The 230,686-nt window shown below is 57.3% G+C and carries 184 protein-coding genes, 5 tRNA genes and 3 rRNA genes (2 of these 192 running past the window's edge); 141 read left to right on the top strand and 51 right to left on the bottom strand.

What is annotated here, in order from left to right; genetic code table 11:
* Positions 1–582, bottom strand: the 5' portion of a protein-coding gene (locus tag U6G28_01635; protein WRS30419.1) for an acyl-CoA dehydrogenase family protein. The gene continues 567 nt to the left of window position 1, outside the view; 582 of the gene's 1,149 nt are visible here — the first part of the coding sequence; its start codon is at positions 580–582; the stop codon falls past the left edge of the window.
* 63 nt (positions 583–645) lie between these two features.
* Here U6G28_01635 and U6G28_01630 point away from each other — a divergent pair, with 63 nt between their 5' ends.
* From U6G28_01630 to U6G28_01610, 5 genes are all read left to right on the top strand, one after another.
* Positions 646–1,293 carry a heme-binding beta-barrel domain-containing protein gene (locus U6G28_01630; GenBank protein ID WRS30418.1) on the top strand — a complete coding sequence of 216 codons (648 nt, stop codon included), beginning with the start codon at positions 646–648 and terminating at the stop codon, positions 1,291–1,293.
* 186 nt (positions 1,294–1,479) lie between these two features.
* Positions 1,480–2,643 (top strand): folate-binding protein, encoded by a 1,164-nt coding sequence (locus U6G28_01625; protein WRS30417.1) that lies wholly within the window; start codon positions 1,480–1,482, stop codon positions 2,641–2,643.
* 10 nt (positions 2,644–2,653) lie between these two features.
* Complete coding sequence (dtd, locus tag U6G28_01620) at positions 2,654–3,085, top strand: D-aminoacyl-tRNA deacylase (GenBank protein ID WRS31174.1); 432 nt, start codon at positions 2,654–2,656, stop codon at positions 3,083–3,085.
* Positions 3,086–3,242: 157 nt separating this feature from the next.
* Entirely contained in the window at positions 3,243–4,325 is a 1,083-nt protein-coding gene (locus U6G28_01615; protein ID WRS30416.1) for a hypothetical protein, read from the top strand.
* A 378-nt stretch (positions 4,326–4,703) separates the two neighbouring features.
* A complete protein-coding gene (locus U6G28_01610; GenBank protein WRS30415.1) occupies positions 4,704–7,244 on the top strand; it encodes an ATP-dependent Clp protease ATP-binding subunit in 2,541 nt (846 codons plus the stop codon).
* A 267-nt stretch (positions 7,245–7,511) separates the two neighbouring features.
* On the opposite strand, the gene U6G28_01605 is transcribed toward U6G28_01610, so the two are convergent.
* Entirely contained in the window at positions 7,512–7,898 is a 387-nt protein-coding gene (locus U6G28_01605) for a PspC domain-containing protein (GenBank protein WRS30414.1), read from the bottom strand.
* Positions 7,899–8,120: 222 nt separating this feature from the next.
* Between U6G28_01605 and U6G28_01600 the strand changes: the two genes are divergently transcribed.
* On the top strand, positions 8,121–9,614 hold the full coding sequence (locus U6G28_01600; GenBank protein WRS30413.1) for a DUF4127 family protein: 1,494 nt from the start codon (positions 8,121–8,123) through the stop codon (positions 9,612–9,614).
* 108 nt (positions 9,615–9,722) lie between these two features.
* The gene (gene ppdK / locus U6G28_01595) at positions 9,723–12,428 is read left to right on the top strand and encodes a pyruvate, phosphate dikinase (GenBank protein ID WRS30412.1); all 2,706 of its coding nucleotides are present in this window, start codon (positions 9,723–9,725) and stop codon (positions 12,426–12,428) included.
* Between the two features lie 215 nt (positions 12,429–12,643).
* On the opposite strand, the gene U6G28_01590 is transcribed toward ppdK, so the two are convergent.
* On the bottom strand, positions 12,644–12,970 hold the full coding sequence (locus U6G28_01590; GenBank protein ID WRS30411.1) for a DUF2218 domain-containing protein: 327 nt from the start codon (positions 12,968–12,970) through the stop codon (positions 12,644–12,646).
* 127 nt (positions 12,971–13,097) lie between these two features.
* Here U6G28_01590 and U6G28_01585 point away from each other — a divergent pair, with 127 nt between their 5' ends.
* From U6G28_01585 to U6G28_01570, 4 genes are all read left to right on the top strand, one after another.
* Complete coding sequence (locus tag U6G28_01585; protein ID WRS30410.1) at positions 13,098–13,334, top strand: FeoA family protein; 237 nt, start codon at positions 13,098–13,100, stop codon at positions 13,332–13,334.
* Positions 13,331–15,457, top strand: a complete 2,127-nt coding sequence (gene feoB, locus U6G28_01580) for a ferrous iron transport protein B (GenBank protein ID WRS30409.1) — start codon at positions 13,331–13,333, stop codon at positions 15,455–15,457. Before U6G28_01585 ends, feoB begins: the two co-directional genes overlap by 4 nt.
* Positions 15,454–15,726 (top strand): hypothetical protein, encoded by a 273-nt coding sequence (locus U6G28_01575; GenBank protein ID WRS30408.1) that lies wholly within the window; start codon positions 15,454–15,456, stop codon positions 15,724–15,726. The genes feoB and U6G28_01575 overlap by 4 nt, the downstream gene beginning before the upstream one ends.
* Before the next feature lie 90 nt (positions 15,727–15,816).
* The gene (locus U6G28_01570; GenBank protein WRS30407.1) at positions 15,817–16,989 is read left to right on the top strand and encodes a hypothetical protein; all 1,173 of its coding nucleotides are present in this window, start codon (positions 15,817–15,819) and stop codon (positions 16,987–16,989) included.
* A 4-nt stretch (positions 16,990–16,993) separates the two neighbouring features.
* Here the strand turns inward: U6G28_01570 and U6G28_01565 are convergent, their stop codons facing one another.
* Together U6G28_01565 and U6G28_01560 are read right to left on the bottom strand one after the other, a co-directional pair.
* Positions 16,994–18,295, bottom strand: coding sequence for an alpha/beta hydrolase (locus U6G28_01565; GenBank protein WRS30406.1), 1,302 nt, complete (start codon positions 18,293–18,295; stop codon positions 16,994–16,996).
* 149 nt (positions 18,296–18,444) lie between these two features.
* A complete protein-coding gene (locus U6G28_01560; GenBank protein ID WRS31173.1) occupies positions 18,445–18,945 on the bottom strand; it encodes an inorganic diphosphatase in 501 nt (166 codons plus the stop codon).
* Positions 18,946–19,034: 89 nt separating this feature from the next.
* Between U6G28_01560 and U6G28_01555 the strand changes: the two genes are divergently transcribed.
* The 9 genes from U6G28_01555 (at position 19,035) to U6G28_01515 (ending at position 28,637) form a co-directional block, all read left to right on the top strand.
* A complete protein-coding gene (locus U6G28_01555; protein WRS30405.1) occupies positions 19,035–20,408 on the top strand; it encodes a D-alanyl-D-alanine carboxypeptidase in 1,374 nt (457 codons plus the stop codon).
* Positions 20,408–21,517, top strand: a complete 1,110-nt coding sequence (gene tilS, locus U6G28_01550; protein ID WRS30404.1) for a tRNA lysidine(34) synthetase TilS — start codon at positions 20,408–20,410, stop codon at positions 21,515–21,517. Before U6G28_01555 ends, tilS begins: the two co-directional genes overlap by 1 nt.
* Before the next feature lie 312 nt (positions 21,518–21,829).
* Positions 21,830–22,396: a hypoxanthine phosphoribosyltransferase gene (hpt, locus tag U6G28_01545; protein ID WRS31172.1), complete on the top strand. Its 567-nt coding sequence runs from the start codon at positions 21,830–21,832 to the stop codon at positions 22,394–22,396.
* Positions 22,397–24,421, top strand: a complete 2,025-nt coding sequence (gene ftsH, locus U6G28_01540; GenBank protein WRS30403.1) for an ATP-dependent zinc metalloprotease FtsH — start codon at positions 22,397–22,399, stop codon at positions 24,419–24,421.
* Positions 24,418–24,978 carry a GTP cyclohydrolase I FolE gene (gene folE / locus U6G28_01535; GenBank protein ID WRS30402.1) on the top strand — a complete coding sequence of 187 codons (561 nt, stop codon included), beginning with the start codon at positions 24,418–24,420 and terminating at the stop codon, positions 24,976–24,978. Before ftsH ends, folE begins: the two co-directional genes overlap by 4 nt.
* Before the next feature lie 14 nt (positions 24,979–24,992).
* Positions 24,993–25,814, top strand: a complete 822-nt coding sequence (gene folP, locus U6G28_01530; protein ID WRS30401.1) for a dihydropteroate synthase — start codon at positions 24,993–24,995, stop codon at positions 25,812–25,814.
* A gap of 28 nt (positions 25,815–25,842) precedes the next feature.
* Entirely contained in the window at positions 25,843–27,492 is a 1,650-nt protein-coding gene (gene folK / locus U6G28_01525; protein ID WRS30400.1) for a 2-amino-4-hydroxy-6-hydroxymethyldihydropteridine diphosphokinase, read from the top strand.
* Positions 27,489–28,028, top strand: coding sequence for a DUF3180 family protein (locus U6G28_01520; GenBank protein WRS30399.1), 540 nt, complete (start codon positions 27,489–27,491; stop codon positions 28,026–28,028). The genes folK and U6G28_01520 overlap by 4 nt, the downstream gene beginning before the upstream one ends.
* Before the next feature lie 9 nt (positions 28,029–28,037).
* Entirely contained in the window at positions 28,038–28,637 is a 600-nt protein-coding gene (locus U6G28_01515; protein ID WRS30398.1) for a hypothetical protein, read from the top strand.
* 95 nt (positions 28,638–28,732) lie between these two features.
* On the opposite strand, the gene disA is transcribed toward U6G28_01515, so the two are convergent.
* The 4 genes from disA to U6G28_01495 form a co-directional block, all read right to left on the bottom strand.
* A complete protein-coding gene (disA, locus tag U6G28_01510) occupies positions 28,733–29,797 on the bottom strand; it encodes a DNA integrity scanning diadenylate cyclase DisA (GenBank protein ID WRS30397.1) in 1,065 nt (354 codons plus the stop codon).
* A gap of 147 nt (positions 29,798–29,944) precedes the next feature.
* Positions 29,945–31,336, bottom strand: a complete 1,392-nt coding sequence (radA, locus tag U6G28_01505; GenBank protein ID WRS30396.1) for a DNA repair protein RadA — start codon at positions 31,334–31,336, stop codon at positions 29,945–29,947.
* A 34-nt stretch (positions 31,337–31,370) separates the two neighbouring features.
* On the bottom strand, positions 31,371–32,039 hold the full coding sequence (locus U6G28_01500; GenBank protein ID WRS30395.1) for a TrkA family potassium uptake protein: 669 nt from the start codon (positions 32,037–32,039) through the stop codon (positions 31,371–31,373).
* Between the two features lie 19 nt (positions 32,040–32,058).
* A complete protein-coding gene (locus tag U6G28_01495; protein WRS30394.1) occupies positions 32,059–33,456 on the bottom strand; it encodes a potassium transporter TrkG in 1,398 nt (465 codons plus the stop codon).
* A gap of 335 nt (positions 33,457–33,791) precedes the next feature.
* On the opposite strand from U6G28_01495, the gene U6G28_01490 reads away from it, so the two are divergent.
* Both U6G28_01490 and U6G28_01485 read left to right on the top strand, forming a co-directional pair.
* Positions 33,792–34,001, top strand: a complete 210-nt coding sequence (locus tag U6G28_01490) for a helix-turn-helix domain-containing protein (GenBank protein WRS30393.1) — start codon at positions 33,792–33,794, stop codon at positions 33,999–34,001.
* Between the two features lie 123 nt (positions 34,002–34,124).
* A complete protein-coding gene (locus tag U6G28_01485) occupies positions 34,125–34,223 on the top strand; it encodes an AURKAIP1/COX24 domain-containing protein (protein ID WRS30392.1) in 99 nt (32 codons plus the stop codon).
* Between the two features lie 92 nt (positions 34,224–34,315).
* On the opposite strand, the gene U6G28_01480 is transcribed toward U6G28_01485, so the two are convergent.
* Together U6G28_01480 and U6G28_01475 are read right to left on the bottom strand one after the other, a co-directional pair.
* The gene (locus U6G28_01480; GenBank protein ID WRS30391.1) at positions 34,316–36,934 is read right to left on the bottom strand and encodes a hypothetical protein; all 2,619 of its coding nucleotides are present in this window, start codon (positions 36,932–36,934) and stop codon (positions 34,316–34,318) included.
* A gap of 85 nt (positions 36,935–37,019) precedes the next feature.
* Positions 37,020–37,868 (bottom strand): hypothetical protein, encoded by an 849-nt coding sequence (locus U6G28_01475; protein WRS30390.1) that lies wholly within the window; start codon positions 37,866–37,868, stop codon positions 37,020–37,022.
* Between the two features lie 62 nt (positions 37,869–37,930).
* Here U6G28_01475 and U6G28_01470 point away from each other — a divergent pair, with 62 nt between their 5' ends.
* From U6G28_01470 to U6G28_01460, 3 genes are all read left to right on the top strand, one after another.
* Entirely contained in the window at positions 37,931–38,650 is a 720-nt protein-coding gene (locus tag U6G28_01470) for a copper homeostasis protein CutC (protein ID WRS30389.1), read from the top strand.
* Positions 38,651–38,727: 77 nt separating this feature from the next.
* Positions 38,728–40,053 (top strand): aspartate kinase, encoded by a 1,326-nt coding sequence (locus U6G28_01465; protein ID WRS30388.1) that lies wholly within the window; start codon positions 38,728–38,730, stop codon positions 40,051–40,053.
* Between the two features lie 4 nt (positions 40,054–40,057).
* Positions 40,058–40,726 carry a histidine phosphatase family protein gene (locus U6G28_01460; protein ID WRS30387.1) on the top strand — a complete coding sequence of 223 codons (669 nt, stop codon included), beginning with the start codon at positions 40,058–40,060 and terminating at the stop codon, positions 40,724–40,726.
* A gap of 219 nt (positions 40,727–40,945) precedes the next feature.
* Here the strand turns inward: U6G28_01460 and U6G28_01455 are convergent, their stop codons facing one another.
* Genes U6G28_01455 through U6G28_01445 form a run of 3 tightly spaced genes read right to left on the bottom strand, consistent with a single transcriptional unit; the run spans position 40,946 to position 43,501 of the window.
* Positions 40,946–41,329, bottom strand: coding sequence for a PLD nuclease N-terminal domain-containing protein (locus tag U6G28_01455; protein ID WRS30386.1), 384 nt, complete (start codon positions 41,327–41,329; stop codon positions 40,946–40,948).
* 25 nt (positions 41,330–41,354) lie between these two features.
* A complete protein-coding gene (locus tag U6G28_01450) occupies positions 41,355–42,263 on the bottom strand; it encodes a 1,4-dihydroxy-2-naphthoate polyprenyltransferase (protein ID WRS30385.1) in 909 nt (302 codons plus the stop codon).
* Positions 42,264–42,271: 8 nt separating this feature from the next.
* On the bottom strand, positions 42,272–43,501 hold the full coding sequence (locus U6G28_01445) for an AMP-binding protein (protein ID WRS30384.1): 1,230 nt from the start codon (positions 43,499–43,501) through the stop codon (positions 42,272–42,274).
* A 131-nt stretch (positions 43,502–43,632) separates the two neighbouring features.
* Between U6G28_01445 and U6G28_01440 the strand changes: the two genes are divergently transcribed.
* Positions 43,633–45,075 (top strand): L,D-transpeptidase family protein, encoded by a 1,443-nt coding sequence (locus tag U6G28_01440; protein WRS30383.1) that lies wholly within the window; start codon positions 43,633–43,635, stop codon positions 45,073–45,075.
* A gap of 8 nt (positions 45,076–45,083) precedes the next feature.
* Here the strand turns inward: U6G28_01440 and U6G28_01435 are convergent, their stop codons facing one another.
* Complete coding sequence (locus U6G28_01435) at positions 45,084–46,031, bottom strand: 1,4-dihydroxy-2-naphthoyl-CoA synthase (protein WRS30382.1); 948 nt, start codon at positions 46,029–46,031, stop codon at positions 45,084–45,086.
* Between the two features lie 30 nt (positions 46,032–46,061).
* Here U6G28_01435 and argF point away from each other — a divergent pair, with 30 nt between their 5' ends.
* The 5 genes from argF (at position 46,062) to U6G28_01410 (ending at position 52,705) form a co-directional block, all read left to right on the top strand.
* Positions 46,062–47,075: an ornithine carbamoyltransferase gene (argF, locus tag U6G28_01430; GenBank protein WRS30381.1), complete on the top strand. Its 1,014-nt coding sequence runs from the start codon at positions 46,062–46,064 to the stop codon at positions 47,073–47,075.
* 26 nt (positions 47,076–47,101) lie between these two features.
* Positions 47,102–48,157 (top strand): o-succinylbenzoate synthase, encoded by a 1,056-nt coding sequence (locus U6G28_01425; protein WRS30380.1) that lies wholly within the window; start codon positions 47,102–47,104, stop codon positions 48,155–48,157.
* A gap of 111 nt (positions 48,158–48,268) precedes the next feature.
* Positions 48,269–50,014, top strand: coding sequence for a 2-succinyl-5-enolpyruvyl-6-hydroxy-3-cyclohexene-1-carboxylic-acid synthase (gene menD / locus U6G28_01420; protein WRS30379.1), 1,746 nt, complete (start codon positions 48,269–48,271; stop codon positions 50,012–50,014).
* Positions 50,015–50,237: 223 nt separating this feature from the next.
* A complete protein-coding gene (locus U6G28_01415; GenBank protein ID WRS30378.1) occupies positions 50,238–50,918 on the top strand; it encodes a metal-dependent transcriptional regulator in 681 nt (226 codons plus the stop codon).
* Positions 50,919–51,172: 254 nt separating this feature from the next.
* Positions 51,173–52,705, top strand: coding sequence for a trypsin-like peptidase domain-containing protein (locus U6G28_01410; protein ID WRS30377.1), 1,533 nt, complete (start codon positions 51,173–51,175; stop codon positions 52,703–52,705).
* Here the strand turns inward: U6G28_01410 and U6G28_01405 are convergent, their stop codons facing one another.
* Positions 52,706–54,007: a chorismate-binding protein gene (locus tag U6G28_01405; GenBank protein WRS30376.1), complete on the bottom strand. Its 1,302-nt coding sequence runs from the start codon at positions 54,005–54,007 to the stop codon at positions 52,706–52,708.
* A 120-nt stretch (positions 54,008–54,127) separates the two neighbouring features.
* On the opposite strand from U6G28_01405, the gene U6G28_01400 reads away from it, so the two are divergent.
* The 18 genes from U6G28_01400 (at position 54,128) to U6G28_01315 (ending at position 75,184) form a co-directional block, all read left to right on the top strand.
* Positions 54,128–54,886 carry a class I SAM-dependent methyltransferase gene (locus tag U6G28_01400; GenBank protein ID WRS30375.1) on the top strand — a complete coding sequence of 253 codons (759 nt, stop codon included), beginning with the start codon at positions 54,128–54,130 and terminating at the stop codon, positions 54,884–54,886.
* Positions 54,887–55,054: 168 nt separating this feature from the next.
* The gene (locus U6G28_01395) at positions 55,055–56,335 is read left to right on the top strand and encodes a geranylgeranyl reductase family protein (GenBank protein WRS30374.1); all 1,281 of its coding nucleotides are present in this window, start codon (positions 55,055–55,057) and stop codon (positions 56,333–56,335) included.
* Positions 56,336–56,362: 27 nt separating this feature from the next.
* Positions 56,363–56,725 carry an NADH-quinone oxidoreductase subunit A gene (ndhC, locus tag U6G28_01390; GenBank protein WRS30373.1) on the top strand — a complete coding sequence of 121 codons (363 nt, stop codon included), beginning with the start codon at positions 56,363–56,365 and terminating at the stop codon, positions 56,723–56,725.
* A 12-nt stretch (positions 56,726–56,737) separates the two neighbouring features.
* Positions 56,738–57,292, top strand: coding sequence for an NADH-quinone oxidoreductase subunit B family protein (locus tag U6G28_01385; protein ID WRS30372.1), 555 nt, complete (start codon positions 56,738–56,740; stop codon positions 57,290–57,292).
* Positions 57,289–58,023, top strand: coding sequence for an NADH-quinone oxidoreductase subunit C (locus tag U6G28_01380; GenBank protein WRS30371.1), 735 nt, complete (start codon positions 57,289–57,291; stop codon positions 58,021–58,023). The genes U6G28_01385 and U6G28_01380 overlap by 4 nt, the downstream gene beginning before the upstream one ends.
* Entirely contained in the window at positions 58,023–59,378 is a 1,356-nt protein-coding gene (locus tag U6G28_01375) for an NADH-quinone oxidoreductase subunit D (protein ID WRS30370.1), read from the top strand. The genes U6G28_01380 and U6G28_01375 overlap by 1 nt, the downstream gene beginning before the upstream one ends.
* Positions 59,375–60,073 (top strand): NADH-quinone oxidoreductase subunit NuoE, encoded by a 699-nt coding sequence (gene nuoE, locus U6G28_01370; protein WRS30369.1) that lies wholly within the window; start codon positions 59,375–59,377, stop codon positions 60,071–60,073. The genes U6G28_01375 and nuoE overlap by 4 nt, the downstream gene beginning before the upstream one ends.
* Complete coding sequence (gene nuoF, locus U6G28_01365; GenBank protein WRS30368.1) at positions 60,073–61,374, top strand: NADH-quinone oxidoreductase subunit NuoF; 1,302 nt, start codon at positions 60,073–60,075, stop codon at positions 61,372–61,374. The genes nuoE and nuoF overlap by 1 nt, the downstream gene beginning before the upstream one ends.
* Positions 61,371–63,968, top strand: a complete 2,598-nt coding sequence (locus U6G28_01360; protein WRS30367.1) for an NADH-quinone oxidoreductase subunit G — start codon at positions 61,371–61,373, stop codon at positions 63,966–63,968. The genes nuoF and U6G28_01360 overlap by 4 nt, the downstream gene beginning before the upstream one ends.
* Positions 63,965–65,329 (top strand): NADH-quinone oxidoreductase subunit NuoH, encoded by a 1,365-nt coding sequence (gene nuoH / locus U6G28_01355; protein ID WRS30366.1) that lies wholly within the window; start codon positions 63,965–63,967, stop codon positions 65,327–65,329. The genes U6G28_01360 and nuoH overlap by 4 nt, the downstream gene beginning before the upstream one ends.
* Positions 65,322–66,095 (top strand): NADH-quinone oxidoreductase subunit NuoI, encoded by a 774-nt coding sequence (gene nuoI / locus U6G28_01350; GenBank protein WRS30365.1) that lies wholly within the window; start codon positions 65,322–65,324, stop codon positions 66,093–66,095. The genes nuoH and nuoI overlap by 8 nt, the downstream gene beginning before the upstream one ends.
* A complete protein-coding gene (locus U6G28_01345) occupies positions 66,088–67,023 on the top strand; it encodes an NADH-quinone oxidoreductase subunit J (GenBank protein WRS30364.1) in 936 nt (311 codons plus the stop codon). The genes nuoI and U6G28_01345 overlap by 8 nt, the downstream gene beginning before the upstream one ends.
* The gene (nuoK, locus tag U6G28_01340; protein WRS30363.1) at positions 67,020–67,319 is read left to right on the top strand and encodes an NADH-quinone oxidoreductase subunit NuoK; all 300 of its coding nucleotides are present in this window, start codon (positions 67,020–67,022) and stop codon (positions 67,317–67,319) included. Before U6G28_01345 ends, nuoK begins: the two co-directional genes overlap by 4 nt.
* A gap of 95 nt (positions 67,320–67,414) precedes the next feature.
* Positions 67,415–69,310, top strand: a complete 1,896-nt coding sequence (gene nuoL, locus U6G28_01335; protein ID WRS31171.1) for an NADH-quinone oxidoreductase subunit L — start codon at positions 67,415–67,417, stop codon at positions 69,308–69,310.
* Between the two features lie 24 nt (positions 69,311–69,334).
* Positions 69,335–70,906, top strand: a complete 1,572-nt coding sequence (locus U6G28_01330; protein WRS31170.1) for an NADH-quinone oxidoreductase subunit M — start codon at positions 69,335–69,337, stop codon at positions 70,904–70,906.
* Complete coding sequence (gene nuoN / locus U6G28_01325; protein ID WRS30362.1) at positions 70,906–72,483, top strand: NADH-quinone oxidoreductase subunit NuoN; 1,578 nt, start codon at positions 70,906–70,908, stop codon at positions 72,481–72,483. The genes U6G28_01330 and nuoN overlap by 1 nt, the downstream gene beginning before the upstream one ends.
* Complete coding sequence (locus U6G28_01320) at positions 72,480–73,493, top strand: polyprenyl synthetase family protein (protein ID WRS30361.1); 1,014 nt, start codon at positions 72,480–72,482, stop codon at positions 73,491–73,493. The genes nuoN and U6G28_01320 overlap by 4 nt, the downstream gene beginning before the upstream one ends.
* 197 nt (positions 73,494–73,690) lie before the next feature.
* Complete coding sequence (locus U6G28_01315; protein WRS30360.1) at positions 73,691–75,184, top strand: FAD-dependent oxidoreductase; 1,494 nt, start codon at positions 73,691–73,693, stop codon at positions 75,182–75,184.
* 8 nt (positions 75,185–75,192) lie between these two features.
* Here the strand turns inward: U6G28_01315 and U6G28_01310 are convergent, their stop codons facing one another.
* A complete protein-coding gene (locus tag U6G28_01310; protein ID WRS30359.1) occupies positions 75,193–75,687 on the bottom strand; it encodes a YajQ family cyclic di-GMP-binding protein in 495 nt (164 codons plus the stop codon).
* Between the two features lie 137 nt (positions 75,688–75,824).
* Between U6G28_01310 and U6G28_01305 the strand changes: the two genes are divergently transcribed.
* The 21 genes from U6G28_01305 (at position 75,825) to U6G28_01205 (ending at position 98,156) form a co-directional block, all read left to right on the top strand.
* Positions 75,825–75,906, top strand: a tRNA-Tyr gene (locus tag U6G28_01305).
* Positions 75,907–76,247: 341 nt separating this feature from the next.
* On the top strand, positions 76,248–76,919 hold the full coding sequence (locus tag U6G28_01300; protein WRS30358.1) for a Crp/Fnr family transcriptional regulator: 672 nt from the start codon (positions 76,248–76,250) through the stop codon (positions 76,917–76,919).
* An 85-nt stretch (positions 76,920–77,004) separates the two neighbouring features.
* Positions 77,005–77,077 (top strand) — tRNA-Thr (locus tag U6G28_01295).
* A gap of 30 nt (positions 77,078–77,107) precedes the next feature.
* Positions 77,108–77,181, top strand: a tRNA-Met gene (locus U6G28_01290).
* Between the two features lie 112 nt (positions 77,182–77,293).
* Positions 77,294–77,464 carry a 50S ribosomal protein L33 gene (rpmG, locus tag U6G28_01285; GenBank protein WRS30357.1) on the top strand — a complete coding sequence of 57 codons (171 nt, stop codon included), beginning with the start codon at positions 77,294–77,296 and terminating at the stop codon, positions 77,462–77,464.
* Between the two features lie 106 nt (positions 77,465–77,570).
* A complete protein-coding gene (locus U6G28_01280; protein WRS30356.1) occupies positions 77,571–78,833 on the top strand; it encodes an ROK family transcriptional regulator in 1,263 nt (420 codons plus the stop codon).
* Between the two features lie 396 nt (positions 78,834–79,229).
* Complete coding sequence (gene chvE / locus U6G28_01275) at positions 79,230–80,393, top strand: multiple monosaccharide ABC transporter substrate-binding protein (protein WRS30355.1); 1,164 nt, start codon at positions 79,230–79,232, stop codon at positions 80,391–80,393.
* 32 nt (positions 80,394–80,425) lie between these two features.
* The gene (locus U6G28_01270) at positions 80,426–81,976 is read left to right on the top strand and encodes a sugar ABC transporter ATP-binding protein (protein ID WRS30354.1); all 1,551 of its coding nucleotides are present in this window, start codon (positions 80,426–80,428) and stop codon (positions 81,974–81,976) included.
* Positions 81,973–83,175 carry a multiple monosaccharide ABC transporter permease gene (gene mmsB / locus U6G28_01265; protein ID WRS30353.1) on the top strand — a complete coding sequence of 401 codons (1,203 nt, stop codon included), beginning with the start codon at positions 81,973–81,975 and terminating at the stop codon, positions 83,173–83,175. Before U6G28_01270 ends, mmsB (U6G28_01265) begins: the two co-directional genes overlap by 4 nt.
* A 50-nt stretch (positions 83,176–83,225) precedes the next feature.
* Positions 83,226–84,413, top strand: a complete 1,188-nt coding sequence (gene xylA / locus U6G28_01260) for a xylose isomerase (GenBank protein ID WRS30352.1) — start codon at positions 83,226–83,228, stop codon at positions 84,411–84,413.
* Positions 84,414–84,568: 155 nt separating this feature from the next.
* Positions 84,569–85,909, top strand: coding sequence for an FGGY family carbohydrate kinase (locus U6G28_01255; protein ID WRS30351.1), 1,341 nt, complete (start codon positions 84,569–84,571; stop codon positions 85,907–85,909).
* 373 nt (positions 85,910–86,282) lie between these two features.
* Positions 86,283–87,500, top strand: a complete 1,218-nt coding sequence (chvE, locus tag U6G28_01250) for a multiple monosaccharide ABC transporter substrate-binding protein (GenBank protein ID WRS30350.1) — start codon at positions 86,283–86,285, stop codon at positions 87,498–87,500.
* Between the two features lie 90 nt (positions 87,501–87,590).
* Positions 87,591–89,141 (top strand): sugar ABC transporter ATP-binding protein, encoded by a 1,551-nt coding sequence (locus tag U6G28_01245; protein ID WRS30349.1) that lies wholly within the window; start codon positions 87,591–87,593, stop codon positions 89,139–89,141.
* A complete protein-coding gene (gene mmsB / locus U6G28_01240; protein WRS30348.1) occupies positions 89,138–90,319 on the top strand; it encodes a multiple monosaccharide ABC transporter permease in 1,182 nt (393 codons plus the stop codon). The genes U6G28_01245 and mmsB (U6G28_01240) overlap by 4 nt, the downstream gene beginning before the upstream one ends.
* A 279-nt stretch (positions 90,320–90,598) precedes the next feature.
* Positions 90,599–92,443, top strand: coding sequence for a molecular chaperone DnaK (dnaK, locus tag U6G28_01235; GenBank protein ID WRS30347.1), 1,845 nt, complete (start codon positions 90,599–90,601; stop codon positions 92,441–92,443).
* Entirely contained in the window at positions 92,440–93,096 is a 657-nt protein-coding gene (grpE, locus tag U6G28_01230; protein WRS30346.1) for a nucleotide exchange factor GrpE, read from the top strand. Before dnaK ends, grpE begins: the two co-directional genes overlap by 4 nt.
* A gap of 43 nt (positions 93,097–93,139) precedes the next feature.
* On the top strand, positions 93,140–94,138 hold the full coding sequence (locus U6G28_01225; protein WRS30345.1) for a DnaJ C-terminal domain-containing protein: 999 nt from the start codon (positions 93,140–93,142) through the stop codon (positions 94,136–94,138).
* A 176-nt stretch (positions 94,139–94,314) separates the two neighbouring features.
* The gene (locus tag U6G28_01220) at positions 94,315–94,884 is read left to right on the top strand and encodes a helix-turn-helix transcriptional regulator (protein ID WRS30344.1); all 570 of its coding nucleotides are present in this window, start codon (positions 94,315–94,317) and stop codon (positions 94,882–94,884) included.
* 60 nt (positions 94,885–94,944) lie between these two features.
* Complete coding sequence (locus U6G28_01215) at positions 94,945–96,231, top strand: MurT ligase domain-containing protein (GenBank protein ID WRS30343.1); 1,287 nt, start codon at positions 94,945–94,947, stop codon at positions 96,229–96,231.
* Positions 96,228–96,959, top strand: coding sequence for a glutamine amidotransferase (locus U6G28_01210; GenBank protein ID WRS30342.1), 732 nt, complete (start codon positions 96,228–96,230; stop codon positions 96,957–96,959). The genes U6G28_01215 and U6G28_01210 overlap by 4 nt, the downstream gene beginning before the upstream one ends.
* A 189-nt stretch (positions 96,960–97,148) precedes the next feature.
* Positions 97,149–98,156: a hypothetical protein gene (locus U6G28_01205; protein ID WRS30341.1), complete on the top strand. Its 1,008-nt coding sequence runs from the start codon at positions 97,149–97,151 to the stop codon at positions 98,154–98,156.
* 179 nt (positions 98,157–98,335) lie between these two features.
* On the opposite strand, the gene U6G28_01200 is transcribed toward U6G28_01205, so the two are convergent.
* On the bottom strand, positions 98,336–100,462 hold the full coding sequence (locus U6G28_01200; protein WRS30340.1) for a prolyl oligopeptidase family serine peptidase: 2,127 nt from the start codon (positions 100,460–100,462) through the stop codon (positions 98,336–98,338).
* 257 nt (positions 100,463–100,719) lie between these two features.
* On the opposite strand from U6G28_01200, the gene clpB reads away from it, so the two are divergent.
* Entirely contained in the window at positions 100,720–103,320 is a 2,601-nt protein-coding gene (gene clpB / locus U6G28_01195; protein WRS30339.1) for an ATP-dependent chaperone ClpB, read from the top strand.
* Between the two features lie 9 nt (positions 103,321–103,329).
* On the top strand, positions 103,330–104,160 hold the full coding sequence (locus U6G28_01190) for a serine hydrolase domain-containing protein (GenBank protein ID WRS30338.1): 831 nt from the start codon (positions 103,330–103,332) through the stop codon (positions 104,158–104,160).
* Positions 104,161–104,222: 62 nt separating this feature from the next.
* Here U6G28_01190 and U6G28_01185 read toward each other — a convergent pair whose 3' ends face one another.
* Positions 104,223–105,017, bottom strand: coding sequence for an exodeoxyribonuclease III (locus U6G28_01185; protein ID WRS30337.1), 795 nt, complete (start codon positions 105,015–105,017; stop codon positions 104,223–104,225).
* Positions 105,018–105,238: 221 nt separating this feature from the next.
* Between U6G28_01185 and U6G28_01180 the strand changes: the two genes are divergently transcribed.
* Positions 105,239–106,093, top strand: a complete 855-nt coding sequence (locus U6G28_01180) for an SDR family oxidoreductase (protein WRS30336.1) — start codon at positions 105,239–105,241, stop codon at positions 106,091–106,093.
* Between the two features lie 264 nt (positions 106,094–106,357).
* Here U6G28_01180 and U6G28_01175 read toward each other — a convergent pair whose 3' ends face one another.
* Positions 106,358–107,173, bottom strand: a complete 816-nt coding sequence (locus U6G28_01175) for an HAD-IIA family hydrolase (protein ID WRS30335.1) — start codon at positions 107,171–107,173, stop codon at positions 106,358–106,360.
* 133 nt (positions 107,174–107,306) lie between these two features.
* Between U6G28_01175 and U6G28_01170 the strand changes: the two genes are divergently transcribed.
* The 11 genes from U6G28_01170 (at position 107,307) to U6G28_01120 (ending at position 116,405) form a co-directional block, all read left to right on the top strand.
* Positions 107,307–107,975: an RNA methyltransferase gene (locus U6G28_01170; protein WRS30334.1), complete on the top strand. Its 669-nt coding sequence runs from the start codon at positions 107,307–107,309 to the stop codon at positions 107,973–107,975.
* Positions 107,976–108,056: 81 nt separating this feature from the next.
* Positions 108,057–109,079 (top strand): class II fructose-bisphosphate aldolase, encoded by a 1,023-nt coding sequence (fbaA, locus tag U6G28_01165; GenBank protein ID WRS30333.1) that lies wholly within the window; start codon positions 108,057–108,059, stop codon positions 109,077–109,079.
* 226 nt (positions 109,080–109,305) lie between these two features.
* A complete protein-coding gene (locus U6G28_01160) occupies positions 109,306–110,505 on the top strand; it encodes a hypothetical protein (protein ID WRS30332.1) in 1,200 nt (399 codons plus the stop codon).
* 86 nt (positions 110,506–110,591) lie between these two features.
* Positions 110,592–111,521: a universal stress protein gene (locus U6G28_01155; GenBank protein ID WRS30331.1), complete on the top strand. Its 930-nt coding sequence runs from the start codon at positions 110,592–110,594 to the stop codon at positions 111,519–111,521.
* A gap of 276 nt (positions 111,522–111,797) precedes the next feature.
* Positions 111,798–111,873, top strand: a tRNA-Arg gene (locus tag U6G28_01150).
* A 300-nt stretch (positions 111,874–112,173) separates the two neighbouring features.
* A complete protein-coding gene (locus tag U6G28_01145; protein WRS30330.1) occupies positions 112,174–113,004 on the top strand; it encodes an RIO1 family regulatory kinase/ATPase in 831 nt (276 codons plus the stop codon).
* A gap of 370 nt (positions 113,005–113,374) precedes the next feature.
* Positions 113,375–113,872: a GNAT family N-acetyltransferase gene (locus U6G28_01140; protein WRS30329.1), complete on the top strand. Its 498-nt coding sequence runs from the start codon at positions 113,375–113,377 to the stop codon at positions 113,870–113,872.
* A 754-nt stretch (positions 113,873–114,626) separates the two neighbouring features.
* A complete protein-coding gene (locus tag U6G28_01135) occupies positions 114,627–114,821 on the top strand; it encodes a hypothetical protein (protein WRS30328.1) in 195 nt (64 codons plus the stop codon).
* Positions 114,787–115,143 carry a type II toxin-antitoxin system PemK/MazF family toxin gene (locus U6G28_01130; GenBank protein WRS30327.1) on the top strand — a complete coding sequence of 119 codons (357 nt, stop codon included), beginning with the start codon at positions 114,787–114,789 and terminating at the stop codon, positions 115,141–115,143. Before U6G28_01135 ends, U6G28_01130 begins: the two co-directional genes overlap by 35 nt.
* A gap of 80 nt (positions 115,144–115,223) precedes the next feature.
* Positions 115,224–115,388: a hypothetical protein gene (locus U6G28_01125; GenBank protein WRS30326.1), complete on the top strand. Its 165-nt coding sequence runs from the start codon at positions 115,224–115,226 to the stop codon at positions 115,386–115,388.
* A gap of 18 nt (positions 115,389–115,406) precedes the next feature.
* Entirely contained in the window at positions 115,407–116,405 is a 999-nt protein-coding gene (locus tag U6G28_01120) for an NAD-dependent epimerase/dehydratase family protein (protein WRS30325.1), read from the top strand.
* A gap of 108 nt (positions 116,406–116,513) precedes the next feature.
* On the opposite strand, the gene U6G28_01115 is transcribed toward U6G28_01120, so the two are convergent.
* Positions 116,514–117,737, bottom strand: coding sequence for an MFS transporter (locus U6G28_01115; GenBank protein WRS30324.1), 1,224 nt, complete (start codon positions 117,735–117,737; stop codon positions 116,514–116,516).
* A gap of 2 nt (positions 117,738–117,739) precedes the next feature.
* On the bottom strand, positions 117,740–118,315 hold the full coding sequence (locus U6G28_01110; protein WRS30323.1) for a helix-turn-helix domain-containing protein: 576 nt from the start codon (positions 118,313–118,315) through the stop codon (positions 117,740–117,742).
* 788 nt (positions 118,316–119,103) lie between these two features.
* On the opposite strand from U6G28_01110, the gene U6G28_01105 reads away from it, so the two are divergent.
* Together U6G28_01105 and U6G28_01100 are read left to right on the top strand one after the other, a co-directional pair.
* On the top strand, positions 119,104–119,958 hold the full coding sequence (locus U6G28_01105) for a MerR family transcriptional regulator (protein ID WRS30322.1): 855 nt from the start codon (positions 119,104–119,106) through the stop codon (positions 119,956–119,958).
* Positions 119,959–120,200: 242 nt separating this feature from the next.
* On the top strand, positions 120,201–120,809 hold the full coding sequence (locus tag U6G28_01100) for a hypothetical protein (protein ID WRS30321.1): 609 nt from the start codon (positions 120,201–120,203) through the stop codon (positions 120,807–120,809).
* 201 nt (positions 120,810–121,010) lie between these two features.
* On the opposite strand, the gene U6G28_01095 is transcribed toward U6G28_01100, so the two are convergent.
* Entirely contained in the window at positions 121,011–121,955 is a 945-nt protein-coding gene (locus U6G28_01095; GenBank protein ID WRS31169.1) for a pseudouridine synthase, read from the bottom strand.
* A 298-nt stretch (positions 121,956–122,253) separates the two neighbouring features.
* Between U6G28_01095 and mscL the strand changes: the two genes are divergently transcribed.
* Positions 122,254–122,670 carry a large conductance mechanosensitive channel protein MscL gene (gene mscL, locus U6G28_01090; protein ID WRS30320.1) on the top strand — a complete coding sequence of 139 codons (417 nt, stop codon included), beginning with the start codon at positions 122,254–122,256 and terminating at the stop codon, positions 122,668–122,670.
* A 22-nt stretch (positions 122,671–122,692) separates the two neighbouring features.
* On the opposite strand, the gene U6G28_01085 is transcribed toward mscL, so the two are convergent.
* Positions 122,693–123,964, bottom strand: a complete 1,272-nt coding sequence (locus U6G28_01085) for a DUF2252 domain-containing protein (GenBank protein ID WRS30319.1) — start codon at positions 123,962–123,964, stop codon at positions 122,693–122,695.
* Positions 123,965–124,708: 744 nt separating this feature from the next.
* Between U6G28_01085 and U6G28_01080 the strand changes: the two genes are divergently transcribed.
* From U6G28_01080 to U6G28_01040, 9 genes are all read left to right on the top strand, one after another.
* Positions 124,709–127,774 carry an LPXTG cell wall anchor domain-containing protein gene (locus tag U6G28_01080; GenBank protein ID WRS30318.1) on the top strand — a complete coding sequence of 1,022 codons (3,066 nt, stop codon included), beginning with the start codon at positions 124,709–124,711 and terminating at the stop codon, positions 127,772–127,774.
* A 111-nt stretch (positions 127,775–127,885) separates the two neighbouring features.
* On the top strand, positions 127,886–129,352 hold the full coding sequence (locus U6G28_01075) for a SpaH/EbpB family LPXTG-anchored major pilin (GenBank protein WRS30317.1): 1,467 nt from the start codon (positions 127,886–127,888) through the stop codon (positions 129,350–129,352).
* A 237-nt stretch (positions 129,353–129,589) separates the two neighbouring features.
* Positions 129,590–131,125 carry a SpaH/EbpB family LPXTG-anchored major pilin gene (locus U6G28_01070; GenBank protein ID WRS30316.1) on the top strand — a complete coding sequence of 512 codons (1,536 nt, stop codon included), beginning with the start codon at positions 129,590–129,592 and terminating at the stop codon, positions 131,123–131,125.
* The gene (locus U6G28_01065; GenBank protein ID WRS30315.1) at positions 131,122–131,994 is read left to right on the top strand and encodes a class C sortase; all 873 of its coding nucleotides are present in this window, start codon (positions 131,122–131,124) and stop codon (positions 131,992–131,994) included. Before U6G28_01070 ends, U6G28_01065 begins: the two co-directional genes overlap by 4 nt.
* Positions 131,994–132,932 (top strand): class C sortase, encoded by a 939-nt coding sequence (locus U6G28_01060; GenBank protein WRS31168.1) that lies wholly within the window; start codon positions 131,994–131,996, stop codon positions 132,930–132,932. The genes U6G28_01065 and U6G28_01060 overlap by 1 nt, the downstream gene beginning before the upstream one ends.
* A gap of 30 nt (positions 132,933–132,962) precedes the next feature.
* Entirely contained in the window at positions 132,963–133,946 is a 984-nt protein-coding gene (locus U6G28_01055) for a hypothetical protein (GenBank protein ID WRS30314.1), read from the top strand.
* Entirely contained in the window at positions 133,943–134,362 is a 420-nt protein-coding gene (locus tag U6G28_01050) for a GntR family transcriptional regulator (GenBank protein WRS30313.1), read from the top strand. The genes U6G28_01055 and U6G28_01050 overlap by 4 nt, the downstream gene beginning before the upstream one ends.
* A complete protein-coding gene (locus U6G28_01045) occupies positions 134,362–134,847 on the top strand; it encodes a hypothetical protein (GenBank protein ID WRS30312.1) in 486 nt (161 codons plus the stop codon). The genes U6G28_01050 and U6G28_01045 overlap by 1 nt, the downstream gene beginning before the upstream one ends.
* Before the next feature lie 287 nt (positions 134,848–135,134).
* On the top strand, positions 135,135–136,193 hold the full coding sequence (locus tag U6G28_01040; protein ID WRS30311.1) for an LLM class flavin-dependent oxidoreductase: 1,059 nt from the start codon (positions 135,135–135,137) through the stop codon (positions 136,191–136,193).
* A gap of 144 nt (positions 136,194–136,337) precedes the next feature.
* Here U6G28_01040 and U6G28_01035 read toward each other — a convergent pair whose 3' ends face one another.
* Entirely contained in the window at positions 136,338–141,110 is a 4,773-nt protein-coding gene (locus U6G28_01035; protein WRS30310.1) for a crosslink repair DNA glycosylase YcaQ family protein, read from the bottom strand.
* 128 nt (positions 141,111–141,238) lie between these two features.
* Here U6G28_01035 and U6G28_01030 point away from each other — a divergent pair, with 128 nt between their 5' ends.
* From U6G28_01030 to U6G28_01020, 3 genes are read left to right on the top strand one after another with little or no spacing between them, the layout of a single operon-like run.
* Positions 141,239–142,045 carry a DNA-formamidopyrimidine glycosylase family protein gene (locus U6G28_01030; protein ID WRS30309.1) on the top strand — a complete coding sequence of 269 codons (807 nt, stop codon included), beginning with the start codon at positions 141,239–141,241 and terminating at the stop codon, positions 142,043–142,045.
* Positions 142,046–142,095: 50 nt separating this feature from the next.
* Positions 142,096–146,340: a prevent-host-death family protein gene (locus U6G28_01025; GenBank protein WRS30308.1), complete on the top strand. Its 4,245-nt coding sequence runs from the start codon at positions 142,096–142,098 to the stop codon at positions 146,338–146,340.
* Complete coding sequence (locus U6G28_01020) at positions 146,337–146,696, top strand: hypothetical protein (GenBank protein WRS30307.1); 360 nt, start codon at positions 146,337–146,339, stop codon at positions 146,694–146,696. The genes U6G28_01025 and U6G28_01020 overlap by 4 nt, the downstream gene beginning before the upstream one ends.
* 113 nt (positions 146,697–146,809) lie before the next feature.
* On the opposite strand, the gene U6G28_01015 is transcribed toward U6G28_01020, so the two are convergent.
* Positions 146,810–147,439 (bottom strand): hypothetical protein, encoded by a 630-nt coding sequence (locus U6G28_01015; protein WRS30306.1) that lies wholly within the window; start codon positions 147,437–147,439, stop codon positions 146,810–146,812.
* 239 nt (positions 147,440–147,678) lie between these two features.
* Entirely contained in the window at positions 147,679–148,251 is a 573-nt protein-coding gene (locus U6G28_01010; GenBank protein ID WRS30305.1) for a 5-formyltetrahydrofolate cyclo-ligase, read from the bottom strand.
* Between the two features lie 66 nt (positions 148,252–148,317).
* Between U6G28_01010 and glp the strand changes: the two genes are divergently transcribed.
* The 6 genes from glp to U6G28_00980 all read left to right on the top strand — a co-directional run bounded on the left by glp (position 148,318) and on the right by U6G28_00980 (position 154,011).
* The gene (gene glp / locus U6G28_01005) at positions 148,318–149,541 is read left to right on the top strand and encodes a gephyrin-like molybdotransferase Glp (GenBank protein WRS30304.1); all 1,224 of its coding nucleotides are present in this window, start codon (positions 148,318–148,320) and stop codon (positions 149,539–149,541) included.
* 2 nt (positions 149,542–149,543) lie between these two features.
* A complete protein-coding gene (locus tag U6G28_01000) occupies positions 149,544–150,248 on the top strand; it encodes a GNAT family N-acetyltransferase (protein ID WRS30303.1) in 705 nt (234 codons plus the stop codon).
* A 54-nt stretch (positions 150,249–150,302) separates the two neighbouring features.
* The gene (locus U6G28_00995) at positions 150,303–151,358 is read left to right on the top strand and encodes a hypothetical protein (GenBank protein ID WRS30302.1); all 1,056 of its coding nucleotides are present in this window, start codon (positions 150,303–150,305) and stop codon (positions 151,356–151,358) included.
* A gap of 234 nt (positions 151,359–151,592) precedes the next feature.
* A tRNA-Ala gene (locus U6G28_00990) sits at positions 151,593–151,668 on the top strand.
* Positions 151,669–152,102: 434 nt separating this feature from the next.
* On the top strand, positions 152,103–153,374 hold the full coding sequence (locus U6G28_00985) for a CoA transferase (GenBank protein ID WRS30301.1): 1,272 nt from the start codon (positions 152,103–152,105) through the stop codon (positions 153,372–153,374).
* Between the two features lie 208 nt (positions 153,375–153,582).
* On the top strand, positions 153,583–154,011 hold the full coding sequence (locus U6G28_00980; protein ID WRS30300.1) for a VOC family protein: 429 nt from the start codon (positions 153,583–153,585) through the stop codon (positions 154,009–154,011).
* A gap of 217 nt (positions 154,012–154,228) precedes the next feature.
* On the opposite strand, the gene U6G28_00975 is transcribed toward U6G28_00980, so the two are convergent.
* Positions 154,229–156,274, bottom strand: a complete 2,046-nt coding sequence (locus U6G28_00975) for a heavy metal translocating P-type ATPase (protein ID WRS30299.1) — start codon at positions 156,272–156,274, stop codon at positions 154,229–154,231.
* A 73-nt stretch (positions 156,275–156,347) separates the two neighbouring features.
* Here U6G28_00975 and U6G28_00970 point away from each other — a divergent pair, with 73 nt between their 5' ends.
* The 4 genes from U6G28_00970 to U6G28_00955 all read left to right on the top strand — a co-directional run bounded on the left by U6G28_00970 (position 156,348) and on the right by U6G28_00955 (position 161,010).
* Entirely contained in the window at positions 156,348–156,710 is a 363-nt protein-coding gene (locus tag U6G28_00970) for a metalloregulator ArsR/SmtB family transcription factor (GenBank protein WRS30298.1), read from the top strand.
* A gap of 312 nt (positions 156,711–157,022) precedes the next feature.
* The gene (locus U6G28_00965) at positions 157,023–157,904 is read left to right on the top strand and encodes an aminoglycoside phosphotransferase family protein (protein ID WRS30297.1); all 882 of its coding nucleotides are present in this window, start codon (positions 157,023–157,025) and stop codon (positions 157,902–157,904) included.
* A gap of 368 nt (positions 157,905–158,272) precedes the next feature.
* Entirely contained in the window at positions 158,273–159,634 is a 1,362-nt protein-coding gene (locus U6G28_00960; protein ID WRS30296.1) for a hypothetical protein, read from the top strand.
* Positions 159,631–161,010, top strand: coding sequence for a PAS domain-containing protein (locus tag U6G28_00955; protein ID WRS30295.1), 1,380 nt, complete (start codon positions 159,631–159,633; stop codon positions 161,008–161,010). The genes U6G28_00960 and U6G28_00955 overlap by 4 nt, the downstream gene beginning before the upstream one ends.
* A 129-nt stretch (positions 161,011–161,139) precedes the next feature.
* Here U6G28_00955 and U6G28_00950 read toward each other — a convergent pair whose 3' ends face one another.
* Positions 161,140–161,835: a TetR/AcrR family transcriptional regulator gene (locus U6G28_00950; GenBank protein WRS30294.1), complete on the bottom strand. Its 696-nt coding sequence runs from the start codon at positions 161,833–161,835 to the stop codon at positions 161,140–161,142.
* 97 nt (positions 161,836–161,932) lie between these two features.
* Between U6G28_00950 and U6G28_00945 the strand changes: the two genes are divergently transcribed.
* Complete coding sequence (locus U6G28_00945; GenBank protein ID WRS30293.1) at positions 161,933–163,483, top strand: MFS transporter; 1,551 nt, start codon at positions 161,933–161,935, stop codon at positions 163,481–163,483.
* Between the two features lie 52 nt (positions 163,484–163,535).
* Here the strand turns inward: U6G28_00945 and U6G28_00940 are convergent, their stop codons facing one another.
* Genes U6G28_00940 through U6G28_00925 form a run of 4 tightly spaced genes read right to left on the bottom strand, consistent with a single transcriptional unit; the run spans position 163,536 to position 166,894 of the window.
* Positions 163,536–164,156 carry a response regulator transcription factor gene (locus U6G28_00940; protein ID WRS30292.1) on the bottom strand — a complete coding sequence of 207 codons (621 nt, stop codon included), beginning with the start codon at positions 164,154–164,156 and terminating at the stop codon, positions 163,536–163,538.
* On the bottom strand, positions 164,153–165,250 hold the full coding sequence (locus tag U6G28_00935; GenBank protein WRS30291.1) for a sensor histidine kinase: 1,098 nt from the start codon (positions 165,248–165,250) through the stop codon (positions 164,153–164,155). The genes U6G28_00940 and U6G28_00935 overlap by 4 nt, the downstream gene beginning before the upstream one ends.
* A complete protein-coding gene (locus tag U6G28_00930) occupies positions 165,237–166,049 on the bottom strand; it encodes an ABC transporter permease (protein WRS30290.1) in 813 nt (270 codons plus the stop codon). The genes U6G28_00935 and U6G28_00930 overlap by 14 nt, the downstream gene beginning before the upstream one ends.
* Positions 166,046–166,894: an ABC transporter ATP-binding protein gene (locus tag U6G28_00925; GenBank protein WRS30289.1), complete on the bottom strand. Its 849-nt coding sequence runs from the start codon at positions 166,892–166,894 to the stop codon at positions 166,046–166,048. The genes U6G28_00930 and U6G28_00925 overlap by 4 nt, the downstream gene beginning before the upstream one ends.
* A 372-nt stretch (positions 166,895–167,266) precedes the next feature.
* On the opposite strand from U6G28_00925, the gene U6G28_00920 reads away from it, so the two are divergent.
* The 5 genes from U6G28_00920 (at position 167,267) to U6G28_00900 (ending at position 177,684) form a co-directional block, all read left to right on the top strand.
* A complete protein-coding gene (locus U6G28_00920; GenBank protein WRS30288.1) occupies positions 167,267–169,039 on the top strand; it encodes a hypothetical protein in 1,773 nt (590 codons plus the stop codon).
* Positions 168,996–169,652, top strand: a complete 657-nt coding sequence (locus U6G28_00915; GenBank protein WRS30287.1) for a LuxR C-terminal-related transcriptional regulator — start codon at positions 168,996–168,998, stop codon at positions 169,650–169,652. The genes U6G28_00920 and U6G28_00915 overlap by 44 nt, the downstream gene beginning before the upstream one ends.
* A 322-nt stretch (positions 169,653–169,974) precedes the next feature.
* Positions 169,975–174,864, top strand: coding sequence for a SpaA isopeptide-forming pilin-related protein (locus tag U6G28_00910; protein WRS30286.1), 4,890 nt, complete (start codon positions 169,975–169,977; stop codon positions 174,862–174,864).
* 84 nt (positions 174,865–174,948) lie between these two features.
* Entirely contained in the window at positions 174,949–176,532 is a 1,584-nt protein-coding gene (locus U6G28_00905) for a SpaH/EbpB family LPXTG-anchored major pilin (GenBank protein ID WRS30285.1), read from the top strand.
* Positions 176,533–176,841: 309 nt separating this feature from the next.
* Positions 176,842–177,684 carry a class C sortase gene (locus U6G28_00900; GenBank protein WRS30284.1) on the top strand — a complete coding sequence of 281 codons (843 nt, stop codon included), beginning with the start codon at positions 176,842–176,844 and terminating at the stop codon, positions 177,682–177,684.
* 199 nt (positions 177,685–177,883) lie between these two features.
* On the opposite strand, the gene U6G28_00895 is transcribed toward U6G28_00900, so the two are convergent.
* The 8 genes from U6G28_00895 to U6G28_00860 form a co-directional block, all read right to left on the bottom strand.
* A complete protein-coding gene (locus tag U6G28_00895; protein WRS30283.1) occupies positions 177,884–178,516 on the bottom strand; it encodes a TetR/AcrR family transcriptional regulator in 633 nt (210 codons plus the stop codon).
* 73 nt (positions 178,517–178,589) lie between these two features.
* Complete coding sequence (locus tag U6G28_00890) at positions 178,590–180,827, bottom strand: glycoside hydrolase family 3 N-terminal domain-containing protein (protein WRS30282.1); 2,238 nt, start codon at positions 180,825–180,827, stop codon at positions 178,590–178,592.
* Between the two features lie 44 nt (positions 180,828–180,871).
* On the bottom strand, positions 180,872–181,894 hold the full coding sequence (locus U6G28_00885; GenBank protein WRS30281.1) for an ABC transporter permease: 1,023 nt from the start codon (positions 181,892–181,894) through the stop codon (positions 180,872–180,874).
* Positions 181,895–181,897: 3 nt separating this feature from the next.
* Positions 181,898–182,995: an ABC transporter permease gene (locus U6G28_00880; protein WRS30280.1), complete on the bottom strand. Its 1,098-nt coding sequence runs from the start codon at positions 182,993–182,995 to the stop codon at positions 181,898–181,900.
* Positions 182,992–183,801 (bottom strand): ATP-binding cassette domain-containing protein, encoded by an 810-nt coding sequence (locus tag U6G28_00875; protein ID WRS30279.1) that lies wholly within the window; start codon positions 183,799–183,801, stop codon positions 182,992–182,994. The genes U6G28_00880 and U6G28_00875 overlap by 4 nt, the downstream gene beginning before the upstream one ends.
* A complete protein-coding gene (locus U6G28_00870; GenBank protein WRS30278.1) occupies positions 183,798–184,622 on the bottom strand; it encodes an ABC transporter ATP-binding protein in 825 nt (274 codons plus the stop codon). Before U6G28_00870 ends, U6G28_00875 begins: the two co-directional genes overlap by 4 nt.
* 73 nt (positions 184,623–184,695) lie before the next feature.
* On the bottom strand, positions 184,696–186,426 hold the full coding sequence (locus U6G28_00865) for an ABC transporter substrate-binding protein (protein WRS30277.1): 1,731 nt from the start codon (positions 186,424–186,426) through the stop codon (positions 184,696–184,698).
* A 125-nt stretch (positions 186,427–186,551) separates the two neighbouring features.
* Positions 186,552–187,148, bottom strand: a complete 597-nt coding sequence (locus U6G28_00860; GenBank protein ID WRS30276.1) for a methylated-DNA--[protein]-cysteine S-methyltransferase — start codon at positions 187,146–187,148, stop codon at positions 186,552–186,554.
* A gap of 183 nt (positions 187,149–187,331) precedes the next feature.
* Here U6G28_00860 and U6G28_00855 point away from each other — a divergent pair, with 183 nt between their 5' ends.
* The 6 genes from U6G28_00855 to U6G28_00830 all read left to right on the top strand — a co-directional run bounded on the left by U6G28_00855 (position 187,332) and on the right by U6G28_00830 (position 196,455).
* Entirely contained in the window at positions 187,332–187,763 is a 432-nt protein-coding gene (locus U6G28_00855; GenBank protein WRS30275.1) for an META domain-containing protein, read from the top strand.
* 697 nt (positions 187,764–188,460) lie between these two features.
* Positions 188,461–190,000, top strand: a 16S ribosomal RNA gene (locus U6G28_00850).
* A 458-nt stretch (positions 190,001–190,458) separates the two neighbouring features.
* Positions 190,459–193,603, top strand: a 23S ribosomal RNA gene (locus U6G28_00845).
* 136 nt (positions 193,604–193,739) lie between these two features.
* Positions 193,740–193,856: ribosomal RNA gene (gene rrf / locus U6G28_00840) — 5S ribosomal RNA — on the top strand.
* The 16S, 23S and 5S rRNA genes sit together here, the layout of an rRNA operon.
* Positions 193,857–194,104: 248 nt before the next feature.
* Complete coding sequence (locus U6G28_00835) at positions 194,105–195,610, top strand: amino acid permease (protein ID WRS30274.1); 1,506 nt, start codon at positions 194,105–194,107, stop codon at positions 195,608–195,610.
* 74 nt (positions 195,611–195,684) lie between these two features.
* Positions 195,685–196,455 carry an arginine deiminase family protein gene (locus tag U6G28_00830; GenBank protein WRS30273.1) on the top strand — a complete coding sequence of 257 codons (771 nt, stop codon included), beginning with the start codon at positions 195,685–195,687 and terminating at the stop codon, positions 196,453–196,455.
* 97 nt (positions 196,456–196,552) lie between these two features.
* On the opposite strand, the gene U6G28_00825 is transcribed toward U6G28_00830, so the two are convergent.
* Together U6G28_00825 and U6G28_00820 are read right to left on the bottom strand one after the other, a co-directional pair.
* Entirely contained in the window at positions 196,553–198,019 is a 1,467-nt protein-coding gene (locus U6G28_00825) for a family 20 glycosylhydrolase (GenBank protein ID WRS30272.1), read from the bottom strand.
* A 166-nt stretch (positions 198,020–198,185) separates the two neighbouring features.
* Positions 198,186–199,472 carry an MFS transporter gene (locus U6G28_00820; GenBank protein WRS30271.1) on the bottom strand — a complete coding sequence of 429 codons (1,287 nt, stop codon included), beginning with the start codon at positions 199,470–199,472 and terminating at the stop codon, positions 198,186–198,188.
* A gap of 361 nt (positions 199,473–199,833) precedes the next feature.
* Between U6G28_00820 and U6G28_00815 the strand changes: the two genes are divergently transcribed.
* The 6 genes from U6G28_00815 to typA all read left to right on the top strand — a co-directional run bounded on the left by U6G28_00815 (position 199,834) and on the right by typA (position 209,763).
* Positions 199,834–200,817, top strand: coding sequence for an ABC transporter permease (locus tag U6G28_00815; protein ID WRS30270.1), 984 nt, complete (start codon positions 199,834–199,836; stop codon positions 200,815–200,817).
* Between the two features lie 9 nt (positions 200,818–200,826).
* Positions 200,827–201,981, top strand: coding sequence for an ABC transporter permease (locus tag U6G28_00810; protein WRS30269.1), 1,155 nt, complete (start codon positions 200,827–200,829; stop codon positions 201,979–201,981).
* The gene (locus U6G28_00805; GenBank protein WRS30268.1) at positions 201,978–204,242 is read left to right on the top strand and encodes an ABC transporter ATP-binding protein; all 2,265 of its coding nucleotides are present in this window, start codon (positions 201,978–201,980) and stop codon (positions 204,240–204,242) included. The genes U6G28_00810 and U6G28_00805 overlap by 4 nt, the downstream gene beginning before the upstream one ends.
* Positions 204,243–204,691: 449 nt before the next feature.
* Positions 204,692–206,527 carry an ABC transporter family substrate-binding protein gene (locus tag U6G28_00800; protein WRS30267.1) on the top strand — a complete coding sequence of 612 codons (1,836 nt, stop codon included), beginning with the start codon at positions 204,692–204,694 and terminating at the stop codon, positions 206,525–206,527.
* Positions 206,528–206,785: 258 nt separating this feature from the next.
* A complete protein-coding gene (locus U6G28_00795; GenBank protein ID WRS30266.1) occupies positions 206,786–207,604 on the top strand; it encodes a PH domain-containing protein in 819 nt (272 codons plus the stop codon).
* 239 nt (positions 207,605–207,843) lie between these two features.
* Positions 207,844–209,763 (top strand): translational GTPase TypA, encoded by a 1,920-nt coding sequence (typA, locus tag U6G28_00790; GenBank protein ID WRS31254.1) that lies wholly within the window; start codon positions 207,844–207,846, stop codon positions 209,761–209,763.
* Positions 209,764–209,794: 31 nt separating this feature from the next.
* On the opposite strand, the gene U6G28_00785 is transcribed toward typA, so the two are convergent.
* Together U6G28_00785 and U6G28_00780 are read right to left on the bottom strand one after the other, a co-directional pair.
* Entirely contained in the window at positions 209,795–210,031 is a 237-nt protein-coding gene (locus tag U6G28_00785) for a hypothetical protein (GenBank protein ID WRS30265.1), read from the bottom strand.
* Positions 210,024–210,596, bottom strand: coding sequence for a TetR family transcriptional regulator (locus U6G28_00780; protein ID WRS30264.1), 573 nt, complete (start codon positions 210,594–210,596; stop codon positions 210,024–210,026). The genes U6G28_00785 and U6G28_00780 overlap by 8 nt, the downstream gene beginning before the upstream one ends.
* Positions 210,597–210,724: 128 nt before the next feature.
* Here U6G28_00780 and U6G28_00775 point away from each other — a divergent pair, with 128 nt between their 5' ends.
* The 3 genes from U6G28_00775 (at position 210,725) to U6G28_00765 (ending at position 213,442) form a co-directional block, all read left to right on the top strand.
* The gene (locus tag U6G28_00775; GenBank protein ID WRS30263.1) at positions 210,725–211,495 is read left to right on the top strand and encodes an SDR family NAD(P)-dependent oxidoreductase; all 771 of its coding nucleotides are present in this window, start codon (positions 210,725–210,727) and stop codon (positions 211,493–211,495) included.
* Positions 211,496–211,565: 70 nt separating this feature from the next.
* The gene (locus U6G28_00770) at positions 211,566–211,928 is read left to right on the top strand and encodes a DoxX family protein (protein ID WRS30262.1); all 363 of its coding nucleotides are present in this window, start codon (positions 211,566–211,568) and stop codon (positions 211,926–211,928) included.
* A gap of 263 nt (positions 211,929–212,191) precedes the next feature.
* On the top strand, positions 212,192–213,442 hold the full coding sequence (locus U6G28_00765) for an AI-2E family transporter (protein WRS30261.1): 1,251 nt from the start codon (positions 212,192–212,194) through the stop codon (positions 213,440–213,442).
* Positions 213,443–213,566: 124 nt separating this feature from the next.
* On the opposite strand, the gene U6G28_00760 is transcribed toward U6G28_00765, so the two are convergent.
* Positions 213,567–214,532 (bottom strand): linear amide C-N hydrolase, encoded by a 966-nt coding sequence (locus tag U6G28_00760; protein ID WRS30260.1) that lies wholly within the window; start codon positions 214,530–214,532, stop codon positions 213,567–213,569.
* 393 nt (positions 214,533–214,925) lie between these two features.
* Here U6G28_00760 and fdxA point away from each other — a divergent pair, with 393 nt between their 5' ends.
* The 3 genes from fdxA (at position 214,926) to U6G28_00745 (ending at position 218,177) form a co-directional block, all read left to right on the top strand.
* Complete coding sequence (gene fdxA, locus U6G28_00755) at positions 214,926–215,252, top strand: ferredoxin (protein ID WRS30259.1); 327 nt, start codon at positions 214,926–214,928, stop codon at positions 215,250–215,252.
* Between the two features lie 357 nt (positions 215,253–215,609).
* On the top strand, positions 215,610–216,965 hold the full coding sequence (locus U6G28_00750; protein WRS30258.1) for a citrate synthase: 1,356 nt from the start codon (positions 215,610–215,612) through the stop codon (positions 216,963–216,965).
* A 234-nt stretch (positions 216,966–217,199) separates the two neighbouring features.
* Positions 217,200–218,177, top strand: coding sequence for a DapH/DapD/GlmU-related protein (locus tag U6G28_00745; protein ID WRS30257.1), 978 nt, complete (start codon positions 217,200–217,202; stop codon positions 218,175–218,177).
* 133 nt (positions 218,178–218,310) lie between these two features.
* Here the strand turns inward: U6G28_00745 and U6G28_00740 are convergent, their stop codons facing one another.
* Positions 218,311–219,138 (bottom strand): nucleoside triphosphate pyrophosphatase, encoded by an 828-nt coding sequence (locus tag U6G28_00740; protein ID WRS30256.1) that lies wholly within the window; start codon positions 219,136–219,138, stop codon positions 218,311–218,313.
* A gap of 365 nt (positions 219,139–219,503) precedes the next feature.
* Between U6G28_00740 and U6G28_00735 the strand changes: the two genes are divergently transcribed.
* The 4 genes from U6G28_00735 to galE all read left to right on the top strand — a co-directional run bounded on the left by U6G28_00735 (position 219,504) and on the right by galE (position 223,596).
* A complete protein-coding gene (locus U6G28_00735) occupies positions 219,504–220,457 on the top strand; it encodes an adenylate/guanylate cyclase domain-containing protein (GenBank protein ID WRS30255.1) in 954 nt (317 codons plus the stop codon).
* 100 nt (positions 220,458–220,557) lie between these two features.
* Positions 220,558–221,229 (top strand): response regulator transcription factor, encoded by a 672-nt coding sequence (locus U6G28_00730; protein ID WRS30254.1) that lies wholly within the window; start codon positions 220,558–220,560, stop codon positions 221,227–221,229.
* A 31-nt stretch (positions 221,230–221,260) separates the two neighbouring features.
* Positions 221,261–222,583, top strand: coding sequence for an ATP-binding protein (locus U6G28_00725; GenBank protein ID WRS30253.1), 1,323 nt, complete (start codon positions 221,261–221,263; stop codon positions 222,581–222,583).
* A gap of 17 nt (positions 222,584–222,600) precedes the next feature.
* Positions 222,601–223,596, top strand: coding sequence for a UDP-glucose 4-epimerase GalE (gene galE, locus U6G28_00720; GenBank protein ID WRS30252.1), 996 nt, complete (start codon positions 222,601–222,603; stop codon positions 223,594–223,596).
* An 83-nt stretch (positions 223,597–223,679) separates the two neighbouring features.
* On the opposite strand, the gene U6G28_00715 is transcribed toward galE, so the two are convergent.
* The 4 genes from U6G28_00715 to U6G28_00700 form a co-directional block, all read right to left on the bottom strand.
* Positions 223,680–224,588 carry an LCP family protein gene (locus U6G28_00715; protein WRS30251.1) on the bottom strand — a complete coding sequence of 303 codons (909 nt, stop codon included), beginning with the start codon at positions 224,586–224,588 and terminating at the stop codon, positions 223,680–223,682.
* 452 nt (positions 224,589–225,040) lie between these two features.
* Positions 225,041–226,354 carry an LCP family protein gene (locus U6G28_00710; GenBank protein ID WRS30250.1) on the bottom strand — a complete coding sequence of 438 codons (1,314 nt, stop codon included), beginning with the start codon at positions 226,352–226,354 and terminating at the stop codon, positions 225,041–225,043.
* Between the two features lie 112 nt (positions 226,355–226,466).
* Positions 226,467–226,892: a DUF2304 domain-containing protein gene (locus U6G28_00705; protein ID WRS30249.1), complete on the bottom strand. Its 426-nt coding sequence runs from the start codon at positions 226,890–226,892 to the stop codon at positions 226,467–226,469.
* A gap of 7 nt (positions 226,893–226,899) precedes the next feature.
* Positions 226,900–227,586, bottom strand: coding sequence for a glycosyltransferase family 2 protein (locus U6G28_00700; GenBank protein WRS30248.1), 687 nt, complete (start codon positions 227,584–227,586; stop codon positions 226,900–226,902).
* A gap of 185 nt (positions 227,587–227,771) precedes the next feature.
* On the opposite strand from U6G28_00700, the gene U6G28_00695 reads away from it, so the two are divergent.
* The 4 genes in view from U6G28_00695 to U6G28_00680 are tightly spaced (at most 6 nt apart) and all read left to right on the top strand, a layout consistent with a single transcriptional unit that may run on beyond the window.
* A complete protein-coding gene (locus U6G28_00695; GenBank protein ID WRS30247.1) occupies positions 227,772–228,368 on the top strand; it encodes an acyltransferase in 597 nt (198 codons plus the stop codon).
* The gene (locus U6G28_00690) at positions 228,368–229,486 is read left to right on the top strand and encodes a DegT/DnrJ/EryC1/StrS family aminotransferase (protein ID WRS30246.1); all 1,119 of its coding nucleotides are present in this window, start codon (positions 228,368–228,370) and stop codon (positions 229,484–229,486) included. The genes U6G28_00695 and U6G28_00690 overlap by 1 nt, the downstream gene beginning before the upstream one ends.
* 6 nt (positions 229,487–229,492) lie before the next feature.
* Positions 229,493–230,491, top strand: a complete 999-nt coding sequence (locus U6G28_00685) for a Gfo/Idh/MocA family oxidoreductase (GenBank protein WRS30245.1) — start codon at positions 229,493–229,495, stop codon at positions 230,489–230,491.
* Between the two features lie 3 nt (positions 230,492–230,494).
* Positions 230,495–230,686, top strand: partial view of an acyltransferase family protein gene (locus tag U6G28_00680; GenBank protein WRS30244.1) — the start only. 1,923 nt of this gene lie beyond the right edge of the window; the window shows 192 of its 2,115 coding nt (coding positions 1–192); its start codon is at positions 230,495–230,497; the stop codon falls past the right edge of the window.

The raw sequence follows: 230,686 nt of genomic DNA, 5'->3' as shown, positions 1-230,686 counted from the left end.
TCTCATCCCGATGACATTCCAGTCATCCTTAATGTCAAAGCCGCCTGTCTCCCGGTCCAGAATGGCAAACACGGATTTCGGTGCGTCCGCGCCCGCGTTGTCTGCTCCGAATGTCAGCAAGCGTGTCCATGCCGGAGCGAGGGAGGTAAACACCTTTGTGCCGTGAAATGAGTAGGCCCCATCCTCCTGGGGACGTGCTTCGGTGATCGATCCGAACAAGACTAAATCATTCCCCGGCTCAGAAATCCCGAAGCCAAACAGGTGACCCTCAACCGCATCGCGAAGAATTTGCTCGCCTCTCGGATTGCCGTTCTTCACCAGGTATTTTCCCAGGCCGACGATGATCTGGTGCATGTTGATTCCCAATGCAGTACCGGGAGCTGCCTTTGCTAGTCGAGTTTGCTCGGCTGCTATCTCCGTCAGACTTAGCCCTGCGCCACCGTATTCTTTGGGAACGAATGCAGAGTAGTAGCCCACCTCCCGTAGTGCTTCATAGTCAACTTGGGGAAACCTGTTCTCGGCGTCGTACTGAGCGGCCCGTGAATGGATCTGGTCAAGTAGTTCATCACTGAGAAATTCCATATCTCTAACTTATGCGCGTAGCTCATCGGTGACCACATCGAGATTGCAAAGTAGGCTGGACGCATGTTTGAGATTCCTGAGAACCTTCCCCTCCAGCTTGCCCCTCTAGCGTGGTTGGTGGGAACTTGGCAAGGATGGGGCACGCTCGTTGGTGAGGGTGAGGTTCCTCCTCTTGACGGCGAGGAACCTCGAGACGAACCCGTGGCTCCCGATGCGCCGATTCTTCAGCACATTGAGGCTGATGTCCTCGGTGACCAGCTACGGATGAAAGTTTCGTTCTACGCGGGCCATGTCGCCGAGGAGGTTGATCCACTCTGGACCGCAGCCGAAGGCATGGACCACATAATCGCTGGGGAGCTCCTGTGGGAGGAAACGCTCTACTGGTCGGTTCCGTCTCCTTTGGCTACCTTGGCTGGGGGAGAGGACCCGCGTGAGCTTCGTGTCACTGCCGCCGACTCCCGTGGCTATGCGGTTCTGTGGTCCGGTGTAGGTATGGGGCCGCGAATCCGTCTTGATTCTGACGCGATTGTCCTCGCTCCCGGTGTCGAACAGGTTGACCATATGTCTCGTATGTTCGGTCTGGTCGGGGGCGAGCTGATGTGGGCTTCAGACAACAAGGTGGGGGACGAGGATTTCGAAACGAAGTTCACCGGTCGCCTTCAGCGCGCATCGCGGGCGGTGTCCGTGGAAGACGTGGGCGAGGAGAAGTAGAGCCGTGGTTCAGCAAGAATCTAAGGTCTCGGCGATGTGTCGTCGGGCGATCTCCGGCGTTCACCGTCCAAAGTCGCATGAGAGCGCCCGGATAAGGAAGAGTCCGCTCACCAACGCGCCGTTATTGAAGTTCCAAAGTGATGAGACTACTTGGATTTCGCGCGGATCGAGATACGAGGTCCCTCTATGACGCCCTCTATTCCCGCGTCGATTGCAACGAAAAACCCGGTCATTGCCGAAGAGGGGAGATTCATAGCACTCCCTATTCACTTCGGTTGGCCCGCAGACGAGCAGCAGGCATTCGAGGAAGGACGAGGTCTTAGTTACCTCGGGCACCTCGGAGTAGTTCGAGTTTCTGGGCCGGACCGACTCAGCTGGATCACGACCCTTTCTTCACAGATCGTCTCTGATTTGGGTCAAGGATCGTCGAAGGAGCTACTACTCCTTGATCCGCAGGGGCGCATCCAGTTTGCTGCGGGGATTGTCGATGACGGTGATGCCGCCTACCTGATCACAGAGTTCCAGTTTGCCGGAGCCCTTGCTGACTTCTTGCGGTCAATGCAGTTCATGCTTCGAGTGGAGGTCGAAGACGTCTCTCAGGAGTACGCCTCTTTCGTGACTGACAACGAAAAGCGGGAGGGAGCAGAACTTAACTTTGAGGTCGCAAAAGAACTCGGGGGTTTGGTTTGGCGCGACGCCTGGCCAGATGTTGTCGAGGGAGGGGCCGCTTACTTCCAGGGCAAGCACCCCGAGGCGGACTTCCGCCTCTACCTGATCCCAACTGAAGGTGTCGATCAGTTTGTCCGACGTTTCTCATGTGTGGGCGAGGCTAGGATGGTCGGTCTACTGGCGGCAGAGGCGACCCGAGTTGGAGCGTGGCGTCCTCTTCCCGGTTCTGAGGTTGATGATCGAGCGGTGCCGGCAGAACTCGACTGGCTTCGTACTGCGGTCCATACCAATAAGGGTTGCTACTGCGGACAAGAATCGGTCGCCAGAATCATCAACTTGGGGAGGCCTCCTCGTCGGCTCACTTTCTTGCAACTAGACGGTTCAGCGGAACGGATGCCTGAACCGGGAACTCCCGTAGAACTAAATGGGCGTCAGGTAGGCGTGCTGACTTCGGTAGCACAGCATTACGAGATGGGTCCGATCGGGCTTGCTCTCCTTAAAAGAAACCTCGACCCGGCGGCGCAGTTGAACGTGGGTGAGGTGGACGCTCTGCAGGAGCTGATAGTCCCGGTCGACGGTCGTTCGGATCACGCCCCGGACGCCAGGCCGGGCGAAGGCTTGAAGCGTCTGGATGCCGGCAAACGCGACATTAGAACCCACGGCCCCGGAACACAGAGATAGGGGCCGAGAGATCAAAGCAGTACTTCAGCGTGCGGCAACCGCTTCTGTTTCCGTTGGGGGCGAAGTTGTCGGAGAGATCGACCGACCCGGTTTGGTCGCCTTGGTTGCCGCGCACCGAGAGGACACCAGAGCGGACATTGAGAAGATGGCCGCGCGGATTATGAACCTGCGGATTCTGGACGAGGAGAAGTCGGTGCGGGAGACCGATGCCCCGGTTCTCCTCGTAAGCCAGTTCACGCTCTATGGCAGGACTAAGAAGGGTGCGCGACCATCGTGGATGGACGCCGCTTCGGGACAGGTCGCGGAACCGATGATTGATGACCTGGTCCAGTTACTCCGAGATGAAGGCGTGGAAGTCGCCACCGGCGTTTTCGGTGCGATGATGCAGGTGTCCCTGGTGAACGACGGCCCTTTTACCGTAATAGTGGACACGAGGGAGTAGTTGTCTCCCGGAATGTCTCCCGGGTTAAGGACTTTGCTTCCACTTCGGAATTGAGGCCGTTGTAGTTAACTGGTGGGGACCTCTGGATCTGTTTTTGTCGTCTCTGCGGTCGTAGCGTTGAAAGTGCAAGCTAACGCTTTTACCAAAGGAGATGGAAGTGACTGACAAGAAGGTTCGGGCCGTCCAATACGGCTGCGGCAAAATGAGCGTCCACACCATGCAGTTCTTACTGGATCACGGTGTCGAAATAGTTGGCGCAATCGATATGAACCCCCATGTTGTGGGTAGGGATATCGGCGAGATCATGGGAGGCGACCCGGTTGGCGTTACCGTCACCAGTGCCTCTGATGCAGATGCACTGCTATCGGAATTGAAGCCAGACGTAGCTGTCATAACCACCATGAGCACAATCGCTGACATCTACGACGCAATGGCTGTCTGCGCTAAGAACGGAGTAAATGCGATCTCAACGGCGGAAGAGGCGATCTTCCCACAGAATTCTTCGCCCAAACTCGTGGCTGAGTTGGACACCCTAGCTAAAGCGAACAACTGCACTCTGAGCGGTTCGGGCTACCCGGACCTGTACTGGGGCGTACTTGTTGATACTTTGGCGGGCTCGCTAAACAAGCTGACGAAGATCGAGGGCTCTTCCTCCTACAACGTCGAGGACTACGGCATTGCGCTGGCGAAGGGCCACGGAGCTGGACTGACAATCGAGGAGTTCGATAGGGAGGTCGGCCAGTTCAACGACCTGGGCTCAGATGAGATAGCGGAGAAAATCACCAGCGGGGAGATTGCTCCCTCGTACATGTGGAACCAGAACGGGTGGCTTTGTGAGCGGTTTGGTCTCACGCCGATTTCTCAGGTGCAAAAGCAGATTCCGCTCACGCACGATGCGGATTTGGAGTCTTCGACCCTGGGGATGACCATCAAGGCTGGGGACGCCACCGGGATGTCCGCCGTCGTGACGACTGAGACGGCAGAGGGAATAACCATCGAAACCCAGTGCATCGGCAAAGTCTATGCACCGGATGAGTTCGATCGGAATGAATGGACGCTCTACGGCGAGCCGGACGTGACCATAACCGTTGATCGCCCCGACACCGTGAAGTTGACGTGCGCGAACCTGGTTAACAGGATTCCGGCTCTGATTGACGCGGCGCCCGGCTATGTTTCTACGGACCAGATGCCGAACAACAGGTTCATGGTTAAGCCAATGAATGAATATCTAGAGGACTGATCAACCCCTCAGAGATGCGCTCGGCCGGGGCCACCTAGCCGAGCCCTTTCGCATCTGTCTTCCCGAGCAGCTTTCTCTAGTGAGACGAGGAAATCGGTCCGTTCTCGCCGCATGGTCCGGGCACGTCTTAGAAACCCAGCCAAAGTTGCCCTCCGTCACTTCGTAATTTGCATGTTTCCAGCACGAAAATGACCAAAACGGCTATCTTTCCAGACTGCCGCGCACGGCGAAAGTCACTACGGGTAGGGATCCGATCAGGTCGCGCCTTCAGCGAACAAACGCCATCTGGCCTCTCAAGCACCCTAGGCTGAAGGCAGTCACGGGCCGAGGCCTGTTCCCGGCCCCAAGTCAAGAATCCCATCTGGTTAGGGGGAAGCGATGTTTGAACGCTTTACCGACCGTGCTCGTCGCGTCATCGTTTTGGCGCAGGAAGAGGCCCGCGGTCTCAAGCACAACTACATCGGTACTGAGCACCTGTTGCTCGGACTGATTCACGAGGGTGACGGTGTTGCCGCGAAGTCCCTCGAAATCGCCGGAGTCGGTTTGGACGAGGCTCGCCAGACCGTAATCGAGCTGATTGGCGAGGGGGAGAAGCCTGTTGAGGGACACATTCCGTTCACTCCTCGCGCCAAGCGTGTATTCGAGCTTTCGTTCCGTGAGGCACTTCAGCTCGGTCACAACTACATCGGTACTGAGCACCTGTTGCTCGGGCTCTTGAAGGAGGGCGATGGCGTTGCCGCTCAGGTTCTCCACAAGATGAACATCGACACGAACTCGATTCGTAAGGCGGTCATGTCGCTGCTTCAGGGCTACCAGTCGCAGAATGACAAGGAGTCCGTCGGCACGGGCGGCGCTCCGGTGAGGGATCGGGAACGAGGCAACTCAGCCCTCCTCGAACAGTTTGGTCGCAATCTCACCCAGGCGGCGCGCGAGGGGAAGCTTGACCCGGTGATCGGTCGTCAAAATGAGATGGAACGCGTAATGCAGGTCCTCTCCCGCCGCACCAAGAACAACCCGGTTCTGATCGGTGAACCCGGCGTTGGCAAGACCGCTGTGGTCGAAGGGCTGGCGCAGGCAATAGTCCGCGGCGATGTCCCCGAAACCATTAAGGGCAAGCAGATCTACAGCTTGGACATGGGTTCGCTGGTTGCGGGTTCCCGTTACAGGGGTGATTTCGAGGAACGTCTAAAGAAGGTCCTCAAGGAAATCAAGACCCGGGGCGACATCATCGTCTTCATTGATGAGATCCACACCCTGGTGGGTGCCGGCGCTGCCGAGGGTTCGATCGACGCGGCCCAGATGCTGAAGCCGATGCTCGCTCGCGGTGAACTGCAGACTATTGGGGCCACCACGCTCGACGAGTACCGCAAGCACATCGAGAAGGATGCGGCGCTTGAGCGTCGTTTCCAGCCGGTGAAGGTCGATGAACCGAGTCTTGAGGAGACTATCGGGATTCTCAAGGGTCTGCGTGACCGCTACGAGGCGCACCACCGTGTGATCATTACTGACGAGGCTATTGAGGCTTCGGCGACTCTGGCTGACCGTTACGTTTCCGACCGGTTCCTGCCGGATAAGGCGATCGATCTGATGGACGAGGCGGGAGCGCGCTTGCGCATCCGTCGCATGACCGCACCGCCTGAGCTACGCGAGCTCGATGAAAAGGTTTCTGACCTGCGCATGCAGAAAGAGTCAGCGATTGATAACCAGGACTTCGAGAAGGCCGCGGAGCTACGCGACCAGGAGAAGCGCCTGGCGAAGGAACGCGAGGAGCAAGAACAGCGCTGGCGCGGAGATGGCGATGCCGAAATCTCAGAGGTAACTGAAGATGAGATCGCTCAGGTCCTCGCCATGTCCACCGGTATTCCGGTCGTGAAGCTGACGCAGACTGAGACCACCAAGCTGATCAACATGGAAGACGAGCTTCATAAGCGAGTCATCGGTCAGGAAGAGGCGGTTCACGCTCTGTCCCAGTCGATTCGTCGTTCGCGGGCGGGGTTGAAAGACCCGAAGCGTCCTGGCGGTTCGTTCATCTTCGCCGGTCCGACCGGCGTTGGTAAGACTGAGTTGGCTAAGACCCTCGCCGAGTTCCTGTTTGGGGACGAGGACGCGTTGATCCAGCTAGATATGTCCGAGTTCTCCGAGAAGCACACCGCATCACGTCTATTCGGTGCCCCCCCGGGCTACGTTGGATATGACGAGGGCGGTCAGCTGACCGAGAAGGTCCGCCGTCGTCCGTTCTCTGTGGTGCTCTTCGACGAGGTTGAGAAGGCGCACCCCGACATCTTCAACTCTTTGTTGCAGATCCTCGAAGAGGGACGTCTGACCGACGCTCAAGGCCGTAAGGTCGACTTCAAGAACACGGTCATTCTGATGACAACCAACCTGGGGACCAGGGACATTAACAAGGGTGTCCTGACCGGATTCCAGACTACTGAGTCGCTAACCCATGACTACGGCCGGATGAAGGCCAAGGTGAATGAGGAGCTTAAGCAGCACTTCCGCCCCGAGTTCCTCAACCGTGTTGATGACGTCGTGGTATTCCCGCCGCTGACCCAGGACAACATCAAGGAAATCGTTGACCTGATGATCGGCAACCTTGCCAAACGCGTCGAGGATCAGGGAATGGGTCTGCAGCTGAGTGATGAGGCGAGAGAACTTCTGGCCGAACGCGGCTATGATCCGGTGCTCGGTGCTAGGCCGCTGCGTCGTGTGATTCAGCGTGATATCGAGGACGCGATCTCTGAGCGGATCCTGTTCGGCACGCTTGGCTCTGGGGACGTTGTAACGATTGGTGTTGCAGAAGTGGACGGAAAGAAGGAGTTCACTTTCAACGGTGATCCCCAGCGTTCTGTTGATGACCCGGTTATCGGGGTTCCCTCCGATGCCAGCCAGATAGAGGCAACGCCGGTAAGCGAATAGCTGCCAATACTGCGAATGCCCTGACTCAGCTTTCTCGTCCGAAAAGGAAGCTGAGTCAGGGCATTCTGTTCCCCTAAGGCTTGGTCGCTGGGGGGACTCGGTCGCCACACAGGCCGAGATCGGCCACAGAATTACCGAAAGTGGCGAGACACAGAAAGAACTATGTCTTGCCACTCGGCTGGCCGATCTATTGGGGCGTTGGCCGATCCTGATGCCGGGCGATTCGGATCCGGGTCCCGCGTCTAGATTCAGGGGCAGGTCTCGAGGTCAGGAATCTCTGTCTTCAGACTGTGCCGAATCAGAATAGGAAGTCTGCGGATAGGTGGTCGGAGGATAGTTGTTCGCTTGATAGGGGTCCGTTGGGTTCCCGTCCGCGGGATATGTGCTCGCCCGGTAGGGGTTTCCCTGGTACTCGAATCCTGGGTACTCGGTTGAGTTTGGTGCGGGCCACTGTGGTGGTACTGGATACATTGGTCCCTCAGGCATAACGATCCACAGAACAATGTAGATAAAGAACCCGGTCCCGCCGAACAAGAGAGAGATTCCGAACGCAGCTCGCACCCAGGTCGCGTCCCACCCAAAGTATTCCGCGATCCCTGAGCAAACGCCCGCGATCATCTTATTGTTGGGATCCCTTACCAGCTTCTTTTGCATTGCTGCACCTTTCTTTCTGGCATCCATTGTTCTATTTGAATGCTTCGAGCGCAGGAGGGTTATCCATACGTTTTCGGCGGGATTGCCGGAGAGTAAAGAGTAGATTTAGCACCCGGTCTGATGGTGTCGCCGTTAGTGTTTGCTATGCCGCCATCAGGATTTCGTCTCGCCGCCGCGCACGTATCCTTGTGACGAGTGAAAGTCTGTCGGAAGGATGAGTCCGTGAGTAGTGATCCCAAGGTTGCCCTGCTTCCTCTCGACGAGAGGCCGGTAAATACCGGGCTAGTCCAGGAGGTTGCACGGATTGCAGGGTACCGATGCGAACTTCCGGGGCAAGAGATCCTTCCCAGCTTTAGAACCCCGGGGAACACCGATGCCCTTGCCGACTGGCTGAAAAGTCAGTCGGAAGACGCGGACGCGATCGTTGCTTCCCTCGACACCCTGGTTTACGGGGGGCTGATTCCGGCCAGAACCACAAACAGCACTGTAGAGGAGTCGGTCGGGCGTCTGCACACCCTGCGTGAGATCCACGAAGCGAAACCCGATTTACCAATGCTTGCCGTTTCTCTTGTTACTCGGGCTAGCGACTCATACGTGAGCGTTGAAGAGCCAGAATACTGGTCGGATTGGGGACGCGACCTCCACCATCACGGTGGAGAGACGCACCGCGCGTGGGTTGGTCAGGAAGACGATGAATCCAACGGCGTTAAGCGGGATGTTCCTTCGTGGGTTCTTGAGGACTTTGCGCGGCGCAGATTGCGAAATCACATCGTCAACTTGGCCGCGCTTCAGATGCGGTGGGACGAGGTGCTGGACTACCTGGCCATAACCGCCGATGACACCGCAGAGTTCTCGGCAGGTTCCGCGGAACAGAGTTGGCTTGAGTACTGGAGGATCTTTGGAGCGCCAACTCTCCCGGTTATTGGGTATCCCGGGGCCGATGAGACCGGCGCAGTCCTGATGGCACGCGCGATCACGACTACAACGGGGACGGAGCCGCGAATAAAAGTGGCGACAGGAACCCCGGCGAGTTTGAAGCTGATCCCTCCCTACGAGAACGGTCCCATTGGAGAGTCAATTACTAGACAGATCTCGGCCGCAGGTGGGAAAGAGGTGGACGAGGAAGAAGCAGACATGATCCTAGTCGTCCACGGTCCGGATCCAGATCGCGGCGACAACGCATCGGCCCAGTCGCCCTCGTCCGATCCGAGAGAAACGACTGCGACAGTCGAGGTTGTGCGCGAGGCACTGAGTACGGGACTGCCCGTTGTTCTGGCAGACGTGCGGTTCGTCAACGGAGGCGATACCCAGATGATTGAGGCGCTCGCGGAGCAGGGATTGCTTAGCCAGCTCGCGGCCTACGGGGGGTGGAACACCGCTGGTAACGCACTGGGCGCCGCTGTCGCCACCGGAGTTGCCATTGTCGTTGGCACACTGAATGGGACCCTGGATTCGCGTGCCCAGCAGATCGCCCTTCGACGCAGGCTGATGGACGATGTCGCGTACCAGGCACTGATCCGGCGCGACCTGATGACGGGCGTGTTCGAGGGGAGTTTCGGGCCAGTGTCAGCGAAAGCGCTTGATACGGCGGCGGCGCATACGGTTGCGACCATGAATGACTATCTGTCTCACTGGGGTCTGGCGGACGGCTACGTGGTTCAAAGCGTCGAGTTCCCATGGAAGCGGAGTTTCGAGGTAGACATCCACTTCAGCTAGGACTCTGGACGTGACGTATAGCCAAAGGTCCGTGTCGTTTGGGTTGATAAACTGATAAAGCTAGTTTGCACAGCCGCAATCACACCACTACGGAGGTACGAAAGACCTATGGTCAAGTACGTTTACGATTTCTCCCAGGGCGACAAGGACATGAAGGACCTATTGGGAGGAAAGGGCGCAAATCTCGCCGAGATGACTCGCCTGGACCTGCCAGTCCCCCCGGGTTTCACCATTACCACCGAAGCATGCCGGGTATATCTCGATTCAGGTTCGGTCCCTGAGGAACTCTCTACCGAAGTTACCAAGGAACTCCGTAAGGTCGAAGACACAATGGGTCGTCGCCTGGGTGACGCCGACAATCCGCTACTCGTCTCAGTCCGCTCGGGTGCGAAGTTTTCGATGCCGGGCATGATGGAAACAGTTCTGAACATTGGCCTGAACGACAATTCCGTTGGCGGCCTGGCCAAAGTCGCAGACGATGAGCGCTTCGCATGGGACTCGTACCGCCGACTGATCCAGATGTTCGGCAAGACGGTTCTGGACATCGACGGCGACCTCTTCTCTGAGGCTCTCGAGGAAATGAAGGCCGATCGCGGTGTCAAAGCAGACACCGACCTCACCGCTGAGGACTGGAAGGAACTGGTTGAGACCTTCAAGAAGATCGTCAAGGAAGCAACCGGCCAAGATTTCCCGCAGGATCCCCGCACACAGATGGACATGGCCATCGAGGCCGTCTTCCGCTCATGGAACACCGAGCGGGCCAAGATTTACCGTCGTCGCGAGCGCATTCCCGAGGACCTGGGCACTGCTGTCAACGTGCAGACCATGGTGTTCGGAAACATGGGCGACACCTCGGGCACGGGCGTCTGCTTCACCCGCGACCCCTCTACAGGACACTCTGGCGTTTATGGTGACTACCTAATGAACGCTCAGGGCGAGGACGTCGTTGCCGGTATTCGCAACACTCAACCGCTGGCTGCTCTTGAGACGCAAGATCCGGAGGCGTACAAAGAGCTCCGCGCCATTATGCGCAAACTGGAGACGCACTATCAGGATCTCTGCGACATTGAGTTCACCATCGAGCGGGGCAAGCTGTGGATGCTACAAACCCGCGTGGGTAAGCGCACTGCCGCCGCCGCATTCCGGATCGCCACCCAGCTGGTTGACGAGAAGCTGATTACCAAGGATGAGGCGTTGACGCGTGTCACCGGTGAACAGCTAACCCAGCTGATGTTCCCGCAGATCGACCCTGACGCGGAAAAGGTCTTGATCACCCGCGGTATGGCTGCCTCCCCGGGCGCAGCCGCCGGAAAGATCGTCTTCAATAATGCACAGGCCGAGGCCGCTGCCGCAGAAGGGGTTCCCTGTCTGCTGGTTCGTCGCGAGACCAACCCTGACGATCTCCCGGGTATGGTCGTGGCCGAGGGCGTGCTGACCGCTCGTGGTGGCAAGACCTCACACGCGGCCGTGGTTGCGCGTGGCATGGGAACCACCTGTGTTGTCGGCGCGGAGGCCCTGAATATCGACGCTGAAGCCGGAACGATGAAGGTCGGAGAGTACGTGCTGACCGCTGACGACACCATCACCATCGATGGCTCTACTGGCGAAGTCTTCCTAGGCGAGGTCCCGGTTCAGGATTCGCCTGTTACCGCCTACCTAGCAAACGGTCTTGAGGCCGGACTGGAGGCGGCAGGTGATGATGAGGGCACCCGTGAACTGGTCGAGTCCGTCGACAAGATTCTGAGCAGGGCTGATGAGGTTCGTCGCCTCCAGGTCCGTGCAAACGCTGACACTCCATTGGACTCTGAGCGCGCCATCGACTTCGGCGCACAGGGCATTGGCCTTTGCCGTACCGAGCACATGTTCCTCGGTGAGCGTCGTCCGCTGGTTGAGCGTGTAATCCTGTCCGCCCCCGGTTCTGACGATCGTCAGGAAGCCTACGATGCGCTGGCAGAGCTTCAAAAGGGCGACTACCTTGAGATGCTGAAAGTCATGGACGGCAAGCCCATGACTGTTCGCCTGATTGACCCGCCACTACACGAGTTCCTTCCAGACCTCACTTCCCTTGAGATTGAGGCAGCTATCGCCAAGGAGAAGGGCGAGGAGCTGTCCGATGAGCGCCAGCGTCTGCTGACGGAGGTCCGTCGTCTGCACGAACAGAACCCTATGCTTGGCCTTCGTGGTGTGCGCCTGGGTCTGTACCTGCCGGGTCTGTTCCTGCTGCAGGCACGTGCTCTGGCTGAGGCTGCTTCCGAACTCAAGGCTGCGGGCGCCGACCCTCGCCCCGAGATCATGGTTCCCCTAGTGGCTTCGGTTCGTGAACTCCAGATTGTTCGCGATCAGATTGAGCCGGTGTTGAAGGAGATCGAGGAAGAGCACGGGGTTTCCTTGGATATCCCGATCGGCTGCATGGTCGAGTTGCCCCGCGCCTGTGTTGTCTCTGAGCATTTGGCTCGCGAGGCTGACTTCTTCAGCTTCGGTACCAACGACCTGACCCAGACCACCTGGGGCTTCTCACGTGACGACGTTGAGGGTGTCTTCTTCCCGCTGTACATCGAGGAGGCAGTGTTCGGGGTTTCACCGTTCGAGTCGATCGATGTTGACGGAGTCGGCAAGCTGGTTCAAATGGGTGCTGAAGGTGGTCGCAAGACCAAGCCGAACCTGAAGCTAGGTGTATGCGGCGAGCATGGTGGTGACCCGGACTCAATCCACTTCTTCAACAAGATCGGTCTGGACTACGTCTCTTGCTCTCCATTCCGCGTTCCTGTGGCCCGACTTGAGGCTGGCCGCGCAACGGTGATGGAACAGGCCTAGTTAGGACCTAGTTGGCTTGTAGTTGGGCCCCGGTAGATAGTTGAGAGATCAACCGACTACCGGGGCCCAATCGCGTGTCTCCCTCCGTTTGCCAATCAGTTAGGGGTGCGACACGCGGTAAAAAGGGCGAAGAAAGTCCCCTAACTGATTGGCAAACGCGGAGAAGGGGAAGAGGACTCAGGGGAAGGGAAGTTCTTTAGCGGAAGGGGAGTTCTCTAGACCCCCAGGGGGCCGTCATGCCATTCAACTACCAGGCCATCCTTCTCCCCGAAGCGAACCAGGTGATTGCCTAGCACCATCTTCGCGCGTTCAAGGGCCTCTTCGCTGTCGCCTTCAGCGATGAGTACGAGGGAGCCAGCGCCATCTTCAGAGCCGGGGACGACGAGGACCGTGCCATAGGCCACCGGGCCCTCGGGGGGAGCAATACGCAGTCGAGTCCCGTGCTCAACCTCTTCGCTCTGACACTTGCGTGATAGATGAGAGACCAGTTGCTTGGCATATCGTTCTGGTCGGTCCGTTTTTACAGTGGAGTGAGTAACCATGGCCCGAGTGTATGGACGGGCAATGGGCTTGTGAAGAGCGAATTCATTCTGCGACCCAGCACAACGGTGAGTTCTTCTTGGGATCATTGACCTACCGCTTTACTTAGGAGAGCCTTACCATAGTTATGTGAACCTAGGTGAGTGTCCGTTGCGCGTTAAATCGCAGATTGTAAGCATCGACGTTGGATCCCAGTACTGTCTTCGGCTAAAGGAGCTTGGCGTTCGTCCCGGAGCGAACTTCTTCTGTGTGAATCGAGCAGCCTTCGGAGGAGTGGTCATCAATATCTCCGGAACCCGAATCGCCGTCGACCGTCGTAGTGCACGGAACATTGAGGTCCTCCAACTCCAGGGTGATCCGTCGTGAGCTGTCCCCACTGCAGTGGAGCATCTGGCGTATCTTCAACGGTCCCAGCACTCCCGGCGCATGACCATCAAGAACCGACTGTTCTGCTGGTCGGTAACCCCAATGTCGGGAAGTCGACCCTGTTCAATGGGGTAACTGGCGGAAGTCAGGCCATCATCAATGCACCGGGAACTACCGTTGAAGTCTCGGTCGGCAAGTGCACGAAGTTGGGCGTTCGGGTGCTAGATATGCCCGGCACGTACTCGCTTATTGCGCAGTCGCCAGACGAACAGGTAGTCGTCGAAACGCTCCAGGGTGACGAGGGAACCTACGCGGGTCCGGAGACCAACAGTTCGATAGACCTTGTTGTAGCTGTTCTGGATGCGGCGGCTTTGGCGCGATCGCTTTATCTTCTTGCTCAAATAGCGCAAAGTGGTTTCCCCGTTGTCGCGGCGCTGACGATGGGGGACATTGCACGCGAAGACGGGAACCAGGTTGATCCGACAAAACTATCGGATGAACTCGGGATTCCGGTCGCGGTTATTGATCCACGAAGTAGCGATGGTGTTGCAGAGGCGACGGAGCTGATTGCCGAAGGACTAGCCAGGCAACCTCATGTTCTTGGTTTGACTCCCGATCCGAATGCGCCGGGCTTCAACCCGGTTGTATCCTCGGCGCCCTCACCACCACATTCTTGCGTCTGCGGCGGCGATGCGTGCTCTGTGATGCCTGAGTCATACACAAAGGCGGGCATCGTTCGCACCGAGGATGATCGCGTCTCTGAGATCTTCACCTGGATCAGTCGTATCGAAACCGAGTTGGGGCGGGAAGGCTCGTCCGAGGCGCGTCTTTCGCGCTCCGACAGAATCGATCGTGTGCTCCTGAACCCCTGGTTTGGAATTCCAGTGTTCTTCGCGCTGATGTGGCTGCTGTTCAAGATCGCTGGCGACTGGGTCGGGCCGGTCATGGATTTCTTCGACGGGATTTTCACATCTGAGGAACCTGGAGCTTTTTCGGTTGCTAACGGGACGAACGCCGTGCTGGGCTCATTGGGGCTCGAAGACACCTGGCTTCAGGGGCTGCTGGTGGGCGGACTGATAACCGGACTCGGCGTGGTTGCCTCTTTCTTCCCCCTTATGTTCGTGATCTTCCTGTTGATTTCTGTCTTGGAAGACTCTGGTTACATGGCGCGGGCGGCGTTCCTTGGTGATCGGGTGATGAGGAAGATCGGTCTGGACGGTCGCGTTATCATGGCGCTGATAATGGGGTTTGGCTGTAATCTACCCTCACTCGCGGCAGTCAGAAGTCTTCCGAATGCTCGCCAGCGTTTGGTGACAGTATTGGTTACGCCCTACACATCCTGCGCTGCACGCCTGACCATTTACCTGATGATCGCCAGGATTTTCTTCCCAAACAACGTTGGGACCGTGGTTTTCGCGTTGTACGTCGTGTCGATTTTGATGGTTGTGTTGGGTGCCCTGGTGCTCAAACCGTTCATAACCAAGAACGAGGGACGGGCCCCACTGATGCTGGTTCTGCCAGCATACGGGGTTCCTCGAGTCGTCCTAACAATCAAGAACACTTGGATGAGGGCGTGGTCATTCGTCAAAGGTGCCGGAAAGATCATCGTGGTTATGACGGCGGTCGTCTGGTTGCTGGGGGCGATTCCTACCAGTTCGGAACATTCTTTTGCCGATCCGGAACTTCCGATGTCACAGTCTGCCTACGGCGCGGTGGCCAAGGGTCTGGTGCCTGTTTTTGAGCCGGCGGGGTTTGGCGAGTGGCACATGACCGGGGCACTTATGACCGGTTTCGTGGCCAAGGAGACTGTGATCTCGTCGATCGTCGTCTCGTACAACATGGACGAGGCCGCTGCCGGAGACGCCGAGGACGGGGGAGACGACCTGGGAGAGCTTCCGGAGCTGGTTCGAGGTTCGTTCGAGGAGTCTGCTGGCGACGCCGCGCCTTTGGCCGCGTTCGCATTCTTGCTGTTTGTACTTACATACACCCCGTGTCTTGCTACTGTCGCCGAACAGGCACGCCAGATTGGCGGGCGCCTGACCGCCGCTGCGGTTCTGGTCCAGTTGATCGTTGCATGGCTCCTTGCCACCGGCGTTTTCCAGATAGGAAGGCTCTTCTTATGAGCCTTGTCAATCCTGGCTTACCTACGCGTCCGGTCTCTCTTACGGATCGGGTGGTAGCGCGCCTTCATGCGGGGGCGACAGTTGAGTCAATCGCATTGAACGAGGAGATCTCTCTGGGGCTGGCACAGCTGATGGTTGATGAACTTGAACGCCGAGGAATGTTGATGTCAGCTACGTCTCTTTGTGCTTCTGGACTCGGGGCTTGCGGTGGGGTTGATACCGAGCAGGTAAGACTGCACTGTGCCGGTTGCCCCCTTTCGCTGAACTGATGCCGATGGGGCTAATGGCCCTCAGTGGGGTTCGGGTGCGGATAAGGCGTGAGACAATAGCTTGCACATGTTTCTATTGGAGGGCTTGGCATGGCACTTTTCGAGCTAGAGAATGGCCGATTGGTTCCCGCGCAGTTCGGGCATGATGTTCCCGATGGCTTCACAGACGAGGTCCTTGAGGCAATTAAGTCCCAGGTGCTCGAAATCGTTTCTCGTCCGCTGTTCCCGATTGCATGGTCAACTGAGGAGCACGCGAGTAACGCAGAGTGCTCTCGCCTTACTGGCCTGGACGCTTCCGGACAGGTGGTCGCAGTCGAGGTGATGCGGCGGCTGGACGCAGATATCTTGATTGACTCTCTTTCGCGTCTCTCAGATACGGCGTCTCTTTCATGGGCTGATCTGGCTCGCACATACCCGATGGGACCGGATGGGTTTCGCAGAGAGTGGGTTTCCTTCCGTGAGGCGATGCCTCCCTCACCGCCCAACGGTCCCCGCCTAATCCTGGTTACCTCCGAGATTGCTGAAGAGATTCGACCCGCGCTGGATGTACTCTCGTCCTCAGGGGTAGAGGTACACCAGATGTCGCTTCGGCAGATGGCTAATGGGCGCGCTTTCCTCGACGTCGATGTTGTTGGTCCGCGAGTTTACGGACATCGCGCCAACACTCTGCTTGAGACCTCGGCGGTTCTCCCTGTCATTGAGGCGGGAGTGGAGGCGGAAGAGGCTCCGTCCCAGGCGCATGGGCGACACTCTGGTGACGCGGCGGTTCACGAGCTTCACGAAACCCCAGAGGTGAAAACTCCGGCCCCTTTGGCAGTGCCTCCAACCGCGCTTCCAACTCGTCGTTCACTCAGATCGCAGCGACGCACGGAACAACGCCATCCGTTCCGGCTATCGGGCCCGGTTGTCCAGAGCCACGCATCGACTGATGAAACATCGCATCTGCCGAGCCGGGTTGAACGTCATCATTCGACGGCCGCGGAGGAACCCGTTCCTTCAGACATCTCCGACCTGGCGCTGATCGCTCACGCCGCTGGAGGCGACGTCACCCTCTACTTGCGCGCTGAGCAGCGCACGCCCGAGGGTGCCAAACTGACGGCCGAGGGCCTAGTCTCGGTTCCATCCGGTCACTACGATGACCCGACTGATGCGTTGCAGGCAGAAGGCATCTGGGCGGCTGATGGCTGGAGCGCGTGGCGATTGGCAAGCTCAGAAGGTCCAACCTTGGCTGACGCGCTGGAAGAGATCAGGCAGTGGAGTTGATCGCCTAGCGGCCTGAGCCGCAGATTTGGGCGAATTTGAGCCAGCGTGCCACCGTGTCATAAATGGCTTCGCGAACTGGCTGGTCAGACAGAAGTAGGTCGTGCTTTCCGCTGAAGCGCTCAATTGTCACCTGACGTCCCAGCACCGCTGATCTTTCCGCGATCAACTTGGCGTTGAGGACCAGATCACTGGTGAACACCTCGGGCGTCCACTCTTCCTCGTCACCGGTTGCAGTTGATGCCATAGAAAGGATTGGAAAATCGAGGTCGAGACCCCTTTCGACCTCCGCGTGTCCCTCCAGAATTGTCTGCATCCACGCCGCCGGTGCCGGATAAGAAAATGGAAGCTTCCACTGCGGAAAGGGATTCCAGCCCCGAACTGCCGGGTCGTCTTCTAGTGCAATCAAGTCCTTGGGAAGTTCAAAGCCAGAACCGGCCCAGCCCTCAGCAATCGTTCGATAATAGGCGTTATTCTTCGACTGCCCTACGACCGAGGCCCTGGGCCGGACCCGAGCGAGCTGTGTTGTCACTCTCTGGAGCGCGGGCCTGATTGCGGTCATGGTCTGGAGTTCAAGCCAAGCAGAGTTCAGGATCATCCCGCTGACGACCCCTTTGTTCCTCCGAGCCCAAAGCGGAATGATGAGACCACCGGTTGAATGGCCCATGACCACTAGCGGGAGGTGAGGGAACTCCTGACGGATCATTTGGGTCGCCCAGTTTAACTCTTCGTCATAAACCTCGAGATCATCCGTGTACCCGATTGTCTGCCATGGGCGAAGAGACCGTCCATACTTCCGTAGGTCTAGTGCGTAGAACGCACCGCCCAGTTCAGCAATCCTTTCGGCAAACTCGCTGTGATAGAAGTAGTCGTTCCGTCCGTGGACGAACAATAGCGCGAACTTAGCGTGTTTCTTTGCCCGTCGGCCCCTAAACGTGTCTGCAAATCGACGACGAACGAGGGTAGCGACAACCGGACCCTCGTCATCATCTCCGAGGTTGGTGGCCATCGACTCGAACGGTCCCCCCAGCACATCGATTACCCACGAGTCGGGCGCAGGAGCGCCAGCCTCTCCCCACGGCACTAGCGCTTCCGGGCTTGGGAGAGACCCCTGTTCTTTTGAGCCCGAGGGGACGGTTTCAGGAAACTTTGACTCGATCTCAGCGTCGGTTAGCTCTTCTTCTAGGTTCAGGTCAAGGTCCAGCTCAAGATTGGCTTCCTCTTGACCTGGATCATGAGAACCCGGTCGGATTAGTTCCGGTTCGTTGTCCCGAGACCTGTTTTGTCTTGACTGCGATCGCTTGCTCACAGCTCCAGGCTAGTGTTTCGCGTCGCAATTTGCTTCCTACTCTCGCGGCGGTGCACTTGCTCGACTTGACTCGGCAACCCTTCGCTCGTGTGCCCTGCGGCGCGTCGCCTCTGCACACGGTCTAGGAAACGAACTCGCGATGCCGGACTTTAGTGCCCTTCGCGCTGGATACGCTGTTTCTCACGCTCGAAAGATCGACGAATTTCGTCTTCGGCTTCTTCACGGCCCACCCAGTGAGCGCCTTCGACGGACTTTCCCGGCTCTAAATCCTTGTAGACCTCGAAAAAGTGTTGGATCTCAAGACGGTGGAATTCGGAAACGTCCTCGATTTCCGTACGCCATGCGGCTCGGTGGTCACCGGCAGGAACGCAAAGTACCTTGTCATCGCCGCCCATTTCGTCCTTCATGCGAAACATTCCAAGTGCGCGACAACGGATCACGCAACCTGGGAATGTCGGTTCTTCGAGCAGAACCAAAGCATCGAGCGGGTCGCCGTCTTCCCCCAGGGTGTCATCGATAAACCCATAGTCATCCGGATACCGGGTTGAGGTGAACAACAGTCGATCGAGACGGATTCTGCCCGTCTCATGGTCCACCTCGTACTTATTTCGATTCCCCTTTGGGATCTCCACGGTTACATCGAACTCCATCATCTTTGCCCTCCTGGTGCCCATCGCCGCCTTTGGGGTCGCATTGAACTAAAGTAAAGCAGTTACCGCCCATCCAAACGGAGAGCCGAATGCAACGCCGGGTCCTTATCGCGATTGTATGCGCAACCGCGCTGGTTGGCGCACTGGTGACGCTCTGGTTTGTCGGACTGCACCAGAGTTGGGGAGGAGTTGCCCCGACCGCAGTAGCGCTCTCGCCAGTCCAGCCGCCGGTCGCCGAGGATACCGAGCTGGCCAGAGGACTTCAGGAGTCCGACTCAAATGGACCCGCACCTACTGCCGCGCAGATTGAAGAGATTTGGAAGCCCGTTGTTGAGGCGTCAAAGGATTCATGGACCCCTTGGATGGCGGTCGTCAACGCCGAGAACGGGCAGGTTATCGCCGAGTCCGGGATTGATGTTCCGCACACGCCCGCCTCGAATATGAAAGTCCTTACCGCGTTCACGGCGCTGACCTACCTGGACCCAAATGCGACGTTGACCACCGGTGTATCTCAGAAGGGAACCGACCTCTATTTCTGGGGAGAAGGCGACCTCACGCTTGCGCTCGGTCACGGCGATCCGAACGCCGCCTACGGTCGGGCAGGAATCGAGGACATCGCGGATCAGGTTACCGCGGCTCTCTCGGCAACCGGACAGGCCTACACCCTGCATTACCAGAACACGCTTTTTGGATCTCAGACACGTTGGCCCGGGTGGGCGGCTGCGGGGATAGAGGACTACGCGGGAGACGTGGCGCCGTTTGCAATCGACACGGGACGAGTCGCCCCGAAGGAATGGGCATTTGTCGCGAGCTCGACAGAGACGGCAGCCAATGCTCTTAGCAGTGCGCTTACAGCTCGGGGGATGAGCATCAGCGGTGCGGTTCCGGGTTCGGCTCCCGAGGATGTGACCGTCATTGCGGAGGTCGAGTCCAGCACGATCCTGGAGCAGGTTCGCTACTTCCTGCTTGAGTCTGACAACACGATGGCGGAACAATTCTGCGAGTTGGCGGCGGCGGGGGCGGGAGTTGACCCGGTGGACTTTACTTCTTCAACCCAGAACGTCGTGAATACACTTGCCTCGGCGGGCATAGACACCACCGGTATGGTGATGAAGGATTGCTCAGGACTTGATCCCGGGTCGCGAGTCCCACCAAGGGTGCTCCTCGGCGTCCTGCAGGCATCACTGGCCGACAACAGCGCCACTAAGCCTCTAACCAGGATGCTCCCCATTGCCGGGGTGAACGGGACTCTTTCCTACCGGCTCTATGAGCCCTCAACCTTTGGGAACCTCACCGGCAAGACAGGTTTTCTAGGAAGATCAGCGACTTTCTCCGGAATAGGGATGACTTCATCGGGAGCCAATCTCTTCGTGGCTGTGGGTTCGGATGACGTCGTAGATGATGCGGCTCTTTGGACCATAGCCACGATTGACGAGTTCCTAACAAGACTGTTTGCACTCTGATGGGCACGGTATCTGATCTGCTCGGGGGGAGTCCCCCTCGCAAGGCGCGCCGGGTATCACTGGCGGTTCGCGAGGTCTTGTCTGAGCGCCACACCGAGTTTGGTGGTGACTACGGATTTGTGGTTGGAGTGTCCGGCGGAGCCGATTCGTTGGCGCTGACCGTGGCCGCAGCCGACGTAGCAGAAAGGGCGGAAATCCCATACTCTGCGCTGGTGGTGGATCACGCGATGAGGCGGGAATCGGCGGAAGAAGCCCGGAGTGTTGTCGAGTATCTGCATCGACTTGGTGTTGCGAATGCAAAGGTCCTTACCGTTGAGAAACAGGGCTGCAACCAGGGAGTCGCCTCTCCGGAAGCGACCGCTCGTTCGGTGCGCCATGAACTGCTGGAAGCCGAGGCGAGGTCCTGGGGCGCGGATCTGCAACAGGTCGATGTCCTCCTCGGTCACACGATGGACGACCAGGCAGAGACTGTCTTGCTAAGACTCGCCCGGGGATCGGGTGCCGGCTCAATCTCCGCCATGGAACCGGTGCTTGGCCTTGATCGGCTGGGTGAGAACCCAAGGATTGCTAGAGTTCGTCCCCTTCTTTCCGTGCGCCGTAGTGACACGGAGGCTTTCTGCAGTTCCCTCTCCCTGAAGGTGGTTGAGGACCCAACGAACCGGATGGACGGACCGTGGCAGACGAAGTCCGGTGAACCGTTACCTCGTGCGGCAGTACGAGGAACAGTGTTGCCGGCGCTCGCGGCAGCTCTGGGTCAAGATCCAGTTCCGGCTCTGGCAAGGACGGCGGAGTTGGCGCGGCAGGACGATACGGCACTGGAAGAGTGGGCTGAGAGCATTGTCGGCGAGCATCTGATTGCCGACGGACAGGGGAGTTCCATTCCTTTGTATGTGCTAGCGTCTCTCCCTCGGGCAGTGAAGACAAGAGTGCTGGTGCGGGTAGCCGCCCTTGCTCGAGTTACGGGGCTGAACTTTCACCAGGTGAGGTCGCTCGAACAACTGGTGAATAGCGCAAAGAACGCTGCGGGTGACCAACGGATCGTTGATCTACCGGGAGGGTTCGTGGCAACGAGGACAGACGGAAACCTCCAGATACGAAGAGCGGACTGAAAGGCGTCTCGGATGAAGCGCGCCAATGCCAGTCGTGAGAATACTTCTTAAGCCTAGGGGCACGGGCTGTGTGGGCTGTGTCCGCTCGGGAGCTGGGGACTGGTGACTGGAACGCCAGACAAGAGTCTAGGGTTAGTCTCACGCAGCTCGATGCGCCGCTGTTGGTCGGGGGACGCCCGACAACGAGTCGGCTGTCGCGGCACTGGTTTAGCGGTGAGTGGAAAACACCTATCTCACGGATACACCTACGATGAAATGTGGCAATCTAGTTTGGTCACAGGCATACGCAAAGCTGTACGGGAACGGACGGGTATGGACGCGAAAGACATGGGAGCAGATCTCGAGAAGGTTCTCCTTACCGAGGAAGAGATCGACGTGCGGCTCACAGAGTTAGCGGCGCAGATTGATGCGGACTACGGCGATGAAGATCTGCTGCTGGTTGGCGTTCTTCGGGGGGCTGCTCCGCTGATGGTTGACCTGTCTCGTAAGCTTCACAGAATCGTTGAGATCGACTGGATGGCAGTTTCCAGTTATGGCTCGGGCACGAAGTCTTCCGGTGTCGTCCGAATCCTTAAGGATCTGGACTCCGACGTTCACGGACGCAATGTCCTGATTGTCGAGGACATTCTGGACTCGGGACTGACCCTTTCCTGGCTCAAGGAGAACCTTGAGGCGAGGGGGGCAAGTTCGGTGGAGGTGATGACGCTACTTCGCAAGCCCGATGCCGTTAAGGTTCCGGTCGAGGTGAAGTACCTGGGTTTCGACATTCCCAATGAGTTCGTTATCGGCTACGGCCTAGACTACGCCGAGGCCTATCGAAACCTTCCCTTCGTTGGCACGTTGGCGCGCCATGTGTACGAGTCCGAGGACGGCGAGTAAGTGAGCGAAGAAAAGACCAAGAAGTCGACCAAGGGTGAAGGCAGCAAGACCTGGCCGTTCATTGTTGTGCCGTTACTGGCGCTTCTGATAATCACCTGGATGGTCTGGAGGATGTTCCAGCCAGCGACCGTGATCACCTCAGAAGGCCTGGACATTCTTCGAGAAGAGAAGATCACCAGCGCGATCGTCAACGACGGAAGTCAGCAGGTCAATCTGACACTAGCCGAGCCGTACACACACGCGAGTACGGGTCCCATGGACCCCGAGAAAGAACTCGGGCGCAACGTCTCATTCACCTATGCTCGAACTCAGTCCGAGCAGGTTCTCGATCTTCTAGACAAGGCTGTGCCGGCCGAGGGGTACAACGCCCTGTATCCCCAACCAAGCGTTCTCGGATCGATGCTTCAGTTGCTGATTCCGATGATGTTATTGCTCGGTGGTTTCTGGTGGCTGATGTCACGCACGGCTGGCTCAAAGATGATGGGTGGGTTTAGCTCATCGAAGGCAAAACAGTTCAACGAGGAAAACCCGCAGGTCACCTTCGCGGACGTGGCCGGTGAGGACGAGGCCGTTGAGGAACTCGACGAAATCCGCGAGTTCCTGGTTGAACCCTCTAAGTTCACTTCTGTCGGTGCCAAGATCCCCAAGGGTGTTCTTCTCTACGGTCCTCCCGGCACGGGCAAGACGCTCCTCGCCAAGGCAGTTGCTGGCGAAGCTAAGGTTCCCTTCTTCTCGATCTCCGGTTCAGAGTTCATGGAGCTCTATGTTGGCGTCGGCGCCTCGCGTGTCCGTGATCTGTTCGAGAAGGCACGCAAAGCCGCCCCCGCCATCATTTTTGTCGACGAAATCGATGCGATCGGACGTCATCGTGGATCGGGAATCGGTGGCGGCAACGATGAGCGGGAGCAGACGCTGAACCAGATGCTGGTTGAGCTGGATGGTTTTGACGAGCGTACCAACGTCATCATGATTGCGGCCACGAACCGTCCCGACATCCTCGATCCGGCGTTGCTGCGTCCAGGGCGATTTGATCGGCAAATCGCCGTTGAGGCCCCCGACATGAAGGGCCGACACAAGATTCTTGAGGTTCACGCCAAGGGGAAACCACTAACCCCCGACGTCGACCTAAAGCAGATAGCAAAGCGAACCCCTGGCTTCACCGGAGCAGATTTGGCAAACGTCTTGAACGAGGCTGCCCTGCTGACTGCCCGTTCCGATGCGGATTTAATCGATAACAGAGCCATTGACGAGGCAGTTGACCGTGTCATCGCAGGTCCTCAGAAGCGAACTCGCGTAATGAACGAGCACGACAAGGCGGTGACCGCGTATCACGAGGGGGGACATGCTCTGTGCGCGGCTGCGCTACAGTACACAGATCCCGTCACCAAAGTGACCATTCTTCCGCGCGGGCGGGCACTTGGATACACGATGGTCATGCCTAGTGAAGACCGATACTCAAAGACTCGCAACCAGCTTCTCGATGATTTGGTATACGCGATGGGCGGCAGGGTCGCTGAGGAGGTCGTCTTCCGCGATCCTTCGACCGGTGCCTCGAACGATATCGAGAAAGCGACAGCCACCGCGCGCGCAATGGTGACTGACTACGGGATGACCGACGCGGTTGGTACGGTCAAGCTTGGTTCAAAAGACACTGATCCGTTCGTCGGTCGTGAAATGGGCCGCGGACAGGATGCCCCGATGTCTGATCACCTCGCTACTCGAATCGACGAGCAGATAAGAGGTCTACTTGACGGAGCCGTGCGCGAAGCGTGGACGATTCTTACCGAGAACCGTGAGATCCTCGATAACCTTGCCTTGCGTCTGCTTGAAGAGGAAACTCTCGACGAGAAAGCCCTGAAAGAGGTCTTTAAGGACATAAAGAAGCAACCAAAGCGCGCGGTGTGGAACTACGGCAGCGAAGGTGCGATCCCCGGAGCCGTGCTCGGTGACCCGAAGCAGGTTCCGGCCAAGGCGGTGGACCCCGCCGCTCCGGTGCCAGAAGAACTTCAGACGGAGGCGCCGTGAGCTACGACGCTAGCGCGGTCCGCTCGGCGACAGGCGAGATTCTTTCCGCGATTGGCGAGGATCCCATGCGGGAGGGGCTTGTTGAGACCCCCGACCGGGTTGCTCGGAGTTTTGCGGAGATCTTCAGCGGTTTGCACGAAGATCCGAGTGAGCACCTGAAGAAGACCTTCCACGTTGATACCGATGAACTGGTGATCCTAAAGGACATCACCTTCTACTCCATGTGTGAACATCACCTATTGCCCTTTTTCGGCAGGGTTCACGTGGCCTACCTGCCGGCGAATGGGCGCATTACCGGTCTGTCTAAACTCGCCCGATGTGTCGATGGCTATGCTCGTAGACCACAGGTCCAAGAACGACTCACGGGCCAGATTGCTTCCGCGATTGAGTCGACCCTAACGCCGCTGGGAGTGGGCGTGATCGTCGAAGCCGAACACATGTGTATGACCATGCGGGGTGTTCACAAGGAACATCCCGTCACAATGACAAGCACGTTCCGAGGGACACTGGCGGAGTCCGCTCGCAAACAAGAAGTCCTATCCCTGGTTCGTAGCTAGCGTAGGTAGGGAAAATGGCGATTGGGGTTCCGGCTGTCATCTCCCGCGGGAGGACTTTGGGTGGCGACACCACTCAGGTCATGGGAATACTAAACGTGACACCAGATTCTTTCTCAGACGGTGGATTCTGGCACTCCGAAACGGCCGCTACCGCACACGGAGTCCAAATGTCGGCTGAGGGTGCGGCGATCATCGACGTGGGGGGCGAATCGACGAGACCGGGTGCCCGTCGAGTTTCCGCGGATGAGGAATGGGAACGCATCGGTCCTGTAGTTCGTAACCTGGTTCGAGAGGGGATCGCAGTCTCAATCGACACGGTCCATTCCGAAACTGCCAAAAGAGGACTTGAACTGGGGGCGGTGCTGATAAATGACGTTTCGGGCGGTAGCCTCGATTCTGGCATTGCCCGAGTCTGCGCGGAATACGATGCTGCAATGGTGGTGCAACATTGGCGCGGCTTCCCCTCCGATCCACTACTCGACACGAAGTACGGCGACGTTACCTCAGAGTTGATTCGGGAAACGATGGTCCAGGTGGAGGCAGTCCTCGACTCGGGCCTACAACCTACACGCGTCGTGGTTGACCCCGGGTTAGGATTTGCACTAGGGGGAGCCGACTCGTGGCGAATTGTTGAATCACTAGATGATTTCGTTTCTACCGGGTTTCCGGTGTTAGTCGGAGCCTCGCGTAAGCGGTTCATTGCTGAGAGATACGGGAATGAGCTTGAACAGGGAACCCTGGACGTCACTAGGTCCTGCGTAAGCAGTGGGGCGTGGATGGTCCGAGTGCACTCGGTCGGACCAAACGTGAGACTGATTCAGGAGCTCTCAAAATAGTCCGAGGGCGAAAGAGGGAGGAGTCGCGGTGAGTGATCACAGGGATGTTATTGCCCTGCGCGGCTTAAGCGCCGTGGGAAGTCACGGGGTATACGATTTTGAGCGACACGGCTCACAGGTTTTCTCTGCGGATCTGAAGCTCCACGTTGATTCTCGTCAGGCAGCGCTCACGGACGATGTTGCTTACACCGTTGATTACTCGCAGCTAGCTGAGAAAGCGGTAGCGATTCTTAGTGGCACTCCCGTCTACCTGCTAGAGACCCTTGCGAACAAACTCGCGGCGATGGCCCTGACTTTCCCGTTGGTTCACAGCGTAGAGGTCACGGTCCATAAACCGATGGCTCCGGTTCGTCACCAGTTCGAAGACGTTTCAGTGACGGTTACCAGAAGTCAGGATGATCGGGCTCCGAAGGAGACCTCCAGGCCTGCATGCGAGACCAGGACTTGGGAAGCGGACAATCCTCCGGCTCAGATCGCCAAGATTGAGAAGCGGCCGTCAACGGTTCCGCAGAGGTCGGCTGTGCCCGTGAAGTCTCCGTTCCCAACGCGCGCCGAACTGAGCCGGCGACGCGGCGAACCAGAGCCTGCTCCCACGAGGTCATTTACGCGATCCCAAAGTCCACTCACCGGCGCGGCACTGATTCCCCGATCCTTCACCGATGGATCGCCCATTTATCGAGCCGTGCTTTCACTCGGTTCTAACAAGGGAGCTTCGCTCCAGACCCTGGCGGACGCCGTCGCTGCACTCCGGTCTACTCCGGGTTTCGAAGTTTCACTTGTCGGCCCGGTGGTCCGCACACTTCCAGTCTTGGAACCGGGAGCTCTCCCGCAGCCGGACTACCTGAATACGGTCGTCATCGGAAGAACAGTTCTTCCGCCTCCGGTGCTATTGCAGGAAGTTAATCGTATCGAGGCGGAATTTGGGCGTGTGAGAGAGCGCCGCTGGGCGGCGCGAACCCTCGACATCGACATCGTCAGTCTGGACCAAATGAGGATTAACTCCCGTGACCTCATACTTCCGCACCCTCGTGCCCACGAGCGCGCATTTGTTCTGTTCCCCTGGGCCGCAATTGCTCCGAAGGACAGACTTCCCGGATTCGGTGAGGTGAGCCAACTATTGGCACTCGCACCGGATCGTTCGGGACTGCTCTCGGTCAGGGAAAACTGGCTTGATGACGATGGGCGGATCGCTTCGGGAACCGAGCGTCAGCTCAATGAGCGTCCAAAAAAGGAACGACTGACGGCACAACTTGACCTACCGAGTGTTACGGTCCGCGGGGAAAGACTCCATCTTGCTCCGATAGACCATGATCCAATCTTTAAAAGGCTGCTCGAGAAAGAAGTTGTGGAACCTGCCCCGCCAGCACCACCCGGACCTGTGGCCGCTCAAGTGGACGAGTCCGCAATAGAAAAGCCTGCGCGGCGAACGCCTGTGGCGGAACCTTCCACAGGGACTCCAGTACAGGGAACGCCAGTTCAGGCTTCGCACGCGGTACAGGGTCGCCTGCCCGATTGGCGCGCTGCCGCAAATAGTCGGAGCCCGAAGGTGGTTGACGAGTCAGCACACACAGCTCCGAGCACAACTGGTTCCACCCCAACGGGTCGTCGAGTTACCGTCCGCCCTACCCCGACTGGGAGCATCCCAATCGCTGGGGGATCTGGGCAACGACGCAGATGAAGCCGCTGTCTGTCTGGACGCAGGTGGGACTTGGCGTGGCGGGTCTCGCCGCAGGATTTCTGCTTCAGGAAATCCTGGTTCAGGTAGGGGCCCACCCACTCCTAATAACGCCCTGGCTGGCCCTGCTATTCCTTCTGGTCGCAGTATTCCTAATTGTCTTTGGAATTGGCGTTCGCCGGATGAAACGCAGAACGAAGACTTGGATGACTCCCGTCATGGCGGGGCGTACCGCACTTTTTGCGCGCGCTTCTGCTCCGGTGTGCGCTACCTCGTCCGGAGTCTTGCTCGGTATCGCGGCAGTGGGACTAATGCGGTCGTGGGCTCCGATGATGGCACAGTCGGGCTGGAGCGCATTAGCCGCAGGGTCGATGGCGCTAATCGCCGCGGTGTGCGCCATCGTGGTTGAGCGATGGTGCGTAGACGACAGTTCTGACGGGTCTGATGAGAATCGAACCAGGAACTCGGCCGGTCGCGGTAGGCGCGCGTCCGACGTTGCTTCCGCGAGGCAAAGCCACATTGGAAACCATGGCCGCTAACGTAGCTGTGTGAGTAGCAGAGCAACACCGAATAGACGGAAGCGGAAGACCCCGTGGGTCAGGCGCATCGTTTCTACTCTGATCCTGTTGGCGCTGCTAGCGGGCCTGGTGTTCTTGGTATTCAAGGCCGTGATTTGGGTCGGCGACTATTTCAAGTCCGAGCATCAGAAGAACACCGAACTCACGACTTTGCAGCCCGTAACGTACGAGTCGTGCGGCGAGGAAGATGTCAGCGTCAGCCTGATTCCGGGGGCCACGACCATCGCCCAGGGTGAGGGGATCGATGTCGTTATGTCGATCGAAAACGTCCGAGGCGAGGCCTGTACCATGACCCCGGGTGATGTTTCGGTAAGCGCCCAGCTCGGGGGCGATTCAGTCTGGACACCCGTTGCATGCTCATCGGTCCTTAGTGAGATGCCGTTACTTCTTGCTCCGGATCATCCCTGGTCACGAACCCTGTCTTGGGATGGCAAAGCATACGTGGACTGCGAAGTGGCCACCACCGGTGATGACGGAGCGAGCATGAACGCCGCAAAAGGAACCTATGAGCTTCGATACTCGGTATTCGGTGGCGAATCCAAGATCGCTGCGAACCTGACCATAGAATAGGGCGTTACCAGTTGGTACTTTGCGCCGCGTTGGCGCGTTCTCCAAGGTGTTCTACGATCATTCGCGCGCGGTAGGCTCCAACACCGTCGAGGGCCTTACCAGTTGGTACTTTGCGCCGCGTTGGCGCGTTCTCCAAGGTGTTCTACGATCATTCGCGCGCGGTAGGCTCCAACACCGTCGATCGATTGAAGATCCTCGGGCTTCAGTGCTCGAAGCTCTGTGAGGGTCCCCCATTTCTCGGAAATCTGCTGAATCGAACGCCAGGGTAGTCGGGGAACCATTGCCAGAGCGCGGATTCCGCGCGGACTGATCGACTCATCAAGATCGGCTGGATCGAATACCGGAGCGCCAAGGATCTCCGCAATCTGGGTTAGGTCAACCAGAGATTCTGCCGAAAGGTTCGAAAGTTTGGATTCAACCTCATCAAGGTTCTCTGGGTTAGCGATGTAGTCGCGCAGCACCAGGGCGCGCTCTGATGCGGCTCCTCTCAACAGGTCATCGACCTGGAGTGCCAGCAATCGTCCCTCAGCGCCGAGTTCGTCAAGATAGCCGTTGATCTCGGACGTGATTCGGCGGATCATCTCCATACGCTGAACAACGGTTGCAACGTCGCGTACAGAAACCGAGTCTCGGATCTCAAAAATGGATAACGAGGAAAGAACCTCGTCAAGACGCTCGATGTATCGGTCCAGCGTGTCTACCGCCTGGTTGGCTTTAGACAACAGCGCTTCCGGTTCTTCGACCGTGTGGTGGATATCGCCGACATAGATAGAAATAGCCGACATTGAGGCCGAAAGAGACAAAATGGGGACGTTTACCTGGCGGGCCGTGCGCTGAGCGGTACGGTGTCGCATGCCGGACTCGTCTGTGGGAATCGATGCGTCGGGAAGTAGCTGAACATTAGCTTTTCGAATCATCCAGGCTTCGGTATCAATGACGACTGCGCCGTCCATCTTGGCGAGTTCGCGAAGACGGGGTGCGGACAGATCAACGTCCACGGTGAAACCTCCGGAACAGATTGCCTCAACTTCCGGGTTGTATCCGAGCACAATGAGTGCTCCTGTGTGAGATCGTTGGATTCGCTCAAGTCCTTCGCGGAGTTCTGTTCCGGGCGCGATCTGTTGTAGCGCTCGACGAAGTTCCCGTTCTTCCACACTCAACTTCTGATACTCCTTGTTCTACAAGAGGTCTATCCAGAATAATCCAGCCAGCGGCTCACAAATGGTAGACCTGCCGCTTCCCCTAAAGAGTTTACGGAGGAAGAAGAGACGGGTGTTCGCGTGGGTGTATCGTTTCGGCCACGATCACTATGAAAGCACGTGACGGAGCGCGTCTTTCAGATCGGTGACGCCAACTACGTCGATAGATTCAGGCATCTTGAGGTCGACCATTTGGCTCGCGGGTATCAGTGCCCGTTTCCACCCCAGTCGTGCGGCTTCTAGCAGCCGACGTTCTATCCCCGAGCACCCCCTAATCTCGCTGGTTAGGCCGACTTCTCCGATTGCTACCGTGCCGACGAGAGGTGCCTTGCCCCGCACGGCGGAGCAGATTGCGATGGCAACCGCCAGATCCACAGCGGGTTCGGTGGTTTTTGCGCCCCCTACCGTCGAGACATAAACCTCTCGATTCGACAGGTCCATCCCCAAATGGGACTGGATAACCGCAAGAATCATTGCAATACGGGATGAGTCCAGCCCGGACGTTGCTCGACGGGGACTGCCACCCGTTCCAGGGGCGACTAGGGCTTGGAGCTCGGTGAGCAGTGGTCTGTGTCCGTCCAAGCTTACGGTCACACAGCTTCCCGGTGCTTCACCTCGGGTTCCGGAGGTGAATAGGCGCGAGGGGTCAGTAACCTCCTCAATCCCGCTGTCGCCAAGAAGGAAACACCCCACCTCATCTGTTGCACCGTATCGGTTTTTTGCGGCTCGAAGTAGGCGCAGTGGGGTTCCGCGGTCGCCCTCAAACTGACACACGACGTCCACCAGATGCTCAAGTGTGCGTGGTCCGGCGATCGAACCGTCCTTGGTCACGTGTCCAACCAGAATGGTTGGCACACTGGATCTTTTCGCCTCTTGTATTACCAGGCTAGCCACTGCCTTGACCTGAGCAACCGATCCGGCACCACTGTCAATCGCAGAGGTCGTCATAGTTTGTACGGAGTCGACAATCAATAGCGAGGGCTGAGTCTGCTCAAAGTGCCACAGCGTGTTGGCGACGTCAGTCTCGGAAGCCAGTAACAGGGAAGGTGAGAGTGCACCGATCCGCTCGGCACGACGTTTCACCTGCGAAATCGATTCTTCGCCGGTCACGTACAACACCGGACCAAACCCGCCGACTTCGGCACGTCGAGCAAAACGGGCTGCAACATCTAGCAGAAGTGTGGACTTGCCGACTCCGGGTTCTCCCGCCAGCAAGATGACCGAACCGGGCACGACGCCGCCCCCGAGCACTCGATCGAACTCGCCAATCCCTGTCGCGGTAGCTGGGGCTTCTTCAACCTGGACGCGGTCGAGACTGATGATCGGACCCGGTTTAGCGGCAGCCTTAGGAATGGAGCTACTGTTGCCGCCGCTTGCCAGAGGAACCGACACCGATTCCTCGAGGGTTCCCCAGGCTCCACACTCACGGCACTGGCCCACCCACTTCGGAGACTCCCATCCGCACTCTGAGCATATGTGAACTGTTCTCGGTTTTGCCATGCTGGAAGGGTACTCGTTGCCTCCGACAAATGGGTTATCTGGGCAACTCCGAGAACTGGATGACGGCACGTGAGGTTCCCGAGACAATCAGAATATCGCCCTCATCAATCCGGGTTTCAGCATCTGCATACCTGAATGGTTTGCCAGGGCGCAACGTACCGATAACCCTGATGTCGTGTTTAGATTCCACCTGGGACTCGGCAAGCGTGAAACCGTTCAGTACTCGCGGAGGTCGCATCTTTGCAACGACAAACTCCTCCTGGTCCATTTCGATGTAGTCCAGAAGTTCTCCGCCGACCAGATGTGCCGTCCTCATCCCCGCGTCATACTCTGGATAGACGACGTGGTGCGCTCCGATTCGGCGCAGGATTCTCCCGTGTTCTCGGGAAGTCGCTTTCGCCCAGATCGACTTGACCCCTGCATCCACCAGGTTCGCAGTGATAAGCACCGATGACTCAAGTGAGGTGCCGACACCGACAACCGCCGAACTGAAGTCAGCGGCTCCTACCTGCTCTAGTGCTTCAGGGTCGGTGGCATCGCCCTCGACAAGTGGAAGAACCCCGGTGTAATGCTGGACGGTACTCCGATTCTTCTCCATTGCGAGGACCTCAAATCCGAGTCGCTCGAGAGTAAGAGCAACTGCGGCCCCAAAACGGCCCATACCGACAACCAGCGTGCCCCGGTTCTTGTCCCGATCAGCCATTTGCCTCTCCTATTCTCGACTAGCCCACAATCGGGCGTTCACTTGGCATTCGTACCACCCTGTTTTCTTGGCGTAGGGCAAGCGCGGTGGCCATGGTCATGGGACCGACCCTTCCGACGACCATTAGGAATGACAGCAGAACTTTCCCCGCCGCGGGTAGATGTGGCGTAATTCCAGTGCTTAGACCGACTGTTCCGAAGGCCGAGATCACTTCGAACAACACCTGGTCCAAGGTGAAGGGCGTGATGATCAACAGCGCCGCTGCTACGACCAAGACCAGAGTAACCGCCGCCAGTAAGACAGCTACCGCTTGACGCAGGGTCTCGTGAGGAATGCGGCGATGGAAAGCCTCGATATCCTTACGACCCGTTGCCTCGGCCCAGGCTGCCATCATCACTACGGCGAATGTCGTGACTTTGATGCCGCCAGCATGTGACCCGGACCCGCCTCCGATGAACATGGAAATATCGGTTAGTAACCACGAGGCCTGCGTCATTTCGCCCACGTTGATCGCCGTCATTCCTGGAGACCTCGGAGTTATCGCCAAAACGAAAGAGTTGAGGGCGCGGTCTGATACGGGGAGTGCTCCGAGGGTCTGGGAGTTGTTCCACTCTAGAGCGGCAACAATTACTCCGGTGACGACCGCCAGCGCAAAGTAGGTCGTCAGAGTCATCTTCGTGTGAAGGGACCACCCGGACGGCTTTCTCCAGTTTCGACGCAGATCGGTGATCACAGGAAACCCAACTGCTCCGACAGCCGCTGCGAGCATTATCGGGACCAGAACAAACCAGTTACCGACGTAGGCGTCCAGTCCCTCGTGCATCGAGACGAATCCGGCGTTGTTGAACGAGGATATGGCAATAAACAGTGCGTGCCACGTGGCACTTGCGGGGTCATGTCCTGTTTCTAAGAACGAGGGCAGGATGACAAGGAATAAGACCAACTCGGCGACCAGTGTGGTTACGATTACCCCAATCACCAGTGTTCCCGTGTCCGACAGCCGACCTCTCGTGTCCTGGACGCTTAGTAGTTTCTGCGTTAGACCAAGACGCCTCGAAACCACCAGGGCCAGCAGCGATGCCATCGTCATGACTCCCAGGCCACCGAGCGCAATTCCGGTGGCGATGATGGTCTGGCCGAAGAATGTCCAATGCAATGAGGTATCAACGACGGTCAGCCCGGTTACGCATACTGCTGATACCGCAGTAAAGAAAGCGTCGACCAGATCGGTACTTCCCGGGGTCCTTGAAGCGCCAGGCAGCATCAGTGCCCCGGTGGTCAGTAGGATGAGGATGAGGAAGATCACCATGGTCAAACGGGCCGGATAGCGGAAAGTTACGGAGTTTAGCCACATTCCGACCGACTGGACTCTTGTTAGGTTTCGTGCTGCTCCCGGGCGCAAGCTCGCCGGATTCACGCCGCGATGTCTGAGTGCAGGCGGTTCGGATTCGGCAAAATGGGTAACGCTTCGATGCTCTCTTGCCGCAGATGAGACAACTTTCGGCCGGTTCGCTTTCGAAGTCGGGGCACCGCGTTTAGGGTGCTGTGAGTGAGAAGAGCCGCCTGCCGAGCGAGGCGTCTTCCCACCGGGTTGTGCCCTTCGAACCACCGAAAAGTCTCCTTGCAAAACAGGGCCTACAAGGTGATCTGCGTAGGCTAAGATTCAGTCTAGAGTCCAATCCGGCCGAAAGTGCGAACCGGGTGCGGAGAAACGTTTTATCGGTCACAGTCGAAGTTGTAGAGGGATTCAACATGAACGCTCAAGGCGCGCCAAGCTTCCTGACTGTCTCTGAGGTGGCCGAACTCATGCGGGTCTCGAAAATGACCGTATATCGGCTTATCCACGCGGGTGAGCTACCCGCGATCAGGGTCGGGAAGAGCTTTCGTGTACCTCAGAGCGCGCTGAGTGCACTGCTCGATTCATCCTGGTCTGACGGCGATCAACTGAGTGCAAACGGTTGATAGCGGCCAGTTCAGTTTCGACCCCCTAAAGCGGGCGGTATAAACTAAACCGTCGAAGTTTTCATCTCCGGTGTGCCATCGCTTTCCGGGGAAGCACGGAAAGACGTTGGAGGGAGGTCCCCCATGGGCTCAGTGGTTAAGAAGCGTCGCAAGCGGATGTCCAAGAAAAAGCACCGCAAGATGCTACGCAAAACCCGTCACCAGCGTCGCAACAAGAAGTGACGCCTAAGCAGCAGTGAAAAGGGGGGCTCCGTCTCGGAGCCTCCCCTTTCGCATTCCCAAATCGGGCTTACAGGACGCCGGGTGTTGCTGGGCTAGTCCTCCGTTGCCAGCACGTCTCCGATGCTTGAGAGCACCGGGAATGACCAGTCGGCTTCCTCAAGTGCCATGATCGCGTCTGTTGTTTCCTCTTCCGTGGCTCCCGGACGAACGGTTATGACCCACTTGTGGTTCTCACCGGGCAGGAGTGTCACTGCCTCCGAGCTCGCAACCAGCGCTGGGTGAATTCGGTCGGCTTGCAGAATAAGTTCCCGCAGCAATGATTCTGCGTGGATGTCGAGAGTGAACTCGGGTTGATCGGCGTTGGGAACCGCCTCAAACCGCCCCACGTAGGTGGGAAGTGGATAGCTGAAGTCGTAGTCTGGCACGCCAATCCAGACTTCTCGCTGGTCCTCGGCATCGACTACAGCTACCTCTTGGCGTGGTGAGCTCACCGTCACTGATAGCTCGATTGTCTTTACAGATGAAGCCGGGATACTGACCGCCCGGTCTTCTTGCTGAATGGTATTTCCCGCTACGTTCACAACCCGTTCGCTGAGGTTCGTCTCCCAGGGTTCGTCGGTTTGATTTACCAGGAAAGCGACAAGCCTGCCCTCAATCTCCTTGAGCGTAAACATTCGGTCAGCAAACATTGCCCTGGCGGTGTACCACATTGGTTTTCGATGCCCATCGGCATCGACGCCGGCCCAAGAGATCACGGGCCAGCAGTCGTTAATCTGCCATATGAAGGCCCCTTGACAACGCGGCCAAAGAGAACGCCAGTGCCCAACGCCCGTAGCAATCGCTCTGGCTTGAACAATCTGAGTCAGATAGTGCCAGGCTGCCGTGGACGAAAGGGCCTCAGATCCGAAGTGCTCGACCACTCCGCGTTCCAACTTGTCCATTCCTTCCATAGCCTTCTGGTGGTTCATCACCTCGGGGCTAGTAAGGTCTAGTTCGGTTACTCCAGCCGGGACATCCACCGCGCGAACCAGAGTCGACCATGCCGGGGGAGATTGCCAGCCGAACTCAGCCATGAAGGTAGGGTCGGAATCGAGGTAGTGAACGTAGTCTTGACGGTTCCATACCTCCCACGAGTGACACGTTCCGTAGTTCGGGTTGGCATCCATCTGACCCGGCACCCCCGAGTATGGACTTCCCGGCCAGTAGGGACGGGTCGGATCGACCGTAGAGACTACCTCGGGAATAGTCTCGAGGTAGTACTTTGCGCCCCATCCGCGGTCCCCAAGCTGATCCTTCCAACCCCAGGATTCGTACCCCATGAAGTTCTCATTGTTCCCGTTCCAAACCCCTAGGCTCGGGTGGCTCATCAACCGCTCAACATTGTCTGCTGACTCAGCGCGTACCTCTTCCTCCCACTCAGGGGTTTCGGGATACGAGGCACACGCGAACGGGAAGTCTTGCCACACCAAGATGCCCAGTTCATCACAGATGTCGTAAAAGACATCGTCTTCAAAGATGCCTCCTCCCCAGACCCGAACCCAATCCGCTCCTGAGTCACGTACATCGATCAGACGCGCCCTGTAGCTTTCTTCCGTCACACGGTCCACTAGCGGGTCGTTCGGAATCCAGTTCCAGCCACGCGCAAAAGTATCGCGGCCGTTGATGATCAGACCAAACCGACCCTCTTGCGCGGCCTTTTCAGGTTCGAGGCACGGGTCGTTAACCAACTCGACCGTCCGGAAGCCAACTCGCTCAAACCGGGAGTCCAGAACCTGATCCTCACTTGAAACCAACTCCACGTTCACGTCATACAGGGGCTGATCACCCAGGGTGTGTGGCCACCAGATTCGGGCATCACTAACCGAGACAGCGGCGGTAAATGTACCGTCCGCAGAAATCTCCATGTTTGTATCGACGGGAGAAGATTCTTCCCCCGAGACTGAGACTCGTACCTTGAAGTTGGTGGGGGAGAGCCGGGGGTCAACCTCGATTCGACCCTGGACCGTAACAGTGCCGATTCCTGTCAGCGAGGAACGCAGTTCAGCTCCGGCGGAAATCCGAGTCGAGACGAACCTGGCTTTGTCCCATCCAAGGAGGACCCCATCCCGCCATGGGCCGGAGGTGACCACTGTTGGTCCCCAGTCCCAACCGTAGTTACAAGCCATTTTCCGAATTAGGTTGTAGGGCTCGTCGTATGATCCGGGGTATACGCCAAGCTCTTCAGACACCCTATCGGTGAAGGAATAGGGTGAGGTGAAGCTGATTTCAATGTCTTCTGCCCCAGCGAGAATCGCATCAGTCACGTCAAAGTCGTAGGTGCGATGCATGTTCTTTGTGCTTCCCACGACAACTCCGCCGAGCCTGACCTCTGCGATCGTGTCTAGGCCGTAAAAGACTAAATTGTAGTGATCGGATTCCGGATGATCTGGGAGCTTTGCTGAGTAAACCCATTCCTGGCGTCCGATCCAGTGTAGATCGTGTTCGTTCGTACCAATGAAAGGATCGGGAATCAGACCCGCGCTCAGAAGCGAGTCATAGACGTTGCCTGGAACCGTGGCAGGAATGCCGCGAGTCTTTAGAAGCTCAACTGTCTGCTCCGGCAGCTCAGGGTCAGCAAGACCGCCGTCTCCGAGCTTCACGGTCCACTGCGCCGTGGACAGGGGTGTCTCCCCGTTAGAAACAAGGTCTGCGGTTAGTGCGCGCGCTGACATGACTCTCCGATCGGCAGTTCGACTCTATGCCCTAAAGCATATCGATCTGGAAACTGGATGATTCACCGTCAGAGGTGGAAGACAGCTAGCTCGATCCTGTATCGGTGCTGTCGGTGCCCTCGGGGGCGGCGGGCTCTGTGGGAGTTTGCTGGTCCGCGACGAGTGCCTCAATCTGCTCCTGTAACTGCGTGATCTCGGTCTGCAACTTCGTGAGTTCCGAGAGGGTTTCAGTATTTTGAGTGCTCAGGTCTTCGATGGTGAGTTTCAGCGCCGCGTTTTCCTCCTGTAGTGCCGTTAGTGCATCATTCAACTCCTGATAGTCGGGAACGCCCTCCTGGCTCGCCTGCGTGGCCAGATCAACCAATGAGTCCAGCTGTTCCTGGGTTAGCTCTTGAACTGGATGAGTTTCAACCGTCGTGCTGTAGACATCCCCGCCCTGAGCCCTGGCGACTGCGTAGGACACCCCGATGGTCAGCAGCGAAACCAGCCCGAAAATCAGCGAGAGCAGAACCACCTGATTGCTTAGGTGTGCGTGTCTCTTAGCCTGCCTCGCCTCGGGTTCTGTCGTGGTCTCGACTTCCTCCGCCGATTCTGGGTTCTTCTCGGCGGAGTCATTGCCATCTGCTTCAGTTTTACCGTCGCTGTCCGCCTCCCCCGGTTCATCTTCCTGCTCCAGGATCGCCGGGACAATGACCTTCTTAGTTCCCTCGGTTGTCACTGTGATGACCAGGCGGTAGAACTCGGCAGCAAGAGCGGAACCAATAGAAATAACTGCCGTAAGCATCAGCGCGCTGAAAATGGAACTGAGACGAGTGGAGAGCACCGCCATCGTCACTGCGGCCAACGCCGTTGCAATCACACGCGGCCACGAAATAGAAGAGGACTCACGAGCTTCCTCCACGACACCTTTTAGTTGATTACTAACTCGACCCACGTCGCCTCCTTTGCCCTCCAAAGGTAGCCTGTTCATATCTACTCTGCGATAGGAGGACCGCCGTGGTCACCGGTTCAGTTTCCATTGAGTTGTGCGTTGAAACCAGTGAGGGTGTGCGTCTGGCCCGAGACAGCGGAGCCGACCGGGCAGAAATCGGTCGAGACCTACACACCGGTGGTCTAACCCCGAGCCTGGAGGTTGTACTCGAAGCCCTGAGGTATGCGCCAAAAGGAGGGTTGCGTGTCCTGGTACGCGAAAATCCAACGTCGTTTGAACTCACCGATGAGCAGGTTCGGGCGCAGACACGCTACATAGAGCGTCTCGGCGCCGCCATCACCGCTGCGGGTCCAGAGGTGGGTTTTGTGGTTGGAGCGCTGAAGAATGGGCGAGTGAACACGGCTGCTGCTAGGGATTGGCGGCGTGCGGCCGGACATCGTTACCTGGTCTTCCACCGAGCTTTTGATGAGGTAAGTGACCAGAGCGCGGCTCTTTTGGAACTGATTGACCTGGGTTATGACGCGGTCCTTACAACCGGTGGTTCAAAGGGGACGGCTGATCCGGTTGGTCTTGCGCACCTGCGGGAAGTAGCGGACGGACGAATAACTATCATCGGCTCGGGCGGGATCCGTCGACACAATGCTGCCGACGTTGTGGCTCGAGGGAAGCTCACCGACGTTCACTTCCGTGTTCCGGACGGGGAAGTTCCACTGGACGAGGTTCGGGCAGTCGTCGGAATTATCCGAGCACTGTTCGCCCATCCCTCGGGCGCCCCATATGCGTAGCCGGTCCAAAAACTAACCTTGGACAAGCCATCTGGTTCTACCGTGCCGGGTGTAGCAGAAGATCTGATTGGAGACCCATGTCCCGGCTAATCGTCGCGAAGTTCGGAGGGAGCTCTCTCTCAAACGCCGAGCATTTCCGCAGCGTCAAAGAGATTATTGAGTCTGATCCCTCTCGCCGCTACGTGGTTCCCTCGGCACCGGGTAAGCGAACTTCCGACGATCACAAGGTCACAGACCTACTGCTGATGTGTCACCAGTTGGCAGAGCACAACATCGATCCAGGCGAGGTTTACGCCCTGGTGATCGAGCGGTACGCCTCGATACGCGACGAACTCGGACTGTCTGTCAGAATCGAAGATGATCTCGATGAAATTCGTGCACGCATTGCTGCAGGAGCAAGCGTCGACTACGTTGCTAGTCGCGGCGAGTACCTAAACGGAAAACTGCTTGCCGAATATCTGGGATTCCAGTTCGTTGATGCGGCCGACGTGATTCGCTTCAGCAACGCCGGGGAGTACGAACAGAAGAGAACGATGAAGATTCTGCGCAGCAGGCTTGAGGAGCTGCCGCAAGCTGTCATCCCAGGTTTCTACGGAGCCGATGACAGCGGCGAGATACACACCTTCTCGCGCGGAGGCTCTGATGTTACGGGGGCCATCGTGGCCCGTGGCGTGCGGGCGGATCTGTACGAGAACTGGACCGATGTATCTGGGTTCCTCCAGGTTGATCCGCGAATCGTCCCAGAAGCAAAGCCCATTGAGGTGGTTACGTACAAGGAACTGCGCGAGCTGTCGTACATGGGAGCTTCGGTTCTTCACGAGGAGGCGATTTTTCCGGTTCGCGAAAAGGGCATTCCGATTCAGATCAGAAACACTGACCGCAGTGAGGACGCGGGAACGCTCATCGTTGCGGATGACGCACGGCGACAGTTCGTCACGGTCACCGGAATTGCCGGGATGCGAGACTTCACGGTCATTACCCTCGACAAGACTCTGATGAACGAGGAAGAAGGCTTCTTGCGAAAGCTGGTTTCTGTCTTCGAAACTAACGGCGTCTCGATCCTCCATGTTCCTTCTGGAATCGACACGGTTTCAGCGATTGTTCGTAGCGAGGCAATCCGATTCAATCTGAGCAAGATTCTGGCGGAGTTACGGATTTACTGTCAGCCCGATTCAATCAGTGTCTCGCCCGGAATGTCTCTGATCGCGATCGTCGGTCGAGGTATGATCCAAAGTCCTGGCATCGCGGCGCGAATCTTCTCTTCGCTCGCCGAAGCGGGAGTGAATATTCGGATGATCTCCCAAGGTGCTTCCGAGTTGAGCATCATTGTCGGCGTTGAGGACTCAAGGTTCGAAGATGCCGTGCGGGCTCTGCACGGGACGCTAGAGACCGTGCGAGGATAGCCCCATGGAGACGACGACCATTCACCTACTGCGGCACGGCGAAGTAAACAATCCCGAAGGTGTTCTCTACGGTCGATTGCCCGGCTACGGCCTGACCCCACTGGGCGAAGAAATGGCCCAGGTTGTCGCTGACTTCCTAGTTGATCAAGGTAGCGATATTACCCACGTCATCGCTTCCCCTCTGCTTCGTGCACAACTGACTGCAACCCCGACCGCGCTTGCGTATGATCTACCGGTCGAGACAGATCCCCGACTGGTAGAGGTCGGAAATGCCTTTGAGGGCCAGCAGATTAACAAGAATCGGCTGATCCTGGCCTATCCGCGCAACTGGAAGCTATACGCTCATCCGAATCGCCCATCGTGGGGTGAACCTTACGGTCAGGTTCTCAGCCGCATGAGCTCTGCGATCAGTAGCGCACTTGAGGAAGCACGCGGCCACGAAGCTCTGCTGGTTTCCCACCAGTCACCGATCGTCATGGTTCAGAGGTTCCTCGACAGAAAACCGCTCTCGCACAATCCGCTCAGTAGACGGTGCTCGCTCGCATCACTCTCCTCGTTGGTATTCGAGGGAAACACGCTGGTCGGCTGGTACTACAACGAGCCGGCAAAAGAACTTCTGAAGAGGGCTCAGGACATGGTTCCAGGTACCTCGGAAGCAGAGATAAAGAAATAGCGTTAGGCCACTTGGTCAAGCGTTTTACTAGCGTTCTGCACTGCAAGGTCCCTCCCCGTCTCACGCGTAGAGCCGACCGCTTCGACTACTTGGCCGATTTCACCCTAGATCTCTCCCCGTCTCACGCGTAGAGCCGACACCTCTTAGTGGCACCTTCGTCTGACTTGCGCTACATCGACCCTGCACGCGATCTTGGAAACGAATTCGCGGCGCGGCGCACTAGCTTTCTTTGTCGGCGTCAGACTCGTCTTCTGAGTGTTCCTCGTCGGTCACGGTGTCCCGAATGTGCGGGGGCGGCTCAGGTTTCGTACGCTTCTGGCGTCGCACGATCCTATTCGCCACATCTGAAATGGCTTCAGGATTGTCATCAGGTGGCAGATTGACCGGGGCGGAACTCGCCGGCATCCTGTCTGCTTCGGCGCGAGTTACCAGTCCAATAATGATCCAAACCAGTGGGCCGATTACGGGTAGTAGAACGATGACGGCAAGCCACAGCCAACGGTTTACTCGTCCGGGTGTCCATTCGCTAGAGCGCGTCGCCCAGTCCGCAACCGCGAAGACGGTCAGCGCGATGGCCAAGAGGACTAGTAACAGGCGTGCCATGCTTCAAGGATAGGCGTAGGCAACGCTATAGAGCGCCCGATGCCCCGATAGCGAACACGGCGCCAAGAACCAGTCCGTAGGCCAGTGCATAAAGTCCCGCGTTTCGAAGTGTCGGTAGCAGATCGCCTCCGGTGCTTCCCCGCATGACCGGAGCCGCGACAGTCGCCGCGCACAGCCCGGTAACGAGGAAGACCCCGACCGACCAGAGCGGTCCATTTCCTGTACCCAGTGTTGCGATACCGGCAAGGATTGAAGATGTGCCAAGCATTGTTGGAACAGAGAGCCGGGCAGCGCGCGGTCCAAGCCTCACCGCTATGGTCTTCTTACCAACCCTTGCGTCCCCTTCCATGTCTCGGACGTTGTTTACCATAAGAAGCGTTACGGAGGCCAGGCCGATGCCGCTTGCAGCGACCCACAGCCACCAAGGCGCGGAGTATGCCTGGACATACGTTGTCCCGACCGTCGCAAAGAGTCCGAAGAAAATGAAGACAAGTAGTTCGGAGAGCCCAATCCCGGCGTACCCATAGGGCTTCTTACCGCCGGTGTAGAACCAGGCAGCAAGAACGGCGAGTATTCCTAGAAGTAGTAGCCACCACAGGTGTGAGACGACGATGAGGGCAAGCCCCGATAGGCCGGCGAGAGCAAAGCACCCCAGCGCCGCAAAAAGAACATGGCTTGGCTTGGCGAGTCCTCCACCGGTTAGACGGGGAGGGCCGACGCGATCGGCATCCGATCCGCGAACTCCGTCTGAGTAGTCATTGGAATAGTTCACGCCGACCTGCAGAGCAAGAGCGGTCACTAGGGCCAGTGTGGTCCTGGGAAGGGAGAAACTCTCCAGGTGGAGGGCGGCTCCTGCCCCTAGAATAACCGGGCCAATCGCCGCTGGAAGGGTACGAAGGCGGGCCCCTTCTACCCAGTCTTTGAAAGTTGTCACGGGTATATTCAACGCTTCCAGGCTGAGCCGGACCTAATCGCGTCTTCGACTGCGGCCTTAACCTCTGTGGTTCGAACCTTCCCAAGAGCGGTTCGAGGAATGGTGTCCGCGTAGACGATCACGCGGGGAGCATAAGGGGTCCCCAGCGTTTCGGCCACTGAGTTGCGTAGCGCCAGGGGATCACGACCTTGTTCACGCTGTACCACTAACGCAGCGACAGTCTGCCCCCAGACTGGATCGTCAATCGCACAGATCGCGCAGTCGTGAACCCCGGGGATGTTCGAAAGCGCATCCTGGATCGGACCAAGCACGACCTTTACTCCGCCGCTGTTGACGATGTCATCAGTTCTGCCGGTTATGCGCAGCCTCCCCTCGGCGTCGATAGTGCCGACATCGGGCGTCCGGAAGTATTTGATAGCGGCGCGTTCAACCCAGTGCGTTTCCGTCTCGAACGAGGGCGATCTGAGGTAGTCGTCCATGAGAGCATCCGACGCAATTAGGACCCGTTCGGTGTCCTCCTCTATGGCAATTTGAGTGTTCTCAAGCGGGATGCCGTTGTAGACGCAACCACCACAGGTCTCGGTCATCCCATAGGTGGTGGTTACGTTCAGCCCAGCGTCGCGCGCCCGGGCGAGAAGATCAACGTCAATTCGCCCTCCGCCCAGAAGAATGGTGCTGAAGCGTCGGCACTCCCTTGTTGCGTGAGAGTTCTGAAGCAACGAAACAAGCTGTGGTGAGACCAGCGATGTGTAGAGCGGTACCGAGTTTTCACATCGATTTACGGCTCGTGCCAGCGAGTCAGGAGAGAACTTGGGCCACGTATCGGTGACCAATGGCGCGCGTCCGGACGTCAGGGAGCGCAGCACCACTTGAATCCCGGCGATGTGCTGCAGTGGAAGAGAAAGAACCCACATGCCGGGCCCTTCGAGTGCCGCCTCGGTGGCACGGGCCGAGGCGCCCAGGGCCCGCTGTGAAAGAACCACCAGGGTGGGTGCGAGACCGGTCGACCCCGAGGTCGGAAGCACCAGATGAGCATCGGCCGGCGAAACGGGAAGTTGCCGGATTAGTTCCCTAACCGGTTCCTCATCGGCGTCTTCTGGGACGATCACCAGGTAGCCGGGCATTTGACCACTTTGCCACCTCTGCAGCGCGCTTATGAACTCGTCTAGGTGACTCTGTTCGCGGGGGGCCGAAAGAAAATATGTCTCGGGAGTTGAGTTCTTTTCCTCTGTCTGCACTCGTCCCTCTCCATATCTGAGTTGCCGCCCACAAAACCGTTGAAATCCCGGCTTGATCGAAGACAATTTGTAACCCGGATAACCGGTACGGCACTGCCAATCTGCACATAGCTTCGTTAATATTGCAAGTGATGAAGAATCTGTTTGCGTCGACTAAAAGCAAGGTCATTGCCGGGGTAGTGGCTCTATTTGTGTTGCTCGGCGGTGTCGTAGCCGGTACTCTCGCGTACTTCGGTGCGCATGCTCTCCCCGGATCAACGATCGCTGGGCACGATGTCGGTGGACAAAGTCGCGAGCAGGTCATGGACACGCTGCAGGGGCTGATAGATCAACAGAAGGTAGAGATCGAGGGACCAAATGGGGACGTGACCCCGGTTGACTTCGAGCAAGCGGGGGTATTGGTTGATGTCGACGCTACCGTCGACCAGGTATTCCACAACAATGAAGGATTCGCTGATCGAGTTCGTGGACTCTTCGGTAGCAACGACGTAGAGCCGGTAGTCGTCGCGGACCAAGCAAAGCTCGAAAGCTACGCTGACTCCATCGAGTTCTCGGGCGAGTCTGAACCGGTTGATGCAGCCGTGCACTTTGACAACGATTCAAAGATGTTTGTCGTCAGTGCCTCCTCGGAGGGCAACGTCGTTGATGCGAACGCGCTCGGAGAAGAACTGCTCGCCGCGGCATCGACTCTTGGCGATGCGACTGTCACCGCAACTTCTTCGCTGGTAGAGCCGACTCTGACGACCGAGATTGCTCAGACGGCGGCTGAAAAGGCTAATCAGTGGACTCAGATGTCGGTCAAAGTCACTGATGCGGAACTCTGGACTGAATGGCCTGAGCCAGAAGACATCGCTTCCTGGATCAAGTTTGAGCCCGAGGACGGAACGCTTGAGCCGGTGGTTGATAAGGCCGAGGTGACCAAGTGGGTGAACAAGCTCGCTGATGCGACCAAGGCTGAGCCTGTTCCAGGAGTTCAGAACGTCAACTCTGATGGGAAAGTCCTCGCTGTCGCCAATGAGGGTCAGCAGGGACGCGAGGTGAACAACGTCGACAAGATTACGGTGGGAATACTCGACGCCTTCAAGACTGAGACGCCGTATACAGCTGATTTTGAGTACACGCTTACCGAGCCGACTTTCGAACAAAGGCTAATCGCCCCCGGCGCTGAGAGTCTGTCATACCAGGCCGCGCCCGGCGAACGTTGGATTGATATCAGCCTCTCAACTTACACAGTTACCGCGTACGAGGGTGCCACTCCCGTGATGCAGATTCCGACTGCTCACGGAGCGCCAACGACGCCAACACTTCCCGGTAGTTTCGCGATCTATGCGAAGATTCCGCTCCAGGACATGAGGGGAACCAACCCGGACGGGTCAAAGTATCTGACCAAGGACGTTCCCTGGGTTCTGTACTACGACGGGAACTACGCGGTTCACGGAGCGCCGTGGCGCAGCGCATTTGGATTCGAGCCCGGTGAGGGTGGATCTCACGGTTGCGTGAACATTCCTGCAATGCAGGCCAAGGAACTATATGACTGGGCCAGCATAGGTAACAAGGTCGTCGTTCACTACTAGTGCCTGTGCTAGTAGTGATGCGGGAAATCTGACCAGTCCGGATCACGGTGCTCTAGAAACGCGTCCCGCCCCTCGCGTGCTTCGTCGGTCATGTACGCGAGGCGCGTCGCTTCGCCAGCGAACATCTGCTGGCCGGCTAGTCCGTCATCGGCCAGATTGAAGGCATACTTCAACATTCGAATCGCCTGTGGAGATTTCGTCGCAATGGTGCGGCAATAGCCGATAGCGGCTTCCTCAAGTTGATTATGAGGAACCGCCTCGTTTATCGCTCCCCAGCGCTCTGCCTGCTCTGCGGTATACGGTCTGGCCAGGAAGAAGATTTCTCTGGCCCGTCGATCGCCGACCTGTCGGGCCAAGAGCGCAGAGCCGTATCCCGCATCGAACGACCCCACATTTGCATCTGTTTGCATGAACATTGCATGTTCTTTCGAGGCCACCGCAAGGTCGCAGACAACCGCTAGCGAGTGACCGCCGCCAGCGGCCCAGCCGTTCACGGCTGCAACGACGGGCTTGGGCATGAAGCGGATCAGGCGTTGGACTTCGAGGATATGCAGTCGACCGGCGCGGGCCTTGTCTGTCTTGGAGTTTGGATCCGGGGAATACAGATATCCATCTTTGCCGCGAACTCGCTGGTCGCCCCCTGAACTGAACGCATAACCGCCGTCCTTGGGACTCGGCCCGTTCCCGGTGATTATCACTGCGGCAACATCGCTGGTGGTGCGTGCGTCTTCGAGTGCGATCAACAGTTCGTCAACGGTTTGAGGGCGGAATGCGTTTCTCACCTCCGGACGGTTGAAGGCGACTCGAACCCATGGGAGGTTCTCTCCCTCGGGCGCGCCGTCGTCCTTGCCCCTGGAGATTCCACGGTGGTAAGTGATATCTGAGAAGTCGAAACCGGGCACAACCTCCCAGCGCGACGGATCAAACGTGTCCGAGACAATAGTCTTGCTACTCATTTCATCCACGATAGTCCGTACTATTTCAGCATGACGAACATTGAACACTTCCTGGTGCCCGGCGCGAACCTTCTGCGCGAACTTGATGAGACCGATGAGCAGTGGAGAAACCTTATTGAGTTGGCTGCGATCTTGAAGCGGGAAAAGAAGGACGGTACCGAAACCAAGTACATGTCCGGCAGGAACATTGCTTTGATCTTCGCCAAGACATCGACTCGAACTAGATGTGCGTTCGAGGTGGCTGCTGCCGACCAGGGGGCGATGACCACCTATCTTGATCCAACTGGATCCCAACTGGGTCACAAGGAATCCGTCTCCGACACGGCGAAGGTACTGGGTCGTTTTTATGACGGAATCGAGTATCGCGGCGACAGCCAGGAAGCCGTCGAAATCCTCGCGCGCGATTCAGGCGTCCCAGTGTGGAACGGACTAACCGACATCTGGCACCCAACCCAGATGCTGGCCGACTCCCTGACAATGTTGGAGCACAGCAACGGACGCGATTTCGCCGACATCTCGTACGCGTACGTTGGGGATGCTCGATTCAATATGGGGCGCTCTCTGCTAATCAATGGGGCAATGCTCGGTAGTGACGTTCGTATCGTCGCACCGAAAGAGCTACAGCCGTCCGAGGACGTAATCGCCGAAGCAGCGTCGCGCGCGGAGAAGTCCGGGGCTCGGATCACGGTCACGGACGATTTGGACGCTATCGAGGGGGTGCAGTTCGTCCACACGGACATCTGGGTCTCTATGGGAGAACCAATGGATGTGTGGCAGGAACGGATCAGGATTCTCCTGCCTTACCGGGTCACCGAAGAACTGATGGCAAAGGCCGGACCTCAGGCAAGGTTTATGCATTGTCTTCCTTCGTTCCATGACCTAAACACCACCGTTGGCAAGCAGATCTATAACGAGTTTGGGTTGGACGGCATCGAAGTTACCGGTGAGGTGTTCGAGGGGCCGCGAAACATTGCTTTCGATCAAGCTGAGAACCGAATGCATACCATCAAGGCCGTGATGGTCCGTTCGCTCGGAAGGGCGTAACTTCCGAGGTGTCAGTTCGTCCACGCTTGAGCGCTGTTCCGCTCGGGTCCGAACCCGCCCATGTGCGCCAGCTTCTCGGCGACGTGGACGAGGTGGTTGTCTACCAGGTCCCCCTGACCACCCGGTTCCGGGGTGTAACACAGCGGCAGGGACTTCTGCTTCGAGGAAAGAACGGGTGGGGCGAGTGCGCGCCGTTCTGGGATTATGGGCCGTCGGAATCATCCCGGTGGCTGGAAAGCGCAATAGAATGCGCGACCGCAGAGGGTCCAGCGCCGAGGCGAGGTGAGGTGCCGGTTAATGTCACGATTCCAGTCGTACCCCTGCCACAGGTGAAGGCTAGGATCGAGAGACAACCGGGCTGCACCACGGCCAAGGTGAAGGTGGCGGACAGGGGAGTGCTCGACGAGCATGACCTCGCCCGAGTCACCTTTACGGCTGAGCTATTGGCCGAACTCTACGGTGAGCGCGCCCGCGTTAGGGTCGATGCCAACGCCGCCTGGGGCGTTGACGAGGCGGCCGCCGCGTTGGGGGCACTGGACGAGGCGGCACGATCAGTGGGTGGCCTTGAGTACGCGGAGCAGCCGTGCGCTGGTGTGGAAGAACTCAAGAGAGTACGCGCCAAAACGGGGGTGCCGATTGCGGCGGACGAATCTATCCGCAGAGCGGAAGACCCGCTACTAGCTCGTGATGCCGCTGATGTCGCAGTCCTGAAGGTGGCTCCGCTTGGTGGGATCAAGCGGTGTCTGTGGGTGGAGAGAGAACTGAAACTTCCCACGGTGGTCTCTTCGGCCCTCGACACCTCGATCGGTCTGGCGGCGGGTGTAGAACTTGCGGCTGCCCTTGGGCGACTCGATTATGCCTGTGGTCTCAACACGGGCTCTCTTCTGGCAGCTGACGTGGTCGATGACCCACTACTCAGCTCAGCGGAGCAAACCCCCGGCTATCTGTCGGTCGACAGCGCGCGGGCAGTCCGACTCGGAGAACTCGCTGTGCACGCTGATCGGGTTCCCTCGTCGATTGTTGAAGACTGGACCAAACGACTCGATGCCATGGCTCTCCATCTGGTAGCTCCCCTCGGGTAGAAGAAACCTCCCTTCCGGCCCAATCTCCAATCAGATAGGAGGGTGACACGCCGTAAAATCGGCCCAGAAAGTCCCCTATCTGATTGGCAAACGAGAACGTGTGAGGATTGCATGGTGAAACAGACTCATAACACTGCATCGCTGGAGACCGCCAGCCTGATCGTCGGCTCGCTGATCTCTTGCGGAGTCCGAAAGTTTGCCTACTGCTCGGGGTCAAGGAACGCCCCATTCGCATATGCACTTGCTCGGTACGAGCAGGCGGGGTTGGCGACAGTCTGCACGTTTGCTGAAGAACGTGGAGCTGGCTTCTGGGCGGTGGGCGCTCTCCAGGGGGCGAAGGATGCAGACTCCTCGGTGGCAGTTATTACAACTTCTGGCACGGCAGTATCTGAACTGCACCCAGCCATTGAAGAGGCCAAGTACCTGAGTCTCCCGTTGGTCGTTGTTACGGCGGATCGGCCGTTTGAACTCCAGGGTGTTGGAGCCAACCAGACCACTGAGCAAAATGGGATTTTTGGTGCTTCAGTTGTAGCCGATGCGCAGATTCCGGCCATTGACGACCCGGATGATCCAGGGATGCGGCGAGCCATTACCTCCCGCGTCCGTAGGTTGACAGCGCGAGGAAGTGGACACGGCGGATTACCGGGTCCCGTGCACCTGAACGTCTGTCTGCGCGAACCCCTCGCGCCAGGAAATGGGACGACATCGACGTCTACTTCTGTGGTGGAGTTACCGTCTGTCGGGCCCTCATTCTCGTCAGGTACAGGGGTCTACTGGTCCCAGGTCGTGGACCCAACACTTCGTACGGTCGTTGTCGCTGGCGATGGGCCGGGTAAGCGCGAGGGTTCCCACACGCGTTTGGTGGCCGAGTACGCCAGCGAACTAGGTATCCCGATTATTGCGGAACCATCGTCGGGCTTGTGTGATCTGGTTTCTTGGCTCCCTCATGGACCACTCGTCGCGGATAGGTTGCTGAGGGATCTGGAGAACAATACTGATGAGTCTGTCGAGCAGATCATAGTGGTTGGTCGGCCGACCCTGTCGCGCGAGGTGGAACGTCTGCTTGGCAACATCGGTGGGAACGGGACAAAAAAGATAGTGGTGAGTCCGTCTGAGCGGTGGCAGGATGTCACGGGCACGGCAACGGACGTGGTTTCGGATCTTCTTCCTGATCCGAATGGCGAATCCGAGGCGTCATTCGATGTTGCTAGACGGAACTGGCAGCAGTATTGCAGACAAATTGCAGCCGATGTGGAAACGGTCGTTCGAGAGGAGTCGAGGGGGCTGGGGCACCTGGGCGCCGCGCGAATGATCTGGCGACACAGCCGGGACATCAGCCTTTGGTTGGCCGCCTCAAATGTGATTCGCTCCTTCGATCTTGGCGCTTCGGCCCCCGGAGCTAGAAGCGTCTACTCAAACAGGGGACTGGCTGGGATAGATGGAACCATCGCCTCGGCGCTGGGACTTCAGCAGCAGCTGGGCACACCAGTGCGGGCGGTGCTCGGAGACCTAAGCTTCACATACGACCTGCCGAGTCTTTCCGCGAGGCCCAGCGGGGATCAGGACATTCAATTGATTGTCTTCGAAGACGGCGGAGGAAGTATTTTTCACTCGCTAGAACACGGACCTGCGACAGACTGGGAGACCTACCAGAAGTATTTTGGAATTCCTCAGAGTCTTGACGTATGCGCGGTAGCACAGGCATGTGGCTGGAAGACCGAGTCAGTTCAGTCGATTGAAGAACTCCGAGCAATCATGGTCTCTCCTGTGAAGGGCCGTTCGCTGGTCCGAATCCCCCTGGAACTGCCGACAGAGCGGTTCGAGGCAGTCAGGACCCGAGCGAGTCTTCTTAGCTGACCTCGGTTACTGCCCATCCGCGATGATTGCCAGCATCGGGGATACAGCCAGGTTGGTGCCGTCTGGATTCGCAACTCGGATCACTCTTCGATTCGTACGCGGTTCCTGCGCGTCAATTGACAAATGGTCCGGGTCGCCGCGATGTCGCGTGTGAGCGCTCGATGCTAGGTTTGCCGTGTGGGTTCGTTCGGCCGAACTCAGGTGTTTCTAGTGAGGAAGTCATATGTCCGTCTCCGATCTGTCCGCTAGCACGCAGAATTATCTGAAAGCTGTCTGGAGTCTGTCGGAGTGGTCCGACTCGCCGGTAACTACCAAACTCATCTCTGACAAAACGGGGCTGAAACTTTCAACCGTCTCGGATGGGGTACGCAAACTCGCAGAGCAGGGACTGCTTGAGCACACTCCATATGGTTCTGTGACGCTATCTGATCGCGGACACACATATGCGGTGACGATGGTGCGGCGTCACCGCTTAATCGAGTCTTTTTTGGTGACTGTTCTGGGCTATTCCTGGGATCAGGTTCATGACGAGGCAGAGGTTCTGGAACATTCCGTTTCGGATTTCATGATTGATCGGATCGACCGGGTCCTTAACTACCCGACTCGTGATCCGCACGGTGATCCCATTCCTGCTGCCGACGGCACTTTGTTACAGCTTGAAGCTGCGCCTCTTTCAACCGGCGATGTTGGGAAAAATGTTGTTGTCGAGCGAATCTCGGACGAGGACCCCGCGCTTCTTCAGTTCTTTGATTCGCAGGGGATCAGAGTCGGTAAGCGGCTTGAGGTTTTGGACGGTCCCCCATTTTCAGAGTCTGTCCAGATTCTGTACGAGGAACGAGCCGAGCCCGTGGTCCTTGGAAACCGGGCGATGTCGGCACTGTTCATCTCGGCTCTACACGGATAGCTGTAACCAGGGCGTGTCTCCTAAACCTGTGCTCGGGCGCGGATTTCCTGGGCACCACAGCGAGCAGGGATTTTGGAGACACCCCTCAGTGCTCACGGTCGGCTCGGGGGCGTGTATGGCGACTAAGTCGGAGAACGGGTCAATCACTCTCAGCGAAAGTTCAGGTTTGCTTAGGTTTTGTCTCGGAAATGTGTCGCATACTTGGGCCAGGAATGCCACGAATTCGGTGGCTGACGAATCCGAGGATGACTTGAATGGCTGAAGAGAACGCGCAGGGACAAGAGCCGCTGAATCCCACGGGCAACCCGGCACCGACAGACAGCGACCCTTCTCAGTACTCATGGGTTAGGCAACGTAGTGAGAGTCCCTTTGCCCCTCCTGGGCAGACGCCCTACCCTTCTAGACGTTTCGCGACGCAGAACTCGGTCCCACAGGGCGGGTTTCAGGGGTCCGCCCCCCAGAGTTCAGTGCCTCAAAGCGGCCCGCGAAATCCCTATGTGACTCAGCCGTTTTCTACCCCGTCGGCGTCAGGCCAGGGCGGAGTTCGTCCTCCTGCGCCTCCCGCAGGAGGAGGCGGAGCTTGGAATAGTGGAGTTCCGCCGCTTAGCGCGCCTCCGCCGCAGAAGACAGCAGTTGCGACCAAGAGGGGCCCGGGTTGGCTTGCACTGGTCACCGCGATGGTGGTTACTGCACTCCTGACCTCGGGACTCTGGTTTGGCATGACCAACAGCGGTCTTGTGGAGAACGGGTTGGCCTCTAACATCAATAGCTCGACCAGCACCCCGACACAATCGGGAGAGGTTCTTCCTCCGGTCACCGAGGGCGTTGCTGCACCCGATTGGGAAGAGGTCGCGGCAACGGTTCGCCAGGCGACCGTTTCAATCACTGTTGAGGGGCAGTCCAGTGCTGCAACAGGCTCGGGGGTCGTATATGACTCTTCGGGCTACATCGTCACAAACCACCACGTTGTCGAGCCAGCGATAGATGGCGGGAAGATTACGGTTTCGACCCACGACGGACTTTTGTACGAGGCAACAATCCTGGGCACCGACCAGACGACGGACCTGGCGGTTCTGAAGGTCAGCGACAGCGCGAACCTGGTTGCCGCAAGATTTGGAACGTCGAGTGACCTTAAGGTCGGACAACCCGTTATGGCAGTTGGTTCACCCCTGGGTTTGGCTGACACCGTAACCACAGGAGTCATCTCGGCTCTAGACCGTCCCGTCTCGGTGGCAGCTTCCGGCCAGATTGATCCGCTGGACCCAAGCGATCAGGCGCCGGCCGAAATGGTCGTTACTAACGCGATCCAGATTGACGCATCAATCAATCCGGGTAACTCAGGCGGGCCCCTTTTTGAAGCGACCGGTGACGTAATCGGGATCAACTCGTCGATTGCCTCCAACTCCTCAAGTGCGGAGACTGCGGGATCAATCGGTCTCGGCTTCGCTATTCCTGTGGATCTGGTTAAGAACGTTGTAGATCAGATAATCACCACCGGATCCGTGCAGCATGCCCTGCTGGGTGTTTCGATTCAGTCGGTATCCTTCAGCCGCGGAGACTCCGGACAACTGGGGGCCGAGGTTGTGATGATTGTTCCCGGGGGCGCCGCAGAACAGGCGGGCCTGCAGACCGGAGACATCATCGTCGGCATTGACGGGAAACCGGTTACCGCATCAGCTGCTCTAACCGGCTACGTGCGCAGACACGCCGTTGGCGACGTTGTTACGCTCGATGTTGTTCGAGACGGACAGGACATGCAGGTCGAGGCGACCCTTCAGTCAAAGTAGTTAGGGGTTTTCTACTTGGAGGGCTTCGAGTAGCGGGCGCATCTTGGCTCTGGTCTCGGCAAGCTCTAGGTCGGGATTAGAGTCAGGCATTATGCCGCCACCCGCAAAGACCCTGATCGATTCCCGGTCTTCGGAAAGCTGGCCGCACCGTAGAGCGATTCCGAACTCCCCGTCTCCGTTCCCGTCGACCCATCCCACTGGGCCGGTGTAGCGCCCACGCTGGGTTCCTTCGATCCCTTCGAGTATGTCGAAGGCGAGTTTTGTTGGGGTGCCACAGACGGCTGCGGTGGGATGAAGGGCATCAACAACATCGAGAACATTGGCGTCCCTGATAATGGCCGTTACTTCGGTAGACAGGTGTGTCACATTGGGCAGTTCAAGTAGCTCTGGCTCAACAGGAACGTTCATCGACTCTGTGAGTGGGGCAACGGCACGGGCCACGGACTCAACCGCGAGATGGTGTTCGGTGCGATTCTTGATTGAGTCAAGCAACTCCGCCCCGTTGCCTGGCGCGGAGGTTCCAGCCAGTACTCGGGACTCGAACAGTTCTCGGTCCAGCGATGCCAGCATCTCGGGTGTTGCGCCAATCAGACCTTCGACGGCATAAACCCAGGTTGTCGGATAGCGGTGCTGCAACTGGTCCGCCAGGTAACGTTCATCCAACGGGTTGCTTGCGGAGACCACGATGTCCCTAGTCAGCACCACTTTCGAGGCGGCCCCGGATCGCAGCATCATGACCAGTCTTCCGACTGCTTCCTTCCACTTGGACTGCGTCATTCGTCCGGGATCCGTCCACAGTCCCGACGGGGTCTCCATGGGAGTGATTGCCGCCGTCAGAACAGAGTCTGGTTCAGGAGCCGAGTTACCCAGTGCAGCAGTAACCAGCCAGCATCGACTACCGCGTTCCCCGTGAACTCTGATGGCGGCCGACGCGGGAACCAGAAGAACTCCCGGTGTGTGCGAAGCGAAACCAAACGAAGCAACTGCAACGGGCCATTTCAACTCATCCTGAACCACTTCTGAACGAGGATGCACCTCAATCCTGGCCGCGGCGGCAATGCGATCCCAGGTGCGTGCGGCTTCCCTGATTGCATGGACCCCATCAAACTGAAGCCGTAGCGCGCATCCCCAACCGACCAGTTCGACTCGGTCACCGAGCCAGCAGCTGAAAGCATTGGGAGTCGGGGCCAGGGAGATCAGGTTTTCTGGTAGTTGGTCGACCTCTTTTACCCTTACAAGAAGAGCGTCAGAAACCTCACTACTTGCCGTGTTTGGGTTCTCTTTGTCAGATGGAGTAGTCATCACCGCCCCTTTGCTCGCAACTGAAACCTTTGCTCCCCAGACCGTATCGCGCCACGATGGTGGTAGCCAAGTGCGTTCACGGGCGCGAAGTGGGATTGGTAGCCGGTGGATAATCGATACATGACCGATAACCATGTGCGAGCTGACCTGGATAAAGACCCCCAGCAAGTTGCGGCAATGTTCGATGCCGTGGCGCCAAACTACGACCTAACGAATGATGTGATCTCCCTTGGTCAAGTTTTTGTTTGGCGGCGTGCGGTAAACCAGGCGATCAAGGTCGGCCCGGGGGATCGTGTTCTGGATGTCGCGGCGGGTACCGGAACCTCATCTATGGCACTTAGAAAGACCGGAGCACAGGTAGTGGCCGTTGATCTCTCAAGTGGAATGATTGAAGTTGGACGAACGCGGCATCCGGAGATCGAGTTTGTCATGGGTTCCGTGACTGATCTGCCGTTTGAGGACAACTCATTCGATGCAGTGACCATTAGCTTTGGCCTGCGCAACGTGGACCTGGTTGACGAGGCTCTTTCGGAGATGGTCAGAGTGACACGGCCCGGGGGAGTCGTGCTGGTCTGTGAGTTTTCTAAGCCAAAGCCGGTGGTGGCTCCTTTTGAATCCCTATACCTGGAGTTTCTTGCACCAAACCTTGCTCGCTTGGTCTCTCCGGCAGGCGAGGCATACGACTATCTTTCCGAGTCGATTTTTGACTGGCACGATCAGCAGACTCTTGGTCGGATGATGCAAAATGCAGGTCTTGAGGATGTCGGATACCGGAACCTGACTTTCGGCGCAGTGGCTCTGCACAGAGGGTACAAGCCCGGACCGCATCCGTTAGCGCCGTGGAGTGCTGAGTGGCACGGATTACAGTGGGATAAATAGGTTACTTAGTCCTTCCTAATTTCAACACGCAGGTTCGTGTCGGGTTGCTGTAACCAACCCCGTTATGCGCTTTTTCGAGGCGATGAGTAGGCTTGTTGACGGTCCGGTCGCCAGGAGTCGAGTGGACCAGATTGAAGTGGCCACAACGCTAGGTAGACGGAGACTCAATTGGGCGCTGACGTAGTCTCGAACATCGAGGCCGATGTCGTCATCGTTGGCGCCGGTCCGGGTGGTTCCTCAGCCGCGTATCACCTTGCATCTTTGGGGTTGGATGTTGCCGTCCTGGACAAGGCGACATTCCCGCGAGACAAGGTGTGTGGCGATGGCCTGACCCCAGCGGCGGTCTCTGAGATTCAGCTGATGGGAGTAAATACCGACGGTTGGGCTCGAAATCGCGGGCTGAGAGTCGTCGGTGGCGGCAATGAGATGTACTTTGAGTGGCCCGATCAGGCCTCCCTCCCCGGATACGGAATGACCCGCACCCGTATGGAGCTGGACAACGACCTGATTGAACGAGCCGTGCAGGTCGGGGCCAGGTTGTACCAGGGATATCAGGTAACCGGAGCCATTCTTTCCGACACGGGACGTGTGGTCGGCGTTCGTGGCCGTGTTGGGCGAGGAGCCGAGGCGCGCGAGTTCTCCGCAGTTGGGCGGCTGATCGTTGACGCCGGGGGCGTTTCAGCGAGGCTTGCGACATCTCTGGGACTGGAGAAAAAGACCAACCGCCCGCTCGGTGTCGCGGCCAGAACCTACTTCCGTTCTCCACGGGGAGATCATCCGTGGATGGAGTCCTACCTGGAGTTGTGGAGTGGGAAGCCAGGCGAGTCTGAACTGCTACCAGGTTACGGTTGGATTTTCCCGCTCGGAAACGGAGTCGTGAACGTTGGATTGGGCTCAGTGTCCTCGGATGCGACTTCTACGACGTTGCCCTACAGAGAGGTTTTCTCGAAGTGGGTCCAAAACATGCCGCCGGAGTGGGAGATAAAGCCCGAGAACCAGATCGGACCGCTACGCAGTGCCGCGTTGCCAATGTCTTTCAATCGAGGACCGCACTACAGCAACGGACTAGCCCTTGTTGGTGACGCAGGGGGAATGGTCTCACCGTTCAATGGAGAGGGAATTGCCCCCGCTATGAAGGCCGGCCGCCTTCTGGCCGATGCGACTGCCAGTGCACTGGGGCGGGACACCGAAGCGTCATTTGATCTGGCTATGAGCGCCTATCCTGAACAGTTGCAAAACGTCTACGGCGGGTATTATTCACTGGGCCGGATTTTTGTTGCACTTATTGAAAACCCAAAGATAATGCGGCTTTGCACATACTATGGGTTACCTCGTCGCCGATTGATGAAGTTTGTAAACAAGCTCTTGTCTGACGGCTACGAGCGTTCTGGTGGGGACATTGATGACCGCATCATCACGACGTTAACGAAGTTGGTCCCGTCAGCATGACACTGGGATGGGGATTTTGGAGGAAAGATGACTAACCCGTATGTAGCGCTGCTAATCATGGCAGCGGTCGCACTCACAGTCTCTGTGGCTGGCCTGGGCCTCTCCGCGATTCTTGGCCCCAGCCAAAAGAACAAGGTCATGGCTGAGAACTATGAGTGCGGTATCGACCCGGGACCGCAGCGCATTGAAGACGGTCGATTCCCGGTCAAGTACTACCTGGTCGCGATGACGTTCATCATTTTCGATATCGAAGTGGTTTTCCTTTACCCGTGGGCCGTTTCATTTGACGTGCTCGGTCCGTTTGGGTTGGTGTCGATTCTGTTGTTCCTAGCGCTGATCACCGTTCCATATCTTTACGAGCTACGCCGCAAGGGCCTGGACTGGACCTGATAGGAGATTTCGATGGGTATTGAAGAAAAGCTTCCTGCTGGAATCGGGCTTACCAGCGTCGAGAAGGTGGTTGGTCTGGCTCGCAAGCACAGTCAGTTCCCGGTCACCATGGGTCTTGCCTGCTGCGCGATTGAAATGATGGCTGGTGGAACACCTCGTTTTGATATGGCTCGTTTTGGCCTAGAAGTGTTCCGGGCATCTCCGCGTCACGCCGATCTTATGATTGTCTCGGGTCGAGTGAGCCAGAAAATGGCCCCCGTGATCAGGCGCGTTTACGATGCGATGCCGGAACCCAAGTGGGTTATCTCGATGGGCGCGTGTGCTTCCTCTGGCGGAATGTTCAACAACTACGCCATTGTTCAAGGGTGCGACCACATCGTCCCCGTGGATGTCTATCTTCCCGGTTGTCCTCCTCGCCCTGAAGCGCTAATCCATGCAGTTCTTACGCTCCGCGAGCAGATCGGCAATGAGCCGCTTGGTGTGCACCGTGAGGAGATCGCGCGTAAGGCCGAGGCAGCGGCTCTTGCCGCCACCCCGACTCACCAGATGAAGGGACTTCTTGCATGAGCGACGTTGAGTACGTGGGCCCCGACGCAGGCGGAGAACTACAGGTTCCTGCGTCCAGGTTCGCAGGCCCAGAGGTGATCTCGGTGCGTCACGGCGCGTTCGGGGTGCAGGACGACGGTGACACCACCGGATTCGGCGGCCTTGTACAGACCTTCACTCTTCCAGGCGCTTCGCCTCGCCCATACGGTTCATGGTTCGATGAGGCCGTTGACGTCCTCGAAGAACTGATCGCCGAGGCTGGCCTAAAAACTGACGAGGTCATCGAAAAGGTAGTCGTCAACCCAAGTGGAGAACTAATCATCTACGTGGCAAGACAACACCTTCCGTTCGTCGCTCAGCAACTGCGTGATGATCAAGACCTACGCTTTGAAATGTGCCTCGGAGTCTCTGCGGTGAACTACCCCGGAGACGTAGGAAGAGAGTTACACGGGCTCTACCCACTGCGCTCGTTCACCCACAATCGGACGATCTTCCTCGATGTTGCGTGCCCCGACGATGACCCGCACATTCCCTCTATCGTTCCTATCTACCCGGGCAATGACTGGCCCGAGCGTGAGGCATGGGACCTGATGGGGATCGTCTTCGATGGGCATCCCTCGCTGACTCGAATTGAGATGCCTCATGATTGGGTGGGGCACCCGCAACGCAAGGACTACCCGCTCGGTGGAGTCCCAATCGAATACCGCGGAGCTACCGTCCCGCCGGTCGACACACGGAGGTCTTACAACTGATGGCAACATCTGCAAGTGCCTTCTTTGCTACCCAGGGGGGATCAGAACCCTCTCTTGAGGATTTCCCAGAGGTAATGGCTCAGGGGGGCGACTGGGAGGACGTGATCGAAGAGATCCGCCGAATTTCTTCCGAACGTGTCGTTCTCAACATGGGTCCGGTTCACCCGTCAACGCACGGCGTTATCCGCCTCATCCTGGAACTCGACGGCGAAATGGTGCGTGACACTCGAGTAGACATCGGATATCTGCACACCGGTATCGAAAAGAATATGGAGTTCCGCAACTGGACTCAGGGGACCACGTTCGTGACCCGCATGGACTACGTTGCTCCGTTCTTCCAAGAGGTTGCGTACTGTCTGGCGGTTGAGAAGCTTCTTGGCGTTACCGATCAGATTCCGGAGCGTGCGACGCTGATCCGCGTTCTACTCATGGAACTGAATCGCATTGCTTCGCACATAGTCGCGATTGGAACCGGTGGCAACGAGCTCGGTGCTACCACCATGATGACCATTGCGTTCCGTGGACGTGAGGAAATCTTACGGATCTTTGAACGCATCACTGGTCTGCGGATGAACCACGGCTATGTCCGCCCCGGCGGTGTGCCACTCGATTTACCCGAGGGAACAACGGACTATGTTCGTTCATTGCTTCCGAAGGTGCGTCGCGACGTGGGAGAGCTTCAGGACTTAACCCTGCAGAACCCGATCTTCAAGAAGCGCTTCATCGGTGTTGGTTATCTGCCAATGGAAGCCATGATGGCGCTCAGCCTGACCGGACCCGCGCTTCGAGCCGGAGGACTTCCAACGGACCTGCGTAAGGACGCTCCGTACTGTGGGTACGAAGACTATGAGTTTGACGTTCCGACGTACGACTCGTCCGACGCGTACAACCGCGTTTTGGTTCGCTTTGATGAGTGCTACCAGTCGCTGAGAATCGTTGAACAGGTTCTGCGTCGCCTTGATGAGACCGAGGGGGCGCCGGTGATGATTCAGGATAAGTCGATTGCATGGCCTAGCCAGCTAACAGTTGGACCTGACGGTCAGGGAAACAACCCCGCGCACATCGCGAAGATCATGGGTCAGTCGATGGAATCGCTGATTCACCATTTCAAGTTGGCGACCGAGGGATTCAAGGTTCCCGCTGGCCAAACGTATATTGAGATCGAACACGCGAAGGGAATTCAGGGCGTACACGTGGTTTCGGCCGGTGGAACCAGGCCGTTCCGCGTACATTTCCGTGATCCCTCGTTCAATAATCTTCAGTCTCTATCTATGTCGACCGAGGGAGGCCAATTGGCGGACGTAGTTGTAACGCTTGCCTCGCTTGACCCGGTGGCGGGAGGGGTGGACCGATGACGTACACGAGTGAAGTTGATGCTCGTCTGCGCGAGCAAGCAGCCGAGATCATTTCCCGGTACCCGAGCGGGCATGCTCGCTCCGCGTTGATTCCGATGCTGCATCTGGTGCAGTCAGAGGATGGTTATGTCAGCCGCGACGGGATTGCGTTTTGTTCAGAGCTGTTGGATATCAGCCAACCTGAAGTGTCGGCCGTGGCAACTTTCTACACTCAGTTCAAGCGGCATCCGAACGGTGAATACAACGTCGGTGTTTGCACCAACGCCCTCTGCGGTGTTTTGGGCGGAGAGCAGATTTTTGAGGAACTGTCCGAGGAACTGCAGATCGGACACGACGAGACCACCGAGGACGGGAAGATAACCCTCGAACGCCTTGAGTGCAACGCCGCGTGTGATTACGCGCCGGTCATTATGGTGAACTGGGAGTTCTTCGACAACCAGACCCCCCAGTCGGCAAAGCAATTGGTAGAAGACATTCGTGAAGGGCGGCCGGTCACCCCGAGCCGTGGCCCGGACGAGGTACACACGTTCAAGGAAGTTTCGCATACGCTGGCCGGATTCCCTGATGGCCTGGCCAACCAGGGACCGAGTGGCGGCTACGCCACTTTCCAGGGACTACGAGTTGCTGCCGAGCATGATTGGACGGCTCCAGTTCCAGTCGGGGCGAGCGCTGAGAAGGGCGAGGGGAACAAGTAATGGTTGAGTTCACCAAGGCCGATCCGCTGACCCCGGCTCTTACCAAAAACTGGGACAAGCCCGAGTCGTGGACCCTCAAGGCCGCACTGGCAAACGGTGCATACGAGGGATTGAAGAAGGCGAACGCAATGGAGCCGGCCGACATCACCCAAACGGTGAAAGACGCTGGAATCCGAGGTCGAGGTGGTGCCGGCTTCCCCGCAGGAATGAAGTGGTCATTCCTTCCACCTGACGACGGAATGCCTCGTTACCTTGTGGTCAACGCCGACGAGTCCGAACCGGGAACCTGCAAGGATATGCCGCTACTTATGGCTGACCCGCACCTGCTGGTCGAGGGTATTGCCATTGCCTCTCGGGCGATTCGTTGCGAGCATGCATTTGTTTATCTTCGTGGCGAGGTAGTCCACGTGTATCGCCGGCTGATGAACGCCATTAATGAAGCAACCGAGGCCGGCCTGCTCGGCGATCTGAAGATCACTGCGCACGCCGGTGCAGGTGCCTACATCTGTGGCGAGGAGACTGCGCTACTCGACTCACTCGAAGGGCGCAGGGGACACCCCCGTCTGAAGCCGCCTTTCCCGGCAGTCGCCGGGCTCTACGCCCGCCCCTCTGTCGTCAATAACGTTGAGACCATCTCTGATGTTGCCTTGGTCTTTCGTAACTCGGCACCCTGGTACGCCTCGATGGGAACTGAACGTTCGCAGGGGTGCGGTATCTTCTCTGTCTCGGGCCACGTCAATCAGCCCGGTCAATATGAAGCACCGTTCGGCGTCACCATGCGAGAACTCTTGGAGTTCAGTGGTGGGATCCGCGACGGACACCAGCTTAAGTTCTGGACTCCTGGTGGCTCGTCAACGCCGTTGTTCACCGAGAAGGACCTGGACGTCCCGCTCGACTATGAGGGAGTTGCGGCGGCGGGTTCTATGCTCGGTACCCGTGCACTTCAGGTTTTTGATGAGACTACTTCCGTGGTTCGTGTCGTCCGTATGTGGACTGAGTTCTATCAGCATGAGTCGTGCGGCAAATGCACCCCGTGTCGCGAGGGCACTTATTGGATGAAGCAGATCATGTTGCGTCTGGAAGCCGGAAAGGGCAAGCCTGGAGACATTGATTTACTTAATGAGGTCGCATCGAACATCTTTGGCCGTTCGTTCTGTGCCCTTGGTGACGCGGCAGCTACCCCAGTCAGATCGGCAATCTCACTGTTCCGCGATGAGTTTGAGGCAGGGCTTACGACGCCAGCTTGGGAACTCTTCCCGTATGAACACTCAACAATTCTTGCCAAGGGAGGTGTTCGATGACCGCGCTAGCTGACAAGGTCGTCCTCACCATTGATGACGTGGAGGTTCAGGCCGACCCTGGAACACTCATCATTCGCGCTGCGGAGCAGGTCGGAATCCGGATTCCCCGCTTCTGCGACCACCCTCTACTAAAGCCGGTGGCGGCGTGCCGTCAGTGTTTGGTTGAGGTCGGAACCCCGGATCGCGATGGAAACCTCCGGATGATGCCCAAGCCGCAACCCTCGTGTGCTATCGAGGTCTCACCAGGAATGGTGGTCAAGACTCAGCGCACATCCGAGGTGGCGGCGAAGGCGCAAGAGGGAGTTATGGAGTTCCTACTCCTTAATCACCCTCTCGACTGTCCCATCTGTGACAAGGGCGGCGAGTGCCCACTGCAGAATCAGGCAATGTCCGAGGGACGAACAGACTCTCGGTTCACGGGCGTAAAGCGCGTGTATCCGAAGCCAATGCGTCTGACCACCCAGATTCTGCTCGACCGCGATCGTTGTATTCTTTGCCAGCGATGTGTTCGTTTCGCCAAGGAAATTCCCGGCGACGCGTTTATCGATCTGCAGGGACGTGGGGGTGGCTCATCTCCAATCGACGAACACCAGTTCATGGCGGAGCAGATTGGAACATTTGACGCCGAGGTCCTTGGGTTCCACGTGGATGGCATCAAGTCCCCTGAGCACACCGATATCTCCGGCCCATATGGGCAAGAGGGCATTATCTCTTCGGTCTACTCAGGTCCTCTCAAGACCTCTGAGAAGGACCAGGCGGATCGTACTTTCGGATCATATTTCTCAGGTAACATCATCCAGATTTGCCCGGTCGGTGCTCTGACCTCGAATACCTATCGATTCCAGGCGCGCCCGTTCGATCTGACTTCGACTCCGGCTATCGCCGAACACGATGCTTCCGGCTCAGCGGTTCGCGTCGATGTCCGTCGCGGCGAAGTAAAGAGGAAGCTATCGCAGAATGATCCCGAGGTGAACGAGGAGTGGATTACTGATAAGGATCGCTTTGCTTTCCCCTGGTATCGGCAGTCTGATCGTTTGACGATGCCTCTGGTCCGCGAGAATGGCGAGTTGGTCGCTACTTCGTGGTCCGACGCAGTCGACCGCGCCGCCAAGGGACTTTCGAAGGCCGTCAACTCCGGTGAGGGCGTCGGCGTTCTTACCGGTGGCCGAGTGTCGTTTGAGGATGCCTGGGCCTACTCGAAGTTCGCTCGGACGGTCCTTCGGACCAACAACGTCGACTCCCGTTGGCGCGTGTCAAACGCAAGCGAGGAAGAGGAGCAGTTCCTCGGATCGTTGGTAGCCGGACGTGGACTCGGGACGACTTACGAGGACGTTGAGAAAGCTAGCCAGGTCCTTCTGGTTGCTCTGGAGCCCGAGGACGAGTGCGGCTCACTGTTCCTTCGCCTACGCAAGGGATTCACTGCTGGCACCCTTTCGGTCGCTACTGTCGCTCCGCTGATGACCCGTGGCAGCGAAAAACTTGGGGCCTCTCTTCTGTCGGCTGTTCCGGGGACGGAAGCAGATGTGGTCAGCAAGATCAGCGCTCGCGGCGGTCACAAGGAGGTCTTTAGCGCGCTGAAAGAGGGCGGGGTAATCCTGGTCGGTGAGCGTGCGGCCCGTGTTCCCGGTCTGCTTTCTGCCGTCGCAAAGCTCGCTTCGGCAACGGGTGCGGATCTTCAGTGGATTCCAAGGCGGGCAGGCGATCGAGGCGGAGTCGACGCAGGCTTGTTGCCGGGGCTTCTCCCCTTTGGACGACAGGTTGCGGACGCTGAGGCCCGGGAATCACTGGGTTGGGGAGACATCCCGGACACGCGTGGACTCGATGCTGAACAGATTTTGGCACAGGCGAAGAGCGGCAAGATTGGTGCCCTGATCACGGGTGGCCTCGATCTTCGAGACTGGAGAGATCCTGAGACCGCCAAAGCGGCGATCAAGACGGCTCCGTTCGTTGTGGCTTTCGAGGTGCGAAGAACTGACGTTACCGAGGAAGCCGACGTGGTGTTCCCGGTGGCTCCCCCGGTCGAGAGGAACGGAACCTTCATCAACTGGGAAGGACGGCTTCGTCCGTTTGGTCAGGCGATCGCCTCGCGTACTCAGCCTGAACGAGTGGTGCTTGGAATGATCGCCACCGAAATGGGATATGACCTGAAGGTCGACTCTCTTACAGACCTCTACTCTGAAGTTAACCCACTAATGATTTGGAAGGGTTCCAGGGCCGAGTCTCCGACGGTGAAGGCGCAGAAAGGCGAGAACGGCGGAGCTGACTTTGTCCTCGCCTCCCATAAGGTAATGGTCGACTTGGGTCGCATGATTGACGGGGCGAATGACCTTCGCCTCGCGGCACGGAAGCCCGTAGCCTTAGTTTCCCAGACCTCACTCGAGAAGATCGGAGCTGACGAGGACGACAGGGTCGCCATCGTCGGTGAACGCGGAACGATGCGGCTTCCAGTTGAGGTAGGCGAACTTCCCGATGGCGTTATCTGGGTTCCCGAGTGCTCTGTTGGTAACGGAATCAACCAGGATCTGGGTCCCGCGGGTTCGTCGGTTTCGGTCACCGTGGTCTCTGCGGCGAAAGACAGGAAGGTGGCGTCGTGATTTCAACCCTGATCTCTGCGGGGGTCCCCGAGTACCAGGTCGCGGACTACTCCGATGACACCTGGTGGCTGGCGCTGATCAAAGCAATCTTCCTGATCTTGTTCTTGATCGTCTCCGTGATCATGGCGCTGTGGGTGGAACGTCGCAGCCTCGGCTTGATGCAGACTCGTAAGGGGCCAAACGTCGCTGGACCTTTGGGGTTGTTCCAAGCGCTGGCGGATGCTGGAAAAATGATGTTCAAAGAGGACATCTGGACCAAACGTTCAGATAAGTTCCTCTACTTCCTGGCCCCGGTGATTATGGCATTCTCGGCCTTCTCTGTCCTGGCGGTAATTCCTTTTGGACCCAACGTCCATATGTTTGGTCACTCAACGCCGTTGCAACTGGCGGACACGCCGGTCGCGGCCCTGTATATTTTGGCGATCACTTCGCTCGGGCTGTATGGCATCGTCCTGGGCGGTTGGTCGGCCAGATCGACTCTTCCGCTCTACGGCGCGGTGCGTTCCTCCGCTCAGGTCATCTCATATGAGCTTTCCATGGGCATGGCGCTGGTCTCTGTATTCCTTATGTCCGGTTCGATGTCCACCTCTGAGATTGTTCTTGCGCAGTCGCGGACCTGGTGGGCCTTTGCACTACTTCCGGCATTCATCGTCTACCTCATTTCGATGGTCGGTGAGATCAACCGTCTCCCCTTCGACCTTCCCGAGGCTGAGGGAGAAATCGTTGCCGGCCACATGACCGAGTACTCATCAATGAAGTTCGGCTGGTATTACCTGGCCGAATACATCAACATGGTCAACGTCTCCGCCGTGGCAACAACAATGTTCCTCGGCGGCTGGCATGCGCCATGGCCATTCAGTCACATTGATGGAATCAATGATGGCTGGTGGGGCATGTTCTGGATCATCCTCAAGATCTGGGTCTTGATGTTTGCGATTATTTGGACTCGTGGCACACTGCTCCGGTTCAGGTACGACCAGTTCATGAACCTGGGATGGAAGGGGCTACTTCCAATCGCACTGGGCTGGATCGTCATTGTGGCGCTGCTTCGAGGCGTTCAGCTCTGGGTGCCCGATTCACTTCTGTTGATGGTTGCCCTGCTGATTGGTGTTGTCATCTTGATCGCCGTCATTGTGTATCTACTCGGCGGCGACGACAAGGACTCCGGTGCGGCGTTTGACCCAGAAGAACCATTCGATGCATTCGCGGGCGGCTATCCGGTGCCGCCTCTTCCTGGTCAGACCCTTCCACCGTCGCCTCGTGCCGGTCGGATCAAGGTTGCCGTCACGACCGATGGGACTGTCCCGGATGACGCGCCGCAAATCGACGCGGGAGAAACCCTGGAGGCTACTAATGAGTGACCAGAGTAAGAGGCGTGAAGAGCAGCAGGATCTTGAGGACGTTGCTCAGGATCTTCAGGCTGGGGTAGATGCCGATAAGGAGCTTGTCGAGCCAGAAAAGACGTCTGGGGAGGGTGAGCTCCTATACGAGCACGATCCCCGCGGCCCCATCGGTTCTCTGCTCGCGCCCGCCGCCGGATACGGTGTCACCTTCTCTTCCATGTTCCGCAAGGCGGAGACGGAACAGTATCCGTTTGAACCGGCGCAACTACAACCTCGTTTCCATGGCCGTCACCACCTGAACCTGTACGAGGACGGCCTCGAAAAGTGCATTGGTTGCGAACTCTGTGCTTGGGCGTGTCCCGCTGACGCCATCCTCGTCGAGGCAGCGTCAAATACCCCCGAAGAACAGCATTCTCCAGGCGAACGATACGGGCGCGTCTACCAGATCAACTACTTACGTTGTATCTTTTGCGGGTTCTGCATTGAAGCCTGCCCAACGCGGGCGCTGACCATGGGTGATGACTTCGAGTTGGCGGAATACACGCGTCTTGATGACATCTATGACAAGGACATGCTTCTCGCTCCTCTTCCGCAGGGCGCTGTCGCCGCCCCACACCCGATGGTTGAGGGAATGAGCGACATCGACTATTACGAGGGCGAGGTCAAGGGTTCGACCCAGGAACAGATTGACTGGGTGAAACAACACCGCCCTGACGATCCGTCGCTTGAGACTGCACGCCCGATTGATGCACGCACAAATGCGAAGGAGGGCTCCGATGACTGACGTGGCCTCTCTGGGATGGCCCCAGATGGGTAGCGCGGGAGAAGCTGCGCTGTTCTGGATCACCGCCGCCTTTATGGTGGCAGGGGCACTGGGCCTACTTTTCTTCAAGAAGGCTGCCTACGCTGTCCTTTCAATGGTCCTGGTCATGATTGGCATGGCCATTGTCTTCTTCATGCTTCAAGCTCCGTTCAATGGAGCCGTCCAAGTGATTGTGTACACGGGCGCGATTTTGATGCTGTTCCTCTTTGTCATCATGATGATTGGCGTGGGGGCGTCCGATGGTTACATGGAGCAACGACGGGGTTACATCATTGCTGCGATTCTTGGTGGCCTGGGACTGGCCGTGCTCCTGGTTTCGGCAGTGTTTGCCTCGAAGGTTCCCGGACCTGGAAAAATGCCATTCGATCCCTACTCGAATGAACCGATTACGGCGCTAGCAGCCAATCTGTTCCAAGAGCACTGGATGACCATACAGGTAACGGCAGCTCTGTTGATTACCGCCGCAATTGGCGCGGTCCTTCTGACTCACTCTGATCAACTAAGCCCCAAGCTTTCGCAGCGCAGTGTCGCAAGAGCGCGAATGACCGCATACAAGAACAAGGGTCGACACATCGGGCAGCTTCCGTCTCCCGGTGTTTATGCGACTTCCAATGCGGTGGACAACCCGGCGATCGCAGGCGACACTCTTGAGGTTGCTGAAGAGTCGATTCCGAGGGTCTTAAAGTTGCGAGGCCTTGAGAAGCCACTTCACGAGGTCGAACCGGGAATCGCGGAAGCCCTTCGTCTGGCACGCGGGAAAGATCGCGCTGTTAGCCGCTGGGGAAATGATGTGAAGGTGCAACAGTCCAAGGCATGGGGTATGCGTGGCGAAGCTGCACCGACGGGCCTGAATCAGGTTCGCAAGGAAGATCTGGAGGATCAGAAGTGAGCCTCGCGTACTACATCGCATTGGCGATGGTGCTGTTCTCGATCGGAGCGGTGACCGTCGTTGTCCGCAAGTCCACGATTATCTCGATTCTCGGCGTCGAACTGATGCTTAACTCGGCAAACCTGGTATTCATCGCGTTCGCGCGTGTTTTCGGCGATGTCGGTGGTCAGGTCATGGCCTTCTTCGTGATGGTCGTGGCAGCGGCTGAAGTCGTGGTTGGCCTGTCGATTGTGGTGGAGATCTTCAAGTCCCGTGCCTCAACGGACCTCGACGAAGCTACGGCACTGCGGAACTAGGGGGATAAGTGAACGCAATACTCTGCGCCGGGGCCGAGTGGACTGCTCCGGTTGACTATCAAGTCGCGACCGGACCCGCCGCTTTTGCATGGCTTATGTTCGTGGTACCGGCCGTAGTGGCTGGAATCCTCTTGCTGCTTGGACGCAGGTCGGACAAGTGGGGGCACTGGCTGGCTGTCGCCGCCTCGTGGTTTAGCTTTGGACTGGGACTGGCAATCCTGATCCAGATGCTTCAGGCCGCGCCGAGTGAGAGGCGATTCCAGACAACACTGTTTAGCTGGATGCCCGCAGGCTCGCTCAACGTGGACTTCGGAATTCTCATCGATCCCCTGTCAATGACCTTCCTAATGCTGGTGACGTTCGTCGGTTCACTGATCATGGTCTATTCGGTTGGATACATGGAACATGATCCGAACCGACGTCGCTTCTTCGCTTACATGGCCCTGTTCATTGCTGCAATGCTGATCTTGGTCATGGGCGATTCCTACACGATGATCTTCCTCGGCTGGGAGGGTGTGGGCCTGTGCTCGTACCTGCTGATCGGGTTTTGGAACCATATTCCCGCAAATGCGACTGCCGCCAAGAAGGCATTCATTATGAACCGCGTTGGCGATGTCGGTTTCTTGATTGCCATGATGGCAATGGTCGCCTACTTCAGTTCTACTGACTTCACGGTGGTGAACCAAGGGATCGCTAGCGTCGGTCAGGGCAATGCCACCGTCATCGGTGTCTTCCTGCTCGTGGCCGCCTGCGGAAAGTCAGCCCAGTATCCGCTGCAGGCATGGCTTGGTGACGCGATGGCCGGTCCCACTCCGGTCTCGGCTCTGATTCACGCGGCAACGATGGTTACGGCCGGTGTCTACCTCATTGTTCGCTCGGGAGCCGTGTTCCTTGCCGCGCCGATTGCAATGAGCGCTGTCGCCGTGGTCGGGTTGGTGACGCTGCTACTCGGAGCCATCATTGGTATGGCCAAGGATGACATCAAGAAAGCTCTAGCTGCCTCAACAATGTCGCAGGTTGGATACATGATGCTCGGTGCCGGACTGGGCCCGATCGGTTGGGCATTCGCAATCTTCCACCTGTTTGTCCACGGCTTCTTCAAGTCACTAATGTTCCTCGGCGCTGGTTCGGTTATGCACTCGATGAACGACCAGGTCAACATGCGCCGATTCGGTGGACTGAAAAAGTTCATGACTGTCACATGGCTGACGTTTATGGCCGGCTGGCTTGCAATCTTAGGAATTGCACCCTTCTCCGGGTACTGGTCAAAGGACCGAATCATTGAGGCGGCGTTCGCGACCGGAAACTTTGGTAATGCTGACGTGCCATGGATCGGTTGGGTCTTCGGGTTGGTCACGATGTTCGCAGCCGGACTGACTTCGTTCTACATGTCTCGACTCTTCTTCATGACGTTCTCAGGCAAAGCGCGCTGGACGGACGACGTTGACGGAGGCCCCATGCACCCGCACGAATCGAAACCGATAATGACAGTTCCGATGATTATTCTGGCGGTGTTCTCTTTGTGCCTCGGTGGTCTGCTGGCGATAAATGATACTTTCATCAACTGGCTCACGCCTGCGATCGGCTCGACCGTCCACGCTGAGCCGGTGATGCCGGTGCTGGCAATTCAGATAATCACCCTGGTTCTTGTTGTCGCTGCCGCGCTGCTGGCTTGGTGGATGTACGCGAAAGAACCAGTACCGGAGGCGATCCCTGCGGGCAATACCTTCACGAATGCGGTGCGCGCAGACTTTTATCAAGACCAGTTCAATGAGGCAGTTGCGATGGCACCGTCAGTGGCCGTTATGAAGGGCGTTACCGCTGCCGATAAGTACGGTATCGACGGTGCGGTAAACGGAGTCGGGAAGCTGGCAACTTGGTTTGGTCGAGCTGCCTCCTGGACTGAGACCGGTTACCTGCGGTCCTACGCCGGATACATGCTCGGCGGTATCGTCATAATCCTGGCCGTAGTCCTCGGATTCAGGCTCTAGGCCCAAAGGAGAAACGTGCAGACTATGAATCTGATTCCCAGCGCCCAGGCTTTACTCCAGGACGTTACGCCTTCGTCGGGGCCCTGGCTTTCCCTGATGGTGCTATTTCCGGCCCTGGTATCCGCTCTAATCTGGCTGGTAAAGCCGTTACGCGAACATGGTCGCAAGATCGCGCTCTGGTCGTCGGTAGCCATGCTGGTTGGTTTTGTGGCACTGGCCTTTACCTTTGATTGGTCGACTGCTGGCACCACCCAGTTCGTAGAGTCCTACTACTGGATTCCACAGGTAGGAATCACGTGGTCTTTGGGACTCAACGTGCTTGGACTGGTGATGCTCCTGCTTACCGCCTCACTGGTGATCTTGGTGTTGGCGGACGTGACAGATGATGAGGAGGGGACGGACCGCAGTGCGGGCTACTCGGCACTGGTCATGTTGCTCTACGCCTTCATCGTGATCATTTTTGCTGCGTTCGACCTTGTGGTGTTCTACATCGCCTTCGAGGCCATGCTGATCCCGCTGTTCTTCATGATCGGTAGGTTCGGCCGTGGCGAGAATCGCCAGCGGGCCGCGATGAAGTTCCTGATTTACTCGTTGCTCGGCGGTCTGGTCATGCTGGGCGGCATCATTGTGATCCTGGCAAACGTCGGGGCCGGAGACGGCGCCACGTTCCGTTACTCCGACCTGCGCCAGACGCTGCCCGGCCTTCCGTTCGGGGTTCAACTAGCCATCTTCATTCCGATATTGATTGCGTTCGCGATCAAGGCGCCGATGGTTCCGGTGCACACTTGGCTGCCCGACACTGCCGCCGAGGCCCGGCCCAGCACCTCTGTTCTATTGGTCGGTATTCTCGACAAGATCGGCACCTACGGAATGGTCGTAATCCTGCTGTTCATGCTCCCTGGGGCAATCGACGCGGTGCGACCAACGGTACTGATCCTGGCGGTCGTCTCGATACTCTGGGGCGGTTTTGCTGCGAATGGGCAGAAGAACCTATTGCGACTGGTCGCGTTCACCTCGATCTCGCACTTCGGTTTTATGATCCTTGGAATCTTCATCGGTTCGGATATCGCGCTCACTGGTGCCATGTTCTTTATGGTTGCGCACGGTCTGTCAATTGCCGCGCTGTTCTTCATCTCCGGATGGCTTATTGATCGGGGCAAGACCTCGTCGGTATACGAATACGGCGGAATGCAGCAGGTTACCCCGGTTCTTGCGGGAACCTGGCTATTCGCCGGGCTGGCCTCGATCGCACTGCCGGGACTGTCGGGCTTTGTCCCTGAATATCTGGTCCTGATGGGAACGTACAAGGTCTCGATCCCACTGGCGATCTTTGCTGTTCTTGGTGTGCTACTGGCGGCCATGTACATCCTCATGCCTTACCAGCGCATTTTCACGGGCCGAGTCAATCCGAAGCTATCCGACGTACCAGATTTGACGGGGCGGCAGAAGTGGATTGTCGCGCCGATCCTGGCAGCAACAGTTGTCCTGGGCATATGGTCGGCTCCGCTGGTCGGTTCCTTGAATCAGATTTCTGAGCAGGCCCCAATGCAGGTTTCTTCCGCCTCTGTGGCCCACGATGTTGAAGGGAGCAACTAGTGAATACGCTTATTCCTCTTGCTACCGAGTTCACTGCTCCAACAATCAACTGGTGGCCCTTGGTCCCGGTAATGGTGGTTTTGGGCGGCGCTGTGGTGGGTGTTCTGCTTGAGGCGTTTGTTCCGGCAAAGCACCGTCGAACAGTTGGCATCATCTGGACCGTACTGGTGCTTGTTGGCGCTTTTGTCCTAACGGCGCTCCAATGGAGCGGTGCACTTAGTGCTCCGGGAGTTGTCGGCGAGTATGTAAACGACACCCTCACTGTCGCTCTTCAAATGATCGTTACCCTGCTGGGGGTTCTAGCAGTGCTGGTTATGGCAGATCGCTCCGAGGTTCGAGACGGTGCGTTTGCTGGACAACCCTCTGACCGTCCTGCTTCGGGCGAAGAGGCACTGACCGTAGCCAAGAAGTACCAGCGCTCCGAGATGTTCCCGCTGACACTGTTCAGCATCGGTGGAATGATGCTGTTCCCAGCGAGCGACTCTCTCTTGACGATGTTTGTTGCCCTTGAGGTTATGTCATTGCCGCTGTACATTTTGGCTGCAACCGCCAGACGACGTCGAGACCTCTCACAAGAAGCCGCCATCAAGTACTTCATCCTGGGATCATTCGCCGCGGCGTTCTTCCTTATGGGTTCTGCCCTACTTTACGGATACTCCGGTGGGAGCCTACGTCTCGGTTCCATAGCAAGTGCTCTGCCTGTTATTGGCAACGCCGACTGGTTACTACTGGTCGGAACACTGATGGTGATGATGGGGCTACTCTTCAAGGTGGCTGTCTTCCCGTTCCATGAGTGGGCCCCAGACGTCTACTCGGGTGCCCCGACGCCAGTCACTGGATTCATGGCAGCCGGAGTAAAGGTGGCCGCATTTGGCGCACTACTTCGCTTCTATGTTTCGGTGGCCGGTCACCTGAAGTGGGATTTCGCCCTGATCCTTGCACTATTGGCAGCCGCGACGATTATCTTCGGAACTGTCGCTGGCCTTGTGCAAAAGAACATCAAGCGGCTTTTGGCTTACTCATCAATTGCTCATGCGGGATTCGTCCTTATCGGCGTGCTCTCGCTCGCCAAGGGCTCCGCAGGCTCCATTGCCTTCTATCTATTGGCCTACGGGCTCGCCACCATAGGCGCGTTCGCGGTGGTCACTCTGGTTCGCCGGAAAGACGCCCAGGGGGCAATCGGTGATGAGGCACAGGACATCTCCTCTTGGAACGGTCTCGCAAAGAAGTCTCCTCTGCTGGCGAGTGCGATGCTGATCTTCCTCCTCTCCTTCGCGGGGATTCCCCTGACGTCAGGCTTTGTCGGAAAGTTTGTTGTCTTCGCGATGGGTATTCAGGGCGGTCTCGGTTGGCTTGTCGCTATCGCGCTTGTTGCGTCGGCTGCGACAGCGGTGTTCTATTTCCGCGTCGTAGCAGCGATGTTCCTGAAGGAACCGGCCGAAGACGTAGAGGTAGTTGAGTCCGAGGGAATGACCTCAGTTGTGGTGGCGGTAACGGCGATTGCAACAGTGCTTCTTGGCATATTCCCTGGCCCGCTGTTGTCTTTCTTTGAGCAAATCGCCATTCTGATTCCGTGAACAATGTGAGTGAGCAACTGGCTCAGGGCGCCCTTGAACTAAACGTCGAAGGTGGCCTGGAAGCGGTCGAAGAACTCTTGATGTCCTCCGTTTCCGGATCAAGGGGGCTAGTGGACGACCTGACTTCTCACTTGGCGAAAGCCGGAGGGAAAAGGCTTCGTCCGCTTCTGACCCTAATCTGTGGTCAACTCGGTGCGCCGCACCGGGCGTTATCGACGCCAGTTATTGAGGCGGCGGCCGCCGTCGAGCTCACGCACTTGGCGTCCCTGTACCACGATGATGTTATGGATTCGGCTCCATCGCGTCGTGGCGTTGATTCGGCTCAGCGAATATGGGGCAACAATCGGGCGATCTTGGCCGGTGACGTGCTGTTTGCGCGGGCTTCAGCACTCATTGCAGACCTGGGACCTGAGACGGTTGCACACCATGCTCACATGTTCGAACGGCTCTGTGTCGGGCAGCTGAATGAAACGTTCGGTCCGGGAGGCCAGGATGATCCGGTCGACTTCTACTTACAGGTTCTTGCTGACAAGACTGGCTCTCTGGTTGCGACAGCGGCGCATTTTGGGGCATTTCACTCCGGCGCGGGCCGTGAGGTAGCGCAGATGGTAGAGGACTTTGGTGAGGCCGTTGGAGTTGCCTTCCAACTGGCCGATGACGTTATTGACATCGCTTCGCCTGCCGAGGTCACCGGGAAGACGCCGGGGACCGATCTCCGTGAGGGTGTCGATACAATGCCAATCCTCCTGCTTAAGAAGCATGCCGCCCAGGGAACCATAGATGAGGATGGGCGGATGATCCTCGAAATGCTTCAGGGGGATCTCTCCTCGGATGAATCGCTTGCGGTGCTTGTCGGGGCGCTAAAGGAACATGAGGTTCTAGAGGAGACTCGTCAGCTTGCGCGGGCATGGGCTGATCGCGCCGTCGGGTTCCTTGAGCCCCTTCCTGAGTCCGACGCCAAGGACGCCCTGGTTGCCTTCGCGATGCTGATGGTGGATAGAGCCTCGTAATTCTGCGTTTGCCAATCAGATCGGGGCACGACACGCCGTGTTCTCGGCCCGAAGAAGCCCCGATCTGATTGGAGATTCATACGGGGGCAGGTTCGGTGGCCCAGTTATGAGCAGTGTGGGGCAAGGGCCACATGTCGTCATGAGTCAGGACAGATAGGATTGATGCAGTTTCGTTATCAATACGTCGAAAGAGCGAAGTGACCAGTCCAATTCGAGTTGCCGTTGTGGGCGCGGGCCCGGCCGGTATCTATGCCTCCGACATCCTTTCCAAGTCTGATCTAGACGTTTCTATTGATTTGTTCGAGAGGCTTCCAGCGCCGTACGGGTTGGTGCGCTACGGTGTGGCGCCTGACCATCCACGTATCAAGCAGATTATTGTCGCGCTCTACAAGATCCTGCAACGCGGTGACATCCGCCTGTTCGGCAACGTTGAGATCGGTTTGGACGTCACCGCGGACGAACTGAAAGACCGCTACGACGCGGTTATCTACGCGACTGGTGCGGACAGAGACGCCCGTCTAGAAATTCCTGGCGTGGACCTGCCCCAGTCGTACGGCGCTGCGGACTTTGTTTCGTGGTACGACGGTCATCCGGACTTCCCTCGTGAGTGGCCCCTGGAAGCAGAACAGGTTGCGGTCTTCGGCGCAGGCAACGTCGCACTGGACGTAGCCCGCGTTCTGTCCAAGCACATCACTGAGATGATCTCGACCGAGGTCCCGGAGAACGTAGCAGAGACCCTTAAAAACAACCCCGTAACGGACGTGCACGTCTTTGGTAGACGTGGTCCGGCCCAGGTCAAGTTCACCCCATTGGAGCTTCGTGAACTCGGCAAGGTGGCCGATGTGGATGTCATTGTCTCTGAGGAGGATTTTGACTTCGATAAGGGGTCGGATGAGGCAATGCGCGCATCAAATCAGCAGCGCCAGGTGGTAAAAACCCTCACCTCGTACGCATCGCAGGACCCCGACGAACTGAACGCTTCCAGGCGTATCCACATCCACATGTTCGAGGCACCGGCGGAGATTTTGGCCGACGAGTCCGGGGATGTTCGCGCCGTGGTTACGGAGCGCACTGAACTGGTGGGGGATGGAACCGTAAGGGGCACCGGGGTTCGAACCGAGTGGCCGGTACAGGCGGTCTACCGTGCGGTGGGCTATTACTCCTCGCCGATTCCGGGTATCCCATTTGACGCTGCTCGTGGCGTTGTTCCGAACATCGGGGGACGGGTCATCACTGAACCCGGATCGACGGTTACGATCCCCGGCGTTTACGCGACGGGATGGATCAAGCGCGGTCCGATCGGTCTGATCGGCTCGACCAAGTCAGATGCTCAAGAGACCATCGCAAACCTTGCTGAAGATGCTCACGCTGGCGTTCTCAGCGGAGCGGTGAGCGAGCCAATCGAAGAGCTCTTGGAAGCGCGCGAGGTTCCGTATACCACCTGGCATGGCTGGGAGATACTCGACGCATACGAGCGTGAGCTCGGTGCGGGATACGGTCCGACTCCCTCAGGAGAATCGCGGGAGAGGGTCAAGGTCGTTTCCCGCAGTTCCATGACGGCTATCGCTCGGGGCGAGGCAACTGACGAGGAGCATGACCTTGTCGGACGCCCTGGCGAGCTAGGCAAGCCTCACGCGCGTGACAGGTTTGATGACTTCACAGGTCCGAAGGACTACGAGGTGGCAGAGTAGCCTCTGCTCTACCTGTAGTTCACAAACTGCAGTGCCACGTCCAGGTCAGCGTTTTTCAACAGGGCGATAATCGCCTGAAGGTCATCCCTGGACTTTGAGGAGACACGAACCTCGTCGCCCTGGATTTGCGCCTTGACACCCCTGGGTCCCTCATCGCGGATCAGTTTCGTGATTTTCTTCGCGTTATCCTGAGTGATTCCCTCAAGAAGTGGGACGGCGTAACGGTAGATTTTACCGGACGCGGCCGGCTCCCGATCCTTGGTGTCGAGAGCCTTGAGCGAGACGCCTCGACGAATCAACTTTGACTGCAATACGTCGAGGATTGCGTACACGCGCTCCGGTGTGTTCGCCTCCATAACAATGGTCTCACCCACAAGGGAGATTTTGGCTTCTACTCCCTTAAAGTCGTATCTCTGGTTCACTTCTTTCGCCGCCTGGTTGACCGCGTTGTCCACCTCTTGCATGTCCAGTTTTGAGACCACGTCAAATGAGGAATCGGACACGTCAATGCTCCTTTATTCTTGGTTTCTCGGACGTCTACTGACTCCAGTATGCACGGGTGGCTCACATTTGGCCCTCTCAGATTGAAGCTGGAGCCGCGCTGGTGATATTCTTCCACGGCACCAAGTTATTGGTGTAAGGCGGATTGCCCGAGTGGCCAAAGGGAGCTGACTGTAAATCAGCCGCGGAATGCTTCGGGGGTTCAAATCCCTCATCCGCCACCTTAGAGGGCCGGGTCGGTGCTGAGCACGACCCGGTGCCGATGTGTGTAAACGCGCGACTGAACAAGGCTAGTCGGCATATTTATACGTGATTGAAACCCCAAATGAAATTTACCTTCCCGACGGTAACCTTGTACCTAACAGTTGATAGCTTCGACCCGAGACGTAGTTGAGGGCGCACGCATTGAAGCGAGGTTTAAAAGGGTGACCAGCGCGTTGAATCGTGGCCAACGCTCGATGTTAGTAGTCCGAGACAGTCGAAACATGGAGGGGGAGTCGAGGGGGAAGCGGTGCGCATAGAACCCTGTCCGCCCCAGTTCTTTGACAAAATCGTCAAGTTCATGGATCAGACCGCAGGCGTTGACCTGCGGAACGCCGAGGAGTTGCTTTCATCTACTGTCCTGGTGCAGGGCAAGGCGGGGGACCAGTTCTACGTCGAGGGCGAGTATCATCCCTACGTCTACCTAGTGCTCCAAGGTTTCGGTCAAATGAGTGTGTCCAAGGGGCATAACGAGGTCATACTCGGCTTTATTGGACCTCAGGAGATGTTGGGGAGTACGGGCCTGCACCTGATCTTCTCTGACCCATACGATCATGTTCCGCCCCTCTCGATGAACATGAACGAGGAAATACGCAGTCAGTTGATGGGTGAGACGCCCACCCACAGTGCAAGCGCCCTCACCGAATACCTCGTCGCCCGCTTCGATACGCGGCAGTTGGCCAAGCTGGCGGAACGAGAAGTTGCATGGGCCCAGTTGATTTCCTCAACCACTGCCGTCGCCACCGCCCGTTTCGTCCAGAAGCTCAGGCGCCAAATGACACTGCCGCCGCAGGCACGGTATGAGCTGATGCTTGAAGAACAACCCGAGGTTGTTGCGGCGGTGCAGCAGCGGCACATCGCGCAGTACCTAGGGATAACGCCCGAGGGCTTGAGTCGTATCAGTTCCAGACTGCGGAAGAGAGCAAGTGAAGTGCCTGAGGAAAGCGAAGAGAATGAACTCTTGACCGGCTAGTTCCGGCCTGTTTACCTGTGATTTCACGCACGAGGCGCCCGTAGGTTTGCAGCAAGTGACCCGCTCCAAGTACAGTTCTTTAGTCGCCCCGATAGCTCAGTCGGCAGAGCGTCTCCATGGTAAGGAGAAGGTCAAGGGTTCAATTCCCTTTCGGGGCTCTGGTCTTGCCGGTACGCCGGGTTGATCATGGCGGGGTAGCTCAGCCGGTTAGAGCGTACGACTCATAATCGTAAGGTCGGGAGTTCGAGTCTCCCCCCCGCTACGACGCTGCGTAATCCCTCACTCAACTGAGGAACGCAGAACAGATCGAGATAAAATCTCTTCGGTCTGTTCACCCCGTCCGGGTGAACAAGTTAGAAGCGTGAGGAAACATTGTGGCTAGCAAATCTGCCGACGTACGTCCCAAGATCACCATGGCGTGCTCTGATTGCAAAGAGCGTAACTACATCACCAAGAAGAACCGTCGCAACACCCCGGATCGTCTTGAGCTGAAGAAGTACTGCCCGCGTTGCAGGACTTCGACCGTGCACCGTGAGACGCGTTAAGAACCTGCTATAGACGCAGTAGACGCAAGAGGCCGGGAGTTCCACATAGTGGTGTCCCGGCCTTTGCGTTTCAGAGCGCTAAAATGCGTGGGAAGGGAGGTCGAGCGTGCGGAAGACTACGCCTGTCGGCACATGGTCTACCTCAATGCGCGGGACCGCCGCAACAGGAGCCAACGCGGTAGATCAGACCTCCGTTCGGTCCTCAAACCTCTCCCTGGTACTCTCTGAGATTTTTGCTGCGGGCGGTGGGCTTAGTCGGGCAGATGTCGCGGCGCGCACAGGACTTACGCGTGCTACGGTCTCGCGTCTCGTCAAGGATCTTCTTGACGCGGGACTAGTGGAGGAGGAGGCGCCCAATGGACTGCAGAAGCAGGGTCGCCCATCGACGCCACTCTTCCCCTCGTCTCGGGTGGTTGTTGGCATCGGACTTGAGGTCAACGTTGACCACATGCAGGGAATGGCCATAGATCTCTCCGGTGAGGTCATTGATTCATTTGCCGTAGAGGGCGACTTCGCGAGGTCGGACCCGCAACAGGTACTTACCGAACTTGGTCGGCATGCCAACGAGCTAGTTAGAAATCTGCGTGAACAGGGGATTATCGAACTTGCTGGGGTTGTTTTAGGAATCCCCGGAATTGTCGATGCACCATCTGGAACTGTTATTTATGCCCCTAACCTGAACTGGAGAAATGTCGAACCTTTCGGGCTAATGAACATCGAGGGCATTGAGGGGTGCCCGGTCTCCACGTATAACGATGCAGACCTCCAAGCGGTATGCGCGGCCATCGAACTGGAAGCGGATGGAGTTGCCCCTTCCTCGTTCATATACCTGTCTGTGGATACCGGCATTGGTGGAGCGATATTTGTCGACGGGTCGAAAATGACCGGCCAGTGTGGCTGGGCTGGCGAGATCGGGCATACGTCGGTGGATCCAGAGGGTCCGCTTTGCCACTGTGGTGCCCGAGGTTGCCTGGAAACATACGCGGGGTGGCGCTCGATGGCAGCTGCCTCCGACATTAACTGGCGGCTCGGTCCGGCCGAAATGGCCCGTCGGTTGGAGGCGGGTGACGCAAAAGCCCATGAAGCCATTGAGAGGGCTGGTCGGGCATTTGGGATAGCGCTTGCCAACGCAATCAAGCTCTTGGACATTCTCACTGTTGTTCTGGGCAATGCGACGAAGCCGGTTGCACAGTGGCTAATGCCCGCATTACGCAAGGAACTGGACTCCCGACTTCTGGTCGTAAAACCCGAGGAAATCCAGGTGCTCATTGTTGAGCAGCAAGGTCACCTTGCCGCCAGGGGTGCTGCGCTCAGGGCAATTCAGGATCGTTTGATTGATCCTGACGGTGTTGGAGTAAAGCTCAACTGATCGCAGTAACCAAACTGTAACCTTTTGGTTTTCGGTGGTTATTTCGTTCGGAAACCCCGTATTTTCAGGCTTCGCCTGTCGTTGATCCACGACGGTGCTCCCTTCGTTACGTTCAGCGAGCATCAATTCTCTCGAAACAGGTTGACGTGCTCTATCCACGCATATAGTTTTGGCGTTGAACAAAGAATAGTTTTGGCGTTGAACAAAGACGGTTCATAGACATACAAACGGTGACGACTCGAAGCGGAGTCGTCCGGCCGGACAACGTGAGTCTGAAGGGAGGCCGAAGAAGACCGTTGTTGGCGGCTTGTCCTAGCCGATGCGGGTGGGGACGGCCCTGAGATAACAGACCCCGGTGAAGCGCTCACCATAAAGCTCAAACAAGGAAACGAGTCAATGAAGAAAGTCATGAAGATCGCGGCCCTAGGTGCTGCGACATTCGCTCTAGCCGCTGGAACGGTTGGCTGCTCTGCAGACCGTGGCGGGACCACTGCTCCCGAGTCGGAGGGTACAACGACTGAGGAAAGCTCCGAAGGTGATGGCTCCTGCGCATATGCCTCAGACGCCCTCATCGGCGTTGCAATGCCGACCAAGTCCCTTGAACGTTGGAACCGAGACGGCGCTCACCTGAAGGAACTCCTTGAGGCAGACGGATTCAAGGTCGACCTTCAGTATGCGGACAACAAGGTAGACCAGCAGATCTCTCAGATCGAGAACATGATCAACAACGGCGCGGAGATTCTAGTTGTGGCCTCGATCGACGGTGAAGCACTCGATCCGGTTCTTACGACCGCCGCCGACAAGGGAATCCCAGTTATCGCGTATGACCGCTTGATCCGTGAGACTGAGGCGGTTGACTACTACGCAACATTTGATAACGAGAAGGTCGGAACCCTTCAGGGCGAGTACATCGTTGAGGCTCTTGACCTCGACAACGCAACTGGCCCCATCTACCTTGAGCCCTTTGCCGGTTCGCCAGATGACAACAACGCCAAGTACTTCTTCAAAGGCGCATGGGACATCGTTTCTCCATACATTGAGTCTGGCGTAATTGAGGTTCCCTCCGGCAAGGCTCCTGCGACCGTTGATGACTGGCAGTCAATCGGCATCCTTGGCTGGGACGGCTCTGCCGCCCAGGATGAAATGGAGGTTCGACTGAACTCCAACTACCGCGATAAGAAGGTCGACGTGGTCTTGTCCCCGAACGACTCCCTCGCACTGGGAATCGCGCAAGCTCTGGAGGCTGACGGATATGTGCCTGGTGATGAGTACCCGGTTCTGACCGGTCAGGACGCCGACCAGGCCAACGTTGTCAATATTCTTGCGGGCAAGCAGTCAATGACTGTCTGGAAGGATACCCGCGCTCTGGGGGATCGTGTTGCGATCATGGTCAAAGAAATTGCTACCTGTGGCGAGGTTGAGGTCACTGACACCGAGACCTACGACAACGGACGCAAGGTTGTTCCCTCGTACCTGCTTGATCCGGTTGTAGTTACGAAGGACAACGTAGAGGAACTACTGATCGGTTCCGGCTTCTACACCGAAGACGATCTGAAGTAGCGACAAGAAACGACCTTAGGTCCAGTGATTCCATGATTAGTGAAGACGTGGTTCTGCGGATGCAGGACATCATCAAGGAGTTCTCAGGAGTTCGAGTTCTTGATGAAGTATCGCTCGAAGTTCAAAATGGTGAGATTCTGGCCATTTGCGGGGAGAACGGTGCAGGCAAATCAACCCTTATGAACGTTCTATCGGGTGTGTACCCACACGGCACCTACTCGGGAACTATCGAGTATGGGGGAGAAGAGTGTCAGTTCAAGACGATTCGTGACTCCGAGAATAGGGGAATCGTAATCATCCACCAGGAATTGGCGCTCTCCCCGTTCCTTTCAGTTGCTGAGAACATTTTCCTCGGAAACGAGATCACCAAGCACGGCGTAGTCGATTGGCATGAGACCAACCGGCGTGCCAAGGAATTACTGGACCAAGTCGGTCTGCACGTCGACCCCCGGACTCGGGTAGTAGATCTGGGGGTCGGCCAGCAACAGCTGGTCGAGATAGCGAAGGCTCTATCGAAGGACGTCAAGCTTCTGATTCTCGATGAGCCAACGGCTGCACTCAACGATGACGACTCTGAGCATTTGTTGGGCCTAATGCGCCAGCTACGTGACCAGGGTGTCAGCATGATCATCATTTCTCACAAGCTGGGGGAGATAGAGGAGATCGCGGACAGAACAGTCGTTTTACGAGACGGTCGCACCGTTTGGACGTTCGACATGGGTCAAGAGGGTGGAGTCAGTCAGGACGACATTATCCGCGAGATGGTTGGTCGTTCTCTAGACAACAGGTTTCCGGAGCGCAGACCGGAGATCGGAGAGCAAATCCTGCAAGTCAGGGACTGGACCGTCTATCACCCGATTGATCAGGAACGCAAAGTAGTTGACGCGGCTAACCTCGTTCTTCGTCGTGGCGAGATTGTTGGTTTAGCAGGGCTGATGGGTGCCGGTCGGACAGAACTGGCAATGAGCCTGTTTGGTCGCCAGTACGGCGCAAAGATCTCTGGGGAAGTACTAATCGACGATGAGGTTGTTGCGACGGATACGGTTCCGAAAGCCATCAGACAGCGAATCGCATATGTTCCCGAGGATCGCAAGAGTGGCGGGCTCAATCTTCTACGGAGCGTAACGGACAACATCACGATCGCTGGGCTTAGCAAAGTTGTTAACCACGGTGTCATTGACTTCCACAAAGAGAAGAGCGTGGCAGAGGAATACCGGGGAAAGTTCAGCATCAAGTTGCCCGGGATCGATACGGCAGCATCGTCGTTATCCGGAGGCAATCAACAGAAGGTTGTCCTATCGAAGTGGATGTTCACTGATCCGGAGATCTTGATTCTTGACGAACCCACCCGAGGGATCGATGTAGGCGCGAAGTTCGAGATCTACCAGATCATTCAGTCTCTGGCGAACGAGGGAAAAGCAGTCCTTTTCATTTCTTCGGAACTTCCGGAGATCCTCGGCATATGCGACCGGATCTACACGATGTCCCAGGGGCGAATCACCGGAGAAATTCAAGCAGATGAGGCCAACCAGGAGGTCCTCATGAAGTACATGACCGTAGAAAAGGCTAAGGAAGCAAAGTGAGCAGTGAGATTAGTGCGAGGGCCGAACGTGCGGCGCAACGCAAATCAATAAACTTGAGGGACTACGGCATTCTTGCGGCCCTGGTTCTCATAATCGTCGCCTTTTCAATCATGACCAAAGGCACCCTTCTGGACCCCAACAACGTTGCTGCACTGATCAAGCAGAACGCCTACGTTATGGTGTTGACAATCGGTATGACCATGGTCATCATTGCGCGACACATTGACCTATCAGTTGGATCGGTGGTTGCCTTTGTCGGCGCTGTGGTTGCGCTGTGCATGAAGGACTTCGGCATCAACTGGTTCCTGGCGGTCCTAATCGGTTTGTTTATCGGACTACTGATCGGAGCATGGCAAGGATTCTGGGTCGCCTACGTCGGAGTTCCTGCTTTCATTGTCACGCTTGGTGGAATGCTGTTATTCCGAGGACTGGCGATCATTGTGCTAGGTGGCAAGACCATCGCCGGTCTGCCCTCTCAGTTCAACGATATTGCGGGAGGTTCGTTCCCGCCCTTCTTCGGGTACCTGGGACAACTTGACGTAGTGACTCTGGTAATCGGCATCGTCGCGATCGTGGCGGCGGTCTACTCCCAAGTGAATGCACGTATCAAGGCGGTCAAGACAGGAGCGGTGGTTTCTGGAACCACGGCTTTTGTCATCCAACAACTCGCAATAATCCTGGGCGTCGGTTTTGTCACCTGGCGGCTTGCGCTGTCAGCCGGCGGAACCCCGATCGTACTGGTGATCATCGGTATCTTGGTGATCGTCTACAGCTTCATCATGAACCGGACGCCTTTCGGTCGCCATATCTATGCCGTTGGTGGCAACCTAAAGGCCGCGCGCCTCTCGGGCATCAACACCAAGCGGGTCGACTTCATGGTGTTTGTCAACATGGGCCTACTGGCAGCGCTCGCGGGCATCATCACCACTTCACGTGCCGGGTCCGCGGTGGCAACAGCCGGCAACGCTTACGAGCTAGATGCTATCGCCGCCGCGTTCATTGGCGGCACGGCAGTCTCGGGTGGTGTCGGCAAGATCAGTGGCGCGATACTTGGCGCTCTGGTCATGGGCGTCCTGAACATGGGCCTTTCAATCCTGAATGTTGATCCGTCGTGGCAGATGGCAATTAAGGGCATAGTCGTGATCTTGGCAGTCGCGGTGGACCTGGCGTCCCGACGTCGCACAGGCGCCGTGTCTTAGCGCAGAGTTGAACAATTACCGTAGAAAGACAGTAGAAGAGGAAACTAATAATGGTTCGCAAACCACAGCCCAGCGATAAGTTCACTTTTGGTCTTTGGACCGTTGGGTGGAACGCAGTCGACCCATTCGGGGTTGGCACCAGAGAGGTGCCCGATCCTTGGGACTCGGTTAGGAAGCTTGCCGAACTGGGCGCATACGGATTCACATTTCACGACAACGACGTGTTCCCATTCGAGGCGACAGACGCCGAGCGCGCGGAACGCATTGCGAAGGTGAAGAAGGCTGCAGATGAAACCGGCATGGCGATTCCGATGGTCACGACCAACACCTTTACTCATCCGGTATTCAAGGATGGAGGCCTTACCAATAACGATCGGGACATTCGTCGGTTTGGTCTGCGAAAGGTGATGCGCAATGTGGACTTGGCAGCGGAGCTGGGTGCGGAAGTGTTCGTCATGTGGGGCGGACGCGAAGGGATGGACTATGACTCGTCCAAGAATCTCAACGCTGCATTTGACCGCTACAAGGAGGGTCTGGACACGGTTGCGGGCTACATCAAGGAGAAGGGGTACGGCCTGAAGATCGGCCTAGAACCCAAGCCGAACGAGCCTCGCGGCGACATCTTCCTCCCGAGCATCGGTCACGCGATGGCACTGATCGCCGAACTGGACAACGGTGACATTGTTGGTCTGAACCCGGAAGTCGGACACGAGCAAATGGCAGGTTTGAACTACACGCACGGGATCGCCCAGGCACTAAATGCCGGCAAGCTATTCCACATTGACCTCAACGGTCAGTCAGGCATCAAGTACGACCAGGACAAGGTATTCGGACATGGTGATCTCTCATCGGCCTTCTTTACCGTCGACTTGATTGAGAACGGGTTCGCTGGGCAGCCTGATTGCCCTCGTTATGACGGCCCCCGCCACTTCGACTACAAGCCAGCGCGCACTGAGGGTACGGATGGTGTGTGGGAGAGTGCCGCCGCGAACATGGAGATGTACCTGATGTTGAAAGAGAAAGCCGAAGCTTTCAGGGCCGATCCGAAGACTCAGGAGCTCATGGAGCAGGCGAAGATCCCAGAGCTGGCTGTACCGACGCTGGATGCGTCCGAGTCGTACGAGGATTTCCTCGCGGATCGTTCCTCGTTCGAAGACTTCGATGCGGCTGAGGCAGGGGGTCGCGAGTACCATTTCGTTGAGCTTTACCAGCAGGCGATGAGGCACCTAATCGGTTAGTTCGTTCTGGTTGTTTATTGTTAGAGAGTAATGAGACGAAGAGAGTGGGGTCTCGGAAACGATCGAGGAGCGATTTTGAGGGATGCGTAGCCTCACTCAAATAGGAGCCCACAGACGTTCCGAGACCCCACTCTCTCCGTGTTAGTGAGGTAGACGTGTCAGAACGAAAGTTCGTTGCGGGAGTTGATTCCTCCACACAGTCTTGCAAGGTCGTAATCCTTGATCCGGCAACGGGAGAGATCGTGCGTGAGGGCCGTGCCCCCCACCCGGACGGAACGGAAGTACATCCCGATTACTGGTGGGATGCGTTCCTTGAAGCAGTCGACCAGGCCGGCGGCTTGGACGACGTTCGAGCTCTATCGGTCGCCGGTCAGCAACACGGAATGGTTCTACTTGACGCAGACGGTGAGGTCATTCGAGAGGCTCTGCTCTGGAATGACACGCGTAGCGCCGATGCCGCTGAGCACCTCATCCTTGAGCTTGGCGAGGGAAATAAAGACCAGGGTGTGCGCCGTTGGGTTGAGAAGACTGGCTCCGCCCCGGTTGCTTCTCTGACGGCCACCAAGCTTCGTTGGGTGGCGGACAACGAGCCTGAGAACGCGGGACGGATCGCTGCCGTCTGTTTGCCGCACGACTGGCTCACCTGGAAGATTTCTGGAAGTGCGGACATTCATACCCTCACCACCGATCGTTCTGATGCTTCGGGCACCGCATATATGTCGCGCCTTGAGCCAGAATATCTCTACGATCTACTCGCACTTGCTTTGCGGGTTGACGAGGACGAAGCTCGAAAGATCACGCTCCCCAAGATCCTGGGACCCTGGGATGTTGCATCGACTGGAGATAGCACTCGTGGGTGGGATGAGATCGCTCTGGGTCCGGGCCTTGGTGACAACGCTGGGGCGGCGCTCGGTCTTGAACTCAAGCCCGGTGAAGCGAGTCTTTCGCTTGGAACCTCGGGGGTCGTTGCGGTCATCAGCGATCACTCGATCGCCGATCCGATGGGACTAGTAACTGGATTCGCCGATGCGACCGGCAACTGGTTACCTCTTGCGTGCACGCTCAACGCCTCAAGGATCATTGACGCAATGGCTCGGGTCATTGACGCCGACTACGGGGAATTCGACGAACTGGCGCTGTCTGTGCCGGATGCGGCTGGCCTCACCCTCGTGCCGTACTTCGAGGGTGAGCGGACTCCGAATCTCCCAGACGCAACGGCCGCGCTCGAAGGTATGACTCTGGCGAATTCTGATCGTGCCCACGTTGCGCGCGCAACGGTTGAGGGGTTGCTGGGGCTTATGAGGTTCGCCCTCGATTCCGTGCGTGAGCTGGGCGTGGAGATTGAGACTGTCTACATGATTGGCGGAGGGGCCAAGTCCGCTGCCGTGCAGGAGCTAGCCCCGTCCATGCTTGACGCCAACGTTGTTCTGGCAAAGCCAGCGGAGTACGTGGCTCTCGGCGCCGCTCGGCAGGCGGCGGGGCTTGGACTGGAGTGACTTCGGTCAGTTCCGGCCCGAGGGCTACCCGACACTATTGATCGTTGTCACGCTAGCGAGATCACTGGCGGATTGATGGTCGCGGTTGCGATTGTGAGTCGTCCCGTGCGCCGCGAAGGAGCCTACGTGACCTGTCTAGCTGCGCCCTGATGGTAACGTGCGCAATTCTGGTGGCGCCTTTGTCGTGGTTGCGCACAGTCTCCGAAGGGTTGTTACCAAAATGAGATGATGAACCCGTTGTTTTCAATAACGTTAGCGCTAACATTACGGGTGAGATTAGTCGGCCGAACGCCTCAAATCTCTATATGTAAAGCCCGGCTACGGTGCCAGGAAATACTGGCGGTGTTGCCGGAACTCAATGAGGAGAACGTTTATGAAGTCTTCGACCAATAGGAAACGATGGGTTGGCGGCGTTGGTTTGATCGCTGCGAGCGCTCTGGCTCTGGCCGGGTGTGGTGGCTCAGGAGCCGGCGGAGGATCAGCCACGGAAGAGACGGCTGCCGAGTCAGGGGAAGAAACGACTGAAGCAGCATCGGGCGACTGTGATCCGTCAAGTATGATCATCGGCGTTGCGATGCCCACCCAGACCTCGGAACGCTGGATAGCCGACGGTAAAGCCGTCAAGGAAGGCCTAGAAGAAGCCGGATTTACCGTTGATCTGCAGTATGCAAACGACGACATCCCCACTCAGACGCAGCAGATCGACCAGATGATTACGAACGGTGCGAACCTTTTGGTTCTCGCCTCTATCGACGGTACGGCGCTTTCCAGCCAGCTTGATGCTGCTGGCGCGGCAGGTATTCCGGTTGTTTCGTACGACCGTCTGATTCGTGATAACGAGAACGTTGATTTCTACGTTTCGTTCGACAACTACCTCGTTGGTGTTGCGCAGGGAACCGCGTTGCTGTACGGCCTAGGTCTGGTAAATGAGGATGGGACCCCCGCGGACAATGCTCCTGCAGACCCAATGAACATTGAGCTCTTTGCCGGTTCGCCTGATGACAACAATGCCGGATTCTTCTTCCAGGGTGCGATGGATACCATCCAACCGTTTATCGATGAGGGTGTTCTGGTGGTTAAGTCCGGACAGACCGCATTCGACCAGGTAGCCACTCTGCGCTGGTCACAGGAAGCTGCGCAAAAGCGCATGGAGGACCTACTTTCTTCGACCTACGGTGACGGCGCCAAACTTGCTGGCGTTCTCTCCCCGTTCGACGGTATCTCTCGTGGTGTGATTACTGCGCTTCAAGGGGTTGGCATGGGTCCGACGATCAGTGAGGGTCTTCCGATCGTCACCGGTCAGGACGCTGAGATAGCTTCGATCAAACTGATCAATGAGGATGTCCAGCAGTCCACCATCTTCAAGGACACTCGTCTGCTCGCGCAGAGATCTGTGGAAGTCGTGAAGGATCTGGCGTGCGGTGCTGATCCCGAGGCCAACAACACTGAGGATTACGACAACGGCGTGAAGGTTGTTCCCTCGTACCTTCTTGACGTGGTGACCATTTACAAGGACAACATCCAGCAGGAAATCATCGATTCGGGTTACTGGACCGAGGAAGAGGTTGCTTCTGGCGTACCCGCCAAGTAGCGGCTACCTAGTACCAGGTGACTGCGGGGGCGGAGTGCTACCGCTCGGCTCCCGCAGTTTCACCTCAGAATCGACAGGGACGGCATTGTCATGACAGACAACATCTTGGAAATGAAAGACATTTGCAAGAGCTTCTCAGGCGTGCAGGTTCTGAAGGACGTCAATTTTGATGTCCGTCGGGGCGAGATTCACGCACTTTGTGGAGAGAACGGCGCGGGAAAATCCACGCTAATGAAGGTCCTATCGGGCGTGTACCCGTATGGCACATACGAAGGCGACATCGTCCTGGGCGGAAAAGTCGCGAAGTTTCACTCGGTAAAGGAATCAGAGGACGCAGGAATCGGGATTATCCACCAAGAACTCGCCCTGGTTTCTTATCTATCAATTGCTGAGAATCTTTTTCTTGGCTCAGAGAAACCAAAAGGCATTTTGGGTTCTATCAACTGGAACGAACTCAACCATAGGGCAACCGAAATTCTTGCAAGAGTGGGTCTCAATGAACCGGTTGTTACTCCAGTCGGACAGTTGGGGGTTGGTAAACAGCAAATCGTTGAGATCGGAAAGGTGCTTGCGAAGAACGTAGATCTGCTGGTGCTCGACGAACCGACCGCTGCTCTCAACGACAACGACTCCGAGGCGCTACTAGAGCTTGTTCGTCAGCTACGCGACTCCGGTGTCACCATCATCATTATTTCGCACAAACTCAATGAGATTGAGCAGATCGCAGACCGAACAACGGTCCTGCGTGATGGTCAGACCGTCGGTACTCTCGACATGCATGATCCGAACGTGACACAGGATGACATCGTACGGATGATGGTCGGTCGTCAACTGAGTCAGCGCTTCCCGGACCGTGAATCGAATCCCGGCGAAGTACTGTTCGAAGTCAAGGATTGGACCGTTTATCATCCCACGCAGCCGGGTCGGGTAATCGTAAAGGATGCCTCGTTCAACGTGCGTAAGGGCGAAGTTGTCGGTATCGCCGGTTTGATGGGAGCGGGCCGAACCGAGTTGGCGATGAGTCTATTCGGGAAATCGTACGGGTCCGAGATTTCGGGCAAGGTATATAAGGACGGCAAAGAAGTCGACCTCTCGTCGGTTTCGAAGGCAATTAAGAACAAGGTTGCCTACGCGACCGAAGACCGAAAGGTCTATGGCCTCAATTTGATCGACGACATTCGACACAACATTGGGATAGCCGGAATCCATAAGCACTCACCCCGCGGTGTTGTGAACGATAACGAGGAATTAGCGGTTGCAACAAGGTACAAGGACACGATGAATATTCGTGCCAACAATGTGCTTCAGCTTTCGGGCTCGCTCTCGGGAGGCAATCAGCAAAAGGTGGTTTTGTCCAAGTGGCTGTACACCGATGCGGACGTGCTGATCCTCGACGAACCGACACGAGGCATTGATGTTGGTGCGAAATACGAGATCTACACCCTAATCAACGAAATGGTCCAGCAGGGCAAAGCGGTCGTGGTTATTTCTTCGGAGCTCGAAGAGCTGCAGGGGATCACTGATCGAATCTACACACTCGCGTATGGGCGCATCACGGGTCAGATGCCGACAGCGGACGCGACACAAGAAGAACTCATGAGACTAATGACCATTGAACCCAAGAAGGAGAAGGCAGCGTGAGCAAAACGCGGGATCTTCTGAAAAACACGTTTGGCACTAGCCTTCGGCAGTCAGGCATCTTCCTCGCACTTGTTGCGATCGTCATCATTTTCTCGATTCTGCAGCCGACGTTTCTGTCGCCCAATAATCTGACGAACATCGTCCTGCAGTACTCGTACATTCTGGTGCTAGCGATCGGAATGCTGTTCGTGATCGTGCTCGGTCAAATCGACCTGTCTGTGGGTTCGGTTGTGGCGTTGACCGGTGCTATCTCAGCAGTGTTGGTAATCCGCCAGGGTATGCCGTGGTGGGTTGGGGTTCTGGTAGCGCTTCTCGTCGGTGTTCTGGTTGGAGCGTTCCAGGGATTTTGGGTTGCATTCGTTGGAATTCCAGGCTTCATTGTCACCCTTGCAGGAATGATGATGTTCCGAGGTCTTACCTACAACGTTCTTGACAATGTTTCGCTTTCACCGTTCCCGAAGGGGTACTACAACATCGCTAACGGATTCCTTAATGGACTGTTTGGCGGGTACGGGGTCGATAACTTCACGTTGGTCATCTTTGCAATCGGCGTTGTCGGATACATCGTTTCGGCATGGCGTACTCGTTCAGAAAAGGCGAAGTACGGCCAATCTGTCGGTAACCTGTGGATCTTCGTTGTAAAGATGGTGATTATCGCTGCGGTCGTTATGGCATTTGCCTACAAGCTCGCAAGTGCCCGTGGCCTGCCAATTGTTCTGATCATTCTGGCTGTGCTGATCCTTGTTTACGGATTTGTTTCCCAGAAAACGGTCTTCGGTCGCGATGTCTACGCGATTGGCGGCAACAAGACGGCAGCTGCACTCTCTGGCATTAACGTGCGCGCGGTTTCTTTCTGGGTGTATGTCAACATGGGATTCCTTGCCGGTGTTGCGGGCGTGCTTTATTCCGCTCGTATGAACGGTGCGCAACCGGGCGCGGGCAACATGTTCGAACTTGATGCCATCGCGGCTTGTTTCGTGGGCGGCGCTTCGACGACCGGTGGTATTGGACGGGTAAACGGTGCCTTGATTGGTGGTCTTGTTATGGCTGTCCTTTCAAATGGAATGCAGTTGATGGGCGCTTCGACTTCCACCCAGCAGATCGTCAAGGGTGCGGTTCTTTTGCTTGCGGTTGCCTTCGACGTCTACAACAAGCGTCGCTCGGCAGTCTCCGCCTAGACAGGTGAGCTGACGGTCGTTACTGACTGCAGTCTGATTGCAAACTCCCCGGATGGAGCCGTATCACCGGCTATCCTCCGGGGAGTTTGCTTCTGCGATGTTGAGCATTTGAGAGCAAAGTTGAGTCCATGTGACTCAAGAATCAACATTTGGTGTTGCGCCACTCACCAAAGACCTCTAAAGTTGAGTCCATGAGGCTAAAGGTTGAACTAATGGTTCGGCCGTCGGTCAGTTCTTGACCGGGAAGCCAAGGACATTAACGAAAACAAGGAGGCCATTTTGGCTAAGGCAGTAGGCATTGACCTGGGTACCACCAACTCCGCGCTCGCGGTGCTTGAAGGTGGTGAGCCCAGCATCATCGTGAACGCAGAGGGCGTTCGCACGACCCCATCGGTAGTTGCATTCTCCAAGGGTGGAGAGGTGCTGGTTGGCGAGATCGCAAAGCGTCAGGCAGTGACAAACGTTGATCGCACCATCTCTTCAGTCAAGCGTCACATGGGCACTGACTGGACCAAGGAAATCGATGGTAAGACGTATACCGCGCAGGAGATCTCGGCTCGAATTCTTTCGAAGCTAAAGCACGACGCGGAGTCGTACCTCGGTGAGCCCGTGACCGATGCGGTTATCACCGTTCCCGCATACTTCAATGACGCAGAGCGTCAGGCAACGAAGGATGCAGGCCAGATTGCTGGTCTGAACGTTCTTCGTATCATCAACGAGCCCACCGCAGCCGCACTTGCGTACGGTCTAGATAAGGGCAAGGAAGAGGAACTCATCCTGGTTTACGATCTCGGTGGAGGCACCTTTGACGTGTCGCTGCTTGAGGTGGCTAAGGACGAGGACGGATTCTCCACGATTCAGGTTCGCTCTACCGCTGGCGATAACCGCCTCGGTGGCGACGACTGGGATCAGCGCATCGTTGACTGGCTGATCCAGCAGGTCAAGAGCAAGACCGGTGTTGACCTCGGGAAGGACCCCGTTGCCCTACAGCGTCTGAAAGAGGCCGCTGAGCAGGCAAAGCGTGAACTATCGACGGCAACCACGGCGAACATCTCGCTTCAGTACCTTTCGATGAGTGAAGCCGGCCCGATCCACTTGGATGAGCAACTGAGCCGCGCAAAGTTCGAGGACATGACCAAGGATCTTCTGGATCGGACCGAGAAGCCGTTCAAGGACGTCATCCGTGAGGCCGGAATTTCCGTGTCTGACATTGATCACGTTGTTCTGGTTGGTGGTTCCACCCGTATGCCGGCCGTGAACGAACTGGTCGTCAAACTGACCGGAGGTAAAGAACCGACACGTACGGTAAACCCGGATGAGGTCGTTGCAATTGGCGCGGCCCTTCAGGCCGGTGTCATGCAGGGCGATCGTCAGGACGTCCTTCTGATCGACGTTACTCCGCTTTCCCTCGGCATCGAGACCAAGGGCGGCGTGATGACCAAGTTGATCGAGCGCAACACCGCCATCCCGACCCGTGCGACTGAGGTCTTCTCGACCGCTGAAGACGGGCAACCTTCAGTTCTGATTCAGGTCTTCCAGGGCGAGCGTGATTTCACCCGCGACAACAAGCCGCTGGGCACCTTCGAGCTGACAGGTATTGCTCCGGCTCCTCGTGGTGTTCCCCAGATCGAGGTCTCGTTCGATATCGATGCGAACGGTATCGTTCACGTCTCTGCAAAGGACCGTGGGACCAACAAGGAGCAGTCCATGACCATCACCGGTGGCTCGGCTCTTCCGAAGGAAGACATTGACCGCATGGTGAAGGAGGCCGAGGAACACGCCGCCGAGGACAAGAAGCGTCGTGAAGACCTTGAGGCCCGCAACCTCGCAGAGTCTGCGGTCTACCAGACCGAGAAGCTACTCAAGGACAACGAGGACAAGATCTCTGAGGATACTCGCAAGTCTGTTCAGGGAGCCGTTGACGAGGTCAAGACCGCACTTGAGGGCGAGGATACCGAAGCCATCAACAAGGCACTCGGGCACCTCAACGAAGTTGGTATGAAGATTGGTGAAGAGGTCTATGCGGCCTCCCAGCAGGAAGACCTGCCGAGCCAGGAAGATGTCAACGCTGAAGAGGACGTCATTGACGCCGAGATCGTGGAAGACGAGGACGAAGCTAAGTGACGAATGCTGGAGACGACTTCCTGCCCGTAGATCCCCAGTCTGAGGGTGCTGAGCAGGAAGAACCCTCCCACGGTGAGACCAGGAACGAGGGGGCCGAGAATATTTCGGCCCCCTCGGGCTCATCCGGGGAGGGCAAGAATGGAAAGACTGACGATTTTGCGCAGTTCGAGCAGGACTTAGGGGAGGATTCCTTGCTTGCTAAGGTTCAGGGCGAACTGGAACAGACAAAGGACGAACTAGCTCGAAGCAGGGCAGAGACATACAACGTACGTCAGGACTATGGGAACTATGTTCGAAGGTCGAAAGAAGAGGCCGGAAAACGTCGAACTGAGGGTCAGCACGATGTCGTCGAGGCTCTGATGCCGGTACTAGACGACATTAGTGCAGCCCGCGTTGCCGGTGAACTCACAGACGGCCCGTTTGCCTCTATTGCCGAGAAGCTCGAGGGCACCCTGGCGAATAGTTTCGACTACGAGCAGTACGGAGCAGAAGGCGATCATTTCGATCCCGAGTTCTACGACGCTCTGATGATGCAGCCGAACCCCGACCCTTCAGTAAAAGAACAGGTCGTAGGTAAGGTTCTTCAGCCCGGTTACCGGGCGGGAGAGCGAGTCCTTCGTCCCGCCAAAGTTTTAGTATTTGATCCCCAATAGGATTCTCATCGCGCTTTACGCGGTGAGTAGTAAGGAGTGAGACATGGGAGAGCAAGACTGGTTCGACCGTGACTACTACGCTGTCCTGGGGGTTCCGAAGGACGCGGACGAGAAAGAGATCCGCAAGGCCTACCGCAAGCTAGCTCGTAAGTGGCACCCGGATCAGAACCCGGGTGACGATAAGGCCGAGGCGAAGTTCAAGGAGATCGGCGAAGCCTTCGCCGTGCTAAATGACAAGGAACAGCGCGAACGCTACGACGCCATCCGCCAGATGGCATCGGGTGGTGCGCGGTTCCAGGCTCCCGGTCGTGGCGGCGCGGGCGGCTTCGAGGACATGTTTGGCGGGATGTATGGCGGAGCCCAGGGCGGGCCGCACGTGCAGTTCAGCTCCGGTGGTGGAGGAGCGGGATTCGAAGACATCCTTTCATCCATCTTCGGTGGAGGAGGCGGAGTATCGTCCTCATTCGGTGGCGGATTCCCGGGCGGTTTCGGCGGCCAGTATCAGCCGGAACCACAAAAGGGCGGTGATCTTTCGACATCGACCAAGATCACTTTCAAGCAGGCATTCGAGGGCGAGACTCTAACGTTCAACCTTGACGGTCGACCCATGAAAGTTCGCATTCCTGCCGGGGTGCGCGACGGTCAGAAGATCAAACTGGCCGGAAAGGGTCAACCCGGTGCAAACGGCGGTCCTGCCGGGGACCTGGTGGTCCAGGTTTCGGTCGAGTCCGATCCGATGTTCTCGATGGATAAAGATCGTCTGCGTGTCAAGCTGCCAATCAGCTATCCCGAGGCGGCACTTGGAGCCAAGGTTGACGTTCCTCTTCCCGATGGGTCGAAGGTATCGATGAAAGTTCCTGCTGGAACTTCAAGCGGGGCTGTTCTCAGACTCAAAGGTAAGGGAGTGAAAAAGGGCAGCAAGCGCGGCGACGTAATGGTTGATCTGGTCATCGTGACACCCAGGAAGATGTCTGATGAGCAGGAAGAAGCCGTCGAAGAGTTGAAGAAAGCAATGGGCGATTGGAACCCTCGTAAAAATTAGTGTTCCACACCTCAGGTTCGCTCCCTGATCTCGCGCGCCGTGTCGGTGCACTCGTGGGCTTACTCCGGTAAGCCTTCGCTCGTTTACCTTGCGGTGCGTCGACTCTCTGCACGATCTAGGAAACGAATTTACGACGTGAGACACTAGAACAAAGCCGCCAGAAAGAAGTGATTGGGGTGAACTCGAACGCAACTGAGGGTGCTGGGCACCCATCGACCGAGCCGGTGGACCAGATCTACACGGTTTCGGTAGCAGCCGAGTTGGCTGGCATGCACGCCCAAACGCTTCGACAGTATGACCGGTTGGGACTGGTGAGTCCCGAACGGGCCAAGGGGCGTGGCAGACGGTACTCCGGTGCCGATGTCCGAAAACTTGTGGAGATTCAAAGCCTTACCCAGGACCAGGGAGTGAACCTGGCCGGAGTGGCCTTGATTCTCGAACTCCGAGATCACATCGAAGGACTCCATACGGAGATAGAGCAGTTGCGGCAAGCTATCGCTTCAACCTCTGTCCCGCCAAGCAGAGTCTTTACGGCCGACGCCGCGGGCGACGTACGACTTCGCCCGCCGAAGTCTCCGACAGAAGCGGACTCTGAGCTAGCCAACCGACCTGAGCCAGACAGAGAAGTTATCACCGCAGCGAAACCTATTTCGGGCAAGAGCGTGGTGCCAGCCGCGACAGCGTTCGGTTGGCAGAGACTGGCTCTGTTACAGCTCTCACGCATTATGCAGGGACGAGGGCAATAGCCTCTCGCGAGGTCATACACTTTAGAGGTTGCATTGGATGATCGCTGAAGTAGGGATCGTATGACAGGTGATGACCTTAGTGTGAAGCGGCGCTTGTCAGCACGCTCGAGATTCGCGCGTTTTGCTGGCCGCGCCTCTGCCTCGCTTTCTAGAAGTCTGGGCCTGGGTTCCGGCGGAATGTTTGGCGGCAAGGTTGCGTTGGCGCTTAGCCCGGACATCCTGAGTGAGTTGGCGGCTGGAAGGCAGATAGTCCTAGTCACAGGCACCAATGGCAAGTCAACGACCACCAGAATGACCGCCGAAGCATTACGGACCCTTGGAGAAGTTGCTTCGAATCAGAACGGTGACAACATGACGACCGGGGTCGTCACAGCACTGATGGATGCCCCCGATGCCCCGTATGCGGTACTCGAAGTTGACGAGATGCATATGCCTCAGATCGCTCGCGCGACAAGGCCCGCCGCGATAGTTCTGCTGAACCTTTCCCGCGACCAACTTGATCGTGTGGGAGAGATTGGAACCGTCGAGGGAAGGCTTCGCGAGGCAGTGGAGTTGTCCCCCGATGCGCTCATTGTCGCCAACTGTGATGATCCGCTTGTGTCTTCCGCTGCCTGGGAGGCGCCAGATGTCCAGTGGGTGTCCGTCGGGGCGCCGTGGCAGGCAGATTCCACCTCTTTCCCTCGTACAGGAACTATCGTGCAACGGGACCAGGAAGGGTGGACCGTAGCGGACTATCCCGAGTACGCCAGGCAAGAAGCCGATTGGACAATAACCGCGCCGCACCCAGACGGTTCGTTTGAGATTCTTGGTCCGGATGGGGTAAAGATTCGCACCACGCTTCAAGTTCCCGGAAGGGTAAATCGAGGTAATGCGGCGCAGGCGGCCGCAACAGCCACGTACTTTGGCGTCACACCAGAGGCTCTCTCCGACGCGCTTGCCTCGGTTGCAGGCGTTGCCGGCAGATATCAGACCTATGGTGTGGACGGACGATTGGCAAGGCTGATTCTGGCGAAGAACCCGGCTGGGTGGCAAGAGAGCTTGACGATGGTAGATCCCGATACGGCTCAGCTTGTCATCTCCGTGAACGGACAGACCCCGGACGGGGAGGATCTCTCCTGGCTCTGGGATGTCGAATATGAGCGTGTTAATGACCTTGGTGTTCAGACCGTTGTTGCCAGTGGAGAACGCGTTGCTGACCTGTCTGTTCGGTTGGAGTACGCGGGGGTGAAACACAGGGTCGAACCGGATCCGGTGAAGGCGATCCGCAGTCTTGAACCGGGCAGGGTCGAGGTTCTGGCAAACTATACGGCCTTCCGTGACCTGAAGTGGGAGCTCGAACATCTATGACCGACTCAGCTTTGCGCGTGGGACTTATATATCCCTCGATTCTTGGAACCTACGGGGACGGCGGTAACGCCAGAATTCTTGCCGAGCGTGCGAGGCGACGCGGATTCGATGCCGAGGTGGTCGTTATTGATTTGGGCGCGACCATTCCGGCAGAGCTAGACGTCTACACCCTGGGCGGCGGCGAGGACGTCGCTCAAGCGATTGCCGCCCAGAGCATGCGTGGTGACAGAGGACTGTGCCTGGCGGTGGAGGCAAACAAGCCGGTTCTCGCAATATGCGCGGCAATGCAGCTACTCGGAACCGAATATACCGACGCAACGGGCGTGCGAGTCGAGGGGCTCGGCCTCTTGGATGTGGTGACTTCCCCCATGGGCAAACGCGCCATTGGAGAAGTTGTCGAGCAACCTTTGATTGAAGGGCTAACTCAGCCTCTTACCGGATTCGAGAACCACGGCGGACGCACCAGGCTGGGAAGCGGTGCAAAGCCCCTTGGCCGAGTGGTAGTTGGAACCGGTAACGGCGACGAAAGCAGGGTCGAGGGGGCTGTGCAGGGATCGATCATCGGAACCTACTTGCACGGACCGGCACTTGCACGAAACCCGGAGCTCGCAGACCTGATATTGAGTCGGGTACTAGGCGGACTGGAACCCCTTGAAATTCCGGGAGTTGAGAGGCTCCGTGCCGAACGACTTGCGTCCGCCAGGACGGGCGCTCCGGGCGAACGATGAGACTGCGCCGACTACCGACCCTGTTCCGAGTTCAACAACCGGAACTAGGTCAAGGCGGCTAGATTGCGGTTGCGTACCACCTCATGCTCCGGGGTCGAGGGTCCGTTCTAGACTGTAGCTAGAAGGGTCAGAACGTTAGACTCCAAAACTGAATCAACTACGAAATGCTGACTGAGATCAGGAGAGACGATGAGCGGTAACGACCCAGCCAATCCCTATGGGCCTCCCGAGGCAAGTGGCGAGCCGACTCCGCCCGAGGCCGCTGGTGCTCCGCAGTTCGGGCAGCGCTCTGAAAACTGGACTCCCAAGCCAGACGGCCCGCCTAATAGCCAGGTTCCCGGCGCTCCGCAGTTCGGGCAGCGTTCTGAGACATGGTCTCCCGGTGGTCAGAATAATGGTGCGGCACCGGACGTTCCAGATAGTCCCTGGCCCGTGTACGGAGAGCTTGGAAGCAATGGACAACCTGGTGCGTCCGGGGGACAGTTTCCTCCCGGTCAGTACGGTCAACCAGGTGGTCAGAGTCAACAGGGACCTTACCCGGGACAGAACTCCTACCCGCCACGGCAGGGGCCGTACTACGGCGGACAGTATCCGTCACAAGATCAGTATCCTCAGGGTCAGTACGGAACACCCACGCCCTACAGTCAGGGGCAAAACCCTGCGCCGACGGGAGAGATGCCCAGCCGCACCGGAGCGATCCTAACCCTAGTTGGCGGAATCTTCCTGATGGTCATCGTCGCTCCGATCCTGTTCTTCTCACTGGTGATAAATGCTGTTGGCACCGATCGACTCATGGAGGGCGGACTCCAGGCCAGCAATGGTGGAGTCATGAACGTGGGACCGGCCGGAGTGGTTGCAGTGTTGCCGCTATCGGGTGAGGCAACCTCATGCACGGCAACGGACAGCACCGGAACTGCTACAGAGATGTATTACGAGGTTGAGTCCGGCGGGACCTACGTGGGCCGCGGCCTAGTTGAGGGCCAGTACACCATTGAGTGCGAAGGCGTCCCGACCGGGGCTGCACTGATGGTCCTCGATGGAACAGTTCTTGGCGAAATCGTCGATGGGACGGTGCAAGCTATCGTGTGGGCAACCGTAGTCGGGCTGGCTGGTCTGGGACTTACCATCGGAGGCATAATCTGGTTGGTACGGCGTAACCAGGCGCGGAAGGCGTACCTGCGGGGTCGTCCATACTAGCTCGGGCGATGAGCTACTTTGCGCGGGTTCGGATCAATAAACTGGGTTGCTCCCGGCTTACCGGTGCCTTTCACGCACAGATAAGCTAATGATCTGGTTGAGGTATCGCCGCACAGCGGCCCGTTCCTCCCTCGTTCGCTGTGCGGCGCGTTTGGTATGCTGCGCCAGTGCGCCTCCGCTCAGTTCGCGGTTAGCTTTCTCCACAGGAACTCCCATGACAGGGCGCGGTTATGAGCCCTCTGCCGACTATCGGCGGCACCGCCGTGGCCGCCCTCGATGTTCTCGAAGTAGAGCGCGTCCTTATCGGCGTGTTCCGTAAGGTAGCCAAGAGCTCTGGCATGCGCTGGGTGCACTCGGTCATCCTTTGTCGAGGTGGTTAGCAGTAGCGATGGGTATTCTCGTTCAGCTTCGAAAAGGTGGACCGGACTGAACGATCTGATGAACTCCCACTGCTCTGGGTCATCTGGGTCTCCGTACTCGGCAATCCACGACGCTCCGGCTAATAGCGTGTGGTATCGGCCCATGTCCAGAAGGGGTACGGAGCAGACGATCGCACCGAAGTCTTCCGGGTACTGGGTGTACATGTTGCCCATCAGCAGGCCGCCGTTTGAGCCGCCCTCCGCCCCGAGCATCCGTTCGGTAGTGACGCCGCGACGGACCAAATCACGCGCAACCGCAGCAAAATCCTCGTAAGCCCGATGCCGATTTTCTTGTAGAGCAGCTTTGTGCCACTCGGGTCCGTACTCGCCGCCTCCTCGAATATTGGCGACAACGTAGACGCCCCCGTGCTCCAACCATGCGCGTCCCGTTACTGGCTCATACGAGGGCAGGAGGGAGACCTGGAATCCGCCATAACCATACAGAAGAGTTGGTGCTGGTCCGTTCTGCGGTTTAGAGATCTGGAAGTAGGGAATGCGGGTACCGTCTTCTGACTCGGCGAAGTGCTGCGATACTTCGACTCCGTCCGCGTTGTACATGCTCGGAGCTTGACGCACCTGTCGCCAGGTTCCGTCTTCTTCGACCAGCCAAAGGGTGCTTGGCTCTATATAGCCGGTGGTGACGACCCACAAGCGGTCATTCTCAAGCGGAGTCACGGCGGCAACCTCGATGGTGACGTAGGGATTGCCTGTCGGAGGAGTGTTGAACTGTTCTTTGTGCCATGAGCGTCCATCGTCGCTGGGAACAAGGGCCGTGATACGAGGGACCACGTCACAGATGCTTGTCACCATCACTTTGGTTGCGGTTGCCGCCAGTCCCTCAAGCACCTCATTCTCGGTTGGCAAGAACATGGGTGTTGCGGGCGCAGTATCGGGATTTTTGAGGAACTCGTCGGTGAGTAGAGACAGCAGTGCGCCAGAAGGCCATTCTTCGCCGACTTCAGGCCTTGACCAGTCATCGCGCAGCATCACTATCGTCCACTGGTTCCAGATGCTGGCCTGCGCCGATTCGGGAACCGGGATACGTTTGAACTCTCCCGATTTGATCGACTCAATCCCTCCGGACACGAAGTACTGCGCCGAAGAATAGAAGTCGAGAGCCTCTTCAATGGCCTGTATCTGACCTGTACGGTCGCGTCCGCTGGCCGCCCAGACTCCCATGGACGAGGCATCACCCTTGAAGATTAACTCCGCTTCATCTGCTGACTGCCCACGGCTCACAACACGTGCTTCTAGGGGGTATCCCGAGGACGAGGTGGAATCGAGGCCGTCGGGTTGCGAAAACCAACAGTGATCTCTGTCGATCCAACCGAGGGATCCTTTGGCCTCGCCGCGGTAGAAGCCGTCCTCAACCCAGTCGAGGGTTTCAAGGTCGAACTCGCGTGTTTCGTCGGCATCTGAACCCCCGTCTGAGAGGGTAATCAGAGCGCGGTCGTACGATGGATAGAGAACACTGGCTCCGTGCCAGACCCAAGACTTGCCTTCCGACGAGGACAAGGCATCAACGTCAATCAAGGTTTCCCAGGCATCCTCCCCGGCGAGGTATGACTCGAACGGTTGGCGGCGCCACAGTCCTCGTGGATTGTCCGCGTCCGTCCAAAAGTTGTAAGCGAGATCGCCGCGCACCGCCACCATCGGGATGCGCTCAGGGTCATCCAAGACCTCAAGGATCTGATCTTCTAGTTCCTTAAGGGTTGGTATCGGCTTGCCGCTAGGAGTTACCTGTCCTGTGGTGTCACTGGCTAGGTACCGTTCGGTTTGTTCGTTGCGCCCGCGCACCCATGTAAGAGCCTGATCTCCCGTGACCTCTTCGAGATATTCGGGGAACAGTCGGTCCATGTGGTCGTCGGTCTTGATTGAATCAGTCATAGCAAAACTCTGACACTGTGGGGAATAAGAGCCAAATCAAGCCTTTATCGTGGATAGCGCCTTGCACTACTTACACCTGGCCTAGTCGTTGATGGAATGTTCTGTTTTCGGTGGCTATGGAGAAAAATCATCGTTGGTGATCGTTCGATGAGTCCATGGGAGTTATTTGTCGGCGGGGCGAACTAGACTATATGCGGAAATGATTTGCTCGGCCGAGAACTCGAAGCGGGGTCTCTCGGATTGAAGGAGGCTTTTCGATGGCGATGGAACTGACCAACAAAGCAAGGGAAGCGATCAGCTCGGCGGTGCAAATGGCATCGGCTGCGGGCAACCCGACGGTTGAACCCCTTCATCTCCTCGAAGCTCTCCTTGAGCAACCAGAGGGAATCGCCATCTCGCTACTCGCAGCGGTCGGTGCGCAACGAAGTGACGTGGGAGCTCAGGTTCGCACGGCGTTGGTTGACCTTCCAGCAAGCTCGGGGTCGTCGGTTGCACAGCCGCAGACCTCTCGCGGCCTACTGAACGTCATTACTGATGCTGAGAAACGGTCCCAGGCTCGCGGTGACGCTTACGTGTCCACCGAGCAACTACTGATTGCTTTGGCGGCTTCCGATACCGAGGCAGGGAAGATCCTTCGTGCCTCCGGAGCAACACCCGATGTGATGGAAGCGAAACTTGATGAGCTACGCCCAGAGCCAGTTACATCCGTTGATCCAGAAGGCACTTTTGAAGCTCTGAAGAAGTACGGACGCGACCTGACTGAGATGGCACGCGAAGGCAAGCTCGACCCCGTGATTGGGCGCGATTCCGAGATCAGGCGTGTGGTGCAGGTTCTTTCTAGGCGCACAAAGAACAATCCGGTTCTTATCGGTGAGGCCGGAGTTGGTAAGACCGCCGTAGTTGAAGGTCTGGCTCAGCGAATGGTCGAGGGCGACGTTCCCGACTCGCTACGCAACAAGCGTCTGATCAGCCTAGATCTCGGATCAATGGTTGCTGGTGCAAAGTACCGTGGTGAGTTTGAGGAACGACTCAAGGCTGTCCTCGACGAAATCAAGAACTCGAACGGCGAGATCATCACCTTCATCGACGAAATGCACACCGTTGTCGGTGCGGGCGCGTCCGAGGGATCGATGGATGCTGGGAACATGCTTAAGCCAATGCTGGCTCGTGGTGAACTCCGTATGGTTGGCGCCACCACTCTCGATGAGTTCCGAGAGAACATCGAGAAAGATCCGGCCCTCGAACGCCGCTTCCAGCAGGTTTACGTCGGCGAGCCCTCGGTCGAGGACACCGTTGCGATCTTGCGTGGCATCGCCCCGAAGTACGAGGCGCACCATAAGGTGACGATCTCGGACGGCGCCCTTGTAGCCGCTGCCGAACTCTCGGATCGGTACATTCCTGGTCGGCAGCTTCCAGACAAGGCCATCGACCTGATAGACGAGGCCGCATCACGGCTGCGCATGGAACTTGACTCCAGCCCCGAAGAAATCGATACCCTGCAGCGCGAACTTTCTCGTCTTCAGATGGAAGAAACCTATCTGTCCGAATCTGATCCGGATTCGGCAGATGAAGCCACCGCAGACCGACTGTTCAGGCTACGTGAGGAAATCGCCAACAAGGGCGAAGACTTGAGTGCTCTGACCGCTCGTTGGGAGAACGAGAAGGCCGGCCGTAACAAGGTTGGTGACTTGCGCGCTCAGCTTGACGAGCTTCGGACACAGTTCGAAGTTGCGATGCGTGATGGGCGATATGACGAGGCTGGGAGAATCCAAAATGGTCTCATCCCAGAGATTGAGGATCAAATTGCGGCGGCCGAACTAGACGAGGTAGAGGAGTCTGAAGCCGCAGATGAACCCATGATTGCCGAGAAGGTCGGTCCGACCGAGATCGCAGAGGTGATCGAATCTTGGACAGGTATTCCGACCGGGCGCATGATGCAGAGCGAGACCGAAAAGCTCCTCGACATGGAGGAATGGATCGGTAAACGCCTCATTGGACAAGAAGAAGCCGTGAAGGTGGTCTCAGACGCTGTTCGTCGCTCGCGTGCAGGTGTGGCGGACCCGAACCGTCCGACCGGTTCCTTCTTGTTCCTTGGACCTACCGGCGTTGGCAAAACGGAGCTAGCGAAGTCGCTCGCTGAATTCCTCTTCGACGATGAGCGTTCAATGATCCGTATCGATATGAGCGAGTATGGAGAAAAGCACTCGGTTTCCCGGCTGGTCGGTGCCCCTCCTGGCTATGTCGGATATGACGAGGGCGGTCAGTTGACTGAGGAGGTTCGCCGTCGCCCCTATTCGGTGGTTCTCTTGGACGAGGTCGAGAAGGCTCACCCCGAAATTTTCAACATCCTGCTGCAGGTCCTCGACGATGGGCGACTCACGGACGGTCAGGGACGAACCGTCGATTTCCGCAACACCATCCTGATTCTTACCTCGAACCTAGGTTCCCAGTTCCTCATCGATCCGGACATGACGGACGATGAAAAGCGTGAAGCTGTGATGCAGATTGTGCGTCAGTCATTCAAGCCCGAGTTTCTCAATCGTCTTGATGACACTGTGGTGTTTAGGCCCCTTGATAAGCATGAGCTTGGAAAGATTGTCGATCTGCAAGTCGAGCAGATGGCTAAGAGACTTGCTTCGCGTCGCATTGACCTCAAGGTGACTGATGATGCTAGGCGTTGGCTTGAAGACCATGGATACGATCCGGCCTATGGGGCACGGCCTCTACGTCGACTGGTCCAGACCGAGGTTGGTGACCGGCTTGCGATGCTGATTCTGGGCGGTGAAGTTGAGGACGGACAGACGGTCTTGGTTGAGGTTGCGGAGGACAGGGATCACTTGGAAGTGAGGCCCGAGTAGGCGTACCTCATGAATGGTCGAGCCGACGAGTACCCCGTGCCGTTCCGGCATGCCATTGCAGCGGTTGATGGCTCGGGAAGGGTCTTGTGGAGCCAAGGCGAACTGGACCGAGTGTTCCCGCTGGCGTCGGTGACGAAAGTCCTGACGTCGCTAGGGACGATGCGTGCGGTTGAGGAAGGGCTGGTGAGCCTGGATACTCCGATAGGCCGCCGGACGGGCCACGATGAGCCCTACACCGTCCGGCACTTGCTGTCGCATTCGTCTGGCCTAGACGTTGAGGGTGACGGGGATTCCTTCCGTGATGCTCCAGAACAGAAGAGGATTTACTCAAATCAGGGATTCGAAGTTCTAGGGCGACACCTGGAGAAGTCGGTTGGAGCGCCTCTTGAGGAGTGGATGCGCTCACGGGTTTATGAGCCCCTTGGGCTGCAAGCGACAGAGATCCCCGGATCGCCTGCTCGGGCCGGAGTCGGAACTGCGGAGGACCTGACGTTGCTGGTTGAGGAGTTCCTCGACCCACAACTCTTCGCGCCAGAGACTCTCGCGGTGATGACGTCAGTGGCCTACCCGGGACTGAGAGGAACCCTTCCGGGATACGGGCTACAGCCGGACAACGCATGGGGGCTCGGCCTAGAGATCAAGGGCAACAAGGTACCTCACTGGACTCCGCCCGGGACGTCCGCAAAGACATTCGGCCACTTCGGGGTATCTGGCTCCTATCTCTGGGTCGATCCAGAACAGAGAATCGGCGCCGTGTTTCTGGGCGAAGAACCCTTTGGAAAGTGGCACAAGGAGAACTGGCCGAAACTCGCTCGGTTTTTCAATCAGATAGGGGAGTGACACGCCGTGTTACACGGGCGAAACCACTCCCTATCTGATTGGAGATTGCGGAACGCGGAGCATTAGTTCACTTCGATGATCACCGGGACGTGATCTGAGGGACCCTTTCCCTTGCGCTCGTTGCGGTCAATCGCCGCGCTCTGGACTCTTGAGGCTAGCGCGGGAGAGGCATAGATGTAGTCGATTCGCATTCCCTCATTCTTTGGGAAGCGTAACTGCTGGTAATCCCAGTAGGTGTAGTTATCCACTAGATCCCGGGTGACCTCCTTGAAACCTTCGTTCGCGAATTTCGCGAATGCGTCACGCTCGGGCTGGGTTACGTGAGTGCGCCCCTCGAAGAAGCCGATATCCCACACATCAGTGTCCAGAGGCGCGATGTTCCAGTCGCCCATCAGCGTCATCTGAAGCTGTGGGTTCTCACGAAGTTGTTCGCCTGAATAGTCTGCCAGGGCATCGAGCCAGGCGAGCTTGTACGTGTAGTGCGGGTTGTCGATCTCGCGACCATTCGGAACGTAGAGGCTCCAGTTGGTGACGGCTGTTCCGTCCTTGTCCTCAACCGTAACTCCCAGTGCGCGGGCCTCGAGATTCTCTGGTTCGGGGAATCCTGGTTGCCCCGGGAACCCGACCTGCGTATTCAGAATCGGGAGACGCGAGATCACGGCGACGCCGTTCCACTGGTTAAGGCCGTGCGCCACTACCTCGTATCCCGCCGCCTCAATTGGCATCAAGGGGAATTGTTCGTCTTTACACTTGGTTTCCTGAAGAGCCAGAACGTCGATGTTTTCCCGGTCCAGGAATGCGACGACTCGGTCGACTCGGGTGCGGATGGAGTTGATGTTCCAGGTTGCGATCCTCATGCTCCAACCCTACCCAGATAGCGATGATTAGCTCGATTCGCTTCTTCACTTCCATGACGAATTCGGGATGGCGCCCTTCACCCGTCCTGTTTAGCGCAGGGGCTTGCGTGGGATTACCGATGATTCCGTTGAGGTTCTGCGGCGCGTGCTGGGTCTGCGCGATAGGTGTTCGTTGTTTTGCTGCGTGGGTCTCGCGAGATGCCACCTCGTACGATGTGTAGATGGGAACAGCATTAGTAACGGGTGCAACTTCCGGCATAGGGCTCGAGTTCTGCCGTCAACTTGCGGCACAAGGCAACAACCTGGTGCTGGTGGCGCGGGACAAGGAACGACTTAGTTCGGCAGCCACCAATTTTCGCGAGCGCTACGGAGTAAGGGTCGAGGTGCTACGCGCAGATCTGGCGGACGAGGAAGACCTCACCCGAGTTTGTTCTCGTTTGTCGATCGATGGCTCAAAGCAGATGCAGACGATAGACGAGGGATTGAGCGTGCGGATCGCCGATGGCGCGAACTCTGTAGCGAAATCACAGGATCGTGAACAGTCGCCTCCGGTGACACTCCTGGTCAATGCGGCAGGGTTTGGCCTTGGCAAGCCGTTCCTTGACGACACCCTCGAACGCGAGGACTATGCGCTCGACGTGATGGTCCGGGCCGTTATGGGGACATGCCACGCGGCGGGTCGCGCGATGCGGGAGCGTGGTCGAGGGGCCATTATCAATATCGGCTCGGTTGCGGCCGACTCGGGAATGGGAACATACTCAGCGCACAAAGCCTGGGTTCGATCCTTTTCTGAAGGTCTTGCTGAAGAACTCCGAGACTCGGGGGTAAAGGTGACGGTTGTCGTGCCTGGGTTGGTGCGCACAGAGTTCCACCAGAGAGTCGGTGCCGACTACGGTCTGGCCCCTTCAATCGCGTGGAGTTCTCCAGCAACGGTGGTCGGGCAGTCCCTTAGAGCCGCAAAAGAAGGGAAGATTGTCTTCGTTCCGACGCTACGCTACAAGGCCATAAGCTCTGCGCAGCGCCTATTGCCGAGTGGGCTGGTGAAGGCAGTAACCCGCAGACTGCCACACATGTAGAACCGTCCCTCACTCGTACTGCGCTGTTCCTGACGGACTCACTCAGCATCGGCTCACCCTCAACTGTCTCTCACGAGTACTGGGCGTTTGCCCCCTTGTATGGGGTACGCGACGCCATTATCCGAGCGCTCAACCCGGCTGATCCGCGCGCGATACTGTCTCTTAGCGGCTGCGCCGCTCGTGCGAGTACGAGGGCCGCAAGCTTAGCGCGCAGAGATCGTCACGGTAGGGTGTACGACCGCTGCCGACGCACCGGGTGAGGTACTAAAAGATGTTCTTTGCGATCTCTCCAATGTCCTCACGGATGTACTTCGGGCGGTATGGGTACTTTGAGACGTCAGCCAGCTTGGTTGATCCCGTCAGCACCAGGTAGGCGGTAAGACCTGACTCAATGGCCGAAAGCACGTCTGTGTCCATGCGGTCACCGATCATCGCCGTGTTCTCGGAGTGGGCGCCGATCTTGTTCAGTCCCGCTCGAATCATGACCGGGTTTGGCTTACCCACAAAGTATGGCTTGCGTCCCGTCGCCTTGGTGATCATCGCGGCAATCGCTCCCGTGGCCGGAAGGGTGCCCTCGTCCGAAGGTCCGGTCTTATCCGGGTTTGTCGCTATGAACTTAGCTCCGCTTTCAATAAGTCGAATCGCGTGGGTAAGGGCGTTGAAGTCGTAGTTTCGTGTCTCTCCAAGCACTACATACTCAGGCTCAACATCCGTCATAACATAGCCGGCGTTGTGCAGGGCGGTAATGAGGCCCGCCTCGCCAATAACGAAGGCGCTGGAATCTGGGGACTGCTGCGAAAGGAAGGAAGCAGTCGCATTTGCGGAAGTCCAGATCCGATCTTCCGGAACTTCCAATCCGGAGCGCTCCAGGCGTGCTGAGAGATCACGATTAGTAAAAATCGAATTGTTCGTAAGAACCAGATACGGCAGTTCCTTCTCTTTGAGAACGTTGAGGAACTCCTCCGCGCCGGGAAGAGCGCGATTCTCGCGAATAAGAACGCCGTCCATGTCGGTCATCCATGCTTCGATGGGACGTTCGGCGACCCCGCTGGTCGTCATTAGCATTTCTTCTTTTGTCATACGTACAGCATTAGGGTGGTGCGGGGGCTTATACAACTCCTTTGAATTACAAATCACCCGAATTGAGGTCTCTTCTGTGAGCGACGTCGCCAACAACGCTTCCTTCGACGAAACTGCGGTGAATAGTCTCCAAGTGGCAAGTGATCGCCAACTTCGCGATGAAGAGGCGCGGGAAGCCACTGAGCGACGCGGAGTTGGACCGTGGGAAGGACAGCTTCCGGAAGGTGATCACTGGGATACGGAGTTGTTAGTCGAGGGAGATTACCGCAATGTCGAGGACAAATATCGGTACTGGAAGCGTGAGGCCATCAAGGAAGACATAAGTGTCAGATCGCTCGGGTATGAGGTGGCGATAGAGAACCTCGGACACGATTTCAACATCGGTTCGATCGTGCGAACCGCAAACGCTTTGGGGGCGTCTAAGGTACATATCGTGGGGCGTCGCAGATGGAACAGGCGAGGGGCGATGGTGACAGATCGATACATGGACGTTGATCACCACCCGGACGTCGAGGATTTCGTGGATGAGGTAGTTGGAAGAGGCCTCTCAATCGTAGGAATCGACAACCTACCGGGTTCTTCACCCCTGGAATCGGCGACACTTCCTCGTGCGGCAGTACTGGTATTCGGAGAGGAAGGCGCGGGGTTGAGTGAGCAGATGCTCAAGGTCTGCGACAAGGTGCTTCACATAAGCCAGTACGGCTCGACTCGTTCGTTGAACGTCGGTCATGCGGCAGCGATTGCAATGTGGGCTTGGACCCTGCAAAACCCACCGCTTGATGGCCCAAGGGTCCCTGATTAAATGGCCCCAAGTATGGAAGAATAAAGAGCACGGACAAAAATCGACGCGCCAGTCTGCGCGCCGCAAATCAGGAGGTAACTAGTGGCGATTGCAACCCCAGAAGTCTACAAAGAGATGCTTGACCGAGCGAAGAAGAACCGCTTCGCGTACCCGGCCGTCAACGTCACCTCCTCACAGACTCTGACTGCTGCGCTTCAGGGCTTCGCAGAAGCGGAGTCGGATGGCATTATTCAGGTTTCCGTGGGTGGCGCTGAGTACTGGTCAGGTTCGACCATCAAGGATCGTGTTGCTGGCTCACTGGCTATGGCCGCTTACGCTCGCGAGGTCGCTAAGAACTACCCGGTGACCGTCGCACTGCACACGGATCACTGCTCGAAGGGCAACCTGGACTCGTGGGTCATTCCGCTCCTTGAGATTGAGGCAGAAGAGGTCAAGGTGGGACGCCTTCCCTTCTATCAGTCGCACATGTGGGACGGCTCGGCTGTGCCGTTGGCAGAGAACCTTGAGATCGCTCAGAAACTACTGCCGATGTCGGTTGCCGCGGACACCGTTCTTGAAGTTGAGATCGGCGTTGTCGGTGGCGAAGAAGACGGCGTAGTCGGCGAAATCAACGAGAAGCTATACACCACCAGTGAAGACGGCATCAAGACTGTCGAGGCTCTTGGACTTGGTGAGAACGGTCGCTACATGACCGCCCTGACCTTCGGAAACGTTCACGGTGTCTACAAGCCAGGGCACGTGAAGCTTCGCCCTGAGCTGCTCGGTGAGATTCAGGTAGAGGTTGGCGCAAAGTTTGACGCAGGCGATCGCCCCTTCGATCTGGTTATGCACGGCGGTTCCGGCTCAAGCGCCGAAGAGATTGCCACCGCTGTTGCCAACGGTGTCATCAAGATGAACATCGACACCGACACCCAGTACGCGTTCACCCGTCCGGTCGCAGGCTGGATGTACGAAAACTATGAGGGCGTTCTCAAGATTGATGGCGAGGTTGGCAACAAGAAGATGTACGACCCGCGCGCATGGGGCAAGGCTGCGGAGGCCGGCATGGCCGCTCGTATCCTTGAGGCCGCACAGCAGTTGGGTTCTGCTGGCCAGAAGATGTAGCGAAAGGACTGGCGCAGCGGACATGGTTCGTGAGCGCAGGTTCTGAATCAGGCGGGCGCCGATTCGTTTATTGGATGATGGTCTAGGTCCATTCATCTGAGAGCGAATCGGCGCTTTGCAATTCTGTTTTGCATGGAAGCGGGACATTTTCTGGTTTCCAATGCAGACTGGACGTAGTTCAATTGAAACAAGTGAGTGGTGGCGCTGGGGCCGAGAGGGGAAACCAATGACCGACGTTGAATGGACCAGGGTTGAGGGAATGGTGATCGGATCTGACCTTGATCCGATGAAGCTGGCACAGGCGCTGGTTGATCGTTCGGTGGTTGCTGAACTCGAGTGGTACGAGAAGACCCCGCAACTGGTGGGGATTCGGGTCGCGAGCGACGGCGATAAGGTAGCAACCCTAGCCAAGCGCGGTCGCGTGTTCCACCCTGGGCCGGCCCTTGAGGAGCTAGTCGGCGAACTGGCGAATGACCTAAAAGTCGAGGTGATGATCGGGGGTGTTACTGTCGATGCCACCCCTGAAGGCGGACCCGACGACGCGTCACATGACTCGGAACCCGAAGAGAGAATACCGACCCGGATAGTCGAGATCGGCAATACTCCTGCATCGGCAGTTCCTCTTATGGCGGCATTTGAAGGCGTAGACATTGCAGAACTAGATCTCCCAGACGAGAAGCGCCTCCTGGTATCGGTTGTGCCGAGCCATCGGGGCGGTTGGTACTTTGGTGATGTGCCGGTCGTGACACTCACCATGGACGGGGATGAGTTCCAGGCGTTCCTGGTGCCCGAGGATGACCCAGAGAGCGTCATTACCTACAACTGGGGCATGAAAGAGTTGATTGTCGCTGGTGCTCAGGGGTGGGAGAAGGTGCCAGACTCGGTGCAGAATCTGGTCGGTGCTCGCCCGGAGATCCAGGCAATCCACGATGCCGTTCCAGGAATTGATGCTGATGCCGCGTTCGAGGCAACTCAGGTTCGGGGTGCCGCTGCTGTGCGCAAGCTAGTTGCGGCGCTTGGACTTCCCTCTGACGTGGCTGACTTCCTGCTTGGGACTCGTAGCATTGAGCAGATCTCCGGAGCAACGGTCCATCGTGCCCGTGGAATCTCAAACGCCATTGGTAGAAGTGTTGACATCCTGATCGATGAGCGGCAAGAAGGCTCACGGTTCTGGGATGGATACACGGACCTTGTCACCTCCAAGAGCTGGCTGATTCCAGCGGTAACCGCTCTTGAAGCCGCAGGAGGACTTGCTCTGCTGGTCCTAGGTCGGAAGAGAAATGGGTCGCGCTCAACCGCTGGCAAGATTGGGACAGCCATTGGGTCGGTCCTGATGCTTGATTCTGTCGCGCAAAATGCGCTAGCCAAATACATGGGACTCAAGGCAACTCGGCGTGAGGAGGACCAGGAAACGGACCAGCCGTAGACGTCCCTCGGTCATTCGCTTTTGTGACCAGTGCCACTTGGTGCAAAATGGAGACAGATAAGTGTTAGTGGCCATAGGGGGTCGAAATGGAACATGCGCCAAGAATTCTAGTAGGTGTCGACGGTTCTGAGGAGTCGATTAACGCCGCGCGATGGGCGGCTGACCGTGTCGAAAAGGGCGGTGGCACCCTTACTCTCGTCTGTGCGTATGCGATCGCGTCCTACTCGTCGGTTGCGCTGGACGGAGGACTTTCCGTTCTTGACGATCGGGCGCTGCAGGACAGCGCGCAGCGCGTCGTGGATGAGGCGGCGGATGCTTTGGCGGACAGGGATCTTGAAGTGCTCGTCCAGGTGGAGGTGGGTGATCCGGCAAGCGTCCTGACGGAACTCTCAAATGAGTGCGACCTGATCGTGATTGGCTCCCGGGGTGGAAGCGGGTTTGCGGATCGTCTTTTGGGCTCGGTGTCATCGGCGTTACCTGCCTACTCGCGGTGTCCGGTAGTGGTGGTTCCTCAACATACTTCCGGACAGCCTTTCACGCCGGTTCATCGAATCGTGGTTGGTGTTGATGGGTCGGAGGTTGCCTCAACCGCCCTCGAAAAGGCGGTTGATGAGGCCGTCATCTGGGATGCGGATCTGACTGTTGTTGCCGCAGTCCCAATCGCTTCGCCCGGCGCATCGGGCCTGTCGTGGATTCCAGCCCCGGTGAACCACGAGGAGTTGATAGATGATATTCGCGCTTCCATGGACGTGAGTATCGCTAAGGCAAAGGGCGACCGCGAGGTTCGGACATCGCGTCACGCGCTGGATGGTAGCCCTGCCGCTCTTCTGACTGAGTTTTCAACGGCGGTTGACCTGGTCGTTGTAGGGACGCGGGGGCGAGGCGGCTTCGCCGGAATGCTACTTGGGTCGACTTCGCAGGCCGTGCTTCACCACTCGACTTGTCCCGTGATGACGGTGCCTTCCCGTCATCGAGATAGGCGCCGCGGACCTAGTCAGTCTTGGGAGCGCCGCTGAAACCATACCGGGCTTGCCCGATGAGTTGGTTGGCGACGCTGTCTGGAGTGATTTCGGAGGAGTTGCTGACCGAGGCGGTTCCGTTTAGTCGAACCTATTACTACGAGTCATCGGGCTCGGACTAAGTCATGGCCGGGAGGCAGAGCTTCGATCGTACTTCGCTCACTGAGGGCAGCTGACGGGGTCAAGAGGGGTGTCGGATGACACGGTCAGTTGTCGATTCCGTCGTCGGAGTGACCGCATGACGATGGTAATCTGGGTGCCGGATCAATCCCTGCCCTCGTAGCTCAGGGGATAGAGCACCGCTCTCCTAAAGCGGGTGTCGTACGTTCGAATCGTATCGGGGGCACCATCTGAAATGACGCGAAAATCTATGCGTGAGTCGTGTGAATCCCGCTCTTATCGACCGACCCGAGGGGCTATAATACCCAGAGGAATACCCAAACTCAGGTCTGAGTGGTGGATAGCGTTAAGCGAGTCAGACGTCCGCCTGAGTTGGTGACGAATGTCTCGTCATAGTAAGTGCTTCAGATCGAGATAGAAGGAGGGGTTGTCATGACTGTTTTTGAGTTGCGTCCTGTTACTTCTTGTATCTCTGAGGTTGTCTTTAGCTAACTTACATTTGGCAACCTCCTGACTCTGGAGTGTTTCCATGTCATTCGTGCACACTGGCACATCATTTTCTGATCCTTCTGATCTACTCGTCGAACCTGGTCCCGATCAACGGTGGTCCACCTGGCTCGACGTAGTACCTACTCAGCGTGGCCCTCGTCCCCACCCAGACTGGGTGGTCACGGACAGCGCCGCGTTCGACACCGAACTTGGTGTCATCAAATCGGGGAAAGAGGCCTCGGTCTACTTGATTGAACGCGCTGTACCAGGAAAAACTGGTTGTTTGCTGGCCGCCAAGCGGTTTCTCGGATCAGCCCGGCGAGACTTTCACCGCCCTGCCGTCTATATCGAGGGTCGTGCCGTCGTTGATAAGCGCGAGGCGCGAGCGATCAAGAAGAAAACCCAATATGGTCTGTTGGCGGCCGACGGGCACTGGGCTTTCAACGAGTTCCGGGCCCTGGCCGAAGCGTATGAGGCGGGAGTTCCTGTCCCATACCCAGTTCAGGTGAATGGAACCGAAATTCTGATGGAGTTCATCGGTAACGGGAAAGAGGCCGCACCGCGTTTGGCTCAAACGCGGCGCAGAGGACCGGAACTGGCGGACGCTTATCACCAGGTCACGTCGATCTTCAAAGCATTCGCGCGAATGGGCTACGTCCATGGGGACTTGTCTGCATACAACCTGCTTGATGACGGGGAACGAATTGTCGTGATCGATCTGCCCCAGATGGTCGACGCGACTAAGAATCAACAGGGAATGGCCCTGCTGCAACGGGATGTGGAGAACGTGACGAACTGGTTCGAGCGGAAGGGCATGGAAGTAGACTCCGACGCTCTATTCGCCGAAGTCGTAGGGGAGATGTGGTCCTGACTCACGGAACGCTCTTGTCTGAGTTTTCGGTCCTCGGCAAAGGTCGCCTAGCAGCCCGTTCTTTATTCGGGTCAGAACCCTTTCCAGCGTTCACCGAAGCCGGTGGTGAGAACCGCAACCAGATATGCTGCGGCCGCAGCGAGTAGCGATGTTGTAAGACCGAACCGCTGAACCCCGAGGCCTCCCAAGTGGCGAGTAATCGGTATAGTGCTAATGGCCGTCACAACGACGAGGCCTAGTGAGGTTGATTGGACTACCCAGGGAGTAGGCGCCGTATTCCCGGAGGCATGGGATGGGTTCGCTCTTGACACTGTTGTTTGAGAACTCATCGATTCAGATACATGCGAAACAACTAGAGGGAGGAGTTTTGATGGGTCAGACTCTGCCTTCTCCAGACAGAGAGCCTTTGCTTCAGATTAGGAGGGCGTTTCTCAGAGATGTCGAGGGTCTCGCGGCAGTGATGGCAAGTAGGGGTGGGACTGCCGACGACCATATGGGCAATGCGCTCAGATCAATCGAGAAACTTCCAATATTCCTCGTCGCAGAGGTGGATGGGGCGACCATTGGATGGTGCGGCGCTCAGAGAGTCTCGATTCGCGAGGGTGAGGATCCGGAATGGCTAATCTCCGGACTGGCCGTTGTTCCAGGCTTCAGAAGAATACGGATTGCATCGAAGCTGATGCAATCCGTAATCGAGGCAGTTAGTGGGTCCGATTCAGGATCCCTGATCTTCAGCATCGTCAATGCCAATAACGCGCCGTCAATAGCGCTTCACAAGGGGCTTGGTTTCAGCGAGGTTTCGCGCGGCGCATCTTTTGCGGGAGTCGAATTCGATGGGGGAGAGGGCGTTCTATTCGTTAGGAATTGACTGTAACTCTTGTACGAGAGGAGTGACATCGTTCATGGGCTATTCCTGTCGTGTTCCGTGGGGTGCCGGAGGGAACACGATGTCGGCACTTCCGCTTTTGACAGGTACGCATCGCGATTAGCGTAGGCGAAAGCTCAAGCAACCTCTGATCAACTGTAGCGAGTCCTTTTGAGTTCCAGTGTTCGATTGGGCTCTGGATATCGTCCGCTTGGACGTGACGGCCAGTTCCTAGTCTCGATGACGACTCTTATCCCGCATAAGGCCTATCTATCCCGCTCAGTGGGGGTAGGGGTACGCTCCGACGAATCGACGATTTCCGATCTTGTAGTGATAGATGGTAGTGGTTATTCTGCCAAGTTCTAGCTTGCAGATCTTGAGCCGATTGAGACTGAGTCGGCCCGACCAAGGGTACGAGTCTGGAGTCAAGGATTCTGGGACATCATGTTTGAAGATTTCGCTAAGAAGCACACGTTGAGCTCTTAGTGGGAGTTCGCGAAGCTAATTTGTCGTAGCCGGCTCTGAGAAATAGGACTATGACAAGTTGCTGTTGGCCGAGTTTCCTTGCCGTGTTGAGTTTCCGCGGTCTTTCCAGGTCTTGTTGCAAGATCCCTCGTACATTCAGAGAAAAGACGCGCTGAACCGGGTACCAAGGCATCGAAACTGTAATCAGACATGGTGACAACGATGGTCGGGCCAACTGGCTGGTTGAGGTCGCCTTGTAGACGGATATGTCTACAACCGGTACGGTTGAGCTATGAGCACTACGACAATTAGGGTTTCCACGTCCACCAGGGACGCTGTTAACGACCTGGCGGCTCGCCTCGGTCAAACTGTCACGGCCACGGTTGATCGCGCGGTCCGTCTACTTGAACAAGAAGCAATCGGGATCGATCTTGCCGCCCCTTTGAGAGACGATGAGTTGGAGTGGCTGGATGCTGACGCCGGGTGATGTGGTTGAACTTGACCTAGGTAGCCCTAGCGGATCCGAAGCGGGACTGAGTAGACCAGCAGTCGTGGTCACTGCCGAACGGATACTTCGTGGCGGCCCGAATGTTATTCAGGTTGTTCCGCTGACGCGGACTGTCCGGGAAAGTGGTGCGGAGGTTGTTGTTTCTCCGGATTCTCTCAATGGACTCACCGCTGTTTCTGCTGCCCAGTGTCAGCACATTCGCTCCGTTGCGGTGTTGCGTGTCGGCCAGCAGTTGGGCAACGTTGGAGCGGTGGTACTACGGCAGATCAGAGACACTATCGCCACCATCATCGATGCGTAGAGTCGCCACAAGATGCCGTCGCAGTTTTCGTCTCTCTGAGCTAACGTCCGATTTGTGGAGACGAGGTGAGGAGAAATTTCATGAACTCGTTGAGTCGAGCACTAAAGCATGCAATCTTCCTTGGTCTTTCGGGGGCCGTCGTCGTGTTCAGCAGAGACCATACGTCAGAACTGAATTTGAGCCGACTCGCATTGCTTGCAGGCGGCTTTGGCTACTTGAAAACGGAGATAGCTGACGACAGATAGTCGTGCGACAGTAGTGCCATGCGAATTCTTCTGCTTGGCGGCACCGGTTTCCTTGGGCGAGCCATCGCGTCCACTGCCTTGGGGCGCGGTCACAAGGTCGTGTGCCTCGCCCGCGGCAATGGGCGGCTGGTTGATGGAGTCCAGTTTGTCCAGGCCGACCGTGACGGGGAGAACGCGTTGTTACCCGTTTCGGAAGAACGCTGGGATACCGTCATCGACCTGGCACGCCATCCGATTCACGCCAAGCGAGCTGTTAGTGACCTGAACACAGAACACTGGATCTTCATTTCGACAAGCAGTGTTTACAGTCGAGGCGACATTCTGGAACAGGACGAGTCCGCGCCGTTACTTGATCCTCTCGACGCTGACTTTATGGCAGACATGACCCAGTACGGCAGTGCCAAGGTGGCGTGCGAGGGTATCTATCGCGAGAGTAGCCCCTCGTGCACCATTATCCGGCCAGGATTGATTGGTGGGAACGAGGATCACACCGGGCGTAGCGGCTACTATCCCTGGCGATTCGCCCATCCAACTGGCAATGATGTGCTGGTCCCGGACCTCACTTTCCCAGTAGCTCTTATTGACGGTGAGGACCTTGCGGTATGGATCATTCACTGTGCGGAAACCCGTGCCAGGGGGACGTTCAACGCGGCGGGAGACACTGCGGAACTGTTCGAGGTGATCGACCTTTCCAAGGAAGTCGCCTCAAGCAGTGCTGTCCCGCGCGTGGTGAGCAATGATGCTCTGAGTGCCGCTGGAGTGTCCCCGTGGATGGGGTCTAAGTCTTTACCGCTTTGGGTAGACGACCCGGACTACCGATACGTGGCAACACTTGATTCCTCGTCCGCGAAGGAACGCGGCCTGACGTTGCGCCCCCTCAGGGAAACGCTCGCCTCGGCGCTGCAGTATGAGGAGAACCGTGACCGTCCTCGCGTAGCCGGACTGACTGACGAGGAGGAACGTCGACTGCGCCAGCTACTTGATTATCGGGCTGAGAATGGGTGCCCCTCGTCATAACGGGCTTTGGCCGCGTTGGAAGCGGTTGGTTAGCGGATCCCTCGTGCATTTTGGACCCCGGCCTAGACGCGAATGCGGTCACTCGAAAGAGCAATCGCATCAGCCTACTCAGAACCCTTTCCAGCGTTCACCAAAGCCGGTGGTGAGAACCGCAACCAGATATGCTGCGGCCGCAGCGAGTAGCGATGTTGTAAGACCGAACCGCTGAACCCCGAGTCCTCCCAAGAGACTTCCAAGTGGCATGGCCGCAGTTACGCCAGCCGTTATTGAAGCAAGGACTCGTGCCCGTATAGGAGGTGGTGTCAGCCTAAAGAGTGCTGAATCAATGAGCGGGTTTAGCGGGCCCGCAGCAACGCCCGACATGAAGAGCACAACCGCAACAACAGGGAAAGGAGGGTTGAGTGCCATCGTCAAAAAGGGTGGACCGCCTGCCAACAGAAACAAGATGACGAACAGCGCGTGACGAGGTACGCGATCGCCCACAATGCCGTACAGCCCTGCACCAACCAAAGCGCCCGCAGACATACACGCCACCATGACTCCAAGCTCGGCCCCATTGTTTCCGAGCGTTTGGGCGTAAAGCGGTTTGAACACTGTCATCCCGGCGACATCAATCGCATTAGTTATGAACACCATGATCACGACCGCGCGCACCAATGGCGTGCCAACTACAAAACGAACTCCGGCAGTCATTGCCTTCCATCCGAGTTCTGATTGACCATCGATTCCGTCAGGCTCCAGAATCTCCACGGAAGGGACGAAGATAACCGTTATCAAGACAGCCACTGCGAATGCGCCGGCGTTGACGTACATGGCTGGAGCGGGGCCCAGTAATGCAATCAGCAGGCCTGCCAGTCCCGCGCCGAGCATGGTGGCAGTGCGGGAAACTGTGGACTGGAACGCCACTACTTTAGAAAGCGGAAACTCCGCGCGCTCAGAGAGTTCCGGAATCTGACTTGATCTGGCGGCAGACCCCGGGGCATCGAGCATGTTTGAGAGAAATACCAGGACCAGAAGCGACCAGAGTGGCAGAGAATTAAGAGAGGCCAGCAAAGGAACCACTAGAACAGTCACGCCGCTCGCGATATCTGCGACGATGCTCGCCCTCCGGAATCCGAGTCGATCCACAAAGACTCCGCCGATCAAACCTCCAAGCATCAGCGGAAGCGTTGCTGCAACGCCCGCCGCCGCCGTCGCGAGAGGTGTATCGGCAATCTGTAACGCAATCAGAGGGACCGCAACCGTGGTGACCGAGTTGCCAAAGCGAGAGATACCGTCAGCGGACAACAAGGCCACAATTGGGAGCTTCTTCCGATCACCGGAACCACTCATAGTTAGGGTCTGCGGTACGCCGTATAGAGGACATGCGTTGGGGCGGTGCCTTCGCGATCTCTGTTTCCCTTGGACTGCCATTTTGAAACCAACTCATTGAGTTCAGCGCCGAGTTGTTTGAGTTCAGAGGCGGTGAGCCATATGACATCGTCCCCCATGGTTGAGGCCGCGATCCAGTCAGGTGGCAGGGTTTCCTCGGTTTCGAGATAGGTGATCTGTTCTGCTGCATGGCGCTGAACGATTGTCTGACGGAGGAGCCTCCCGGCCACACGACTTTCGGGATCGGCCTGCATTTCCGCAGGTTCGAACGTGGTTGCCTCGGACGAGGCTCTCCACCAACTTTCCCGGCGATCGCGTGCCAACTCTGGGGCCAACTCAACGAAGTCATGTTTCTGCAGGGTGTTCAGGTGGTAGCTAATGGAGCCGGGGGCGGCATCCAACTTCTCGCTAAGTTCCCCGACCGTTTGGGGCCCATCAGACCTCAAGCTCCCGATGATACGAAGTCGTAGGGGGTGCGCCATCGCCCTAAGCGCTGACGGAGTATCAAGGTGAATCGAGGTCCTCTGTTCTTCACTCATATCGATAGCGTATACACACAACAGTTATTGTACAAGAACTATTGTGAATATCGTGAAGAGTTCCGATAATCTAGATATCTGCCAGAGTGGCGCCATAAACCCTACTTTTCCCAGTTTCTCCAACTGTGATGAGCCAGTTGGGCGGGTACTCCGTGCCCGCCCGATACCCTTGCACCACCCGGACATCGAGTAATTCTTGAGTTCAACAAAGGAGTCTTCTCTATAGGAATCCCGACTTCAACGTCCAGTAACAGGGTGGGGACCTCTGGTTCACCCTCGACCCAGGGCCCAAGCCGTTTCACTTCGCGCTGACTGTTTCGGACCAGGAGCAAGTTCGGTCCTTTCTCCGTGCTGCGATCAAGGCGGACGGCGTTGGCTGTAACTCCAGCGCGAGAGGAGCGTTCTCCGTGGCCATTCCTGTTCTGCTCCAGGAGGTACTGTGTTGACCCTAGGTACGCGTTCTTGAGTGCGTAGGGTCTGCTCCGAAGCATCTGAAAGTAATCGGAAATTGGTGCGACTCCAATCTCTATAGGCGCATCGAGATATTTCTCGGTGAACAGCCAACTTGAGTGGCATCAAGAATCATGATGACTTCCGCTGAGCGGGAGTTACGTCCAATGATGCGACTAGAATTTGTCGTAGGCCGGGCTGAGAAACATAGCTATGACAAATTGGCATGAGCATTGCTCTCCGTCTGAGTGCCTCGTTATCGACAAAATTCGGCATCAGCCTGACATAAATAAAGTCGATATTGACTCTCTCACTGTGTGAGACAGTTGACTATGGGCATGAGCGAATCAGGCAAGGACCTCTGGCAGATCGGCGAGTTTTCACGGCTGACCCGCATTTCGGTGCGGATGCTTCGCCACTATCAGGACCGTTCTTTGTTAGAGCCGACTTGGACTGATCCGTTCAACGGTTATCGGTACTACAGTGCAGATCAACTTCGTCCAGCCCAGCAAATCCGTGAACTTCGTGATGTCGGGTTGCCCATAGAGGAAATGATCGTCGCCTTGCAGTCTGACTCTGTTGAGGTGATGTTTCAGGTCTTGAACGCACACCGTGACCGTCTTCAGTTGGCAGCTGACGAGGCGGCAGCGAAGCTGGAATCCCTACATCGCCTCATTGAAAGAACGAAAGAAGATGCCATGAGCTTTGAGGTGATTCGACAGTCCGTGCCGGCGATGACGATTGTGAGTTTGAGGAAGATCATTCCCGACTATGGGGCCGAGGGAATGCTCTGGGCCGAGATTTCGCCTCTGCTGTCACAGGCTGGAATCGGGTGGGATCAGATTGGTATGGGAGGGGCGATTTTTCACGATCCTGACTATAAGGAAAGTGACTGCGACGTAGAGATTTGGATGCAGGTTACTGAACCTGTCCAGGTGCCGCCGCCTTTGCAGTGCAAGGAGTTCCCTGCCCACGATGCCATTTGCACTACGGCAAAAGGGCCTTACGACGATGTCATAGGGCCGGCTTCGGATGCTCTCGCGTCTTTCGCCGCGCAGAATAATCTCGCTCCCGGTCTGATGTACAACATCTACACGGTTGGCCCTGGGGTTGCGAAGAGCCCGGATGACTACGTGACCGAGGTGTGCTCTGAGGTTCTCAAAGAAGAGGAGAATGAGAGGTCTCTGGCTTGATTGGGGTGCCGATTTCCTCTTGGCGGTGGTGGCACGTTACGCCCAGTGGATCCGACGTTGTCGACTCCGGTAGTGTGCCCTTCCGTGAGATGGTTCTTCATCGGCAAACTCGATGATGACCTCGTCCGTTAGTAAGCCATCCCGCGAGCGGGGGCTTGTCCGCTCGGTATTCAAAGACATGCCGAGTGACCGGCGCCCGCCTGCGAGCGGGGTTCACCGAAGCGGTCCACTAGGATTTGTGGATGGCAAAGATTGTTCGGTCAGGCATCGTCAGCGTGCGCGTTACCAACCGAGGTCGAATCGAACGTGGTCTGATATCAACTTCGATTCTTGCCTGTTTGGCACTGGCTACCGTTGCGTGCTCCCAAAGCGGGTCTAGTGGGACTGCGTCCGAACCGCTCGTGACCTGCATCCTTGGGCACTGGGACCTTGACGCAGACGCTACTTCCGTCATCCTGCCTAACCCGAATGCCATCTACTCAATGCGGATCGACGAAGCTACGATCACCCAGAGTATCTTCACTCCAAACGCCATGGAATCACAGTCTGGAGCCGTGACTTTGACGCAGACCGGCACATTGAGTGAGGTGACGACAGAGTACAGGTTGGATGGTTCAGCCCTCGTTATCGGGACAGTGATCTCGCCTTACGGAGTTGTCGATCCGAGTTCTACCGATCCTGAATCCGTGTCAGAGGAGGTGCAACTGACTGGCCTAACTCCGGGATCACGTGTCAATGTGGACTGTGAGGGGTATCGGCTGCGCCTCTCATCCCCGGATGCCACTTCGGAGACCGTGGTATTCATTGGTGGCAACGCTTCGCTAACTGGGGTTTCGTGGGGCGATCATTAGGGCAGGGTCGAGGCAGAGGGGCGGCGTCGAGGGGTACCTCTTGGCCGAATGGGGACCGTTGACGAGGTTGTGCCGTGGATTCTCCTCGCGCTTTCACCGAGATCCTCGTTCACGACCAAAGCTCGAATCGATGTGTCGGGCGGCCTGTAGATCGTGAGATACCGGTGAATAGGCAAAGGCCACTCGAAATCGCTCAACGGGCTAGCCGGCAAGCCGTCTCCCGCCCGACAGAGTTTGCCGACTGCTGAATTCGCGTGGTGTTTTCATCAGGGGGTCAGTGAAGCCGATTGATCGCGCCAACAGTTGTAGTGGTCGTTCGAAATCGTCTGGAGTCTCGTCCAGCAAGACGGGGTAGAACGGGTCATTTAGTATCCCTGCCTCAAGGGAAGCCAGATGCACCCGTAGTTGGTGCATCTGGCCGGTGTGTGGACGCAACAGCAGGTGTAGCCTCGTCTCGTCAAAGTCGAGCAGGTCGATAACTGTCTCGGCGTTCGGAGGCTGGTCGGGAAGTTCCTGGACTCGCAGTACGCCTCGGTCCTTATGAAGGTGTGAACGTACCGTTACCGGAAAGGGCCTCCCGCCCAGTGTCGGTGTTTCCGGCCTCCAAGCGGGGGGAAGCGCGGTGAAAGCCTCATACTCTTTGTTCACCCGGCGACGAGCGAAAAGTGTCTGGTATGCCCCGCGTGTTTCAGGGCGAGTCGAGAATAGCACCACGCCAGCGGTGAGTCGGTCTAGCCGGTGAATCGGGGAGAGATCATCGTTTCCAAGCCGGTTCCGTAGTCGCACCAACGCGGTGTTCTGCAGAAACTTGCCCGAGGGTGTAGTGGGCAGAAAATGAGGTTTGTCGACGACGAGCAGGTCCTTATCCTCGTACAGAATTTCAGGCTCGAAAGGAATCTGGTGTTCGACAGGCGGATTGCGGTAATACCAAACGAAGGCTTCGGCATTCAGAGGGGTGTGCCTTGTCAAAGGTTCACCGTCGATGTTGACCACCCCACCCTCATCGAAGCGAGCGAGCAGGACTTCGGGTTCGAGGTGTCCAAAACGGGCAACCATGTATTCGGCTACCGTCGGCCATGGCCCTTCGCTTGGGAGGTGAAGTCGGGTAGCGCCCACCCCATCGCGGGGAGGAAGAGGGGAGCGCATAGCCACGGCCCCATTATCACGCGAATAAAGTAGAAGGCGGGAAACGGGACCGGCACGAGTCTCGGCGTAGATGGAAGAGGCTGCTCCTCACTCGGGGTCGACACTGGTCGCGTGGCTGTTCGCTCGCTGTCTGCGGGGCGTCTGGTTCGGCCACTGGTGCGCGTTCTTGGTCGCCACGTTCATGCCTTCTCTGTGAGTAAACTCCCCGGTCTTAGGTCCTGCGCGAGCCGGCACAGTCGCCTAAAGTGTCGAAAGTGCCTTAGGGCATTCGGAGCCCATCGACGACAGGAGCAACCCCATGATTCAGGGATTCAAAGACTTCATTTCACGTGGTAACGCCATTGATCTGGCCGTCGGTGTCATCATTGGTGGAGCCTTCGCCACCGTTGTTGACGCGCTGGTCGACAAGTTCATCAATCCCCTGATTGGTGGCCTCATTGGCAAGCCCAACTTCGATAGTTTCCTACAGTTCAACATCGGCGATGCCGTGGTCCAGCCCGGTGCGATCCTGACTGCGCTTGTCAACTTCCTGCTGATCGCTCTTGCGCTGTACTTCTTCCTAGTGGTTCCGATGAACAAGCTTGCAGAGCACGGCGGCACTGCTGAAGACGAAGGTGCCGAGGAAGCCTCCGACGAGGTGAAGCTACTCAGCGACATTCGCGATCTACTCGCGCAGGACGTGAATCCGCAGGATACTCCAACTCCCAGGCACTAGAGTTTCTTTTCCGGCCCCGGAATCAGTCTTGGTTCTGGGGTTGGAGTCTATCGTTTACGAACTGCCGGTGGTCTTCTACCACTCGCTCGGCGTAGGCGCTACCCCACACCCACATGGCTTCTCCGACCTGTTTACCGCTACCAACATAACCACTAACAACCGCGGCCAGCGGCGATTGACTGTGAGCACGAGCCAACGTCAGACCACAGGCACGCGCATAGGCCAAGAAGGAGTCGGTGTCGACCGCATCCGTGTCAATGCTCCCCTTCATGTCGTGGAACTGGCGGACATAAAGATCGATATTGAAAGCCTGAATCTCCCCGAGGAAAGGATCGGAAACGGCCTGAAGGATCCGCTGCATCCCAACTACCCGCGCGCCCTGGCCGTGTTTCTTTACGGCATCCGTTAGGGGCTGAGGTTGCTCAATCTTTCCGTACCTCTCAAGAACGCTTTGACCCGCTTCTTTCGACTGGAGGATCAGGGCGTTTCCGTCTCCGTCTTGAAGCAGGGTAATCGTGCACTGAGTACCAACGCTGCCCACGCCCACTACCCTCCTAATCACGTCTGAGACGCCGTAGTGACGAAGAAGCTGACGGATTTCTGGTTCGCTGCTGGCAACGTATTCGTGGTGTAGCTGAACCGTGTGCTCACGCACTGCCTCTGGGAGCTCGGTCATTGTTGGCGGAGCGGGAATGAACCTGAGTCGACCCTGCTCGTCTGGTTCGCTTAACTTCCTCGCCGCGCGTTCGCTGGTACGTTTCTTTGCCTGCTTGATGGCTTTGTCGAGAGTCCGACGGGCAGACTTTGGCATGTTGCGCGCCCCTCCCTCTGCATCGAAATGGGCGTAGAAGCGATCCAGAGGAGTCACGGTTGTTGCGAGCCGGAGACCCTCTGCGTAAGCGCGGGTGACGGCGAGTGCGGCCTTCCGCGTCACGTTCTCCTTCCGTCCTACCGACTGTCCGGCAAGAATTACGCTGGTAACTAGACGTTTCAGATCCCATTCCCAGGGGGCCCAAGCGGCCTCATCGAAGTCGTTTAGGTCGAAAACTAGCGTCCTTTGCGGCGAGGCGTAGAAGCCGAAGTTGGCCAGGTGTGCGTCTCCGCAGGATGCGACGTAAACGTCAGTGTTCGGCTCATCGGAGAGGTCCGCGGCCATGATCGCCGCTGAACCTCGGTAGAAAGCAAACGGACTCTCGGCCATTCGTTGATTGCGTAGCGGCACGAGTTCTGGAACGCGGGTCGCATTTTGCTCGTCGAGTATGGCCATCGCGTCGCCGGTACGAGGAGCCAGCATGCCGATACTCCGCCGAGGAAAACGGCCTCGAAGCTGCTTTCCAGTCTCGAGTCGTTGCGCTGTCGAGGCGGGCATCGATCGGGGGTCGGATGTAGTTTGCGCATCCAGAGATTTGCTGCCGGTTGAGTCCATAACGTCACTGCTTTCTATCGATCCACCACCGTAGGGAGGGGGCTTCTCCGGAGACGGAATATCGCGGTCACTCTCAGTTCAAGACCGGGTTCTTTGGTTTGGACGATGGTTCAGAATAGCCCTGTCACTCCTTCTAGGTCCCCATAATTACAAAGCGGCAGTGAAACCGGACTTGTCGTTCGGTCTTTCCGCGACGATTTTGGCGGGTGGTTTGTCTACTCAGAGGTGAGGTGATTCTGAGTTGAGGTTGTCCTCCGTGTGTACTGACTCCACCTGTTACCTGTGAAGGTTCGGTCCCAACGCTCAGACTCCGATGGCTTTAGTTGCTCGCCTCGGATGCCGAGCTTTCTACGAAGCGCGCCGAAACGGGACTGATGACGCGGGCCTTGTCCGGTTGGGACCATAGACCCTGTTATGCGGCAAATCCTGACGAGATCGCCGGAACGCACGGGGGAAATTGGGGGGGTGAAAGCGCTCCGAGTTCTTCAGATGACGCCGTTCTCAGCATAAATTTCGTGATCGGGTCCCTTTCTCAGCGCTATTCTCCGGCGGCCGGTTCGTTCTGGTGTGGAGCGGACTGGCTATTGCAGGACGACCAGGAACGGCGGAAGCGTGAGCACGCGGACAGACGAGGTGTGGCCCCCTTTTGGCCTCCGTCCTTGTCGCGCTCTGGTTGCAATCACGGCAAGTCTCGTTCTGATCTTTAGTCCCACCGTGGCTATGGCGGCGGACGCGGGTTCTGACCGAGCTGTGACCGCTGATAGCTCCGTAGCTACCTCCTCGATATCCGACGGCAGCGGAGGTAGCAAGCTACCAAACGAGGTCACCCGGACTAACGAACTCGTTCTGGATATCGAGACCGATGGGACCGCCGAGACCGCGCAGTCTGGCGACACTGCCGGTACGGACGAGGACCCGCAGTCGGGTGCGACCGACGAACTCACCGGGGGCGAGCAGGCTGTGAGCGGAGCTGTCATCCCGGCTACGCCTGTCCCATTCGCCACCAATTCTGTGTTCAGCTGTAGCCCGGCCCGTGGCAATCTGTACTCCGTTTATACGAACGGTTACGTCTACCATCAGGTCAGTAACGGCAACTGGGAGGAACAGATTGCCGGCTCAGCGGGCTGGAACGCCGCGGTTGCCTCCGGTCAGAATGTCGCTTCCTTTGCGATGAATGAGGACGGTAACCGAGCCCATGCCGTCGTTGCCTCCGGCGGAACCTGGGACATGCGCCAGCGTGGAAACATCCTAGAAAAGCTGCTGGTGTACACCCCGCAGACCGGTTTCACGGCTCCTGTCACCTTTACGGGATCAGCCAGTGACAGGACCCTAAAGGTAAACGGGCAGGCGGTCTCAAAGGTTGACTCCGCCGCATTGCTATCCAACGACTCCGGGGGTTACACCTATTATCTGGGAACCACATTCAAGGCAGCGAACGGGAAACTAGGTTTTGCCCTCTTTGCCTGGGATATGAGCGCTGCGGAAGCTTCGGCCACTTCGCTGAGTATTGCTAACCCCTTTACCCTGCGCGCCCAAATGGTCGCTGACATTCCGTATCAGGGTTCCGGTACCATGCCGAACTTCTCCAGCCTGATGAGGGACGGTCAGAGCGGCCTCTTTGTCCTTCTGACCAGTCCGACGACGGGTAACACTGTCAATGGGTATATCTACTCCGCGACTGGGTCCGCGATCGCGATCGCCTCAGCAACGACAACCAAAGAGATGACACCCCTGCGGTTACTTCAGGGACAGGCGACCATTCAGGGTGCATACGGAATCATCGGTGCGGCCTTCGACTCGTTTGGTTACCTGTATATGGCCACCGATAACGCCACGCAGCGATACGACTTGTACACGGGGCAACCGGTCGGTCCGACGCCCATCACCGGATATCAGATGTCGGGAATAGCGAACTGTCAGACTCCTCCGACCATCGCCGTGGCGAAAAATGCGTTCCGCGCTCAGTCCACGGACCAGTTTTCTTTGTCAGTGCGCACCCCGGCAACCGGCAATCAGGCGTTCGTGGGAACTGCGACCACGACCGGTTCGACGGACGGGCTACAGCCTGAAACCATACTGACACCGGTCACTGATGCGACTCGGGTCTGGTCCACGAGTAACCCCTACGTTCTGATCGATGGCAAATACTGGCCGAACTTCACCTCGGTTACGCCTAACCGGTATTTGGTTCGGGAGACTGCGGCCGGAACGACTGACTTCGCTAAGTACGACTCCCAATATCGGTGCTTGGCGTCGGATACGAATCTGGCCGTAGGTGCTGGAACGTCCGTGTACCAGGATGGTTCAGAGGGTCTTGCCCTTCCTTCGCCGACATCAAACTTTGGGGCGGCCGGTGCCGCCGTTGACTGTAGGTTTTTCAACAAGGCCCCCGTGGATGAGGCGCGCTTGACCACGGACCTCAAGTTCAACCAGCAGTCGATCATCGACTGGGCGGCGCCGGGGAGCACGCCTCTTGTGAGTTCGTGGTCCGATTTGCTGTATGTAGAGAAGGCTGGCCAAGCCAACAAGATTCGATTCGCATTCGATGGGAGTGATTGGGTCGCGCTGCCCGTTGACGCGGCGGTGCAGTACACCCTCGGAGCTGAGAGTCCAGCGGGTCAACTCAGTACCGCTTACACCTATGCGTATGACTGGACTCGGACCTCGCCCTCATCACAGAACGTCCCCGGAAGACAGGTGACCCCGAGTCAGGGCGAGAACTGGACGGGGAACGTGACCGCTAGTCTGCAGCCGGTCAACCTGCGCCTGTTTTTTGACGACGCGGTTTCCCCGGGCGGGACCCAACGAGACGAGTGGATTCTCAGTGCCACCCAGGGGAGTGAAACCGAGCATCCTACCGACGATCCGGGATCATGGGAGGCGCCGGAACCGGTGCGGGCCGGGGTCTGGGAACTGGAAGTGACCCGAACTGCCACCGGTGGTTCCGATACCTACGCGGTCGAGAACTGGTCGTGCGAATACAAGCCGACAGGTAGCGATGATTCGGTTGATCCGATACCGCTTCCGGTGACGAAAACGCCGAATCCTGGCGTACCGGGGTCCTACTTTTGGACCGTTGAGGTACAAAATGGTGCAGACATTGATTGCCACGTCACGATGGCGCAGTCGCGCCTGGCCGTGCTGGTGGAAACAAGCAACCCGTGGGACCTCAGTCTGACCCCCGACGATTTTGAGGTCTCTGCGATCCCCGAGGCCGCGTACTCGGACCTACCCTCGCTGGTTGATGCCTTCGGCTCCAATGAAGTTGAGTGCCGAGGAACTGCGAACTGCAACGTGATCTCGGCCCGCCTCGGGGTCAAGTACACGATCAGTCTGAAGCGGCTGCCGGTTTATCCAATGTACCTTGTTGGATTCCAGAAGTACGTGCCGAACGCGGCCGAAGGCTGTCCGCCTCGCGACCCGACCTCGAATCCGACTACGCAGCCGAGCATGGACGACAAGTGCTGGACGACAATCTCGACATCCGAGACCGGTAACGAAATCACGGTTAGCGCGGCGGGCGAGTACGAAATCTACCGATTCCTAATGAGTACCATCGCCATTCCGCAATTGCCGCAGGCAGGGGGGAGTGGGGAAGCTTTCTTCGCGCTGATGGGCGTAGGGGTGCTCGCAGTTGCTGCAGCGGCGGCCCTAGTACACAAAAGGAGGCGGACGTAGCGATCACTTTGAACTCTGCCTGGTCGCTACGGGTGCGGCCTTCGTGAACTGACCAACCTTTCGACAAGACAAACGACGACAGAAGACTTCAACACCCTGAAGGGAACAAAAATGACAAAGAAACGACACGGCTGGGGCGCAAGAGCTCTGGCGGCTACGGGGGTAGCGACGCTGGGCCTGGTCACTCTGGCAGGTACGGCTGTCGCCACGCCCCAGAATGACGCTCCTTGGCTAGGGACTGCCCCGACCTCGGGCACTCTCACGCTTTACAAGCACGTTGAGGACGCTAGTAGCACCGACGGCAACCCCGCGGGCGCGGCGCTAGAAGGTGTCACCTTCCAGATTTCGACAATTGGTACAGGTACCCAGGGTTCATGCACCGCCATCAACCTTCGTAGCCCGGTCGGGTGGCGTCAGTTTGGCACCCTGAATTCTTTATGGAACGGTGGCGATGGCAGCCTCCCAGTCGGCTACTGCACCACCGGGACGACGTTCACTGCTACCACGGTCTCCACCGGCGCGGCCACTTTCGCGAACACTCCCGTGGCGGCCTATCTGGTCACCGAGACCGGTGCAGGCTCGAACCTGATTACTACGCCAGCGGATCCGTTCTTGATGACGCTACCGCTCGCCGCGGGGAACCAATGGGAGTACAGCCCCGTTGCCTACCCCAAGAACGTCCTCACTGAACCGGGTATTCCTACCAAGACCGCTGAAGCCGCTAACATCGCGGGCACCAGCGCACTTACTTGGAACTCGGACGCGACTGTGCCGTGGACTATCACTGCGACTATTCCGGAAGCCACCCTTCCCTACACTGATGTCGTTGTTACTGACTCAGCGGATACTGGTCTAAATCCAGTGGTGTTTTCGGCTGCTTTGAACGGCACCGATCTGGCGATCACCGATTACGTTGCAGCCGACGCTGCGAATGGAAAGCTGACACTGACAACGGCGGGCCTCGACAAGGTGAACGCACTGACCCCGGCTGGGGATGTCACCCTCACCGTAGTTATTCACACGACCGTGACGCCCGGGACAACTGGTCGCCTGTACAACGGGGCAACATTGACGCTGAATGGAACCGTATCGGATCCGATTACGAACAAGCCCGAAACCAAGTGGGGCGAGCTCTCGATCAACAAGCACGTCTATGGCGATGCCACCGACTCTCTTGCTGGCGCTGAGTTTAAGGTCTGGCCCGCTTCGGGAACCCCTGGTGCCGAGACTTGTGAGACGACTGCCCCAGCAACGGGGACTTTGGACATTGGGCCGACGGTAGTCGGTCAGACCCTGGACACGATTCTCTGGGTCAGCAACGCTGCGGGCACCACCAACAAGGCGTACTGTGTGCAAGAAACCGTAGCGCCGCAGGGATATATTCTCAATCCCGAGGTAACCAAGGTTGATTTGGGTTCGGGCAGCTTTACCTTGCCCATCGCCAACGAAAAGGCCGTTGCCCCTGAGTTGCCTCTCACGGGTGGAACCGGGACGCTGATCCTCAGTGTTGCCGGGGTCGGAGTTTTGGGCCTCGCCCTGTTTGCGGCCATCCGTCGCCGCAAGAACGCGGACGCGTAGCGTCTCGGTTCGGGGCGACGGCGGGTGCGCTGTGGCCCCGAACCGCATGGCACGCGAGTTCGGGTGGCGCACCCGAAGTTCGTGCAACGAGTACTGGTCTGGGCGGCCCCCCCAAGACTCGGATAGCGGACTCGGAACTCGCGTAATCGGTACCATGCCCACGTGGTGAGTCTAGGAACCCCGCGTAACACCGCGCTCGTCTGGTAGGTCTGGAATGCGTGTAATGAAGGAGGCGAAATGATCAAGACCCGACAGCGGGTCGCAGCCGTTGCTGCCTTTTTGCCCCTCGTGTTCTCTCTCGGGTCGGCCTCGTTTGCTTCCACAGCAAAGACGCCGGACCTGCCTTCTGATCCCATTCCAGACTCGGCGACAATCTCCATCAAGAAACTAGAACAGCCTGACCAGTTCGGCGAACCCGCGACGGGGTTGCCGCAAGACATCAACGGAACGCCAATAGCTGGTGTCACTTTCACCGCAACACTGGTGCCGGGAATCGACTTGACTGATCCCTCCGGTTGGCAGGAGCTCAATAGCATCACTGTTTCAGATGCCGTTGCTTCAACCAACTCGTTGACCCCAGCGGATACTGCGACCACTAACAGCCGGGGTGTAGCACAACTTGGCCCTCTGGACACCGGCCTTTACCTGGTCCAGGAAACTAGTGTGCCAAAAGGAGTGCTTCCCTCGGACCCCTTCTTGGTTACCGCACCGCTCCCAACGGCCGGAACATGGCTCACCGATATTCACGTCTATCCGAAGAACGCGGTTGCATCGATTGACCTACGCGTGATTGATGAGGACACGATCACCTCGGAGGACCCGGTTCTCTGGGAGTCATACTCCACGATCCCGCGAGTGCCGAGCCTTGACCTGTACGCGGTTACTAACACCCTTGACCCGCGACTCGACCTGATAGAGGACGTGTCTGAGGTTCGGGTCCAATTGGCACAAACCTCAGAGGATCGAAGGCAGAGCATCACTCGCGGCCTCCTGCCCGTTATCGGACCAAGTGACTATTCGATTTCGCTACAGAATGTGGCAGGACAGTTGGTGATTCGAGTCGAGTTCACCCCGTCGGGATTGGTGAAGCTAGACCAGGCGCGCGCTGACAGTTCAGATACCAACGTCGTCATCAGCTACAGGACACTGGTGCGCGGGGCGGGAACAGAAGCGGACGGCGTCTACAGTAATCGCGCCTACATGCGCGCAGGTTCTGGCGCATCCACGAGTGATGCCACTACCGCGGAGGACACTGAGACAACCAAGTTTGGGTCAATACAGATATTGGCCCGGGATCGGGACCACCCACAGACGGTGATTCCTGGAACCGTCTTCCAGTTGTTTGCAACAGAAGGCGACGCGGCTACTCTCACCAACCCCATTGAAGTTGATGGTGAAAGCAAATGGACGACGGGTCCTGACGGATCCGTTACTATTTCGGGACTTCGCTTCTCAAACTTTGCCAACGGGTTAGACCGTGACCGCACCTCATCCCTGTTTCGCGGCTACTACGCGGTGATGACACAGACTCCTTCCGGCTGGAGCGGTCGAGCGCATGTAATGGCCGGTGCGGTCGAGGCGGTGGACGCGCCGGTCGTGCTAATTCAAGAACTGTGGCGTGGCGGCAACGGCGGAAACGGGGGCAACGGCGGCGAGGGTGAGCTTCCCTCAACCGGAGCTGACGTAGCTGGCGCTATAGTGCTTGGCGTAGGGCTACTGTGCGTGGGCTTCTTCCTACGAACCCGTCGCCGGGAATCGGAGAGCGAAGAATGAAGCGTCGCACCCGCCAGATGATCAGCGGACTACTAATCCAGTTCGCGGTCATGGTGGGCGTGGGTCTACTGGTCTATGCGGACGCGGCGGAATGGTTTTCTGCAATCAACCAACGGCGTGTAATGACGGGATACAACCAGTCGGTTGAGCAAACCTCGGACCCAAGGCGCGAGGAGCTTCTGGATGCCGCGTACCAATACAACGACACGCTACAGGCAGGTCTTCTGCTTGACCCGTTCATAACCAAAGAGGACGACGGGGAGCTGAACACTCCCCGTTATCGCGCGTACATGGAGTTGCTGAGGGTATCGGGTTCGGACGCCATCGGAACCCTGACATACCCCGACCTAGATATCGCGCTACCCATCTATCACGGAACAGAGCAGAGTGCGCTTAGCCGCGGGATCGGTCACCTGTACGGAACATCTTTGCCGGTCGGAGGCCCCGGGACCCATTCGGTCCTGACAGCGCATTCGGGTTTGAAGAACGCGCGGTTACTCACCAACCTGCTTAACGCGGAAGTGGGACAAACGCTGTGGATCAGCGTGATGGGGGAGGACCACTACTACCAGGTACGCCAGATTGAAACCGTGGAGCCGGGAGACACGGAGAGCCTGGCGATCATTCCGGGGGAAGACTGGGTAACAGTGTTCACCTGTACCCCCATTGGACTGAACACGCATCGACTAATGGTCCATGCCGAGCGTATCGACGGACCGGGAGACATCATCACAGTTCCTGAAGTTCCCGCGGTGGGCTTCCCCTGGTGGGTGGTGTGGTTCGTCGGGGTGTCGTCCGTGAGTGCTCTGCTCCTGTTTACTCCGGGGAGGAAGAGGGCGGAGCGTCCTTCGAACGAGGACATGGCGTGATGGGGAAACACTCGGAAACGCCCTTTGTGGCCCAGGGTTCGACGTGGGTGGAGGCCTCCGATGACAAAGGAGTTGTGCGGGCACAAGCCCCTCGCTGGCGCATGGACTGGGTTGCCCTACTAATCGCGATTGCGGCGCTGATCGGGCTTTCCGTGTTCCTTTATCCGCGTGCGGCCATGTGGGTGTCGGCGCTGAATGAGTCGCAGTTGGTGCGCGACCACGAGGCGGCGACGGACCTGAACACGGCGGCACAGAATGAGCTATTGCTTGATCAGGCCCGCGAGTACAACGCACAGATTGCGACTGGAGCGATCCTTGAGGCCGGGGCTAATGTGCCGACGGCTGCCGACTCTGATGAGGCCGATGCCGCAGGATCAACGATCTATCAGAATCTGCTTCGAGTGGACGACTCGGAAGTAATGGCCAGACTGGTCGTTCCCGCCGCTTCAGTGGATCTGCCGGTGTTCCACGGAACCGCGGACGCCACCCTTCGCAGGGGAGTCGGCCATCTGCGAGGCACTGCTCTCCCGGTCGGAGGCGACGGAACTCGCTCCGTGCTAACGGCGCATCGTGGGCTGGCCGAATCCAAGCTGTTCAATAAGCTGGATCGGGTACAACCGGGGGACGAGTTCTACATTCAGGTGGCTGGAGAATGGTTGACATATCGGGTGATCGACACCCAGGTTGTTTCGCCGGACCAGACGGAGCAGATCATTCCACTCGCGGGCAGAGACTTGGTGACGCTGGTGACCTGCACCCCGATAGGTCTGAACACACACCGAATCCTCGTGACGGGCGAACGAGTGGAAGACGCCCCAGCACCTTTTGCCGAAGTTGTTCAAGGCCCCGGCTTCCCGTGGTGGCTAGTTGTGCTCGGAGGCGGCGCGGTGGTGCTGGGCGTCTACGTCTGGATTTCGGGAAGACCGAAGGTCGGGTGAGGGAGTGTGTCAAGTGCTTGACACAGTCCCATGGCGACCCTAGATTACCTGTATCAGACAGTTGGTACACGGGGGTGTGTGGTGGAGTTCCATTCGTTGACGTTCACTCTGTTCTTCCTTCTACAACCCCCACTGCTACTTGCACTCGCATGGCTTATCGGTCGGGGAGGCAATTCCCCGACGCCGACTGTTCCCTTGAGCGATGATGCGTCTGCGAGTCTGCTAAGCGCTCGGCGAAGGATGCTCATCGCGGCGATAACCGCGCTATTGGTGGTCGTTTTGCTCCTCGTGTTGTTCCCCTATACGCGCCCGGCCTGGGCGATATTGGTGCCAGGCATCGGTGTAATTGTGGGACTCCTCGTTTACACGTGGTGGCCCGCCCACGGAGGGAAGATCGGGAATCGTCGGGCCGCCTCACTTGAGTCTCGTAATCCGACAGACTCGCTTGCGAAGACAACTCTTGTTTGGTGGGGAGTGGCCGCAGTCCTACTGGTCGGCGCGGTGGGTGTCTCTTTGCTACTTCGAACCCGGGCCACCGGACTTGGATTTGAGCCGGGGTTCAAATGCGAGTTGGTGGACGGGGTAACGCAGTGCAGACTACAGCCTCCGCTGCTAGGAGTGGTTCTAGGTTTGCCTTTGCTGGCGTTGACGGCAGTGCTCGGACTGGTCACCTGGATCGCGGTGCGTCGAGTGAGCTCACTGCCTGTAGTCCCTGGCGCGGACTATGAGACCGTTGACCGACGATGGAGGTCCCAGAGCGTCACGATAATCGTTCAACTGAGTGCGGGCGCGGTCTTCATCGAGTTCTCGGCTTTTTCGGCGCTAGTGCTCCTGATTACTTCCTCGCCGTCTGTATCCGATTCATTGATAGCGTTGGCGCCCAACCTCAGTGTGTTCGCGTTTACTGGTCCAGTCCTGACAATTTCTCTGATCATTTTCGGTAGCGCTGTGCGGCGCGCTTCTGATCTGCCTCGTTATTCGACGGAGGCGACGGGAATGGAGTCGGATCGATGATCGTCGTTGATGTTTCTGCAACGACACCACCATACGAACAAATCCGGTCGCAGATAGCGGCGCAGATTCGCTCGGGGGAGTTGCCTGACAATCACAGACTGCCTTCGATCAGGCAGCTGGCGGGGGACCTTCGCGTTGCCCCAGGAACGGTCGCTAGAGCGTATTCGGAGCTAGAAACAAGTGGGTTGATCTCCTCCACCCGAATGGCAGGCTCAAGAGTGATCGGACCGCCAACCCGACAACGGGAACAAGCACTTTTGGGCCGGGCCGTGGAGGACCTAGTCGACCGCGCGCAGGCAGTTGGCGTGAGCCAGGCAGATGTCGTCGGCCTGATCCAAAGTGCATGGTCCAAACGTGATCCCCTATCTCTAGATAGTCGCAGAGCTCAGACACAAGCAAGATCGGGAGACAACTGATGAACACGACAACTCCATTGCGGACAGAAGAAGAATCGCGGGCAGCCCTCGTTCGCGTCGTTCGACTCTTGATCGCCCTGTTACTGAGCCTACTTGTCTACCTGATGATGGGAACGTCTTCGAAAGGAAAGAGTTCGGGAGGGTTCAGTGACGATGGAAGCTTCGTCGACTCTCAGGGGAACCCAACAAGCGAGCCACCGCGAAGCGTAATGCTAGTTTTAGGGCCTTCTTTCTCGTTTTTGCTCTTAGCGCTTCTTATCGTCATTGTTGGCGTGTGGATTGCTAGCCGAGCCATGACATCACAGCGGGCTGACCAGATACTCAAGTCCACCGTGGCGGTAATCGTTGGGTTTACCATGGTGGCAATCATCGCGATGTATGCGGGATTTGGCCGTCTTGAAATCAGCGATGATATGGAAAACGGGGAGAGTATTTCGGTGCCTTTCGGTCGAGTTTCCGTGACGGTTAAGGATGACCTGCCCTAATCCTTCCGATAATCCGGATTAGGACGATAGCGTGCCCGGCGCCGCGGTGACGCCCTAGTTTCCTGGTAACCCGGACTAGAGCAAACTGGGTGCCCGGAACCGTTCGGTGTGCGGTACGTCTCCGGCAGTTCAGACCCGAGGAGATTGCGTGCCTGGTCCTGTGGCACCTTCCTGCCTTCTTTGATAGCGAGACCTGCACCAGCCGACAGATCAGCCGGCGCGGTATCGTGAGGGCTAGTCACCTTCTGTCACAACAGTGACTCTGAAGTCCCTTAGTGAGGTAGCAAATGTCTGATTTGAAACTCTCCGTCCTTGATCTGATTCCTCTGCGCGAGGGCCAGACCAGCGCCGACGCCCTACAGGCAAGTAGGGAGCTTGCGGCGCTCGCGGACCGTCTCGGATACACCCGTTACTGGGTGGCCGAACATCACAACATGGCCGCCATTGCTTCGACGGTTCCCGCGGTGCTTATCCCATATCTTGCCGCGAATACAGAGCGTATCCGGTTCGGCTCGGGCGGCGTCATGCTCGCGAATCACGCACCGTTCGCCGTTGCCGAGCAGTTCGCCCTACTTGCCGCCATGTATCCCGATCGGATTGATCTAGGTCTGGGTCGTGCCCCTGGGAGTGACCAACTCACTGCCGCGATTTTGCGTCAGGGGTTGCCCGGCGACGGGGTTGCCAATTACGCCAACGACGTTGAACTGCTTCGTGAGCTCCTTGGACGAGGCATGACGCCGCTCGGGCAGGATGTGCCTCTTAACGTCGCGGGGCACCGGTACGACATTCATGCGACGGCAGCGCCTGTCTCTGCCGTGGACATTTGGCTACTGGGTTCCTCGGCGCACTCGGCTCAGCTTGCCGCTCAAATGGGTTTACCGTACGTGTTCGCAAATCACTTCGGCATCCCGGGGATGGACCACATTCTCGACATCTATCGGAACAATTACGTTCCTTCATCCCAGTTCCCGGAACCCACAACGTTGCTTCCCGTCAACGTTGTGGTCGCGCAGACCCAGGAGGAGGCCGAGCGCCGAGCACTAGTTCAACGCCTCACGACTGCGAGGCTACGCACCGGGGGGCCTCTAACTGCTCAGCCATCTGTTGAATCGGTTGAAGACTACGATTGGAGCGCCCGTGAACTCGGGGTGCCTCAGCAGACGTACCCGATGACATTCGTCGGTTCACCAGGCCGGGTTGCGGCGGATCTCCACAGGTTGGTCGAGGAATACCGGTCCGACGAAATCATGATCTCACCAGTCGCGGGGGCGTTTACGGACGAGGACCCAGCCTCAGCCCCAGGTCGTACCCAGACCTTGGAACTATTGGCGGGGGAACTTCTCTAGTCCGAACCGTCCCGTTGAAGTGTTCTAGCTTGGGAACACATTTGGCGGGTTTGTCGCCGAGACCACGCGCTCTCCGATCGGCATGTTTCGGCCGGCTGAACTTAGGGGCTCCGACGGTAACTTCTCGCCATAGGCGCACCCGCTCTAGTGGATTTTGCGGCGCAGAGTCAGACCGCGCGGCACTTCCTCAAAGCCTCCTTGGGTAAGACTGTTCGCCCAAACTGACCCTCGAACTGGTTTGCCATTGAGCTTCTCCACGGTGAAGGTGGCGAGGCCGGCGCGACGCACAGTTTCGACCAGTGAGCGAACGGCTACCTCGCGCCGCGACTCATCAGCATCCTCGCGTGCGAGCACGGTCTTTCCCCCGCGCTCGATGTACAGGAGTGCGTCTCCGCCCACCAGCGTCACGAGGGCGCCAGCATTCCTCTTCCCCACTAGGCCCTCGGGCCAGGGGAGTGCGGCACCGTAGGGATTTGCGGGATCGGTCGCGGCGAGAGTCCACGCCGGTTCCTCGCCTACCGACTTCTGTGCATTGTCGCCTATCTCCCTAAGTCGGTCGACAGCTCCGGGAACTGCAAACTGTGCCCCTCCAAGTCCCTCGATGAAGTACCCACGCTTGCATGATCCAGATACCTCGAAGTCGGAGTAGAAACGATATGCCTGGGCGAAACCGCCCGGAAAGTCCTCGGCCACGACACTGCCTCTGGTCACAACTCCGTATCGCTCAAGCATCTCCACGGCCTGGAGAGTAGCGGCGGCGTCTGTTGTGAGCTGGTGTGTGTCAACTGCGGTATCGGCGTGCGAGCGCGGAGTCCCGGTTTTTTGGAGCGAGGGTCGAGTATCAGGTCGCGTGGATGAGGACAAGGCCCTGAGGTCAGCGGATTTAGCGTAACTTTCTGTCGTAGGGGATGCCGGGACCGGTTGGACTAGGGACCAGCGCCCGACGAGCGTCGGATCGGGAACGACCCCCCGACCCAACGACAAACCGGTCATCCCCCGGCGGGTTAGCGATCTGCCACGTAACCTGGTCTGCGCGGTCTTCTGTGCGCTCCTTTTGCCGCTGACTCGTGCGCGCAGAGCCTGAACCGAGTCCGATGTAACCAGTCCCATCCACGCGAGTGTCCAAATTGCCTCCGCCAGTTCGACTCCCGAAATGTGTAATCCCCGAGTTACCAAGCCATCAATGATCGCCCCGGCAAAGAGGGCGCCCCGGTTTCCTAACTCGTCCAATACAGCGCTCTCAAGATCGCTGAGGGAAACCTCTGACTTTACATCTACTGTCGGGGCAGTCCCGGTCGGCAAAAACTTGATCCACCCGTCACGATTTCCAATTCTCCCCGCTCCAATCCACATGAACTCACCGCCACTAACAAGGCTGTCTAGGGCGCGGGCGTCATAGTCGAGGATTCGGTTTGGGAGCACCAATGTTTCCCAGGCCGAAGCGGGGATCGGCAGTCCCGAAAGCTGATCGAGAACCGAGTAGAGACCTTCCGACCCGCGAAGCGAGCGGCCCGACTTCCCTGTGTCATAGTGCTGCCACTCAGCGAGGAATTCAGCGAAGCTGGTCTGCCCGACCGGCTCAACCGCACCGCGCAATAGCGCGAGCGAACGCACACGAATCCGGTCCAGCACTGTACGTTCTACCCACTGTGAGTGATCCGCATCTAGACCCCGATCATCAGCCAGCTCAGCGGGAAGGAACAGCCCGGGCGAGAGTAAGCCTCGTGCCTCCAGATCGCGCAGTGCGGCATGTACGGTCGTAGGAGCTAGAGCGAAGCGCGACGCCACCTCCTCTTCTGTAAACGGTCCGTGAGTGCGCGCGTATCTGGCGAGTAGCTGGTGTGCGGGGTCTTCGCTCGGCTCAAGGAATGAGGAGGGGAGACCCGGAGGCAGTGGAACGCCGGACGCCTGGACCAGAATTCCTGCGTCCTCGACAGCCGCCACGTAATCGGTGCCGCCAATTCTTGCCATGAACACCTGTTTGTTTAGGGAGGCACGCTCGACGGTCTGTTTGACAATTTGGGACTCGTCCTCCAGTTCAGTTGCGTTATCGGCACTCAGTCGGTTTGCTATTTCACTCACGGTGAGCGGGCCCAACATGCGGACCAGATCAACTAGACCGCCCGTTCCGCGGAACTGCCAGCCATCTCTGGTTCGCTGTAGTTCGGACTCCACCTCGGTGATCGCGTCCGCCTCAAGCAAGTCACGAAGCGGCACCTCACCCAATAGCTCCCGAAGGACTTCGGGGTCCACTGTTAGCGCTGCGATGCGGCGTTCCCCGGCCGGGGCATCCCCCTCGTACAGGAACTCGCCGACGTAGCCAAACAAAAGAGAGCGTGCGAAGGGGGAGGGGGTTTCCGTGACGACCTCGGTCAGCCGAGCCCGCCGCGTTGTTAGGTCGTGCATCAGGGTTCCAAGGGCCCCGGTGTCGTAGACATCTTGAAGGACCTCGCGTACGGCCTCAAGAATCATTGGAAAGTCGGGGTAGCGCGACGCGACTTCAAGTAGCTCGGAAGCGCGTAGGCGTTGTTGCCACAGCGGCGAGCGTTTTCCTGGTTTTGAGTTTCCGAGAATTAGGGCTCGTGAGGATGCTTCACGAAACCGTGCAGCGAACACGGCCGAGCCCTGAATCTCATCGCGCACAATCCGCGTGATCTCATCTGGTTCGAACAGGAAAATGTCTTCTGCCGAAGGGACATCAGAAGGGGTGTTTTCCAGACCTAGATCATCTTCCGAGTACAACCCAAGATCCATGTCGGGAACCCGAACGATTATCCCGTCGTTGCTGGGCGTCGCCTTTGTCTCGAGGCCCCAACGATCTCGCAGGCGAGCATTGATTGCCAAAGCCCATGGGGAGTGAACCGCGAGACCCAACGGGGACTCGAGCACGTACAGCCAATCGCCGACTTCATCGCGCGTTTTCTCAACGACTAAGGAGTCTGCCGTGGGAACCTGTCCCGTCTGCGCAACCTGCTCAGAGAGGTAGGTGAGAGTGTTATCAATGGCGAACGAGTCAAATCCAGCTTCCGCGAGGTACCCCTCGGCCCCGGATCGCTCGCTTTCGGTGAGGAGCTTTCCCGTCTCTCCCAAAGCGCGGCCTAGATCTACTGGGCGGCTCATAGAGTCACCGCGCCAAAACGGGGTCTTTGCAATGGTGCCAAATGCAGGTTCTACCTCAACCGAGTCCCTATTGATATTCCGAACCCTCCAGGAGGTGGTGCCCAGACTAAAGACTTCACCCACCCGGGTTTCGTGCACCATTTCCTCGTCGAGTTCGCCAACGCGGGTGTGACCGTCTTCCTCGTTCCCCGTCACCACCCGGTACAGTCCACGATCCGGAATAGTGCCGCCACCGGTCACCGCGAGTCGTTTCGCCCCCGGTCTCGCGCTCAGGGTTCCCACAGCGCGATCCCAGTCCACGCGTGCGCGGAGCGAAGCGAACTCGGTCGAGGGGAACTTTCCAGAAATGAGGTCCAGCACCGATCCGTAGGCGGACTTAGGCAGGTCCCGAAATGGGGCTGCTCTTCGAGCCGTCTCGAACCACTTCTCGACCTCAAGGGGGCCCACGGCTGCCTGTGCGATTGTCTGTTGCGCAAGAACGTCAAGTGGGTTGGACAAGACGCTAAGTGGCTCTATCTGTGTTTGGCTCATCCGTCTGGAAATCACGGCGGTTTCAAGCAGCTTCGATCTGTGCGTCGGATAGAAAACCGCTCGGGAAGTGCCACCAACCTGGTGGCCGGACCGTCCGAGTCGCTGCAGGCCGGAGGAAACAGAAGGGGGCGGATCGATCTGAACCACCAAATCCACTTCCCCCATGTCGATGCCCAGCTCAAGTGAGCCGGTGGCGACAACGCAGCGTAGAACGCCTGATTTCAGGTCCTCCTCAACCTGGGCCCTGATCTCTTTTGACACCGATCCATGGTGAGCTCGTGCCAAAACAGGAGAGTCAGCATCTTGCGTTCGTTCTTCATGGATTTGGTTAAGTCGGGCTGTCAGTCTCTCGGCCAGTCTTCTTGAGTTAGCAAAGACGATGGTGGAACGAGAGTCCATGATCCGCTCATAAAGTGACTGCTCGATTGACGGCCACATCGACCCGAGCCGGTGCTCCTTTATGGGTTCGCCAGCATTGATAACCTCGGGTTCAATCACGGGCGGATTCGACATGTCCGGGACCGGGACCTCAACCGTGATGTCGAACTTTCGACTTGCCCGAGGGTGGACGATCTCGACAGGCTGGGCCCCGCCGAGGAATCGAGCAACTTCTAGCACCGGCTCAACTGTTGCAGACAGCCCAATCCGCTGCGCAGGCTTCTCAAGTAGCATGTCGAGCCGTTCCAGCGATAGGGCAAGGTGTGCGCCGCGCTTGTTGCCTGCAAGGGCATGGACTTCATCAAGGATTACCGTGTCAATACTCTTGAGAGTCTCGGCTCCCGCACTCGTGAGTAGCAAATAGAGCGATTCAGGTGTCGTTATCAGGATGTCCGGGGGATTGCTGATTAGACGCCTGCGTTCCGATGCGGTGGTGTCGCCCGAACGCACTCCAACGGAAATATCAGGAGCCTCTAGTCCCGCCGCCACGCTCGCCTCCCTTATCCCGGCGAGGGGCGCCCGCAGGTTGCGCTCAACATCAACTCCGAGTGCTTTGAGCGGAGAGATATACAGGATCCGAACCCCGTCGCGCTCGGACTCCCCGCTCGCGGTGGCTCTCTGTTTCGCTAAAGAGTCGATTGCCCACATGAATGCGGCGAGTGTCTTGCCCGATCCTGTGGGGGCGATGACTAGAGCATTCGATCGGGAACGGATCGCTTTCCACGCCTCACGCTGGACCTCTGTTGGCTGTGCGAAGGCACCCCGGAACCAGGCGCGTGCCGGAGCCGAGAATCCCGATAGCGGGTCTTCGTGAACTACAGAAGTCATAACGGCACTGTAGCTGGCCGCCCCGACAGAATACGAGGTGTGAGATCGGACTTTCTGATACCAACCACTCGCTTCGGCTCATAGCTTGGCGCTGCGCGTTCTGCCCGCGAACCGACTACCGTTCAAGCATGCCAGAGGGAGATTCCGCCTACCGCGTTGCGGCGCAGCTAGATCGTGCGTTGTCGGGACGAATCCTTACACAATTTCAGATTCGTACGGGAGCACTGGCTCGGGCAAATCTTTCGGGAGAAACCGTTCAAAATGCGGAGGCTTTCGGGAAACACATCATTGTCCGCATCGGTGAGTACTCCCTTCATTCTCACATGCTCATGGACGGGACATGGCACCTGTACCTTCCCGGCACCAGATGGCGCAGACCTGCACACCAGGCTCGTCTGGTTCTGGGCAATGATCAGGCGCAGGCTGTCGGATTCTTGGTCGGGAAAATCCGGCTAGTTCGAACCGATCAAGAGTCGAAACTGATAGGCCACCTGGGTCCCGATCCACTCAAACCTGAGTGGGACAACGGCGGCCTTGAGACGGCGGCGCTAAACCTCGCCGCAGATCATCGGTCGATTCATGTCGCTTTGCTAGACCAGTCGAACGTGGCCGGCTTTGGGAATGAGTACGCCAACGAGATTTGCTTCCTGGCGGGAATCAACCCTGCAGCGCCCGCCGTACAGGTGGACGTGCACCGCTGTCTAGTGATGGGAACCCGTCTGATTCGTGCCAATTTGGGACGAGTTGAGAGGACCACAACAGGTGATACCCGTCCCGGAAAGCGGCTGTACGTCTATGGCCGGGCCGGGCAACCCTGCCGTCGTTGTGCCGAAACAATCAGGTTCACCAGACGGGGCGCAACACCCTCTTCTATGCGACACGTGTACTGGTGTCCGAACTGTCAACCGGTGGAGATGAACCACGACCTGCGTTAACAACGGCACGCCGCGGCAGAACAGCTTCCCCCTATCGCTAGTCTGTTCTTGTGGTGTCAGGTTTCTTCTCACGTAAGCGCTCCGAGCGGTCCCATCCTTCGGAGATAGCAGACGACCCCCTGGTGGGGTCGCGACCTCCCGCCCCCGAAGCCGACAGTGAGGCTGGGGATACGGTTCAAGAGGAGGCACCTGATTCGAACGACAGGACTGCGACGGAGAGCGCTGAGGAAGCGCCTCAGGTAGACCCGGCGACAATTCTTGACGGAGCCTCGGCTAAGTGGCGTTCGATGTCCGCCGAACGACTGGGGCAGGACGGACAGCGTTTCCGCGAGCTTCGAGTAAACCTTGACGACGCTCATCCGGGAGGATTAGCGCAGCTTTACGTTGACCATCCGACTCGTCTTGACACCCTGATTCGCGAAGAGTCCGCTTACGAGGAAGCAGCCCGCGAAATCCAAGAACTCTGCGCTCTTGCAGACACTTTGGAACAGCGATACGGTCAGGCCGAAATTCACCTTGCCATTGGCGTCGCCTCTTGGGAAGGCTCAGGAATCGAAGACGTTCCCGTGCTGATGCGTCGCGCGCGTATCGCTCACGACTCTAGCGGCGAGGTTACGATTCAACTTCAGCCGGGTGTCGAGGTTAGTACCCGCCTGCTCCGAGCCATCGCAAACGCGGGGAGTCCGGTTGATACGGTCGAACTTGGCCGCGCAATGCGGGGTCCTGACGGCTTCGTTCCGCGCTCAGCCCTGACAATCGTACGCAACACTGGAATGGCGCTTCCCGGATTTGAACTAAAGGACTCGCTGGTTCTGGGTATCTTCACCCATCCCGCAGGGCAACTTTACCGCGAACTGGCTCCATCAATCGGGCCGGACGCGGAACCAGTGGTTCGGGCTTATGCTGGTGACCCGCAGGCGCGCGAACTCTTTTCGATTCCGCCCGTGAAACCCAACCCGTTTGACCGTGATCCGTGGAAAGAGCTGGGTGTCGGCGATCAGGACCCGCAAACACAGGACGTTATTGAGGCGGTTGCAGAGGGACACTCAGCTGTGCTTCCGGCACGTAGCCCTGGCCAAGCTCCGCGTCTGACAGCATCGGTCGCTGCCGCCCTGGTGGAGGTCGGCAGAAAAGTCCTTATTGTTCTTAACCGAGAAGACGAACACGATCAACTCATCCGGGCGCTGAAAGAGAGCGGTGTGGGCCCGATCGTCGCCGACCTCACCCCTCTGGGCGACCAGAAGCTCGTCGAAGGTCGACTTATTGACCTGCTTGCCGTGCCCGGTCCTCCTCCTGAGAACGCGCAGATCGCCAGTATGCGCCGCAACCTCACGGCGGCGCGTGAGGCACTTGGTGCCTACACGGAGCTTTTGCACACAGAGCTAAGTCCGTGGGGAGTCTCCCCCTACGACGCACTCCAGGTTCTAACGGACCTTACCTCTTTGGCAGATCCGCCAAAGACCAGGGTTCGGTTGCCTCTTTCCTCTCTGGTTTCACTCGCCTCGGACGGTGGTGAATCAGGGGGTGAACTCCTTGAGCGTGCCTCAAATCTCGGTCTCTTCAACCCGGACTCCAGCTACGGAGCTTGGCAGGGTGTGGCGATTGAGAACTCTGAGGATGTTGGTCCGATCATCGGATCAATCGGCCGTCTGGTGGACGACTTGCTCCCGGCTCTCCGCATGCAGATGAGCACCACTGCTGCACAGTTCTCTCTAGCGCCATCCGTAACGCTCAGTCAGTGGGAATCACAACTAGATGTTCTTGCCCGAGTTCGCGACTGCCTCGACGTCTTCCGCCCCGATGTGTTGGAACGGTCACCAGCTAACATGGTGGTCGCGACGGCGCCGAAACAGTGGCGCAAGGATCGCAGCATCAGGCTCAAGGGATCTGAACTACGCAGCCTTCAGCACCAGGCAAGAGACTCGGTTCGCACAGGCGTGCATGTCGAAGACCTACACGCAGCCCTCATTGACGCCCAAGAGGTCCGGCAACAGTGGAAGCAGATTTCTTCCGACCCGGATTCCGTTCCCACAGTCCCGAACCAGCTTCAAGATCTCCTGGACACCTATCGCGCAGTTCAGGACGAACTTGCGGTGATTAGGCCGGTACTGGAACCGGTATACGGTGCCTTTGACTCGCTTTCGATCGACGAGCTTTCGGGCGTTCTCGAAGCGCTCTATCGCGATCCGGAAGGAGCGGCACAGATCCCGGAGTTACTGCAGGTGCTGGACAAACTCGACTCGCTTGGGCTGAGAGATTTGGTCGTTGATCTGCGTGAAAGGGGCATCGACGGGAGTGCCTTGAGCCTTGAACTCGACCTGGCATGGTGGGCTTCCGCACTCGGATTCATGCTGGCCGAGGAGCCTCGACTGGGTGGGTTCGACCCCGAGGGCCTTGAGGCATTGCTTGGAACTGCGAGGGACCTAGATCAGGACCAGGTTGCCTCCCTCGGCCCAGCTTTGGTTGATCACGCACTGTCCCGCGCCTTCGAGGCGCAGGAACTGTACCCGGATCAGAAGCGCGGACTGCGAGCAGGTCTGTGGAATCACACGGACGTGGAGTCTCTGTTTGCGACCGTCAACCTCGCATCGGACCTTCAGCCGATTGTCGTTGCCGGACCCGCGCAGGTACCGAATCTGATAAAGCGCGGACGGAGGATTGACTCGATAATTCTTCTTGACCTTGAGGGCCTCACCGAGGGGGAGGTAGTTCCGCTACTGGCGCGCGGCGATCAAGTCATCGCCATCCAGGATCCTGTGCGTGCCCTGAACTCCCAGCTACTGACCACAATCAGCGGCGCACTTCCGACGCTGGAGGTCCCCGGAGAGCAGATCCCGGTTGGCAACATGGTTTCCGAGGTGATCGGTCGCCACATGGGTAGCGATTCGCTGGTTGCGGTCCCATCTCCGCGCGCCGCGGAACCATTCACTTTCCTCTATGTTGACGGGCGAGGAATGCCCGCGCCGGGCGTTCACGCAATCGAGACATCGTCGACCGAGGTTGAGGCCGTTGCTGACCTGATAGAAGAACAGCTGAGAGTTCATCCCGAAGAGCGTCCAACTGTGGTCGTCTTCAGCGACCGTCACGCGGCGCGGATCGCCACCGAACTTCGGTCACGTAGTAAGACGAACACGGCCCTGGCCAAATATCGCAGTGGTGATGAAGACTTCAGGAACATCATTGTCTTCCCTGTAGAACTGGCCTCGCGCGAGAGCGATAGGACAATCGTCTCGGTCGGGTTCGCCAAGACCCCGCACGGCAGGGTTATTCATGACTTTGGGATTCTCTCGACCGCCGACGGTCTTCGAACTATGGAGGATCTATCCCTCGGACTGCGTGGTGACGTGAAGCTCGTGTCGTCGATCCAAGCCGATGAGTTGGATAGGACCAGGCTTAAGAAGGACGGCGAGATCATCCTGTTCAACCTGCTGCACGCCGCGGAGTTCGGTACTGCAGACCAGCCGGAGGTAGAAGGGGATGAACCAGAGTCTCCGCCGGAGTTGCTTACGGATCTGGCTGAACGGCTTCACCGGGTTGGACTGCGGGTCGTTCCGAACTACGGCTCCGATGGTGGGATGAGGATTCCTATGGCCATCGGTCATCCGGAGGTTCCGGATGAGCTACTGGTCGCTGTTCTTACCGATGATGATGCCTATATTGGCGAGCCATCCCTCAGGGTTCGTGGTCGGCACTGGCCCAGAATGCTTGAAGCGCAGGGGTGGAAAGTCTATACGGCGCTTTCGATGGCGGTTTTCATTGATCCGAACCGGATTGCTGATGAAATAGTGCAGCTGACACTGGACGCGGTCGATGAGTATTACGCCAGAATCGGGGAGCCACAAACTCCGGCCGCGGCGGCGGCGTTAGGAGTCGTACTGCCCGGCATGGAGACTTTGGGCGCGACGACAGACGAGGCGAACTCGGGGGCAGATGCGGTTGACGATCTTGTCAGCGAGCTTGAGGTTACCGGGGCGCTCCAGGTAATTCAGCCGGAGCTATTGGGTGGGGACTTTGGTAAACACGGCTCTCGGGGGCCGGGAGCTCAGAGCTTCTCTGCTGTAGCGGAAACCCGGTTACGCGGTCCTCGTCCCCCCTATGCGAGCGGGTTACCCCTTGCGGCATACAGCGATGAGCAACTTGATGAGATGGCTGCGTGGATCATCGACGACGGCACTTTGCGTACAGACGAGCAACTGATGGAAGCACTTCGTGAGGAACTGGACATAACCCGCCACGGAGCCCAAACGGATGCTGTGCTACGCAATGTTGCCAGGCGTGCTCTGGACCAGAAGTGAGCAAGAACGATCCCGATTCGGTTCTGGGTCGCGAGCCAGATTTGGATTGGAATCCGATCGTGGATGGCGCCTCTGTTGCTGACTCCGGCGGTGTTTCGGGTTCAGACCTGGCTCCGAACCCTCACAGGGCATCCGATCCGAAGAGCGACAGGCCACGAACTAAGCATCGCGCTGTGGTACGGCTGAGCCGGGTTGATCGATTGAGGCTTGAGGCAGGCGAAATTGAAGATCCCTATCAGGCGGTGGGTAAGCCTGAGCCATCGAGCCAGACGGATAGTGATGCCTCTCAGCCGCGAGACAAGACGGAGAAGGGTCGCGACGCCTGGCTTCGCCAGAACGTTCCGCCGCACTGGTGATCGGGTACCCGTCAGGGTCCGACAACTTTGGTGCCTAGCTCGCCCTGGCACCCTTGCCTGCCGCTCACGAGCGCCACGAGTTCTGACACACACGAACTTTAGTTGGGTACCCGTCAGGGTCCGGCAACTACGATGTGCAGTCCGGACTGGGTGCTAGCGCAAAGCACCTGAGCGACTTCTGAACTTGCCATCAAGAAACTGACTCTGGCGTCTGCGTCGCCCTGAAAGGCAGCGCTGGCCACCTCGTTTACCTGTTCGACTACTGCGTCCGAAGCTAGCTTTTCAATCGGGGAGTCAGGAGCAAGACAGGCGTCCGAAGAACCCCAAATCTGAACAACCTCGCCCGTCTTCAATCCATCGGAGTCGGCCGGCAGATCGAGCACGACTCTCGATCGTCCCGGAGGCACACCCGAGGTGTTGTCTGTGAAGTCCCTAAGCAACAGAACTTCCCCTCGCGCCACGTCTCGGCGGATATCCTCCCCATCTGTCTGCGCGAAGCTACTCACGGCTTCGTCGGGGACCGCAGTTTTCGGAAGAAGGAAGACAGAAGCTGTCTTGTTCGTTACGGGTTCTCCCGCCCGGAGATCGGTCAGAGCAACTAGCGCAGGGACCCCGCTTGGAGTTGGTCTCAGCGCGAGGACAGCAAAGGTGGCGATGGCCATCACCAACACTGCCGTTATGACAGGTATCAGATGGCGTCGTATACGCCGCCCTGTCTCCTTAGCCCTCTTTGCGTTTCTCATAAGCCAACCATGGGGGCTAACGCTCTTCGCCGCATCGACCATGGTCGGAACCTGTGTAGTGCTCCCAGGCGGTGCTTTGTTAGCAACCGCCACAAACCCGTCGGGGCGGTAGTGATTTCCGACGCTCAATGGTTGGCAGCTTTGGGGCTGAATCTAGCCGACGTCCTAGTGATTTGTTTGCTTGATGTTCAATGATTGCAGCTCTTGTGAGCAGTTCTCATGAGCGTTGTGCTCACCCGTTACGAAGTCCTATAAAGGCCTTCTGGTGTCGCCACATAATCGACTTTTCGATCATGGGAGGTAAAGGGAATTTGGCCGCTTTTATGGAACTCGTCTGCAAAGCAGATGCCGACGAGCAGAGGAACTTGATCCTGTTGGGACTCAATGGCCTCCATAGCACGGTCGTACCATCCCTTCCCCCGGCCCAGTCGCGTTCCAGAGGCATCCAGGGCCAACGCAGGCAGTATGACAACGTCGATTGGACCGCTACGTGAACCCCGCAGTGGAAGGAAGGGCGGAACCTCGGAAAGACCGTCGAAATCAAGGTTTGGCGCAACCACGCTCACCCCGCGCTCCACAAGCTGATCGGTAAAGCGGGATACATCCGGCTCGGATGAGTAGGGGAAGTAGGTGGCGACTATGGAATCGGAACCGATTGGGATCTGAGGATCACTCAGGACACTCTTCAACTGCTTCGCACTGTCTGTTCGCCGGTCAGGGTCCAGCGCTTGAAGTCGGGTACGTCGCTTAGTCAGGCAGACTCTGCGCCAATTGCGCTTCTGTCGGTCCAGGTTCTCTTCGAGTTGCCTCAATCGCTAACCTCCTAAATCACGTCTCGCCTCCCTCAACCTCTGCATCCGGAGTGAGAGACTAAACTTATGCATTCTGTTGCCCAGTTCTACCAGGATTGCCTCAGCGTCGCCCAGCAGCAACCTCCACTGGATATGTTGTTGGCCGATGCGATGGGCTGCATCCTCGCCGAAGACGTAGTAGCTCCGTTCAACCACCCGATTGTTAATGTCGCGGCATGTGACGGCTACGCGGTTGTCGCTTCCGACATCGCTTCGGCTGCGGCCAGCCCGGTATCCTTGCGCGTCACTGCAGAAGTTGCTTCCGGCTCGACCCAGGCACTTGAGCTGACTCCTGGCACCGCAGTCCGAATCGGCTCCGGCGCTCCGCTCCCCTCGGGTGCAGATGTGGTGATTCCACTGGCCCTGGCTGATCTCAAAGAGACAGTGGTCGTGATCAGTAGGCCCTGGGCACTCGGCACTAATGTTCGGTCGAAGGCCGAGGACTTCGTGGCGGGCGAACCGGTTCTGCGTGCCGGAACCCGTTTGGGTCCCGTGCAGATCGCCGCGCTCGCGGCGGTCGGTCGGGCTCGTGTAGTCGTTCACCCCAATCCTCGCGTCGTTATCCTCTCCATTGGTGATGAACTGGTGGAACCGGGGGTTCCTCCGCATCCCGGCACCGTCTTCGATACCAATGGTCATATGCTCGCCGCGGCTGCGAACGAGGTTGGGGTTGAGACCTACCGGGTTGCCGCCGTCCCAGACGATGCCCAGCGCCTTAAGAATCTGATTGAAGATCAACTGATGCGTGCAGATCTGATCATCACAACTGGTGGCCTGTCGTTTGGTTCGGGGGACACCGTGCGCCAGGTGTTAGAAGAACTGGGCGATGTCGCCTTTGAGCGGGTTGCGATTAGGCCCGGAAACATGCTCGGGGTTGGAACCGTGGGCGAGGAGTTCGGCAGGGCGGTGCCCGTCTACTGTCTTCCAGGAGACCCGGTAGCGGCTCAGGTTTGTTTCGAGGTGTTTGTTCGCCCGGCACTACGAAAGATGCAGGGGTGGACCAAGCTAAACCGTGCCGCTGTCCGAGGAGTGGTGGACCGCTCGTTTGCCTCGCCTGCCGGAATACGCGAGTTCATCAGGGTACGACTTACCGGCTCACCGCGGGAAGGATATACCGCCACGGTGGTGGGCGAACCCGAAGCACTCTGGCTCTCCGCCCTCGCCACCTCGAACGCGTTGGCCGTGATTCCTGAAGAGGTCGAAGAAGTGAGTGCGGGAGATCAGGTGACCTGCCTGCTCCTGGAGCAGTAGTCATGGGAGCTTTCGGTCTTTCCTCAAGGTCGCGGGTCTGGGGTGTTCCCGCTGGAAACCTAGTACGAGAATATCGGGCGGCAGACCTCGCGGAGTTGCTCCGGCCAGAAAGCTCAGCGCAAGAGGTTATTGTGCGACCGGCGATGGGGTCAGACGCTCTGAAGATCGAATCGGTGCGACGGGCAAACCGCGACTGGCTTGAACCCTGGGAGGCGACAATTGCCCCGGGCAGCAATAGCTTGCCTCCAACCTGGGGAGAGTATTCCAGACGCATGAACCGATCCATGAAAGAGGGGACCGGCCTGCTGATCGCCGTTGTCGTTGACGGGGACGTGGCAGGGTGTGTGACGCTCGGTGCCGTGGAGCGTGGGTCCATGAGTCAGGGAACTCTGGGCTACTGGATTGGTCAGCGTTGGGCTGGCCAGGGGGTAACCGCGCTGGCCGCAGCTACGGTCATCGACATGGTGATTCTTGAGTTGGGACTGCACCGGATAGAGATTAACGTCCGTCCAGAGAACAATCCCAGCCTCGGGGTGTGCAGGCGGATCGGAGTCCGCCAAGAAGCGTATAAACCACGCTTCATGAGTATCGCTGGACAGTGGGCCGATCACATCGGATTTGGTGTGGATCGCGAAGACCTACAGCGGCAAACCATGATTCAAGCACTTCGCGAGTCCCGATATGAGACTTCCACGCCGATAGTTTGAAAACACGCGGAGTGGCATGCCCAACTGGCGGGGCAACACCCATAGGTTTGGGTTGTGGAGCTTACCGGTCTGATACTCGCGTTGATCGCAACACTGTTTGTCGGCTACGCGGTGCCGATCTGGTCGAAGCGCAGATATGCGCTCGCAACTTCACGCAAGGATGATCGCTTCTCAGAGAATCTGACATTGTTGGAGACCTCGCCGGAGCGGGCTGAGTCAGACTTCGGCCCCTCGTCGAGGCCGATTCTGCGGGGTGTGAGTTCGTCGATGGCTCGGGGAGGAAATGCAATGAGCGAAGAGAACGTGGGAAAGTCGGCTAACTCGACCCGTACCCGCTCGGCCGCATCTTCTATGGATGTGCGCGCGGCACAGGAGTACTCTGCTCTGCGAGCGCGCCGCGCGGCCCACCTGTCCAGAGAGAAGGTCGCAGCAAAGCGTCGACTGGTGACCGCAGGCGCTGGTGTGGTTGTTGCGATCGTCTTTGCCGCACTGGCTGCGGCCGGCTTGATTGGCTGGCTGTGGATGCTTGTTCCGGCCGGTTTCCTCCTGGCGACGCTGGCTGCATCCGCCGTTGCAGGGGAGCGAACCAAGAAGCAGATCGACGCGGACAACAATCGGATCGCTGAATTGCGCACGGCGATGCGTCGCTCCGATCTTGGATCCCGCCCCGCAACAAGTGCGCCCAGGGTTGCGGCCGCACCCGAGCGGGTGTCGCGGACCAGCGAGTCAGTGGAGGAGAACCCGGCGTCAGGTTCTACAAACATTCCGCAGTCCGTTTCGACACCATCGGTGATGAGGGACGCTGTGGAGACCGCTGAACAGCACGAGGAACAGCATTCGTCTTCCGCGCGCCGAGTAAGCGGGGGAGAGTGGGACTTCGTTCCGCTTCCAGCCCCGAGCTATTCACGCAAGGGAAAGATCGTTCGCCGCGTAGTTCACCCGGACACGGACATTGTGAGCGTGCAGCCGTTGTCTTCGATAGTGGTTCCGGGACGACCCACAAGGGCTACTGTGCCGATGGCTGAGGAAGTCGTGGACACGTCGACGGCTTCGAACCCGACGTTCAAGTTCGACCTGGACGCTGTACTAGACCAGCGCCGCGCTCAGTAGCTGAGGGGAACAAAGCAACTGAGCCGAGTAAGGCGTTCGCGACACATCAACTGAATCGGGCGAGGCATCTGCGTGGCGATCAACGGTGGAGCCGAATAAGGTGGGTGCGTCGCAGATTCAAACTCGGATTCGCTGACTGGCGCATACACGAGCTCGGTTATCCAGTGAACCAAATATCACTGGTTCTAGGTTCACTGTGTGTGGTCTTCGGTGCTAAGCTTCTTAGCGCAGTAAGGGGCTATGGCGCAGTTGGTAGCGCGCTTCGTTCGCAATGAAGAGGTCCGGGGTTCGAATCCCCGTAGCTCCACCACTGGCAGACCCTTTGGGTGCAAAGGGGTGTCGTTTGGTTCTGTCTCTCGACGAGTCTAGTTTTCCCCACGGTTCTGCGGTTTCACTCTATCCGGACCGCATCGTTGTAACCGCCTGTTGGTGCGTACGGGTGCCCTCGTTGGTCTTTTGCTGTGGCTGACACGGGGATTGACAACATCGCTTCACAAAACGTCTCGAGGAAATGCGGGTTCGTCGCGATTCGGCGCAGTGAAGCACAAGTCTGTTACCGGTGACGCTCAGAATAGGAAGAGGGTGAAGTCATCTGGTTCTCTACCATACGCAGCCATCCTCAACTCGAGAGTGTCAGATGCAGTCATAACCATGCGAACGACCTACGACATACTTCAGATACCCGATGTGATGACCCCATGGACAGAACCGAATCAAACGTTACTAAACATTTACCATTAGATAATGAGCGCTTTACACGAAAGACTGTGGTGGAACGGCTGTCTGCGGGTGGAGGACTTTGCCGTTGATGCGGTCCGCAGCCTTGCTGAAGAGGTCAATGCTAGCTGTCCGTCTCGCTCTGACGCGCCAAGGGTCACGACTGATGAGAGCTTGGTTTTCGGAGCATTTCGGGCTTTTGAGAATCTTCAGGTTGACGGCAAAGGACCACGGGTTTGGTCGCCGATGTCCGGTTTCTTTCAGACCGAGGACGGCTGGGTGAGACTGCACGGCAATTATCTGCATCACCAACAAGCCATCAGTAAAGCGCTGCGGGTTGATGGGTTTGGGGAGCTGAGGATTCGTCTTGCGGAGATGTCGAGTAAATGCATAGAAGATCAGGTTGTCGCGTGCGGCGGAGTCGCAGCTGCTGTCCGGTCAGAGTCGGAGTGGCACGAGCATCCACAGGCTTTTGCCATGCAGGATGTCCCCTGGATCAAGGTTGAGCCTGGTGAAAACCAGCGGCGTCCCCTAGGAGCGGGCTATCTTGAGGGCATCAAAGTTCTTGATCTCTCCCGCGTGATCGCCGGTCCCACATGTACGCAGGTTTTGGGGTGTTTGGGGGCGACTGTGTTGCGGGTTGACGCCCCCGGGCGTCCAGAGATCCTTGAGCAGTACCTGTCGAACGGGATGGGGAAAAGGTCGGCGCTGGCAGATTTCAACCGTGAGCGCATCGTTATCGATGAGTTGGTCAGACAGGCGGATGTGGTCGTGGTCGGGTATAGGCCCGGTTCACTGATCAAGTTCGGCTTGGATCCACAATCGCTTCTGAGTAAGAATCCTGGCCTTGTGGTTGCCAGCCTGTCGGCTTGGGGTGAGCGTGGGCCCTGGGCTGAACGTCGAGGATTTGACTCGATTGTCCAGGCAGCGTGTGGAATCGCGGACTTTTACCGTGACGCTGAGGGGAATCCTGGAGCGTTGCCAGCCCAAGCATTGGATCACGCAACCGGATACCGTATGGCAGCTAGCATCGTCAGACTATTACGAGGGGGATCAACAGGAATCATTCGCGCCAGTCTGCTTGGAGCCGCTCACACACTCCTGACTATGAGAAGAGAAGATCATCGCGCAGTTCAAACTCCTGCCGTCCAGTACTGGCGAACTACCAGCCACGGGAAAGCGCTGAATGCGGTGCCAGTACCGCTTCGTGTCGACGGTGAGGCGCTAGTGGCTCCCATCGGCGACTACGGAAAATCAGCCCTAAGTTTCACAGAGGAGAAGGGCGGTTGGGTGGGATAACGGCGAGATTTTGGGAGATCGATCGGGTGTGATGGTGCAGTTACTGTTGGCGCTGCCAAGGATGCTGAGGTGTCAGCCGTCGAACTGCAAACCTCGCCGCGTCCGGGGGTAATCGAGACGATCAGAACACTAATAACTGAGTAAAATAGCTGCGGCGAGATCCACGACAGGATCGTCTCTACTCAAACGGCGAGGTGCGAAGACGACTATGGCTACCGTAACTGTAAAAAGTATCATTCTTGAGTCCGTTAGGGTTGCCCCGATGGTGGATTTCTGGTCGTCATTGCTCGACGCACCGTCTGGAATCGACCCGGTTTCTGGGTGGGGACAAGTAGTCGCCAACCCCATTTGCATCAGCATAAAGCCGGTTGCTACCGAGGTCCTGCCTGGCCTAGAGAAAGGCTCTCGGGTTCACTTTGACATGCTCGTGGAAGATCTGCCAACAGAGACGAAGCGCGCACTGTCTCTGGGTGCGACCATCAAACGTGGTCCTTTCGGGGACGAAGCAACCGGACAGTTCACGGTGCTTGCTGATGTTGATGGTAACGCCTTTTGCTTCTACACCGATCCCGTTCAACAGCACAGCTCGATCATCGAAGCCATTCGTAATGGCACCATCGGAACAGCTGATTTCTAGAGCACCGCAGCCAGCTCAAGAGAGACCCCTACTTAGCCGTAAGTGATTCGTGAAAGCGCACCAAAACAGCGAAACCCGACGAAATCTCAGTCCTGGGTTTTCACGGGGTAGGCCGAGCAACGCGCCTAACTTCAGCCTGCGCCAACCCGGCCCTGGCTTCCACCGGAATGACTTCTGCCCCCATGACCCCACCGGAAGAGCCAGTTTTGCGCGACGCCTATTCCTTGGCTGCATTTGTGTAAAGGGGGTTTTCTTCATGGGTGATCCCGTAGTGTTCTTTGCCGCGCTCAAAGTTGAGCAAGCGAAGGGCGTTGGAGACGACCACCAACGTTGAGCCTTCGTGAATGAGAACGACGAGTCCGATGTTCAGTCCGAAGAAAGTCATGACGATAAGGAAGACAACGACCAGGAGGCTGACAATCAGGTTCTCTGCGATGATTCGGCTAGTGGCACGGCTGAGACGAACCGCAAATGGGACTCTTCCCAAATCGTCACTCATTAGCGCAATGTCGCAGGTTTCCAAGGCAACGGCTGAACCGGCGGCTCCCATCGCTATCGCAACATCAGCTTTTGCCATCGCTGGAGCATCATTGACGCCGTCTCCGACCATAGCGATCGGGGCGTAATCGTGTGTCAGCTCGCTTATTTCCGTGACTTTGTCTTCGGGAAGTAGGCCGCCGATCACTTGGTCGACACCAACTTCACGGCCCACGGCATCGGCAACTTGTTGACTGTCACCAGAGATCATGATCATCTTCTTGACCCCTGCCGCTCGCAATGCGCTCATTACTTCGACGGATTCGCCACGAGCCTTATCGATTACCCCGACGACTCCGAGGAACTGATTGTCGTACCGAACAAGCATTGCTGTTTGCCCGCGTTCATGGATAAACGAGTAACCCTCCCGGAGGTGATCCGGGAGCCGCGCCCCGAGTTCAGTGAACATACGTAGGTTGCCGGCTTCGACAGTTTTACCATCGATCACCGCTGCGAGACCTCGACCTGTAACAGAGTTGAGGTCGGTAGCAACCAGTCGCTTGTCTACTGGTACTTGGCTACTGAGATCGCGAGTGATTGCGGTCGCGAGAGGGTGGTCGCTGAGGGACTCCACTGCGAGCAGGACGGGAACGAGTTGTTCTCCCTCCGCTCCTAGGGTTGGCCAGATTGTGTCTACTGAGGGAGTGCCCCACGTGAGGGTCCCAGTCTTGTCAAACGCCATTGCTTGGATTCTCCCAAGCGTTTCTAGTGGGGCACCACCTTTGATAAGCACACCGGCGCGGGCGGCGCGAGCGATACCTGAAAGCACCGCAGCCGGAGTGGCAATCGCCAGAGCGCAGGGGCTGGCGGCGACCAAGATCGTCATTGCTAAATAGAAAGCATCGCTGAATGAGTTGTTTAGAACCAACCAGGAAATCAGCAGGGTTGCTACTACCCCGACTATTACCGCTGGTACATACCATCGTTGGAAACGCTCAATGAAGAGTTGGGTTCGTGACGCTGTTTGGTCCGTTTCCGCAACCAGTCGCACAACGCGAGAGAGTGTTGAGTCGGCCGCGGTCGCGGATACGCGTACTTCTAGTACGCCACTCCCGTTCACTGTTCCAGCAAAGACCTTGTTAGATGCTGGTAGGGCATCTAGGTTGGCTTCGGCTCTACCAACCCTGGTCACGGGTTCCTTCTCAACTGGCATCGACTCCCCGGTTACCGCGGACTGGTCGACCGCCGAGAATCCCGCGACTACGAAACCATCCGCTGGAATCCTTGAGTTCGGGCGGACCACGACAGTGTCGCCAATTTGAAGTTCTTCAACCGGTATCTCGACGGTCTCGTCTGCTTCTCGACGAACCAGCGCGGTTCGCGGCGCCAACTCAGCCAATGCCTCAATGGATCGGCTTGCTCTGCCCAACGCAAATTCCTCAAGCGCGTGACCTAGCGAGAAGAGGAACAAAAGAACTGCCCCTTCTGCCCACATACCGATTGCGGCGGCCCCGATGGCGGCGACCAGCATCAAGAAGTCGACTTCAAACCTGCCCTTTAGCGTCGATGCAATAGCCTCTTTGAAAGTAAAGAAGCCACCGAAAAAGTAAGTGGCTAGGAAGAATGCAAGTGGCACGCCGACCAGAGGCAGCTTGAACACGTACCCCGCTAACATCCCTGCGCCGTAAGTGATACCGGCGAGGATTGCGAACCATAGTTCAATGTTGGAAAAGCCTTTGCCGTGACGGTGATCAGGTGCAGTTTCGTCATGTTCTAGCTTGGTCATACAGAAACCATACATCATTATATTCTGATATATAGACATTCTGTTGTACCGCGTGCGTTGTAGAGTGGTTCGCATGGATCAGGCAGCGCAAAGGGAGGTCACTCAAGAACTGAGTGAAGAGGATGCCATCCGTCTATCGGAGATAATGCGTGCGCTCGCCTCGCCGTTGAGGCTTCGCATCTTGAATGCCCTGCAGAATGGACCTGCGACCGTGACTTCATTGTGTGAGCGGTTGGATGCTGGGCAGGCGGCAGTCTCTAACCACTTGCGGCTACTCCGTCACCTGAACCTCGTCGTTGGCACGAGGGAGGGACGCAATGTCTATTACCAGCTGTTCGATGACCACGTTCACGACCTGCTCACTCAAGCTGTTTCGCACGCCTCTCATATGCCGGGCTTTGCGGAATATTCGGCGGTTGAGGCGAACCATAGCTAGGTTCGATTTGAACTTCGACGATACGTCAGCCCTCTGAATCATGGCCCTCTGCTCGTCTAGAGCCACATTGATCATCAAGATCAGGTCCTCGGGGGCCGAACCTAATTCTCCGCGTCACTGCAGCGATGCCCGCACGCAGCGTTCCGCCTGATCGAGCATGTTAGAGATGCCGACCTCCGCGCGGGAGTCCATTTCCCCGCTGTTACGATGTTGTGGTGGAAAGCACAACAAAGAACCGCCAGAGTCCAGATGTGCTTCGGAAGATGATCGAGAGAGCTTACGGCGCCGACCTTCGATGATTTCGCAGTTGAAATGACAGAAGGATGGTTCAACGTTGCCTATAGGCTCACGCTTGCGGATCAGAGACAAGTTGTCCTTAAGATAGCCCCTCCAGCGGACACTCCAGTGCTCACCCGCGAGATCGGCATGATGCGCACTGAACTAGAAGCAATGCGGCTCATTGAAGAGCGCACCAATGTTCCAGTCCCCAGAGTCGACTTCGCAGATCTCGCTGGCGACCTCATTGACGCTGACTACTTCTTCATGGAGTTTATCGATGCCGAGAACTTCGGCCTGGCGGCTGATGCGGGTCTCCTCGCCCCAGAGGTGGTTGCCGCAGGCAACGAAGCGCTCGGTGCGCTCAACCGAGAGATTAACTCTGTAACAGGCGAGCAGTTTGGACCGCTGCTTGGTCTCGGCTATGCCTCCTGGCGCGAAGCGTTTGTCGCGCTAATCGACGAGACCGTGGACGATGGACGACGTGCCGGGGTTGATGTTGGGTGCGAGTACGAGAGGATCATAAAGGTCGTCGCTGAAAATGCCGAGGTACTTGATGAAGTGACAGTCCCGCAACTCGTTGAGCTAGATCTCTGGGCGAAGAACTCGATGATTAAGGACGGTAAAATCGTCGCGATCCTCGACCACGAACGAGCCATTTTCGGCGATCCTCTAATGGAGGCAGGACTGACCGGCATCGATATCCCAGACTTTGGCGATCCGACCAATTTCATGCGCGGTATGGGAATAACGAAGCTCAACGGGCCTCAGAAGATCCGACGCTCGTTGTATTCCCTATACCTCGCTCTGGTTATGGCTGTGGAGACCAAGTATCGCGGGCACGCGGACACTGAGGTGCCGGACTTTGCCAAGACCAACCTCAGTACGATGATGGCCACCTTGACTCAAACCCGGTAAGCGCGGATATGCCCGGGTACAGCCGATTATGCCCGGGTACAGCCGAATATGCCCGGGTATAAAAGGTGGACAGAACGCGCAGGCTGGGCATATGTCCAGTTGGACGTCTGCCTTGCGCACTCGGGACGAATTCTTCCGGATTGCTCGACTGACGACGGCACTCGCCTCGTACCTGCTATGAGTGGTGGTGCACTCGCTGTAACGGATAGCCGTCGCGAGGGCCTAGATCTCGCCGGGGTCCAGAACGTGTAGCAAGCAGGCCAGACAAAAGGTATATAGGACGTTCGTAGGATAGATCCATGCCGGATTGAACTTTCCGAATGGTCGGATGCTGAGTAATCTTGGAGTACCTAGGGAAGGAACTGGCTATGTGGCCGACGACTGTGTGGGGAACCACTTTGATCGCTGTGGGAGCGGCGATTGCGGGGGTGCTTCTGGTGTGGGTCGTCTACAAGATCTGGCAGGTGCTCAAAAAGAAACCTCGGGCGGCCTCCAGTGACGGGACAACACCCGCCCAAACTGCTGAGAAAGATGAGCCTGAAACAACGACTTGGCAAGATCTGGTATCCGGGGCGACACCGGTCACGGTCTCGCCTCCAGACACACAAGTGGCGACGAGCAAAGGTGACGCTGCGCTCGCGGAGCCTGAAACAGCGACTTGGCAAGATTTGGTAGCCGGAGCAGCGCCGGTCGCGATCTCACCCGCGGACACTCAGGGGCATACAGACAGAAGTGACGTGGCGCTACGCAATGTTGCCGTTGCGATCTCAGATCTCGCAGCCCAACAGGAAGAACTTTTGGACAAGATGGAAGAACTCACCATCGACGCCGACCTGATATTCAACATCTACGGTATGCGCCAGTTGAGTTCACGCGTATCGTTTCAGGCTGAGGCGGCTTTGGCAACAGAAGGGATCCTTCTGGATTCGGGCACGGACCCGATTCCTGCCTCCACCCTTGCCAGGCTCGCCATGCAGAGCAACATGACGGTGGAGAACATCCAACTTACCGTGTTGCAGGACCCGGTCATTGTGCCTTCAGTGACGCGTCCTGTGCGCCTTCTTTTGGCCGAGATCCTTGAGGCGCTCGCGTTAGCCAATCGATTTGGGCGGTCACTACTTACCGTCGATATGAGTGACGGTAGGCCCGTATTTGAAGCACATACGCGGGGCGCGCACGTGGAAGAGGCCTATTTTGTCCAACTTGATAAAGCCGCACACGCCCACAGTTTCGAGATGCGCGATGATCCGGCTTGCCGGGCGATTGCGACCGCAAGTGTAATTGCTTCCCAGATCGGGGCAGAGCTAAGGCTTTCTCGTACCGCTGGCGGGAATTGCGAGTACAGGCTCATACTTGCAAGTGATCAGGTTGCATCGATCAATAGGGTCGATACGGCAGCACCACTTCTTAACTCCACCGCGGCCGAAGAACCTACTTCATGGCGGCAAATGGTGACGTCTGTAGAATCCAAGCCGGTAGTGACACCACCTCTCTATCGGGAAGTAGCCGCGCGAATGGCGCTTGAGGGCCTAATGGCCGGGGTCGAAGATGACTTCAAAGACGAGAGCGACTACCTAGAACCAATTCCTGGTCACAGCGATGAAGAAACCTCGCTTTATTTCGATCTCCAATCTTTTACGAGGGGACGATATGAGCCAGATCGTTCTGATCTAGGGAGAACCTCAGTTCCGTGGGGATCGGCAGGCAGTCTAGGGGACGAACGCGGTTGAGCGAGTTACGTTTCCCGGAGGGTGGTCAGACTGATACCGAGAGAATCGTCGGCGTTCGCCAGATTTTTTTCTCCACCACTGACGTGAAAGGCATTATCACCGGGGCAAACCAGACATTCTCGGACATAGCTAGGTTCGGGTTCGACGAGTTGATGGGAGCTCCCCATAACCTGATCCGGCACAATGACATGCCAGCGGGCGTCTTTCGAATCATGTGGGATAGGTTGCTGGCGGGCGAACCGATCGCGGCTTACGTGAAGAACCTCGCCAAAGACGGTCGTTTTTATTGGGTTTTCGCCACGGTTACTCCCGTTCAAGGAGGATTCCTCTCGGTGCGAACTCGGCCGGTGAACGACCCGCTGTGGGAGGCTTCCAAGGAACTCTATTCTGGAACGCGCCGCCTCGAACTTGAGGCGCTTGCTCGTGGTGGGCATCGACCTGAAGTTGCGATTGCTGGGAAAGAGGACTTGGGAGAGGGGCTTCGTCGGGCAGGATTTGCCTCATTTGAGGATTTCATGTGGGCGGCATTGCCCGCTGAGGTAATGCGAAGAGAGGAACTCTCTACCGCGCCGAACATTGTGGCCGACGCTGAGTCTCCGCTCGGTGCTGTGGTTGGTGGAGCTCAGATGCTAAAGCTTCACATCCAGGACCTCTTGGGAAAACTGGGACAGCTGGAACAGATTTCTGGAAACATAAACGAGGTTCTCTCACGCACCGACACAGTGCGCCAAGACCTGATTCGGCTTGCGAACGACGCCGAGCAATCGTGTCTGAACACCCCGGGGCTTCCCAAGGCGATTGTCAATAGTTCACAGGCCGTACGCGAGTGGACGGCGCGTGCAGTATTACCTCTGGAAGCCACCGTGCAACCGCTGGCAGACGTGGATCGTAAGATTCGAAAAGCGCGGTTCGACATCGGATTGAGTAGCCTGCACAACGAGATGGTGCTTTCTTTTGCGGCCGAAGCTCAGGGTGCGCTTGGGGGTCCGAGCTCGTTGCAGAATGTTCCGCTACTCTGCCACACAATGATGCGCGATACAGACCTGCTAGCCGCTGGGCTAAAGGAGCTACAGACTGAACTCATCCAAGTCGGCGATAGGTTGGATGAAGCAAACGCGGCAATTCAGCGGGTTAGAGGATTCCTCGCGGCCTGGGGGCTTGCGATTGCGCGTCGAGGTTTGGAAGGCCAGTTGTCTGGCATAATCCGGCAGATCGACTATCAACAAGACTTGCTACATTCTCACGTGGCGTCGTTGGCTGAACTGACGGCTGCCTTTTACACGGTTCTTCAGGGAGTTGACCTGTCAGGTCTGGCTGAGCCTCTGCCGATGGTGGCCTACGGGGCCCTCCAACTTTCTTCTCCGGGGTCCAAATAGTACAAGCGTGATGTGTCGGTAGAGCGAACGTAGCCCTGCGTCCGCTTTGCTATGAGCTGGACGACAACTCGGATTATTCGTCTGGTGAGGTTATTCGTTGTGGGTGAGTGCCTTCGGAATACCCGACAGCTAGTCAGTCATTTCGAGGGCGAGGCCACGGACAGCTCGGCACGACACTTCACAGACGATGTCCGGGTCCATTCCGCCTTCCAACAGGCGAAACCCGCTTTCGATGATCCCGTTGGTTATTAGTGTCGCGGCCTTTCGTTGCTCTTCATCGCCAACTATTCGCTTCCACAGGGCCAATAAACTCATCTCCAGGGCCCCGTGGGCTCCGCGTGAAGCTTCCTCCGAGTGACGCGACGGCCTGGCCCTTGCCGCCTCCATCAGCCAAGCGTGACCGGTTAGGGCGGCTTGTTCTATGTTCGCCCCGGTCCAGGCAACCAGGTTGTCAATGGGATCGGACCCCGCCGAGGTCGTAGCATCGTTGACAGCTTGGATCCATGTCGGAAGATGGCGGGCGATGACCAGTCCGACCAGGTCATCAACGGACTCGACGTAGCGATAGATACTAGTCCGAGCGATCCCAGCTTGCCCAGATACTTTTCCTGCAGTGAGTTGCGAATGAGGATCGGCGCGGAGCAAAGACTCGGCGGCATCAATCAGGCGCGCTTCGACGTTCGCGTGGTGTTCGGCCACCGTCGCAGCTTGGATCCTCGGCATAGTCATCTGCCCTTCTGTGCGGCCTTCGGGATTTCTGGTGATGCCTCGTTGACTTCGGGAGTAGCGCTCTCCCGGATGCTCGCTGAACTCGCGTCGGGGCAACTTAGCGACACTTCCGTATCCATCTTGTCACGCCCAGCGCTGACTAGATATGTTGGTGTCAGTTAGCGACATGGTGTCGCAAAGATCGAGGGCTAGCATGTCTACAGATGGCGGTGCGGTCGGAACGAAGTCTTACACGACCGCAGATCCGGTGCTACGGGATCACCGCAGTGGAGCAACGCGGCGCCAGTGGGTCGGGTTATGGATACTTGCCTTGGGACTGGGTTTAGTCGTTTTGGATGGTACGATCGTCGCGGTATCAATGCCGATAATCGTGACGGATCTGGGACTCAACATCGCAGATGCACAGTGGATTACGAGTCTTTACTCGGTTGTTTTCGCAGCTTTGCTTCTGTCGATGGGCAGACTTGGGGACGCAACGGGTCGTCGTCGTCTCATGCTGATAGGAGTTGCGACCTTCGTCGCTGGTTCAGTGATGGCTGCCCTTTCCTCATCCATTGGTCCGCTCCTCGTCTCTCGGGTGGTGCAGGGCATTGGCGGATCCATGGTTCTTCCCTCCACCCTTTCGACGGTTAATGCCACGTTTCGAGGCCGTGACCGCGCAGCGGCCTTCGGGGTGTGGGGCGCAGTGATGTCGGGGTCGGCAGCCCTCGGACCCCTCGTCGGAGGTGCCATCACGCAGTTCCTGCAATGGCCGTGGATTTTCTGGGTGAACGTGCCCTTGGGACTCATGGTCTTCGTGGGTGCGTTAGTTTATGTTGACGAGACCCGCTCGAATGAGGGTGGGGGCGGCGCAGACCCAATCGGCGCAGTGATGAGCGCCCTTGGCTTCGGAGCAATCGTGTTCGGGCTCATTGAGGCTAACTCGCTGGGCTGGTGGACTCCGACGGGCACGTTGGTTCTCGGAAGTCTAACTTGGGGCCCGGCAGCCCCGGTTTCTGCAGTCCCGGTTGCCATCGGTGCGGGCGCGGTGATCCTAGTGGGATTTGTCGTTTGGCAAAAACACCGTCAAAAGGTTGGCAAACCTGCACTACTGGACCTTTCGCTGTTCCGGCTCCGCACCTTCACCCTAGGGAACATCACGGCCGGTCTTGTGGCGATCGGCGAGTTCTCTCTTCTGTTTGTGCTTCCCCTCTACCTGGTTTCCGGGCTCGGACTCAGTCCTCTGTCTTCCGGGGCTGTCCTGGCTTCCATGGCCGCCGGGGCGTTCCTCTCAGGCGCCGCAGCGAGACACCTAGCCGTCCGCATGGGCGCGACTCGAGTGGTCCTGCTTGGTTTGGGCCTGGAGATCGTCGGCACTTTGATGACGGCGCTCGCTCTACACCAGCAGTGGGCCGGGCCATGGGTCGCGCTCGTTCTTGTCCCTTATGGTGTCGGGCTTGGTCTCGCTTCGGCTCAACTGACGTCGACAATCCTGCACGATGTTCCAGCCGATGAATCCGGTATTGGGTCAGCGACACAGTCAACTGTCCGACAACTCGGAACTGCACTGGGGTCGACTATCGGCGGGTCGGTTCTTGCCGCAGCGCTTGGACTATCGCTGACTGGAGCGGGAACGGGGATTGGGATTGACGCGTCGGCTGGCGCCGCAGCGGCCTGTGCTTCCGCGGTGCTCACCTCGGCGATGGTCTTGGCCTTGGGATTGCTTATGGCGTGGGGCGTCGATCGCGCCGCTAAAGCTTCCTAGAACACGACACTCCGAAGCCGGGCATCGAGGCTCGATCAGGGATCTGCCCCTGCTATCGGATTATCCCAGCCGCGATCGCTTTCGCCACCGCCGAAGCCCGATCCCGCGCATCGAGCTTCGTGTACGAGTGCTCCAAATGTGCCTTCACCGTCCCGAGTGAAACTCCGAGACCGCGAGCAATCTGAGAGTTCGTCGCCCCCGACGCAACAAGTTCTAACACCTCGGTTTCACGCACCGTTAGGGTGGCCGCCTCCGGCGCCCGGACTCTAGCCACCAGCGCCGCCGCAACACGTGGCGACAACGAGGCATGGCCGGCGGCCGCAGCCCGAACTCCCTCAATAATCTGTTCCTTCGGAGCGTCCTTGAGGAGATATCCGACCGCACCAGCCTCGACCGCCCGCAGAATTTCGGCGTCTGAATCATAGGTTGTCAGTACAACCACGCGCGGCAGTTCGGCTCGCGTCGCGAGGGCAGCGGTAAGTGAGACTCCGTCCATTTGCGGCATCCTCAGATCTGTCAAAACCACGTCTACCTCGACATCTTCCAACAGGTCCAATGCCTCGACGCCGTTCCCGGCCTCACCGCTCACGACGATTTCAGGGTCACTTTGGACCATCGCGACTATTCCCGCTCGGACAACCGGATGGTCATCGACCACCATCACCTGAATCATGTCGCCTCCCGCAGTGGAGCCTCTTTCGGGATGCGGATGCACACGGTCGTCCCGTTTCCCGATGTGATCGCCACGCTCCCTCCCAGCATGGCCGCTCGCTCCCTCATGCCCGATAGTCCATTTCCCTCTGCCGCCTCGCCCATCCCGACACCGTCGTCACTGACCCGCAGTATGTACGCCTCGGAGTCTTCCTCCAGTTGGACGAGGACATTGCTCGCGCCCGCGTGCCGCCTAACGTTATGCAACGCTTCGCCTGCCGCGCGGTAGAGTGACGTCTCAATCTCGACAGGTACGCCTTCGGCCCCTCCCTCAAAGTTTGCATAGCTACTGGCAGCAAGACGTGATAACGCCTCGGTTAGATCTCGATCTTCCAAGGCGGGAGAACGCCATGCATTGATTAGCGCCCGGGCTTCAGCAAGGTTTTCTCTGGCTACCAGCTCGATCTGTGGGCGTGTACCCGGACTCTGGGCTAGGGCAATAATCGCCACGTAGCCCTGCGCCAGGGTGTCATGCACCTCGCGCGCGATCCGCTCCCGTTCCGCTTGTGTCGCCTGTTGCCCGGTTACCGTAAGAAGTTGTTCTTGGGAGGACGCTAGTTCAGAGCGCATTCTTTCGCGCTCGACTCCCCACTCCCAGATCCTGCTGATCCAGACGCCCATTGCGGTTGCAAACGAGCCAACGACCAGGGAGTACCAAAGGACCTCCCAAGTCGCCGTCCCGTCGTACAGGAGTCCGATAGCGACTGCCGCTGTGAGCGCCCACGCCCAGATGACACCCGTCAGCAGTCGTCTGGACACAATGAAAACGAGGGGATAGCAGACAAAAAGTAGCATCTGCATCCACTCGCTCCCCATGATCCCAAGACCCATGGAGACAACAACGGCAACAGGGAAGAGGCTCTCTGGTTTTCCTGTGCCAAGCGAAGCATTCCGGGACAGTACTAGCAATGCCCACGCGAGTAAGAGGACTAAGACACTAACGCCCGTGAGTACAGCGTTAGGTGCGTTCGTGAACGCGGCCAAAAGAACGACTGCCACGCCGAGTCCGACCAGCGGCGCCGTCCAATACCATTTCTCGGACTCAACTTTGCTCATGGGGTACCCAACGGAAAAAGCGGACCGCAATCACGATGGATACGACGGTCCAGGCGGACAACACCACCAATCCTACGGCGACGTCAAAGCTACCGGACGGCTCCATCTGTGCCATGTAGTCAGGAAATAGCGCCGCCCTCATTCCCGAAGCCAGCCAGCGCAAGGGAAAGACACTCGCGACTGTTTGCATCCATCCCGGCAGACTGTCAAAAGGAAAGAACACCCCGGAGAAGAACTGGAGCACCAGCACTGTTGGAACGATAACGCCGTTGGCTGAGCGCACAGTCGGTAAGAGGACAGACAGTCCGAAACCAAGGGCAGCCCCGCATGCGATGCCCAGTAGCAATGTGGAAATGAATATTCCCCACTTCCTGGGTGAGTCGGGCAGCGTCGCGCCAAAGCCGAGCGTAGCAACGGTCATCAAGAGCGTAGTTTGCGCCAGCGCCAAGATGCCCACCTGGCCCAGTTTTCCAAGCACGTAAGCCAAGGCGGTTGTAGGGGTCGTGCGCAGTCGTTTTAGTAGAGAGGTTTCGCGTTCCTCAACCACTCGCATCCCCAGTTCTTGGGTTGTCGCCAAGATGACACCCGTAGCCACCATTCCAGGGAGGAAAAACTGGTTCATCCCAAAATCGGTCCGCTCCAGTCCATCCGAGAACACCCCACTCCCAACAAAGATCAGGTACATGAGCGTCGGATAGGCAAAGTTGAAGAATAACGAGGACACCTCGCGCGCAAACGACAGCAATTCGAAGGGAACTCGACGCGCCGCAACCAGCGGCGTACTTGGTAGTGCGCTCATGCCGCCTCGTCCTTCGCGATCAGTTCCAGGTAAACCTCTTCCAGGGTCGGTCGAATCACTTGTAGTTCGGGGATTTCGCCGAGCTTTGCGGCGAGATTTTCTATCAGGGCCGTCGGGGTGGCAGTGACCTCGGTTCGGGTCTGGCCGCTTGCTGGGTCATACCAGGTGACTCTGGGCGTGTGAGCTGCCTGGCCGCCCAGGTCCTCTGGAGCCCCTTCGGCAATGACGTGACCATTGGACAGAACAAGGACTCGGTCTGCCAGGACCGCCGCCTCGGCCAAGTAGTGTGTGGTTAGCACGATGGTCAGTCCCCGTTGATGCAAGGAGGCAAGCATGTTTTGGAAGCTCCTGCGGGCACTCGGGTCGAATCCGGTTGTTGGTTCGTCCAAGAACAGTAGCTCGGGGCGGCCGATGATTCCCAGGGCAACATCTAATCTGCGCCTCTGGCCTCCTGAAAGTTGAGCAACGCGCGCCCTATCTTTGGTCTCAAGTCCAACCATATGCAATGTTTCATCGACTGTGCGCGGGTTCGAGTATGAAGCCTGAGCGAGTTTCAGCTCCTCTCTGACCGTGAGCGAACTGGCCTCGAAAGTCGACTGCAGGACGACTCCGACGCGATTTCTCCACTGTGGACCGCCGCTTCGCGGGTTCTCTCCGAGGACACTCACTGCCCCTGAACTGGGGCTTCGAAATCCTTCAAGGATCTCGATTGTGGTCGTCTTCCCAGCACCGTTGGGACCAAGAAGTGCAACACACTCACCCTCACTGACACTAAAGGTAATCCCATCGATAGCATCGTGCTGTTTATATCTTTTGCGCAGGTCGCGCACGGTTATCAGATCCATGAGACTAAGCATGCTAAAGCATTGGGATGCGGGGTATTCGTCGGTTGGTGGGCCACATCGGCCGATCGGCTGATTGACGAGTCTGGTTCTCTCTCGCGCGTCGAGCCTCGTTTCCCAATGGGGATAAATCCAGGGGATAAACATTTGGAATGTCCCCTATATGTGTCTCCCATCGCCTACTGTTTTGAACCGTTAGTTATTGGTGCGTACGAGGGCTGCATGTCAACGACGACAAAAAACTCTCGCGTTCGAGAACTCTGTGGTTGAGTTCGTCGCGTTGGGGAGGGGAATCTACTGAAGAACAACTTTGGGCAGGAACTGTTGGCTCAGGTCAATCCATGTGATTCGGTTATTCACCGCTCAAAATTTGGTGTGTTCTGGAGCGATCTTCCCCCGCTCACGGTACTTGCATCGGCCCCCGGCTGGGGAAAAACCATCTGGATGATGCAGTGCGCCGAGACCGTTGGAGATGACAAGACGGAGTGGGTTCACGGCCTACATAAGCTACACAAAGTTGTCGCTGAGATTGAACAACTTAAAGGGGCGCCGAAAGACACGGTGTACCTGATCGATGGTATTGAAAGCGCGCTGAGCGAAAACCCGGCGCTATGGGAGCAGATCCTCGCGATAGCCGAAGTTGGATCAGTGGTGGTTGCTTGCTACTGCGTACCAGTATCGATAATCCCTTTGGCAACGGTTCTCGATGAGCGTCACCTCGCTTTCGATCGGGCTGAACTTGAGCAAATTGCCGCTCATCTGGTCGCAGACAGCGCAGTTCTCGACATGTTCGTTCTGCCTGAGTCAATGCGCGGTTGCCCGTGGATCGTTGGTCGTGATGTCGCGAGGATACGTGCTCGTTCGACTGGTTACTCAAGGGTGATAAGTGAATTGTCCTCAAGTGCGCTGTGCTACAAGAGCTTCCGTGATAATCCGGGGTTTATGGAGTCGGGGGCGGGTCGAGCACTGGTCGCAGCGGGCGGACTACCGATAGTGACTGAAGCGCTGTTAGCAAGTGTTGCCTCGGACATTGATATCCGTTACTGCTACGCCAGAATGTCTGCCTGGCCAGTCTTCGATGAGGTCGTTGATGACGAATCGGGAGAAGACGCTCTCAGGTGGGCACCGGATGCCTGGAAAATGATGCAAGAGACGGCATCGAAAGAGGAACAGCGTTCTGTTCTCGAAGCTGGACTAAGAGCCGAGGTGGACCGCGGTTCGATACTTGGTGAAGCGCGAGCCTTGCTAATGCTCGGACGCCTGATTGAGGCGGAACGCCTCGCGGAACGCAGACTGCGTCGACTGCTGCTGTTCGCCTCCCCGGACTGTGCCAGACTCCTCTCGGAAACGGTCTCTGACTTCTCTAACTACCCGGCGCTCGCAATCCTCTTCTCAGAGATACAAACCTGGGAGCTTGGAAATACCGAAGCAACGAAAGCACGTTCGTTGCGGGCTGCTAGATCCGTTGCGATGCGGAAAGCAACAGGGTTGTTTGACGAGTTCGCTAGGGCCTCAATGGTCGCGTTTGGGGCCGTCTCCGGGGGCGATCGACTTCTTGCCGGGCGATTCCTAGATCACGTGCTTGAACTGTTGGGTGACTTTGACCCCTCATCAGAAGACGTAGATAAAGATGCCCGTCAGGCTCTATCCGGTCAGCTCTATTTGTCGTATTGGGTGGCGATCCAACTCGATCGCCACGAAGATGCGCTAACGCTTGCGAACTCGATCGTGACGGTTGGAAACCCCTCGGATCGGATAATGCCAATGGAACGAGTCTGCGCCGCCACTCAGATGGATCTGGGTGGGTTCACATCGCTATCGGGCTCGAAACCTCCGCATCCCGATGATCCGATCAGTAACGCGGTGGCTCTTCGCGATTTGGAGGATGCGGATGATCAGGTGGCTGTTTCACGTTTGCGAGCGATAATCAATCACCCAGATCCGCTGCCTTCACGGTCCGCGATTGACGGACTGGTACTGCTAGTTCGAGGAATCGCGGACCCACAGGAACTACTTGTATCGCAGGTCGACGCGGCAGTGGAGCGTAGTAGTTTTCTCTGGGGGGGGGGGGGGGACTCCCAGCAGCTTTGTTGCCCTAGGTGCAATGGTCTGTTACGTCAGTCTCGGGGCACAGACCAGGGCCTGTGAGTTGGCCCGACAACTCGACTCAGAAGACGTTTTTTCTTCTTTGGGTCGAGTTATCTGGTACCAGTGGAGGGGTGAGCACGAACGTGCCGTGGAGATCACGGACCGTCTGCTGAAGAAACCGATGATGCCTCGTTTTGAGGTGCTCGCGATGGTCCTTCAGGCCGCGTCTCTGTGCAGTCAGAGAAGCCTCGGTGCCGCACAGAATGTTTTACAGATGGCATGGCGTTCCTACCGAGCGCCAAGGCTGATGCGGTTCGCGTTCCGGTTCGTCCCCCCTGAAATCGCTGATGAGCTTATTTCAGCGGTCGAACAGGATCTCAGCGGGGGACTTCCGGATGCTCTGAGCGCGATGCGGAATGACCCCAGGCCGTTCATCTGGTCCAAACGTCCCGCTCTGACACGTAGTGAACTCGAAATTCTGAACATGCTACGGAAGGGACTTTCGAACTCGGAAATCGCGAGGCAGCGATTTGTCGTCATCGGTACCCTTCGTAATCAGCTCAAATCGATCTACCGCAAGCTTGAGGTGGCAGACCGTCACGAGGCGGTTGACGCTGCCTATAGACTCGGATTTTTCGGCCCTCGCGACGGCGATGACGAGGCCGGCGTGTAGCAGTGGACGAGTAACAAATCGGGGTTGGTTCCCGGTCGAAATTCGACCGGGAACCAACCCCGTATCCGCATCCTCACAAACTGATCTGAGTCAGTTGCGACCGTCCGGCAAATTGGCGGTTCGAGGGACTAAAGTGCGACTCCACCGTCCCATGACCTGCGGTTATGCGCACGGATTTCGAAGATTTCTGGGACCTAAGGCCGCCTCGGGTTAAACATCGGGGGATATGCAGAGGGGCCATGTTCTCGGGGAAACCACCAACTGGTCGCTTTAAATCTCTATGGTCGAGTTCGGTCACAGTGTTTTTAAGAGGAGATTCTTGGTGAAGAAGTTTGCGCGCCTGCGGAAAACCTACGGTGTTGTGGTAGCAGGGATCCTTCTTGGTGTGGGCTCGATTGTGTCCACGTCGGCTGTAACGTACGCGAACACCGTTCCTGACCCCGCACCTGCGGATGAGCAGATCTCGGTAGCCACGGATAGGACCACTGACCCAGTCGACGGGTCAACTGAGACGGTTAGTGATACCGGTCTGACTGCCGATGCTCTAACAGACGAATCAACTGGGGTGCAGACGCCAGCGGATGGTGGAACTTCCGGAACCACTGACCTACAGTCCGATGATGTCAAGGAGCAGACTCCTGCGCCGGCAGAAATCACTGAGCAATCATCTAGCGACGTTGTTTCCAGTGATGCTCGCATAAGTAACCTTGCTACCACGGATTTTTGTCAGCTCGGGATCCTCTTTGGCGTGACTGCTTCCGGAAGTGTGTGGTCAGTCCCTGAGAGTGGCGGTGCTGCCACGAAGATTGATCCGAACTGGTTTACCCTGTATTCGAACTGGACACCCTCAGCCACGAGTCCTGAAGTGGCTGTCAAGAACGGCGTAAACGGACTAGCTATTGCTGCTGACGGCACAATGTATGCCTACGCGAGAAAGTACACGTCCAGACCAGATCTGAATCAGAACTTTAATCTGATGATCAGGATGCTGGTGAAAAAGCCCGGCGGCGACTGGGCATGGCTGAATAGCAACTTGTATCCGGTTGCCTACAATCCCGGAAATAGTCCGATCGCTGGTGCAATCGACCCGAAGACTGGAAACTACGTCTGGGGCGAGTTCAAGAACAGTAACTTTGTCATCCGCGAAATTGACGTCAATACCGGTGCGAGCTACGTCAGTGGCCGAGTTCCTGTGGGTATTAGTGGGGCGAACGGCGATGTCGCTTATGACTCGGCGGGCAACCTATACATCGTTGCACAGGGGAGCGGGAAGCTCTCGATAACCACAGTGGCGGCTGCCGATATCGCGGCCGGACGTGTTGCGAGCACAAAATACGATGTCTGGCCAAGCAAGCCTACCCGTGGATCAACCGTCACCCGTGACTTCACCAGCGAGGTGAACGGCATCGCCGTAGGTCAAGACGGCGACCTATATGTCAGTACTCAGACCAAGATTCACCGGGTCAATCCGTTGACGGGCGCACTCGTGGCTGAAATTGGGACCAGGCCGTATACCCAAAACAATACAGATCTCGCCTCGTGTTCTAACAACAGCCCGACGACGTTGACGTTGCAGAAGGATTTACGTGACGAGGACAAGACGACCGACGAGTTCAGACTGAGTGTGGCCTATGAGGGCGCGGAACTCGTTGCGACGACGGCGAAGACCCGAGTATCCGGCACAACCTTGTTGGAGGAGATTACCGGTCCGACGTGGGTCACCACCGGTGCAGGACTAGTCCTCGAGGAAACGGGCACTAAGCTCTCCGACTACAACTCCAATCTGAGTTGCAGCATTGACGGTGGGGCGGAGATTGCAGTCACTCCTGCCCCTGGTGGTACGTCAGGAACAATCACAGTCCCCGAAGAAGCGGCTGGAAAGAACATCACCTGCACGTTTACCAACATCACTAAGCCAGCACCAGCAGAGCCTGCTTCTTGCGAGGCAAATACGTTGTATTCCCTTGATTGGCACTCGGGCTGGATTCGCAAGTCGACCCTCGGGTCGAATGGGTCGATTTTTGGTATGACTTCCAACGATCTCACGAAGCTTGGTCCCGATGTGACGATGGGCTACAACGCGTTGGCCATGTCGCTCGATGGCTCGACGTTGTGGGCCTCAGATCAGACCGGGGGTGCGAACGATACGCGTCAAGGTATCTATCGGATTGATGTTGCAACAGGCGAGATGACTAGGTATCCGGACGCATGGAACTTCCAGACTCCTGCCTATGGCTCGTACGCTCCAGGCTATGTGCCTGGCACAGGTCTGGTCGGCGGCGCAATCAATCCCCGGGACGGCTACTACTACGCGTACAACGTGTACACCGGTTTCTTATACGCCTTCTACACAAGCGGATCGAATGCCGGTACTCCAGTTGGACTCGTCGGTCAGATGTCACCCACAGCCGCTGGGATGGACGGCACCAATATCTCCGACATTGCTTTTGACGCATCCGGGCATCTTTTCTTCACCGCGAACACGACTAGCGGAAAGCACAGCTTGTATCGTGTGGAGGGGCCTATCTTGGCCGAACCTGGCACGGTAGAGACGCTAACTCCGACCCTCGTTCGTCAAACGGAATACAACAACAGCAACTCGATAGGAAACCTCGCCTTTGGGTCCAACGGCAATCTCTATCTTGGATCTACGGGGAATCCTCTTCCACAGAACCTCGTGGTTAACCCGGTAACAGGAGTGTTGATAGAGGGCTCTGGGTACGAGATTGGTATTCCCGGGGCACCCGGTGACTTTGCATCCTGTGCTGTTCCACCGACGCTAAAGGTAGAGAAAGACGTAGCGGGGCGCTTCGCCACAACAGATCAGTTCAATTTTGGTGTTGCTGGAGGCGATCTGCCTACACCCAGTACTGCCACCACAACAGGAAACACGACTGGACTTCAAAGTCCTACAGCAGGACCTGTCATTGTGACTTCTGGCGGAACCTATACGGTTTCGGAATCGGCGCAATCTGGTTCTCTCTCGAACTACTTCACTACTTATATATGTCTGGACCAAAACGAGGTCGAGATCGCTTCGGGTGAGGGGACCACGTTCGACTACACCCATCCGGAAACTACGGGAACCACAGGAAGCGCTGTCACCTGTACCTTCACCAACACCCCGAAGACTGACGATCCTACGGGCACGGTCACCCTGATAAAGACCGATCCGGACGGTGCGGTCTTGGCTGGCGCCAAGTTCCAGTTGTGGGAAGACACTAACAACAACGGAACCGTTGAGAGCCCGCCCGACAAAAAAGTGGGTGGCATCAGGACCTCTGATACCAACGGTGTAGTCAAGTGGGAACACCTTGATCCCTCGAAGAAGTATTTAGTCGAGGAAGCTGAGGCGCCAGCGGGTTACAAATTGCCTGCCGTGGTTGTGTCGGCCGCGCGTTTCGACCTCCCGGTTCCGAGGGCTGACCAAAAGCTTCCAGCCGGGATGATTCCGATCATGCCGCAGCTACGGGAATACCTCTTGGTTGGAACCTCAACAAGCGCCGAGCCGACGATGAATATCAATTCTTCGGACAACGAACTAGGCAAGATCAGCACAGTTCCCTGGAGCAAGATCAGTAGCTCGATCGGAGGCTGGCCTGTCACGGGCGCCGCCAACCTCACTGCGCGAACCAGCTACGACGGCAACGTCGCTTTCTCTCGCGGCACCAAGGCCGGTTACATGTTCAACATGGGCACCATCCAGATGTATGCCGATACGGGAACGGTGTCAAAGAGTACGAATCCGTTTAAGGGCACCGGGGGTTACTGGTATCCCACAGAAGGACAGACCCGCCAAGCCATAGCCAACAGCAAGAAACAGGACGTTGCTGGCATGACTGCGCTCCAGTCAGAGCTTGAAGGTTTGAAAACATATGTCGCAGGATTGTCAACTGAGGGAACCGCAGCATGGACCGGATCTGGGACGACGGCTAGCCCGAAAACGATCAACGTCGATTCTTATGACAAGAACGGCGATGGTATTGCGGTTATTAGTATCGACTCTAAGTCTGAACTGAAAGGGCCCTACGTAATCTCAGGGTCCGGCAACGTCTTCCCTGTGTTTGTCCTCAGTGGCTCAGACGTGTTCAAGCTTAACAATGCTTCCTTACAGCTGAGCACGGCGATGGCGGCATCGTTCCAGGCTCGGGGGCTAGGTGCAATGTTTGTCCAAACCCGCCAAACCAGCGATCCGTTCAACTTTGCTAACTCTTTGGTGAACGGAGTCGGCTTTTACGACTTGAGTATGGCCGGGGACGGAAAGTTCCAGATGAGTAATGTCCAGGGTTGCGGTCAGTTTGTCGGTCAGATCATGGACTTCAACAACGTGAGCCTGAGCCGATGTTCGCAGTCTCCCGCTGGGGTATTCACCGTCATAAATGAGAAGGCCCCCGAGACCGCGCGACTCACGCTGATCAAGGAAGTTGATAACTCTTACGCCGGGACCGCCGGGGTGAACGACTTCAACCTGACGGCCACACCTGATGGACAGCCCGCTATCAGGTTCAACTCCTCTGAAACGAAGGAAGTAGACCCAGGGGACTACACGATTGGCGAAACCCTTCTGGACAGTTACGAGTTCGTGGACATTAGTTGCGAAAGCGGGACGATACAAAAGGAGACTGAGCCGCTTGGAGACGATGACAAGACGATCACAGCCGGAAAGATTAAGGTCGAAGCTGGTGATGACGTCGTCTGCACGCTTCGGAACAAGGACGTCCCTCCCGAACCCGTTGCTCTTGGCACCATCGCCTGGGAAAAGGTTGACGAAGATGGTGGGCACCTAGCCGGATCAGAGTGGACTCTAGTGGGACCCATCGGACCTGACTCGGTTGACCGTACGGTCACGGACTGCGTGGCCGCCAACACCTTGGGTTGCCTAAGCGGGGGCTACCACGACATGGACTATCGTGCTGGCTACTTTGAGGTTTGGAACATCGGTAGCGGTCAGTACACACTTACTGAAACCAAGGCTCCTGCGGGATATAGGTTGGGCCCTGCCCTGCCCAGCTTCGATGTCGATGTTACGGGTTCAAATCCGTCATACAACGTCGGCGAGATTGTGAACGAGCAGGCGGATGGGCCAAATCTTCCCTTGACTGGCGGCATGAGTTCCGCGATGTTCGCTTTCCTGGGTGGTGGTCTTTTCGGAGCCGCTCTCCTCGGAGCCAAGGCCCTCCGGAAGAAAGGGGCCGGAGTCCACGCAGAGTGACCACCTGATTCAACACAGAGGAATAGATCGCTGTAACAGACTTCCGCGGCAACAGACTGGCGGAATGAAGGGAATAACAGAGAAATGACGATTAGTAATACGAAGCGGCGTCTTGCCGCTGGTGCCAGCGCACTGGCGTTGGCCCTGACGGGTGTGGTCGCCGCATCGGGCGCCGCGTTCGCCGCAGAAGTTGGTCCGGATCAGCCGGGTCATCCGGACGAGGGTTCACTGACCATCGTCAAGCATGAAGGCAGTGCTGACGACGCTGGTGATGGCACCCAACAGACCATTAACCAGCCTGTTCTTGGAGGCGTTGAGTTCACTCTCTGGCAGATTGGCGTTTCAGATGGCGCTGGTACCTGCACTCCGCTGGATCTGACTGACCCAGATGCGTGGGCGAAGGTTCCTACCACGGGGTACCCGACGACCAAGCCTGCCGGCACTACCGACGGTGAATTGTGCACGGTTTCAGATACGGATTTTGCCCCCAGGGTCGGGACGACTGGCGATAACGGCGAACTGAACTTCGGCAATCTTCCACTTGGTCTGTACTACGTCGAAGAGACAGACGCCACCGGCGCCTACAAAATGGTCTCTGGTGCACAGGTTCCGGTTAGTGTAACCAGCGAGGCCCAACCCTTCTTCGTGACGATGCCGCTACCTGCTGACGGTGACTGGCTGTACCAGGTATACGCCTATCCGAAGAACCAGGTTACAGAGGGTCCCAAGAAGACCATCAACGAAGACGCAACCCAGGCGGGCTACAAGGTCGGCGACACGGTCGCATATGAAATCTCTCAGACTGTTCCCGCTCTGAAGGCAGGAGAAACTGAGTACTCGTCAGCAAGCATTTGGGAGCACTTTTCCCCTGGGATGCAGTTCGGCGGTCTTACCTCGATCACCATCAATGATGTCGCGGTGACCGACTACACGCAGACACCCGCCACCAACGCAACCGATGAGGTTCGTTGGTCACTAGGGACAACGGCGCTCGCCGCCCTGAAGGAAGGCGATGTCATCAAGATCGCTTTCACAGGCAAGGTCACTGCTGTCACTAGCACGGGAACTATTGAGAACCCCATGTCCGAGAATCCGGACGATCCTGGCTATGGTTCAGAGTTCAACGGAACCACCACTCCTACGCCTCCGGTTGATCCTCCGAATCCGTTGACCTACTGGGGGCAGTTGAAAGTCAACAAGGTTGACCAGGACGGCGAGGTTCTATCGGGCGCAGAGTTCGAGGTCTACCCGATGACCGACACTTCATGCCCCCACAACGCTCCGGCAACCGGGAAGGTAGCGTCTGGTAAGTCCGATGCAACCGGTGTCGTTCTGTGGGACAACACCGCTCCGGCTTCCTCTCCTCTGGGCCTGTGGATCGCGAACAGTAATGATGGTCCGTTGACCGATCCAAGCAAGGACTACTGCCTATACGAGACCAAGGTTCCTGCCGGATACACCGGAGGAGATGTTACCCAGGTGACGATCACACCCGGCACCGCCACCATGCTCGACATCGACATTACGAACACCCAGAAGGATGGTCCGGATCTACCTCTCACCGGCGCGAACGGCACTCTGCTGATGACCATCGGAGGTTTGGGTCTGGGCGCGATTGCTGTTGGTGTTTACCTAGTGACTCGTCGCCGCCAGGAGACTGAGGCGTAGGCGCCGGTAACAAGTAGTGGCAACGACTGCACCAATTCGATGGTGCGGCGCGGGGCGAGGAACATTTGCACTGGAGTTCCTCGCCCCGCTCTCGTTGCTAAAGATCACCATCATCAACGACTAGGCCAGAGGTAAATAGGTTCTGTGAGTACCGCTACCAAGACGAGGGCAAGCCAAACCGCGTCGGACATGAGGTCAGTGGCAATGCCACCTGACGGGACTGTCCCGCCCAACCGCGGTAGCAGGCCTCGAACGGGCGGTGCGCATGCCAAGAAACCGCGCCAATGGCGGTTCCGATGGAGCGCGCTGATGGTGGTCATTATTGGACTCACGGGACTCGTTGTTTTCATGTATCCCTCGACTGCTGCCTGGTGGTCGCAGTACCACGAGTCAAAAGCGATCGTTCAGTTTCAAGACGAAGTATTGGCCGATAAGGACCCCGGTAATGAGGTCCGTTTGCAGCAGGCCAGGAAGTATAACGAAAAGCTCTCCACCGGACAGATTGATGTAAGCGGCGAAAGCCGCGTTCCCACTCTACTGGGGGAGTCCGACCCTGAAGGGGAATACTGGTCTCTACTCTCAAGCGCGCCAGCGATGATGGCGCGTCTGAAGATTCCCGCTATCGACGTTGACCTCCCTATTTATCACGGTACCAGCGACACGGTACTAGCCCATGGGGTCGGGCACTTGCAGGGCACATCGTTACCCGTTGGTGGGCAGGACACGCACAGCGTTCTTACAGCGCACACGGGACTAGCGACCGCAACCCTGTTCAATAATCTAAAGAAGCTTGAAGTGGGGGATACCTTCACAATCTCTGTTGCCGGTGAGGTGCTCACGTACGAGGTTTACGAGACTCAAACGATTCTCCCGGAAGAAACCGGGTCGCTAATCGTGCAGGGCGGCAAAGACATCGTCACGCTGGTCACATGTACCCCGCTTGGCATCAATACGCACAGATATTTGGTTACGGCTAAGCGAGTAACGCCAACGCCTGAGGCGGACATCGCCGCCGCGCAGGCGGTGCCGGACATTCCGGGATTTCCATGGTGGGCCGTGATTCTACCTGCGGGTGTGGTGGCCGGGGGAGTCTTCATGTGGCGTGCCGGGTACCCGCCTAAGCCCCGAAAGAAGAAGTCTGCGGACAGGTGATGTTGTGAACTGGCGCTTTCGTCAGTGGAACTTGCGGCGAATCTAGCCTCTTGCCGCAAGCGGAGCAACGGGTAGCGAGTCCCGGAACTCCTGGAGGCTGGTGACGTGACGTGCAGTGGCAATGGGGGCGCTGAACTATCGTCACCAGCCTCGACTTTGAGACGGGACACGGAACCGTTTTGTGCGCTCCCGGGTGGCCTCAGGATGTCGGCCGTAGAACCGAGTCGACTATTGCATTAATGGCGAAGGCAGTCGCCTCGCCCAGATCGAGGCATTCGGGTTCGAGTAACCACTGATACTGAAGGCCATCCATCACCGCGAGGATCGATGCCGCTGCATTGTCCACGGTGCTGGTGTCCTCAATCCCCTCTTCTTTGCAGAGTTCACGAAAGTTGGTCGCTATTTCGAGGCGGAGATTCTGATAGCGCTCCTCGTAGTATCCGTGGGTCGGGTGGTCTTCGGTTATCGCCTCAGATGACATCACCACGAACGTCTGGACTATGCCCCGGCGCTTAGCGTTACGAAACGCCGTATCGATAAGGTGATCAAACTGCTCGCGGCCCGAGGGCATCGAGGCTCGTCCTTTTTCCTCAAGGTCCGAGGTGTCACGAATCTTCACGGATTCCAGAAGCAGATTCTCTTTGCTTCCAAAGTGATGGAGAACCCCCGCACGGGTCAAACCGACACGCTGAGCAATCTCGGCGAGGGATCCGTTCTTGTATCCCTTCTGCCCGAAAACCTCGGTTGCGGCCTCAAGAATTGCCTGGCGCTTTTCTAAGGTCTCAGGCCGATTCTTGGCGCTCTGTTGATGCCCTGTACCAGCCGTTGTCATCGCTCTTGCCTAACTAATAGATCGGTCCCAAGTTTAGCAATTCGCGGGCACCGCGCTTGTTATCCGGCCACATTTATCTAACTAGGAATGATGCCTCAATAAGGTCAACTTTGCGTGAGGAAGGACCCACCAGCAGCGAGAACCTACCCGGCTCAACCACGCGGTTGCCTTTTGCATCCACGATTGTGCATTCAGCAACGGGAACTCGTAACTCAACCTCCACGGTCTCTCCAGGCTGGACCCACACTTGCGTAAAGGTTTTCAGCTCACGGTCGGCCCAACTGACGCTGGTGACCTCGTCGCGAATATAGGCCTGAACCGTTTCGCGGGTCGGTCTGCTACCTGTGTTAGCCACCTTCACATGCCCGACGACGGTGTCCGCGATTCCCAGCTCGGCCGAATCCAGTCGAAGGTCGCTGTACTGAACCGTTGTATAGGACTTGCCCTCGCCAAACGCCCATGCGGGTTCTTGAGTCAGGTCTGCGTATCGATCACCGTGCTGTCCACGAATCTGCGTGTAAAAAGTTGGTTGTTGCCCGGCGTGACGCGCAAATGAGATCGGCAGACGCCCGACGGGCTCAATATCTCCGAAGATCAGCTCGGCAAGAGCCGTGCCGCCTTTCATCCCTGGGTTTGCTGCCCATATGACGGCCGCGGCCCTGTCAGCCGAGGGAGGCAAGATCAGTGGCTTCGACGCCAGAAGCACTATGACAACAGGCTTTCCAGTCTCGATCAACGCGTCGATCAGGGCATTCTGTCCGCCGATCAGATTCAGTGTTGCAGTCGATCTACCCTCTCCACACAAGAAAATGTTGTCGCCGACAACGGCGACGATGACATCCGAGTCGTTCGCCTCTGATACTGCCTCATCGATCATGCCCTGGTCTAGCGGGGCGGGGGAGATGATCGGCATCCGTGGCTGGCCGTCGGGGAAAGTCGGCCCCTCTGGGTTCGGCAGAAGATTAGCGATGTTGGCCCCGCGCGCGTAAGCTACCTCGCCTCCGCGCTCCTCAATAATCGCCCTAATCCCGTCAAGTGGAGTGGTGGACATTTCACGAGGTTGCCCTTCGGGCATTTCTGCCTGCCCCGACCTACCTGCCCAGTCCCCAAGCAGACAGTCAACGTCATCGGCCACAGGTCCGATGACCGCTGCTTTCAAAGGCGCGGCAAGCGGTAGTGTTCCGTCGTTCTCAAGAAGTACGAGGGATTCGCGCGCCACCTCCAGATTTAGCTCCTGATAAGAACCAACCACCTCACCGATCAACTCGTGGTCGGGCAGTCGCGGATTCTCGAACAGCCCCAGTTCAAACTTGAGAGCGAGGATTCGAGCCACCGCTCTGTCGAAGGCATCCGGGCTAAGTAGACCATTCTCAACTGCTTGGAGAGCTCCTTCATAGAACGAGGGAGTCGTCATGATCATGTCGTTGCCCGCCTCAGTTGCGGCCGCTGAGGCATGTGCAATGTCCGGTTGAATCTTCTGCTCCCAGACCATGCGACCAACGTTGTCCCAGTCGGTGATCAGAGTACCGGTATAGCCCCACTCGCCGCGAAGCACGTCGGTAAGTAGCCACTCGTTCAGAGTGATTGGCACTCCGTCGGTGGTCTGGTAGCCGAGCATGAATGTTCGACATCCCGCACGGGCCACTTTCTCAAACGGAGGGAGGAACCAGGAACGTAGCTTGCGCCTGGAAATATCGGCTTCGGAGGCGTCTCGACCGCCCTGGGTTTCGCTGTACCCAGCGAAATGCTTCGCGGTGGCGAGGACCGCTGTGGGGTCCTCAAGTCCCTGGCCCTGATATCCCTCGACGACCGCGGTAGCAAGTTCGCCGATGAGATAGGGGTCCTCACCGAACGTTTCATCGACACGTCCCCAGCGCAGGTCCCTTGCAATGCAGAGCACCGGAGAAAAAGTCCAGTGGGTTCCGGTCGCAGCGATCTCTGTCGCCGCGCCGCGGGCGAACCTACGCATCAGGTCAGGATTGAATGAGGCAGCCATCCCCAGCTGAGTTGGGAAAATGGTGGCACCCGGCCAAAAGGAATGACCGTGAATACAGTCCTCACCAACCAGTAGGGGAATCCGGAGGCGTGTCTGCTGGCTGAGTTCGTATGCCTTCTCGATCCGCTCGGGCGAGGTGTGAAGGATCGACCCGACCGTCTTGTCCCGCACGAACTCCTCGATGTCACCACGAGCGTCGATCTGCATCATCTGTCCGACCTTCTCCGGCAGAGTCATGCGGCCGAGCAGATCGTCGACCCGCTTGGAAATGGAAAGTGAAGCGTCCAGGTAGGGTGCGGACGGATCGTAAGACATTTTGAACTCTTTCAGAAAGTAGGAGTGATTTGGGTTTGGAACTGCTAGCTCTTGGTCTCAGAAACTGCCCGGACTTGAGTGACCGTGTCGTTCACGTTCATGCCGCGCTTCTTCATTGCGCGAGCCCGTTCACCGGCAGACCTGAGGCGTGGGTTAACGTACTCGTCGATGCCAAAGTTGAGTAGGGACAGAGCGACACCGATGGCTGCAATGCAGAGCCCCGGAGGGAGGTACCACCACCACTGGTTTTGTTGGAACGCACCCTGTGCGGACGCCCAGTTAAGGATGGTTCCCCAGTTGTAGTTGCTTACGGGGATAACGCCGATGAAGGAGAGCGTGGTCAAGCTGAGAACGGCGGCGGTCATTGTGCCGACGACGCTCGCGGCGATAAGGCCCATTAGGTTAGGGAGCATTTCGACCGCAATGATTCGGTACAGCGGTTCGCCGTTAGCCTTCGCTGCCTGAACGAAGTCACGGTTGCGAAGTGACATGGTCTGTGCACGAAGGACTCGCGCTCCCCAGGCCCATCCGGTGAGTCCTAAGACCAGGGAAATGACCCACAGTGGCGGATCCTCGAACAGTGAGGCAACCACGATGATAAGTGGTAGGCCGGGAATCACCAGGAACACGTTCGCGAGCGCGGAGAGCGACTCGCTCTTCCAGCCGGAAAGATAACCGGAGACAACGCCGACCGTGACCGCGATAGTGATGGCGATAATCGTGGCGAGGATGCCCACTACCATGACTCCGCGGGTGCCCCAGATGACCTGGCTGAATACGTCCTCACCAAGGTGCGTCGTCCCGAGCCAGTGTGCGGATGATGGAGGTTGCAGGCGTGCCATCGCATCGATCTGTGTCGGTGGGTAGGGAGCGATCACGGGGGCGAATATCGCGATGAGTAAAAAGATGCCGAGGATTGTGAGGCCGGCAATGGACTTGCCATTACGGAACATCGAGAATGAGGCGACAAACTTGCTCCATGCGCTTTCTGGAGTCGGCTCCATGGCCGCATCAAGATCGTTGGTCTCTGCATCTTCGCCGAAAGCGGCGGGCTCATATGTGGTCATTGTTCAGGACTCCGTCTGGCGGGTACGCGGATCAAGGAATGCGTAGGCGACATCAGCGAGGATGTTTGCGATCAGCACGGACAGGGTGATGATCAGGAAAACACCCTGCATTAGCGCGTAGTCTTTCGCGTTGGTTGCATCCAGAAGCATTTTTCCGACTCCGGGGTAGCTGAAGACCATTTCCATCACGACTGTGCCACCGACAATGAAGCCGAGTGACAGGGCAAAACTCTGTATCTGCGGTAGCACCGCGTTACGGGCGGCGTAGCGCCATAGGACACGCTTGTTTGGCATTCCCTTGGCCTGCGCGACGGTTATGTAGTCTTCGTCCAACACAGTCAGCATCATGTTGCGCATTCCAAGCATCCAGCCTCCGAGGGAGGCGAGGACGATGGTCAGAGCCGGAAGGGTCCCGTGGTAAATGACCTCGCCGATGAAGCTCCACGACAACTCGGGGGTAACCCCCGCACCGAACGCCTTACCGATTGGGAACCAACCAAGACCAACAGAGAAGACGGAGATGGCCAGAAGACCGAGCCAGAAGTAGGGGATTGTGTTGAAGAAGGTAGTGATGGGGATGAAAACGTCGAGTTTGCTTCCGCGTTTCCACCCGATTATCGCCCCGCCAACCGTACCGATTGTGAAGGCAAGGATGGTGGCGACGCCGACCAAACCGATGGTCCAGGGGAGGGCCCCGGCGATAACTTCAGTAACGGGACGCATCCCGTGGGTGATTGAGATACCCAAGTCACCGTGGGCCAGAAGTTTCCAGTAGTCGACGTACTGGTCCCACATGGATTTGTCAGTGTCCAGTCCCAGCAAAGCCCGGAGTGCGTCCGCCGCCTCGGGGCTCACGTTCTTGTTCCGCGACAGGTACTGACTTACGGCATCCCCTTTCATCATTCTGGGAACGAAGAAGTTGATCGTCAGCGCAGCCCAGAGGGTAAACAGGTAGAACAGCGCACGACTTCCGAGAAAACGCCACGGAATCCGCGTCCGCCCCCGATATACCTTCGTTGCTGTAGTTCCCGCCTCAATGGGGTCGGGCTCGGTCAAGAAGACCTCAACGTCATCTCGTACCGATGAATCCGCGGAGCTCATTGCGTCCCTCCAAGGATGCTGGATGCCTGCGCGAAATGCTTCTCAGGATCAGGGGACGCGGCAAGCAGGTTCTTCGTATAGGTATTTTTCGGGTGCAGGATGACCTCGTCTGCACTGCCCTGCTCAACGATTCGGCCCTGATTGAGGACGATGATCTCATCGCTGAAATGTCGGGCGGTTGCCAGATCGTGCGTTATGTAGAGGACTCCCAGTCCCTCCTCGCGCTGCAGGTCGGCAAGCAGGTTCAAGACGCCGAGGCGAATTGACACGTCCAGCATCGAAACCGGTTCATCTGCGACGAGTAGGGTCGGGCGGGAAGCGAGGGCGCGAGCGATCGCGACGCGTTGTCGCTGTCCTCCAGAGAGTTCGTGGGGGCGGCGATCGATGACTTCGCTTGGAACCAGTCGCACGCGTTCAAGGAGTCTGCGTACCTCCCGATCCACTTCGGCTTTGGGGACAACCTTGTCAAGCAGCAGTGGTCGTTCGATGTGGTGGCGAATGGTGTGGTAAGGATTGAGCGAAGCAAAGGGGTCCTGGAAGACCATGCGTAGCTCTTGGCGATATTTACGTAGGGCACTTCCGCGGCGCGGGATCGGATCACCATCAATGAGTACCTCGCCCTCGGTCTGTGTCTCAAGGCCGGTCAGGATCTTCGCGATGGTTGATTTACCACTGCCGGACTGTCCCACCAGACCGATGGTCTGTTTTGAGCGAAGTGAGAACGTGACATCGTCAAGAGCCTTGATTTGTCCGGCTCCACGAACGTTGTAGATCTTGGTTACATGGTTGAAGTTGAGGTCGGTCATCGGTTCACGACTCCCTTCGATCCTGTCAACCGTGGGAACGAGGCAAGAAGCTTCTTTGTGTATTCGTTTTGAGGGTCGTTCCAGATCTGTTCTGCGGGGGCCATCTCAACGATTCGGCCCTCCCGCATGATTGCGATACGGTCCGATATCTCTAGGAGCAGGGGCAGATCATGGGTAATAAACACGACGGTGAAGCCGAATTCTTCGCGAAGGGTGGAGATTTGCTGAAGAATCTCGCGTTGGACCAGAACATCCAGAGCCGTCGTTGGCTCATCCATAATCATTAACTGTGGGCGCAGGGCGAGTGCCATGGCGATCATGACGCGCTGGCGCATTCCACCGGAGAGTTCATGGGGGTAGGATCGCGCCCGATCAGCGCCCACCTTGACGATTTCAAGGAGTTCGTTTACTTCGTGTCGTCGCTCTGCTTTGGACATCTTGGGACGGTGGACGATGTAAACGTCCTCAAGTTGTTTACCGATAGGAGCCACCGGATTCAGTGCGTTCATTGCGCCCTGGAAGACCATCGAGATTTTGTCCCAGCGGAAGTGCTGCATTTGGTTCGCGTTGAGACTGTTCACGTTGATGTCGGTTCCTGAGGTGTCGTGGAAGACTACCTCACCACCTGTGATGACGGCAGGGGGTTTAAGGAGACGTTGGATTCCGTAGGCGAGCGTGGTTTTTCCGCAGCCACTTTCGCCGGCCAGTCCAAGGATCTCACCGCGCTCTAGTTCCAGGCTGACGTCAGTCACCGCTCTTACTGGTGGATCGACGTCGTACACCACCGAGAAATCGCGCACTGAAAGGAGGGAGTTACTCATCGTTGAGTGATCGCTTTCGGCTAGGTGCTGGGCGGGGACGAGAAGAGATGGCCCCGCCCAGCACGTTTCTCAGTTACTTAACTTGTAGCTTTTGCAGAACCATAACGATGTTCGGCTGAGTGGGATCGCCTGGAGCGTACGGATCATCCGCATCCGGCCAGCCCACGTAGTTGCGGGTGTTGTACTCGGCCAGCAGCGGATGAGCGCCGAGTGTGATCGCTGGGATGTCCTCGACGTAATGCTTCTGGATCACTTCCAGGGCGGCCTCGCGCTCCTCGTCCGAGGAAGCAGAAGCGTACTGGTTCAGGGCAGCGGTGACATCCGGGTTATCGTAACGACCGAAGTTGTATGTGGCCTTGCCGTCAACAATCCAGCGCGGATCCATGGTCGAGGTGTAGAGGCCGTATGCGTTGTTGGTCGACTCTAGCCAGTGGATGATCGAGTCGAAGTCGCCATCGGTTCGGGCTGCGTCCCAGCCGCCCCAATCGGGCATATCGATCTTGACTTCAACGCCGAGAATCGCTTTTGTCTCTTCCGCGATGAGCTGTTGCTCAGTGTTCCAGTCACTCCAACCGGAAGGAACGGAGATACTGAACGTGACGACCTCTCCCTCAGGGTCAACGAGCTTGTCCGAGGCATCCCAGGTGTAGCCGGCATCGCTTAGGATTTGGCGCGCCTTGTCCTTGTCGACTGAGTAGTCCTCGTCCTTGAACTCGGAGGCAATTTCATCACTAAGGATTTCGCCGAGGCCAGTCTTGTTCCAGATGGCTTCGGAGGCCCCTTCGCGAGCAATGGTTACGTAGTCGTCTCGGTTGATCGTGTAAGCCAGTGCCTCACGGAATGCCACATCGTTAAACGGCTTCTTTTGAAGGTTCATGAACACCGTTGCTGCACCGGTGGTTGGAGCTGCCCAGAAGTGGTTGTTTTCCGGATCTGCTGCCAGGAAGCTGGTTTCGATCTGGGGAAGGAACGCCTGCGCCCAGTCGGCATCGCCGGAAACCAGCGCCGAGGTAAGAGCGGCGTTGTCACCATATGAAATGTAGTGGAGTTCAGGAACGGCAAGTTTTCCGCCCCACCAATCATCACGTGCGGTGAGGGTTACGGATTCTGTGGTCCAGTTGGTAAGTGTGTAGGGGCCGGTTCCAACGGCTTGGCCTTCGCCAGTCAATGGATCAGTATCGGGGTCTTCGATATTTTCCCAAATGTGCTTGGGAACGATTGGAGTGTGAAGAACGGAGGCCTGTTTCACGAACATCGAGTTCTCGAAGTTCAAAGTCACCTTGTCGCCGTCCACGTCCGCCCCCGTGTAGCTGAGGCCGGAGGTATCGGTTAGCCGACCGTCAAGGTACTGGCCAAATGTATAGACGATGTCATCGGCAGTGAACGGCTCACCGTCGCTCCAAGTAACTCCGGGGCGTGGGACAACCGTGACTGCGGTGTAGTCGTCGTTCCACTCGACGGATTCAGCAAGCCACGGAGTAGTTCCCAGGTCACCGGTCGGGTTTACCAGAGCAAGGGGCTCGAAGATGACCATGCGGTAGCCGTACTTTGAGGCCGCGGAGTCGCCGAGATAAGGGTTGTGCGATTCGGTGGTTATCGCCCCATCGGGTTTTGCAATAGTGAGTGCGGTGGTGCCCTGTCCGGAATTTTCGGTCGTGGCGGACTCCCCGGACTCGGGTGAGGATGATGAGGGTGTATCGGACTTTGCGCATCCCGCAAGCGCCGTGGCGCTTAGGGCAACCACCGCGGTAAACGCGGCGATCCTTCTAGACGTTGGTCTAGAAACTGCGGAGGTAAGCAACATTGCTGGCTCCTATATAGATAGGCGAACGTCACGTTCATCGTGACGGTAACCGTGAGCTTACTGTCCAGTAAGTAAGTTGTCTATCCAAAAGTTGTTCGGGGTTGAGAACGTTGCAGTGTTGAGACCTAATTTGCCGATTCGAGGTTTAGGAGGAACTTCTTCGTTTCCGGTCCTGTTCCACCACTGTAGTTGCCGATTTTTCCGGTGGATGGAAGAACGCGATGGCACGGAATAATTATCGGAATCGGGTTGTTTGCGCAGGCGCCACCTACGGCTCTTGCGGCTCCGGGAGAACCGAGTGCCTCCGCAATGTCTCCGTATGAGGCCGTCTCACCGTAGTTGATGTTCAGGAGCTCCAGGTGAGCCGCAGTTCGAAAACTGCCGGTGCGTTTCTTGGAGTGATGTGAGGATGAGGCCGCGCTGACTGCGTCTGGCGCAAGGTCGAGTACCAGCGAAAAATGGCGGCGCTCTTCTGCGAAGTAGTCGCGGAGTTGCCGAGCAGCAAGGAGTAGATGGCGCGCGGCAGTTTGTCCATCATCCTCGTCCGCTAGATCGGGACGTGTGGAGAGAACCTGGTAGGTCTGCGAGAGATGCTTGAGTTCTCGTTCAGGGTTGAACAAGACATGGGTGATTCCACGTGCGCTTGCGACTAGCCCTAGATCGCCAACCGGAGAACTGACGACGTGAAAGTAAAGAGGCTTGGGCGCGTCCGGATTATCCATGTGCTAAGTCTTGTCGTTTCTTACGACTTTCGACAGGGGTACCGCCGAGTCTGCACTCATTGCTCGCAGGGTAGGTCACGGCCTCGGTCACAATCGGGGAGCAGACAATGGTTGTCGAGCGAATGGATGAGTTGCGCCTGTAATCTTTAGAGTCGGAGTTCGAACTGGAGGGACGGGATTCAAATGAAACGAATAATGACTCTTGGAGTAGTTGCTGTCTTTGGTGTGTCGATGCTTACCGGTTGCGGGGAATCTGGTGGAGGCGAGACGGCGACCCCTGAGAACATTACGGGTGCCTGGGTGCTTGAATCGGCGACCGGCCCTAAGGGTGATGTAGTCATCGTTGAGGGCACTACCCCTGAACTCACGGTTGAAGATGAAGGGGCGTTCCACGGAACTGCCGGCTGTAACAACCTGTTTGGCACTGTTCGAGCGGAGGGCGACAAGCTCTTGTTTGGCCCGGTGGCTTCCACGATGATGGCGTGTGACGAGCCGATTATGGACGCCGAGTACGCGTACGTCAGTGCGCTGGACGTCGTTACTTCGGGAACGATCTCGGGTGATTCCCTTGTCCTAAAGGGAGATGACGCCGAGCTTAAGTTCAAGCGCGGGTAGTTCTTTACTTAGGACCTGCAAAAACGGTCTTGTATCGGGCGGGGTGGATACCGGGTTTCCGGAGTCCACCCCGTTCGGCGCTTAACCGTTCGTGTATTCCGACAAATGCCGGTCGCGTACGCCAGCGACTGCCGTTCGTGTATTCCGACAAATGCCGGTCGCGTACGCCAGCGACTGCCGTTCGTGTATCCCGACAATTACCGTTCGTGTATTCCAGCAATTGCCGGTCGCGTACGCCAGCGACCAGTTGTCTGCTCCGATAACTGGTTGCGTGCTTTGGGTTCGCCGCAGTCGATGATGTTCGTTTGCACCCGATAAAGAGCCTCTAAGCCGACTCGTCGTATCCGCTCGGACACGCCCGAAACCGGGCGCGGTCTCGCCCGGATTGGCGGTGTAAACCCGCTGATCAGAAGCAGTTTCAAGCCGCATGACGGGGGTCACACGCTTCCGGCTGGACGCAATCGTGGAACCCCTGTAAGTTTGTATCTCGCCGGAAGTTCTGATGTGAACGAAAGGCCAGCCCTTCACAGAGCGTAAAGCTCCGTGCTTGGGGGTGTTGTTTGTGAACTTGATAGTGTTTGTTTTTTTGACGTTTGTTGTTTTGTTTTTTGGCTTGGATTGCATCCTTTTTTTGGGTGTTTTCTTTTTGGCATTGACTGTTTGGCTGGCTCTTTTGTGGGGTTGGTTGTTTTGGTTTTTGTTGGAGAGTTTGATCCTGGCTCAGGACGAACGCTGGCGGCGTGCTTAACACATGCAAGTCGAACGGACTGCACTTAGCTTGCTTTGTGTGGTTAGTGGCGAACGGGTGAGTAACACGTGAGTAACCTGTCCTTTTCTTTGGGATAAGCATTCGAAAGGGTGTCTAATACTGATTATTCTGCTGATTCCGCATGGTTTTGGTTGGAAAGATTTGTTTCGGGAAGGGTTGGGCTCGCGGCTTATCAGCTTGTTGGTGGGGTGATGGCTTACCAAGGCTTTGACGGGTAACCGGCCTGAGAGGGTGACCGGTCACATTGGGACTGAGATACGGCCCAGACTCCTACGGGAGGCAGCAGTGGGGAATATTGCACAATGGACGAAAGTCTGATGCAGCGACGCCGCGTGAGGGATGAAGGCCTTCGGGTTGTAAACCTTTTTCGCCCCTGAACAAGGCACTGCTTTGGTGGTGTTGAGGGTAGGGGGTAAAGAAGCTCCGGCTAACTACGTGCCAGCAGCCGCGGTAATACGTAGGGAGCGAGCGTTGTCCGGAATTATTGGGCGTAAAGGGCTTGTAGGTGGCTTGTCGCGTCTGCCGTGAAAGGCTTCAGCTTAACTGGAGTAGTGCGGTGGGTACGGGCTGGCTTGAGTGTGGTAGGGGAGATTGGAATTCCTGGTGTAGCGGTGGAATGCGCAGATATCAGGAGGAACACCGGTGGCGAAGGCGGATCTCTGGGCCATTACTGACACTGAGGAGCGAAAGCGTGGGGAGCGAACAGGATTAGATACCCTGGTAGTCCACGCTGTAAACGTTGGGCACTAGGTGTGGGGGCTGTCATGGTTTCTGCGCCGTAGCTAACGCTTTAAGTGCCCCGCCTGGGGAGTACGGTCGCAAGGCTAAAACTCAAAGGAATTGACGGGGGCCCGCACAAGCGGCGGAGCATGCGGATTAATTCGAGGCAACGCGAAGAACCTTACCAAGGCTTGACATACACCGGAATACTCCAGAGATGGGGGACTCTTTGATACTGGTGTACAGGTGGTGCATGGTTGTCGTCAGCTCGTGTCGTGAGATGTTGGGTTAAGTCCCGCAACGAGCGCAACCCTTGTCCTATGTTGCCAGCACGTTATGGTGGGGACTCATGGGAGACTGCCGGGGTTAACTCGGAGGAAGGTGGGGATGACGTCAAATCATCATGCCCCTTATGTCTTGGGCTTCACGCATGCTACAATGGTTGGTACAGAGGGTTGCGATACTGTGAGGTGGAGCGAATCCCTTAAAGCCAGTCTCAGTTCGGATCGAAGTCTGCAACTCGACTTCGTGAAGGTGGAGTCGCTAGTAATCGCAGATCAGCAACGCTGCGGTGAATACGTTCTCGGGCCTTGTACACACCGCCCGTCACGTCATGAAAGTTGGTAACACCCGAAGCCCATGGCCTAACCGGTTTTTCCGGGGGGAGTGGTCGAAGGTGGGATTGGCGATTGGGACGAAGTCGTAACAAGGTAGCCGTACCGGAAGGTGTGGCTGGATCACCTCCTTTCTAAGGAGCCCCTGATTTTGTGGTTTGAGGCTGGAGCGGGAACGTTTGGTTTTGCGCGGGTCTCTTGCTTTTGGTGGGGGAAACATTTTTTGTGAGTCACTGCTCTGTGGTGGGGTGGTGCAGGAAATATTGCAGCGATTTGTCAAAGAAACAGTTCTGGTTGGTTGGTTCTTGTTGGGCTGGCTTTCTGGGGCCCTGCTGCCGCGCTTTGGTGTGGTGGTGGGTTCACTATCGGGTTTACTCTCAACACCCGTGTGAGTCATTGGGGGAAGGTTCCAGGTTTTGTGCTTGGGCTCTAAGGTTTTAGGGTTTGCTTTCTTTCTTTGGTTTGGTGGTTGGGTTTTGCTGGTGATGGCTTGTCTTCTTTTTGGGGGTGGGCTGTTGTTGGTGGGTTGTTGGTGAATTGTATAGTGGTTGTTTTGTGTCTTTATTTTGTGTGATTTTGTTTTTTGTGTTGGTTTTTAGTTTTTGTGGGCGTTCGGTGGATGCCTTGGTATCAAGAGCTGATGAAGGACGTGGCGGTCTGCGATATGCCCTGGGGAGTTGACGAGCGAGCGTTGATCCGGGGATTTCCGAATGGGGGAACCTGGCCAGAGTTGTGTCTGGTCGCCGCATCATGAGTTAAGTAGTGGTGTGGGGGGAACGCGGGGAAGTGAAACATCTTAGTACCCGTAGGAAAAGATATTCCGTTAGTAGTGGCGAGCGAACGCGGATGATGGCTAAACCGTGTGTGTGTGATTACTCGGCGAGGGTTGCATGCGCGGTGTTGTGGGGCCGACCTTCAAGCCTGTTGCCGCGGGTTTGGGTTTTTGTTGTAGCTGATTTGAACAGTTTGGGATAGCTGACCGTAGGGCGTGATAGTCGTGTAGATGGTTGGTTGCAGCAAGGGCTTGGTTTGGTGCCCGAGTAGCGCGGGGCTCGTGGAATCCTGCGTGAATCTGCCAAGACCACTTGGTAAGCCTGAATACTTCTTGATGACCGATAGTGTATTAGTACCGTGAGGGAATGGTGAAAAGTACCCCGGGAGGGGAGTGAAATAGTTCCTGAAACCGGATGCCTTTAAGCCGTCAGAGCCTGACGCACTGTTTTGGTGTGGGTGGGTGATGGCGTGCCTTTTGAAGAATGAGCCTGCGAGTTAGTGGCATGTGGCTTGCTTAACCCGTTGTGGGGTAGGCGTAGCGAAAGCGAGTCTGAATAGGGCGTTTTTTGGTCGCGTGTTCTAGACCCGAAGCGAAGTGATCTACCCATGGCCAGGTTGAAGCGCCGGTAAGACGGCGTGGAGGACCGCACCCACCTAGGTTGAAAACTGGGGGGATGAGTTGTGGGTAGGGGTGAAAGGCTAATCAAACTTCGTGATAGCTGGTTCTCCCCGAAATGCATTTAGGTGCAGCGTTGCGTGTTGCCTGTTGGTGGTAGAGCACTGGTTGGTTGATGGGCCCTTTTGGGTTACTGAGATCAGCTAAACTCCGAATGCTAATAGTGTTGAGCGTGGCAGTGAGACTGCGGGGGATAAGCTTCGTAGTCGAGAGGGAAACAGCCCAGATCACCGGTTAAGGCCCCTAAGTGTGTGCTGAGTGGGAAAGGATGTGGAGTTGCTGTGACAACCAGGAGGTTGGCTTAGAAGCAGCCATCCTTGAAAGAGTGCGTAATAGCTCACTGGTCAAGTGATTCCGCGCCGACAATGTAGCGGGGCTGAAGCACACCGCCGAAACCGTGGCAAACAGCAGGCCCTTTGTGGTTTGTTGGTTGGGTAGGGGAGCGTCCCTCATGAGGTGAAGCCGCCGGGTGACCGTGTGGTGGATTGTGGGGGAGTGAGAATGCAGGCATGAGTAGCGATTTGAAGGGTGAGAATCCCTTCCGCTGATTGACTAAGGGTTCCAGGGCTAGGTTTTTCCTCCCTGGGTTAGTCGGGTCCTAAGGCGAGGCCGACAGGCGTAGTCGATGGATAACCAGTTTATATTCTGGTACCGGAAGTTATACCGTCCAACATTACTTCCAATCGCAGTCACGCATCCTTCAGTTTTGATGATTCTTGATTCCTTTACGGGTTTCTTGTTGATTTGATTTTGTTGCGTGTGTGGTTGTCTGGTTGTGGTGAGCGTGTTAACAGGGGTGACGCACAGTGGTAGGTTCCGCACACCGGTGGTTGTGTGTGTCTAAGCATGTGGCCCGTCCGTAGGTAAATCCGCGGACTTTTGTGGGTGAGGTGTGATGGGAACCCCTTTTCAGGGGTTTGGGATTGAGCCTGTGGTGCCAAGAAAAGCCTCGACGTGAGGTGTTCTTCCGCCCGTACCCTAAACCGACACAGGTAGTCAGGTAGAGTATACCGAGGCGTTCGAGTGAATCATGGTTAAGGAACTCGGCAAAATGCCCCCGTAACTTCGGAAGAAGGGGGACCCCTAGGAGTGCTTCGCCCTCGCGGTGATGGTGCTTTGGGGGGTCGCAGAGGATAGAGAGAAGCGACTGTTTATTAAAAACATAGGTGCATGCGAACACGTAAGTGGCGGTATATGCACTGACGCCTGCCCGGTGCTGGAAGGTTAAGAGGAAAGGTTAGAAGCCCTTCGGGTTTCGAAGCTTTGAATTGAAGCCCCAGTAAACGGCGGTGGTAACTATAACCATCCTAAGGTAGCGAAATTCCTTGTCGGGTAAGTTCCGACCTGCACGAATGGCGTAACGACTTCTCTGCTGTCTCGACCATGAGCTCGGTGAAATTGCACTACGAGTAAAGATGCTCGTTACGCGCAGCAGGACGGAAAGACCCCGGGACCTTTACTATAGCTTGGTATTGGTGCTCGCTGGTGTTTGTGTAGGATAGGTGGGAGACTATGAAACCGCGGCGCTAGCTGTGGTGGAGTCATTGGTGAAATACCACTCTGAGGCTAGTGTGCATCTAACCTCGACTCGTGATCCGGGTTGGGGACAGTGCCTGGTGGGTAGTTTAACTGGGGCGGTTGCCTCCTAAATGGTAACGGAGGCGCTCAAAGGTTCCCTCAGCCTGGTTGGTAACCAGGTTTTGAGTGTAAGTGTAAAAGGGAGCTTGACTGTGAGACAGACATGTCGAGCAGGGACGAAAGTCGGAACTAGTGATCCGGCACCCCCGTGTGGAAGGGGTGTCGCTCAACGGATAAAAGGTACCCCGGGGATAACAGGCTGATCCCGCCCAAGAGTTCATATCGACGGCGTGGTTTGGCACCTCGATGTCGGCTCGTCGCATCCTGGGGGTGTAGTCGCTCCCAAGGGTTGGGCTGTTCGCCCATTAAAGCGGTACGCGAGCTGGGTTTAGAACGTCGTGAGACAGTTCGGTCCCTATCCGCTGCGCGCGCAGGAAACTTGCAGAGACCTATCCCTAGTACGAGAGGACCGGGACGGACGAACCTCTGGTATACCAGTTGTCCCGCCAGGGGCACCGCTGGTTGGCTACGTTCGGAAAGGGTAACCGCTGAAAGCATCTAAGCGGGAAACCACCTCTAAGATAAAGTTTCCAACACACATTCGTGTGTGTGAAGGCCCCCCATAGACTAAGGGGTAGATAGACCAGGAGTGGAAGCACCGCAAGGTGTTCAAGAGCTAACTGGCACTAATCGGCCAACACTAAAACCAAACAAACACACAAAAAACGAGCACACAAAACAGACACAAAGTGACCACTATACAAACTCAGCACCAACCCACCCCCACCACACAAACAACAAGTGTTTGATGGGGTGCGGGACTACTAATAAGTGCATACAAACTTTGCGGGGGGCACAGCACGGGGGAAACGCCCGGCCCCATTCCGAACCCGGAAGCTAAGCCCCGCAGCGGCGAAGGTACTACATTCGAGAGAATGTGGGAGACTAGCAACCCCCCGCAAACCAAACATGGTTAGAGGGACCACCCAACACGGGCGGTCCCTCAAACCAATCAACCCACAAACCAACACCAACAACGGAGAATATCCGGGTCACGGCAACGCCGCCTCTAACTTCCGCACAACAGTTCCCAGAATACGAGAACTCAACACTCACTATGCATAGACAGGCATACTATGCACTGAGTCGGTGCGTGGTGTCAGCTCCGATACATAACCTCTAGCCACGACGCCGGGATGGTAGGCGCACTATGTCGAGCGCGAAAGAACTGACACTAGCCGGACAGTTAACGCGCCGTCGAGTTCCCGCAGGAGTTCATTCCGCCGATCTGCCCGCTGATATTTACCAGTTTGAAGAACCTGCCGTAGAAACCAAAGATGGCCAGGTTCTGCCCGGTGAAATCACGCTTAGACGATCTCTTAGTACCTTCCACCTGACCATGATCGGCGTTGGTGGAACGGTGGGCACCGGAATCTTCTTCATCCTTTCCGAAGCCGTTCCCGAAGCTGGACCGGCGGTGGTTCTCTCCTTCCTTCTGGGAGCTCTTGTCGCCGGTCTGACAGTTGTCTGCTACGCGGAACTGGCCTCGGTCATTCCTTCGTCTGGGTCCTCATACTCGTATACCTATGCGACGATGGGTGAGTTGGCAGCATTTGTCGTTGGAGCTTGCCTGATCCTGGAGTACGGAGTCTCTGCGGCCGCCGTTGCCGTCGGCTGGTCTGAGTACGTAGCCCTCCTCATCCACAACCTCTTCGGCATCGACCTTCCCAACGCCCTGCTGAACTCCCCTGAGACTGGCGGGATCGTGAATCTTCCCGCCGTGATCTTGGTTCTTATGTGCTTTGTTTTGCTGCTCAGAGGAGCTTCCGAATCTGCCGTGGCGAACACGATCATGGTGATAATCAAGGTCACTGTTCTAGTGGCCTTTTCTGCAGTCGCCTTCACAGCGTTCAATGCCGACAACTTTTCAAACTTTGCCCCAATGGGCGTCGCGGGCATATCCGTTGCTACCGGATCAATCTTCTTCTCGTTCATTGGTCTTGACGCAGTTGCGACAACGGGAGACGAGGTAAAAGACCCCCAGAAGGCCGTTCCTCGCGCGCTGATCCTCGCCCTTGTCATTGTCACGGGAATCTACCTGCTAGTTGCTGTTTCAGCTCTGGGAGCCCAACACTGGACACTGTTCGAGGGACAACAGGCCGGCTTGGCTCAGATCGTCGAAAACGTTACCGGGTCATCCTGGCCCGGCACGATATTGGCTCTGGGTGCGGTAATCTCGATCTTTTCCGTAACGCTTATCTGCCTCTATGGCCAGACCCGTATCCTCTACTCAATGGGAAGAGACGGTTTGCTTCCAAAGGCGTTCTCGCGGGTTCACCCTAAGACCCGCGTTCCTACAGTCAACACTTGGGTTGTGGCAATCGCTGTCTCGATTCTTGCGGGGTTCCTTCCGATTGGCATCCTGGCGGATATGACCTCTATCGGCACGCTTTCAGCGTTCCTTCTGGTTTCGATCGGAGTGATGGTGCTCCGTAGGACCGCGCCTGACCTGAAGCGAGGCTTCAAGGTTCCTCTTTATCCGCTCACACCAATCCTTTCGATTGTCGCTTGCCTGTATGTTATGCACGGGCTCGGAACTGTCACTTGGACTGCCTTCGCGATCTGGATGATCATAGCGCTGTCGTTCTATTTCCTCTGGTCGAGGAAGAACTCGGATTTGCAGCGACGTCACGATGCGGGGGAACTCGGGTCGTAGCGATTCTTTGTCTTTTCGCGCTGAGATAGAAAAGTAGCCACAATAGAGTAGTCGTCATCATAGGAGTCTCATTAATGTCCAAAATCGCTTTGGTTCGCCGCCCCGGTCCCCGTTTGAACGAGGGACTCACTGACAACATTGAGAAGGTCGAGGTTGATCTTCCCCTTGCGATCCAGCAGTGGGAGGCCTACGTTGCCATTCTGCAGGCGCATGGGTGGCAGACCATTGAAGTGGCACCGGCTGATGACTGTCCAGATGCAGTTTTCGTTGAGGATACGGTACTCATGTTTCGGAACGTCGCGGTTTCGACCAGGCCAGGAGCCGATTCCCGAAAGCCTGAGATTTACGGGACCCGTGATGTAGCGGCAGAGCTTGGATGCTCACTCAATCAGATCAAGGCTCCCGGTACGGTCGACGGAGGCGACATTCTGAAGGTCGGAGACACCGTATACATTGGCCGCGGTGGTCGCACCAACGCCGAGGGGATCGCACAGATGCGGAGTATCCTCGCGCCCCTTGGGGCAGAGGTTGTGGCGGTTCCCGTAACTAAGGTTCTTCACCTCAAGACGGCGGTAACCGCACTGCCAGATGGAACGGTAATTGGCTATCCGGACTTCGTTGACAACCCGGCGATCTTCCCACGCTTCCTTCCGGTCCCGGAGGAACATGGGACGGCAGTCGTTTGTCTGAGCGATACCGAGCTGGTCATGTCTGCTTCGGCGCCCAAGACCGCGGACTTACTGCGCAACCTTGGATACACCGTTACTACGACCCCCATGACAGAGTTTGAGAAGCTTGAAGGCTGCGTTACTTGCCTCTCGGTGCGTGTTAGAGCCCTCCCCTAAGCGGTTTGCCAATCAGATAAGGGTCTGACACGCCGCGAAATCACGGCTAAATGACCCCGATGTGATTGGCAAACCAGTGCGGGCTTGGGGCGACGCCCTAGTGCTTCCAGTCAACTTCCGGGGAGCGGTGCCATCTCAGTTCGGCGCTGTCCCAGTACTCAGGATGGTCAGCAATCCGAGAACGGAAGTCATCCCAATCTCGCGACTCCTGCGCGGTCCAACCAACCTCGGCGAGGGCAGGAATTCGGGGCAGTAGCATGTACATCAACTCATCAAGGGTGCGAATCCGTTCCGTCCACATTCCTGCCTCGACCCCAACAATGTGTTCCTCATCGACACCGGCCAGCTGTTTAGCTGGATCCCACAGATAGGATTTCGGCAGCTCGATCAGCCCGGCCCAGTCCTGACCATAGGGTGTCGATTCGTTGTACATCATGTCGAAGTAAGCGTGCGGTGCCGGTGACATCAGTACGCCGTGGCCATTTGCAACTGCGTCGAGAACGGGAGCCGGATCGACGTTACTGTTCCAGTACTGCACCACTGAGTCCGGAGGCAGTTCAGCGCCACCAGATTCTTGCCAGCCAACGACCTTCTTTCCGGTCTGGGCAACGGCCGCTGCCGCTTGCTCAACTAGAAGTTTGTAGTCTTCCGCGCTCTGTTCAAGAGCCTCGTCGCCCCCGATATGAACGTACTCACCGTTACCGGCAAGGGCTGCGACTTCAAAGACATCGATCATGAACTCTTTGGTGAAAGGTACGCCAGGGTATAGCTTACTGAATCCGACTTTTGTGCCCGCATAGGCGTCAGTCGGCTCCCCGTCCGGCATCAGTTCCCCGTACGCATGCGTTGCTGCATTGGTATGGCCTGGAACATCAAACTCTGGGATCACAGTGACTCCATGATCCGAGGCGTACTGAACCAGGTCCGCGAACTGCTCCGTGCTGTAGAAACCGCTCCGTCCACCTTCGCCCGCGGTCATTCCCGAGATCTCGGTGAGGCGAGGCAGAGACGGAACCTCCAGGCGCCACCCCTGATCGTCCGACAGATGCAGATGCAACGTGTTCATGCGGTAGAACGCCAGCAGATCAACCAGCGTCTTCATTTCGTCGATCGTGTAAAAGCTACGTGAAACATCCATTGAGATCCCCCGCCAGGAGTACCTGGGGGCGTCCTCAACAACACACTGCGGGATTCCAAGGCTGCCATCCCGGTTTGTTTCGACGAGTTGAGTGAGCGTTGCGATCGCGCGTGCTAGGCCTTTGGTCGAGGGGGCCGAGAGTTGTACGAGGTTCTCTCCTACCGAGATTCGGTAGGCTTCCTCCGTCGGCTTTCCCATGGAATCCGTCAGGTCCGGATAGACCGAATAAAACTCGGGGTCGACGGTCAGTTCGATCATTCCCGTCCCCGAACCGGGAGTTCCAGGTCCGGCTATCGCGAGCTTGGCCCTTTCGATCATTGCCGCCAGTTCATCCGCGCCGTTGACCGCTGCAGTATCAGCTCGAAAATACGGGCCGTTGATCGACTTGAAAGACTTGGGAAGAGGGACGAGGTTAGAGATACTCATGTCACAATCGTACTAGTGGCCGACAAGTCGGCAGAATCCGTGAGCTCAGATGGCCCCGCATTTGTGTCAGCTTGGGAGTGCGTTGGTATCGATTTGAGCGGCCGGTTTGCGTTCCCAGACTGACACACTTGTCAGTGGAGACAGTGAAGATCGGCAACTCGCGGAGTTATCTCAGTTCGTTGTCGATAAAACGATCTCGGGTTGCTACCAGACCGGATGCAACCAAGAGCACCGAGGTACAGGCTAGGACAACCAAGATTGGTGGCCAACTGCCTACCTTTCCGAATGCCGCACCGACCAAAAAGGGGCCCGCAGCAGCCAGAAGGTATCCGACAGGTTGAACAAAACCTGAAACCGTGGCGGTGACAGACGCAGTTCTCGTCCTCTCAATGATCAATGCGAGTGCTGTCGGAAAGCAGAAACCAGAAACCCCCAGGCAGAGAGCCCAAAGCCAGGGGAGGAACGTGGGCGCAAATGCGATTCCCAGATATCCGCTGGCAAGCAGGAGCCCGAAAAGGACAATGGAGGGACGAAGCCACCTTCTTCTCGCGACAACGCTGGGCATAATTAGACCACCAGGGATACCGCAGAGGGCGATGATTGTCATCATCACTCCGGCCGCATCCGGGCTTAGGCCACCTGCCCGATAGGCCGATGGAGCCCAGCCGAACTGAATGTAGGCCTGCATTGACTGCAACCCAAAGAACAGCATTAGCGCTACGGCGGTGGGGGAGCGGAACATCGTCCACCAGTGACCCGAACGGTTCGTGACTTCACCGCGCCTACGGAAGTGCGGTACTCCTATATATAGGAGGGCCCAGACCAGCAGTGCGACAAGGCCGAATACTCCCCATACACCGAGCGCCATGCGCCATCCTCGACCTGGCGAGGTTGCCTCGATGCTCTGGTTGATCGAGGTGGCAAATAGGACGGGTAGGGTCGAACCCGCTGCCAGAGCAGTGGTGTAAACCGTTGACATGGCTGCCGCTCGCCGGGGAAACTCGGCCTTGATATACGCGGGTAGCACCACATTGCCGATAGCAGCGCCGGCCATGGCCAAGATCGAGAAGAACAGGAACCAGCCCCAGGAACCGGCTTCGACACGGACGAACATGCCGATCGTAGTCACCGACATAGCCAGGATCAACGAACCTGTTATTCCGGCCCATGAGGTGAGTCGATTGGCTAGCAAACCCACGACGGCAAAACAGAGTCCGGGCAACGCCGTTAGCAGACCTGCATCGGTGGCGCTTAAGCTCAGCCCGTTGGTGATCTCGTTTAGCACCGGGCCAACAGCGGTTGCGACCGGCCGCAATGAGAGAGCAGTAACAATGGTCGCTAGTACCATCCCCACTACCACTGAGCGAGTACGCCATGCCTGTGAGTTCCGGGCGAAGGGGGAGCCGTAGGGTTGCTCGCAGCACTCCTCGTTATCTTCCCCGTCCTTACTCACGTCACTATTGTCTGCCAGGTCTGGCTAAGCATGTTGGATCGTTCATGTGGATTTGATAACGAGAACAACACCAAAAGGCCCGCTCAGAGTGTCTTAGAGTCCGATAGGCAGTTACCACCTTCACCGTCGCAATTGCGTCACCCATTGGAGCTTAGGGTGGCCTTATCTACGGTTATCAACAGAATTCTCTTGCCCGCGGACTTTCTGATACGTCACCTTGAGTGTCGTGGGTTCAGTAGTTTCCTTGTGTTGCGGGTAGGGTAAGTACCCAGCAACAAAGGCCCATCTGTTGAACCAGAGGGTTTTGGATGCAGTTTCTGCCGACTGCAGGCGGCAGGAAAGACTGGAAAGACTATTTCATATGTATCGCTACCTATTACGACGACTGCTGAACTACACGGTTCTGCTGTTCATCGCGGTGTCTCTGGCGTACTTCCTAGCGGGAACCGCACTTAATCCCCGTGCGACGTTCGACTTCACCAACCCCAACCTTGACGTCGATGCGATTAACGCAATGCTGACAAGGCTAAACATCAACCCGGATACGCCGGTCCTGGAACGTTACTGGATTTGGCTCCAGAACGTGGTTCTTCACTGGGACTGGGGCTATACCCCGGCACAGAAGTCCGTCAATGAGATCCTCTCAACTCGCATTTGGGTTTCAGTTCGCCTGATTTTCATCGGCTCGTTCGTTGGCATTATTGGTGGTGTGGCGCTCGGTGCCTGGACCGCAACTAGGCAGTACAAGGTTTCTGATCGTGTCATCTCACTCCTGGCACTGATTGTGATTTCCACCCCGACCATCGTCATCGGTACGGTCTTGCAGATCCTGGCAATCAAGTTCAACCAGGCCACCGGAACAAGCTTCTTCGAGTTCATAGGCGAGACTGGAAAGATCGGTAGCTATCCCGGCGCAGAGATAATCAATCGCGCACAACACCTGCTGTTGCCAACTATCACCATGTCACTGGGTGGCATTGCGACCTACTCCAGATATCAGCGCAACCTGATGCTTGATACTTTGGGCCAAGACTACGTGCGCACAGCTCGCGCGAAGGGTCTGCGCAAGTCTGCCGCTGTGCGTAAGCACGCGTTGCGCACCGCGCTGGTCCCTATGGCGACGTACTTCGCATTCGTTATCGCGGGACTGTTCACTGGCGCGACGGTCACCGAACAACTGTTTGCATGGCATGGCATGGGTATTTACTCCGTCACCTCGATCCAGGGACACGACATCAACGGAACGGTTGCGGTCGTGGCGTTCTCTGCGGCAATGACGTTCATGGGGCTGATGCTTGCAGACGTGTTCACTGTTGTCGTTGACCCGCGCGTGCGAGTTAGTTAGGGGCGAACAGTGGCGAAAAACAATGAGCAGAACTTTGACGAAATGCGTGAGAACGAGGAGTTCAATGAGGCTCCGCGCGATCCCTCGCACCCTGACTTCTCAGATGACGCGATTACGCGAGAAGTAGACTCTTACAACACTGGTGCAAGTCAGCCTGATCCTGCGGGTGAACTACCACTTGATCCTGACGGTCTAACGTCAGCCAATCCCGATCCCAAGGCGGGTATGACTCCTTCGGTGGCTGTGGCTCTCCAGGACCAAGAGTTGGCCGCGGCTGAAGCCGTGACTGGTGAACCTGCATCGCTCACTCGCACCCAGCTTGTGATACGTCGATTTATGCGGCAGAAAACCGCCGTCATCGGTCTGGTAGGTTTCCTAATCATTGTGCTCTTTGCACTCGTGGGTCCCTACATTGCGAGATGGGACTACACCACCGTTGATAAAGCCGCATTTTTGAAGCCACCGAGCGCTGAGCACTGGTTTGGCACCGGACAGACTGGTCGAGACCTGTTTGCCCTAGTAATCGAGGGTCTGCGCAAGTCGATTGTCATTGGAATTAGCGTTGCCTTGATCCAGACGACGGTTGCGGCGCTGGTTGGGGCCTCGGCCGCGTTCTTCGGGAGGTTCTACGACAAGGCGATCCTGTGGATCATTGACCTGCTTCTGGTCATCCCCTCGTTCCTGCTTATTGCGATCATCTCGCAGAAGTTCGGTGGCACAAGAGGCGCGACTTGGACCCTGATTTTCCTTTTGGCGGCTTTCGGGTGGATGCTGACCGCACGTGTTGTTCGTTCAATGACGCTCTCAGTTATCTCTTTGGACTACGTCCGGGCGGCCAAGTACATGTCCGTGCCCTCGTTCGCGACGATCACCCGCCACATAATTCCCAACGTCTCCTCATTCCTGATCATCGACTTCACTCTGGGAGTGGTCTCAGCGGTCATGATGGAGACCTTCCTTTCCTACTTCGGGTTCGGTGTGCAGTCACCGGAGACATCGTTGGGCGTCCTTCTTTCCGAGGGACAAAAGGTAGCGACCAGCTTCCCATGGGTCTTCCTAGCGCCGGCAACAGTGCTAACCCTGATGCTGGTCTTCATTAACTTCATGGGAGATGGGCTCCGAGACGCCATAGACCCGACTTCGCAGTCAGGAGGAGAGGCATGAGCAAGCGAAGCAAAGACAAGCTTCCATTTGAGAGCGCTGCGCTTCCAGAACCCTCTAGTGGCAAGCCGGTGCTCGAGGTCAAGGACCTCCACGTGACGTTCCCGTCAGAGGACGGACGAGTTCACGCAGTCCGAGGTATCAACTTTGAACTGGGCAACGGAGAAGTCCTGGGGATCGTGGGTGAATCGGGATCTGGCAAGTCTGTTACCTCCATGGCGATCATGGGGTTGCTGGACGACAACGCCAAGGTTGAGGGCTCTGTCAAGCTGTTCGGAACGGAGATACTGGGCCGTTCCGACGAGTACATGTCGAACATCCGTGGCAAGGTCTTGTCGATGGTTTTCCAAGACCCGCTGTCGGCCCTCACCCCGGTTTACACCATCGGCTATCAGCTGGTTGAGGCCCTTCAAATTCATCAGAAGCTGAGCAAGAGCAACGCTGAGGCACGGGCCATGGAACTCCTAGAGATGGTCGGGATTCCGAACCCTGAAGTGCGTTTCAAGTCCTTCCCGCATGAGTTCTCAGGCGGAATGCGCCAGCGTGTGATGATTGCAATGGCAATCGCCAATGACCCTGATCTGATCATTTGCGACGAACCGACGACGGCTCTGGATGTGACGATCCAGGCGCAGGTGCTTGAGCTGCTAAAGACAGCTCAAAAAGAGACCGGTGCAGCGGTCATCATGATTACGCATGACTTGGGCGTCGTGGCTGGAATCGCTGACCGCGTCGCGGTGATGTATGCGGGGCGCGTTGTCGAGTTTGGCGAAGTGAACGATATCTTCTACCGTGCGCGCATGCCTTATACGATCGGACTGTTGGGGGCCCTTCCTCGTCCTGATGAGAAGTCGGATAGTGCGCTCGCCACTCTTGATGGAAACCCTCCGTCGATGCTGAAGAAGCCGACTGGATGTCCGTTCGCACCGCGGTGTCCGATCGCGACCGCAGCTTGCTTGAATGGCGAACCAGTCTTGTTGCCGGTAGCTGATGACAACCGAAGAACAGAGGACAGCCAGCCCGGTGACACTGAGCTAAGTCACGGCGAACTTGGCGGGTCGATTCATACCTCTGCCTGCATCAGGGCATCGGAGATCGGCGAGCATGAGTGGACCTATAAGGACATTTATCCGATTCCGCGTCATATCGACCGCGAGTCGGGGCGGCGCGACCGCGATCTGCGTGAGGACGTACTGAAGGTCGAGGAGTTGCGGAAGTACTTCCCCCTAATGAAGGGCGCGGTGTTCAAGAGGCGTGTCGGTACCGTCTACGCGGTCGACGACATCTCCTTCACTATCAAGTCTGGCGAAACCATGGGACTGGTCGGCGAATCGGGCTGTGGCAAAACGACGACTCTCCTTGAGATTTTGGATCTCGTTAAGCCCGAGGGCGGAAGCATTGTCGTTTTGGGGCATGACACCTCCCATCTCACTCGTTCAGAGAAGAAGGAGGTTCGTAAGGACCTTCAGGTAGTCTTCCAGGACCCAATGGCATCGCTTGACCCCCGTATGCCGATCTCAGACATTATCGGTGAACCACTCAAGTACAACGGTTTTTCAAAGAAGCAGACGCGTGAGCGTGTCAACGAGCTTATTGAACTAGTCGGGCTGGAAAAAGCGCACCTCAACCGGTACCCGCGGCACTTCTCTGGGGGGCAACGACAGAGAATCGGTATCGCCCGTGCACTGGCACTGGAGCCGAGCTTGCTGGTTCTTGATGAGCCCGTCTCCGCGCTTGACGTGTCGATTCAGGCGGGTGTTATAAACCTGCTGGATGACCTTAAATCGAGGCTGGGGCTGTCCTACCTTTTCGTGGCTCACGATCTGTCGGTTGTTAGGCACATCGCCGATCGGGTTTCGGTTATGTATCTCGGCAAGATTGTGGAGAGCGGCGACGTTGAGGAGGTTTTCAAACATCCACGTCACCCCTACACCCAGGCGCTACTATCGGCCATCCCGGTGCCCGATCCTGAACTGGAGAGATCCAGGAGTCGCATAATCCTCTCGGGTGATCTCCCCTCGCCAGCCAATCCTCCTTCGGGTTGTCGATTCAGAACTAGGTGCCCTCTCTACCGAATGCTCCCCGCCGATAAACAGAAGAAGTGCGAGGATGTTAGCCCGGAGTTGATCCCGCGGGCAGAGGGCGTGGACCTGGTAACTGCATGCCATTACCCGGAGTCCATTAACGTCTTCGCACCAAACGATGCGCCAGATTCGTTAGCGAACTCGATCCTTGCTCCGGAGGCAAATCCAGTCGCGATCTAGTGTCCTGTGCCGCAGATCGGCCCCTGTCCTGCGCAGCGAGCCCGCACCCCCGGGGTGTCTTCGTTTTGCTTGCCTTGCGACATACCGACTCTGCACGGGATATAGGAAACGAGTCTGCGACCGGACATTAGGTTTCTTACCCACCTGAAACTGCCCCGAGTTGGACCTTATGGCCTGCCGGGGCAGTCTCATATTTCGGATAGGGCCTTGTAACCCGGCTCTCAGTTTTGATCGTTTAGGTTACGTTTCGGCGGCGAAAGTTACCGGTGGAGGGGACCGGGCCACTCACTTGGTCTAATGTTTACTCGATTGTGTGGGCACACACGGGGATTCCTCTGTGATGGAGACCAACACAATGTTCGCCCCTTGAAGCCGTGCTTCTGGCGAACAAGGTCTGCGCCTTGGGCTGGACCGAAAGATTTCTGTAAATCTCTATTTGGAGGTATTTGATGCGACGCAAGGTCTATGGCCTCGCAGCAGTTGCCGCCGCAGGGGCACTGGCACTAGCCGGTTGTTCCTCCAGCGGAGGCGGACAAAGCGGTCAGAGCGGCGATAACGCAGGCGCGCTGGAAACTGATGGCGACACAGTCATCAGCGACAACCCGGGAATCAACCCCCAGCCGCGCGACGCGCTTGCTCAGGGCGGAGAACTCCGCCAGACGATCTCGGCAATGCCTACCTACTGGAACCCAATTCACCAGGCCGGTAACAACGTGGACAACAACCGAATCGGTAACTTCACCGGCGTTCGTAACTGGATCTACGCCGCTGACGCATCCTTCGTTCCGAATCCTAACTACGTTAAGGACTACGAGCTGAAGGTGGGGGATGAGGCGCCGAACGGCAAGCAGCAGGTCATCCTGCACCTGAACGAGAAGGCCATCTGGGGCGACGATACGCCGATCACCTGGAAAGATTATGAGGCAACCGGAAAGGCTTGCGGCGTTGCTTCTGATGAGGGCGATGTAGCTGAGTCTGACGCAACCGAGGATACGGACGCGGTTGAGGAAGAGGCCGGCGAGGTTTCCGCTTTCGAGTGTGCATCCCGTGATGGTTGGGACCACTGGGAATCCGTTTCTCAGGGTGACACCGAGTATGACGTTGTGATCGACTTCAAGGATGTCTTCCCCGACTGGTCTGCAGCGCTCTCAGAGGTGTACCCGGCCAGCGGTGTTTCGGATGCCGATACATTCAATACCGCTTGGTCAACCCCAGACAACAAGTGGTGGGCCGGCCCCTACAAGTTCGCGAGCGTCGACGAGGCTCAGCAGACCGTTTACCTTGAGCCGAACGAAAAGTGGTGGGGTGAGGCTCCGCTGCTTGATTCGGTCTCATTCCGCGCCGCTGATCCCGCTACCTCTGCCGCAGGCTTCGCGAACGGTGAGGTCGATGTTCTCGAGGGCATCATCGACGCCCAGCAGTACCTGCAGGCTGAGACCCGCGCGGACGCTGAGATTCGCCGCGCCGGTGGCCTGACCTGGCGTCACTTCACCTTCAATGGTGATACCCCGGCCATTTCGGATCCCGCAGTGCGTGTTGCTGTCAGCCGCGGCGTCGACCGTGCATCCATCACTGAGGCCGACCTCGCCGGTATCCCGGACCTGGTCCCCGCTGATCTGGTTCTTGAGAACCACTTCTTCATGCCGGGACAAGAAGGCTACCAGGACAACGGCTCTGAGTTCGGCTACGATCCGGAGCGCGCTCAGAAGGAACTTGACGAACTCGGTTGGAAGCTGAAGGACGGCGACACTGTCCGTACCAACGACGCTGGTGACAAGCTCACGATGGAATACGTCATGATGCCTGACATCTCTACCTCGAAGACCGAGGGTGAACTGCTTCAGTCTCAGCTTGCTGAGATCGGGGTCGAGGTCACCATCAAGAACGTCTCCTCTGATGAGTTCTGGGAAGAGTACGTCTTCCCCGGCAAGTTTGGCGTAGTGGCATTCGGTTGGCAGGGCACCCCGTACCCGATGGCTAACATCGGACAGATCTACAGCTGTGGTGAGAATGGCGACGGCAACTTTGGTCGCAATGGCGGTTCGAACTTCGCTAACGTCTGTGTTCCAGAGATTGAGGAACTGGCCGCAAAGATCGCTGTTGAACCCGACCACGACAAGCGCGTTGAGATGACCAACGAAGTTGACAAGCTGATCTGGGAGAACGGCATGGTTCTGCCGATTTACCAGCGCATGGAAATGACCGCGGTACCCGCGAACCTCGCGAACTTCGGTGCATTCGGTCTGTCGAACGTTCAGGCTGAGAACATCGGCTACATGAAGTAGAGCGTTTCGCCTGGCTGAATAAGCTGAGGGGCCCGAGCCCGGTCGTGGCTACGCGAGAGCGTGTCGTGACTGGACTCGGGTCCTTTGTTTCATCCTTCTTGATCTCTCCATCTTCGGTGGCCCAGTAATCGCGGTGCGTTCGGCTAGCGGTGCCGTCCAGAGTGTGCCCGCTCGGGGTGTGAAGTCGTCGTGATTCTTAACCGGTCGATGCTCGGGGCCCGGCAGGTTTGCCTGTGCGCGTATGTGTAGGCTCTTGTTGTGAACTATCAACTTGTCTTGCGATCACGAACCGGTCAGGTGGGCGCAGTGGTCGTCGGCGCATTCGGCCTGCTTTTTGTCGTCATGGTGTGGGGTTCCGATGGTCCCGCCAGCGGTATCGCCGCCGCGGCTATCGCACTTGCGCTCTGTTACTTCACATGGTTCCTCTGGGCTTGGCCATCGGTGACGGTCCAGCAGACCGGGATAACTGTCCGTAATCACATCCGCACTTACCTGGTGGGATGGGCCGCGTTACGGGAGGCAGAATCTAGTTACGGCCTGTATTTGGTGACAGTTCCTTCCTTGTCTAAGGAAGAATCCAAAGTTCCGGACGAGGTGCCGACTGGTGTGCGTTCGGCTCGGCAACCGAACTATGGTTCGTATCCCCTTACCGGTGGATCGGACACCCCGCCAAAGCGCATCTACTGTGCCGGAGTTCCTGCGCGAGGCGGATTCTCCTCAAGCCGACAAAAGGAAGCCCCCGTCATCCCGGAACTGTACTTCGAGAACGGTCCGCGTTTGACCATGCGAGTTGAACCTGCGGTTGCGGTGCGTTTGATTGAGGAGGAGAAGCTTCTTATCGATCACCCTGATCGTCGAGATCCGACACACCAGGCAACTAGACGCCAGATCGAGGGCTGGGAGTCCAGATCGGCACTGAAACGGCTTCTATATGGGCAGTCGTCTACGTCTTCGCAGAACGTGGGGCCAGAGAACACCAGACCTTTCACGGGCGTCACCACAAAGGTGAACTACCTTCAACTGGGTGGACTCATCGCAACCATTGCCGCGGCCCTAATCTTGGGCTTCACTTTCTGACCGGCGCTGTATGGCCTGTCTCCCCCTTCTGGGTTGCCAATCAGATAGGGGTCAGACACGCCGTAAAAACGGCGGGAAAAGACCCCTATCTGATTGGCAACCCAGAAGGGGGAGGAGTGAGCGGGTGGTAAACCTCGCACCATTCCAGGCCTTAACCGGGCTTAACCTTGAGTGTAGAAGTGACCCGATATCCCGCGCTCATTTCTTATGGCGCGACGACTTTCCCGATGGGACCCTGTATGCCGGTAAGGCCTGACATCCGTAACCTCGCGATCGTGGCGCACGTTGACCACGGCAAAACCACCCTTGTGGACGCGATGCTCTGGCAGGCGGGAGCATTTTCCTCCCACATGACCACCGAAAAGACCGGTGAGAGAGTTATGGATAGTGGAGACCTTGAGCGGGAAAAGGGCATCACAATCCTCGCCAAGAACACCTCAGTGAACTATGCAGGGCCTTCAGCTAAAGAAGTAACAGGGGCGGACCAGGTCTGCATCAACGTTATTGATACCCCGGGTCACGCGGACTTTGGTGGTGAGGTCGAGCGCGGACTTTCGATGGTCGATGGTGTCGTCCTACTTGTTGACGCATCTGAGGGACCGTTGCCACAAACGCGCTTTGTTCTCCGTAAGGCTCTCGCCGCAGATCTTCCGGTTGTACTGGTAATCAATAAGGTTGATCGTCCTGACTCCCGCATCGCTGAGGTGCAGGAGGAGACAACTTCGCTACTTCTCTCCCTCGCCGATGACCTTATCAACGAGGGACACGACGTTGACGTTGACGCCATTCTTGAAGTTCCAGTCGTCTACGCGGCTGCAAAAGCGGGGATGTCGTCGCTCAATATGCCCCCTGACGGGGAACTTCCTGACAGCGACCTCGAACCACTGTTCCGCACGATGCTCGAACGAATTCCCGGCCCGCATTATGAAGAGGGTGCTCCACTTCAAGCCCAAGTCACCAACCTGGATGCATCCCCGTTCCTGGGGCGTCTGGCATTGCTGCGCGTCCATAACGGCACGTTGCACCGGGGTGATCAGGTGGCGTGGATTCGTCACGACGGGACATCCCGAAATGTCCGGGTCACCGAGCTTTTACGCACTGAAGGCCTGGACCGTAAGCCCTCTGAGATCGCCACGGCCGGCGATATCGTCGCGGTCGCCGGTATCGAGGAGATCACGATTGGTGACTCCCTTGTCGATCCAGATGATCCGAGACCGCTGGAGCCAATTCACGTCGACGACCCGGCAATCTCAATGACTATCGGCATCAATGACTCACCTCTTGCTGGTCGAGTTAAGGGAACAAAGGTCACTGCGCGCCAGATCCGTGACCGTCTAGAACGGGAACTGGTGGGCAATGTATCGATCAAGGTTCTCCCTACCGAGCGTCCCGATACCTGGGAGGTGCAGGGGCGTGGCGAGTTGGCCCTTGCGATCCTCGTTGAACAGATGCGCCGTGAAGGCTACGAGATGACGGTCGGGAAACCCCACGTTGTCACCAAGGTCATCGACGGCAAGATCAACGAACCGATGGAGCTACTTACGGTTGACATTCCAGAGGAGCACCTGGGAGCCGTTACCCAGTTGCTTGCAACTCGCAGGGGTGTACTTCAGACGATGATTAACCACGGCTCCGGCTGGGTTCGCCTTGAGTTTCTGGTCCCCGCTCGCGGCCTCATTGGCTTCCGTACCCGATTCCTCACCGATACTCGCGGTACGGGAATCATGTCTTCGATTGGCGAGGGATATGCGCCGTGGCAGGGGGAGATCACCAGTCGACCCACCGGGTCTCTGGTTGCTGACCGGCCGGGGCAAGCAACCCCGTACGCAATGGCACAGTTGCAGGAGCGAGCCTCGTTCATGATCGAGCCGGGTTCCGAGGTGTACGAGGGGCAGGTTGTTGGTGAGAACCCTCGTAATGAAGACATGGATGTCAACGTGACCCGAGAGAAGAAGCAGACGAATATGCGCTCGGCCGGGGCGGATGTTCTTGAGGCGCTGACGCCCTCGCGCAAACTGAGCCTAGAAGAGGCCTTGGAGTTTGCCTCCGAGGACGAGTGCGTTGAGGTTACTCCCGATGCGGTGCGTATTCGGAAGGTCGCACTCGACGCGAAGGATCGCGCGAAGCTGGCTGCCAGGAAGAAGAAGGCTAGAGCATAGCACCGGAAGCGTGGCTCGTCACATTTGGGTTTCAGGCTGTCGGCGGTACCGGAGTAACCCTTCTGCCGGTGATCATAGTGTTTGCTTCGACTCGAACTTTTCCTCTACGAGCTTCGATCACCACGTAACCGGGTTCGCGCTCTAGTAGGGTACCGAGGGCATCGTGTACCCCGTCGGGTTCGCGATATCGCACGACGACGCGGTCTCCGATACGCCACTCCATCCAAGGTAGTGGCGGAGGAGTGGTTTCCGGGCGGGGGTTACTCATGTGACAGGCCGTTCCTCATCGCGTCTAGTAGGGTTACGACTCCGGCATCAAATCGCCCGAGAGCTTCGTCTGGTTCACTGCGAGCCAGGGCGATGAGGGCTGAGCCGATAAGTGAACCGATTATAGTTTCGGCTGCCGGAAGTGGAACACCTTCGTCAACGAGTGCCTGAGTCGGTTGAGCGAATAGTCCGTCGACGTCCGCGCGTAGGTCCTCGTCGTAGAGGGCTTCAATGAGAAGAGCAAAAAGCGTAACGAACTCTTCGCGGTGGTTCAGTCCGATCTGTCTCCACCTGCTAACAAGGTCTTCGAGAACTGCTGTGCCGCCCTCATTACAAGAAAGCGAAGCGGCGAACTCCGGCCCGACTTTGTTTGCGGCGAAGGTCAGCGTCGCTCGTCGCAGGTCTGCGATGCTCGGGTAGTGGTAGGTGACGGATGCGTGGGACACCCCGGCCGTGCTCGCGACTGCCCGATGGGTGAGAGCTCCTGCTCCGCCACCAGCAACAACACGGACCGCAGCATTGAGTAAGAGTTCTCGCCGCTGTTCACCGCGCACGTTCGTTGCCATGGATTCGTCCTAGTTCAAGCTCAGGGAAAAGGAATAAATGGATTCGCTAGTAGCAAAGATAGCGTGTGTTGACTATCGGTACAAATGTACCGATACTTGAAACAAGATATCCGAAAGGAGAGATCATTATGCCGGTAATTGCAGTGTTTGGCGCTGGCCCTGGACTCGGTCGGTCCGTTGCCAGGAAGTTTGGTCAGATGGGCTACCAGGTTGTCTTAGTTGCAAGGACCCAGGGGAAGCTTGACGCCCTTGCCGCCGAACTCAGCAGGTACGGGATTCGTGCCTATCCCGTAGCGGCCGATCTCTCGAAGCCGGAGCAAATGGGTGACCTTGCCGAGAGGATCCGTGAGGTTGCTGGTGACCCTGAAGTTATCTACTACGCACCGACTTCTCCTGAGATGACTTTCGTCCCCGCGACCGAGCTGACGGGCGAGAGGGTCGAGGCCACCACTTCGATACTTCTGACTTCCCTCGTCGAGTTGGTCCAGCAATTTCTTCCAAGCATGATGGAAAACGGTAGGGGAGCGATTCTCACTGCACAGGGTGCAACGGCTCTTACAGGAGTTCCAAAAATGAGTGGGCCCGGTCCTGCCATGGCTGCCCAGCGCAACTATCTGCAGGCTCTGGGAAAGGAACTAGAGCCAAAAAATGTGTTCGTGGGGCGGATGTACATTTCGTCCCTTATTGAGAACAGTGCGATTCATCAGACGCTAGAGAAGTCGGGCAAGAAACTCCCGGATATGGCTTTGGTGAATCCTGATGAACTGGCGGAAAAGCTCTGGAGGATGCAAGAGAAACGGCACCCCCACGAGGTTTCTGTGCCAGCTTTGAGCAAGCTGTACTTTCCTCTTACCGCGACAGCGCCCGTACAGAAGATTATGGCTCGGTTCGCGAAGTAGCTGGTTGACGGTGGCGCCGAGGGCGCCCAAGTCACGAGAAATAGTCCTATCCAACAACAGAAAGAAAATCATGACAGTCGCGCTTTGGATCCTTAACGTTCTTCTTGCCGTCGTATTTCTCGCGGCGGGCGCCATGCACGCCTTTCAGAGTCGCGAGAAGCTTGTTGCCTCGGGCATGGGCTGGGCTGAAGACACTTCCCCAGGAATGATCAAGACAATCGGATGGCTTGAGATTCTTGGCGCTATCGGACTCATCGCCCCTATGGCCAGTGGTATCGCCCCAATTCTGACCCCGCTTGCGGCCGTTGGTTTGACGGTCGTCATGCTTGGAGCGGTCTACACACACGCAAAACGTAAGGAATCCGTAGTGGTAGAGGCAGTCCTCGCAGTAGGTGCGCTGGCCAGTGCGATTTTGGGGTTCTTGGTTCTGTAGCCGATTTTCTGGAGTGGCGCCAGAGCTCCACCTCGGCAGGGGGGAGAGCCGATGCTCGATCTCCCCTCCTTCGCGCAATTCCCGGGTTTCTGGTCCAGCAGATTGAGTCTTCGAGCCGGTCTGGGAGGCTCAGGCTCGTCGTGAACACGCGCCACACCTCCCCGTTGATGCCGGTTAGAGCTATGTCTGAGCGCGGGAGTGTGGTGCACCTCGTTTAAAATCTGGCTAGTCGCAGAATGCCAGAGTGTGAGTATGCTGAGCAAATGAAAAGTGAGAATCCTGCGCCACAAGCCGGTGAGAGCTCGGACCACGACGCGTTGAGCACGAGCACGCCTGACGAACAGAAGTCTGCACTCGAGCGATTCACTGCGAACCAGAAACGTACGCTCGCGGTAATGACAGTGATCGTACTTTGTTTCGGTGCGTACTTTCTTCGGGAGTATCTGGAGCTAATCGCGCTCGCGGCGGTGCTTGCGTACCTGTTCCGACCCCTCTTCCTACGGCTCAAGAATCGGCTGAATGCAGGGGTCGCTTCCGTTCTTACACTGCTTTCAGCGTTGGCAATTGTCGTCGTTCCCGTGGGCGGCATTCTCACGATGGCAGGTATCCAGATTAAGCAGATGGTTGACACCGTCAGTGCTTGGGTGTCTAAGACTGACATGGGTCAACTCGGTCAGCGCATCTTGGATACGGTCAACCAGGCGCTTGACCGTATCCCTTACGTAGACATTGAGCTAACGCCTGAAAAAATCCAGTCTGCTATCTCGAGTTTCGCCACTAATATGGGGGAATTTGCCCTCAACCTCGCCAAGAGTTCAGTCGGCGGCATCGCCGGTGTTGTCACGGCTTCGATCATTTTTCTCTACGTGTTCATCGCGCTACTTGGAAGCGGCGACAAGATCGTCGTTCTGGTGAAAGATCTGAGTCCCCTGGACCCCGAGGTCACTGACATATACCTCTCAAAAATCGGTTCTATGGTCAAGGCGACGGTGGGAGGTCAGTTCGTCATCGCGGCGGTACAGGGAACTCTCGCGGCGATTTCAATATACATCGGGGGAATTCATCAGGGATTCTTCATGTTCCTGATCTTCTTGACCGTACTCTCAATCATTCCGCTGGGCGCGGGGATCGTAACCATCCCATTAGGCATTGGTATGGCACTCAGTGGAAACATCGTTGGCGGAATATTCGTGGTGCTCTTTCATGTTCTCATTACCTCGAACGCGGATAATGTGTTGCGCCCTGTTCTGGTCCCACGGAACGCCTATCTCCAACCCGCACTTATGTTGTTGGCGGTGTTTGCGGGCCTCTCAATGTTCGGGTTCCCCGGCATTGTCTTCGGGCCGGTGACGATGATCTTCATCGTCACGACGATAAACCTCTATCGGGTGGTGCTGAAGGGCGCTTCATGGGACGAGTTTGAGGGGACCACGGAAACAACGTCCCAGAAGAAGAACCTGTGGCAACGTCTAAAGGAGAAGTTCGGTCGAAGGAAGAAATCTAACGCCTCCTGAATCTGCGTTCCGCTCCCGAGCGCACCGACGGGTCGCCTAGCAAGGCCGCTCGCATGGGTGCATCGGCTCGCCGGGTGATTGTCTCGCCGCCCGCTATGCGTGGGGCCGCTCTGCTTGGGCTAGATCAGCGGACTTTGAACAGTCCGCTGACGTCACCAGAGGGTTCGTCTCGGATGCTCTCGGCGTCGAGATTCAGGATCTGCTCTGGACCGGGCTCAAAATCAAGTGCCTTAAGTCGAATCCAAACCACGTTCGGTCTGGTGGTCTCCTCAAAGAAGTAAATCAAGTTAGTTAGGTCAGAAACGGTGCGCCAGCGGGTCGTTGAGACGTACGGGCGAGCCACATCAATGACTCCAAATGGTGCTGATGCGTTGCGGGCAACGCTGAATACCTGGGCGGCAAACAGCTCCACGTCATTGGTTTCTGGCAGATGCCGAGAGTAGTAGGCTGCGCGGGCGAATCGGTCAGTTGAACTGACTCCGCCGGGGAGGGGCTGGTCACCGCCGAGTCCCTCATAGCGGCTAAGCAGTTCGAGCTGCTCGCTGTAGACGGGGGAGTTGGCCATCACGGTGTAGGCCGGTCCCTCATGAACGACGATCTTGCCATCAAGATATTCGACGACCGCGGAGTCTCCGGTGGCATCGGCCAAAGCTAGGTGTCCGGTTCCCGGCTTCTCACCGATCATCAATGGGATGATCTGAATCTTGCTTTGCACAAGCCACTCGACGGCGTCAGTGACTTTCTGGAACCTATCCAGCAAGCACTGGACCACCAGTCCCAGCTCAATCCCGGGACGCTGCGGATCCCTCTCACCATAGTCGGCCTCGGTCAGATACAACGCACTGACCTGGAAGCCCTTCTCGTTTAGGCCATCGACGGCTAACTTGCCGTACATGAGGGCGACAACCGATCCGTACTCAGACGTCCAGTCGAACCCACCTGGATAACTGGGTGAACTGGAGCGCTTCGTTCCTCGAGGTCTCAAAGCGAGTACGGTCGCGGTGTCTTCCCACCAATCCATGGTTCGACCAACGGACACGATTCCCTTGCCGGGATCCCCTCCAGAGGAGACTAAGAATCTGGTGCACATGCGGGTCTTCTTTCTGGTTCGATGTCTTCGGGTGCCGAGTGTTCACGGGACCAACTAATAGCAGTCTATTCGGGAAGCAGCGAGGCTTGGTGTGATGTCTTAATCTACGCGCACTCAATGAGTCCAGTTGGGTTCGCGAATCCCATATAGCCGGGGACTTCTGTCGGGTGTTGTCATAAGCCGGACTATTTCCCTCTTCTGCGCACAAGAAATGCGCGTTGATCGAGGAGTGGCCCGGGCTGCGGGTTTCTACCGGGTCTCTTCGGAAGGGCGACCACTTCGGCATTCCCTCGTCTAGATGACCTGTTCGTCCCGATGGTGAGGCACCCCGCACCCAGCGGGTTTACCTTCCCGGTCCACAGCGGTTTAATTGGTGTCAGATCAGGAGGCGAGATGACCTACATAATCGCAGAGCCTTGCGTCGACATTAAGGACCGGGCTTGCGTGGACGAATGCCCGGTGGATTGCATCTACGAGGGCGGACGGATGCTCTATATCCATCCAGAAGAATGCGTGGATTGCGGCGCTTGCGAGCCAGTATGCCCCGTGGAAGCAATCTTCTACGAGGATGACCTCCCGGAGCAATGGGCCGACTACTACCAGGCCAATGTCGATTTCTTTGAGAAGATAGGCTCGCCAGGCGGTGCCGCAAAGACTGGCGTCCTTGATTTCGATCATCCGCTGGTTGAGGCGTTGCCGGCAGACATTAACGCCGAGTAGCCGCGGTGGACCCTCGAGTCTGCTACTTAGGGCCGGAACCTGTGTTGGGGTAGGGAAATGAGGCGCTGCAACGGTCGCTTCGCAGCTGACTCGGATGAGAACTGAGGTTCGCTGACCGTCTATAGCGGACCCCAGGTGGAGCCTGTTCGATCCATCTGACTCGACGGTCTCCCCAGGTGTCCTTGTCCGATAGCAGACTTATCGGTGACTAAGGTCCTAGGGCCGTTCTTCAAATCGGCTGTGCGGTCAGTGACAAATGTAGGTATTGTGCTCAGGTAGGCAAGTTGCATATTTGCGAGCTGACGCTGACGTCTAGTTAAAGCGCCGCCCCTCAATCCCGCCGCAAGGAGTAGTCAGATGGCAGACACCGAGGCTCAGACCAAAGAGACCACCACTGAACAGGCCAAACCGACGAGACCGGATGGCGTGTTCGAGGTTGGCGAGACCGAGGTTCCGATGCCCCGCGTCCCCGCCTCGGTTGGCTCGGACGGTCTAAACATTGGAAAGGTTCTCGCCTCAACCGGTGACGTCACACTCGACTACGGCTTCGGCAACACTGCCGCCTGCACTTCCGAGGTAACGTACATTGACGGCGGCGCAGGCATTCTCCGCTACCGTGGCTATCCAATCGAGCAGTTGGCCCGCAACTCTTCTTTCCTTGAGGTCGCTTGGCTACTGATTTACGGTGAGCTTCCCACGGCTTCTCAGCTTGAGTCTTTCATCCGTCGCATCCAAGCCCACCGTCTGCTACACGAGGATTTCAAGGCCTTCTTCACGGCTTTCCCCGCCGACGGGCACCCCATGGCAATCCTCCAAGCGGGTGTGGCTGGACTCGCCACCTACTACGAGAACACGCTTGATCCCCATGACCCGGATCAACTCGATGAAGCCCTGGTGCTTCTCATCGCCAAAATGCCGACGATGATTAGCTACATCCAAAAGAGGGCCGCTGGTCTCCCCCTTCTTTACCCCGACTCGCAGCGCGGATACACCGAAGATTTCATCCGAATGACTTTCGGCATGCCCTATCAGTCTTATGACATCGACCCGTCTTTGGTTCGCGCCCTCGACATGCTTCTGATTCTTCATGCGGACCACGAGCAGAACTGTTCGACCTCGACTGTTCGTCTGGTCGGATCCTCGGATGCGAACCTGTATGCGTCGGTCGCCTCAGGTGTTGGCGCGCTTTCTGGTCCACTCCATGGCGGGGCGAACGAGGCAGTATTGAAGATGCTGAACCAGATCGCCCAGTCCGGCGCGTCGGTGCAGGATTACGTGGACAAGGTCAAGAACAAGGAAGAGGGCGTTCGCCTAATGGGCTTCGGTCACCGCGTATATAAGAGCTACGACCCTCGTGCAGCCCTGGTCAAGGAAAGCGCTCACGACGTGCTCTCACGCCTTGGTAAGAGGGACCAAAAGCTCGACATCGCAATGGAACTCGAAGACATTGCGCTACATGATGACTATTTCATCGAACGTAAGCTTTACCCGAACGTCGATTTCTACACAGGCCTCATCTATTCGGCAATGGGCTTCCCGAACAAGATGTTCACTCCACTGTTTGCCTTGGGGCGCCTTCCCGGATGGATCGCGCAGTACCGTGAAATGATCGAAGATCCAAACACCCGTATTGGGCGTCCGCGTCAGGTATACCAGGGTGCAGTCGAGCGCGATTACACGCCGCTCAGGGCACGCTCGCGCCGAGTGGAGTAGTTCCTCTTTTCCGGAATCAGCCGTTCTTCCAGACGGCATGCGGATCGATGCCCGAACACGCCGGTGCATCCAGTCTCGACGGGATCGATTACTGTGCGCCCGGGGTCCGGCACGCGGATGGGCTGTGACACCTTTGGCGTCAGGTGACTAGGTGTCCACAGATGCGCTGAAATCAAACATCGTTGAGTTGGCATCGCTCACCAAGGCAATGGCAGGTTAGGTAGTGTGGAGTTCATGGATGACATGACGGCGTGGGGCATTGGACTGGCGACAGTAACAGAGAGCGGACGGACCCTCGATGTCTGGTATCCGCAGCCTCACTTGGGTGACAAACCCAAGGAAGGCGACCCGGCCATGCTCGAACGCCTAAGTGCTCTAGAGCGCAGAGATGACGCTAGGGCTGTTCACACCTCTGTGGTTCAATGTGTCTCTGACCTAAGGGATCAACCCGCGTCCACGGCAGACGCCTACCTACGTCTGCACCTGCTCTCACATCGTCTGGTTCGACCGGGCACCGTAAATCTAGACGGGATCCGCTCGCGGCTACCGATAGTCGCGTGGACCTCGGCTGGCCCGTGCGCGGTCGAGGATTTTGAGGACACCCGTTACCGGCTTCGTGCCGCGTATGGTCACCCGGTAACTCTTACCGGCGTCGACAAGTTTCCGGCGATGGTCAACTACGTGGTGCCGACGGATGTTCGTATTGCTTCGGCTGCTCGCGTTCGGCTCGGGGCGTACCTGGCTCCGGGAACTATCGTGATGCACGCCGGCTTCGTGAACTACAACGCCGGCGCAGTCGGAGCTGCCACCATTGAGGGACGCCTAGCTCAGGGTGTCACGGTGGGTGCGAATTCCCACGTGGGCGGGGGCGCCTCCACGATGGGACGCGTGGCAGGGGCCGCCGACCAGAAAGTTCGGATCGGTGAGAGGTGTGTACTTGGGTCCAACTCTGGACTGGGAATCCCACTGGGAGACGACTGCGTGGTCGAAGCGGGTCTATTCATTACCGCGAACACCAAAGTTTCCCTGATGCCGGGTGGCGGTGTGGTCCCCGGCAACCGAGGGTCATTTATCGATCCGTGGATGATTGACGCTTCGAGGCTTTCTGGAGCATCGAACGTGCTGTTCCGACGAAACTCGATCACCGGGCACGTTGAGGCGCTTGGTAGGGGCGGTAAATCAATCCTGTTACCGAGTGGAACTACCCTCTAGCTCCCGGAGCGCGACACGTCTTCGGAGCAGGCGGCAGACCTCGGGAACGATCTTTGTCCCAGAGGGTGCGGCTTCCCGACAATCCGAGACTGCGACTTGTCGGCGTGAAAACGCTCCAGACGCTGAGACTCCCTCAGTCATTCGTCCAGAAATCGGGCCAGAAAACTCCGGCCTTGTCCGTCAGCTTTTTCAGTAGCGGAAGCGAGATGCCGACAACCGCGTGAGGGTCGCCGGTCACCCCTTCCACGAACGGGCCGCCGAGGGCGTCGATCGTAAACGAACCTGCCACCTCCAATGGCTCTCCCGTTGCGACGTATGCGTCTATTTCTGGGTCCGTAATCTGCCCAAAGTGAACTGTGGTCGACGCAGCCTGCGTCAGGGGAGAGTCCACCACCCACTCTCCATTGACCGCTCTGATGGGGACGAGGGAATGCCCGGTCCACAAAGTTCCATCGGTTCCCCGCATCTCGCGGATACGTTCGCGAGCTACCTCGGGAGTCAGCGGTTTCCCAACCATGCGGCCGCCTATCTCAAGCATCGAATCACACCCAATCACCAGGTAGATCTCGCTGACCTCGGCGGCATCTGGATTCGGTGGGTATATGTTGCTGGCTTCGGTAGGAGAGTTGCCCATTCGGCAGATATCACCTGCCGCGGCAGTGGAACCATTCACCTGACTGAGAGCGCAAGTCTCAGCCGTGTTGCCGTTCGCGTCGTTTAGCTCGCCAACAAAGTCGCCCGCCACCTCAAGAGCCTTGGCTGCGGCTTGCGCGCACACGATCTCTGCCGGGCTTGCTTCACCGTCCCGCGCGCTTTGAAGCTCAGCGACTACCGCCTCCTCGTCAACCCCCGATACTCGCACTATCGGATCCACTCCCGCAGCCAACAGAGTTGCCCTACGCGCGGGCGATTTCGAAGCCAGAATCAACCGGGGGCGAGGCCGCTCCTTCGGCTCAGTCACGATCTGACTCATCGGCTGATGCCGTCTCGAACTGTGCCCGGCGCGCGCTTCTCGCTGTGCCTGTGCGGGTCTTGCAGGTCTACGGGTGTAGCTTTATCAAGTCGTGACGAAATGGGATGGGTAGTCATAGGAGCAGGATATTACTTGGAACGCATGCGAGCCTTCTGGTCTAAACGAACCCAAAGATATACAGTAATCCAGTGACCTCTGCCACAAATTCCTCAAACTCAGCACGCAAGACTGCGTCGAAGGGCGCTGCGGAAGCGCCAGCCCGATCGAGTGCGCCCGAAACCGAGACGGAGTTGCATAGAGCCTCTAGAACTCTCGATCGGTACCGACAGATTTTTCTGGGCGGGGAACCCACGATGTCCGCCAATGACATGGCGCGGGAGATGGGGACGAATGTCGAGGCAATCGAGAGTTATTGGCTTGAGATGGGATTCCCCTTGGGAGACCCCGACGATAAACAGTTCACCGAGTGGGATTTGCATGCGCTTCAGTACTGGTGGGAAACGCTCAGGGCGGCCGGGGTTTCCTCATCAACATCGGCCGCGCTAACCAGGGCCCAGTCTCATCTCGCGGATCGCCTATCGCTCTGGGAACTTGAAGCCTTGGTCGAGGACGCAGAGCGTAGATACGATCTGGACGATTCATCGGCACGAGTCGTCGCCATCGACGAAATGAAGGATGTCGCCGATGCTCTTGAGTCGCAGATGATCTATGCATGGCGCAGGCAGATGTATGCGTTGATTGAGCGGGTTACACACGAGGTGGCAACCAGGGATGTCAACCACTCCAAGCGTCGTTTTCCACTTTCCCGAGCACTCGGCTTCGTCGACATGGAGTCCTACACAGCTACTTCGTCTCTGCTGGGCGGTCAGATGGTCGGATTGGTCGAGAGGTTTGAGTACCTGTGTCGTTCAGTAGTGACCGCGAACGGTGGACGGGTGGTGAAGATGATCGGCGACTCGGTCTTTTTCATTGCTGATGAACTCGATACTGGACTCAAAGTGGTTACCAGCCTGATAAAAGCTCTTGATGAAGCCGAAGACTTGCTTCCCGTGCGAGCGTCGCTGATTCTTGGCGATGTCTTTTCTCGCTCAGGTGACGTCTTCGGGCCCCCTGTGAACTTGGCAGCACGACTGGTAGATGTTGCTCCGACGGGCAGTGTCTTAACTGACGCACCGACCGCTGCGGCTATCGCCTCGTCCCCCCTCAGGTTTGAGTACCGAGTCGACGACTTTCCCTCGGTGGAACTACACGGATTCGGGAAGGTCTCCCCTTTCCTGATCTCTGAACAAGAGCCGAGTAAGAGATGAGTCTCAGTTTCCCCTAGAAGCTCGCTAATCTGAATGAAGAATCGTGTCAAGCTTTGTAAAGCGTTGTGCAACGGAGCGTCAAGAAAGGTAAGTTGAAGGCATGACGAAAGTACTGCTCGTTGAGGATGACCCGGCAATCTCTGAACCTTTGGCGCGCGCGTTTGGGCGTGAGGGATATGAGGTAAGAAACCACGGGACCGCCCGTAGTGCTCTAAATGAGGTTGAGGGTGCGGATCTGGTTGTACTGGATCTTGGTCTTCCAGACATGGATGGCCTAGACGTTGCACGCGAGATTCGACAGCGCGGCCTGGAAATGCCCATTTTGATTCTGACCGCGCGTACCGATGAGGCCGACATGGTTATCGGCCTTGACGCTGGGGCTGACGACTACGTAACTAAGCCGTTCCGCCTGGCCGAGTTGCTCGCACGGATTCGTGCCCTACTGCGTCGCGGCCACGGAGAGGCGGGAGACACGGAGCTTCGCGCCCAGGATGTCGTTATTGATGTTCCTGCTCACCGCGCGTTTGTTGGAGATCGCGAGCTTTCGCTAACCGCCCGCGAGTTTGACCTTCTGAAGGTGCTGGTGAAACAAGCCGGGCAGATGGTTCCTCGTGAAGAGCTGATGCGTGAGGTCTGGGGGCAGGATCCGCAAGGTTCGACAAAGACCCTCGACATGCACGTGTCTTGGTTGCGTCGAAAGCTGGGTGACAGCGCTTCTGATCCGCGCTACATCAGCACTGTTCGAGGTCTGGGGTTCCGTTTCGAGCTCTAGAACCGTCAGGTCTCTCCTGAGGGGGTGAGTAATGCGTCGTCGAGCCACGCGCATGATCCTCTCCGCAGTCATTGTCGTTGTCTTAATTCTCGGAATCCCGGCAGCGATACTGGGGGGTAGATTCGTCTGGGAAAGTGACCAGGCGAAGGTAGACACTAGGGCTGTCACTGTTGCTCGCTCGGTTGACAGGCGCCTCTCAGATGACCTGTATGTCACCCAGTCCATTGTGGCCCAGTGGGCGGATGCTCAGGGCGGCGAGCCCGAAGCCCGCATCGTAGTTACGATTCCTGGCAAGTACTACCTGGTGGCAAACTCGGCGCCCGTAGGACCGTCGCTTTCTGGTAAATACCGTTCGTTGGCCGGAGCAACAGTCGAAGTTGAGGTTTCCGCAATCCCAACTATCCAGAAGATAGTCTTTTTGGAAGTGATGCTGTTGACCGGTGTCGCGGTTTCCCTTCTTTTAGCGTGGGTTCTGGCCCGCAACATGTCTCGGCGTCTGTCAGCGCCGCTTATCTATCTTGCAGCACAGGCCGAACAAATTGGCTCGGGTCAGGTTCGTGCCCAGGTCAAGCCCTCGGGCATTGAGGAGATTGACCTGGTCCAAGAGGAGCTGGTTCGAACTGGCGAGCGAATGGCCCGCAGGCTTGCCGCTGAGAGACAGCGTTCGGCTGACGCATCACACCAGCTTCGGACTCCACTAACCGCACTATCGATGCGACTGGAGGAAATCCAGTACATCTCTAAGGAACCGGAGGTTCAGGAGGAGGCGGAGGCATGCTTGGGTCAGGTAGAGCGGTTGACCACAGTGGTCAACGACCTTCTTGACTCCGCTCGCCGCGCGGGTAGCGAGACCGAGGTGGTACAACTCCTTGAGGTGTTCAACAACGAGCTTGAGGAGTGGGAGGGACAGTTTAGTGCGGCGGGACGTAGCCTGGTTTTCCAGGATGAAGCTGCACAACTGGTTCTGGCGGAAGAGGGAAAGCTGACACAGATCCTCGCCATTCTTATTGAGAACTCGCTCCGATACGGCGCGGGGGCGACAGTGGTGCGGTCACGTCGTAGTGGTTCCTCTCGTGCGGTCCTGATTGACGTCTCCGACGAGGGCGAGGGAATCAGCCCAGACGTGGCCGAGGAAGTCTTCGAGATGGGCTACTCCGAGCACGGCTCGTCGGGAATCGGATTAGCTCTGGCCAAGGACCTGGCTCAGGGCATGGGGGCGAGGCTGGAGTTAACAAAGAATTCGCCGCCCGTGTTCACCTTGTCGCTTTCTGCGATTCCCTCAAACTTTGACCCCAATATCGTGATGCCACAGGCCCCGCTCATGTCGGTCGGCCGCAGGGCGAACAGGTTGTAGAAAGATAGGATTGACGCATGAGCACACTGGTTACTGGAGGCGCCGGATACATCGGCTCCCACGTGGTACGACTACTGCAAGAGCGCGGTGAGAGGGTCGTCGTTGTTGATGATCTTTCAAGCGGCGATGAGTCGCGGATTGGGGATGCAACGCTGGTACAGGTTGATCTTTCCTCGGACGCGGCACTGGATGTCTTGTCGCAGACGATGATTGATGAAGACGTCGACGCGGTGATTCACTTCGCTGCGAAGAAACAGGTAGGAGAGTCGGTTAAGCGCCCCTCGTTCTATTACAAACAGAACATCGGGGGACTGGCAAACCTGATGCGTGCCATGTATGACTCGGGGGTGCGAGATATCGTTTTTTCTTCATCCGCGGCCGTCTATGGCATGCCCGATCTGGAAGTGATAAGTGAGGATGTGCCGAAGAACCCGATCAACCCATATGGGCGCACCAAGTGGATCGGCGAGCAGATGTTGAACGATGGCAACATCGGCTGGGGACTTAACTATCTGGCGCTGCGTTACTTCAACGCTGCGGGGACCGGATGGATTGATCTGGCGGACACCGCGACCATGAATCTGGTGCCTATTGTGCTTGAGGCCATCTCCAAGGGAGCAGAGCCGATTGTCTTCGGGGATGACTATCCGACGGCCGATGGAACATGCATTCGTGACTACGTGCATGTTATGGACCTTGCCAAGGCGCACCTGGTAGCGCTGGACGCGCTGCGTGAGGGGAGCGTGAAGAACGTGCCGTTGAATGTGGGGACCGGTAAAGGATCGTCGGTGTACGAGGTAATCGACGGGTTGCGTGAGATATCCGGGTGGGATTTCCCGGTGAAGGTCGGGCCGCGTCGTGAGGGCGACCCAGCGGCGCTGACTGCGGACTGTAGCGCGATCGAGGAGTCTCTTGGGTGGAAGGCCGAGCTCGGTCTGCCCGAGATCCTTCAGTCGGCGTGGGACGCGCGACAGGCGGGTCCGAACCCGGTGAAGGTTCCAGCGGAAGGGTAGCCTCTGTTGGACCGAAGCCCCGAAAAGCACCGCCGGAGGTGGTGACTGATCGGGGCTTTCGGTTACCTACTGTGCTTCGAAGGTCACAGTGGTTGGTCGAAGTCCTCTGGTGCAAGAGTGCCGGCGGCCAACTTTTGGAAGAAAACGGGCGCGAGGTCCTCGTCCAATAGCATCACCGACCCTACGTCCATCATCGCGTTGTAGTCCCACATCGGCGGTGCTCCCGTGAGGCCATCGGCCGATGCTGACCTCATTGCCAGCAATAGGAATCCAACGTTCCAAATCTTCGTCTTGTGGTCGACCGTCAGCGCGTCGGCTGCCGCGTCTCCCAATTCAAGTTGCTTTACAGGATTGACCAGAGTCTTCCAGGAAAGTGCCTTGTCCGAAACCGCGCCGAGTATCTGTCGTTGCCTCATCGTTCGTCCCACGTCTCCCAGTGGGTCGGCATAGCGCATCCGTGCGAAGGCTAGGGCTTCCGTACCGTTCACATCGTGGCACCCAGCGGTCCATTCCATACCGGAATACTCGTCAGAGACGTCTTGGTCCCAGCAGAGGTTAACGCCGCCGAGTGCGTCCACGATTTCCCCGACACCGGACATCCCAATCTCGACGTAGTGGTCTACGGTAAGACCGGTCATTTGCTCCACTGTCTCGACGGCCAGTTCAGGGCCCCCAAGTGAAAACGCGGCGTTGAGCTTGTTCCAACCCACGTATGGAATATCGATGTATGTGTCCCGAGGAAGTGAAACCATCGCGGTCTGACCGTTCGCGGCTTTGTGTACAAGAATCATTGAGTCTGAGCGCCCGCCCTCGGTGGGATCGTCCTCGTTCCATCCGTCACGGGAGTCTGAGCCAGCGAACAGATAAGTTGTTCCCGGGGTATTCGCGGCCCCCGACAGTGCTTCCACACGGTTCATGGACGCATCCACATGGTGAATGAGCCACAGAGGCCACGCGATAATGGCGATTAGTAGCAGGGGTAGCGTAACCAAGGCGATTCGTTTGCCACGGCCGGGCCTAGCTCGCTTACGGGCCGGTGGGCCATTTCGCGGTAGTGAACTCTGGACTCGCCCCTGAGTCGGACGCGTGGCGCGAGGTGCATGGATATTTGAGCGAGATGGCTCGGGCGATGAGCTTGAGGGAGAACTCGTCCCCCGTCCGCGTGCGGGCGCATAAGCCGGCGGCATCACAGCAGGATCACCAGGGATCTCCGACACTACCGATCTGCGTGGAGGCGAAGCCACAGGAGGCATCTCGGGCGAGGGGGAATTCGATGGCGGTGGCATGCTGCCAGGCATCGAAGGTCTTGGGCGTTGTTCTCGCGGCTGGTAAGACGGCGGAGGGGTGCTAGTCATCGGGTATAACCGTACTCAACGTGGGCGTGTCTTCTCCGCTCATTTGTCAGGGTGTCTCATATACTTCTGAACCCTGCTGGGGGAGCGGATCAGTTGGTGGAGTCGCCCCATGTCGGGACGGCGAACGAGGTACCGTTGCCGCCGATGTATTCGTCATACCGATAGGCGTCCCAGCCCGGAATGCCCCCGATTTCGTCGTCTGTGCGAGGGCTCCCTCCCGGAATGCTCTCTCCGTTTTCACCCACGGTGAAGTATTCGCCGTCCATGTTCTGGTAGACAATTCCTGGAGGTAGGTCGGTGCCGTTGATCAGAGAGGCCCACAGCTCGGAGTCGAGAGGCTCTTTTGGAACATTGCGATACATGTTGAAGTCGGCAGTGAGTACAGGCATCGTCACGAATCGAATATTGGCCGGGTCAATGCCCTTAAGGGACGAAACCAGACCGAGGCTGGAGTTGATATTAGCCAGGGACGGCGAGATGACAGCATTATTCAGTGTCGCCGTTAGGAACTGATAGAGGCTCGGCATGTTGGTAAGCATGCTGGTGTTCAGTGCCTTCTTCACGATCGCGCCGATCATGTTTTGTTGGCGCTGAATACGCTGCATATCAGATCCGTCGCCAACATGACGGACGCGGGCGAACTGAGTTGCAGTTATTCCGTCCATAACGTTGCAACCCGCGGGGAATGCCATGGCCAGATAATCCGGGTCATAGAGTTCCTCGTCTAGACAAATCTCGACCCCGCCGAGCGCCTCAATCATCGACGCGAAACCATTGAAGTCAAATACGGCGTAACCGTCAAAGTTGATTCCCGTCATGTCCTCAACGGTTTTCTCGGTACATGCAATCGCTCCCGCCATTGCATCGGAGTCGGTTCCTCCTCCCGAGCCGAAGAAGAAAGCCCAGTTGAACTGTCCCCATTGCTCATAGCTAACCGAACCGTCTGAAAGCTGACACTCGGGGATGAGCATCCAGATGTCACGAGGAATTGAAACCACGGTCGCAGACTGTCGATCAGCCGAGAGGTGGACTATGAGTGTGGTGTCAGCACGCATGCTCTCGTCGGTGTCTTCCGGGTTGACGATGTCGCGCTGTCCGACCCTTGCGTCCGTGCCCATCACCAGAAGATTTACCGGGCGACCCTCAAAACTATCGATCGGCCCAGCGTCTGCCTCACTCTGTTCTTCGCTTTGAGCGGTTGCGTTCAGGTGCGAAGTATCAATCACTGATCCCTTCACGGTTCCAGTGATGTCGTTGTAAAGGATGGCGCCAGCGGTGCCAGCGAACAGTGCAACTCCAAGTACGCCAGCCAGTAGCATTGCGATCCATCGCGTGGAGCGCATGGAAGTGGCCGAATGTGCCGGCGGAATCTGCGACGGGTTCAGGTTCTGGTTCTTGCTCATCAGTGCAAATCCTACGGCTCTATGGCAGCCAAGGTGTCCGTCCGTGGCCAAAATCGCGTGACTAGCGACGAGTTCTCAGGAAACATTCAGGTTCAGATGGGTTTGAAGGGACTTATTCCCCATCCTGGGGTTTGTATGGTCCGGGGTTACCTTCGACGCCGGACTCATCAGGCAGATTCCCTAGGTTCCGGGGTTCAGCGCCGCTGTTTTCTTCTTCCATCAGGGCAATTTTCCGAGCCAGGGTAGTGAGTTTCTGCTGGGACGCCATGTCTTTTCTGTATGAAGAAGCCATCTGGGCAAGAATGACGATGACGAGCATATAGACCAGCAGATTGGTGCCGGACATAACACCGATGGACTGTGCGAATCTGTTGAACAGTCCCGGAAAAATGATGGCGAACACTGCCGCCACCATTATTAGGAACATTCCGATGCGACGAAGCGCCAACGATGAATCAGACCTAGCAGGGCGGAACAGAAAGTACATGAGGACCATCAACGAAATGATGAGGATCCCCTTAATCAGCCAATAGTTCACTTCATGCTCACCTCATCACCAGGTCGACCAGGATATTGACGGAGTTTAGAAGTGACTGTCCCTTTGCCTTGGAATACTCGGTGTAGTCGATGGTCACCGGGCGCTCCGCCCAAGGAAGGTCGGTTGCGGCTAGTTGACCGACGATCTCAGAAGCATGGGCCATGCGATTCTGTTTCAGGTCGATCCGCTCTGCTGCGTCCCGCCTAAGTAGACGCAGACCGTTGTGAGCGTCGGTCAGATCTAAGCCGGTTTTCCAGCGAGTAACTGCGGCGGCTGTCTTTAGAACAGCCTTCTTCGACCAACCTACGGGCGAGGCACCGTCGCGAAAACGTGTTCCGAACACCATCGCAAGGTCTTGAGCTATGGCCTGATCGACCATTGCGGTGGCGTCCTCAACCCGGTGCTGACCGTCTGCATCAAAAGTGAGCAGATACTGCATGTTCGGTTGCCTTAGGGCGAAGTCGATGCCCGTTTGTAGTGCCGCTCCCTGTCCAAGATTAAACGGATGTTGAACTACGATTGCTCCCGCCCGTCTTGCTTCTCGAACTGAATCATCTGTGGAACCATCGTCCACACAAACGATGTTGGCAAACGACTTCTTGGCGTTCTTTACCACGTCGCTGATCACTTCAGCTTCGTTGTACAGAGGAATTACCAGCCACGTCTGGGCGTAGTTGGTTGCGGGTTCAGCCATATCGCCATTCTTGCATCTATCACGCGCCATCCAAGTCTGAAGCGCTAACTGTGGCAGTCTTATCATGGATGCGAAAGTCCGAGTGGTGATCAGCCCGATTGATCCGGCTAATATTGCCTATGGGGTTCGCGCCACTTGGCGTTCCTTTTGTGTCGAAATGACGAGTGATCAGTACGGGGAGAACAATGGTTCGGATCGTCGATTCTGCAGATGTTTCGCCGGATGCGGTCATCGGTGAAGGTTCTTCCATATGGCATCTGGCCCAGGTGCGTGAGGGTGCGGTACTCGGACAAAACTGCATTGTCGGACGTGGAGCCTACATCGGCACAGGGGTCAGCTTGGGGAACAACTGCAAGGTCCAGAATTATGCGCTGGTGTATGAGCCCGCTGAACTTGCTGATGGCGTGTTTATCGGTCCGGCGGTGGTACTGACTAATGACCACAATCCTAGAGCCATCAATCCGGATGGAACGATCAAGGACGCATCGGACTGGGAGCCAGTGGGCGTAAAGATTGGTGAAGGGGCAGCTATCGGCGCGCGGGCGGTGTGTGTTGCGCCGGTGAGAATCGGAGCGTGGGCCACGGTCGCGGCGGGTGCTGTAGTGACTCGTGATGTGCCCGATTTCGGTCTGGTTGTAGGCGTTCCCGCCAGGCGAGTTGGCTGGGTTGGTCGCGCCGGCGCGCGTCTTGTTGAAGAAGAAACGGGGCTGTTCCGGTGCCCGGAAACCGGCGCGCTGTACCGTGAGGTAGGCGAAAACAATTTGGTGGAGGTTGGGGCCTGATGGGTAATGAGTTTACGGAGCGCGCGTTTATTCCTGCTGCGAAGCCGATTATTGGTGAAGAAGAGGTAGAGGCAGTCTCGGCGGTGTTGCGGTCCGGAATGGTGGCTCAAGGGCCCCAGGTGGCAGCATTTGAGGAGGAGTTCTCGGCACAGGTCGTAGACGATGTCCACGCGGTTGCGGTTAACTCGGGTACGTCTGCTTTGCATCTGATGCTTTTGGCGGCCGGGGTCGGTCCTGGTGACGAAGTGCTGGTGCCATCATTCACGTTTGCGGCGACAGCAAACTCAGTAGCAATAACCGGTGCTACTCCGGTGTTTGTGGATATTGAGTCCGACTACTTCTGCATGGACCCGGCCGCCGCAGAGGCAGCGATCACGGATCGAACCAAAGCAATCATGCCCGTGCACCTCTACGGTCACCCCGCCGAGATGGATCAGTTCGACGTTCTTGCTGACAAATATGGTCTTGTCTTGTTTGAGGATGCGGCGCAGGCCCACGGTGCTTCACTGAATGGCAAGCGGGTCGGAACCTTTGGTACCGCTGCGGGTTTCTCCCTTTACCCGACCAAGAATATGACTTCCGGCGAGGGCGGAATGATTACCACAGGCGACGAAGAAATTGCGCGCCGTGCACGAGTCTTGCGAAACCAGGGGATGGAGAAGCAGTACCAGAACGAACTGATTGGGCTCAACAACCGTATGACCGATATTCACGCCTCGATTGGCAGAGTCCAGCTCACACATCTTCCCAAGTGGACTGAGAAGCGTCAGGCCAATGCGGCATTCCTGAATGAACATCTAGAAGGCGTAGTAACTCCAAGCGTTGCCCCCGGAGCGGTGCACGTGTACCACCAGTACACGATTCGCGCGGACGCCTCGCAGCGTGATCGCATGGTTCAGGCAATGCGAGATGAGTACCAGGTGGGCTCCGGTGTCTACTATCCGATCCCTAACCACCGTCTGCCGTCACTAGAGCACTTCGCTCCCGGCCTTGATCTGCCCGAGACAGAGAGGGCCGCTAAAGAGGTAATTTCTCTGCCAGTTCACCCGTCATTATCCGACGAAGATCTGGAGCGAGTGGTGGAAGCCGTCAATGCGACAGCAAGGGCAGGGGCCTAGAGAACTATGACCACTAATGAGAACATCAGAGTCGGCGTCCTTGGTATCGGTTCGATGGGGCGCCATCACGTGCGCAACGCCAGAGCGCTGGAGGGTTTCGATCTGGTGGCAGTGGCGGACCCGGCCGGGGACAAGTTTGGGGTCGCCGGCGACCTGAAGGTATTGGACTCAGTCGAGGCTTTGATTGCCGAAGGCGTGCAAGCCTGCATCGTCGCGGTTCCGACCGGCTTTCATGAAGACGCCGCAATAAAACTCGCTCACGCAGGAGTGCACACCCTGGTGGAGAAGCCTCTTGCCACGGACGTACAGTCGGGCAGGCGTATAGCCGACGCTTTTGATGCTGCGGGAGTGGTTGGCGCCGTCGGGTATGTGGAGCGTTGCAATCCGGCTCTGTTGGAAATGCGTAAAAGAGTCCAGGAAGGGCAACTCGGCGAGGTTTACCAGGTAGTAACGCGCCGTCAGTCGCCGTTCCCTGCACGGATTTCTGATGTCGGAGTAGTGAAGGATCTCGCAACTCACGATGTTGACCTTGCTGCTTGGATTGCGGGCTCGCCGTATGAGCTGGTGTTTGCTCAGACTGCACATCGCAGCGGTCGAGAGCACGAGGACATGGTCACCGTCTCTGGCAGATTCGCCAACGGGGTCCTGGTTTCGAACCTTGTGAACTGGCTTACTCCGTTCAAGGAACGGGTGACGGTAGTTACCGGGGAGCACGGGGCGCTGGTGGCTGACACCGCGCTGAGTGACCTGACCTTCTATGAGAATGGATCCTTCCCGGTTCAGTGGGATCAAATCGCCGCTTTCCGGGGGGTATCGGAGGGACAGGTGACCCGCTATGCCCTACAGAAACGCGAACCGCTCGCGGTCGAACAAGAGAACTTCCGTGACGCAATACTAGGGCGAGCCAACGACCACGTCAGCATGGAACAAGCTCAAGCCGATCTCGAGGTAACCGAAGCAATCCTAAGGTCCGCACAAACAGGCGAATCCATTCGAGTGGGGTAGCTGGTGTCAGTCGCCACGGAGCCAAGGGCGGCGAAGCCACTCCAGCAGCAATCACGAGCGCATTACAGGCCGGATATTCAAGGCCTCCGGACGGTTGCCGTCGTGGCGGTGGTTCTGTACCACCTTTGGCCAAATCGAGTGTCCGGGGGATTCGTCGGAGTAGACGTATTCTTCGTCATTTCTGGTTTTCTTATC

It is taken from the genome of Actinomycetaceae bacterium MB13-C1-2 (assembly GCA_035621235.1).
Lineage (GTDB): Bacteria > Actinomycetota > Actinomycetes > Actinomycetales > Actinomycetaceae > Scrofimicrobium.
This window is presented reverse-complemented; position numbering and strand designations above follow the sequence as displayed.

Bases quoted from the DNA above. Each gene is read 5' to 3' on its own strand.
- U6G28_01630 (WRS30418.1), top strand. From the start codon at position 646: ATGTTTGAGATTCCTGAGAACCTTCCCCTCCAGCTTGCCCCTCTAGCG.
- U6G28_01625 (WRS30417.1), top strand. From the start codon at position 1,480: ATGACGCCCTCTATTCCCGCGTCGATTGCAACGAAAAACCCGGTCATT.
- U6G28_01610 (WRS30415.1), top strand. From the start codon at position 4,704: ATGTTTGAACGCTTTACCGACCGTGCTCGTCGCGTCATCGTTTTGGCG.
- U6G28_01605 (WRS30414.1), bottom strand. From the start codon at position 7,898: ATGCAAAAGAAGCTGGTAAGGGATCCCAACAATAAGATGATCGCGGGC.
- ppdK (WRS30412.1), top strand. From the start codon at position 9,723: ATGGTCAAGTACGTTTACGATTTCTCCCAGGGCGACAAGGACATGAAG.
- U6G28_01590 (WRS30411.1), bottom strand. From the start codon at position 12,970: ATGGTTACTCACTCCACTGTAAAAACGGACCGACCAGAACGATATGCC.
- U6G28_01575 (WRS30408.1), top strand. From the start codon at position 15,454: ATGAGCCTTGTCAATCCTGGCTTACCTACGCGTCCGGTCTCTCTTACG.
- U6G28_01570 (WRS30407.1), top strand. From the start codon at position 15,817: ATGGCACTTTTCGAGCTAGAGAATGGCCGATTGGTTCCCGCGCAGTTC.
- U6G28_01560 (WRS31173.1), bottom strand. From the start codon at position 18,945: ATGGAGTTCGATGTAACCGTGGAGATCCCAAAGGGGAATCGAAATAAG.
- U6G28_01555 (WRS30405.1), top strand. From the start codon at position 19,035: ATGCAACGCCGGGTCCTTATCGCGATTGTATGCGCAACCGCGCTGGTT.
- tilS (WRS30404.1), top strand. From the start codon at position 20,408: ATGGGCACGGTATCTGATCTGCTCGGGGGGAGTCCCCCTCGCAAGGCG.
- hpt (WRS31172.1), top strand. From the start codon at position 21,830: ATGGACGCGAAAGACATGGGAGCAGATCTCGAGAAGGTTCTCCTTACC.
- folP (WRS30401.1), top strand. From the start codon at position 24,993: ATGGCGATTGGGGTTCCGGCTGTCATCTCCCGCGGGAGGACTTTGGGT.
- U6G28_01520 (WRS30399.1), top strand. From the start codon at position 27,489: ATGAAGCCGCTGTCTGTCTGGACGCAGGTGGGACTTGGCGTGGCGGGT.
- radA (WRS30396.1), bottom strand. From the start codon at position 31,336: ATGGCAAAACCGAGAACAGTTCACATATGCTCAGAGTGCGGATGGGAG.
- U6G28_01500 (WRS30395.1), bottom strand. From the start codon at position 32,039: ATGGCTGATCGGGACAAGAACCGGGGCACGCTGGTTGTCGGTATGGGC.
- U6G28_01490 (WRS30393.1), top strand. From the start codon at position 33,792: ATGAACGCTCAAGGCGCGCCAAGCTTCCTGACTGTCTCTGAGGTGGCC.
- U6G28_01485 (WRS30392.1), top strand. From the start codon at position 34,125: ATGGGCTCAGTGGTTAAGAAGCGTCGCAAGCGGATGTCCAAGAAAAAG.
- U6G28_01480 (WRS30391.1), bottom strand. From the start codon at position 36,934: ATGTCAGCGCGCGCACTAACCGCAGACCTTGTTTCTAACGGGGAGACA.
- U6G28_01465 (WRS30388.1), top strand. From the start codon at position 38,728: ATGTCCCGGCTAATCGTCGCGAAGTTCGGAGGGAGCTCTCTCTCAAAC.
- U6G28_01460 (WRS30387.1), top strand. From the start codon at position 40,058: ATGGAGACGACGACCATTCACCTACTGCGGCACGGCGAAGTAAACAAT.
- U6G28_01455 (WRS30386.1), bottom strand. From the start codon at position 41,329: ATGGCACGCCTGTTACTAGTCCTCTTGGCCATCGCGCTGACCGTCTTC.
- U6G28_01440 (WRS30383.1), top strand. From the start codon at position 43,633: ATGAAGAATCTGTTTGCGTCGACTAAAAGCAAGGTCATTGCCGGGGTA.
- U6G28_01435 (WRS30382.1), bottom strand. From the start codon at position 46,031: ATGAGTAGCAAGACTATTGTCTCGGACACGTTTGATCCGTCGCGCTGG.
- argF (WRS30381.1), top strand. From the start codon at position 46,062: ATGACGAACATTGAACACTTCCTGGTGCCCGGCGCGAACCTTCTGCGC.
- menD (WRS30379.1), top strand. From the start codon at position 48,269: ATGGTGAAACAGACTCATAACACTGCATCGCTGGAGACCGCCAGCCTG.
- U6G28_01415 (WRS30378.1), top strand. From the start codon at position 50,238: ATGTCCGTCTCCGATCTGTCCGCTAGCACGCAGAATTATCTGAAAGCT.
- U6G28_01410 (WRS30377.1), top strand. From the start codon at position 51,173: ATGGCTGAAGAGAACGCGCAGGGACAAGAGCCGCTGAATCCCACGGGC.
- U6G28_01405 (WRS30376.1), bottom strand. From the start codon at position 54,007: ATGACTACTCCATCTGACAAAGAGAACCCAAACACGGCAAGTAGTGAG.
- U6G28_01400 (WRS30375.1), top strand. From the start codon at position 54,128: ATGACCGATAACCATGTGCGAGCTGACCTGGATAAAGACCCCCAGCAA.
- ndhC (WRS30373.1), top strand. From the start codon at position 56,363: ATGACTAACCCGTATGTAGCGCTGCTAATCATGGCAGCGGTCGCACTC.
- U6G28_01385 (WRS30372.1), top strand. From the start codon at position 56,738: ATGGGTATTGAAGAAAAGCTTCCTGCTGGAATCGGGCTTACCAGCGTC.
- U6G28_01380 (WRS30371.1), top strand. From the start codon at position 57,289: ATGAGCGACGTTGAGTACGTGGGCCCCGACGCAGGCGGAGAACTACAG.
- U6G28_01375 (WRS30370.1), top strand. From the start codon at position 58,023: ATGGCAACATCTGCAAGTGCCTTCTTTGCTACCCAGGGGGGATCAGAA.
- nuoE (WRS30369.1), top strand. From the start codon at position 59,375: ATGACGTACACGAGTGAAGTTGATGCTCGTCTGCGCGAGCAAGCAGCC.
- nuoF (WRS30368.1), top strand. From the start codon at position 60,073: ATGGTTGAGTTCACCAAGGCCGATCCGCTGACCCCGGCTCTTACCAAA.
- U6G28_01360 (WRS30367.1), top strand. From the start codon at position 61,371: ATGACCGCGCTAGCTGACAAGGTCGTCCTCACCATTGATGACGTGGAG.
- nuoI (WRS30365.1), top strand. From the start codon at position 65,322: ATGAGTGACCAGAGTAAGAGGCGTGAAGAGCAGCAGGATCTTGAGGAC.
- U6G28_01345 (WRS30364.1), top strand. From the start codon at position 66,088: ATGACTGACGTGGCCTCTCTGGGATGGCCCCAGATGGGTAGCGCGGGA.
- nuoL (WRS31171.1), top strand. From the start codon at position 67,415: ATGTTCGTGGTACCGGCCGTAGTGGCTGGAATCCTCTTGCTGCTTGGA.
- U6G28_01330 (WRS31170.1), top strand. From the start codon at position 69,335: ATGAATCTGATTCCCAGCGCCCAGGCTTTACTCCAGGACGTTACGCCT.
- U6G28_01300 (WRS30358.1), top strand. From the start codon at position 76,248: ATGGATCAGACCGCAGGCGTTGACCTGCGGAACGCCGAGGAGTTGCTT.
- chvE (WRS30355.1), top strand. From the start codon at position 79,230: ATGAAGAAAGTCATGAAGATCGCGGCCCTAGGTGCTGCGACATTCGCT.
- U6G28_01270 (WRS30354.1), top strand. From the start codon at position 80,426: ATGATTAGTGAAGACGTGGTTCTGCGGATGCAGGACATCATCAAGGAG.
- xylA (WRS30352.1), top strand. From the start codon at position 83,226: ATGGTTCGCAAACCACAGCCCAGCGATAAGTTCACTTTTGGTCTTTGG.
- chvE (WRS30350.1), top strand. From the start codon at position 86,283: ATGAAGTCTTCGACCAATAGGAAACGATGGGTTGGCGGCGTTGGTTTG.
- U6G28_01245 (WRS30349.1), top strand. From the start codon at position 87,591: ATGACAGACAACATCTTGGAAATGAAAGACATTTGCAAGAGCTTCTCA.
- U6G28_01225 (WRS30345.1), top strand. From the start codon at position 93,140: ATGGGAGAGCAAGACTGGTTCGACCGTGACTACTACGCTGTCCTGGGG.
- U6G28_01215 (WRS30343.1), top strand. From the start codon at position 94,945: ATGACAGGTGATGACCTTAGTGTGAAGCGGCGCTTGTCAGCACGCTCG.
- U6G28_01210 (WRS30342.1), top strand. From the start codon at position 96,228: ATGACCGACTCAGCTTTGCGCGTGGGACTTATATATCCCTCGATTCTT.
- U6G28_01205 (WRS30341.1), top strand. From the start codon at position 97,149: ATGAGCGGTAACGACCCAGCCAATCCCTATGGGCCTCCCGAGGCAAGT.
- U6G28_01200 (WRS30340.1), bottom strand. From the start codon at position 100,462: ATGACTGATTCAATCAAGACCGACGACCACATGGACCGACTGTTCCCC.
- clpB (WRS30339.1), top strand. From the start codon at position 100,720: ATGGCGATGGAACTGACCAACAAAGCAAGGGAAGCGATCAGCTCGGCG.
- U6G28_01190 (WRS30338.1), top strand. From the start codon at position 103,330: ATGAATGGTCGAGCCGACGAGTACCCCGTGCCGTTCCGGCATGCCATT.
- U6G28_01185 (WRS30337.1), bottom strand. From the start codon at position 105,017: ATGAGGATCGCAACCTGGAACATCAACTCCATCCGCACCCGAGTCGAC.
- U6G28_01180 (WRS30336.1), top strand. From the start codon at position 105,239: ATGGGAACAGCATTAGTAACGGGTGCAACTTCCGGCATAGGGCTCGAG.
- U6G28_01175 (WRS30335.1), bottom strand. From the start codon at position 107,173: ATGACAAAAGAAGAAATGCTAATGACGACCAGCGGGGTCGCCGAACGT.
- U6G28_01160 (WRS30332.1), top strand. From the start codon at position 109,306: ATGACCGACGTTGAATGGACCAGGGTTGAGGGAATGGTGATCGGATCT.
- U6G28_01155 (WRS30331.1), top strand. From the start codon at position 110,592: ATGGAACATGCGCCAAGAATTCTAGTAGGTGTCGACGGTTCTGAGGAG.
- U6G28_01145 (WRS30330.1), top strand. From the start codon at position 112,174: ATGTCATTCGTGCACACTGGCACATCATTTTCTGATCCTTCTGATCTA.
- U6G28_01140 (WRS30329.1), top strand. From the start codon at position 113,375: ATGGGTCAGACTCTGCCTTCTCCAGACAGAGAGCCTTTGCTTCAGATT.
- U6G28_01135 (WRS30328.1), top strand. From the start codon at position 114,627: ATGAGCACTACGACAATTAGGGTTTCCACGTCCACCAGGGACGCTGTT.
- U6G28_01130 (WRS30327.1), top strand. From the start codon at position 114,787: ATGAGTTGGAGTGGCTGGATGCTGACGCCGGGTGATGTGGTTGAACTT.
- U6G28_01125 (WRS30326.1), top strand. From the start codon at position 115,224: ATGAACTCGTTGAGTCGAGCACTAAAGCATGCAATCTTCCTTGGTCTT.
- U6G28_01120 (WRS30325.1), top strand. From the start codon at position 115,407: ATGCGAATTCTTCTGCTTGGCGGCACCGGTTTCCTTGGGCGAGCCATC.
- U6G28_01115 (WRS30324.1), bottom strand. From the start codon at position 117,737: ATGAGTGGTTCCGGTGATCGGAAGAAGCTCCCAATTGTGGCCTTGTTG.
- U6G28_01110 (WRS30323.1), bottom strand. From the start codon at position 118,315: ATGAGTGAAGAACAGAGGACCTCGATTCACCTTGATACTCCGTCAGCG.
- U6G28_01105 (WRS30322.1), top strand. From the start codon at position 119,104: ATGAGCGAATCAGGCAAGGACCTCTGGCAGATCGGCGAGTTTTCACGG.
- U6G28_01100 (WRS30321.1), top strand. From the start codon at position 120,201: ATGGCAAAGATTGTTCGGTCAGGCATCGTCAGCGTGCGCGTTACCAAC.
- U6G28_01095 (WRS31169.1), bottom strand. From the start codon at position 121,955: ATGCGCTCCCCTCTTCCTCCCCGCGATGGGGTGGGCGCTACCCGACTT.
- mscL (WRS30320.1), top strand. From the start codon at position 122,254: ATGATTCAGGGATTCAAAGACTTCATTTCACGTGGTAACGCCATTGAT.
- U6G28_01085 (WRS30319.1), bottom strand. From the start codon at position 123,964: ATGCTGGCTCCTCGTACCGGCGACGCGATGGCCATACTCGACGAGCAA.
- U6G28_01075 (WRS30317.1), top strand. From the start codon at position 127,886: ATGACAAAGAAACGACACGGCTGGGGCGCAAGAGCTCTGGCGGCTACG.
- U6G28_01070 (WRS30316.1), top strand. From the start codon at position 129,590: ATGATCAAGACCCGACAGCGGGTCGCAGCCGTTGCTGCCTTTTTGCCC.
- U6G28_01065 (WRS30315.1), top strand. From the start codon at position 131,122: ATGAAGCGTCGCACCCGCCAGATGATCAGCGGACTACTAATCCAGTTC.
- U6G28_01060 (WRS31168.1), top strand. From the start codon at position 131,994: ATGGGGAAACACTCGGAAACGCCCTTTGTGGCCCAGGGTTCGACGTGG.
- U6G28_01055 (WRS30314.1), top strand. From the start codon at position 132,963: ATGGCGACCCTAGATTACCTGTATCAGACAGTTGGTACACGGGGGTGT.
- U6G28_01050 (WRS30313.1), top strand. From the start codon at position 133,943: ATGATCGTCGTTGATGTTTCTGCAACGACACCACCATACGAACAAATC.
- U6G28_01045 (WRS30312.1), top strand. From the start codon at position 134,362: ATGAACACGACAACTCCATTGCGGACAGAAGAAGAATCGCGGGCAGCC.
- U6G28_01040 (WRS30311.1), top strand. From the start codon at position 135,135: ATGTCTGATTTGAAACTCTCCGTCCTTGATCTGATTCCTCTGCGCGAG.
- U6G28_01035 (WRS30310.1), bottom strand. From the start codon at position 141,110: ATGACTTCTGTAGTTCACGAAGACCCGCTATCGGGATTCTCGGCTCCG.
- U6G28_01030 (WRS30309.1), top strand. From the start codon at position 141,239: ATGCCAGAGGGAGATTCCGCCTACCGCGTTGCGGCGCAGCTAGATCGT.
- U6G28_01015 (WRS30306.1), bottom strand. From the start codon at position 147,439: ATGAGAAACGCAAAGAGGGCTAAGGAGACAGGGCGGCGTATACGACGC.
- glp (WRS30304.1), top strand. From the start codon at position 148,318: ATGCATTCTGTTGCCCAGTTCTACCAGGATTGCCTCAGCGTCGCCCAG.
- U6G28_01000 (WRS30303.1), top strand. From the start codon at position 149,544: ATGGGAGCTTTCGGTCTTTCCTCAAGGTCGCGGGTCTGGGGTGTTCCC.
- U6G28_00985 (WRS30301.1), top strand. From the start codon at position 152,103: ATGAGCGCTTTACACGAAAGACTGTGGTGGAACGGCTGTCTGCGGGTG.
- U6G28_00980 (WRS30300.1), top strand. From the start codon at position 153,583: ATGGCTACCGTAACTGTAAAAAGTATCATTCTTGAGTCCGTTAGGGTT.
- U6G28_00975 (WRS30299.1), bottom strand. From the start codon at position 156,274: ATGACCAAGCTAGAACATGACGAAACTGCACCTGATCACCGTCACGGC.
- U6G28_00970 (WRS30298.1), top strand. From the start codon at position 156,348: ATGGATCAGGCAGCGCAAAGGGAGGTCACTCAAGAACTGAGTGAAGAG.
- U6G28_00965 (WRS30297.1), top strand. From the start codon at position 157,023: ATGACAGAAGGATGGTTCAACGTTGCCTATAGGCTCACGCTTGCGGAT.
- U6G28_00960 (WRS30296.1), top strand. From the start codon at position 158,273: ATGTGGCCGACGACTGTGTGGGGAACCACTTTGATCGCTGTGGGAGCG.
- U6G28_00945 (WRS30293.1), top strand. From the start codon at position 161,933: ATGTCTACAGATGGCGGTGCGGTCGGAACGAAGTCTTACACGACCGCA.
- U6G28_00940 (WRS30292.1), bottom strand. From the start codon at position 164,156: ATGATTCAGGTGATGGTGGTCGATGACCATCCGGTTGTCCGAGCGGGA.
- U6G28_00935 (WRS30291.1), bottom strand. From the start codon at position 165,250: ATGAGCAAAGTTGAGTCCGAGAAATGGTATTGGACGGCGCCGCTGGTC.
- U6G28_00930 (WRS30290.1), bottom strand. From the start codon at position 166,049: ATGAGCGCACTACCAAGTACGCCGCTGGTTGCGGCGCGTCGAGTTCCC.
- U6G28_00925 (WRS30289.1), bottom strand. From the start codon at position 166,894: ATGGATCTGATAACCGTGCGCGACCTGCGCAAAAGATATAAACAGCAC.
- U6G28_00915 (WRS30287.1), top strand. From the start codon at position 168,996: ATGGTCTGTTACGTCAGTCTCGGGGCACAGACCAGGGCCTGTGAGTTG.
- U6G28_00905 (WRS30285.1), top strand. From the start codon at position 174,949: ATGACGATTAGTAATACGAAGCGGCGTCTTGCCGCTGGTGCCAGCGCA.
- U6G28_00900 (WRS30284.1), top strand. From the start codon at position 176,842: ATGGTGGTCATTATTGGACTCACGGGACTCGTTGTTTTCATGTATCCC.
- U6G28_00895 (WRS30283.1), bottom strand. From the start codon at position 178,516: ATGACAACGGCTGGTACAGGGCATCAACAGAGCGCCAAGAATCGGCCT.
- U6G28_00890 (WRS30282.1), bottom strand. From the start codon at position 180,827: ATGTCTTACGATCCGTCCGCACCCTACCTGGACGCTTCACTTTCCATT.
- U6G28_00885 (WRS30281.1), bottom strand. From the start codon at position 181,894: ATGACCACATATGAGCCCGCCGCTTTCGGCGAAGATGCAGAGACCAAC.
- U6G28_00880 (WRS30280.1), bottom strand. From the start codon at position 182,995: ATGAGCTCCGCGGATTCATCGGTACGAGATGACGTTGAGGTCTTCTTG.
- U6G28_00875 (WRS30279.1), bottom strand. From the start codon at position 183,801: ATGACCGACCTCAACTTCAACCATGTAACCAAGATCTACAACGTTCGT.
- U6G28_00870 (WRS30278.1), bottom strand. From the start codon at position 184,622: ATGAGTAACTCCCTCCTTTCAGTGCGCGATTTCTCGGTGGTGTACGAC.
- U6G28_00865 (WRS30277.1), bottom strand. From the start codon at position 186,426: ATGTTGCTTACCTCCGCAGTTTCTAGACCAACGTCTAGAAGGATCGCC.
- U6G28_00860 (WRS30276.1), bottom strand. From the start codon at position 187,148: ATGGATAATCCGGACGCGCCCAAGCCTCTTTACTTTCACGTCGTCAGT.
- U6G28_00855 (WRS30275.1), top strand. From the start codon at position 187,332: ATGAAACGAATAATGACTCTTGGAGTAGTTGCTGTCTTTGGTGTGTCG.
- U6G28_00835 (WRS30274.1), top strand. From the start codon at position 194,105: ATGTCGAGCGCGAAAGAACTGACACTAGCCGGACAGTTAACGCGCCGT.
- U6G28_00830 (WRS30273.1), top strand. From the start codon at position 195,685: ATGTCCAAAATCGCTTTGGTTCGCCGCCCCGGTCCCCGTTTGAACGAG.
- U6G28_00825 (WRS30272.1), bottom strand. From the start codon at position 198,019: ATGAGTATCTCTAACCTCGTCCCTCTTCCCAAGTCTTTCAAGTCGATC.
- U6G28_00815 (WRS30270.1), top strand. From the start codon at position 199,834: ATGTATCGCTACCTATTACGACGACTGCTGAACTACACGGTTCTGCTG.
- U6G28_00805 (WRS30268.1), top strand. From the start codon at position 201,978: ATGAGCAAGCGAAGCAAAGACAAGCTTCCATTTGAGAGCGCTGCGCTT.
- U6G28_00800 (WRS30267.1), top strand. From the start codon at position 204,692: ATGCGACGCAAGGTCTATGGCCTCGCAGCAGTTGCCGCCGCAGGGGCA.
- typA (WRS31254.1), top strand. From the start codon at position 207,844: ATGCCGGTAAGGCCTGACATCCGTAACCTCGCGATCGTGGCGCACGTT.
- U6G28_00785 (WRS30265.1), bottom strand. From the start codon at position 210,031: ATGAGTAACCCCCGCCCGGAAACCACTCCTCCGCCACTACCTTGGATG.
- U6G28_00780 (WRS30264.1), bottom strand. From the start codon at position 210,596: ATGGCAACGAACGTGCGCGGTGAACAGCGGCGAGAACTCTTACTCAAT.
- U6G28_00775 (WRS30263.1), top strand. From the start codon at position 210,725: ATGCCGGTAATTGCAGTGTTTGGCGCTGGCCCTGGACTCGGTCGGTCC.
- U6G28_00770 (WRS30262.1), top strand. From the start codon at position 211,566: ATGACAGTCGCGCTTTGGATCCTTAACGTTCTTCTTGCCGTCGTATTT.
- U6G28_00765 (WRS30261.1), top strand. From the start codon at position 212,192: ATGAAAAGTGAGAATCCTGCGCCACAAGCCGGTGAGAGCTCGGACCAC.
- U6G28_00760 (WRS30260.1), bottom strand. From the start codon at position 214,532: ATGTGCACCAGATTCTTAGTCTCCTCTGGAGGGGATCCCGGCAAGGGA.
- fdxA (WRS30259.1), top strand. From the start codon at position 214,926: ATGACCTACATAATCGCAGAGCCTTGCGTCGACATTAAGGACCGGGCT.
- U6G28_00750 (WRS30258.1), top strand. From the start codon at position 215,610: ATGGCAGACACCGAGGCTCAGACCAAAGAGACCACCACTGAACAGGCC.
- U6G28_00745 (WRS30257.1), top strand. From the start codon at position 217,200: ATGGATGACATGACGGCGTGGGGCATTGGACTGGCGACAGTAACAGAG.
- U6G28_00735 (WRS30255.1), top strand. From the start codon at position 219,504: ATGTCCGCCAATGACATGGCGCGGGAGATGGGGACGAATGTCGAGGCA.
- U6G28_00730 (WRS30254.1), top strand. From the start codon at position 220,558: ATGACGAAAGTACTGCTCGTTGAGGATGACCCGGCAATCTCTGAACCT.
- U6G28_00725 (WRS30253.1), top strand. From the start codon at position 221,261: ATGCGTCGTCGAGCCACGCGCATGATCCTCTCCGCAGTCATTGTCGTT.
- galE (WRS30252.1), top strand. From the start codon at position 222,601: ATGAGCACACTGGTTACTGGAGGCGCCGGATACATCGGCTCCCACGTG.
- U6G28_00710 (WRS30250.1), bottom strand. From the start codon at position 226,354: ATGAGCAAGAACCAGAACCTGAACCCGTCGCAGATTCCGCCGGCACAT.
- U6G28_00700 (WRS30248.1), bottom strand. From the start codon at position 227,586: ATGGCTGAACCCGCAACCAACTACGCCCAGACGTGGCTGGTAATTCCT.
- U6G28_00695 (WRS30247.1), top strand. From the start codon at position 227,772: ATGGTTCGGATCGTCGATTCTGCAGATGTTTCGCCGGATGCGGTCATC.
- U6G28_00690 (WRS30246.1), top strand. From the start codon at position 228,368: ATGGGTAATGAGTTTACGGAGCGCGCGTTTATTCCTGCTGCGAAGCCG.
- U6G28_00685 (WRS30245.1), top strand. From the start codon at position 229,493: ATGACCACTAATGAGAACATCAGAGTCGGCGTCCTTGGTATCGGTTCG.